Source organism: Ruegeria sp. CDSB013, assembly GCF_059611165.1.
In genome coordinates, this window is sequence record NZ_JBXWPA010000007.1 from 1 (window position 1) to 224,769 (window position 224,769).

Below are 224,769 nucleotides of genomic sequence, written 5' to 3' on the forward strand. Positions count from 1 at the left end.
TCTGGCTCCGGTACCTCGGCCACCGGTTCCTCGGGCTCGGTGATTTCTGGCTCCGGTACCTCGGCCACCGGTTCCTCTGGCTCGGTGACTTCGGGATCAGGTACCTCGGCCACCGGTTCCTCTGGCTCGGTGACTTCGGGGTCAGGTACCTCGGCCACCGGTTCCTCGGGCTCGGTGACTTCGGGGTCAGGTACCTCGGCCACCGGTTCCTCGGGCTCGGTGACTTCGGGATCAGGTACTTCGGCCACCGGTTCCTCGGGCTCTGTAACTTCGGGGTCAGGTACTTCGGCTACGGGTTCCTCTGGCTCGGTAACCTCGGGATCAGGTACTTCGGCCACGGGCTCTTCGGGCTGCGGGGTTTCTTCAACCGGTGGTGTCGGAGCCGGCGGCGTAGTGGATCCGTTGTCCAGCATGACCTCACCCTGGGTGGCAGCAAAGTTCTGCGTCACCATCACAGCGTCGAAACCTTGCATGTCGCCGGTTTCAATTCCGATTCCGATATATTTGAAGTCGGGGTTCAGAATATTTGCGCGATGGCCGGGGCTGTTCATCAGGTTCTGATGAAGCTGCGCGACATCATCGCTGATACCGGGCGCGCCGCGCTCGGATTGCCAGGCGATGTTTTCACCTGACCGCCAGTTGCCCGAGAAATCGAAACCGGCCATTTCCATCCGCTGTGTGGCGCTGCTGCCACCCGAGCCGGTGTGGCTGAACCTGTCCGTTTCCAGCATCCATTCGCTGTGATCCTCGGACGAGTCGTTCAGGCGCGTTTCAAGCTGTAGGGGGTCCAGCCCGCGCGATGTGCGCTCTTGGTTGATAAGCGCCAGCATTTCTCGTTCGATACTACTTGCAGTCGACATTTTTGCCTCCGATTGGTTTTTGTCGTGGTAGACGGCGCCAGTTACAAAGGCTCGGTGTCGCGTTGATAGGGATGGCGTGTTCAGAGGCGAGTTTTGGCAGGTCAGTGCTACCGACACGGGATTCGCTGCGCTGCAAAATGCCGGGCAAAATGTTGCTGAGGGGGAAATGGCAGCTTGTCGCGCGTGGGCGGTCCGAGTCGGCGTAAATCATCCGACCCTAGAAACGACAAACCCCCGGGCGATGCCTCGGGGGTCGTCAAATAGTGTCATCCAAAGCTGGACGAGCGAGGTTTTAGAGCAAACCTTCGCGCTGTGCTTTCTTACGTGCCAGTTTACGGGCACGACGGATCGCTTCAGCCTTCTCGCGCGCTTTTTTCTCGGACGGTTTCTCGAAATGTTGCTTAAGCTTCATTTCACGGAACACGCCTTCGCGCTGCAGCTTTTTCTTCAGGGCACGAAGCGCCTGATCGACGTTATTGTCGCGAACACTAACCTGCATGTGGTTGTCACCACCTTTCTAGATAGAGTTGCAAGGAAATTGCAGGAGTTGGCCGTATAGCAAAGCGCCTCTATCTTGTCTAGTACTGGCTCTGAGAACCGGAGAACCGCCATGACCACCACTTACGAAGATGCAAAACAGCAGCTTTTGGACGCAGTCTTGATCCATGTGCCGTTTGACGGCTGGTCCGAAGCCAGCTTTCGCGCGGCTATATTAGATTGCGATATGGATGACACTCTGGCGCGCGCGATCTGTCCGCGCGGCGCAGTTGATTTGGCGCTTGCGTTCCATGCGCGCGGTGACGCGGCGATGGAGGATCGGCTGAAGTCCTCAGACCTGAGCGAGTTGAAGTTCCGAGAGCGAATCGCTGCCGCAGTTCGCTTCCGGCTTGAGGCCGTTCCGGACAAGGAACTGGTACGACGGGGCATGACGTTGTTTTCCCTGCCTACGCATGCAGCCGATGGGGCAAAAGCGCTGTGGCAGACCTGTGATCTGATCTGGGACACGCTGGGCGATACATCGGACGATGTGAACTGGTACACGAAACGGGCGACATTGTCGGGCGTCTATTCCTCGACCCTGCTGTTCTGGCTGGGCGACGATTCCCCCGATCACCAGAAAACATGGGAGTTTCTGGATCGGCGGATAGACAACGTCATGCAGATCGAAAAGATCAAAGCGCAGGTGAATGGTAACCCGCTGTTCAAACCGTTTCTGGCAGTTCCAAACTGGCTGGCCGGTCAGGTGAAGCCACCCGTGAAAATGCGGGCCGATTTGCCGGGGATGCTGAACCCACGCAAGTAAGCGTCTGGGCCTTCCATAAATTGCCTGCTAGGCATTGGGCAAAGGAGATTTGCCCATGACCCAGATGATGCGCGCTGTCGAAATCACCAAACCCGGTGGCCCGGATGTTCTGCAACTGACGGACCGCCCCGTGCCCGAACCGCAAGCCGGACAAGTGATCCTGAAAGTGGCCTATGCCGGCGTGAACCGCCCGGATGCGCTGCAGCGTGCGGGGGCATACGATCCGCCTCCGGGTGCCAGCGATTTGCCGGGGCTTGAGGCATCGGGCGAGGTTGTTGCCGTTGGTGCGAGGGTCGATGGTCTGGCCATCGGCGATCAGGTCTGTGCCTTGCTGCCCGGTGGCGGTTATGCGGAATATGTGGCCACACCCGCTGCGCATTGTCTGCCAGTTCCTTCGGGAATTGGGATGAAAGAGGCCGCGTGTCTGCCCGAAACCTTCTTTACTGTGTGGTCCAACGTTTTCACGCGCGGCGGTCTGAAGGCAGGTGAGCGTTTTCTGGTGCATGGCGGGTCCAGCGGCATTGGCACAACAGCGATCCAGCTGGCGAACGCGTTTGGTGCACGGGTGTTTGCAACCGCCGGATCTGCTGAGAAATGCGAGGCCTGTGTGAACCTTGGCGCCGAGAAGGCGATCAATTACCGGGATGAGGATTTTGTGGGCGTCATGCGCGCCGAAGGTGGGGCGAACCTGATCCTCGACATGGTTGGTGGCGACTATATCCCCCGCAACGTCAAAGCCTTGGCCGAAGATGGGCGTCTGGTTCAGATCGCCTTCCTGCAAGGGCCGAAGGTCGAATTGAACTTTGCAATGATGATGGTCAAACGCCTGACCCTTACTGGCAGCACCCTGCGCCCGCAAAGCGATCTGGCAAAGGCAAAGATTGCGCAGGATTTGCGCGAGGCTGTCTGGCCATTGCTGGAGGCTGGGAAGGTGGCCCCCGTCATGGACAGTGAGTTTGATCTGGCCGAGGCGGCAGCCGCCCATGCGCGGATGGAAAGCTCGGGTCACATCGGCAAGATTGTCCTCAAGGTCGCTGGTTAAAACTCTGGCGCGGGTAAATCCCGCGCTTTTTCCGATCAGACCACTGCGCGGCGGTAAAGATGCCAGGTTGCATGGCCCAGGACTGGCATGACAACGATCAGCCCCAGTAGCATCGGGATGGCTCCGATGATCAACAGGGCCGCTACGATGAATCCCCATGCCAAAATGACCCCGGGGTTATGCCGCAACACCCGGACCGACGTCACGACCGCCACAGGCAGACCGACTGGACGGTCTAGCAGCAATGGAAAGCTGACGACGCTCATGGCCAATGCGACCAGCGCGAATAGAAACCCGATCGCATTGCCGAAAATGATCATGGACCAGCCTGCGCCCGTGGTGAACACCTGAGTCACGAAAGCCCCGAGTGAGGTGGGCAGATCCGGCCCAAGCGTATGCACATAGATGCTCTGCGCGACCATCAGCCAAATCAGCAGCAGCATGACCAGATAGAATCCCAAGGCCAGAATTGCTCCAAAGGACGGGGACCGGAAGACGCCCAAGGCGTCCAGCCAATGCACCTCGCCGCCTTGCTCGCGTTTACGGCTGATTTCGTAAAGGCCCACGGCTGCGATCGGGCCGACAAGTGCGAAACCCATGATCAGCGGTGCCAGAAGGGGAACCATGTTGCGATTTAGGCCGAACCCGAACATCAGCAGACCTGCGATCGGGTAAACCAGTATGATGAAAATCGCATCCGCCCGTGTTTCCAGAAAATCATTGTACCCGGCCTGCAAACAGGCCTTCAGGTCCTGCATCGTCAGTGTTTGCACCTGTGGCAGATGCCGGGTGTCCGCGCTGCCGATATGGTGCACGCTTTCGGTAATATGATCGCCGGTCGCGCCGATGTTTCGGGCGGCCCAACTGATCGGATTTCCTATTGTTTTGGCCATCTTGATCCCCTCCCTTTGCCAGTGCGCAACGGGTTGAATCCGGCGGTGGTTGCCTTTGGCCGGACCAGCCGGCAACGCTCAGACCCCAGTATAGCACAGTTTTTCGCGCTGTGGTTGCGTGGCGGCAAAAACCTTCCAATTGCCCTGTTTCACAGTCGTGTTAGCTTGGCGTCAGGCAACAGGAGGTCAGCATGCAGCAAACGGCAAGAACCGTCGTCATTCACGAACACGGCGGCCCCGAAGTTTTAAAGATCGAAGACCGGTCCTTGGGCGACCCCGGACCCGGCGAGGTTCGCATCCGCCACCGGGCCAGTGGGCTGAACTTCATTGATGTCTACCAGCGTACCGGGTTGTACCCGATGGATTTACCGCACGCGCTGGGCATGGAAGCGGCAGGTGTGATTGAGGCCGTTGGCGAAGGTGTTACCCATCTGAAACCGGGCCAGCGCGCGGCCTATGCCGCAGCACCCGCCGGGGCCTACTGTGAGGCGCGCGTGATGCCAGCGGCGCAAGTATGTCCGTTGTCCGAAGGGATTTCTTTTGACGCGGCTGCGGCGATGATGCTCAAGGGGATGACGGTCGAGTATCTGTTTCACCGGACAACGCCTTTGAAACGGGGTGACACGGTTTTGTTTCACGCGGCTGCTGGTGGCGTTGGTCTGATTGCCTGCCAATGGGCCAAGTCCGAGGGCATCACGCTGATCGGAACAGCCGGAACAGACGAAAAATGCAGCCTTGCGCAGTTCAACGGGGCTGCGCATTGCATCAATTACCGAACTGAGAACTTTGCCGATCGAGTGGCCGAAATCACCGGCGGCAAGGGCGTGGATGTAGTCATGGATTCCATCGGTGCGGACACGTTCAATGGCTCGCTGGACTGCCTGAAGCCTTTGGGAATGATGATCTCATTCGGCAATGCCTCAGGGCCGGTTCCTTTGATGGATATCGGGATTCTGGGCAAGAAAGGATCCTTGAAAATCACTCGACCGACCCTGTTTACCCATATCGCCGACCCTTCCGTCTGTCAGGCAATGGCACGGCGGCTTTTCGGCAAGGTCGAAGGCGGTGAGGTCAAAATCCACATCGATCAGCGGTTCCCGTTGGATCAGGTAGCCGAGGCGCACCGGGTTCTTGAAGCGCGTCAAACCACAGGCAGCACGGTTCTTGAACCGTAAGACCGACTGAACCCGGCCCGTTAGTGGTTGATCTTGAATCGAAAAGCGGCGGCAGAATACTCTGCCGCCGCCTTTATTAGGAATGTCAGAAATTATTGCTGCAGTTCCGCCGGTGTTTTGTCCGCGATAGTTTCCCAATTGGCGCTGGCTTGTTCGACAAAACCAGGGATGTCACCTTCCCAGCGCTGCTGGATGTCTTGCGACAGGTTCAGGTACAGCTTGTTGTCGACGATCTTCCAGTAGGTCGGGTCACCGTCAAACTTGAAGCCCATCGCAGCGCCGAATGCGCAATAGCCGCCATATGCAGGCAGGTAGGCCTCGGGGTTTTCTTCGAACGCGGCTTTGTTTTCTTCATTGGCAAAGCGATACATTGCGTCGTTGTGCAGTGTGGTGATGCGGTAGTCACCTTTGGTCGGCTCGCCAGCGGTGAAGTAGGCAACGGGATCATAGCCCTGCATGGCCAGACCGGTCGAGCTTGCGTTCAGTTCAACACCAGCGGCCAGAGCCGAGCTTGCAATGGCAACAGACAGAGCGACGCCGCCGATAAGAGATTTGAACTTGTTCATTGTTTTCACCTTTCGTGAAGGGGCCGCCACGTGGCGCAGAAAATTGCGCCCAGACGACCCAAGAGTTTTTTTGTCCGTGAGACCCGCAATTGGCCGTCACGGAACCCAAGTGGGCAGGCGGCTCATCACGTTCAAAGCAATCAATTGTGAATGTGCAGGGGCGAAGAGGCATTGTTCACAAATGCAGGGTAGGCCTTAGGTATCGGGCGTCAGATCCAAAACGAATTCGGTGACTTTTTCCGCGGGCATTTCGCAGGGGCGAAGAAGAGATCCGCGTTTGGTCAGATAAAGGTTCAGGCTGATGTAGTCGCTGCCGTCCAGTGCGCGTGCGACAAGTTTCTGCGACTTGCCGTCTGAAAATTCCGTTCGACTGACGATATACCGCCTGCCGTGGGCACGCCCGGTCGATGACCCCTTGGGGATGGCAAAAAAAGCGGTAAGGAAGGCGTTCGGGGCGCTCAAGACTGCCCGATTTTTGGTTCAGTGCCGGATTTGATGCGGGCAATATTCGCGCTGTGGCGCCAATAGACCAACAGGGTCAGGACGCCAGCCAGTAGCAGCGTTTGCGAACCTGTCAGCAGAAGGGCCCAGATAGTGGACGTTGCCGCCGCCGCAAGTGCCGCAAGGGATGAGATGCGCCAGACTGCAGCAGCAACCAACCAAGTCAAACAACAGGCCACACCGACGCGCCAGTCCAACGCCAGCCAGATCCCCAGAAACGTGGCAACCCCTTTGCCGCCCTTAAATCCCAGCCAAACCGGAAAGCAATGGCCCAAAAGTGCTGCCAGCGCGGCAATCTGCGCAGCATCCTCGCCCGCCAGTGCACGCGCCAACAGTACGGCAACTCCGCCTTTTGCGGCGTCGAAGATCAGGGTCAGGGCAGCGGCGGTCTTGTTGCCTGTCCGCAAAACATTGGTTGCGCCGATATTGCCCGATCCGATGTTGCGCAGGTTGCCCAGCCCCATCACCTTGGCCATGACCATGCCAAACGGGATCGATCCCATCAGATATCCAAGTGCCGCCCACAGGATCAGCTGGGTCATTGTGCTGTCGATGATCGGCATCAGGGTCTCCGGAAAACTTCTTGTCCTGCAACGAAAGTTGCGGTGACCTTACCCTGCATGCGCTGGCCGTCAAACGGTGTGTTCTGAGATTTGGATTTGAGCGAGAACCGGTCCAGCACAAAGGGCACATCCGGGTCAAACAGCACCAGGTCCGCAGGCGCGCCTTCGGACAGACGGCCACTGTCCAGCCCTAATCTTTTCGCCGGGTTTAGGGCCATTGCACGGAACAGTGTCGGCAGGTCCAACTGCCCGGCATGATACAGACGCAAGGCGGCGGGCAGCAGGGTTTCCAACGCTACCGCGCCGGAGGCCGCCTCTTCAAACGGCAGGCGTTTGCTTTCCTCATCCTGAGGCGTGTGCATGGAACTGATCGTATCAATCAGGCCGGTCCGCACCGCTTCGATCACCGCTTGTCGGTCATCCTCGGATCTCAACGGCGGCTTGACCTTGAAGAAGGTGCGATAGTCGGCCACGTCCAGTTCATTCAGCGTCAGGTGGTGGATTGACGTGCCTGCGGTGATGTCCAGACCATTCCGCTTCGCCCGTTCCAACGCGGGCAGGGCGCGGGCGGTGGTGATCTGGTCCGCGTGATAGGCGGCTCCGGTCATCTCAAGCAGAGCGATGTCGCGATCCAGCCCCATCCGCTCGGCCATTGGCGAAACAGCGGGCAGGCCGCGCAACACGGCGAACTTACCACTGGTGGCTGCGGCACCATTGCTGAGGATGGATTCTTGCGGGTGAGCAATGACCAGCGCGCCGCAGGCTCGGGCATAGGTCAGGGCGCGGGAAAACACCTTGGTGTTGGCGATCACGTGATCACAATCGGTGAAGGCCACGGCACCCGCATCCTGCAGGAACCCGATCTCAGTCATCTCGCGACCTTCGCGACTTTTGGTCAACGCGGCCATTGGAAGGACGTTGACCGGCGTGTCGGCCTGAGCCCGGCGTGTGACGAACTCCAGACTTTCCGGCGTGTCGATGGCAGGGCTGGTATCGGGGCGCGTCACGATCGTGGTCACGCCACCGGCGGCGGCGGCCAGACCGGCGGATTTATAGCTTTCCTTGTGCCGCTCACCCGGTTCACAGACCTTGACGCCGATATCGACGATACCGGGGGCAAGGCATTGCCCACCACAATCGACGACCTGCGCCGCAGACGCCGGAGCAACCCCTTCGCCGCGCGCAGTAATCCTACCATCGGATACATGTAGCCAGCCAGGGCTGTCGGTGCCGGTTTCCGGGTCGATCAGGCGGGCGTTGGTGAAAATAGTGTTGTTCATCCCATTGCTCTTTCGATGGCGGCTTTGGTGGCTGCGGGGTCAGCCTGATATTTAATCAGATGCTTGTCGCCACCCTTGGTGACGATCTGGACAAAACTGCCCATGAGGTTGACCGCCTCTATCTGGTTCAGCGCCACATTGCGCGGGCCCGGGCCGGTTAGGGTGGTGTCCGTCATCTGCCATGTGGTGGTCAGTTCTTCTGAGGCCAGGTACCATGCGCGAAAGGCGACGGCCGCAAGACCCGCGGGCGCCCCGGTCCAGACGTAGGGGTTTCCGACCAGCCACAGCACGATCATCGCGACAGCCATGGCCCCGGCGGCCAGCCATGTATTCGTGCGGATATACGCGCCTTTGTCGGGGGTGAACGTCACAGGATCAGCCACAGGATGCCTCCGATGACCACCAGCGCCACCACTGCCAGCATGGCCGACCCAATACGGCCGGGTTTGTCGTCCTTTGGCGGGGTTTGCGGGGCCGAGAAGGGTTTCGCGCTTTCTGCTTTAATTGCTCCACCGGTCCAGTTTGTCGCCTCTTCAGTGTAAAGGCCAATCAGGTGCACTTTGGGGTCCGGTTGCAAAGTGGCGGCACGTCCCTGAAACGCAGCACTGCGCACGACCATGACCCAGCCTTCAATGCTTTCCAGCGCTGCCCGGTCCAGCTGATCTTTAGGGACGCCGCACCCTTCGTTGAGATAGCCAAAAAGACCCAGTTCCTCGAGGTCCGAGACAGGAAATACGTCGATCTGGGTCAGATCCAGACCCTCGACACCCAGAATCTGGTCTGCCGCCCCGGGTTCGTGCAGGAACTTTGCCTCTTCCGGGCGCATGCCGAGTTGAAATAAGCGCAGGACGCCGTGTTCATGTGGGGCGACGTTCAGATCACTCATGCGGCCTCACCAAGGTTGCGGGCCAGCAGTTCCATTGCGGCCATACGAACGGCGACGCCCATTTCGACCTGTTCCTGAATAACGGACCGGTTGATGTCGTCTGCCAGTGTTCCGTCAATCTCGACCCCGCGATTCATCGGACCGGGGTGCATGACGATGGCGTCGGGTTTGGCCTGTGCCAGTTTCGCAGCGTCGAGGCCATAGCGGTGGTAGTATTCCCGCTCCGACGGGATAAAGCCGCCGTCCATCCGCTCTTTCTGGAGGCGCAGCATCATGACGACGTCGACGTCCTTTAGACCTTCATTCATGTCGTCGTAAATTTCGGCCCCAAAATCTGCGAATTGCGACGGAACCAATGTCGGCGGCCCGATCAGGCGAATGCGGTTTTCCATTTTGCCCAGCAGGATCAGGTTTGACCGGGCAACGCGGGAATGAGCGACATCGCCGCAGATCGCAATGTTCAGCCGGTGCAGGCGACCTTTGGCGCGGCGAATGGTTAGCGCGTCCAGCAGAGCCTGCGTCGGGTGTTCGTGCTTGCCGTCACCTGCGTTTAGCACCGCGCAATTCACCTTCTGCGCCAGCAGGTCGACCGCGCCGGAATGGGGGTGGCGCACCACCAACAGATCAGGGTGCATCGCATTCAGCGTCATCGCTGTGTCGATCAGCGTCTCGCCCTTTTTGATCGAACTGGCCTGCATCGCCATGTTCATCACATCCGCGCCCAGCCGCTTGCCCGCGATTTCGAAACTGGCCTGCGTGCGGGTCGAGTTCTCGAAGAACATGTTAATCTGCGTCAGCCCTGACAGCACGTCGGAATGCTTGGTCGACTGGCGGTTCATGTCGACATATTTCTCGGCCAGATCGAGAATGGCAGTGATATCGGATTGCGACAGGTGTTCGATGCCAAGAAGGTGACGATGGGCGAAACGCATTGGCGGGCTCCTGTCTGACAATCGCGCCGCTTATAAGAAGCCACGCAGCCCAAGGCAACCTAAGGATCAGATCCTTCTGGCAGTTTCTCGCACCCGCCTTCGGGCAGACACTGTTCGCCGGGCTTGCACCACTTGCCGTATCCGCAGTCGATGGCCTTAACAGGAACACATCCCTGGTTTTTTGAACATTTGAATCCCTGACGGCACTGAGACCCGGTTTTTTCGCAAAGATACCAGCCAGGGCGTGTACATCCGCCACCCGGCAGGCAAGACGATCCGGATCCGCAAATGCGACCGTCGTCACACGTTAGAGAAGGCAGTTCCTGAATGTCGGGCGTTATCTTCTCGCATTCCCCGCGCGCGTTGCAGATGCTACCGCCGGGGCAATCCAGACGCGATCTGCACTTATTTTGCCCGGCTGGGGCGCACCGGGTGCCGCCCGCCACGCAGCGCTCGAATGGGCCGCAGGTTCTGCCGCCACCGCAATAGGTGCCGCCCAGCGGAATGCAGTTCCCGTCAAAGCTGCATCTTTGGCCGCCCGAACAGCAGGTACTGCCGCATTTGAACTGACCGGCACGGCACTGCCCGTATCGGTCCTGAAACTGCGCAGAGGCCGGGCCACTGAGCATGGTCAGCAGCAAACTGATGAGAAAGAATCGCAATACAAACAACATGAATACGCCAATGGTCGGTGCGACGGACCGACCAATCAAGGCCTATTCGCTTTCCCTCCTTCAAAAGGTGGTTAGATTGAGGGTTATGGAATCGGCTTTGGACTATCATACTGCCCGCGCCCTGCTGGAATGGCAGATCGAACTGGGTGCGACGGATGCGATCGGTGATGCACCGGTGGATCGCTATGCGTTGCCGGATTCCGCGCCCAAAGCCAAGAAACCCGCAAAGGCCCAGTCCGCACCAGAAAAACCCAAGCAGCTTGATCCGGTTGCGGTTGCGAAATCTGCGGCACAGGCTGCAGGGACGCTCGATCAGTTGCAGGCGGCTATGGACGCGTTTGATCATTGCGAGTTGAAGCGCGGTGCGCGGCAGTTGGTCTTTGCCGACGGCACCCCGGGTGCGAGGGTGATGATTATCGGAGAGGCTCCGGGGCGCGATGAAGACCGCGAGGGCAAGCCCTTTGTCGGACGCGCCGGTCAGTTGTTGGACCGGATGCTGGCGGCAATTGATCTAAACCGAACCGAAAACGTCTATATCACCAACGTCCTGCCTTGGCGTCCGCCGCAGAACCGGGATCCCAAGCCCGAAGAGATTGGCATGATGAAGCCGTTTCTCGAACGGCACGTGGCCTTGGCCAAACCCGAGGTTCTGGTGGTGATGGGCAATATCAGCTGTCAGGCTGTTCTGGGCAAACGGGGGATCACGCGGCTTCGGGGTCAGTGGGATCAGGCGATGGACTTGCCGGCTATCCCGATGTTCCATCCTGCATATCTGCTGCGACAGCCACAGATGAAGCGGCAGGCATGGGCTGATTTGCTGGAACTTAAAGCAAGGCTGGAGGGCAAGGCATGAAAATCCTCGCATTCTCGGACCTGCATATGGCGCGAAACCGTGCCGCAGACGTCGTTGCATCCAGCGATGAGGCTGATCTGGTTATCGGAGCCGGAGATTATTGCAACATGCGGCGAGGGCTGGATGACGCGATGGCGATGCTCTCTGGTATCAATGCGCCGCTGGTTCTGGTTCCGGGCAATGCCGAAAGTGCAGGTGAACTGACCGACGCTGCGCCTGAAGGCGTGCATGTTTTGCACGGCACAGGCATGACCGTGGATGGGCTGCGTCTGTTTGGCCTTGGTTACGGCGTGCCGGTGACACCATTCGGTGAGTGGTCCTGTGATCTGACGGACCCCGAAGCGGCTGAGTTGCTGGACCGGTGTGAAGGGGCTGACATCCTGATTGCCCATTCTCCGCCCAAGGGTCACGGCGATCTTACATCGACGGGCGATGCGGTAGGTTCGGTGGCGGTCCGTGACGCAATCGAGCGGTTGCAGCCGCAAATTGCCCTTTGTGGCCATATCCATGACAGTTGGGGCTACCGAGGCGCAATCGGCGTGACGCAGATCGCCAATCTTGGCCCCACGGTAAATTGGTTCGAGGTCACCACGTGATTGATACAGTTACACTGCTGGCGTTTATCCCGGCGGCAATTGCCCTGAATCTGACCCCCGGGGCCGACATGATGTTCTGCTTTGGGCAGGGGCTGCGGTCCGGGGCGCGGCCTGCAATCGCCGCCAGCGCAGGTATTTCCGCCGGATCGATGGTTCACGTTCTGGTAGCGGGTCTTGGTCTAGGAGCGGCGGTGGCCACGATGCCCTGGCTGTTCGATGTGATCCGCTGGATGGGTGTTGCTTATCTGCTGTGCCTCGCCTGGGGGGCGTTTCGCAATGGGGCGGTCTTTGCGGATGCTCCGTCCGGTCCCACCCAATTGGCATTCCGGGACGGGCTGGTGGTGAACCTGACCAATCCCAAGGTAATTCTGTTCGTACTGGCCTTCATTCCGCAATTCGTAGACCCGGCGGCGGGATCGATCCTGCTGCAGTTCCTGATTTTCGGGTCCATCATTGCGTTGGGCGGATTTGTGGTGAACGGGCTTGTTGGAATATTTGCCGGTGGTGCGGGGCGGGTGCTGATCGCGAACCCGCGCGCCTCACGCATCATGGGCTGGGTGACCGGGGGGATCTTCACAGCCCTCGCCATCCGGCTTGCCATCTTGGAAAGGGCCTGAGGAAACATGTCGCGCATTGATGAGACCAAAGACTTCATTCCGGTCCGTATCGCCGTGCTTACCGTTTCGGATACGCGGTCGATGGATGAGGACAAATCCGGCCAGACACTTGTTGATCGCATCGAAGGAGCAGGGCACAGGGTTGCCGATCGCCGCATCATACAGGATGAGCGCACCCAGATCGCCGAACAGTTACGTGTCTGGATCGCGGATCCTGAGATAGACGTGGTGATTTCGACCGGTGGTACGGGCTTGACGGGCCGCGACGTAACGGTCGAAGCGCATCGCGATGTTTATGAGAAGGAAATCGAGGCTTTCGGCACCGTGTTCACAATCATATCCATGGAAAAGATTGGTACGTCGGCCGTGCAATCACGTGCGACGGGTGGGGTGGCCGGTGGCACCTACCTGTTTGCATTGCCCGGCAGTCCCGGTGCCTGCAAGGACGCCTGGGACGGGATATTGGAGAAACAGTTCGATTATCGCCACCGTCCCTGCAATTTCGTCGAAATAATGCCCAGATTGGACGAACATTTGCGACGGAAGTAGACTGGTCGCACGTTAAACCGATCATAACCGCTTTGTGGCTTGGCATTTTTTGCTGCCCAGCTACCTTTTGCTAATGGCAGCCTGATGCAACCGGGGTGATTTATATATGCGATTTCTGAGGCAAAGCCTTGTTGGAGTCTTTTTGACGTCGTTGACGGTGGCCCTGTTGTTTGTGGCTGCGCAGATGATTTCGGGTGCCGTGCAAGACGTTCTGACGCGGGAAGAATCCGCACCGCAGACGCGCGAGCGTGTCTTTGCCGTTTCTGTTCGGTCCGCGGAATTGGAAACCGTCACCCCATATCTCGAAGCCTTTGGCGAGGTTCAAAGCCGTCGCAGGTTAGAACTGCGCGCCGCGCTGGGCGGGCGTGTTGTCGGGCTGGCCGAAGATTTTGAAGATGGCGGTGTGGTAACAACAGGCGAAGTCCTGGTTGAACTTGATCCCGCAGACGCCCAGTCCGCGTTGGACCGGGCAAAATCTGATTTGTTGGACGCGCAGTTTGAAGAGCGTGACGCGGAGCGGTCGCTGCTGCTGGCGCAGGATGAATTGAATTCGGCCGAGGCACAGGCAGAGCTGCGTGGTCGCGCCCTGCAGCGTCAGCAGGATTTGCAGACACGTGGCGTCGGGGCCGCAGCATCTGTGGAAGAGGCAGAGCTTGCAAAAGCAGCTGCGCAGCAGGCCGTGCTGGCGCGGCGGATTGCGCTGGCTCAGGCAGAATCCCGCGTCGATCAGGCGACCACCCTGTTGTCACGAGCCCGCATTGCGCTTGAGGCTGCTGAACGCGATCTGGATGATATGACAATCCGCGCTCGGTTCGGGGGTACATTGACGGATGTAACGCTGGTCGAAGGACGGCTGGTGTCCGCGAACGAAAAGCTGGCGGAACTTGTCGACCCCAATGCGTTGGAGGTGGCATTCCGCGTCTCAACCGCGCAATACGTCCGATTGCTGGACGCAGCCGGTGATCTGATCGACGCACCGGTGACAATCTCGCTTGAGGTCACGGGCACCGACCTGACCGCACAAGGCCGCATTAGCCGCGACAGCGGATCGGCGGGCGAAGGGCAGACCGGGCGTTTGATCTATGCCCGACTGGATGAGGCGTCGGGGTTCAAGCCGGGTGACTTTGTTACTGTCACCGTGCAGGAACAACCGTTGGACAACGTAGTGCGGTTGCCATCGTCGGCCTTGGATGCGGTCGGAACGGTGTTGGTTTTGGATGAAAATGACAGGCTCGAAGCGCTTCCGGTGCAACTGATCCGGCGCCAGGGCGATGAGGTTTTGCTGCGCGGCGATGGGCTGGTGGGGCGTGAGGTCGTGATCGGCCGGACACCTCTACTGGGATCGGGCGTACGTGTCCGGCCCCTGCGGATAGATGACAGCGCCGGGGCTGCACCGGATCTGGTTGAGCTGTCCGAGGAACAGCGCGCCCGGCTGGTGGCTCAGGTCGAGGCCAGTACGCGAATGCCAAAGGACGTCAAAGAACGGGTTCTGGGCCAATTGAGTGAGGCCAAAGTACCGGCCTCATTAGTTCAGCGGCTTGAAAACCGGGCAGGGGGTTAAGCGCCATGATGCGCGAGATCCCCAGCGCGGCAGGCGGCATCCTCAGTTACTTCACGCGTCACAAAACGGTGGCAAACCTGCTGCTGCTGGTGATGCTGGTACTGGGTGCGGCGGCAATCCCGAATATGCGGGCGCAGTTCTTTCCCGATGTGGTTCTGGAACGTGTCGACGTGAGTGTGGACTGGGATGGGGCTGGTCCCGAAGATGTGGACAACGGGATCATTCAGGTGCTCGAGCCTGCCTTGCTGGCGGTCGAGGGTGTCGCCAGCACCGAAGCAACCTCGCGCGAGGGGCGCGCCAGCATTCGGCTGGAGTTCGAGCCGAACTGGGACATGTCCCGCGCTGTCGAGGAGGTCCGGACTGCCGTCGACAGTGTAACCAGCCTGCCCGACGATGCCGAAGAACCGACAATCCGGCGGGGCGCCTGGCGGGATCGGGTTACAGATGTGGTTGTGACAGGGCCTGTCGATCCTGATCAACTGGCCAAGTTCACGGACGAGTTGATCAACAGATTGTTCGCGGTCGGGGTGACGCGCACCACAATCCGGGGGCTTGCCGCGCCACGCATCGTGGTCGAGATACCGACCGCACAACTGATTGCCAACGACATCACACTGTCCGAGGTCGCATCGGCCGTAGCGGCTGAGGTCAACGCAAACCCAGCGGGTGATGTGACTGGCGCAAACGCCCGTATCCGCACAGGCACGGAAAAGCGCACGCCCGAGGAAATCGAAGGCATCGCCCTGCGCAATTTTGCGGATGGATCCAAGTTGCTGGTGGGTGATGTGGCGCAGATCCGTGTGGAGGGGGTCAATCGCAATCGCAGCTACTTCGTGGGCGAAAATCCGGCGATGTCCGTGCGCGTAGATCGCTCGAATCTAGGTGACGCGATCGAAATTCAGCACACCGTCGAAGACGTCGTAAAGGAAATGCAAGCCAGCGTTCCCGAAGGGGTGACGATCGAATTGATCCGAACCCGCGCCCAGGCGATCACCGATCGTCTGGATATTCTGGTCGACAATGGTCTCGTCGGATTGGGCCTTGTTGTCTGTTTGCTGTTTCTGTTCCTGAACGCGCGGATTGCCTTTTGGGTCGCAGCAGGTATTCCGGTTGCCATGTCTGCCGCGATTGCCTTCATGTATATCGGCGGGCTGTCGATCAACATGGTGTCCCTGTTCGGCCTGATCATCACATTGGGCATTGTTGTGGATGACGCCATCGTCGTGGGTGAGCATGCCGATTTCCGCGCGCGCCGATTAGGTGAGGCCCCAATGGTGGCCGCTGAACGCGCGGCGCGGCGCATGGCGATGCCGGTCTTTGCGGCGACTCTGACGACAGTGATCGCTTTTTTTGGCCTGACCCTTGTCGGCGGCCGGTTTGGCGAGTTGATCCGTGACATCCCCTTTACCGTTATCGCGGTTTTGATTGCGTCGCTGATCGAATGTTTCCTGATCTTGCCGAACCACATGGCGCACGCCATCGCGCATTCCACCAAAGAGCACTGGTATGACCTGCCCAATCGCGTGGTCAATCGCGGGTTCCGCTGGGTGCGCGATCATCTGTTCCGACCGCTGATCGCCTGGGTCGTCTGGGCGCGCTATGTGGTGGTCGCATTGATGGTGGTGATCCTGGCCAGCCAGGTTGCCCTGTTCATTCGAGGTGATGTGAACTGGCGGTTTTTCAACGCACCCGAGCGCGGTTCAGTTACGGGCAATTTCATAATGGTCGAAGGCGCCACCCGCGCCGAGACTGTGGCCATGATGCATGAGCTGCAGCGGGCGACCGAAGAGCTGGGCCAGATCTATGAAGACCGCCACGGTCGTAACCCGATCGACTATGTGCTGGCCGAGGTGGGCGGGTCCGCAGGTTGGGGATTGGCGGCCGCTGATGGAAAAGACGCAGATTTGCTGGGTGGTATTTCCATCGAGCTGATCGACGCGGATCTGCGCCCCTATTCCAGCTTTGAGTTTGTGGGTGAGCTACAAGATTTTGTACCGCGCCACCCGAAGGTTGAACTGCTCAGTTTCCGCGGTTGGCGGTCGGGTCCCGGTGGTGATGCCATTGATGTCCAGTTCTATGGCGCGGATGTGAACACGCTCAAATCCGCCTCAGAGGACTTGCAGACCGAGCTTTCGAAATACCCTGAAGTTTCGGCGCTGGAAGACAATCTTGCCTATGACAAGGAAGAGTACATTCTGGACCTGACAGCGCAGGGTCAGTCGCTGGGTTTCAGGATCGAAACGCTGGGGCGCGTGTTGCGCGACCGGTTGAACGGGATCGAGGCGGCGACCTTCCCGGATGGCCCGCGCAGTGCCGAGATCAGGGTTGAACTGCCCGAAGGAGAGCTGACCGCCGATTTCCTGGAGCGCACTCTGATGCGTACACCCGATGGAGTGTATGTGCCGTTGGCCGATATCGTGTCGGTCGAGCGAAAGTCCGGCTTCTCGACCGTCCGGCGTGAAAATGGCCTGCGGGTGATATCGGTGAATGGCGACATCTCGGAAGATGACCCGACGCGCGCGGCTGAGATTGCACGTGCCATGGGCGAGGAAATCCTGCCGAAAATCGCCTCGGAACGACAGGTCGAATGGCGGATGGCCGGTCTGAGCGAACAGGAAGACGAGTTCCTGTCCGAGGCGCGCACTGGCCTGATCCTGTGCCTGACGGGCATCTATCTTGTTTTGGCCTGGGTGTTTGCCAGCTGGACGCGGCCACTGGTGGTGATGGCGATTATCCCATTTGGGTTGGTCGGCGCGATCTGGGGGCACTACCTGTGGGAGGTTCCGCTAAGCATGTTCACGGTCGTTGGTCTGCTGGGGATGACGGGGATCATCATCAACGACTCGATTGTTTTGGTGACGACCATCGACGACTACCAGAAAGAGCGCGGGCTTGTGCCTTCGATAGTTGAAGGCACCGCAGACCGGTTGCGGCCTGTGATGCTGACGACGCTGACCACGGTTCTGGGGCTGACCCCGTTACTGTATGAAGGGTCGCAGCAGGCGCAGTTTCTCAAACCCACAGTCATTACTTTGGTCTATGGGCTGGGCTTTGGAATGTTGCTGGTCCTGCTGCTAGTCCCGGCGTTGCTTGCAATTCTGAACGATCTGTCTCGCCCAATGACCGCGATGCGTCGGGCGGCACGTGCCCCGGACCGTGTGGTGCAGGGGACGTTGGCGTGTTCGGGCCTCGCCTTGCTTTCATGGTTTACGGTCACGATGGTGTGGCCCGCAATTTACGGCGCGCCCATCGGGTTCTTGTCCGGGCTTTATGCGGGCGAGGAAGGCATGGCTATTCTTCGGATGGGCTTGGGCGCATTCGTTACAGGTGCCGCGCTGATACTGTTCCTCAGCGTGGCAGTCTCAGGCTTGCTTTATACCCGGCTCAAAAGGCCCGCGACCTAAGTCCGGCGCAGGGCGGTTTCCAGCAGATCGATGACGCGGTTGCTCATCTCTAGTTCGCCGCGGCGGATCTGATCCACAGGGAACCAACGCGCATCGAGCGCGTCGTCACCTGCAATGGGGTCGCCGGTTTGATACTGACAGGCCACGCCTACCAGCAGGTAGTGTGTCTGGACGTCGCCGTTTTCGTTCCAGCGCAGCAAATCAAGATTGTCTAAGTAGTGCTGTGGGTCTGCAATGACCGAGGTTTCTTCGCGCAGCTCTCTTTGCGCGGCTTGCAAAACAGTCTCGCCCCATTCCACGTGACCCCCAGGAAACCCCCATAGCCCAGCATCAGGTTGCTTGCTGCGTTGAACCAGCAGCACTTGGTCCTGATGCAGGACTACTGCCAAAGCGCCGATTTTCGGGGTTTGTGTCATGAAATCACCGGGCTCAGCTTGCGCTGCATCCCCGAATGTCGACTGCGTGATTTGCACCCAACACGGTGATCCGAATTTCCGACCGATCCAGCGCAAATGGCCCGCCTGTTGCGTTGATCACCTCAGAGGTTGCGATCAGAGTATTCCCGGTCCGCGTTGTCTCGGTCTGCGATGCCCACAGCGCAGGGTTCCCCGGCTCAATCACCGCAACCTCGCGCCCGCCGGCAGAAGGCATTGTCACCCGTGCCTCGATCTGCATCCCGTCGGCTGTTGGCGACAGGTGACAGCTTGCCTGGGCCACGTTGGCTTCTCGTTCAGAAAAGGGTCTCTGGGCAAGCGCTGCGGCGATGGTCGGGTTGCGCCCGGCTTCTGCGTCCAGAGTATGGTCGAATTCCAGTTGTTCGGGGATACAGACATCCTTGCAGACGCCGAGATCCATTGTTCCTTGCAGCCGTACGGGCCGCGCCGGGTTTTTCGGCGTGATCTCGACCGGCAGAACCAGTTGGTTTTCATAGCCGATCGATTGCAGCCCGTTCTGGTCAAAGACATCCGGTGCGGGCCACGTAATCGACACATCGCCAACATTGTCCGAGCGGTTCCAGTTGAATTCCGGTGGGATTCCAGCATCCCCCGGCGCACGCCAATAGGTTTTCCAACCGTCTTTCAGCGTCACGCGCACGGCGCTCAAATATGTACCCTTCGCTGTACGTCCGCCGTCCAGAATGTCCAACTCAGCAACAGGGCCTTTTACCTGCGCTGCCGCAGGTAAGGCCACGCCGATGGCAAGGGCGATCGCCGACAATATCTTTTTAACGCTCATGGTTCATAAATGCGCGGTTGCGGCGCAGATTCCAAGTCACGTTCCGGTCACTAGGATGAAATCTGCGGAAATGTGTGCTGATCCCTTGCCATTCCGGGTGAGCAAGGGTCATTGTTGAAACAGACCTGTTAAGAGATGTCCGCCCATGGATCTTACCGGAAAACTGTTGATTGCGATGCCCGGCATGGGCGATCCGCGTTTTGATCATTCGGTGGTGTACCTGTGCAGCCATGGCGAAGATGGTGCTATGGGGTTGATTATCAACAAACCTTCGGATCTGCGGCTGAAAACTCTGTTGAGTCAGCTCAACATCCCTTGCCGGATTCCGGTCGTGGGTGAACGTTTGGTCCATTTCGGCGGCCCGGTTGAGATGTCGCGTGGTTTTGTCCTGCATAGCTCGGATTACGAGGCGAACTTGCATTCCATGCACATCACGGATGAGTTCAGCATGACCGCAACGCTGGATATCCTCGAGGATCTTGCCTCGGGGCGCGGGCCTTTGAACTCCACTTTGGTGCTGGGCTATTCGGGCTGGGGACCTGGGCAGCTTGAGGATGAGATAGCGATGAACGGCTGGCTCACGACCGAGGCGTCGTCCAAGCTGGTCTTCGATGTAGCTGATGATGAAAAATGGGGAGGTGCGCTTGCGACTTTGGGCGTTGATCCCTTGATCCTGTCAGCCGAGTCTGGACGCGCCTAATCAGCCGTTACGCGGGGCTGCGGCGCGGCGTAGGCGGTCGTTAATGGCCGCACCCAAACCATGTATCGGAATGGGCGTCACAGCAATTGGTCTGCCAGTGTCATTCAGGCTGTGCAGCGCGGCGAACAGGTTGGCAGCGGCCTCGGCAAGATCACTTTTCGCTGACAGGTTCAGATCGCAGTCTACCGCGCCAAACCCCAGCAGAACTTCGTCGCCTTGGGCGGTGCTGGCGTTCAGACGAACGGGCGCGTCCGGCGCATAATGCGATTGCAACTGACCGGGCGCGTTCAGCGCATCACCCGGCTGGTGGTGGTGCAATTGAGTTTTCAGAACCGCCTCAATCTGCTCCAGCGCAACACCGCCGGGGCGCAAAAGGGCAGGCTCGCCCGCAACGCCCACGATGGTGCTTTCCAACCCGACCCCGCAAGGCCCATCATCCAGCACCGCGGCAATGCGCCCATTCAACCCGGACTGGACGTGCGCGGCGGTCGTTGGGCTGATTTGTCCGGATGGGTTGGCCGAAGGCGCGGCGACCGGGCCGTCGAATTCGGACAGCAGCGTACGCGCTGCGGGGTGGGCAGGAACCCGCACCGCGAGCGTGTCCAGCCCAGCCGTTACCAGCGATGAAATCCCGTGATCCGGTCGCAGTGGCAGAACCAGGGTCAGCGGTCCGGGCCAGAATGCCCCTGCCAAAGCCTCTGCCTGATCGGACCATGTCACGAACCGCTGGGCTGCTTCGACCGAAGCCACATGCGCAATCAGCGGGTTGAAGCTGGGTCGTCCCTTGGCGGCATAGATGCTTGCCACCGCTTCTCCGTTACGGGCATCGCCGCCCAAGCCGTAGACCGTCTCGGTCGGGAAAGCCACCAGAAGACCCTGGCGCAGCAAGTCTGCCGCCTGCGCGATTCCGGCAGGATCGGCGTTTAATGTCAGAGTGCCGTTGGGGATCATTGGTGGTGACGCCGCGTTTTGATTGCGTATAGCATTTGGACCGATACCTAATCGGTGGAACCCAGATGCATAAAGGTGGGCGGTGGAAATTCCAAGCCCGTCGGCGTAAACGCAATCAGACAGCCTAGAGGGAAGACATGCCATATCGCGCCCCAATCTCTGATTATGAATTCTTGTTCCGCCACGCGGTCAATTATGACAGGATCGCTGCCACCGAGAAATTCTCGGAAGCCAGCGACGATGTGGTCAGTGCCATTCTGACCGAAGCCGGAAAACTGTGCGAAGAGGTAATGGCCCCTCTGCAACGCCCCGGTGATCTTGAGCCCGCGCGCTTGGAAAACGGCGTGCTGCGTACCTCGACCGGGTATGCTGATTGCTGGAAAGCCATAGCCGAAGGCGGCTGGGTCGGAATGAGTGGTGATCCGGATTATGGCGGCATGGGTCTGCCGATGACGTTGACCACCGCCGTGAATGAAATGATGTCTGCCGCCTGCCTTTCGCTGCAACTTGCGCCGCTGATGACACAGGGCCAGATCGAAGCTCTGGAACATCACGCCAGCGATGAGCTCAAGGCGCTCTATCTGCCTAAGATGATGGCGGGTGAATGGTCGGGGACGATGAACCTGACCGAGCCGCAGGCTGGGTCAGATGTGGGGGCGTTGACATCAAAAGCGATCTCGAATGGTGACGGCACATATGCCATCACGGGGCAGAAGATCTTTATCTCATGGGGTGACAACGATTTTGCTAAGAATGTCTGCCATTTGGTACTTGCGCGCCTGCCCGATGGCGTTCCCGGAACCAAGGGTATTTCGCTGTTCCTGGTGCCCAAACTGCTGCCAGATGAGAACGGCAATCCCGGTGTGGCCAATGACCTGAAGGTCGTATCGGTCGAGCACAAGATGGGCCTGCACGGCTCACCAACCTGCGTGATGCAGTTTGACGGTGCCAAAGGCTGGCTTGTAGGCAAGGAACATGGCGGCATGGCCGCGATGTTCACCATGATGAACAACGCGCGTCTGGGCGTCGGTGGTCAGGGTGTGGGTGCAGCCGAAGGTGCCTATCAGCACGCGCTGGCCTATGCGTTGGAGCGGAAACAGGGCAAAACTCCCTCGGGCACCATTATCGACCACGCGGATGTGCGTCGGATGTTGATGAGCATGCGTGCTGACACTTTCGCTGCGCGTGCGATTATGCTGGCCAACGCCGCAGCCATCGATATGGCCAACGCAACGGGCGACGCCGATTGGATGTCTCGTGCCGCTCTTTTGACGCCGATTGGCAAGGTTTTTGGCACCGAGACGGGAATGCGCGTATCTGAGACCGGTGTTCAGGTCCATGGCGGTATGGGCTTCATCGAGGAATCCGGTGCGGCTCAGTATTATCGCGACGTCCGCGTGACCGCGATCTACGAAGGCACCAACGGTATTCAGGCGATGGATTTGGTGGCGCGCAAGATGATGGATGGCGGAGAGGCGGCCGCGCGCCTGCTGGATGAGATCGAAGATCATGCAGAACAGGCCCGGGCGACCATGCCCGAACTGGCTGGCCCGGTTTGGGAAGCGACCGAAAGCTTGCGCGAGACGACCGAGTGGATGGTGGCGCAGTCTGATATGAACAACCGGTTTGCCGGGGCGTTGCCCTATCTGCATGCCTTTGCCCGCGTTTTGGGTGCACATTACCACCTGAAGTCGGCTTTGGCTGAACCGAGTGGCCCGCGCTTTAAGCTGGCCCGGTATTACATTAACGCGCTGTTGCCTGAATATGCTGGGCTGCTTGTTCAAGCACAGAACGGGGCAGATGATGTATTCGGGCTCAGCGCTGAGGAGTTTGTATCCTGATGGACGGAGATACCCCTTTGGCGATCAGATATCCCTGGTCAGAGCCTCCGGCCGAGGGCGAGGCGACCGAGATTGCCGAAGGTGTTCTGTGGATGCGTTTGCCGCTGCCCATGGCGCTGGATCACGTTAACATTTATGCGCTGGACGATGGCGACGGCTGGACCGTGATCGACACAGGAATGTCGTCGAACAAAACACGGCGCATCTGGGAAAAGCTGATGGCAGGCCCGTTGGCTGGCAAGCCGATCACGCGGGTGGTTGTGACTCATCATCACCCCGATCACGTGGGCAATGCGGGTTGGTTCCAATCCGAACATAGCGTGGAATTGGTGGCGTCGCGAACGGCCTGGCTGTTTTCGCGGATGCTACAGCTGGATGTTCAGGAAAGCTGGCCCCAGGAGACGCTAGACTATTACCGCAGTGCAGGAATGGCGCCCGACGTTCTGGCCAAGCGGATGGCCGAGCGCCCGTTCAATTATTGCGACACTGTTTATCCGATGCCACTGGGTTTCACTCGGATCAAACAAGGCAGTGTGATCCGCATGGGTGGGCGCGATTGGGATGTTCATATGGGCAATGGTCATGCACCAGAACACGCCACGTTCTGGAGCCGAAACGACAATCTGGTGATCACCGGCGATCAGATCCTCAGTTCGATCAGTCCCAACCTGGGTGTCTATGTCACCGAACCTCTGGCGGATCCGGTTGCTGAATGGCTTGAGGCCTGCGAACGGCTTCAGGGGCTGGCGCGACCCGATCATCTGGCGCTGGGCGGGCATAAGTTGCCATTCACCGGGTTGCCCATCCGGATGAGGCAACTGATCGACAATCACCACAGCGCATTGGATCGTTTGGAAAAGTATTTGGACCAGCCAAAGACCGCTGCCGAATGTTTCATGCCCTTGTTCAAACGGCAGATCAGCGGTGGCGAGTATGGGCTTGCGCTGGTCGAAGCGGTTGCACATCTGAACCATCTTTACCACATTGGAGCTGTCACCCGGACGCGCCGCGCGGACGGGGCGTGGGAGTTTCAGCGCAAAGGGTAAAGCTATGCAGGATCAGATCGAAACCTCGGCCGAGGCCGCCGAAGCCGCAGCTTTGCCGCGCTGCTACGAAGTGCATTCCGACCCCGAAGCAAAGTCAGGCGCAAAAGACCTGCCCGGTCCGTTGCAAAAACCGGTTGAAACAAAAAGCCCCGCGCAATGGGCGTATGAACGTCTGATCCTCTATATCCAGAATTTCGAGAAGACCCTGACAGGCGACCAAGAGGTTGCGATGGGATTCACCGGCGGCGACGCAGGCGTCATGCGGATCGAGGGGATGGGGTATTTTGATCCCGATATCATCACCTTTTACGGATCGGATGCGACCGGCGCGCGCACTCAGCTTGTACAACATGTCAGCCAGCTGAACGTGATGCTGCGGGCCCTGCCCAAATCGGTTGAGGATAAACCTGCCAACCGGATCGGGTTCCGTCTGGCGGCGGATCTGGAAGAAAGCTGATCACCTGACTTGCAATTCACGTCTGTGCAGCCTTGAATGAGTTTACCATTCAAGGGGGCCTCACGTGACCACTTTCTCTGCCGTTACAAGTGCCTACAAAGGTGCGTGGGCCCGTCGCCGTGTCTTTGTGCCGATCTATCTTGTTGTGCGCCTGCTTTTGGTTGCGCTGATTGCGCCCGGCGTGGCGATCACGGTGAATCTTGCCGTATCGCTATCCAATCAGACGGCGCTGACTGATCAGGCGATCGCTGCATTCATCCTCTCACCTGCCGGGTTTATTGCGGCCGTTGTGGTTCTCAGCCTGTTTCTACTGGCCGAGGTGTTTGTCTTCTCGGTCATGGCCGGGTCGCTGCGGATGGCAGAGCCGGACCCATGGCGCGCCGGCAGTTCTTCGATCAGGCTGATCCTGTCGCGGCTTCCATCCCTGTTTGGATTTGCGGTGCGCTTTGTTGTGCGGGTTTTGCTGTTGGTTCTGCCCTTTGCGATCGTTTCTGCCGTGATCGCGTGGTGGACGCTGACTGAGTATGACATCAACTATTATCTGACCTTCCACCCGCCCTCATTCTGGGTGGCTGTGGTGCTGATCGGGGCGGTTGCGCTGGCTATGGCTTGGGTGTTGATCCGACGCCTGTCAGCCTGGGCTTTGTCGCTGCATTTGGTTTTGTTCGAGGGCGTTCACCCCGGACATGCGTTTGGCATCAGCGCCAGTCGGATGGAAGGTAAGCGCGGACGCCTCAAGATAGAGCTGGCCATCTGGCTGGCTGTGCGCCTTATCATCGCCGCCGTGATCGCCTGGTTGGCCGGGCTTTTGTTCGCGCTGGTGCCGCTGCAAGGCGCAGCCAACCTGAGATTGGCCCTGATTTACAGCCTCGCCGTTGCCGGTATCTGGTCACTGGCCGGACTGGTATTGGCAGCCACGGCTCTGGGCGCACTGGCAGTGCTGCTCGATGGGTTCTTTGATATCCAGACATCAGAACCAACCCCTCCAAAGCCGCGAAACCTGCGCAGAACAATGGTTACGGCTGTTGGGGCCGCCATCGTTGCTGTTCTTGTTGGGATTTGGTTCGGGCAGCACCTTCTGGAAAGGGTGCAGGCACCGGACCGCGCAGAGGTTATCGGTCATCGCGGCGCTGCCGCGCTGAAGCCCGAAAACACGATGGCCTCGGTTCTCAAGGCGATTGAGGACGGGGCCGACTGGGTTGAGATCGACGTGCAGGAAACAGCGGATGATGTAGTCATCGTCGCCCATGACAGTGATTTCATGAAACTGGCCGGTGTTAACCTAAAGGTGTGGGATGCCACGATGGAGGATATCGATCAGATCGACATCGGCAGCTGGTTTGGCCCTGAATACGCAGATGAGCGGACGCCGACGTTGCGTGATGTGCTGGAGGCCGCGAAGGGCAAGGCCAAGGTCATTATCGAACTGAAATACTACGGCCACGACGTAGACCTTGAGAATAGGGTTGTCGCCCTCGTCGAAGAGTTGGGCATGCAGGACGACATTGCAACGATGTCGCTAAAATACCCGGCAGTGCAAAAGATGAAGACGATTCGCCCCGACTGGCGCGCTGGTGTTCTGGCCGCGACTGCTGTGGGTGATCTGTCGGGTCTCGAAGGTGATTTTGTTGCGGTGAACGCCGCGATGGCGACGCCGGGCTTGGTCAATTCGGTCCATGCGGCGGGTAAGGACATCTATGTCTGGACAGTGAATGATCCGCTGCAAATGTCGGCGATGGCGTCGATGGGGGTGGATGGGCTGATCACGGACCGACCAGCGATGGCAAATGAAGTTCTGCGTGTGCGCGCCGAATTGGGGCCGGCAGAGCGGTTGTTGTTATGGCTGGCGACGACCTTTGGCATGTCCTTTGATACTGAGGCGATGCGCGATGAAAGCCCTTAATCTGGCGGCAATCCTTTTGGCGAGTGCCGCGCCAGCCTTCGCGCAAGACGTCATGCGCAGCTTTGAGCTACCAGCACATCGCGCCCTGATGGCGGAGCGCAGTAGCGCAGAGTTGACCCCGTTTGAAACGGATGGCTGTTCGGGTGGTCTTTCGGCCAGTTGGCGCTTTGTGGCGGATACGTTCCCCAGCTTTCGGGGGCTGTATGAGGCGCACCCACCGTGGGAATACTGCTGTGTGACCCATGATCGCGCCTATCACCATGCTGGCGGGGCTTTGCGGGCCGAAGACAGCTATGACGCACGCCTGTACGCAGACGACACTCTGCGTGCTTGCGTCAAAAAGCATGGGACAGACCATGCCGAGGAATATGCCGAGCGCTATGACATGACGGCCGAACAGATTCGCACCGCTCATTCCGTCACGGCCGAGGCGATGTATGCGGCGGTCCGATTCGGCGGCGGCCCCTGTTCGGGCCTGCCCTGGCGTTGGGGTTTTGGGTATCCGGGGTGCTCGGTGTTCCCACCTTTGGCCCCTGCGCGCGAATGACGTGGTGACAGGCCCCGGATTTTCCATTATCCAACATTTCAAACACGCGAATTAGGATTCTGAGACTCATGGCTGAACACAAGCACGGCGAAATGGATATCACTGTTCAAACCAAAACCTTTGATGGGTTCGTCAAAGCCACCACATGGTGTGTGGTTGCCATCGCCCTCCTTTGCCTGTTCCTGGCGGTCTTCGCCGCATAATCCAAAACGGGGTTGACCTTGATCCGGATTTTGATTGCCTGCCTGCTGGCAGCAACTGTTGCTGGCTGCACGGGATCGCAGCGTCCGCAAGCCGAGCGGGCCGAGGTCGTTGCCCGATCCTATCGTGATCCGGGGCCTTCGACCCTGACGCTGTATACGATGATCAGCACGCGCACCGGGTCTGGTGCCCATACTTCGTTGATGATCAGCGGCAGCGAGCGAGTGATCTTTGATCCTGCGGGGTCTTTCCGCGCAGATGTGGTTCCGATCAAGGACGACGTGCTGTACGGTATCACCCCGAATGTCGAGCGCGCCTATCGCAGTTCGCACGCACGCGAGACACATTATGCGCGTATCCAGACGATTCAGGTAAGCCCGCAACAGGCCGAGATTGCCTTGCAGCTGGCCAAACAATCCGGTCCGGTCGCAGGTGCCTATTGTGCGAATTCCACCGCGTCGCTGCTGAAGCAGGTTCCGGGGTTCGAACAGATCGACGTGACCTTTTTTCCGGTCAAGCTGTCGGATCAATTCGGTCAGCTTCCGGGTGTTGTGACAACGGAGTATCGTGAGAACGACGATGCCGACCTGCAAAAAGGTCTGGCCGCCAACAATGCGGCACTGAACCAACTGGAAACGGTCTCAACCCAATAAGTACAGCAACCCGTACAGTGTTGCGGCGCCGCTGAAGATTGCTGCCAGCACATTCTTTGTGATCACTCCAACGCTTAGCGCAACCGCGGCGGCCGCCATCCGTGGAATGTCGGGCTGCCCTTCAGTTGCGGTTGGCCAAACAACCAGCGGTGCAATCAGGGCTGGCAGGAGGGCGACAGCGGTATAGCGCAAGTGGCGCAACAGCCAGGGAGGCATCGGGCGATCCCCGACGAGGCCGATAAAGACGAACCGCAAACTATAACTGCCAATGGCAAGTCCAATGATGATGGACCAGATCGTGACCGGATCAACAGGGGTCATTGTGTGGCCTTTCTGCGTTCGGTGAACAATTCGGCCTGAGCGCCGGCCATCATGCCGGCACATCCGGCAATCAGCAGGCCCAGATTGTATGGGATGCCAGCGATCATCAAAGAAACGACAATGGCCACCAACGCAGCCACCACATGGGGCAGGGTGCGCATCATTGGCCCGATCATTGCCAGAAATGTAATCGGCAAGGCAAAGTCCAGCGCCCAGCTTTCGGGAATGCGAGTGCCAAGAACCGCGCCCAGATAGGTCGCAAATATCCATAGCGGCGTGATGGGGGTGACCGAGCCCACGAAATAAGCCATGCGCTGGGGCACCGTCATCCTGGGTTCTTTTTCAAACTGCACGATTGAACAGGCATAAGACTGATCGACGGTCAGGTAGGCTGCACATGCCCGCTGCCACATCGGCGCAGCCCCCAGATAGGGCGTCAGTGACGCTGAATACATCGCCATCCGGAGGTTTACCGCCAGGGCAGAAACAAGAATAATGGCCGTCGGTGTCTGATCCTGCAGCAATTGCAGCGCGGCAAACTGCGCAGCACCCGCAAAGACCGTGGACGTGAACGCCATGGTTTGCACGATATTCAACCCAGCCTCAGTCGCGAACACGCCGAACAGGGTGCCAAACGGGATCGCCACAAAAATGAACGGGGTCCCGTCGCGAAAACCCTTCCAGAAGTATGACTTGGATGTGGTGTCTGCCATGGCTAAATCCTATGGTGATCCCCGCAGCAGTAGCGGTCTTGGGAAAGGGTTGCAATTGGCCACGGAACAGAACCAGTCAGACTACATCATCGCCCCAGATCCCGGTGCGCCCCGCCTGACCCGCGCCGTTGAAGGCGTGGACCAGAATGGTGAAGTCAGCCAGATCTCGGTGGTCGAGGAACGCCCGCTGACGATTTTCCTGAATTCGCAAGAGATCGTGACAGCGATGACGATCGGTGACTACCCCGAGTATCTGGCGCTGGGGTTCCTGCGCAATCAGGGGATGCTGCTGGTCGATGACGACATCACGCGCGTCGATTACGATGAAGATCTGGAAACCGTGGTGGTACGCACCGCGCGCGAGACCTCGTATGAGGACAAATTGAAGAAAAAGACCCGCACCAGCGGCTGTGCGGTCGGCACGGTGTTCGGTGACATGATGGAAGGATTGGACAACGTGCGCCTGCCGCAGGTCTCGGTCCGCACCTCGTGGCTGTACGATCTGGCGGCCAAGATCAACCGCACCCCGTCGCTGTATCTTGAGGCTGGGGCGATCCACGGCACTGTGCTGTGCCACGAGAACCGCCCGTTGGTCTATATGGAAGACGTGGGCCGCCACAACGCTGTCGACAAGATCGCGGGTTGGATGCTGTCAAAAGGTGAGGGGGCTGAAGACAAAATCCTCTACACCACCGGACGCCTGACCTCGGAAATGGTGATCAAGACCGCGATGATGGGCATACCAGTTCTGGCGTCGCGATCGGGCTTCACCGCATGGGGCGTAGAGATTGCCCGCGAAGTCGGACTGACATTGATCGGTCGGATGCGTGGGCAGCGCTTTGTATGTCTTTCAGGTGAGGACCGACTGATGCGTGATGTGGATCCGGCGACTGTGGCGGTCGAAGATAAGAAACACAAAAGGAAAAGTTCCCAGTCCTGAAATCCGTTGGGTAACCAGTCGTTCTGAGAAAACTCTGCAAGTTCCAGAAGATGTACACTAAGGTGGAGCAACTCAGAGTGGAATTTTGGATGGTTGCCACGTAGGGAAGCTATGGAATTAATCAGTTTAATTGCACCGGTCTTCGCGGTGATCTTGACGGGGTACGTGTTTTCTTGGACGAATCTTCTGGGCGAAGACACGTCAGAAGCTCTGGTGCAGTTTGCCGTTTACGTCCTGATCCCCGCCATCATGTTTTACCTGATTGGTCAGGAGGAGTTTGAGAACCTTCTAAACTACGGTTTCTACGTGTCGTATGGCGGTACGATACTGGCTCTTTTTGCCGTCCTGTTCATCGGTTTGAAGGCGCTGACGAGTTTTCAGGTCGGATCAGCAACCGTTTTGGCCTTTGCTGGCGTTGCCTCGAACACAGCGTTGGTTGCGCTGCCCATCCTCCATGCGATTTTTGGATCAAAGGGGGCGCTGCCGGCCGTATTGGCAAATCTGGTGGTCGCCATTCTGCTGTTGATCATGACCACCATTCTAGAGACCTCGGCCGGTCACAAGGCAAGCGCCAAGACACCCATTTACAAGATCCTTCTGAATGTTTTGAAAAACCCGATAATCGCGGCAACGTTGTTGGGCGTTCTTTACTCTTTAACAGGTATTGGGTTTTCCGACGTCGTTTCGGATTATTTAGAGCTTATGAGCCAGGCGCTTGCAGCTGTTGCGCTGTTTGCGATCGGGTTTACCACAAGTGTTCGCACGATTGTTCAGACTGGATCGATGATCCTGTTCTTGACGGTAGTAAAACTTCTCGTTGTTCCGGGGGTGGTGCTGCTTGCGGGGCATTTGATCGGCCTGGATCCGCTTTGGATCATTGCGGCGACGGTCTCTGCAGCAGCGCCCACGGCAAAGAGCATCTTTTTGCTGGCCAAACATTATGATCAGGAGCCGCAGCTCGCCGCTCACATCGTGTCGGCGACCTCGTTCCTGGCGGTCGGGACTTTGATCCTGTGGCTGTTTGTCCTGCATCATCTGCATCCTACCGCGTTCCAATTGAATTGAGTTCGCTCTACAAAGTTGCGATCTATTGATCACTTGGACGCAAGCAACAAGGTGCAGCAATGAACACCCCTTTGGGCGTAATCCTCGCAGGCGGCCTCGCCACCCGTATGGGCGGCGGCGACAAGGGTCTGTTGCAGATCGGGGGCCAAAGCCTGCTGTCTCATGTCATTGACCGGTTTGGCCCGCAGGTCGACGGTCTGGCGCTGAACGCCAATGGCGACCCCGAGCGGTTCGCCGATCTGAACCTGCCGGTTCTGCCCGATACGATTGAAGGTTTCGCCGGGCCTCTGGCGGGTGTGCTGGCGGGGCTCGATTGGGCAGCTGAACAAGGGGCCGACAGCATAGTCACAGCCGCTGCTGATACGCCGTTTTTTCCACGCGATCTTGTGGCGCGGCTGACCGACGCTGCCCAAGGGCAAACACATCCTCTGGTGCTGGCCACCACGCCGCGCACCGGGGATGAAGCGCTAAAGTCCGGCGGCGGCAAGCGGGTCAACAGGCATCCGACATTTGGGCTCTGGCCTGTCGCCCTGCGCGATGATCTGCGGGATGCCTTGAATGACGGGTTGCGCAAGGTTGTGCTGTGGACCGACAAACATGACGGGCGTGAGGCCCTGTTCCCGGCGGACCCATTCGATCCTTTCTTCAACGTCAACACGCCCGACGATCTGGCGCGGGCGCAAAAGCTGCTGGAGCAGGCATGAGGGTCTTCGGCGTCACCGGCTGGAAAAACGCGGGCAAAACCGGCCTAATGGAGCGATTAGTGGCCGAGATTACCGGGCGCGGCTTCACGGTTTCGACAGTCAAACACGCGCATCACGCCGTCGATGTCGACCAGCCCGGAACCGACAGTTTCCGCCATCGAGAAGCCGGTGCGTCCGAGGTGCTATTGGCATCCGGCAAGCGTATTGCCGTGATGCAAGAACTGCGCGGGGCACCTGAGCCGCCTTTGGCTGATCTTCTGGCTCGGCTGCTTCCGGTCGATCTCGTACTGATCGAAGGTTTCAAACGAGAAAGCCACCCCAAGGTCGAAGCGTTTCGTGCCGAGGCCGGCAATGCGTTGATGGCCCCGGAAAACAGTACGATCCGCGTTGTCGCCAGCGATACGCCCCTGCAGGTACAGGTTCCGGTGTTTGATCTGGACAACACCGCCGCAGTCGCGGATTTCATCTTGAAAGAGGTCGGATTATGACGCCGCCAAACATCACGCCTCCGCCCCTGCGAAATGATTGTTTTGCCTTGCCTGCCGGGGTCAACTGGACACCAGTGGACGACGCGCTGGCCTTGTTGCGATCTCGGTTGACGGTGGTGACTTTGGTCGAAACGGCTTTGATCGGGCAGGCTGTGGGGCGGATACTGGCAGAAGACGTTTTTGCGAAACGTTCAAACCCACCGCAGCCAAACACGGCCGTGGATGGTTATGGGTTTTCCGGGGCCGCCCCCGTGGGTCCCCAAGTGATGCCGCTGCAGGATGGGCGCGCTGCGGCTGGTATTCCGTTTGATGGCGCGGTGCCACACGGCAAGGCACTGCGCGTGTTGACCGGCGCAGCGCTGCCTACCGGTGTGGATACGGTCATACTGGAAGAAGACGTGACCGTTCAGGATGGTCACATCGCCTTTCACGGCCCGCTGAAACAGGGCGCCAATACCCGCAAAGCTGGCGAAGACGTGGCCGAGGGCGATTTGGTTCTGCCTACCGGGCGCAGATTGACCCCTGCTGACATGGCCCTTTTGTCGGCCACCGGGATATCCGAGGTCGCGGTACGCAAGACGCTGCGCGTTGCGGTTCTCTCGACCGGGGATGAGCTGGTCGAGCCTGGAAACTCTGCCGGACCCGGCCAAATATTTGACGCCAACCGTCCGATGCTGTTGTCGATGATCGCGCGACTGGGCTATGAGCCGGTGGATATGGGGCGCGTGTCCGACGACCGGGAAGATCTGCGTGACAGGCTGGACAAGGCGTCAGAACAGGCCGACGTCATTCTGACCAGCGGCGGCGCGTCCGCCGGGGATGAAGATCATGTCTCAGCCCTATTGCGAGAGGCCGGTGCGATGCAGGAGTGGCGCATTGCGCTAAAGCCCGGCCGCCCATTGGCGCTGGGTATGTGGAACGAAACGCCCGTATTTGGCCTGCCGGGTAATCCCGTCGCAGCCAAAGTCTGTACGTTGATCTTTGCCCGACCTGCACTGGGTCTGATGGCGGGCGAGGGCTGGTCCGAACCGCAGGCGTTCAATTTGCCTGCTGGTTTCGAAAAACGAAAAAAACCGGGGCGGCGCGAATACTTGCGCGCCCGTGTCCGAGACGGTCAGGTCGAGGTTTTTGCATCGGAAGGATCGGGTCGTATCAGCGGCCTTAGCTGGGCCGAAGGGCTGGTCGAGATTCAGGATGGCGCATGTCACATCAGGCCGGGTGATCTGGTGCGGTTCATTCCTTATGGCAGCTTTGGGTTGTGATCAGTCAAATGTACCCGCGACGCGCCCAAGCAGCATGAAAGCGCGGGCGGTTCGTGTGTCGCCCAATGCAGTCAGGTCCGCGTCGCTGGCAACCGGTTCAAATTCAACGATCATGTGATCAAAACGGCGTAGGAAATGATGCACGGCGTCCCGGAATATCGGGTCCTGCTTCATCCGCGCTGCCGTCAGTGCCAGCGAAGACCGGTCCCTGATCCCGCCCAACGCGGCAACCGCGCGGCCGCGCGCGCCCTGTGCGAACTGTCGCCAGATTTCGGGACGCGCCATATCCGGGCGCAGATCGTCCATATAGATGCCTTCCTGGCTCAGCAGTGTAAGCACGTCCTGCGAAGCCTGCACCAGTTGGGCGGTCTTGCGATCCCGTAGCGCCAGCCTGAGGGCATCGAACCCTTCGGCGTCATCCTGTGTTTCAGGAAAGTTCAGCGCCCGAATGAAGGTATCGGTCGTCAATGGCGGCGCGATATCTTCGGCCGGAGTGCCCAGTTCCAAAGATGTCTGGTCGCCTGTGGCAACTGATGCTTCGCCGCGAACCGGCTCGGTCCGTTTCGACGAAAACGTCGCCAGCGCGGTTTCTGCTTTTTTGGCGGTCTCGGCGATTTCGTCCAGCTTTTTGCTGACACCGGGTTCTTGCAAACTGGCGGCGCGCTGTTGCTGAATTACGTAAGCCTGACGGATTGCATCTATTGCGGTCTGCAGCCGGGCGCTTTCCTCGCGCATGACGCGGCTGGCGCGCATAGCCATAGCGGCGACCCAAATCATCGCCACCGGCATGAAAACAGCCAGCAGAGTCACGACGAATCCGCCGCCATCGACCTTGTCGGGAAGCACCAGAAACACAATCGACACGATCAGCCAAACCACGCTAAGCGCGACGGCAACGATCTCGATCTCGGTTACCGAAGGATGCGAAGGCTTGTCATATATCCCCAAAGGGGTTGGCCGTTCGGGATCTTGTTCGGGATTGGGCTCTGACATGGTCAAGGCTCCGGTCAGGCATACTCGATACTTAGAACTTCATAGGACCGCACACCACCGGGGGTGCGTACTTCGACACTGTCGCCTTCTTCCTTTCCGATCAATGCCCGCGCGATGGGGGATTTGATGTTCAGCAGGCCGTTTTCGATGTTGGCTTCGTACTCACCAACAATCTGCCAGGTCTTTTCTTCGTCGGTGTCTTCATCCACCAGGGTGACCTTGGCGCCAAATTTGATCGCGCCGTTCAGCTTGGCCGGGTCGATCACATCAGCCAGCGACAGAATGCCTTCCAGCTCTTTGATACGCCCTTCGATGAAGCCCTGCTTTTCGCGGGCCGAATGATACTCGGCGTTTTCCTTCAGGTCGCCCAGCTCGCGCGCTGTGGCAATAGCTTCGATGATCGCCGGGCGCTCGACGGACTTGAGGTTTTTGAGCTCCGCCCCAAGCGCGGCATTACCCGCAGGCGTCATTGGAATTTTTTCCATGTTCTTGTCGTCCACGCATAAATTGGTTCGCCCCGCCGCATGAGACACGCGTCGGGGCGATTTGATGGGTCGTCAATTAACTGACCCAAATGAGGCGTGAATTGCAAGGGGGCTCGGTCGCACAACGCGCGGATTACGGCCTATGGTGTTCGGGAAAAGTCTGAATCGCCAATACCCTGCCACGCTCGTGGCTCTCGGGGCATTGGCGATGAAGAATCTATCGGGTGTTTCCCAGAACGCCTTAATCGTAGCTAATCACTTCGAATTCGATGTCATTGTCGTCATTGAAATAGAACCGCCGACCCGGTTCATAATCAGCATGGGACTTGGGCGTAAAACCGGCGTCGATAACCTTCTGCTCGGTCGTGTCGATGTCTTCGACCAGAACGCCCACGTGGTTCAGCCCACCGACGATGTCATAGCTGCTTTCCCCGGACGGTTGTGGATCGCTGGGCGCGTAAAGCGCCAGATAGGTGTGCTTGGAGCCCACGTGAACCGTGTAACCGCCTGCAATTGCCGGGCCTTCCCAGCGTGTTTTCCAACCGAACACCTTGTGCATCCACGCAGCCGAGGCCTGCGGGTCGCGAACGGTGAAGTTGGTGTGTTCAAGTGTCGCCATCATGGGATCTCCTTCGTGTTTTGAGGCTTGTCCCGACTCACCATAATTCCTAAACCTAACTTTAGATCAAGGGATTTTTCAGGAGGAGGTGATGGCGGCTTCGGAAGGGTTGGCAATTGGCGCATTGGCCCGGCGCACAGGCTTGGCCGTTTCGGCTATCCGGTACTATGAGGCGCAAGGTCTGATATCGCCCTGGCGCAATGCGGGCGGGCAGCGGCGGTATCAGCGAGCAGATATCAGACGCCTGAGTTTTGTGATGATTGCGCAGCAGTTCGGCCTGACCTTGCCCGAGATCCGCGAGGTCCTGTCTGGCCTGCCTGGAAACCGCACGCCAACACCGCAGGATTGGCAGGATATCAGCAAGGGGCTAAGGGCCCATCTGGACCAGCGAATCGATACCCTGACGCGCTTGCGCGACAATTTGGATGGCTGCATTGGCTGCGGATGTCTAAGCCTGCCGAAATGCGCCCTCTACAACCCGGATGACCGCGCAAAATCCAATGGTAGCGGTCCCAGGTACCTGATGGGGGACTCACCCGAGGCATAACTGCCGCATTGCAGCAAAGTTACGCCGTGTTTTGATTGACCAAGGTGTTTGCGACCATGTAATCAGCCGTGAAACAAAATTGCGCAGAGCATGCTGTGAAAGCGCCAATTCGGAAAGTTAGCTAGGGAGCCCGCGATGGCCGAGATTGAACGCGAAGCGATGGAATACGACGTGGTGATCGTGGGCGCAGGCCCCGCGGGCCTGTCGGCGGCCATCCGTCTGAAACAGCTGGATGCCGACCTGAACGTCGTGGTTCTGGAAAAGGGCTCGGAAGTGGGCGCGCATATCCTGTCGGGCGCGGTTCTAGACCCTTGCGGGCTGGACGCACTGATCCCGGACTGGAAAGAAAAAGGCGCGCCGCTGAACGTGCCGGTGCATGAAGACAACTTCTACATGCTGGGCGAGGCGGGCAAGATTCGCATTCCTAACTTCCCAATGCCGCCGCTGATGAACAACCACGGCAACTACATTGTTTCGATGGGCAATGTCTGCCGCTGGATGGCTGAACAGGCGGAAGAGCTGGGCGTGGAAATCTTCCCCGGCATGGCGTGTTCGGAACTGGTTTATGGCGACAATGGCGAAGTCAAAGGCGTCGTCGCCGGTGTCTTCGGTCTGGAGCCTGATGGATCATACGGACCACAGACCGAGCCGGGCATGGAGCTGCATGGCAAATACGTTTTCCTGTCGGAAGGTGTGCGCGGTTCGCTGTCCAAGGAAGTGATCGCCAAGTATGATCTCTCTGCTGGCAAAGAAGTGCAGAAATACGGCGTGGGCATGAAAGAGATCTGGGAGATCGACCCGGCCAAGCACAAAGAAGGCTCGGTCACGCACACCATGGGTTGGCCGCTGGGCAGCAACGCGGGCGGCGGGTCATTCATCTACCACCTTGAAAACAATCAGGTCTACGTCGGTTTCGTGGTTCACCTGAACTACAAGAACCCGCATCTGTATCCGTACATGGAATTTCAGCGCTTCAAGCATCACCCGATGGTGGCCGAGCTGCTGAAAGGCGGCAAGCGCGTCGCTTACGGTGCTCGTGCGATCACCGAGGGTGGTTATCAGTCTATGCCCAAGCTGGTTGCGCCGGGCGTGGCTCTGTTGGGCTGTTCCGCAGGCATGGTCAACGTGCCGCGCATTAAGGGCAACCACAACGCGATGTTGTCGGGCAAAGCGGCGGCTGAAGCGGCGTTTGACGCCATCAAGGCCGAGCGTTCGGGTGATGAACTGACCGCCTATGAAACCGAAGTGCGCGAAGGTGCAATCGGCGCAGACCTGAAGAAGGTGCGCAACGTCAAGCCGCTGTGGTCGAAATACGGCCTGACCGCCAGCCTGATGCTGGGCGGCATGGACATGTGGACCAACACGCTGGGCTTTTCGTTGCTGGGCACGCTGGGTCACGGCAAGAACGATGCTGAATCGACCGAAGAGGCCAGCAAGCACAAGCCCATCGATTATCCAAAGCCCGATGGAAAGCTGTCCTTTGATCGCCTGACTAACGTGTCCTTTGCGATGACCAACCATGAGGAAAGCCAGCCTTGCCACCTGAAGTTGGCCGATCCGGAAATCCCGGTCAAAGTAAACATGCCCAAATACGATGAACCGGCGCAGCGCTATTGCCCGGCAGGCGTGTACGAGATGGTCGAGGATGAAGATGGCGCGCGATTCGTCATCAATTTCCAGAACTGCGTTCACTGCAAAACCTGCGATATCAAGGACCCCAGCCAGAACATCACCTGGACCACGCCGCAGGGCGGGGATGGACCGAACTATCCCAACATGTAAGCGAAAACATGGGCAATGGCGGGGTCGTGAAGGCTCTGCCATTGCCTCTTTCCGGTCAAAGCCCTAGCTTGTTGTCCAGTCAACGATAGCAAGGCAGGATTTTGGTGGCTTCCCTCGTTCGTCGCGCGGCATTTGCCGCGCTGTTAACCTCGTCATTTGCATTCCCGGCGCTGTCGGATTCTGGCTCTGGGTCGTATCTGGCCGGGCGTCAGGCGATATATCAAAGCGACTATATTTCTGCCGAGAAATATTATGCGCAGGCCCTGCGCGCCGACCCTGAAAATGGCAAGCTTCTGGAAAACGTTGTCGTAGCGCGTCTTGCATTGGGTGAGATTGAGCGCGCGCTGCCGGTTGCGCAGTCAATTGAGGCGCTCGAACTGCCAAGTCAGGCGGCAAAGATGGTCATCATGGCCAACCTGGTTGACGACGGAAAGCTGGATGAGCTGCTTGCTCGTGATCCTGAAACCCAAGGCGTTGGGCCATTAGTAGATGGCTTGGTTCTGGGTTGGGTCTATGTGGCGCAAGGTGCCATGACCAAAGCGATGGAAAAGTTCGACGAAGTCGGCACCCAGGAGGGGCTTCTGGAATTCGCGCTTTATCACAAGGCGTTGGCGCTGGCGTCGATTGGTGACTTCGAAGGGGCCGAAGAGATTTTTGCGGCAAACAACGGCGCGGTGTCGCGGTTCTCGCGCCGGGCGGCCTTGGCCCGGACCGAAGTATTGTCGCAGCTGGACCGCAACGAAGACGCCCTGCAATATCTGAAAGACGTTTTCGCGGCGGGCAGCGACCCATCCATTGAAGGTTACGTGGCGCGTTTGAAGGCGGGTGAAACGTTGCCGTTTACACACATACAGTCGGCGCAGGACGGTATGGCCGAGGTGTTCTTTTCTGTCGGTGCCGCGCTCAGCAGTGAGGCGTCACAGGACTATGTGCTTCTCTATGCCCGGATTGCCGCTTTTCTGCGCCCGGACCACGTGGACGCAATCCTTCTAAGTGCCGAATTGCTGGATGCGTTGGAACAATATGACCTGGCCGTCGAAGCCTATCGTATGGTGCCGTCCACGAGCAGCGATTACCACGCGGCCGAGTTGGGCCGGGCCGAAGTTCTGAGCCGTTCGGGAAAAACGGATGCAGCCGCCGAAGTTCTGCAGAACCTCGCGGCGCAAAGCCCCAGCCTGCCCAGTGTGCATGTAGCCCTGGCTGATCTGCAACGGCGGCAAGAAAACTATGTCGATGCCGTTGGGACCTATGACACTGCCATCGAACTGACCGAGCAGGGTGTCAGCGGCAACTGGTTTCTATATTACGCCCGCGGTATTTCGCATGAGCGTCTCAAGCACTGGGAAGCGGCTGAGGCCGATTTCCGTCGCGCGCTGGAACTGAACCCCGATCAGCCACAGGTTCTGAACTATTTGGGCTACTCGCTGGTCGAGCGGCAGGAAAAGCTGGACGAAGCACTGAACATGATCGAACGCGCTGTCGCGGCGCGCCCCGACAGCGGCTATATTGTCGACAGTCTGGGGTGGGTTTTGTTCCGATTGGGCCGCTACGACGAAGCGGTCTCACATATGGAGCGTGCGGTCGAGCTGATGCCGGTTGATCCTGTGGTGAATGATCATCTGGGTGATGTCTATTGGGCCGTGGGCCGCGCGCGCGAAGCTGAATTTCAGTGGAAGCGCGCGTTGTCCTTTGTTGATCCCGACGACACGGACGGTGAGGCCGACCCCGAGCGCATTCGTCGCAAGATTGAGGTGGGCTTGGACGCGGTCTTGGCCGAAGAAGGCGCCGACCCCCTGAAAGTCGCCAATGGCAACTAAGGCCTTCGCGCCCGCCAAGATCAACCTGACCCTGCATGTAACTGGCCGCCGTGACGGCGGGTATCACCTGTTGGATTCTCTAGTGGCTTTTGCGAATGTCGGTGACACGTTGGAATTCACGCCGGGGCCAGAGCTGTCGATGTCAGTCGCCGGTGAACACGCCAAGGGCGTCCCGGCGGACGACAGAAATCTGGTCTGGAAAGCTGCCGTCGCCGCTGGATGGACAGGGCATATCAACCTAAACAAAGTGCTGCCCCATGGCGGCGGCATTGGCGGAGGATCGTCCGATGCCGCGGCGACACTGCGCATGATCGCAGATCAGGGTGTGGCTATCCCCAGCGAAACTGCCCTGACCCTTGGTGCGGATGTGCCGGTTTGCATGGTTGCCAGCGCCACCCGGATGCGGGGCATCGGCGAGCGGTTGCAGCCGGTCTCATTGCCGCAATTGCCAGCGCTCTTGGTCAATCCTGGTGTCGAAGTCCCAACCGGCGCCGTATTCTCTGCCTTGCAGAACCGCGACAACCCGCCAATGCCCGATGATATCCCCGTCTTTGAAACGCCCAAGGCATGCGCGGATTGGGTGCAGGAACAACGCAATGACTTGGAGCCACCGACTAAGAGTCTTGCACCCGAGGTTGCCCGGGTGCTGGATGATCTGTCGGATACGAAAGATGTTCTACTGGCTCGGATGTCAGGTTCGGGTTCGACCTGTTTTGCGCTCTACCCGACGATGAAAGCCGCCCATTTCGCAGCCTACGAGATTGGCGCGGCGCACCCCGATTGGTGGTGCCGCGCCACGCAGCTTAATTGAGGCGCGAAACCACGTAGTCAGCCAGATCGCGCAGCAATGACCGGATCTTGTGATCCGGCAGCGCATCCAGCGCGGTCTTGGCTTTGGTGGCCCACCCAAATGCATCCGACCGTGTGGCGTCCAGCGTGCCGTATTTGTTCATCAGGCTCAGCGCATGGTCCAGATCGCCGTCTTCCTGACGGCCTCGACCAATTGTACGCTCCCAAAAGGCGTGCTCTTCCGGGGTGGCCTGTGCGATAGCCTTGATGACGGGCAAGGTCAGTTTGCGCTCGCGGAAGTCGTCGCCGACATTCTTTCCGGTCGCCTTGCTGTCGCCCTGATAGTCCAGCAGGTCATCGGCAATTTGGAACGCAATTCCCAGCGCATCTCCGTATTCGTATAGCGCCTTTACCTGATCCTCAGCCGCGCCAGCAATCACGCCGCCCACCTCGGTTGCGGCGGAAAACAGCGCGGCGGTCTTGCCGCGCACGACCTGCAAATAGATTGCCTCGGTAGTGCCCAGATCGGTCGCAGCGGTCATCTGCAACACTTCGCCCTCGGCGATGGTGGCAGAGGCATTGGCCAGAATGTCCAGCACCCGCAGCGATCCGGTCTCAACCATCAGTTGGAAACTGCGGGAGAACAGGTAGTCGCCGACCAGAACACTGGATTTGTTGTCCCACAACAGGTTCGCCGTGGGGCGGCCACGCCGCTGGGCGCTTTCATCAACGACATCGTCGTGTAACAGGGTCGCGGTATGGATGAATTCAACCGTCGCGGCCAGACGCACGTGATGATCACCCGGGTAGTCAAACATCCGGGCCGCCGCCAGCGTCAGCATTGGACGCAGACGCTTACCGCCTGCTTCAACCAGATGCGCTGTCACTTCGGGGATGCGCGGTGCGTGCTCCGAGGCCATGCGCGTACGGATCAACTGGTTTACGGCGTCCATTTCGCCGTCCAGAATCTCTGCCAGTCGCTCATGCGGTTTCGAGATTGTGTCGATGTTCATCACTCTCCTGATACAAGGCTCGACTTCCGCCTTGCCTTGCCCTTACATCCATCCCCATGAAAGAACTTTTGCGCAGCACCGATCCGACGATTCTGGCCTTTGCTTCCGCCCTTCTTGAGGGCGAGGATATAGACTGCTTTCAGATGGACGTAAATATGAGCATCCTCGAAGGAGGCATAGGAATCTTTCCGCGCCGCCTGATGGTGCGAGCCGACGACCTGACCCGCGCAGAACGAGTAATGCGTGACAACGAAATCCCGCTGGGCAGATGAACCTGTTTTCCGATAGTGAATTGACCAAAAATGACTTTCTGGGCGGGCGTGTGCGTTTGTGTCAGCCACGCGCAGGGTATCGTGCAGGTGTTGACCCGGTTCTGCTGGCAGCGGCGGTCCCGGCGACACGTGGTCACACTGTGCTGGAATTGGGCTGCGGCGCGGGTGCCGCGATCCTGTGCCTGCTGGCCCGTGTGCCGGGTCTGCAGGCCGTTGGGGTCGAGTTACAGGCAAGCTATGCAGAATTGGCACGCCGAAACGCCGCGGAAAATGACGCGCCACTAGAGGTAGTCGAGGCCGATATCAGTGCATTGCCAGCTACGCTCAAACAGCGGCAATTCGATCATGTACTCGCAAACCCGCCTTATTACCGTGCTGGCGCGCATAGCCCGGCCGATGACACCGGGCGTAGTATTGCGTTGGGCGAGCAAACGCCTTTGGAGACATGGATTGACTGCGCGGCCAAGCGCCTCGCGCCTCGTGGGTACTTGCATATGATCCAGAAAGCCAACCGTCTTCCCGACATATTGATGGCATGCGAAGGGCGGTTGGGATCGGCGGAAATCCTGCCACTGGCCGCCAGAGCCGGTCGCAAGGCAGAATTGGTAATTTTACGGGCCAGAAAGGGTGGGCGCGCCGATTTTCAGCTGCGTGCGCCAGTCGTATTACACGATGGGGATCGGCACGAACGTGATGGGGAAAGCTATACGCCACAGGTCTCAGACGCCCTGCGCAAAGGGGCCTCGCTGCCGGGGTTTTCTGATCAATAGGCATTAACCAGCCGAATTTGTCGGATTTATTACAGATTCTGTGCGTCTGCGGCGTGACAGGCTGGAAACGATGTGGTCAACTTCTTACGTGAACCTGAGACACCAACGAAGGAGTATCGCCATGAGCGTGAGCGCACATCTGACCGAACTGAAGAAAAAGCACGAAACTCTCGGTCTTGAAGTTGAACAAGCCCAACGCTCGCCAGGCATCGATGATCTCCATATTGCTCAACTCAAAAAACAAAAACTAAGGCTAAAAGAAGAGATCGAACGCCTGTCAGCCTAGGTTTTCATACTCGCCCGCGCGGCAATGGCCGCGCCGCCAGTAATCAAAAGGGCCGCGATCGCCAGACCCCAGGTCGGGGCGGCGATCCCGGCCACAACCAAAGCTAGCGTAGACAACAAGGGTGCCGCGTACGACGCCGTCCCCAAGAGTTGTATGTCGCCTTGCTTGACCCCAACATCCCAGACATAGAACGCCAACCCCACCGGCCCCAGACCTAGGGCGATCACTGACGCCCAGCCAAATGCACTGTCAGGCCAGACGGTATCTTCGACAGCTAGGTGCAGCGCGGCGGACGCGATGGCAGTCGCAATGCAGAAAACGGCGACAGAGCTGGTTGGTGTATCGCCCAGCCGACGCGACAGGACCGAGTATCCAGACCATGTCAGCGCGCATAACAAGGCCAACGCGTAGCCTGGCAGGTGGTCGGTCTGAAACCCGGTGCTGCCACCCCCGGCGATGATCACGGCGGCCCCTGCGAACCCAAGGCACGCGCCGAACAAATGTCCGATGCGCAGGTGTTCGCCTGGTAAAAGTCCGGAAAACAGCACAATGAGCAATGGCCAGAGATATGCGATCAGACCAGCCTCGGCCGCCGGAGCCATGCGCAGGGCCGAGAAATATAGTGCGTGATAGCCGAACAACCCGACCGTGCCGAACAGATAGGTGGTCCACGGCACGTCACGCAACTGCTGTAGCCCACCGCTGCGCCAGGTCCAGATCAGGCCAAGTGTTCCACCAATAGAAAAGCATATTGCATTCAGCAATAATGGCGGCGTGGGGGATGACCCGACTGTGAACAAGGCGAGCAGCGACCACAGCAAGACGGCGGCAAACCCGATGGCTGTAGCGCGCGATTTGGTCATGGGCTTTGAACTTCTTCTACCGGAATAATGTTGAATTCGTCCGAGATATGCGCGGTCTTTTCAATTTCGGCCATGAACCAGTCGCGGAAAGCGGCGATCTGGGGTCTGTCTTCTGCACCTGGCAAGCACAGAAACCGAAACCGGCCTTGTGTTTCGATAGCCGTCTTGAACGGAGCAACAAGACGCCCCTCGGTAAGGTCCTTCAAGATCATAGCCCGGCGACCCAGTACCACGCCCACGCCCGCAACCGCAGCATCAATTGCGTGGTCTGCGTTCGAAAAATGCGCCCCATGCGTTGGGGCATAATCCACTCCGACCGCGCGAAACCAGGTCGGCCAATCGCTGGGCGGTTGCAGGAACGCAATCGAATCGTCGAAGATCAATGGTGCGTCCCGCAGGCTGTCGGGGGTGGGGAATTGCTCGGCCAGATCTGGTGTCATCACCGGGGTCAGCCATTCCTTGCGAACTTGTAGGGAATACAGCCCTTCATCGCCACCGTAACCAAACCGAATGGCGACATCCACGTCATCACGTTCAAGGTCCATGATCCGCAATGTTGCCGAGAACTTGAGATCAATTTCGGGATGCGCCCTTGCAAATTCATACAGGCGCGGTGCCAGCCACTTGGCTGTCAGCGCCGGGCCTGCTGTCACGGTCAGCGAGGTATCGTTGCCCTGTCGGCGCGCAGCTTGCCACGCCGTCTGCAATGCGGCGAATCCATCGGCCGCGCCGGGGGCAAGGGCGCGTCCGGCCTCGGTCAGCTCAACCGCGCGGTTCAAGCGGTGAAACAAGGGCCGGCCCAGATGTTCCTCCAGCGATTTGATCTGGAAAGACAGGGCTGCCGGGGTCACGCGCAACTCCTCTGCGGCTTTGGCAAAGGACATGTGGCGTGCTGCGGCGTCAAAGGCACGCAGGGCAGTTAGCGGGGGAAGGTAGTCGCTCATAGATACACAAGAATATCTTAACTGAAACCCAAAGAAAGCTCGTTTGCCGTCTTGATTGATAAGGCGCATATTGGGTTCAAGTCAAACGCAGCTGAACTGAAAGGAAGACTGCCATGATCGAAATGACGACCAACCCCGCAGCTGCCCGCGCCTTTCAGCGGGCCCATGCTGAACGTGGCAAGATGATCAAACACGCCCTTATGTGGCTATTCGGTTCCCGCTGAGCGCAGCGCGCGCGTTCTTACGGGATAAATAAGGGCCGGTCCGAAATGGACCGGCCCGTTGTCTTTTCTACGCTTCAGATCAGACGAAGAATTGCGCACCGTTGGCCGAGATGGTCGAGCCATTGATGAACTGAGAATCGTCGGATGCCAGGAACGCCACGCAGCGCGCGATTTCTTCGGGCTCACCCAGGCGACCTGCTGGGATCTGGCCGATAATGGATTCGCGGACTTTTTCGGGAACAGCCATCACCATCTCGGTTGCGATATAGCCGGGGCAGATCGCGTTGGCGGTAATGCCTGCACGCGCGCCTTCTTGCGCCAGCGATTTCACGATACCCAGATCGCCTGCTTTAGTCGCGGCATAGTTCACCTGAGCGAACTGACCCTTCTGACCATTGATCGAGCTGATGACGATGACACGACCGAACTTACGCTCGCGCATGCCGTTCCAGACGGGGTGCACGGTGTTGAACACGCCGGTCAGGTTGGTGTCGATGACCTGGTGCCACTGTTCCGGGGTCATTTTGTGAAACGGTGCATCGCGGGTGATGCCCGCGTTGGCGACCACGATGTCGATAGGGCCGACTTCAGATTCGACTTTTTCAATTCCGGCTTTGGATTCGTCGTAATCAGCGACGTTCCACTTGTAGGTGGAGATGCCGGTCTCTTCGGTGAACTTCGCGGCGGCTTCGTCGTTCCCCGCATAGGTGGCTGCAACATTGTACCCTTCGGCCTTGAGCGCCTTGGAAATTGCTGCGCCGATGCCGCGGGAGCCGCCGGTAACGAGTGCTGTACGTGCCATTTAGGAATCCTCCAATTTAAGTCGTCTTGGTAATGCTGTTACTTTGAGAGGTGATCGTGCGCAATATTGTTTCGTCATGATTCTCTAAATTCCGCGTGGCAATATCGTCGCATCTTTGGGTTAAGGGCCCAATGTAACAAAAAAGGGCGCCCAATAGACGCCCTTTTTTATTTGGTTATCAACGCAATTAGTCGCGCTCCACGCACAGGGCGACGCCCATGCCGCCACCGATACACAGGGTCGCCAGACCCTTTTTCGCGTCGCGACGCTTCATTTCGAAGAGCAGCGTGTTCAGAACACGGCAGCCCGAAGCGCCGATCGGGTGACCGATGGCAATGGCGCCGCCGTTCACGTTCACGATTGACGGATCCCAGCCCATGTCCTTGTTCACGGCGCAGGCCTGTGCGGCAAACGCTTCGTTCGCCTCGACCAGATCCAGATCTTCAACGGACCAGCCCGCTTTTTCCAGCGCTTTGCGCGAAGCGTAGATCGGGCCTACGCCCATGATCGACGGGTCCAGACCGGCGGTTGCATAGGATGCGATACGGCCCAGTGGCTCGATCCCGCGCTTTTCAGCATTCTCGGCGGACATCAGCAGGGTCGCCGCCGCGCCGTCATTCAGGCCGGATGCGTTTGCGGCCGTGACCGAACCGTCCTTTGCGAAGGCCGGACGCAGCTTTGCCATCGCTTCCATGGTGGCGCCATGACGGATGTATTCGTCAGCGTCCATCACGATGTCGCCCTTGCGGGTCTTGATGGTGAAGGGCGTGATCTCGTCGGCGAACTTGCCAGCCTTTTGCGCGGCTTCAGCTTTGTTCTGCGAGGCGACGGCGAATTCGTCCTGCATGTCACGGCTGATCTGCCATTTCTCGGCGACGTTTTCAGCGGTCTGGCCCATGTGATAGCCATTGAACGCATCCCACAGACCATCGCGGATCATCGTATCGATGTATTTCATGTCGCCCATTTTTTGACCGGCCCGCAGAGCGGCGGCGTGGGGCGAGAGAGTCATGTTTTCCTGACCACCTGCAGCAACGATATCAGCGTCGCCCAGTTGGATGTGCTGTGCGCCCAAAGCAACGGCCCGCAGACCCGAGCCGCAAACCTGGTTGAGGCCCCAGGCCGCACTTTCTTGTGGCAGACCGGCATTGATATGCGCCTGACGGGCGGGGTTCTGACCCTGAGCTGCCGTCAGAACCTGTCCCAGAATGGTTTCGCTGACTTCGCCCTTTTCCACGCCTGCGCGTTCGACTACGGCCTCCAGTACGGCGGCCCCAAGATCATGCGCGGGTGTGTTTGCAAACGAGCCGCCAAAGCTGCCCACTCCGGTGCGCGCGGCGGATGCGATTACTACGTTGGTCATTTAGACAATCCTTTACCGTCAAGGTCCTGCGGGATATTCGACGGCGCGGATCGCACAGAGACAACTCTGTGGCAGTAAGAGCGCCTCATGTTCCCCGCTCCAACTCCACATGGCATAGCGCAACGCTGCAGTTGCAGCAACGGTCAGCTTGCCTCAGGTCGGGCGTGGACCGGATAAATCACTCTAACTGGCTGTATGTTTGCGCTTTTCCGCCTTCCACGGGGCGGAAACGGTAGGGGCGCCAAACAGGAACCCCTGCAGGCAGTCGACGCCGTTGGCAATTAGGAATTCGGCATCCTTCTGTGTTTCGACTGATTCGGCGGTCACCAGAATCTCGAATTCTCGCGCCACGGCGATCAGGGCCCGTACCAAAGCCTGATTGTCCCGATTTTCGCCGATTCCGTGGATGAACTGGCCGTCGATCTTGGCAGCATCAAAGAAAAACTCGCGAAAATTGCGAAAGCTGAAATTGCTGGCCCCAAAGTCGTCAAGCGCAAAGGCGATGCCGCGCGGCTGCAGCCGGTCCATGAAATCGATCACCAGCTCAGGCACCGTCATAGCCGAGCTTTCTGAGATTTCCAAAATCAGCCTTTCGCCGATATTGGCATCTTTCTTCAAAAACCGCTCCAGCACACGTGACCATCGCGCGTAACCGATCGAACGGGCTGACATGTTGATGGACAGGCGAATGTCGGGGTTTTTGGTCAGCGTCCGCAATCCCATTTCAAGCGCGACACAGTCCAGCTCGCGCCCGATTGGAGTGTTTTCCAGTTGTGGCATGAACTCGCGCGCGGGGATGACCCGACCGGTTTCGTCCAGCACTCTGATGAAGCCTTCGTAGAAGGCCACGTCATGCGGCCTGTTCGCCTGCATCACCGGTTGAAAGGCCAGTTTGCACTGTTTGTGCTTCACCGCTTCGGTCGCCATTTCAATCGTCGAGGCATCGCGGGATTTGACAGCCGCGTTCAAGGGGCTGTCCCCACCTTCGGGCAAATCTGCCAGTACCTTCTTCCGCATGTGCAACCCGTTTCCTTTAGCGCCGTCGGTCCGATGACGATTTCAGAGGAAAGGTATGAATCTGCGGTTAAGACAAACGCAATTGATGGAGGTCAGGCTTGGGTCAGCGTGTCGTTTCCCAGATACGTCCCAGCGCGGCAAAGCCACCGACCAGCGCACCCATGAAGCCCAAAAGCATCATGCCAAAGCCCAACGCGACGATTCCCGTCGCACCGCCAGCCAGCGCGGTCAACATTGCGAGCACCACTCCGGTAAGACCCATAACGGTGGAAAGGGTTGTCAATCTGGTCATGTTGCCTCCGGTTACTCGCACTGCACACATCGATTGGATATGGGACGCGAGGGCCGGATTTCAAGAAACGGGTCGATTGGGTCGGCGGTATCAGGCCTGTCTTGCTTGCGTATTAGGCTGTTTGGTGTCGAATTGTTCGAATCCGGGCGTTCCACGATCTTCCGGGTGGCGGTCCAGATGCTTGGCCTTGATCTGTTCGGAATTGTCCCGGCTGCCATCATGGCTGTAGCCCGGCGGTGCAAAGCAATAAGCCAGTCGCTGACGAATTGTCAGGCCCGGTTGTGTCGCGTCGCGCCAAATTCCAACCCATTCGTGAAAGGCCACGCGCAGCGGGTTGAAGGTGCCGATATTGTGCACCAGCCCATAGTCGACGCGGTCATCTTCCTGTTCGGGGACAAATGTTCCGAACATCTTGTCCCAGATGATGAAAACGCCAGCATAGTTGCAATCCAGATAACGCGCGTTGCGACCGTGATGGGCGCGGTGGTGGCTGGGCGTGTTCATCACCGCCTCAAACCAGCGGGGCATCTTGCCGATGGCTTCGGTATGAATCCAGAACTGGTAGATCAGGTTCAGACCACCGACGAACAGTACCATCGCCGGATGGAAACCCAGTAGGATCAAAGGCGCGCGAACTACCATCATGAAGGTAAACGTATAGGTCCATGTCTGACGCAGGGCGGTGGTCAGGTTGTAGTGTTGCGAGCTGTGGTGGTTCACGTGGCTGGCCCAGACCCAGCGAATGCGGTGACCAAAGCGGTGCACCCAGTAATAGCGGAAATCATCCAGCACAAAGCACAGAAGGATAACGGGGATAGAGGTGCCCAGGTTCAGCGGCGTGATCTGCCACAGCCACATGAAGAATGCATAGGCGATGAACCCCAACAGAAAGCCGGATGCGATGTTGCCAGCCCCCATGATCAGCGATGTGACAGCGTCCCGCGTCTCATAGCGGCCACCGCGTCCTTTGACGGCGATCCACAGAAACTCGGCCAGAATGGCAGCTATGAAAAAGGGGACGGCCCACTGCACGGCGTCCGGGAAAGTCACGTGGTCGGTCATGCGGGCTCCATCAGGTGCTGCCAGTGGCGGCGTTCGCGTTCGTCAAGGTGGATTATGGCCTTGGGCGTTCCGAAGTCGTGGAATTGAACCTCGAACCCTTGCGGGTGATCCAGCAGATCAAAGTCCAGCAGATGCCGGGCCACGGTGTCTGCACCGAAAGACCAAAGCAGACCATTTCCTGTTTCGGTTCGGATTAGGGCCGCGTGCCCGTCATGTGCAACGGTGACATCGATGATCGAATCATCCGGCGCATGACGCAGCCATTCTGACCACGCCAATTCGGGCGATAGCACGCGCAATCGGGATCTGCCTGTCAGGTGCAGCAACAGGGTTATCCCGGCGATGCCTCCGACCACCAGAACCAATAGAATTTCAAGCGGCATTCCGTCCTCCTGCGCGGCAGAGTGCAAAGCGGCAGGCAGGCTGTCAAAGGTGGCGTCGCGTCAGCTATGTTCCAGACTGTCCAGAACCTCATACTGGACAACTCGCTGGACAAACGGCACCAACCCGTCCGGGCCCGAGGCGCGATCCTTTAGGTGAATACAGATATCGGGCCTGCGCGCCGCAATGATGCCCACCATCTCGCCGCGTATCCTGTCATCAAGACCGGCACCCATGATCGCGCAGGCGATGCGCGGCTCTTCGTCCAGCTGCCGTTTGACTTCTTCCTGATCATGCGCGCCAAGCCATTGGATCGGAAGGTGATCCAATTGACGCGCAACATCACCGATCACGTTGGGCAATTTTCCAATCAACAGAACTACCGGTTTCATCGTCGTCTCCCCTTCCTTCAGGTTGCAAACGAAAACCGGCCCATCTGGGCCGGTTTCAGCATAACACAAAACGTTCAGGAAGGCCTGATGCTTCAGCTGTTGCCCTCGACAAGGGTTGAAACGATGGCCTTGGCGCTGTCCGAATTCCACTCGGCATCTCCGATCAGGCGGGCAATCTCGTTGCCGTCGGGGTCGAGAATGACAGTGATTGGCAGGGCGATCACGCCCATTTTGCGTGCAACTGCCGATTGGGGGTCCTGATGACGTGGCAGGTTGTCGATGCCGTTTTCCTCGAAAAACTTCTTGATCCCGGCTGGCGAGTTGCGCCCGGTGGCCAGTGTCACGACCTCGAACTTGTCGCCGCCGAATTCTTCTTGCAGCTCGGCGATCTGGGGCATTTCCTTGCGACACGGCGCGCACCAGGTGGCCCAGAAGTTCAACAGAACATACTTGCCCTTGTAATCCGCAAGCGTCGCGGTGCCGCCGTCATCCTCAAGCTGAAATTCAACTGCTTCGACTGGCTTTGGCTCTTTGTGCAGGATCAGCCGTTTTAAGGAGTCCTCCCGAAGCGGTGCCAGAGTTTCGGCATCCGTGGCCAAAGCCGCGTTTGCACCCAACGCAAGGGCCATATAAAGGGGGATCAGACGAAATAGGCGCATATCAACTCCGGGTTTTCTTACATGACCGATCAATCTTCGAACCAGATGTGGGGCGGCCGCTTTGCCGCCGGTCCAGACGCGATCATGGAGGCGATCAATGCCTCGATCGGGTTCGATCAGCGGATGGCAGCCCAGGACATTGCAGGCTCGCGTGCCCATGCCGCCATGCTGGCTGCCACAGGTGTTATAACTGATAGTGATGCGCAGGCTATTCGGGAAGGGCTGCTCACTGTTTTGTCAGAAATCCAGAACGGAGAATTTCAGTTCTCGACCGCGCTGGAAGACATCCACATGAATGTCGAGGCGCGCCTGAAAGAGGTGATTGGCGAACCCGCAGGCCGTTTGCACACAGGCCGGTCGCGCAATGATCAGGTGGCGACCGATTTCAAACTATGGGTCCGCGATCAGTTTGATGCGGCTGAATCCGGCCTGCTGGCCCTGATCCGCGCGCTTTTGGCGCAGGCTGAGGCTGGTGCCGATTGGGTCATGCCCGGCTTTACCCATTTGCAGGTTGCGCAGCCCGTCACATGGGGCCATCACATGATGGCCTATGTCGAGATGTTTGGCCGCGACCTGTCCCGCGTTCGCGATGCCCGCGCCCGGATGAACGAATCCCCCTTGGGTGCAGCCGCGCTGGCTGGAACGTCCTTCCCCATCGATCGTCAGATGACGGCTGAGGCGCTGGGCTTTGACCGCCCCGCCGCCAACTCACTGGATGCGGTCAGCGACCGTGATTTCGCGCTCGAGTTCCTGTCGACCGCCTCAATCTGCGCTGTGCACCTGTCGCGCTTTGCCGAAGAGCTGGTCATCTGGTCTTCGGCTCAGTTCCGGTTTGTTACGCTGTCCGATCGGTTCTCGACCGGTTCGTCAATCATGCCGCAGAAAAAGAACCCTGATGCCGCAGAACTGATCCGTGCCAAAGTGGGTCGGATTTACGGCGCCAATACTGCGCTGATGATGGTTATGAAGGGATTGCCGCTGGCGTATTCCAAGGACATGCAGGAAGACAAGGAACAGGTCTTTGATGCCGCAGACAACTGGATGCTTGCTCTGGCCGCGATGGAAGGCATGGTCAAGGACATGACGGCCAACCGCGAAAGCCTTGCTGCCGCAGCAGGGTCTGGTTTTTCGACTGCGACCGATCTGGCCGATTGGCTGGTCCGTGTGCTGGGTCTGCCGTTCCGCGACGCGCACCACGTTACCGGATCGCTAGTCGCCATGGCGGAAAGCAAGGGTTGTGACCTGCCTGATCTGACGCTGGAAGACATGCAATCGGTCCATGCGGACATCACCGACAATGTCTATTCTGTCCTTACCGTCGAAAATTCGGTAAACTCACGCCAGTCTTATGGTGGCACCGCGCCGGATCAGGTGCGTGCCCAGGTCAAGCGGTGGAAGGCGCTGGTGTGATGCGGATACTACGTGTGGTGCTTCTTATTTCGGCCGGGGCTCTTCTGGTCGGCTGCGGAGCGGACGGCGAACCCATCCAACCCACGATGAGCGCAAATATCGGTGTCGGCAGCAGCGGCACCTATGGCGGTGTCGGGGTCGGTCTGCGACGCGGCGGGCTCGGCGTTTTCCTGGGGCTGTAATCGTCGATAGCAATCTCGAATTACCGTGCCTAATTGAGCAGCATAGTGGCCGAGCGCCAAATTCAAAATAGAAGTCAAGACAATGAAAATCATCGGCCTGATCCTCTCGCTAGTCGTACTGGCAGCCTGCGACCCAACATTTAAACCCCGCCCCGAGCCCGCAGAGACATCAACCGGGAACGGCATCAAAATCTCGGGTTATGGCCGGGTCGGTGTTTCCACATCGAACTGATCTTGCGCGGAATCCATTGATCCGCGTGGCCATTTTGGTCTAAGCGCGCAGTCATGGATCACTTTCTCTACCGCGACGGCGCGCTATACGCCGAGGATGTCCCGATTTCCGAAATCGCAACTGCGGTCGGAACACCATTCTATGTTTACTCCACCGCGACGTTATTGCGGCATTTCCAGCTTTTCGATGATGCGCTGGACGGCATGGATCATCTGGTCTGTTATGCGATGAAGGCGGCCAGCAATCAGGCGATCCTGAAGACGCTGGCACAGGCCGGTGCGGGAATGGACGTGGTCTCGGGCGGGGAATATCTGCGTGCCAAGGCGGCCGGCGTTCCGGGCGACAAGATCGTGTTCTCGGGCGTTGGTAAGACTGCGGATGAGATCCGCGCTGCGCTGAACGGCGGTATCCGCCAGTTCAACGTCGAATCCGAACCCGAGATGGAAGTGATCAACGCCATCGCGTTGGAGCTGGGAGTGGTCGCACCAATCACCGTTCGGGTGAACCCGGACGTGGACGCCAAGACCCATGCCAAGATCGCGACTGGCAAGTCCGAGAACAAGTTTGGCATCCCGATCGCGCGCGCATCTGAGGTCTATGCACATGCAGCCAGCCTTCCTGGGCTGGAGGTGATCGGTATCGACGTCCATATCGGCTCGCAACTGACCGAGTTAGAGCCGTTCGAGATGGCCTACACCAAGGTCGCCGAACTCACGGAAAAGCTGCGGTCCGAGGGCCACAAAATCCGACGCCTTGATCTGGGCGGGGGATTGGGCATTCCATACACCCGCGCCAATGACGCACCGCCCTTGCCGGTGGAGTATGGCGCGTTGATAAAGAAAACGTTGGGCCATCTGGGCTGCGAGATTGAAATCGAACCCGGGCGTCTTATTGCCGGTAATGCGGGTTTGATGGTCAGCAAAGTGATCTACGTGAAATCCGGCGAGGGCCGTGATTTTCTGATCCTCGACGGCGCGATGAACGACCTGATCCGTCCGGCGATGTACGAGGCGCATCATGACATCGTTGCCGTAAATGAACCTGCTCCAGGCGTCGAACAGCAACCCTATGACATTGTCGGCCCGGTTTGCGAAAGCGGTGATACTTTTGCAAAGGAACGCAACATGCCGCCCCTTGCGCCAGGCGATCTGGTCGCCTTCCGCAGTGCCGGTGCCTATGGTGCGGTGATGTCCAGCGAATACAATACCCGTCCCCTGATCCCAGAGGTTCTGGTGCATGGGGATCAATTTGCAGTTATTCGTGAACGCCCAAGCTTTGACGAAATCATAAACCGCGATACCATACCTGAGTGGCTTTGACGCGATAGGCGCGCGGGCCCGACCAGGAGGCCCGCCTTGCGCGCAAAACACAACCTGCCGATCCCAAGACTGTCCCTGTGGCTGACGCACGCAGGGATGCTGGCCGAGCAGTTTTTGCGCGCGTTTTGGCCGTTTTTCTCGGTTTTAATGGCGATTCTGGCGGCTTTGATGCTGGGCTTGCAGGACGAGGTCCGCGTTGAAATCGTCTGGGGCGTGGGCGCGGTAGCACTGCTGGGATTGGCCGCGACGCTGTTTGTAGGCGCAAGGCGATTCCATTTCCCCACACGGGCCGAAGCGCTGATGCGGCTGGATGCGGCACTGCCCGGTCGGCCGATTCAAGCTTTGATCGACGATCAAGCCATCGGCGCGAAGGACGCGGATTCCGTTGCACTGTGGCACGCACACCAGAATCGGATGGCGCGACGTGTTGCGCAGGCGGAACCTGTCAAACCCGATTTGCGGCTGGCCGATCGCGACCCCTATGCGCTGCGCTATTCGGCACTGCTTGCGCTGGTGATCGCAGCGATGTTCGGATCGTTCTGGCGCATCGGCTCGGTGGCCGAGATGACGCCGGGCGCTGCCGTGGCAGGGCAAGGCCCCAGCTGGGAAGGCTGGGTTGAGCCGCCGCGTTACACCGGGCTACCGACGCTCTATCTGGCTGATCAATCCGATCCAACACTGTCTGTCCCGCAGGGCAGCCGTATCACACTGCGTTTCTACGGAGAAATTGGCGCGCACAGTTTGACGGAAACCACCACGCCATTGGGTACTGAGGCCGCGACTGAGCCGGAACAGGATTTTGTCGTCGAACGCTCGGGCCAGTTTAAAATCGACGGCCCATCGGGACGGAACTGGGCGCTGAATGTTATCGCGGATACCCGCCCACAGGTGGCCGTGGCTGGTTCGGCCGAGTCGGAGGCTGGCGGTCAGATGAAACTGCCATTTGCGGCCAACGACGATTACGGAGTGGTATCCGGCTCGGCTGTGATCGAGTTGGATCTGGCCTCAGTCGACCGGCAGTACGGTCTGACGGCTGCGCCTGAGCCGCGCGAGGTCATAACGGTTGAACTACCCATGCCGATCACCGGCGACCGGGCGGATTTCACCGAAGATCTTATCGAGGATTTTTCACAGCATCCATGGGCGCATTTGCCGGTAAAAGTCACCCTGATGGCCCGAGACGCGGCGGATCAAGAGGGGCAATCCGAGCCTTATGCGACTGCGTTGCCCGCACGCCGGTTCTTTGATCCGCTGGCGGCTGCCGTGATCGAACAGCGTCGCGATCTACTGTGGACGCGCGAAAACGCGACCCGAGTTTCGCAGATGCTGCGGGCGGTATCGCACCTGCCCGAAGAGCTTTTCCGGTCAGACACCGCCTATCTGCGCCTGCGCGTGATCCTGCGCCGGTTGGAGATGTTTAATGAATACGGCCTGAAGCCGGAACAGCAGGCAGAAATCGCCGAGGCGCTTTGGGAGCTAGGCGTTCTGATCGAAGACGGCACCCTTGCCGACGCGTTGGAACGCATGCGCCGTGCGCAGGAGCGCCTGACTGAGGCGATGAAAAACGGTGCGACCGATGAAGAGATCGCCGAGTTGATGCAGGAACTGCGCGAGGCGACACAGGACTACATGCGCCAATTGCAGCGTCTGGCGCAGGAAAACGGCGAGTTCGACGAGAACCAGCAAGGTCAGGACGGCGAGTCCATGCAAATGACGCAGGACGACCTGCAGCGCATGATGGACCGCATTCAAGAGCTGATGGAACAGGGCCGTATGGCCGAAGCGCAGCAAGCGCTGGAAGAGTTCCAGCAGATGATGGAGAATATGCGCGTCACCCAGGGCCAGGGTCAGGGGCAACAGTCCGAAGGCCAGCAGGCGATGGAAGGATTGGCCGAAACTCTGCGCGAACAGCAGGGCCTGAGCGATCAGGCCTTCCGTGACCTGCAAGAACAGTTCAACCCGGGCGCGCAAGCCGGCGAAAGCCAGGGCAACGAAGGCCGTTCGGGTGGGCAGGGCCGGGGCCAAAGCCATGAAGGGCAGGGCGGCCAGGGTCAGGGGACTGACGAACAGGGCGGCGGCCAGCAAGGCCAGGGGTCCCTTGCGGATCGCCAACAGGCATTACGTGATGAGCTGAACCGCCAGCAGCAGGGATTGCCGGGCGCCGGAACCCCCGAGGGCGATGCGGCACGCGATGCACTGGACCGTGCCGGGCGCGCGATGGAGGGTGCCGAAGAAGCCCTGCGCGGCGATGATCTGGCCGAAGCAATCGACCAACAGTCCGAAGCGATGGAGGCCCTGCGCGAGGGCATGCGATCTCTGGGCGAAGCACTGGCCCAAAATCAGCAGAACCAGCCGGGCCAAGGGTCGCAGGAAGGCGACATGCAAGCCGACAACCGTGATCCGCTGGGCCGCAGCCCGGGGGCCAATGGCACAATCTCGACCGATGAAAACCTGTTGCAGGGTGAAGATGTCTATCGTCGCGCCCGCGAATTGCTGGACGAAATCCGCCGCCGGACTGGGGAATCGGATCGCCCCCAGATTGAACTGGAATACCTCAAACGCCTGTTAGAAAGGTTCTGATCTCAGTTAGTTCTGAGAGGTGCCAGACCCGGTCTGTGCTTCAAGCCACAAACGCGCTTGATCCACCAGAGAGACATAACTGTTGAGAACCGGATCAGCCTGCGGCACCGCTTCGGAAATCTTCTGGGAATTGCTGTAGATCAGCAGCAGGGCCACGCCGACAACCAGAATCAGCAAGAATCCGCGCCGAAACCCGCCAGACTTGCGGGGCGGGGGCATGTCCTCGTCCAGCTTTGGCAAGGGATCGTCGCTGCGCAGGCTGGAATTGATTGCCTCGACATCCGGCAGCTCGTCTTTCTGACCGAAATCCTTTGCGGTTTCCGTCGCGATCAGGTCCTTGGCGGCTTTTTCCACTTCGGGCGGTGCGTCGAGAGCCAAATCGGTCTGCGTCTCAAGGCTGCTGCCTTCGTGGGCGCGCAGGTCTGCTTCGCGGGCCGCTTCTTCCTTGAGGATGTTGGCAACCGCCGGGTCGACATTGCCGGTCGAGGAAGCTGCGGCAGGTTCGGGCTCTTCGATAGGTTTCGCGACAATCTCTGGCGTTTCCGCCTTTGCCGCGGGTTCGTCCGCGGGCGGTTCCGGCCTTACCGGTTCAGATGCGGTTTCGGGGTATTTGGCCTGAAACCAAGTCTTTTCGCAGTTGGAACACTGCACATCGCGGCCTTCCTCGGGAATGACCTCGTCTGGCACTTCGTACTGAGCACCACAATTCGGACAAGTAAGACGCATGCTGCCTCCCGGTCGGGGGCCCGACCTGATAATAGTTTTTTCAGGGATGTTATTCCGTTAAGACCTGACCGCAAAGGGTGTTTTCGGTTTCACACGGCAAGTGTCACCAATTCGACCCGGTGCAGGCATTGAAACCACAACCGCGCTCGGGCAAGAAGGGCGGCAACAATAATTGGGGGCCCTTGTGATCGAGCTGGAAAACGTCAGCTACACCTATGGTGATGGTGAGTTGCTGAGCGACGTGTCGCTTCAGTTGCAGCCGGGGTCGTTCCATTTTCTGACCGGTCCGTCGGGTGCGGGCAAGACGACCTTGCTCAAGCTGTGTTATGGCGCGTTGCTGGCCACATCAGGACGGCTGAGCGCATTTGAGCAGGATATTGCACGCCTGGACCGAGATCAGATGGCGCTGCTGCGTCGCCGGATCGGGGTCGTGCATCAGGATTGCCGATTTCTGGACCATATGACCTTGGCTGAGAACGTCGCGTTACCATTGATGGTGTCCGGCAAAGGCGAGAATGCGCAGAAAGAGGACCTGCTGGAATTGCTGAACTGGGTCGGGCTGGGCACACGGCTCGATGCGCTTCCGCCGGAACTTTCCGGGGGTGAGCGTCAGCGCGCGGCATTGGCGCGGGCTGTCATCCTGTCACCGGACGTTGTGCTGGCAGATGAGCCGACCGGCAATGTGGATTGGGAAATGTCCCAGCGATTGCTGCGCCTGCTGGTCGAGTTGAACAAAATGGGCAAGACCGTGCTGATCGCAACCCATGACCTGAGCCTGATCCGCGCGGCCAAAAGCCAGGTTCAGGCCCGCGTCCTTCGGATATCGCAGCGCCAGATTCAATTGGCGGGGGCGGATCTATGAACAAGGGCACCATCCGCAGCATGCTGGTGCGCGACAAACGCGCAGATCGGGTTGTTCCGCCATCCGGCTACACGGCGCAACTGACCCTGTTCGTTTCCGGTGCGATGGCCTTTCTGGCCGTTTTCGCGCTTGCCTTGTCGCTGGCATCAGGCCGGCTGGCCGACCGTTGGGCATCGGAACTGGCGGGGGCTGCCACATTGCGTATTAACGCGCCCGCCGAACAACTTTCCGCCCAGACCGAGGCCGCGCTGACCGTGCTGGCCCAAACCCCTGGCGTTGCGTCGGCACGCGCCCTGGCCGCAGAGGAACAGGTCGCGCTTTTGTCCCCGTGGTTCGGTCCTGATTTGCCGCTGGATACTCTGCCTGTTCCGCAACTAATAGAAATCATCGAGGGCGAACCGGGTCTAGATACCGCTGGCTTGCGCTTGCGACTTGGTGCCGAAGTGCCCGGCGCCGTGCTGGACGACCATTCACGCTGGCGCGAGCCGCTGGTCGAGGCGGCAAACTCGCTGCGGCGATTGGGCTGGGTGTCTATCCTGCTGATCGGAGGCGCAACCGCGGCGATGATTACGCTGGCGGCCAATGCTTCATTGGCGGCCAATGCGCAGATCATCGAAGTCCTGCGTCTGGTCGGTGCCCGTGATCGTTTTATCGCCAGCGCATTTGTACGGCGGTTCACATATCGCGCTTTCTTCGGTGCGCTGGTCGGGGTGCTGTTCGGCATGACCGGTGTTCTTCTGTTGCCCGAAGCCTCGGTAGAGGGCGGGTTTCTGACTGGATTGGGTTTTCAGGGGGTTGGCTGGCTGTTGCCTGCGCTGATACCTCTGCTGGGGGCTGCGGTGGCGTTCTTGGCCACCTGGACAGCGGCCGTGCGCAAATTGAAGGAGCTTTCGTGATGGCTACAGCGGTCCAATGGGTGCGCTCTTTGATCTTCATGATCGTGATTTATGCGTGGATGCTGATCCTTGGTATCGTCTTCGCCCCTTACGCGTTGTTTGCAAAACGTGGGGCATTGCAGGCCTGTAAAACCTACGCGCGATCGACGATCTGGTTGGCAAGCTGGATGGTTGGCATCCGTTGTGAGGTTCGCGGAAACGTTCCAGTGGACGAGGTCGTAATTGGAGCCAAACACCAGTCCTTTCTCGACATCATCATGATTTTCAGCGCCATTCCGCACGGCAAGTTCATTATGAAAAGGGAACTGCTGTATACCCCGGTTATCGGTCTCTATGCCCGTCGCCTTGGGTGCATACCGGTTGATCGCGGCAGAAAGGGCGCTGCCGTCGCCAAGATGGTCAAAGACGTGGCTAAAGAGTTCTCTGAACCCGGGCAGCTTGTGATTTACCCGCAGGGCACACGCGTCGCACCGGGGGCGAAGAAACCTTACAAAGTTGGGACGGCAGTTCTGTATGAAGGGCTGGGCTTTCCTTGTGTGCCGGTTGCGACGAATGCTGGTGTTTTCTGGCCGCGTACCGGGGTTATGCGCAAACCTGGTCTTGCAATTGTCGACTTTCTTGACCCGATCGAACCGGGTGTGGGGCGGGATCAATTTCTTGGACGTCTGGAAGACGTGATCGAAACACGATCCAATGCATTGATGCGAGAAGTGGGGTTTGAACCGGATGGAGCTCATTAAGAACATCGAAACGCTTGAGGCGCTCTACGGCACACCGGGCGCGCCTTCACTGCGCAAAGTGGCCAGACAGCTCACTCCGCTTTATCGCAAATGGATCATGGCGTCGCGCCTGTGCATCCTCAGCACCGTCGGGACCGAGGGTGTCGATGGCAGCCCGCGAGGTGACGACGGCCCGGTTGTACTGGAACTTGATCCGCACACACTGGCGATGCCTGACTGGCGCGGAAATAATCGGCTGGACAGCCTGCGTAATATCGTTCGCGACCCGCGAGTGTCGTTGATGTTCATGGTGCCGGGGTCCAACAGTGTCGTGCGATTGAATGGCACGGCGCATGTGACAGCTGATGAAAATTTGCGCGCGCGGTTCGAAAAGCAGGGCAAAAGACCAGCAACAGTGATCGTTTTCGAAATCACTGAGATTTACACCCAATGCGCCCGCGCCTTGATGCGGGCCCGTACTTGGGTCAGCGGCGACGAGACTGCGCATGTGCCGACCGTCGGTGAAATCCTCGCCGAGGCGTCAGACGGCGACGAAGGCGGCACGCAATATGATCAGGAATGGGGCGCGCGCGCCGCGAAGACGATGTGGTGAACTGACCACAAATCGTCACGGAATTGTCACTAGTGTGGACAAATGCTCGGCCAAAATTAAGGATGTAAAAAACGATCCGAGGCCACAATGCAGCAGTTACAATCCCTTCTGAACTCGTTTTTTGAACATGTTCGGAATGTACTTATGTATCCGTTCGATCCCGTTAATCGAATCTACTACGTTTATTTGTGCAGTTCGGTTTTGATCGCGTTCTGGATTTACGTCAGAAATCGAAAAAACACATCTGAGGTTTTGGGCGAAAAGAGCTTTGTTGGTTTTCTGTTCCCTAAAAAGGTCTGGAGGCACCCTTCAGCTTGGCTTGATGTCCGATATTTCTTTTTTCATATGTTTATTGGTCACTTCTTGATGATTGGCCTGTCCGCTGCTGCAGCGGCTCTGTCCTACTATTGGGCGAGCGGCGGGTTCAGTATCAATGAAGCTGCTCCGGCACAGTCCTTAGAGGGTTGGACAGGCGCCGGTATCACCGTTGCGTATATGGCTGTACTGTTCCTTGTCGCAGATTTTCTTGGCTTTTTTGCGCACTATCTACAGCATAAAATCCCGCTTTTGTGGCAATTTCACAAAGTCCATCACAGCGCTGAAGTGATGCACCCGATTTCCAACTTCCGCGAGCATCCGATTGATAATTTTTTTTACAATATTTTGATTGGTCTGGGCGGGGGGGCTATCACCGGCTTCACTTTCCGGATCTTGGGATATCACCCTAACCTTCCTGTTATTCTGGGCGTTCCGGTTTTTATGTTCCTGTTTAACTTCGCGGGCTATAATTTGCGCCATTCCCATATTTGGCTGCGTTGGCCCGGTGTTTGGTCAAAAGTATTTCCGTCACCCGCGCATCATCACGTGCATCACAGCTGTCACCCGGATCACCTGGACAAGAACTTTGCTTTCATGTTCCCATTCTGGGATGTGGTTTTCGGCACTTACGTGATGCCTGAAGACAACAGGGACGTGAAATTTGGTGTAACGGAAAAGGACAACGGCCTGAGGTTGGACTCTTGCCTGAAACTGTACGTGTTGCCGTTCCAGGATGCGTGGCGTCTGTTCCGGCCCAAAAAGCCGTCGGCTCAAACTAACTCTGTCACCAACGAGCCAGCGGAATAATGTTAATCGGTCGACCACCCGGTTACGCCCGGGTTGTCCCATATTGAATTCACTATTGGATCGACCTGCCGCCGTAGGTGAGCGCAACTTTACGAGCGGCCTTGAATAGGTCGGGTAAGCACGGGATCAGGCTGCCGCGGCACCGATCCGGGCTACCTTTGATATCCAACGATCCACGCTGCCGGGTTTGGGATAGCTGGCGCCCGAAAAGTAAGTGAACCGGGTCGGTTTGAAGCCGACAAATCCCAGAATCTGATCGCGGATCTGGCGGATCAGGGCTTGCCTGTAGATCAAACGCATGAACCAGCCCGGCGTGTCCGAGGTCAGGATGACCCGCGCTGTGCGCCCTGTCAGCATAGGTGCTGGAAAGCCGATCCTTGTTGTATTTCGCGTGTCGAAGGTGCGTCCGGGGATGAATGCCCGGTCAATCAAACCTTTCAGCTTGGCCGGCAAGCCGCCCCACCACATCGGTGCTGTCAGGACAAGGTGTTCGCTCCATTCAAAATCCTGCAGCACTTGTTCCAATGCGGGTTCCAACGGTTTGAAGTCCTCATAGTTTCCCTGACCGAAGTCATGGTCAAACTGCAAGTCGCTCAGGTGAATCATGCGAACGTCGTGCCCCTGTCGTTTGGCCGCGTCGGCATAGGTTTCTGCAAATGTCCGGGACAGGCTGCTTTCGCCTGGGTGTCCATCGAGGATCAGGATTTTCTTAGGTTGCATCGCGAATCTCCAAAAATGACCGTGGTCAGTTTATAAGTGAAAAAAATGACCACGGTCAATTACAAAATTTGACCATGGTCAAAAAACATGCGAACAGGGCATATGCAAAAGACAGTTCAAAAGAGAACCCTTAAAACGCGCGCCCGATTAATTGAGGCGGCAGAGGACGTTATCGAAAGAAACGGCTATCAGGCTTTGCGGGTGGAAGACGTGGTTCAGGCAGCCGGGGTCGCAAAGGGAACCTTTTTTTCGCATTTCCGGGACAAAGACGCGCTTATGGAAATGCTGATTGGTGAGAGGCTGGTTGCCTGTTTCGATCAGATTGAACAGGTCCCCGCCCCACGCACGGCCCCCGAAATCGCCGATGCCCTGCAACCGATCCACGCCTTCATGACGTCCGAGCGTTATGTGTTCGATCTGATCATCCGGTACTCAGGCGCTACCGCAATCACCGAGATCGGGCCCATAGCGCGCTGCTTCGAACGCTATGTCCGACTGGTCGCTGGTTGGTTGGAAACCGCGAAGGTGCGCAAGGACATTTCCCCCGACTTGTTGGCCGAGGGGGTTCAGGCTTTTGCTATTCAGTCAATGTCGCTGAAGTTCTGCGCTCTGCATGAAGCAGAGAGTTTTTCAGACAGGTTGGAAATCTATCTGGACGCGTGGTTAACCCCGGCAACCTGACGGCGGCCGGGGTTTAATATTAACTGTGAATCGGTCCGTCGCCACAGGCCAACGCAGCCTCACGCACGGCTTCCGAATAAGTTGGGTGGGCGTGGCAGGTCAGGGCCAGATCTTCGGCCGAGGCGCCGAACTCCATCGCCACACAGACTTCATGAATCAGATCGCCCGCACCCGGGCCGATGATGTGGCAGCCCAGAATGCGATCAGTTTCCTTGTCGGCCAGGATTTTGACAAACCCATCGGTCATTAAGTTCGCCTTGGCGCGGCCGTTGCCCATGAACATAAACTTGCCGACTTTATAGGCGCGGCCCTGTTCTTTCAGGGTCTCTTCGGTTTCGCCCACATTTGCGACCTCGGGCCATGTGTAGATCACACCCGGGATGACGCCGTAGTTCACGTGCCCATGCTTGCCCGCAACCTGCTCGGCTGCGGCCATACCTTCATCTTCGGCTTTGTGCGCCAGCATGGGGCCTTCTGTTACGTCACCGATGGCGTAAATGCCCGGCACGTTTGTCTGCCAATCGGCCCCCACCTTGATCTGACCACGCGGTGTCATTTCAACACCCAACGCTTCCAGACCCAAACCATCCGAGTACGGTTTGCGCCCGGTGGCGACCAGAACTGTATCAGCTTCGATCACATGTTCGCTGTCATCCTTGCGCAGCTTGTAAGTCACTTTGGCCTTGGTCTTGGTGGCTTCGGTCTTTTGGACCGCCGCGCCCATGACAAATTTCAGGCCTTGTTTCTTTAAGATGCGCTGGAAGGTCTTCTGCACCTCAGGGTCCATGCCGGGAGTGATCGCATCTAGGAATTCGACCACAGTCACCTCAGCGCCCAGACGCTGATAGACCGAGCCCAGTTCCAGCCCGATCACGCCCGCGCCGATCACCACCAACTTCTTTGGAACCTTGTTCAGGGACAAAGCTCCGGTCGAAGTCACCACAACCTTTTCGTCCACCTCGACACCGGGCAGAGAGGACGGTTCGGACCCGGATGCGATGATGATGTTCTTTGCGGTGTGAACCTCATCACCCACTTTGACCTGACCCGCGGCAGGGATCGAGCCCCAGCCTTTCAACCAGTCGATCTTGTTTTTCTTGAACAGGAACTCGATACCCTTGGTATTGCCGTCGATCGTTTCCTGCTTGTAGCCCTGCATTTGTTTCCAATCGACCGAGGGGCTTTTGCCCTTCAGGCCCATCTTGGCAAAGTTATGCTCGGCCTCATGAAGTTGATGGCTGGCATGCAGCAGCGCCTTCGAGGGGATACAGCCGACGTTCAGGCACGTGCCGCCCAGAGTTTCACGCCCTTCGACGCAGGCAGTCTTCAGGCCCAGCTGAGCGCAACGGATGGCGCAAACATAGCCGCCGGGGCCTGATCCGATTACGATAACGTCATAATTTGCCATGTGTCAGGTCCTTATCGATTACGGGGATGGCGGCATTTGTATGCGCGCCAGGGCGTTTCCCCATTACTTTATCCACGCCAGCGACTGAATCAAAAGACAGCCGCCAGCAACATTACGGTGTTGGCCAACAAGCCAACAATCCAAATCACAGTTCGCCAAGGCGTCCAACCCAATGCGTAGGCGGGGACGTAGAGGATGCGGGCGATCAAATAGATCCAGCTACAGGCCGCAGTGAGCCCGTTCGACTGGCCCGAAACCGTCACGACAAGCGCCGCAATTGCGAACAGAACCAAACCTTCGGTGTGATTGCTCAGCGCGCGGTGCAGCCGTCCCGAAACCCCGGGTTTGTCAAAGGGGACATCCCGGGGGCCTATCGCGTGACCGAAGTCAATCTTCCCGTGCCCGGCCGCCAAATATGCCACGAATTGCGCGACCCAAAGCAGTGCGGCGAGGGTCAGGACGGTCAGTTCCGTGGTCATCCAGCGGTTCCCATTGAGCAGTCGAAAGTCATCGCGTTACCCGTTTGTGCCACGTCCCCGGTAGGGGCGCTGCCTTATGCTGTCAGACAGGTGTCAGAACCTTGGTCTGGATATGCGCCACGCCGCCACGTTCGTGGTGCATGGCCAGCTCTTCGGATTCGATGAAGCTCTGGGCTCGGTCGAGATCGGTGATCTCGAACAACGCGACCGCGTGGTCCTTGCGATCAGGGTCTTTCCAGATATGGAGGTCGCGGATGCCCGCGGCCTCCCTCATCGGTTTGTCTTCTTCGAACACCTTCAGCCAGACATCAAAGTCGGCCACGTCAGCTTGCCAGAGTACATGTGTTGCCATGATTACAGATCCATCAGCAGGCGGCGCGGGTCTTCCAGCGCCTCTTTCACACGTACAAGGAACGTCACCGCGCCCTTGCCGTCAACAATCCGGTGGTCATAGGACAGTGCCAGATACATCATCGGGCGGATCTTGATCTCACCATTGATGACCATCGGTCGGTCCTGTATCTTGTGCATGCCCAGAATACCCGATTGCGGCGGGTTCAGGATCGGCGAAGACATCAGCGAGCCATAGACACCACCGTTCGAGATGGTGAAGGTGCCGCCCTGCATCTCTGCCATGGACAATTTGCCATCACGGGCGCGCTTGCCCTTTTCGGCGATGGCCTTTTCGATATCGGCAAAGGACATGCTGTCGGCGTCTCGGATGACCGGAACAACCAGACCCTGAGGCGTACCGGCGGCGACGCCCATGTGAACGAAGTTCTTGTAGACGATGTCTGTGCCGTCAATCTCGGCGTTGACTTCGGGAACCTCTTTCAGCGCGTGGCAGCACGCCTTGGTGAAGAAGGACATAAAGCCCAGCTTCACACCGTGTTTCTTCTGGAACAGGTCTTTGTATTCGTTGCGCAGGGCCATCACCTCGGTCATGTCCACCTCATTGAAGGTGGTCAGGATTGCAGCCGTGTTCTGTGCATCCTTCAAACGCTTGGCGATGGTCTGGCGCAGGCGGGTCATCCGCACGCGCTCTTCACGGGCTGCATCCTGCGCAGCAACCGGTGCCCGTGGCGCTTGTGCCGGGGCCGGAGCCGCCGCAGGTGCTGGGGCAGCCGATGTTGCTGCTGCGCGGGCGACATCTTCTTTCATGATCCTGCCATCACGACCGGTGCCGGTGACCTGATCCGCAGACAAGCCGGCCTCTGCCATAGCTTTTTCAGCGGATGGCGCGTTGGCGATGTCCTTGCCGGTGCTTGCTGCTGCAGCCGGGGCTGCCGCCGCAGGAGCCGGAGCAGCAGCAGTTCCAGCCGCTGCGCCCGAAATCACCGCCAGTTTGGCCGAAGCTTCGACTGTCGCGCCTTCGGGGGCGACGATTTCTGCCAGAACGCCTGCAGCCGGGGCGGGAACCTCGACCGAGACCTTGTCTGTTTCCAGCTCGCATAGCATCTCATCCTGCGCGACGCTGTCACCGACCTGTTTGAACCATGTCGAAACGGTCGCTTCGGTCACGGATTCACCCAAGGTCGGCACCATGACGTCAACACTGCCGCCAGACGCCGCCGGAGCAGCCGCAGCCGCCGGGGCCGGTGCGGCTACCGGGGCAGGAGCTGCGCCTTCACCTGCAGCGATGGTGGCCAGCAGAGCGTCAACGCCAACGGTTTCACCTTCGGCGGCGACGATTTCGCCCATCACGCCAGCGGCAGGAGAGGGGACTTCGACGGTGACCTTATCAGTCTCCAACTCACACAACATTTCATCAACCGCGACGGCGTCGCCGGGTTTCTTGAACCATGTCGCAACCGTGGCTTCGGTAACCGACTCGCCAAGCGTGGGAACTCGAACTTCAATGGACATCGATTATTTTCCTTCAATGCTCAGCGCTTCGTCGACCAGCGCTTCTTGTTGGGCTTTGTGTTGGCTGGCCAGACCCGTCGCGGGCGAGGCCGATGTGGCGCGGCCGACATAACGCGGCCGCCTGTGCTTGGCGCCGATGCGGGTCAGAACCCATTCGATATTCGGTTCGATAAAGGTCCATGCACCCTGGTTCTTGGGTTCTTCCTGACACCAGATCATTTCGGCACCCTTAAAGCGCTCCAGCTCGTTGATCAGCGAATGAGCTGGGAAGGGATAGAACTGCTCAATCCGCATCAGGTAGACATCATCGATGCCGCGCGCATCGCGTTCTTCCAGCAGGTCGTAGTAGACCTTGCCGGAACACATCACCACGCGTTTGACCTTGTCGTCCTTGACCAATTTGGTTTCCGAGTTTCCGTGCTGTGCATCGTCCCACAACACGCGGTGGAAGCTTGAACCAGTGGTGAACTCTTCTGCTGTGCTGACCGCCAGCTTGTGGCGCAGTAACGATTTGGGCGTCACCAGGATCAGCGGCTTGCGGAAGGTCCTGTGCAGCTGACGGCGCAGGATGTGGAAATAGTTTGCAGGGGTCGTGCAGTTGGCCACGATCCAATTGTCCTGACCGCACATCTGTAGGAACCGTTCCAGACGCGCTGACGAGTGTTCAGGCCCCTGACCCTCGAAGCCGTGTGGCAACAGGCACACCAGACCGGACATGCGCAACCACTTGCTTTCGCCCGAGCTGATGAACTGGTCGAACATGATTTGCGCGCCGTTAGCAAAGTCGCCAAACTGCGCCTCCCACAGGGTCAGTGCATTCGGCTCGGCCAACGAAAACCCGTATTCAAAACCCAGAACCGCATATTCGCTGAGCATCGAGTCGATCACTTCGTATTTCGACTGGCCTTCGCGAATGTTGTTCAGCGGATAGTACCGCTCTTCAGTTTCCTGATGCACAAAACCCGAATGACGCTGGCTGAACGTCCCGCGTGTCGCATCCTGCCCTGACAGGCGGACAGGATAGCCTTCGGTCAGCAGCGAGCCGAAGGCCAGGGCCTCGCCCGTGGCCCAGTCAAATCCTTTGCCGCTTTCGAACATCTGTTTCTTGTGATCCAGAAGACGCGCGACGGTCCGGTGCACTGCGATATCTTCAGGCGCGTGGCTCAGCGCGTTGCCAATCTGGGCCAGTGTTTCTGGTTTAATTGCGGTGTCGCCGCGGACATATTCTTCTTTGTTTTTGTCCAGATGCGACCAACGCCCATCCAGCCAGTCGGCCTTGTTGGGTTTATAGTCCTTGCCCGCCTCGAACTCATCATTCAGATGGGCCTGGAAGGCGGCCTTCAAATCCTCGATCTCGCCCTCGGGGATCAGGCCGTCTTTGACCAAACGCTCGGTGTACAGCGACAGCGTGGTCTTATGGGTCTTGATCTTCTTGTACATGATCGGGTTGGTGAACATGGGCTCGTCGCCCTCGTTATGCCCGAACCGGCGATAGCAGAAGATATCGATGACAACGTCTTTGTGGAACTTCTGACGGAACTCGGTCGCCACTTTGGCAGCGTGGGTCACAGCCTCGGGGTCGTCACCGTTTACATGGAAGATCGGCGCCTCAACCATAAGGGCGATATCTGTGGGGTAGGGGCTGGAACGGCTGAAATGTGGTGCGGTGGTAAAGCCGATCTGATTGTTCACCACGATATGCATCGTACCGCCGGTCTTGTGGCCCTTGAGGCCGGACAGGCCGAACCCTTCGGCCACAACACCCTGACCAGCAAAAGCCGCATCACCGTGCAACAGGATACCCATGACCCTGGTGCGATCTTCATCGCCCAACTGATCCTGCTTGGCGCGGACCTTGCCCAGAACAACCGGGTTCACCGCCTCAAGGTGAGACGGGTTTGCCGTCAGCGACAGGTGGACGCTGTTGCCATCGAACTCACGGTCGCTGGACGCGCCGAGGTGATATTTCACATCGCCGGAACCGTCGACATCTTCGGGTTTGAAGCTGCCGCCCTGAAACTCGTTGAAGATAGCGCGATAGGGTTTGCGCATCACGTTGGCCAGGATGTTCAGACGGCCACGGTGAGGCATGCCGATCACGATATCACTGACACCCAGCGCACCGCCGCGCTTGATGATCTGCTCCATCGCGGGGATCAACGCCTCGCCTCCGTCCAGACCAAACCGCTTGGTGCCCATGTATTTCACGTGCAGGAACTTTTCGAAGCCTTCGGCCTCGACCATTTTGTTCAGGATCGCCTTTCGGCCTTCCTTGGTGAACTGGATTTCCTTGCCATAACCTTCGATCCGCTCTTTCAGCCATGCGGCTTCTTCCGGATTTGAGATATGCATGTACTGCAGCGCGAACGTACCGCAATAGGTCCGTTTCACGATTTCGACAATCTGGCGCATGCTGGCCATCTGCAAACCCAGCACGTTGTCGATAAAGATCGGGCGGTCCATGTCGGCTTCGGTAAAGCCATACGTCTTTGGGTCCAGCTCGGGGTGAGTGCTGGCGGCACGCATGCCCAACGGGTCCAGTTCAGCGGCTAGATGGCCCCGGATGCGATAGGCCCGGATCAGCATCAGGGCGCGAAGACTGTCCAGAACCGCACGTTTGATCTGATCTTCGCTTACCTGAACGCCCTTGGCCTCGGCCTTGTCCTTGATCTTGTCGCCTGCCGCCTTGGCATCGATTTCGGCCCATTCGCCCGTCAATGCACCAGTCAGATCGTCCGCCGGCATCGGAGGCCAGTCGGTCCGTGCCCAGGACGGCCCTTCGGCCTCGCGCTGGACGTCCGGTGTGGCGTCGCCCATCTGCCGGAAGAACTCGACCCAGGCAGCATCCACCGCGTTCGGGTCCTTGGTGTACTGGGCATATAGCTGCTCCAGATATTCGGCATTATGCCCCTGCATAAAGCTTGAGGCATGAAAGGCAGAGTTGGGCGTATGTTCGGTCATTGGGCTACCTCATGTGGGTTGGGACCGTATTGATTGGTGCCTGGCTGGCTGGGGCGGGTCAGCCACCACAGAACCAGGAGGGGCGACACAAACAAAACAAGCAGTGTCGGGATAACGACCAGCAACGTGGCGCGGGTGAACAGGATGTCCAGATTGCCGCCATGCTGGAAACTGGAGGCAAGGCCGATGCCGAAGAACAGAACCGCCCCGGCACCGAGGATCAGCAGGATCGGTAGCAAGGCAAAAAGCCCGCTGCGCCCGGTATCATGCATCCGCCGCCACGCGACGGCCAGATGCGGGAAAAATACGATCAGGCCAACGATGCTTTGTACTGGCGCAGAGGACGTGGCGGTGACGGCTTTAACCTCGTCGGTCTGGCTGACCGAGACTTGCGTGAAGAACTGCCAGTCGATGATCCCGGCGATGATGTTCCAGATCACGATGAACAGGAAAAAGAACCAGTATTCGGGCCGTGAGGCACGCCCCGAGAAGGTGAAGAACTTGGAGAAACAGGTGCGGATGGCGTCAGAGAAGGTCATAGCAGTCCCAATCTGATCTCAAGACCGAGAGACATTATTCATCCCCCTTCTTGTTTTCAGCATGTTGCCAAACCGAGGCTACAACCATGAGTTCTCCGGGAAACTCTCGTTGGAGTGCCACGCTGATGCGCGCAGTGTCCCAAAGGTAAACTTCTACGCTTTGCTCAATACCATTTTTGTAGTTGTCCCAAGCTCCAATCCGAGCCACAAGTGAGTTCCCAAAGCCAGATGACTTAAGATTTCGTTGCACATGTGCGAAGAGACCCGGCGAAGTTTGTTGCGTATAGAAAAAGGTGCAAGATGTTCTTTCAAACTTTCTATGGTTTTCAGTTTGCACACTAACTAAATCTTGCGTGGAACGGTTCCTCAAAACAGCGCCACCCGAAAAGTCTGAAGCGGAAGCGTTGCGAGCCATCTGTTGCTCGACGCGCTTAGTCGCAATCTTGGCGGTTTCTTCGAAGGATTGCTGCCTATGGGGGTTATTAGGTCTCTGGGCTTTAAACAGGAAATGCTCGGTCGAAAGCACTTCTTTTTCTTCTGCCGAGAGTTCGACTGGCATTAATCGTTGCCAGCCGAGACGTTGCAATTTGGCGTAAGCCGACTCTTCATCCAATTGCATGCACGCGAATGCGGCACGCTCAATGGCGGTTTGTGCAACTGCTGGACTCGTGAAGTTCACGACAGCACCTATGCAAATGGTCAAACCCCAATGGATGCTGAGCCGGTCGAGGGTCATGCCTTACCCAATCGCTTCCAGCACGGCCTCACCCAGCGTTGCCGGGCTTTCCGCCACAACGATACCGGCTGAGCGCATGGCTTCGATCTTGTCCTCGGCACCGCCTTTGCCACCGGCGACAATCGCGCCCGCGTGGCCCATGCGGCGGCCCGGAGGGGCTGTGCGGCCTGCGATGAAACCGGCGGTCGGCTTCTTTCGGCCCTTCTTGGCCTCATCCGCCAGGAACTGCGCAGCTTCTTCCTCGGCCGAGCCACCGATTTCACCGATCATGATGATCGACTCGGTTTCGTCATCGGCCAGGAACCATTCCAGCACGTCGATATGCTCGGTGCCTTTGATCGGGTCGCCGCCGATGCCTACACAGGTGGACTGGCCCAGGCCTACGTCTGTTGTCTGTTTCACGGCTTCATAAGTAAGCGTACCCGAGCGGGAAACGACACCCACGCTCCCGCGTTTGTGAATGTGGCCGGGCATGATGCCGATCTTGCAAGCATCCGGCGTGATGACACCGGGGCAGTTCGGGCCAATCAGGCGTGACTTGCTGCCTTCCAGTGCGCGCTTCACCTTCATCATGTCCAGAACCGGGATACCTTCGGTGATGCAGACGATCACTTCCATCTCGGCATCAATCGCTTCGAGGATCGAGTCAGCCGCGAAGGGCGGCGGAACATAGATCACCGAGGCGTTGGCTTCGGTCACGTGTTTGGCTTCGTGGACTGAGTTGAACACGGGCAGGTCAAGATGGGTCATCCCGCCTTTGCCGGGGGTCACGCCGCCGACCATCTTGGTGCCATAGGCGATGGCCTGTTCAGAGTGGAATGTGCCCTGCGAGCCGGTAAAGCCCTGACAGATCACTTTGGTATTTTCGTCGATGAGGACTGCCATTCTAGGCCTCCATTTTGATTTGTGTAAGCGCGCCGACGAGTGAATTCACCGGTGTCGCAATTCGTGTTGTCTTTGTTTCATGAGCTATTCTTCCGCCGGTCCAATGCGTCAATTACCTGATCTCTGGACCAAATCCCCAACGACCGTTGATCTCTGCCTTCGGTCGATTGAAGAAATTCAGGATCGAGGTTGATCTCACCAGTCTCTTCAATCGTTTCGATCGGATCGGAGAAATTGAAAGGCGCGACGCAGGGGTTGAACCTTTTGAACCCAGCGTTGTTCTTCAGCCGTTCATTGATTGGGACGTAGTGCATCGTGGTCAGCAAGTAGGGTGTCTCGCTTCTGACGAAGTTCTCAAAGAACGCCCACCGCAGCCACCATTTCAAGTGAAACAGGCAATCCCGGCACATCATCATGTCAACCCGGGGCAACGGGTCGGAAGTTACATCCAGATGGACAAACTCGCGACCCGGCGCTGCGTGTTTTTCTTGAACGGACTGAACCACCTCGAGAGATATATCTCCGCCAATGTAACTCAGACCAGTCAGGTCCATTTCCTGCATCCACGTCCAGTCACCACAGGGCGCGTCAAGAAATGTCTTCACTTTGTACCGCTCAAAGATATCCGGAAGAGCCCGGCGAAGCGGCGCGGTTGCCTCAAGCGTTGAGCCATTGCCCGAGCGGGGGACATTCCGCCCCGCCCAACTCTTGCTCTCGAACGCATTTCTAACACCGCTACGCATCACACACTTTCTTCGGATCCCGAGAAATGAACCGGCTTATCTAACTCAGCCTTTAACCGCCTTCACGATCTTCTCGGCACCGTCTTTCAGGTTGTCCGCTGCGATCACGTCCAGGCCAGAGGTGTTGATGATCTCTTTGCCCTTCTCGACATTGGTGCCTTCCAGACGCACGACCAGCGGAACCTGCAGGCCGACCTCTTTCACTGCGGCGACAACGCCTTCGGCGATGACATCACAGCGCATGATGCCGCCGAAGATGTTGACCAGGATGCCTTTAACCTGCGGGTCAGAAGTGATGATCTTGAACGCTTCGGTCACTTTCTCTTTGGTGGCACCGCCACCCACGTCGAGGAAGTTGGCCGGTTCAGCACCATAGAGCTTGATGATATCCATCGTCGCCATCGCCAGACCGGCACCGTTCACCATACAGCCGATCTCACCATCCAGCGCGATGTAGTTCAGGTCGTATTTCGAGGCTTCCAATTCCTTGGGGTCTTCCTCGGTCGTGTCGCGCAGCTCGGCAATATCCGGATGGCGGTAGACCGCGTTACCGTCAAAGCCGACTTTGGCGTCCAGCACTTTGAGGTCGCCCTTGTCGGACACGATCAGCGGGTTGATTTCCAGCATCTCCATGTCCTTTTCGACGAAGGCAGCGTACAGCTGGCTCATCAGTTTGACGCACTGTTTGACCTGCGCGCCTTCCAAACCCAGCGAGAAGGCGATGCGGCGGCCATGATAGGGCTGATAGCCTGTTGCCGGATCGACCGAGAAGGACAGGATTTTCTCGGGCGTTGCCGCGGCAACCTCTTCGATGTCCATTCCGCCTTCGGTCGAGCAGACAAACGAGATGCGGCTTGTCTGGCGATCCACCAACAGGGCCAGATACAGTTCACGCTCGATGCCGGAACCGGCTTCGATGTAGATGCGGTTGACTTGCTTGCCCGCGGGGCCGGTTTGATGCGTGACCAGCGTACGGCCCAGCATCTTCTTGGCTTCCTCGGATGCTTCTTCCACCGACTTGGTCAGACGAACACCGCCTTTTTCACCGGCGTCAGCCTCTTTGAAGGAGCCTTTGCCGCGGCCACCCGCGTGGATCTGTGCTTTGACAACCCACAGCGGGCCATCCAGTTCACCGGCTGCGGTTTTGGCTTCCTCAGCGCGCAGAACCGCGCGACCTTCGGAGACCGGAGCGCCATAGCTGCGAAGAAGCGCCTTGGCCTGATATTCGTGAATGTTCATCGAAACTGTCCTGTCTGACTGCGTTACACCGTTATAGGGGTGTCTAGGGGGCAAGTTTAAAGGGTTTTTTGACAGGGAAGCAGTTTTTCACGAAGATTTTCATTATTTGTGATCACGGTTTTTTTGGGTGTGATCACAAAATGCAATGAAGGTCACCCGTTTGATTCGTCGTCTATGACGGCCTTTAGAATAAAGAGAGAATTCAGCTAGCGCTAAACTTGGCAGGTCCGCCGAGATGGCGGATTCAAACGTTTACATGTCAGCTTTGCCGGTGACATGTCGATTCAATGGTGCCGTAATTGTCCAAAGAAAAACCCGGCTCACCAATGGTGAACCGGGTTCTGAATTACCTCTGCAGAGGGATCAAGCCAGCGAGCTGTCGATGCCCTTACATGCTTCGATCAGGCCTTTGACGGCGTTGACCGAATTGTCGAACCCGGCTTGTTCGTCTTCGTTCAGCTTGATGTCGACGATCCGTTCGACGCCACCGGCACCGATCACGGTAGGTACGCCTACATACAGGCCGTCGACGCCCAGCTCACCGCTGCAGTATGCGGCGCAAGGCAGAACGCGTTTTTGGTCTTTCAAGTATGCTTCGGCCATTTCGATCGCCGAAGTTGCGGGCGCGTAGTAGGCCGAACCGGTTTTCAGCAGGCCAACGATCTCGGCGCCGCCGTCACGGGTACGCTGAACGATGGCGTCCAGCTTGTCCTGCGTGGTCCAGCCCATCTCGACCAGATCGGGCAGGGGGATACCGGCAACGGTCGAATAACGCACCGAAGGTACCATGGTGTCGCCGTGACCGCCCAGAACAAACGCGGTGACGTCGCGCATCGAAACGTTGAACTCTTCCGACAGGAAGTGGGCGAAACGAGCCGAGTCCAGAACGCCAGCCATGCCGCAGACTTTGTTGTGGGGCAGGCCCGAGAACTCGCGCAGAGCCCAGACCATCGCGTCCAGAGGGTTGGTGATGCAGATCACGAACGCGTCGGGTGCGTGAGCTGCGATGCCTTCGCCAACCGACTTCATGACTTTCAGGTTGATGCCCAGCAGGTCATCGCGGCTCATGCCGGGTTTGCGGGCGACGCCAGCGGTGACGATGCAGACGTCTGCGCCTGCGATATCGGCATAATCGCTGGTGCCGGACATGGCTGCGTCGAACCCTTCCGAAGGGCCGGATTCAGCGATGTCGAGCGCTTTGCCCTGCGGCAGCCCGTCTGCGATGTCGAACAGGACAACGTCACCCAGTTCTTTGACAGCTGCGAGGTGCGCAAGCGTGCCGCCGATGTTCCCAGCGCCGATAAGCGCAATCTTGGGTCTGGCCATTTGGAAAATCTCCGGTCGGAATTGAAATCGCGGCTGTGCTAGTCGCTAAATGGCTTTCGCGCAAGTGTTCAGCGGCGCGGCATGCAACCGCATACCGTTTGCACTGCTTGGGCTGATTGCGCTAAACGGCCAAGGATACAGGCCGAAACCGGGGCGCTGCATGTTCGAATTGAACCTGATGTTTTTTGTTGTAGCAGTCCCGGCTGTGATCTTTGCGGGTATTTCGAAGGGTGGCTTCGGCTCAGGCGTGGCCTTTGCGTCTTCATCGATTCTGGCGTTGATCTTGGAACCGGGGCAGGCACTGGCCTTGATGTTGCCGATCCTTATGGTGATCGATGTTGCAACTCTTGGACCCTATTGGAAACGATGGAGCTGGCCGGATTCGCGTCTGTTGATCCTTGGGGCCGTGCCCGGCGTGGCGTTGGGCGCATGGCTTTATCGCGCCACCGATGATGATCTGCTGCGCCTACTGATCGGGGGGATTTCCATTGGTTTTGTCGTTTGGCACGTCAGTCAATCCAAAGGCTGGGTGCGCGGCTTTAAAAACAGACTGCCTGCCCCCGCAGGACTGTTCGCTGGGCTGGTTGCTGGCTTCACCAGCTTTGTCAGCCATGCGGGCGGCCCGCCTGCGGCCGTTTACCTGCTGTCGCAACGCCTGTCGAAGACCGAGTTTCAGGCCAGCACTGTATTGGCCTTCTGGGTTATTAACATCACGAAATTTGTGCCTTACGCCTATCTTGGCCTTTTCACATGGCACACCGCTTGGGCTGATCTGTTGCTTACCCCGTTCGCGATTCTTGGGGCGTGGCTGGGTGTGCGGGCGCATTTCATGCTGTCCGAGCGCCTGTTTTTTGGCATTGCTTACGTTCTGCTGACGCTCACGGGCAGTAAGTTGATCTGGGACGCGCTGACCTGATCAGACATTGGGCGGCAGGGCTTCGGCGGTCATTTCATAAGCCTGACCCGAGGCAACAAGGCAGGTCATGCCATCCGGCAGCGTCACAGTGATCGTCCAGCTGCCGCTTTGGTCCGACGCAAAGAGCTCCATCACCGCGCCTTGACGCGCGATGCCGAACCCCTGTCGCGTTTCGCCGTAAGTTTCGGTCAGCCGTTTGATCACCTCGTCACGTGGGGCGCAGTTGCGGGCGTGGGCCTGTTGTGCAGCCAAAACCATGATTCCGAGGCCCATCGTCATCTTCAGCAGTGTCTTGTGCATGTTCGACCCTTTTCGATTTCATTTGCCGGTCAGGGTGCCGCCGTTGGACCGAAATCCGGTTAAAGGAACGCACGTTGCGTCGCGAATGCTGCGATGCGGCGATTTTGCGCTTGAACTTTCCGAAAAAAAATGCCCCATTCCGCGCAACTTTATTTCTTCCGGAGAAGCCAATGGACCCGCGCCAGCGCCCCTATCGCTCTGTTCTATATATCCCCGGTTCGAAAGACCGGGCGCTGGACAAGGCACGCACTTTGCCTGTGGACGCGATCATTTTTGATCTTGAAGACGCGGTGTCTGCCGATGAGAAGGGCAATGCACGCGAAACGCTTAAGGCGGCTCTGGCCGCGGGCGGCTATGGCGAACGGGTCAAAATCGTGCGCATCAACGGTCTGGATACCGAATGGGGCCGTGCAGACGCAGAGGCCGTGCGTGAAATGGATGCCGATGTGGTCCTGCTGCCCAAGGTGAATTCGGCTGCCGATGTGGACGCGCTGGCCGCGATTACCGGTGACCTGCCAATCTGGGCGATGATGGAAACCCCACGCGGGATGCTGAACGCGGCCGAGATCGCCGCTCATCCATTGATGGCCGGGTTTGTCATGGGCACTAACGATCTTGCGAAAGAACTGCAAACCCGCTTCCGCCCGGACCGCCTGCCGCTGATGACTTCGCTGGGTCTGTGCCTGCTGGCCGCCAAGGCCGAGGGGCTGATCATTGTTGACGGTGTCTATAACGCATTCAAGGACGCCGAAGGTCTGGCCACCGAATGTGCGCAAGGCCGAGACATGGGCTTTGACGGCAAGACATTGATCCACCCCGCGCAGGTCGATGTCACCAACGCAGCCTATGCACCGTCCGAGACCGAGATTGATCTGGCCCGCCGCCAGATTGCCGCCTTTGAAGAGGTCGAGGCACAAGGGCAGGGCGTTGCCGTGGTCGATGGCAAGATCGTGGAAAATCTGCACGTTGTAACTGCCCGCGAAATTCTGGCAAAAGCGGAGGCGATTACAGCTTTGCAAGCGGGGTAAGCCAGCATGGGCTTTGTTCTTCTGATTCTCGGCGTGGCACTATGGTGGGCCGCTCATCTGTTCAAACGTGTGATGCCGGCGCGGCGCGCCGCAATGGGCGACGCTGGCAAGGGCGCGGTTGCGCTAGCTCTGGTCGCGTCGATCTTGCTGATGATCTTCGGTTATCGCATGACCGACTTCATCTATGTTTGGGCCCCGCCTGCCTTTATGATTCACATCAACAACCTGCTGGTGTTGATCGCGATCTTCATGTTGAGCCCCGCCGGAACCAAGGGCCGTCTTCTGAACAAGCTCCGCCATCCGATGCTTGGCGGGTTCAAGCTGTGGGCTTTTGCGCATTTGCTGGTGAATGGAGATCTGGCCTCGATCATCCTGTTTGGCGGATTGTTGGCCTGGGCTGTGGTTGAGGTGATCGTGATCAACAAGTCTGAACCTGACTGGACGCCCGGTGAACCCGGCACCTATGGCAAGGACGCGATGTTCTTTGTGGCCTCGATCGTGCTGATGGGAATCATCGGATACATTCACGGGCTGGTTGGTCCGTCACCGTTCGCCTCGTAAGGATCTGACATCATGGCAAAACTCTATCGTTTGTTGACCGAAGAAGACACATCCGCCTTCTGCCACAAAGTATCAGACGCATTGGCAAAAGGGTGGGATCTGTATGGCGACCCGTCCTATGCCTATGACGATAACAGCCGCATGATGCGCTGCGCGCAGGCCGTGACCAAAGAGGTCGAGGCCGACTATTCACCTGACATGAAACTGGGACAGCAATAATGGCAAAAACCAATCCGGGCCGCTTTTTCGAGGACTATTCCATCGGTCAGGTGTTGCACCATGCCGTGCCGCGCACGGTGACCAATGGCGAGAGGGCGCTGTACCATGCGCTCTATCCGGCGCGGCATGCGCTGTATTCCTCGGACGAATTCGCCCGGAATTGTGGTCTGCCGCAAAGTCCCATTGATGATCTGGCGGCGTTTCATGTCGTGTTTGGCAAGACTGTCCCCGATATCTCGCTTAATGCCGTGGCCAATCTGGGCTATGCCGAGGGGCGCTGGTTAAAGCCGGTCTATTCCGGCGATACGCTGCGTTCGGAATCCGAGGTGATCGGTCTCAAACAGAACTCGAACGGTAAAACAGGCGTCGTCTGGGTGAGAACGCGCGGCCTGAACCAGCGCGATGAAGTAGTCATCGAATATGTGCGCTGGGTCATGGTGCGGAAATCGGATCTGGATGCGCCCGCACCCGAGACTGTGGTGCCGGAACTGAAAAAGGCGCTGGACGCGAAGGATCTGATCGCGCCCGAGGGCCTTGATTTCTCTCAGTACGATTTCGCTCAGGCTGGTGAGGCGCATCGCTGGGGCGACTATGAGATTGGCGAGAAAATCGATCACGTCGATGGCGTCACGGTCGAAGAGGCCGAACATATGCTGGCGACCCGCCTGTGGCAGAACACCGCCAAGGTGCATTTCGATCTGACCTTCCGCCCCGAAGGGCGGCTGATCTATGGCGGTCACGTGATTTCCATGGCGCGGACCCTGTCGTTCAACGGGCTGGCTAATGCACAGATGATCGTTGGCCTGAACGGTGGCGCGCACGCTAACCCCTGTTTTGCGGGCGACACGATCAAGGCCTGGTCCGAAGTTCTGGACAAGGCGGAAACTGCCATTCCGGGCGTCGGCGCCGTGCGCCTACGGTTGGTCGCAACCAAGGGCGGCGCGCCGTTTGAGTTGAAAAACGAAGACGGTCGTTATCTGCCCAATGTCCTGCTTGATCTGGATTACTGGGCTTTGATGCCGATCTGATACTCGTGGTGACATTCATTTGATCGCAGCCAGCACCAATCGTGTTAGGCTGTGGTCATGACCTTACTTCGCACAATAGCTGCCTGCGTCTGTCTGACGCCACCTGCATATGCTTGCGATTTGGCATTGGCACTCGCTGTAGACGTCTCGGGGTCGGTCGATTCGACTGAGTATCGAATACAAATGGATGGCCTAGCAGCCGGTTTGCGTGACCCGATCGTGTCCGAGGCCTTGGTGCGCGGGAAAGCCCGCGTGATGCTGGTGCAGTGGACAGGGTCCTCTCGTCAGATGGTCACCGTTCCGTGGACACATATCGACAGTTTCGAGGCAATTGATCAGTTTGCTGTAAAAGTGGCCAACGATCCAAGGGTCTGGCGCAACTTTTCCACCGCAATTGGCGAGGCGCTGGAATCGACCATGTCCTATTTTGATATGGTGTCGGATTGCAAACGCCACCTGATCGATATCTCTGGCGATGGGGTGTCGAACGAGGGGGTCGAACCAGCGGACGTACACAGAATTCTGCGGACACGCGGTGTGACGGTGAACGCGATTGCAATCGAAGAAAGCGAACCGGATCTGACCGCGTATTTCTTTGAAAATGTGATCGTGGGCGAGGGGGCGTTTGTCGTCTCAGCCTCAGGGTTTGCTGATTATCCCGAGCGGATTCGTAAGAAACTGCTGCGCGAGGTGACCCAGCAAACCGCTGATCTGAAATAGCCACACAACAGAATCGGGTCTGTAGGCGCTAACATCATAAAGGATGGAAAACTTTTGTGATCACGAGCTTATTTTGTGTGATCACATAATGCAAATATCCGTCATTTTGCGCCAATTGTGAACTTTTTTGCATCTGCAGCACGTGACAGAACCGCAAAAAACAGTAAAACCTTCGGAAGCCAACCGTAAAGGAGCCAACATGGCCGATGTAAATCGGGGCAACCGCCCTCTTTCACCTCACCTCACGATCTACCGCCCCCAACTGACTTCGATGACATCGATCCTTGTGCGCATCACGGGTATTGCGTCGCTAGCGATCGCATTCTTTGTCGTCTGGTGGTTCCTGGCGGCGGCAACATCCGAAACGGCATTCAACTTCATCGATGGGCTGATGAGAAGCTGGCTGGGTGATCTGGTGATGTTCGCTGCGACCTGGGCGATCTTCTATCACATGCTGGGTCGTCTGCGTCACGTGATCTGGGATCTGGGGTATTGCGTAGATGTCGGTATCTCCGAAAAGATGGGGATCGGCATGCTGGTGTTGGCCACCATCCTCGCCTTCATCACGGCAATTGCGGTTTAAGGAGATTGGCCATGAATTACCTCACTGACCGCAAACGCGCGCAGGGTACCGGTGCCGGAGGCGAAGGTACGCATCATCATTGGCAGATGATGGTCAGCTCGGCCGCTCTGGTCGTTCTGGTGCCACTTTTCGTTTTTGTCTTCGCAAGCGGCTTGGGCAGATCATACGAAGAGGTTCTGACCTACTACAGCCGCCCATTCCCGGCGATTGTAACTGGCCTGACTTTGGTCGTCGTAATCATCCATCTGGTACGTGAGACGCAGGTTGCGATCGAAGACTACGTCCATGGTGTCGCAGAAAAGCTGAGCCTCATGGCCGTCGCGGCGTTTGGCTACACATTGATAGCTGCCGGGCTGTTTGCCCTGATCAAGCTGGCTCTGTGAAACGCGCGGTAAGGAAATAATCAAATGACAGCTGCATACGAATACGAAACACACGAATATGACGTGGTTGTTGTCGGCGCTGGCGGCGCTGGTCTGCGCGCCACGCTGGGCATGGCAGAACAAGGTCTGCGCACGGCATGTGTCACGAAGGTGTTTCCGACACGCTCGCACACGGTTGCCGCGCAGGGCGGGATCGCCGCATCTCTGTCCAATATGGGCCCGGACCACTGGCAGTGGCATATGTACGACACCGTCAAAGGCTCGGACTGGCTGGGTGACACCGATGCAATGGAATACCTTGCGCGTGAGGCACCTAAGGCCGTGTATGAGCTGGAACACTACGGTGTTCCGTTCAGCCGTACTGAAGAGGGCAAGATCTACCAACGCCCGTTCGGTGGTCACACCACCGAATTCGGCGAAGGTCCTGCCGTGCAGCGGACCTGTGCTGCTGCGGACCGGACCGGTCACGCGATCCTGCACACGCTCTATGGTCAAAGCCTCAAGAACAACGCCGAGTTCTATATCGAATACTTCGCCATCGACCTGATCATGTCCGAAGACGGGCAGTGTCAGGGTGTCGTCTGCTGGAAGTTGGACGACGGCACGATGCACGTCTTCAACGCCAAGATGGTTGTTCTGGCAACCGGCGGCTATGGCCGCGCCTATTTCAGCGCGACCTCGGCCCACACCTGCACCGGTGACGGTGGCGGCATGGTGGCCCGCGCAGGGCTGGCCCTGCAGGACATGGAGTTTGTTCAGTTCCACCCGACCGGCATTTACGGTTCTGGCTGTCTGATCACCGAAGGCGCGCGTGGTGAGGGCGGTTACCTAACCAACTCCGAAGGCGAACGGTTCATGGAGCGTTATGCGCCCCAGTACAAGGACCTCGCACCTCGCGATTACGTCTCGCGGTCGATGACAATGGAGATCCGCGAAGGTCGTGGCCATGGTGACGGTGGCGACCACATTCACCTGAACCTCAGCCACCTGCCGGCCGAGGCGCTGGCCGAACGTCTGCCAGGTATTTCGGAATCGGCGCGCGTTTTTGCGGGCGTAGACGTCACCAAGGAGCCGATCCCGGTTCTGCCGACCGTGCACTACAACATGGGCGGCATTCCAACCAACTATTGGGGTGAGGTTCTGAATCCGACCGCAGACAACCCGACAGGCGTTGTCCCCGGATTGATGGCTGTGGGAGAAGCGGGCTGTGCCTCGGTCCACGGGGCGAACCGTTTGGGCTCGAACTCACTGATCGACCTCGTGGTCTTTGGCCGCGCTGCTGCAATCAAAGCGGGCAAGGTAGTGGATGCCGAGGCACCAAACCCGGTGCTGAATCAGGCGTCAGTCGATAAGGCGTTCGACCGCTTTGACGCGGTACGTAATGCCAGCGGTGCAATCGCTACCGCCGATCTGCGTCTTGAGATGCAGAAGACCATGCAGGAAGACGCAGCGGTCTTCCGGACAGCAAAAACCATGGCCGAGGGCGTCGACAAGATGACGGCGATCGCCGCCAAGATGGACGACCTGAAAGTCAGCGACCGCTCGCTGGTCTGGAACAGCGACCTGATGGAAACGCTGGAGCTGACCAACCTGATGCCAAGTGCGTTGGCCACGATTGTCGGCGCCGAGGCGCGTAAGGAATCTCGCGGCGCGCACGCGCATGAAGATTTCACCGAGCGTGATGATGAGAATTGGCGCGTTCATACGGTGTCGCGTGTTGATGGCAACCAGGTTGATCTCAGCTATCGTCCGGTCATTGCCGATCCGCTGACAACCGAAGCCGAAGGCGGCATCAGCCTGAAGAAAATCGCGCCCAAAGCGCGGACGTTCTGATCAAGCGGACCCCGCCTTAAAATGGCTCGCTAATCGGACGGCACATGCGGCGGATTAGTGAAACGAAGAATAGAAAGGGTCGCTGACATGATGTCTGCGGCCCTTTATTGTGGGTCAGCCAGCCTGCCATTAAATGCTTGCAAAATTTAGGTTGTCTAACTGCCCGTTTTTGGGCGACGACGATTTGAGCTAAAGCGATGATTATGTTCAGCGCATGGTCAAATGCCTAGAAAACCACGACGCGGACAAAGTGGTCATCGGCACGCATGGGACCACTTATTCCAGTACGGCTCCGGAAAACGTTCATCAAAGAACACCAATTAAGTTTGGCCAGCCGTTACAAAACATGCAGCGTGTGGACCAACTGTGAACAGGGGCATTGGTTGCGCTTGGCCGCAACATTGCGCCCTACGAGTACGTGGAAACCAGCCAGAAATTCGTGGATGTGTGTTATGCGCGTTTGTTGTATGAAAACGGCATTGAAAGCTGGGTCATCGATCGCGAGAACAGCGGATTTATTCGGCGCGTGCCCACCGAAGGTGAGCACGAAACATTCTTCATGACTTTTACCAGAAAGACGCGCCAGGTTTGGATGAAATCAGGTTTTTGACGCGTACGACGGGTATCGTGTAACGGGTGACCGCATCTAGGTCAGCTCAGACAGCGCACGTTTCAGGTCGCCGGATATTCGGTGCGGGCTGCGTTCAACCGCAAAGTCGAGACAGGCCTGACGTTTTTTGGCCAACTCCTCATCGGACATGCTGAGAACACGCATCATCATGCGGATCAAGCCTCTTGGGTTTTGCGCGGGATAGAGCAAATCATGACAGGCCTCTGGTGTTGTATGCTTGTGCGCATCAATGTCGGGGCCGATAATCGGCAAGCCAAAGGTCTGCGCGAGCATCGCCGTTCCCGAGGTAAAAGTGGTCGTCGACGGCAGCATGTATGCATGCGCATTTGAAAACACTTGGGCTATTTCGGAATCGGGAATTCGTTCAGGCATAACCGTAGTATTGCGGTTTGACCGCAAGCGGCGCATCAGGCGGCGGCCGGACGGATACACACGCCCGACGACTGACACCTGAAAGTCGTGCCCGCGACTAGTCAATTTTTTTGCGGCATCTCCCAACCGCCCCAATTCACGGCTGCCTCGCATTGTTCCAAAGCTTAAGAAATGGGTACGCTCGCGCAGAGGAAGGGGGCGTTTCAACGTTTGCTCTGCCGGTTCGTAAACACCAAGATAGCTCGGATGCGGAATGAGACGCAGTTTTTCCGGGTCAGTGCCATAATCATCAATCATATGTTGCCGGGCATGGGGCGTGTGAACGTGAACTAGGTCGACAATATCCGCCAATTCCTGGCGGATATTGCGGAAATAATCTGTCTTGAAACCTTCGGAATGCGCAAACTGATTGTGAATGGTCCAGATCAATCTCCCGCCATTGGCCTGATACTGTCTCATGCCGTCACAGGTGGCCCGAAAATCAGAAGCCTGCTCTTCCGTTTCCGGCGTGGGGAACAACCGGTCGTCCCAATGTATATGAATGATGCTTTGATCGGGTTGAAAATCAGCCTTTGCAAACGCGGACAAAGGAGCGCTTCTGGAAGCAATCAAGCAGAACTCTGGCTTGCAGGCCGAATACAGCATGTTCTGGTAAGGGTTCTTATTGCCGTAGGGTATGTTGACGACATTAATCGGCATTCACTGTCCTGAACTCAACTCGTTTCTTTGGCGGCACGATCCATGTGCACCGCGGGAATTTTGTAGTGAACTTGCCCAATTTTCTTGGGTGTTTTCAAGGTTAAAAGGTTGGCTTTCCGGCCTGCCGAGTATATCTATACGCAGGATTTTAGCGAGGTCGGAAATGGTACAACTCACCCTGCCAAAGAACTCTCGGATTACCACAGGTAAAACTTGGCCGAAGCCTGAAGGCGCGGCCAATGTTCGTAAGTTTCAGATCTATCGCTGGAACCCGGATGACGGTCAAAATCCACGTGTAGACACCTATTTTGTCGATATGGACAACTGCGGCCCGATGGTTCTGGACGCGCTGATCAAGATCAAGAACGAAATCGACCCAACCTTGACCTTCCGCCGATCCTGCCGCGAAGGTATCTGCGGTTCCTGCGCGATGAATATCGACGGGATCAACACGCTGGCCTGTATCTACGGCATGGATGAAATCAAGGGTGATGTTAAAATTTATCCGCTGCCGCATATGCCTGTCGTCAAGGACCTGATCCCTGACCTGACGCATTTCTATGCGCAGCATGCAAGCATCATGCCGTGGCTGGAAACCAAGACCAACCGTCCTGCGAAAGAGTGGAAGCAATCCATCGAAGATCGCAAGAAACTGGATGGGCTGTATGAATGCGTAATGTGCGCCAGCTGCTCGACCTCGTGCCCCAGCTATTGGTGGAACGGCGATCGCTACCTTGGGCCCGCTGCGCTTTTGCATGCGTATCGCTGGATCATCGACAGCCGTGACGAAGCCACCGGTGAACGATTGGATGAGTTGGAAGATCCGTTCAAACTGTATCGTTGCCACACGATTATGAATTGCGCCAAGACCTGTCCGAAGGGTTTGAACCCGGCCAAGGCGATTGCCGAAATCAAAAAGATGATGGTTGATCGCGCAGTTTAAAGCGTATGGAAATCATGCACTTGCCGCCTTGCGGTAAGTGCATGTCGCAGTTGCAGATTTGTGTAATGCGATGGTCCCTGATCCAGACTATCTTTGTGATCAGGGAGGAGTGATGAAACCGAAAACGGGACCGCTCCGATGCAAAATCAAAGACAACAATCCAAAACGAGCGCTGTTGAAGCTCTGGAGCTTCTAAATCAAGCGTGGGCCTACTACACGCCCGAGCCTGTAGAGGTGGAAGAAATGCACGAACCTGAGCTTTTCGAATACGCAAACGCAGCCTAAGTCGACGTCAGGCTTGCGGCCGGCACTCAAAATGGGTCATGCATTGGTCATGCCCATTTTGCTTCTTGTCTTGGCAGGCGGAGTATTTGCCTATTTTCTGTGGCGCTCGCGCGCCTCGTCCCTGAGCCGGGACTGCCGCTGGCGGCAGCACCGCAAAGAAGGCGTTTGGGTGTGTGCATTCTGTGGCGCGCAGCAGCAGGGCAGCGACGCGCCAACTCAATGTCTGAAGGGTCAATAGCAGGGCGGCTTCCCACCCTACGTTTTTGCATTTATGCTGCCGGGAATGCCGCCTGCAGTGCGACTTCAACCATATCGCCAAAACTGCTTTCGCGTTCAGCTGAGGGCAAAGATTCGCCGGTCAGCAAGTGATCGGAAACGGTTAGAACAGCCAATGCGCGGCAATTGTGCCGCGCGGCCAGAATGTACAGCTCCGCAGCTTCCATCTCGACCCCGAGAATACCGTGCCGTACCATCTGTTCGTTCAGATCTGGGCGTTCGTCATAGAAAACGTCCGACGAATAGATGCCGCCGATATGGGTTGGCGTGCCTTTGGCCGCAGCCGCCTGAGCCGCCGCCTGAAGCAGCCCCCAATCAGCACAGGGTGCGAAATTGAGCTCTTTCATGATGCCGCGTGACGGTGTGCTAAGCGTGGTCGAGGTCATCGCCAGGATCACATCGCGGACATTCACACTGTCCTGCATGCCCCCGCAAGAGCCGATACGGATCAGCGTTTTGGCACCATAGTCCCGGATCAGTTCGTTGACGTATATCGACAAGGATGGCATGCCCATGCCGCTACCTTGAATGGTGACAGGATTATCTTTCCAGCGTCCCGTAAAGCCCAACATGCCGCGCACGTCATTGACTTTCTTCACGTCGTCCAGGAACGTTTCAGCCGCCCATTTTGCACGATAGGGATCGCCAGGCAAAAGAACCGTTTCTGCAATATCGCCTTTTTCGGCTCCAATATGAATTGTCATTTTGGGGTACGTTCCAATTAGAAATTAGACTTCCAGATCCGAAATATCTGCGCCGGAATTCAATGCGTCATGAATCCATTGCGGCTTTCGACCACGACCCGACCATGTTTGTTCTGGATTGGCGGGGTTTTTGTATTTCGCTTTTGTGGCTTTTCCAGATGTCGGATTGTCTTTTGACAGTTCCGACAAAGAGAACCCGAATTCAGCTGCGGCTTTTTCCGCCGCTTTCAGCGCTTCTTTGCGTTCGCGTTTTTCTGCGCCAATAAGCGCCTTTTCCACCTGATCGCGCAATTCAAGTAGATCCTTGCGCGACATATTTTCCAGATTTGTCCCCGACATTCACCCTCTCCTAGGAAATAGTCATTAACGGCGTCACCGATGGCACACCGTAATTCCAAAGAAAAGGATTATCTATCCCCTTTTATTCAGGGATAGAAACAGGATCAGTTCAAATTGACCGGCGTTACTCGGCAGCCAGGTTTTGAGGATCTACAAGAGTGACGATATCGCCCATGATTGCATTCAGTTCGAAATTCTTGGGCGTATAGATCTTTGCAACACCCATTGCAGTAAGCTTTGCGGCGTCGTCATCGGGGATGATGCCACCTACAATCACCGGAATATGATTCAGCCCGGCCTCGCGCAGCCGGTTCATGACGTCCTGCACAAGCGGAATGTGGCTGCCTGACAGAATAGACAGACCGATCACATGTGCGTCGTCATCCGCAGCGGCGGTTACGATTTCCTCGGGAGTCAAGCGAATACCTTCGTAACTGATATCCATCCCGCAATCCCGGGCGCGGAATGCGATCTGTTCGGCCCCGTTCGAGTGACCGTCCAGCCCCGGCTTGCCGACCAGGAACTTCAGACGGCGACCAAGCTTGTCGCTGACCGCATCCACTGCAGCCCGCAGATCTTCCAAGCCTTCTGTCTTGTTCGAGACCGAGCCCGATACGCCCGTGGGCCCGCGATAGGTACCGTAGACTTTGCGCATTTCTTCGGCCCACTCACCCGTGGTTACGCCAGCCTTGGCAGCTGCGATTGAGGGCTCCATGACGTTGGTGCCGTTTTGCGCCGCTTCGCGCAGCGCGGCCAGAGCCGCCGCGACAGCTGCGTCATCGCGATCTTGCCGCCATTCATTCAGGCGCGCGATTTGTTCTTGTTCGACAGCAGGGTCAACGACCATGATGCCGCCATCTTCGGTCTGCAGGGGCGAGGGTTCGCCTTCGATCCACTTGTTCACACCGACAACGACAGTTTCGTTCCGTTCAATGCGGTTCAGGCGTTCAGCGTTTGAATCAACAAGCCGTGACTTCATGTATTCGATCGACGCTACTGCTCCGCCCATTGAATCCAGATTGGCGAGTTCGGCGCGTGCGCCCTCTTTCAATTCTTCAACCTTCGCGTCAACAGCGGGGTTGCCGTCGAACAGGTCGCCATATTCCAGCAAGTCGGTCTCATAGGCCAGAATCTGTTGCATCCGCATCGACCATTGCTGATCCCACGGGCGGGGCAGGCCCAGTGCCTCGTTCCATGCGGGCAGCTGAACTGCGCGGGCGCGGGCTTTTTTCGAAAGAGTCACGGCCAGCATCTCGATCAGGATGCGGTAGACGTTGTTTTCGGGCTGCTGCTCGGTCAGCCCAAGCGAGTTGACCTGAACGCCATACCGGAATCGGCGGAATTTCGGATTCTCAACACCATAGCGTTCGTGCAGGATTTCGTCCCAAAGATCGACGAAAGCGCGCATTTTGCACATTTCGGTGACAAACCGGATACCTGCGTTCACAAAGAACGAAATCCGTCCGCAAAGCGCTGGGAAATCGTCGGCGGGTACACGAGGGCGCAGTTCGTCCAGAACGGCGATGGCTGTGGCCAGCGCATAAGACAGCTCTTGTTCCGGTGTCGCGCCAGCTTCTTGCAGGTGATAGGAACACACGTTCATCGGGTTCCATTTCGGCACGTTAGTATAACAATACTCGGCCACGTCGGCGATCATCTTGAGCGAGGGTTTAGGCGGGCAGACATAGGTGCCGCGGCTCAGGTATTCCTTGATCAGATCGTTCTGAACTGTGCCCTGCAGCTTGGAGATATCTGCGCCTTGTTCCTCGGCCACAGCGATGTAGAGCGCAAGCAGCCAAGGCGCTGTCGCGTTGATCGTCATCGAGGTGTTCATCTGTTCCAACGGAATCTGGTCGAACAGAACCCGCATATCGCCCAGGTGGCCGACGGGTACGCCAACCTTGCCGACTTCGCCGCGCGCAAGTGTATGATCGCTGTCATATCCGGTCTGCGTGGGCAGATCAAAGGCCACTGAAAGGCCCGTCTGGCCTTTTGCGAGGTTCCCGCGATACAACGCATTCGACGCTTTGGCGGTGGAATGACCGGCATAGGTTCGGATGAGCCAGGGGCGATCTTTCTGCGTCTGCGTCATAGCTGGACCTCGTGTCTCGGTTGGGCAAGAAAATTACGTTCCCGGCCTCTAAAGCGCAATTTTCGGGACATGTCAATTCGCTGCGTCGCGGCATATTAGGTTCTTCAGATTGTAGGACGCAGCGTTTGGTGGCAGGGTGCACGCATGACTCAGACCGTGGAACTTCCGCTTTGGCTTTTTTTGCTGATCCTGGTGTTTGCCGTGGTCACTCTGGCATCACATTTTCTGTTCCCGTCGGTGCGGTGGTTTTTCAGGCGTCGACTCGAACGAGCGGTGAAAAGATTGAACACGCGCCTGAAGCGGCCGATCCAGCCGTTCAAGTTGGCACACCGTCACGATATGATTCAGCGCCTGATCTATGACCCGCAGGTTGGTCAGGCCGTTCAGGATCACGCACGCGAAACGGGTGTCCCCGATGCTGTGGCGTTCGAGCAAGCGCAGCGATACGCGCGTGAGATCGTTCCCTCGTTTTCAGCCGTTGCCTATTTCAGCATTGCGATCCGTCTGGCTCGTTTGCTGAGCAATGCGTTTTATCACGTGCAGCTTAGCTATCAGGACGAAGACGCTGTCGAAAACATCGACCCCGACGCCACGGTGGTTTTCGTCATGAATCATCGCAGCAATATGGACTATGTGCTGGTTACCTACCTCGCAGCGCAACATTCGGCCCTTTCTTATGCGGTGGGTGAATGGGCCCGTGTCTGGCCCCTTAGCCGTCTGATCCGTGCGATGGGGGCTTATTTTATCCGGCGAAAGTCCGGCAATGATCTCTATCGTCAGGTGTTGTCCTGTTATGTGCGCCACGCGACCGCGGCAGGAGTGACGCAGGCCATGTTCCCCGAAGGTGGGCTAAGTCTGACTGGTGCCCTGGGTCGTCCAAAGCTGGGTTTGCTCAAATATATTATTGACGGGACCTCGGAAGAGGGCCGCGATGTTGTATTCGTCCCCGTGGCGCTGAACTATGATCGTGTGCTCGAAGATACTGTTCTGACGCGTGCCGCATTAGGCAATGAACGACGGTTTCGCGCGCGGATCGGCGTAATCACCAGATGGATCCTCAAACAACTCTGGCGGCGCGGGATCGGGCGCTACAAACGATTTGGCCTAGCCTCGGTCCGATATGGTCAGCCCGTTTCCTTGCGGGCGTTTCGGGCAGATCATCAGCGCGAACTGATGACCGATTTGGCGCGTGACCTGATGACGCGACTCCGCGCTGCTATCCCGCTGGTTCCCGTTCCTGCCGCCTGTTGGCTCATGAAAAAGCATAAAGAGATGTCGGAGGCCGATGCCGTTCAGGTGATTGTCGAGCTCATGCGTCGCAATGGAATGACGGACCAAGAGAACCAGACGTCGGTTGAAGCCGCGATTGATCAGTTGGTCGAACGGCGAATTCTCAGGCGCAGTGACGGGAAAATATGCCTGTCCGGTCAAAGGGTTGATCTTCTGGAGTATTATGCAGCCTCGGTTCCGATGGGACCAGACGAGGGAAATGCTGCAGATGCGAAGGAAATTTCTGCATCCGCTGGGTCATAAAGTTACAAAACAGCACCGATTTCGGTTGCATTATTTCCTAAAGGCCAATATTCCATCGGTTAATGCACGCGATTCTGCATCGCGGCAAAGGTTTAGAACTGAAGGAGGCCAACATGGCTCTGGACACCGACAGCGGCATCGCGTCGTACGAGGCACCGGAAAAAGACCTCTATGAGATGGGTGAAATCCCTCCGATGGGTTTTGTGCCCAAGAAAATGTATGCATGGGCGATCCGCAAGGAGCGCCACGGCGACCCGGACACCGCGATGATTCAAGAAGTCGTGGACGTCCCCGAGCTGGACAGTCACGAAGTGCTGGTTCTGGTCATGGCAGCCGGCGTCAACTACAACGGCGTATGGGCGTCGCTGGGTAAGCCGATTTCGCCGTTCGATGGCCACAAGGCCCCTTACCACATTGCCGGTTCTGATGCGTCGGGCATCGTTTGGGCCGTTGGTTCAAAAGTGACCCGCTGGAAAGTTGGTGACGAGGTCGTCATCCACTGCAACCAGGATGATGGCGATGACGAGCATTGTAACGGCGGTGATCCGATGTATTCGGACAGCCAGCGGATTTGGGGCTATGAAACCCCCGATGGTTCGTTCGCGCAGTTCACTAATGTTCAGGCCCAGCAACTGATGCCGCGGCCCAAGCACCTGACTTGGGAAGAAAGCGCTTGCTACACGCTGACGCTGGCGACTGCCTACCGGATGCTGTTCGGTCATGAGCCACACGACCTAAAGCCGGGCCAGAACGTTCTGGTTTGGGGAGCGTCGGGTGGTCTGGGTTCCTATGCGATCCAGCTGATCAACACCGCAGGTGCAAACGCGATTGGTGTGATCTCAGACGAAAGCAAGCGTGACTTTGTCATGGGTCTGGGTGCCAAGGGCGTTCTGAACCGCAAAGACTTCAACTGCTGGGGTCAGCTGCCCACAGTGAACACACCAGAATATGCCGAGTGGTTCAAAGAAGCCCGCAAATTCGGCAAGGCCATTTGGGACATCACCGGTAAAGGCAACAACGTCGACATGGTGTTCGAGCACCCCGGCGAAAGCACCTTCCCGGTTTCGACCTTTGTTGTGAAGAAGGGCGGCATGGTTGTGATCTGCGCTGGTACAACCGGCTACAACCTGACCTTCGATGTGCGTTACATGTGGATGCACCAGAAGCGTCTGCAGGGCTCGCACTTTGCCCACCTCAAGCAGGCAGCGGCTGCAAACCAGCTGATGGTTGAACGTCGCCTGGATCCCTGCATGTCCGAAGTGTTCACCTGGAATGATCTGCCCGAGGCGCACATGAAGATGCTGCGGAACGAGCATAAGCCGGGCAACATGTCGGTGTTGGTTCAGGCTCCACAGACCGGGATGCGCACCTTGGAAGAGGTTCTGGCCGCACGCGACTAACTTCGTCTCAGACAAAATCCAAAACACCCGCGAATCGGTTTTCTGGCTCGCGGGTGTTTCTTTTTGGGCGGTGGTCTTAGCCTTTTTAAAGGCTTAAGCGAGAATACCCCGCTGTTTTTGGGGAGTAGAAATCAGTGAATAGGCCAAAAAAACTTCCTCATGCTATGGTTGTGTTAACCCTTCGTTAACCGTTTCGGAGAGACGCTGATGGCGCAAAATGAGTGGATACTGGACGTACTGTCGGACCTCAGCGCCTTTGCTGTTGAAAACGGTTTGACCGCGCTTGCCGAGCAGTTGGATGACACCAAGCTGATCGCCGCAGCCGAAATCTCGTCCAGAAAGAATGAGGTTCGGGCACCAGGGGATGGCAACAAAACTCGATATGAGCCAGGTTCTGGAGGACTTGGAAAACACCAGCTCGCTTGACGAATTAAGCGAAGTCGCCATTCGCCTGCGGGACAGGCTGCAGATTGAAAACCTGATTTACCATTGGGTCGACGGGGCCGGTGATCAATACGGCTATACCACCTATCCCGACGTTTGGGCCGAACGGTACCGCGAGCGTAACTATCACAGAATTGATCCGGTCATACTGGGCTGTTTCCAACGGTTTCATCCGGTGGACTGGAAGACGCTGGATTGGTCGGGCAAGGTTGCCAAGACGTTTTTGAAGGATGCATTAGAGCACGGCGTTGGCAATCAAGGTTATTCCATTCCGATCCGCGGCCCGAATGGCCAATTCGCTTTGTTTACCGTCAATCATACCTGTGACGATGACACCTGGCAGAAGTTCATCAAAACGCATGGGCGCGAACTGATCCTGATTGCGCATTACTTCAACCGAAAGGCGCTGGAGTTTGAAAGTGACCGTCAGCCCGATTCTGCACGTGGATTGTCGCCGCGTGAAGTGGACGCCATGACCTTGCTCGCCCTGGGTTATAGCAGGGCACAGGTCGCTCATTCCTTGTCGATCTCGGAACACACGCTGAGGGTTTATATCGAAAGCGCCCGCGCCAAGCTGGGTGCGCAAAACACAACTCATGCTATCGCAACGGCCCTGAGCCGAGGGTTAATAGTCGTTTAAAGCGCGCCCGCACCAAAAACCGGAAATTAACCACGACTTTGTACCTCCTTCGTTCTTGCACAGGACGACAAGGGGAAAAGAGTCATGTTGCGCTATGTCTATGCTGACGAATTGCACAAATATCCAAAACTGGCCGAGGGGATGTTTCGGGACCGCGCCGATCAATTCAAAACCCGGCTGGGCTGGGATGTTCATGTCAACGACAATGGGGAAGAGCGGGATCAGTACGATGATCTGAACCCGATCTATGTCATTTGGGAAGAACCGGATGGCAGCCACGGCGGCTCCATGCGCGTGATGCCGACCACCGGTCCGGTTATGGTGAACGAGGTGTTTGGACACCTGACGGGCGGCAAACCAATCAACAGCCCCTTGATCTGGGAAGTGACGCGCTTTTGCCTGTCGCGCACGGCAAGCCCGCACACGGCCGGGGCCATCATGCTTAGCGGCGGCGAGATGATGGAGGGGTTTGGTCTAACCCACATTGCGGGTGTTTTCGATGCGCGTATGATTCGCATCTATCGCCTGATCGGATCATCTCCGATCGTGCTGGGCACCGAAGGTAAAGGGCGTGATCAAATCTCGGTCGGGATGTGGCCGTATTCGGCGGACGACTGCAACCGCGTGGCCAAGCGCGCGGGCATCCCGCGTGAATTGTCGCGGCTGTGGTTCAAGACGGCTTTCGGCGTTGGCAGACAGCACCCGTTTGCATTGTCAGCCTGACAGGGTGAAAACCGAATTCCACATCTGGTGATAGCTGGCGCGGGCTTGTAGGGTCGCGCCATGTCTTTGCCCTCTGTGACTTACTCTGACGACCAGGCCGCCGCGTATGACAGCATCTCTGAGATGCTGAAATCGGCAGGTGTTGACCTTGACGATGACGCGCTGCTGAAGCTTCCGGGATCGGGTAAATCCGGTGTGATGGCTGTGATTGGCAAGGCAGGGTCCGGAAAAACGCTTCTACTGGCCGAGCTTTACAAGGCCATTGCGGACACCGGCGTTCAGATTGTGTCCGGCGATTTCGAGAGCCGCAAAGCCCGTGAAAAACGCAGTCTGGCGATATTGGCCCCGACGAACAAAGCGGCCAGCGTATTGCGTCTGCGCGGGGTGCCAGCCACCACGATCCACCGCATCCTTTATACACCCGTCTACGATCCGGAATACGAGCGCATCGCCGAATGGCTGGCAGGCAATGACGAGCGTCCCGAAATCGAAGGCCTGACCGACGAGGCGCTGGATCGCGCCGCGGCGTTCTACCAGAACAACAAATCCATTCCCGGAGCGTTGGCCGCGGCAGGGTTACGGGGCTCCGATTTTATCACCGGCTGGAAACGCCGGGACGAGCCGTTGGACATCGGGTTTGTGGACGAAGCCTCGATGCTGGATGACCGGCAGTTCGAAGACTTGCAAGAAATCTTCCCAACACTTCTACTGTTTGGTGACCCGGCACAATTGGCGCCGGTCAATCAGTCGGGTAGCATGGTGTTCGAAGCGTTACCCGAACCGCGCAAACAGATACTTCACCGGGTTCACCGACAGGAGGCGGACAACCCGATATTGGACCTTGCCCATGCGCTGTCTGACCCGCAGATGGGGTTCGAAGATTTTGAGCGCATGGTCGAACAGACCGCCCGTCAGGACGACCGTGTGGTCTGGGGGCAGCGGGTCGAGGTCGATCTGATGGCCCGCAGTCCCGTTCTGGTCTGGCGCAATGCAACCCGCATTCGGCTAATTCAGGCTTTTCGGAATGTTCACGGCGCGCCGGATACCGAATTGTTGGAAGGCGAACCGCTTATCTGCGACGGTATCGAATTACCTTTGAAACATCGCAAGAAACGGCTGGATCTTGAGGCGCGCGGCCTGATCAAGGGCGCTCAGGTCATCTATCTGGGTCCTGGCCGCAAACCGGGGTTTTCCAGGTTGCACGTGATGGGGGCAGAAGACCCGCAGGTCAGCGCCGCATCCATCGTCAAGATTGAAAAACCGGACGAAGAAGAGCCGTTTATTCCATTTGCCGCCCGCATGGGCGCCACCTTTCTTCACGGCGCAGCGGTCACCATTCACAAGGCGCAAGGGTCGCAGTGGAACACTGTTCAGGTGTTTGCTCCGGATATCTACGCCGCTGCCCGTATGGGCCGTACCGAAGCCGGACAGCCGCTGTGGAAACGTCTGGCCTATGTGGCCATCACACGCGCACAGGAAAGGTTGATCTGGGTCGTGCGCAACCGGCTTGCCAAGCCGACCTATCCGCTGCGTGTGGACGACCTGCGCGCTGTCCCGGCGGCCTCATTGACATTGGAGGCAGAAGAGACATGACATCCATTATTGTGACCGGCGCAAGTTCTGGCATAGGGCGCGCCACTGCTGAATTGTTTCTGGCCCAGGGATGGACGGTTGGTCTATTGGCGCGCAGTGCTGGCAAGCTGAACCAAATGGCTGCAGAGCACGCAAACGCAATTCCATTGGTCGCGGATGTCACAAATGCACAAGCGGTCGAGGCCGCCTTTGGTGACTTTCAGAGTAAGGCGGGCCATTTGGATGTTCTGTTCAACAACGCGGGAATTTTCGCGCCGGGGGGAACGATTGACGAGATCGCGTTGGACGATTGGTACCAAAGCGTCGCCGTCAACCTGAATGGCATGTTCCTGTGTGCCCGCGAGGCTTTTGGGATCATGCGCCACCAATCGCCGCAAGGCGGGCGTATCATCAATAACGGCTCAATTGCTGCCCATGTGCCGCGCCCCAACTCGGTGCATTACTCGGCGACGAAACACGCCATTACGGGCCTGACCCGCAGCCTGTCTTTGGATGGGCGGGGCTTCAATATCGCTTGTGGGCAGATCGATATCGGCAATGCGCGAACACAGATGGTGCAGGGCTTGGTCGATGCGACCATTGCAGAGGGGCAGCAGCCCGACCCAACAATGGCCGTCGAAGATGCAGCGCGGTCCGTCTTGCACATGGCAAACCTGCCGCTTGAGGCAAACGTTCAGTTCATGACCGTGATGGCCACGACCATGCCCTATATCGGACGCGGGTAACCGGTCAGTTACTCGCGCAGTAGGCGGAACGCGGTTGACGCACCCCAACCCGCCGCAATGGCAATGACCAAAGACATCAGGCCGTACCAGACCGGTTGCTGCCGGGACATGTTGTACAAAAACCGCTCCAACCCCACTTTTCGCACGTCGATAGTGGTCTCAAATTGTGAAACGACCTGGCCGCCGCGGGTTAGGAAGATGCGCGCAACATAGTCGCCTTCAGTCAAGTCCGCCGGCATTTCGATCGAGGTACGGAACAGGGTTTGTTCATCAACGGCCACTGTGTCTTCGCGAATGGAATACAGACTTTCGTTCTCTCGGATACGAATAACAGCGTCCGCGAATTCCTGCGCGCCGCGGATGTTCATCGCAGCACCAACAGACCGGATGGCACGTTCGATTGATACGCTGTACCGCAGGTCTTCGGTATCTGACAGAATCTCATTCAAGGGCGCGCTGGTCGCAACCGCATAGAAGCTGGGGGCTTCGTCTACGAGGACACTGTCAGTATTGACCCAGATTCCAAGTTTGCGCTCTTTACGCCGAACGGTGACAGGACTGGATGGGCCGGACACTGCGACAATCACTTCCAGCGGTGGTCCTGACGGAATGGGAGCCTCGCGTTTGACCGCGCCAAATACCAGGATCTCAGATCCGTCGAAATTGGCGGTGATGGCCACGCGATCCTGGCTGAGTCCCAGAACGACCTCTTCCTCAACGGCCAGGGCGGGGCTGGCGCAAAGGGCCAGCGCAACAAGCAAGCGTTTCAGCATGATCAGTGCCCTCCGCCGGTGCCAAGCGAGAACAGCTCGGATGGTTCAATCAGCAGATCCAGGGCCAGCTTTCCGCAAACCGCAAGAACTAGCGCTGCCAGCAACACCCGCAACTGCTCGGCTGGCATACGTGCGCCAATCACAGTTCCGATCTGCGCGCCGATGACGCCGCCAACCAGAAGCAATACGGCAAGAACGACATCAACTGTAAAGTTGGTGGTGGCATGCAGCATGGTCGTAAAGGCGGTGACAAAGATGATCTGGAACAGGGATGTTCCGACCACGACCTTGGTGGGCATTCCCAATAGGTAGATCATCGCGGGCACCATGATGAACCCGCCGCCAACGCCCATAATGGCTGACAGAACGCCAACGAACAGGCCAACCAGTGCAGGCGGAATGACCGAAATATACAGGCCCGAAGTCCGGAACCGCATTTTGAACGGCATAGCATGCACCCAGCCGCGCTGGCGACGCTTGGGGGGTGCGGACACGCCTTTCTTGGATTTACGGAGCGCGTTCAGGCTTTCGATGAACATCAAACCGCCCACGACGCCAAGGAACACGACGTAGCACAACGTCACAAGCAGATCGACCTGCCCGAGGCTTTTGAGGTAGTTGAAGATCACCACCCCAAGTGCAGCACCTATTAAGCCGCCTATCAATAGGACGGTCCCCATTCTTAGGTCGACCGTTTTTCGTCGAAAATGCGCCAGAACCCCAGAGAATGAAGAGGCAACAATCTGGTTGGCTTCGGTTGCAACCGCAACGGCCGGTGGAATGCCGATGAAGAACAGCAGGGGCGTCATCAGGAAACCGCCGCCGACACCGAACATGCCCGAAAGAATGCCGACCATCCCCCCAAGCCCCAATAGAAGGAAGGCGTTGACAGAAACTTCGGCGATAGGAAGGTAAATTTGCATATCGAGCTACTGGATGAGGGTAGGCGGGTCACAGAGAGTGACCGGGGTCGCCTCAAGGCAAAGTGGTGTAGGTTTAATGCGACGCGCGGCGGCAGTGCCCCGTGGCCACATGGCGGATGTCGGTTCGCTGGGCATCATGCCAGCAGCCTGATAAGGCTAAATGTCTGGTTTTCCTCAGTGCTGAGGCGTTCATGCGTTCCCAAATACACGGTCCGGGTGGATTCCGAGTCGTGGGGTATGATTGGCGACACATGCATACCCCTTTAGAACGGTTGCGGCATGCAAAATCAACTCCGCATGCCGCTCTGCAGCGAACAGGACTGAACTGAGTCCGAAACTGGACTTATCAGCGCTCTTTCACATAGGGTTCGCCACCGGCGCGCGGCGGAACCGCCTTGCCGACAAACCCGGCCAGAATGACCACGGTAAGGACGTAAGGCAGGGCGTCCATCGCCTGCACAGGGATGACCACGCCGCCCAGATCGATGTTCTGGAACCGCAGCGCGATGGCCTGCAACAAGCCGAATAACAGGCAGGCGCCCATTGCATGCCACGGCCGCCATTTCGCAAAGATCAGTGCAGCCAGCGCGATAAACCCACGGCCTGCGGTCATGTCCTTGACGAAGCCGGCCTGCAGCGCAGTGGCCAGATAAGCCCCGGCGATGCCACACAGCACGCCACAGATGGCAACAGCGGCATAGCGTAAGCCAACGACCGAGACACCGGCAGTGTCCACGGCAGCGGGGTTTTCACCCACAGCGCGGAGGCGCAAGCCGAACCGTGTGCGATACAGAATCCACCATGTTGCCGGAACCATCAGGAACGCGACATAGACCAGGACTGAATGGCCCGAGAGCAACTCGGAATAGATCGGCCCGATGATCGGCACTCCGCTCAGCGACTCGGCAAAGGGGAAGTTGATCGGTGTGAAACGACCGCCACCAAACAGTGAGGGCGTGCGTCCGCCCTGTTCGAACCAGCTTTGCGCGACAAGGACCGTCATACCTGCCGCAAGAAAGTTGATTGCGACCCCGGATATCAACTGGTTGCCCCGGAAGGTGATCGAGGCCAAACCGTGAAGTCCGGAAAGAACAAGAGAAGAGGCGATCCCCGCCAGCAGGCCCAACCAGACTGATCCGGTCACGGCCGCGACGGCTGCCGAGAAGAAGGCGGCCATCAGCATCTTGCCTTCCAGACCGATGTCGAAAATGCCTGCACGTTCGGAATAGAGCCCAGCCAGACAAGCCAGCAATAGCGGTGTGGCCAGACGGATGGTCGAATCCAGGACCTGGATGAAGGTAATGAAGAACTCCATCACTGCGCTCCCTTCCGCAGGCTCAGGAACAGCTTTTCAAGCGGCATCCGGACCATGTTGTCCAATGCTCCGGTGAACAGGATCACCAGGGCCTGAATGACTACGATCAGTTCGCGCGGGATCGACGTCCAGAAAGCCAATTCTGCGCCGCCCTGATAGAGAAACCCGAACAGGATCGCCGCTAGGAATACACCAAACGGGTGCGACCGGCCCATCAGCGCCACGGCGATGCCGATGAAACCCGCGCCTTCGGTCGCGTTCAAGACCAAGCGCTCTGCCTCGCCCATCACGTTGTTGATCGCCATCAGCCCCGCCAGCGCGCCTGATATCAGCATCGCTATGATCGTGATCCGCACAGGTGAAATGCCTGCGTAGACGGCGCCGGTTTCGGTTTTGCCGTAAGATCGGATTTCATAGCCCAACCTTGTCCGCCAGATCAGTGCCCAGACGACAAAACAGGCCAAAACCGCAATGAAGAACGTGATATTAACAGGGGTCCCTTTAAACACCACGTTTTCGGCGGTTGAGAACATCGACTGAAATGTGGGCAGGTGAACGGCCTCGGGGAAACGCGCAGACGAGGGGTCTTGCGCGCCCGGTGGTCGCATAAGATTGACCAACACGTAGTTCAGGAATGCCGCCGCAATAAAGTTAAACATGATCGTTGTGATCACGATGTGACTGCCGCGCTTGGCTTGTAGATAGGCCGGAATGGCGGCCCATGCGGCGCCAAACAGCATCGAACCTGCGCAAGCCGCCAACAGCGCAATGCTCCAATGCGGCCACGGGATGTAAAGGCATACCATGGCAACGCCCAGCCCGCCCAGCATAGCCTGACCTTCGCCCCCGATGTTGAACAGTCGGGCGTGGAAGGCGACAGCCACGGCCAACCCGGTGAACATAAAGTTGGTGGCATAATACAGCGTATACCCCCAACCGTAGGTCGACCCGAGCGCACCGGTCACCATCAGTTTCACCGCTTCGATCGGGTTTTCACCGATGGCCAGAATGACCAAAGCGGACAAGATTGCGGCCAATATCAGACTGATCAGCGGGATCAGCACCACATCGGCCCATTTGGGCATCTTTTCCATGTTACGCGGCCTCTCCCGCAACGCCGGCCATCAACAGGCCAAGTTCTTTTTCATCTGTTTCATGGGGCAGTCTTTCGCCCATGACATGTCCGTCAAACATCACAGCGATGCGGTCCGATAGCGAGAAGATTTCTTCCAACTCGACCGAGACCAGCAGGATTGCTTTACCCTGATCGCGCAGCGCGACGATCTGCTTGTGAATGAACTCGATCGCGCCGATGTCGACGCCGCGGGTTGGTTGTCCGACCAATAGAAGATCCGGGTTCCGTTCAATTTCGCGTGCGACAACAATCTTTTGTTGGTTCCCGCCCGAGAAACTTTTGGCCGGAAGCCACGCGTCAGGTGGCCGGACGTCGAATTTTTCGATCTTGCGCTCGGTATCGGCGCGCAGGGCGGCGTTGTTCATGAATATCCCGCTCTGATAGGCAGGATCACGGTGATAGCCAAAGGCCACGTTTTCCCAAGCGTGGAAGTCCATCACAAGACCTTCGCGCTGACGGTCTTCCGGAACATGCGCAATATGCTGGGCGCGACGGGCCTGACCGTCCGATCCCGGGCCGCTAAGCGCCAGCGGGGCACCGTTCAGTTTGATCGACCCCTGACCCGGACGCATGCCGCCCAGAACTTCCAGAAGTTCCGATTGGCCATTTCCGGCCACGCCAGCGATACCGACGATTTCACCGGCCCGAACGGTCAGGTCGATACCCTTGACCCGTTCGACCCCGGCCGAATCGAAAACGCTGAGCTTTTCAATTTCCAAAACGGGCTTACCGGGTTGCGCAGGTACTTTGTCGACCTGCAGCAGCACCTTGCGGCCCACCATCAGCTCGGCCAGTTCTTCGGGGCTGGTGTCGGCTGTTTTCACCGTTGCCGTCATCTGGCCGCGACGCATGACCGAAACCGTATCGGTGTTTTCCATGATTTCGCGCAGCTTGTGCGTGATTACGATGATTGTCTTCCCTTCGGCCCGCAGGCGGTCAAGGATGCGGAAAAGCTGGTCAGCCTCGGACGGGGTCAGGACCCCGGTGGGTTCGTCCAGAATCAGAATCTCGGCCTTGCGATACAGGGCTTTCAGGATCTCGACCCTTTGCTGCATTCCGACGCCAATCTCGTCGATGCGCTTGTCGGGATCTACGAACAGCTCGTATTCCTCTTCCAGCGCTTTCAGTTCTTTGCGCGCTTTGGACAAGGACGGGGCCAGCAGCCCGCCGTCCTCGGCACCGAGAACGATGTTTTCCAGAACGGTGAAATTCTCAACCAGTTTGAAATGTTGGAACACCATCCCGATCCCGGCAGCAATGGCCGCCTGGCTGTCAGGGATGTCGGTCTTGTTGCCGTTAATCCAGATTTCACCTTTATCGGCTTTGTAAAAGCCGTAGAGGATGCTCATCAGCGTGGATTTGCCCGCACCGTTTTCACCGATGATCCCATGGATCGTACCGGGGGCGACGCTGATGGAAATGTCTTTATTGGCCTGAACCGGCCCAAAGGCTTTGGATATCCCTTTGAGCTCAATGGCGGGGACGGTCATGTCTTGTCCTCAATTGCCGAAAGGGCCGCGGTGTCATACGCGGCAGAGTCGGGGGCAAGGCGGAGGTTGTACCCCCGCCTTGCGCGATATCAGAACTGCAGTGCCGGGCAGCTGTCGTTCTCATAATAGCTGACAACAGAGACGTTACCGTCGATGATGTCCTGACGCGCTTTGTCGACTGCGCCTTTCATCTCGTCCGAGACCAGAGGTGCGTTGTTGTCATCCATGGCGACGCCAACACCTTCTTCGGCCAGACCCATCTGGAACACGCCGGTTTCCAGGCCTTCGCCCGCTGACATCGCATCATAAACGGCAACATCAACGCGTTTCAGCATCGAGGTGAGAACCTTACCCGGGTGCAGGTGGTTCTGGTTGCTGTCCACGCCGATCGACAGGATGCCTTCGTCTGCCGCGGTCTGCAGTACGCCAACACCGGTGCCACCAGCGGCTGCATAGATCACGTCAGCGCCCTGGCTGATTTGTGCTTTGGTCAATTCCGAACCCTTCACCGGGTCGTTCCATGCTGCCGGGGTGGTACCGGTCATGTTGGCAACAACATTGATGTCAGGGTTTACAGCCTTGGCACCCTGCGCATAACCGCAGCCAAAGTGTCGGATCAGCGGGATATCCATGCCACCGATAAAGCCAACGGTGCCGGATTCCGATGCCATCGCGGCCATCATGCCGACCAGATATGATCCTTCATGCTCGGCAAAACCGATTTGACGGATGTTGGGGATGTCCAACCAGTTGACGTCAACTGCAACAAATTTGGTGTCCGGGTAGTCAGCAGCCACGGCGGACAGCGGATCTGCCATACCAAATCCCATCGTGATGATTGGGTTTGAGCCGGATTCAGCGAAACGGCGCAGAGCTTGCTCGCGCTGTGCTTCGGACTGGATTTCGATCTCGTTGTAGGTGCCGCCTGTTTCTTCGGCCCAACGCGACGCGCCATTGTGGGCGGCTTCGTTAAACGATTTGTCGAACTTGCCGCCGAGATCAAAGATCAGGGCAGGATCTGCCAGCGCAGCGCCAGCCGTAAGTGCGACTGCGGCGGTGGCACCCATCAAGGATTTCATCAGGGTCATTTTATACTCCCGTTTGTTATTATCGGTCGGGGCGAAGATAGCCCCGTTCACCCACTGTTAGCGAGCATAACTGTTGTGATGGCGGGAATTAAGGACGTTTGCAACCGCCGTGGTCAACAGATTTTTGACCATTTGGTCGAAAAAATATGTCTTAAGCGGTCAATCCAGCGCGGATTCCATCACGATAGCATCGATTTTCTGATTGTTTTCGCGCAGGTAATACCCCTTGCGCAAACCACAGGCGCGATAACCGCTGTGTTCATACAGCGCGATGGCGGGCAGGTTATCCGCAGCGACGTCCAGGAAAGCGCGCGTCGCGCCCAAAGCCTTTGCTTTGGAATGCCACTCTTGCATGCACGCTCGGGCCAGGCCCTGCCGCTGAACGTCTGGATGCGTGGCGATTGTCAGCAATTCAGCCTCATCGCCGATCACCTGGAACAGCGAAAAAGATTGAGTATTTCCAACGATATGTATGAACCGATTGTTCAGAAGATCCGCAAATTCGACCGCAGCCCACGACCGTGACTGGGTAAATGCCGCCGCGTGTGTTTTGGCAAGTTCCTCGGGGCTCATCAGTCCAGCAAAACCGGGGGTGTGTCTTTGGAAGGGGCCGCATCCGCAGGCCGAACATAGAGTGGCGCTGGCTGCGCAGTTTCGGTTTGCCACCTTTGCCCGGCGACCCGGGCAATAGCACGAACCTGTGCATCGGCGTCGTCATTCAGGATCAGAGGGCCAAGTGATTCTGCCTCAGTTTGAGGCATTAGCATCGGACCTTGGTCCGGGAACGCCACGTAAACCTGATCACGCGGGGCGCGGATCGCAGGCAGGGCGTCCGTAGGCATTTCGGCCAAAGCGTCGAACCCGGACACGCCTACCGCTGGAACGCCAAGCCCTAGGGCTAGGCCGCGCGCCGCAGAAACCGAGATTCGGATGCCGGTAAAGTTTCCGGGTCCAACGCCGACACCGATCGCGGACAGGTCTTTCCACCCATATCCGGCATCGGCCAGAACTTCTTCCAGCAACGGCATCAGACGTTCGGCTTGACCGCGCGACATGGCTTCGATGCGCGAAGTCACGATCCGGTTGCCGCACAACAAAGCGGCCGCGCAATGCGCGGCCGATGTATCAAACGCCAAAATAATGGGGTCAGACGGCAACAGGACGAACCTCGGTCACTTCGGGGATGTAGTGGCGCAGCAGGTTTTCGATACCCATCTTCAACGTCAGGGTCGAAGACGGGCAGCCCGCGCAAGCACCCTGCATGTGCAGGTAGACAACGCCCCGGTCAAACCCGTGGAACGTGATGTCGCCGCCATCCTGAGCAACTGCCGGACGGACGCGGCTATCAAGCAAGTCTTTGATTTGATTAACTACTTCTGCATCCTCGCCGGTGTGCTCTGCATGGCCCGATGCGGCTGTTTCACCAGCGCCGATGACCGGTTGGCCGGATTGATAATGCTCCATCACCGCACCCAGAATCGCAGGCTTGATGTGATCCCATTGGACATCATCGGACTTGGTGACGGTCACGAAGTCATTGCCGAGGAATACACCCGTTACTCCGCTAACCGCAAAAATCCGTTTTGCCAAAGGTGATTTTTCACCGGCTTCAGCCGATGGGAAATCCGCAGTGCCCGCTTCCAGCACGGTTTGGCCGGGCAGAAATTTCAAGGTTGCAGGGTTCGGCGTGGATTCGGTCTGGATGAACATGTCACGGCTCCGTTTCAGTTGCTTCTGATATGCGGGTCCGGGCCGGATAAGTCAAGATTTGGAACGATTCTAAATGTTGGCCGCCAACCGGATCGCATCATCCAACCGATCATCTCCCCAGTATAGTTCGTCGCCGACCAGAAAACTCGGCGCACCGAACAGTCCTTTGGCCTGTGCGGTTTTGGTCTGCTCGATCAGAACTGACTTGATCTCGGGGTCTCGGGTTCTGTCCAAAAGGTCGTCAGGCAAACCGGCGGATTTCAGGCAATCAACCAGAACTGCATCTTCCGACACATTCTGACCTTGTGCGAATTCGGCTTTATAGACCGCCCGAACAAATCGCGCCCTGTCGGTCTGATTTTCAATAGCCAGCGTGAGGCGCGCAGCCTTCAGGCCGTTTTGCGGAAACGGGTCCGGCTGCCGGAAGGGCAGGCCGCGCTGCGCCGTCAAACGCTCCATATCGCGCCACATATAGCGCCCTTTGGCCGGGTAAATGTTAAACGGAGAATTGTTCCAGCCCTGCGCCGCGAAAATGGGCCCCAGAAGAAAGGGATGCCATTCTACGGCGACGTTATGCTGTGCCGCAGCCTGTTCGATTCGCATGGCGCTGAGGTAGGAATAGGTCGATGCGAATTCGAACCAGAACTGGATGCGGCATTGCATTGGGTGGCCTCAGGTGATGGCTTCCAGCTTATCCTTGCTTAGGTCGCCGGGCACAATTGTGATCGGAATCGGCAGGCTGCCCGAGTTTTTGGTCAGCTGCGTCACCAGTGGACCGGGCCCTTTCTTTTCGATGCCAGCCCCCAGGACCAGAACGCCGATGTCCGGGTCTGACTGGACATGTTCGATGATCTGAGGGACAGGGTCGCCTTCGCGAATGGACAACTCGGGGTCGATCCCTTGTTTGTCGCGCATCCATTTGGCGAAAACTTCGTAATGCGCATGAATGCGTTCGCGTGCCTCTTCGCGCATGGTTTCGGCAACACCGATCCAGTGATTGAACTCATCGGGTGGGATGACGGACAGGATCGTTACCCCTCCACCGGTATGGGCTGCACGCATTGCAGCGAAACGCATCGCGTTAAGGCATTCGCGGCTGTCATCCAGAATGACTAGAAACTTACGCATGGGTGTCCTCGTGTATTTAGGGGGATCATGCCCGACCAAATGCGGGCTGGCAACACGGCGTATGACTACCGAGTGCTTGCAGCCCAGTCCCAATAGAGCGCGCGCGCGCGGCGTGCAATCGGTCCGACCTGATATTGAGTGTCCTCCAACGCCGTGACGGGGGTTATTTTGTTCATGTTACCGGTCATAAACACCTCGTCCGCCTTATGAAAATCTTCAAAGCTGAGGACGGATTCGTGGACCGTCACGCCGTCGGCGCGCAGGTTTTTGATATGTCGCGCTCGGGTGATTCCGGCCAGAAAAGTTCCATTGGGCGTAGGGGTGAAGACCTCGCCATCGCGAACCATGAAGATGTTTGCGGTGGCGGTTTCCGCCACATGACCCAAGGCGTCCGCAACCAGTGCGTTCGAGAACCCTTTGGACCTGGCCTCTTTCAGCATTCGGGCGTTGTTGGGATACAGGCATCCGGCTTTGGCATTCACAACGGCTGATTCCAGAACCGGTCGGCGGAATCGCGTGGTGGTCAGCGTGACCGAAGCTGTTTCCGGTGCCATTGGTATCTCTTCCAGACAGATAGCAAAGCCGGTGCTGTCCTGCTGAGGCACAATGGCCGTGGCATCACCGTCGATGCCCCAATACATCGGTCGAATATAGACGGCGGAACCTTTGGCATAGCCATCCAGCCCTTCGCGGACGATCTCGACCATCTGTTCGGTCGTCACGGTAGGAGTCAGCAAAAGCGCCTCGGCCGAGCGGTTGACCCGTTCGCAATGGGCAACCAGATCCGGGGTAAGCCCGTCAAAAAATCGCGCGCCGTCAAAGACCGAAGATCCCAGCCAAGCGCCATGGTCTGCCGCCCGCATGATCGGGGCGTCCCCGTTGTGCCACTGACCATCAAAATAGGTGCGGATATTTTTGCCGACTGCCATGACGCCCTCCTTTGCCCTCGGGGCAACCTAGGAAGGCGTCACGGGAAGGTCCAGCGCAATCAGCCTTGTTTTGCGCCAACCATACCCACGATGTCGTAGGTCTGTTGCAGGATCGGGGCCGCTATCGCCCGCGCCTTTTCCGCGCCGCGTGCGAGAATCCGGTCAATCTCGGCCTCTTCACCCATCAGGCGCGCCATCTCGGTTGAGATCGGCGACAGTTTGGCGACCGCCAGCTCGGCCAGCATCGGTTTGAATTCGCCGAATTGCTTGCCGCCGACTTCGGCCAGAACCTGTTCCGCCGTTTGATCGCTGAGCGCGGCGTAGATGTTGACCAGATTGCGGGCCTCGGGGCGTTCGGACAGACCATCGGTTTCTGAAGGCAGCGCATCCGGGTCGGTCTTGGCCTTGCGGATCTTTTTGGCGATCGCATCGGCATCGTCGGTCATATTGATCCGGGTCATGTCGGACGGGTCCGAAGATGACATTTTACGAGAGCCGTCGCGCAGGTTCATCACACGTGGCGCGGGGCCGCCGATGACCGGTTCGGTCACCGGGAAGAAATCCACGCCGTAGTCATGGTTGAACTTGATGGCGATGTCGCGGGTCAGTTCCAGATGCTGTTTCTGGTCTTCGCCCACCGGCACATGTGTCGCGTGGTAGGTCAGGATATCCGCCGCCATTAGCGCCGGATAGGCAAACAAACCCAATGAGGCGTTCTGTGCGTTCTTGCCCGCCTTGTCCTTGAACTGAGTCATCCGCTGCATCCAGCCCATGCGGGCGATACAATTGAAAATCCACGCCAGCTGCGTGTGCTCGGCCACTTGGCTCTGATTGAACAGGATGGACTTTTCGGGGTCCAGACCGGCGGCAATGAAACCGGCGCAGACTTCGCGGGTCTTTTCGCGCAGACGGGCAGGGTCTTGCCAGACGGTGATCGCGTGCAGGTCGACCATGCAGTAAATGGTCTCGTAATCTTCGCCCTGCATATCCACAAAACGCTTGAGTGCACCCAGGTAGTTGCCAAGGTGCAGGTTTCCCGAAGGCTGGATGCCGGAAAACACGCGCGGCGTGAACTTGGTTTCGGTCATCGAAGGGAACTCCCGTCTGGAAAAATCAGCCCCCGTCGCTTACCCATGAGGTCAAGGGACGTCAACAGCCGCGAAAGGCCAGCCCAATGAGCAGTGAGCATTATACACCCGCCGTGAACCCCTTGCCGCCGGTCGTGGTGGCGTTGGTGTTGTTTATCATGGGGATCGAATTGGCGTTTACGTTGGGTTCGCGCGGCCTGGTCGGAGGACCTGGCGCAGTTGGTTGGCGCCTGGATGCCTTGCAGAGTTATTCATTTTCCCCGGACATCTTTCACTGGATGATCCAGAACGGGCGCTGGCCGTTTGAACACGTGATCCGTTTCGTGACCTATCCGTTCGTCTCGGGCAGTTTTACCCAGGCGGTTTTTGTCAGCGTCTTCGTTCTGGCTATGGGCAAATTGGTGGCCGAAGTGTTCGGTGGCCTGCAGATGCTGATCATTTTCGTTGTGTCTGGGATTGGCGGTGCGTTGATCTATGCGCTGGTGCTGAACCCAAATTACCCGTTGGTCGGAGGGTTCCCTCCGGTCTATGGCCTGATCGGTGCGTTCACGTGGTTGCTGTGGCGCAAGCTGTCTCTGGTCGGTGAGAACCAGTCCCGCGCATTCAGCCTTATCGCGGTCTTGATGGGCATCCAGCTGGTGTTCGGCCTTTTGTTTGGCGGCACATCGGATTGGGTCGCAGATCTTGGCGGATTTGCCACCGGATTTGGCTTGTCGTTTTTTCTGGCTCCCGGCGGATGGGCGCGGATCGTGGGACGTATTCGCCGCGACTGATCAGGATCGGCGCAATGCTTTCCTGAACTCGGACAGCTCGAACGCTTTGAAGAGGTGGCCGAGGAAGAAATAGGCGGCTGCTGCAAATATGATCAGGACAAGCAGCGCCAGATAACGCCAGCCTGGCAGCTGGAACGTCCAACCAAAGACATACAGCGCGGCGTACAGAACCACACCCATACCTAAAGAGGCGGTTACAATCCGCCATGCGCGGCGCTTGAAGCGGTCATCCAACTGCGCCTCATCGCCAAAACGCCGCGCCCCTATAGCCAGCAGAACGACCATGGCCCAGCCCGCAGTCGAGGCCGCGATCGCAGGTGCGATCCATCCGACCAACGGGTAAAGGCCAAAGGCCAGCCCAGCATTGATGATCATCGCAACCACGGCATAGCGAAACGGAGAGCGAGTGTCTTCGCGCGCGAAGAACAACGGTTGCAGAAGTTTTTGTATCATGAAAGCGGGCAGACCGACGCCATAGATAGCTACGGCCAAGGCAGTGGCTGCCGTGTCCTCGGGGCTGAACTGGCCACGTTCGAACAGGACCGACACAAGAGGTATTGGAATGATCAGAAAGGCAACAGTGGACGGCAGGGTCAGCAGCAGTGTGAACTCTCCGGCGCGGGAATAAGCATTGCGCGCACCGTCTTTGTCCCCTGCGCGCAGGCGCCGTGACAGATCGGGCAGCAGGACGATTCCCACCGCAATGCCGACGACGCCTAAGGGAAGTTGATACAGCCGGTCTGCAGCGAACAGCCAACTGACGGCCTTTTCGGTTTTGGACGCGACCAGCTGGCCAACAACCAGATTGACCTGTGTTACACCCATCGCCAGGGCGGCGGGTACTGCAATGCGAACCATGCGCCGCATTTCCGGGTTGAGCTTGGGCAATCCGGGGCGAATGCGAATACCCGCACGCTCAGTCGCCACCCAGACCAGCGTCAGTTGCGCGACTCCTGCCAGCGGAATGACAGTGATCAGCCACCGGATCACTTCGCCGCCGGACAACGCGCCTGCGATCAACGCAGTGCAAGCAAAAATATTCAGCAAGACAGGCGCAGCGGCGGCGGCAGCAAATCGACCGGTGGCGTTCAGAACGCCGGAAAACAGTGCGGCCAACGACATGAACAGGATATAGGGAAAAACGACGTAACCATAGTCGACGGCCATGTCGAAGCGTTCATCGCCATAGAACCCTTCGGCGGTCAGCCAGACAAGTCCAGGCATGAAAACCATCGCCAATCCAACCAGTGCCAAAACAGCCGCCGCCAGCAGGTTGAAGGCATCCTGAGCAAACCCTTCGGCGTCTTCTTCGCCTTCCAGTCGTTTCGAGAACATTGGCACAAAAGCGGCGTTAAAGGCCCCTTCGGCAAAGAAGCGGCGAAACATGTTGGGTAGGCGGAAAGCGGCGACAAAGGCGTCCATCACCGGACCGGGCCCGATATAGGCGGTTAGCAGAATCTCTCGGAGAAATCCCAAAATTCGACTGGCCAGAGTCCAGAATCCGACCGTGAACAGGCCTGAAAACAAACGGATCTGTTTCATGAGATTGCGCGCTCCGCACCTTCGGTGATGGCTTTGCGCAGCTTGGTCTCAAGACCGCGTTGTTTGCTTTCGGAATGGTATTTCAGGCCGAACATGTCCTTGACGTAAAACGTATCGACAACCTGTTCACCATAGGTCGCGATCACGGCGTTGGCGATATAGACATTGGCCGCCGCCAGCGTTCTGGTCAGGTCATACAACAGGCCCGGGCGGTCGCGTGTATCAACCTCGATGATGGTGTAGATCTCGGACCCGTCATTATCGAAGATGATATGGGTCGGCACATTGAAGGCGCGTTCGCGTTTCTTGATCTTGTCGCGCGATTTCAGAGCGTCACGCGCCACGACTTCGCCCTTGAGCGTCTTTTGGATCATCTGTGTCAGTCGCGGTAATCGGCTGTCCTCAAAAGGGTGGCCCTCGGCATCCTGAATCCAGAACGCATCGGTGACGTACCCGTCCTTGGTGGTATAGCTACGGGCGTCGACCACGTTGGCCCCAACCAACGCAAGCGCGCCGGCGATGCGGGCGAAAATCCCTGGATGGTCTGCCATGGCAAAACACGCGCGGGTAGCGTCGCGATAGTCATCCGGGTGCAGGTGAATTTCCATCGCGCCGGGGTCGCCGCTGTGTTCTAGAGCGCGTAGCATTTTCGCGAACTCAATATGTGTAGACAGGTTCAGGCCCTGCCAGTAGGGCGCATAGTGTCGTCCTGTTTCGGCCTTCAGGTCAGCCTTCGACCAATTGTCAAGCGCCGAACGCAGCGCCTTTTTGGCTTCTGCGCCACGGTTGGCCCGGTTCAGGTCTTCCATACCGGTTTCAAGCGCCCGTTTGGTTTCAGCGTGCAAGGCGCGCAGCAGGGTGGCCTTCCAGTTGTTCCAGGTGTTGGGCCCAACGCCGCGAATATCACACACGGTCAGAACCGTGAGCAGATCCAACCGTTTGACCGTCTTAACCGCCTTGGCAAAATCGCGCACGGTGCGCGGGTCCGAGATGTCGCGTTTCTGCGCCATGTCGGACATCAACAGGTGATATCGCACCAGCCATTCCACGGTTTCAGAGTCTGATTTGTTCAGACCCAACCGTGGAGCAACCTTGCGTGCGATCTGAGCGCCCAGAATCGAGTGATCTTCGGGTCGCCCCTTGGCGATATCGTGCAGCAGCAAGGCCACATAGAGGACCTTGCGATTAACCCCGCGTTTCAGGATCGATGAGGCCAGCGGCAGCGATTCAACCAGTTCACCGCGTTCAATCTGGGCCAGGTTGACGATGGTCTGGATCGTGTGCTCGTCCACTGTATAGCTGTGATACATGTTGAACTGCATCATCGCCACGATGTGTTCGAACTCTGGCAAAAACGCCGACAATACTCCCAATTCGTTCATACGGCGCAGGGCGCGTTCCGGGTTGCCGTGTTTCAGCATCAGGTCCAGAAAAATGCGCTGCGCCTCTTTGTTTTGGCGCATGTCGTCGTCGATGAGGTTTAGGTTGGCTGTCACCAGCCGCATCGCATCCGGGTGGATCAGCATGCCAGTGCGAAGACCTTCCTCGAACAGACGCAGAAGGTTCAGCTTGTCGGACAGAAACTTCTTGGCGTCCGCTACATCCAAGCGACCGTGAACGACCTTGTACCCTGCTTTGACACGCGGTCGGCGCCGAAAGATGCGTTCCAGTAGGGCGGCACCTTTCACGTGTGACGCTTCGAGTTTGGTCAGGAAGATCCGGGTCAGTTCACCAACGCGCGTTGCCTCGCGGAAATAGCGTTGCATGAACACTTCAACAGCCCGTCGTCCGGCCCTGTCTTCATAACCCATACGGTCGGCAACCTCGACCTGCAGGTCGAAGGTCAGTTGTTCTGTCGCACGACCGGTCAGCAGATGCAGATGAGAGCGTACAGCCCACAGAAACTCTTCGGCCTCTACAAAGGTGTCGAATTCCTCGGGTTCAAACAGGCCCAGAGGGACCAGTTCAGCCACGTCCTGAACGCCATAGATGTACTTTGCAATCCAGTAGAGCGATTGAAGATCGCGCAGCCCACCCTTGCCTTCTTTTACGTTGGGCTCGACCATATAGCGCTCGCCCTGTTTGTGGTGGCGCTCGTCACGTTCCTGCAGCTTGGCCTCGATGAATTGACGCTCGCTGCCCTTGAACAGCTCGGTTTTCAGGCGGCTATCAAGCTCTTCGGCAAGGGCCGCGTCGCCAGCCAGGTAACGCTGCTCCAGCATGGCGGTGCGGATGGTGAAATCCTCGGTGCCCAGTCGCAGACAATCCTTGATCGTTCGGGATGAATGGCCAACCTTCAGGCGCAGATCCCAAAGCATGTAGAGCATGGACTCGATGACACTCTCAGCCCAGGCGGTGATCTTGTACGGGGTCAGAAATAGCAGATCGACGTCCGAGGCCGGGGCCATTTCGCCGCGGCCATATCCACCAACAGCAAGAACCGCAATCTTTTCGCCCTGCGTCGGCGTTGCCAGTCGATGCAGATAGGTGCTGGCCACCTGCATTGCTGTGCAGACCAACCCGTCGGTAAGATAGGTGTAGGACCGTGTCAAAGGTCTGGCGTCAAAGGGGCGTTTAGCGAAGGCATCCGCAATGGTCTTGCGCCCAGCCTTTTGGGCATCGCGCAGGATGCGCACGGTTTCATTCCGCCGCGCGGCATTGTCCTTAATATTTTCAAAGGCTTCCGACAGTTGCGCCAGGATGGCGGTACTGTCGAAAATTTCATCGGCCGCGCAGATCAGCTCACCCTTGGGGGTGAGTGTCAGCACCGGCTGATCAGAAACCGGCGCCAGAGAAGCTTTGAGGGGCGGAGTCAATCACTACTACCTGTTTGTTCTGGATCGTGGCAACGGCCAGACCGCGTTCATTCGTACCGTCGGACCGAAGGCGGAAGATGCCACCAACGCCTTGGAATCCGGCGTTCTGGGTCAGGGCTGACGTGGTCAACGCATCGGATTTGCCCTGGCTGACCAAAGCCGCAATTGCTGCAATGCCGTCATAGGCCAGACCACTGATCGGGTGCGGAGCCTCGCCATAGGTGTTGTTATACCGCTGGCGGTATGCCTGCGCCTTTGCCGGGTCGGGCAGGGCGAACCAGCCCCCTTGAACACCTGGCAGTTCTAACGTCTGTGCCGGTATGTCCCAGCGCGTCAGGCCGAGGAATTGGGTGGTGGCCGACGACACACCAGCTTCTGGCAACAGTTGCGAATATAGCGGCAGCGCACCAGCTGTCGTCGCTGTCAGAAACACCGAATCTGCACCGGCAGCATCCACGGTTGCCTTGATCGTCGGAACCGAGTTGATGACGCCTTGCTGGGACCGGTCATAACCAATCGTACCAGCATTCGCTACGCGGCTGCCGGCAAGCGCAGTTGCAATCGCCGATTGACCAAGCTGCCCGGCTGCATCGTTGCTGTGGACGATGACCATGCTGGTCTTGCCTTGTGATCCGGCAAAGTTGACCAAACGGTTAGCCGTATTCTGAAAGGTCGGGCCCAGAACAAAGACGTTGCCACCTGCAATGCTGGTATTGTTCGAGAAGGATAGCACGTTGACCTTGTTGTTTAGCACAGCGAGACCTGCCGAGTTTGCTGCCTGCGCGTAAACCGGGCCAATGATGATCTTCGCCCCATCCGCGACGGCTTGTTGCGCCACTGTCGCGGCCGTGTTCGAGCTGCCCCGCGTGTCGTAAACACGTAGGTCTATCGTAACATTCTGCAAATCGGCCATCGCCAGACGCGCTGCGTTCTCAAGGCTCCGTGCAAGTTGAGCGTCGCCCGAATTTCCCGATCCCGCCGGAACCAATAGTGCGACCGGAACGGGTTTCGACGTGTTAATGGATGGGCCTCCACCAAGGCCGCCGGGCTCACATGCAGCGAGGAATGCGGCGGCTGCCAGGATCGCGGCGGATTTCGCCAGCTTGCGAACGGGCTTGCAAACGGTAAACATCTAAATGAAAACTCCCTGTCCCGGCGGCTTGGGGTACCACCAATCTGTTATGCCGCGATAATAAACGTCACGCTGTGAGGGTCCAGCTTTGAATTTCCAAAAAGTAAGATTGGGCGCTGGCCTGTATTTTGTTGCCACTCCGATCGGGGCGGCGCGCGATATCACGCTTAGAGCGCTGGATGTGCTCGCTTCGGCGGATGTCATCGCCGCCGAAGACACGCGCAGCTTGCGCCGGTTGATGGAAATTCACGGAGTCCCGCTGGATGGGCGGCGAATCCTGGCCTATCACGATCACAGCGGCGTAGGCGCGCGCGGCAAAATCCTTGATGCGTTGCAGGACGGGAAGTCTGTCGCTTATGCCTCCGAGGCCGGAATGCCGCTGATTGCCGATCCGGGATACGATTTGGGGAAGCAGACCGCAGAAGCGGGTCATACGGTGACCTGTGCACCGGGACCGTCAGCGGCGCTGATGGCGCTGACACTGGCCGGGCTGCCGACAGATGCGTTCTTTTTTGCGGGCTTTTTGCCGAACGCGACCGGCGCGCGCCGGTCGCGGATCGAGGCGTTGCGGGACGTGCCGGGCACATTAGTGTTTTACGAATCTCCGAAACGCGTGGCGGCGTGCTTGTCGGATCTTGCAACCGTGCTGGGCAATGACCGTCAGGCCGCAATCTGCCGCGAGTTGACGAAGAAATTCGAAGAAGTTCGTCGCGGGACGTTGGAAGAACTGGCGGCCGACCTGCAAGGGCAGACAGTCAAAGGTGAAATTGTTCTGCTCGTGGACCGCGGACATTCGGAAACTGTTAACGAATCTGACGTAGAAGAGGCGTTGAAACGAGCCTTAGAAACCCATTCGGTTCGCGACGCGGCCGATCTGGTATCAGAGATGTACAAGCTGCCACGCCGCCCGATCTATCAGAAGGCTCTGAAATTGGGAAAGGGATGACATGGCCGCACGATCCGTTCGAAGTTCGGTGTCTTTTCATGCCGGGCAGGCTGCGGAGCAGCAGGTTGCATCAAATTACGAACAACGCGGCTATTCCATCCTAAATCGCCGCTGGCGCGGCGCCGGTGGGGAGATCGATCTTATTGCGCGCGACGCTCGCGGAGTTGTCTTTGTCGAGGTTAAGAAAAGCATCAGTTTCGATGCGGCCGCCGCCCGGATCAATCGCCGCCAGATGGATCGCATCTGCGCATCTGCGGCCCAATTCCTGGAAACCGAACCAGACGGGCAATTGACCAATGTGCGGTTTGACGCGGCTTTGGTGGATGCCTCGGGCGCCGTTCAAATTATCGAAAACGCCTTCGGTTTAACCTGATCCCCATTGAACCCCCGACGTGGCTGGGCCATGTATCTGGCGTGAAACTGAGGGACACGCCATGAAAATCGCCTTTCAGATGGACCCGATCGGGGCCGTGGATATCAATGCCGACAGCTCATTCCGTCTGGCCGAAGAGGCGCAGGCGCGCGGACACTCGCTGTTTTTCTACAGCCCGGATCAGCTAGCCTATCAAGAGGGGCGGATCACCGCACGCGGTCAGGACATGAAAGTTCAGCGCGTGGCAGGCAATCCGGCTGAACTTGGCCCGGAACATGAAGTGGACCTGGCAGAGTTCGACGTGATCTGGCTGCGTCAGGACCCGCCGTTTGACATGCATTACATCACATCGACCCACCTGCTGGACCGTCTTAAGGGCCAGGTGTTGGTTGTGAATGATCCGTTCTGGGTACGGAACTACCCCGAGAAACTGCTGGTTCTGGATTTCCCGGAATTGACCCCGCCGACAACAATTGCGCGCGACCTGCAGACCATCAAGACGTTCAAGGAAAAGCACGGCGACGTCATCCTCAAACCGCTTTATGGAAACGGTGGTGCAGGAGTTTTCCGACTGGATGCGAATGATCGCAACTTGACCTCATTGCATGAACTGTTCACCGGATTCTCGCGTGAGCCTTTGATTGTTCAGAAATTCCTGCCGGATGTCAGCAATGGCGATAAGCGTGTGATTCTGGTCGATGGTGACGCAGTCGGTGCGATCAACCGCGTACCGGCCGCGGGCGAAACGCGTTCGAATATGCATGTGGGCGGTCGCCCTGAGAAAATCGGCCTGTCTGAGCGCGATTTGGAAATTTGTGCCGCGATTGGACCGTTGCTGAAAGAAAAAGGCCAGATCTTTGTGGGTATCGATGTGATCGGCGACTACCTGACAGAGATCAACGTGACCTCGCCGACCGGCATTCAGGAACTTGAGCGGTTTAACGGCGTGAACGTCGCTGAAAAGATCTGGCAGGCGATTGAGGCCAAGCTTTAAGACGCGGCCTTGGCGCTGATACGAAAGCTGAGCGCCTCGGCAATGTGAGGGCGCCGGACATCCGGTGCCCCGTCCAGATCAGCGATGGTACGCGCCACACGCAGGATTCGGTGAAAGGCGCGGGCAGACAGGCCAAATCGCTCGGCTGCCTTCAGCAACAGGTCTTTGCCTTCAGCATCCGGGGCAGCGATTTCATCCAGCAATTTACCCTCGACATCGGCGTTCTGACGGGTGGACAGTGTATCGCAAAACCGCTCTGCCTGAATCGACCAGGCTTGTTCGACGCGCGCGGCAACGGTGGCGGAACCGTCACCCGAGGGTGGTAGGTCCAGATCGGTGAATCTGACCGGGGGCACCTCAATCCGCAAATCAAACCGGTCCATCAGCGGCCCGGAGATTCGGCTCAGATAATCCTCTCCGCAAACAGGTGCGCGGGAACAAGCGCGCCCGGGATCGGTCAGGTACCCGCATTTGCAGGGGTTTGCCGCCGCGACCAGCATGAACCGGCAGGGGTATTTCACATGGGCATTTGCACGCGCGACCATGACCTCTCCAGTTTCAATCGGCTGGCGTAGTGTCTCCAGAACCGTGCGCGGAAATTCCGGGAACTCGTCCATGAACAGAACGCCGTTGTGGGCCAGCGAAATCTCGCCCGGCTTTGCCCCCCTGCCGCCACCAACGATCGCAGCCATGGACGCCGTGTGATGAGGTTCGCGAAACGGGCGGCTGCGACTGATTCCGCCTTCGTCCAAGAGCCCGCACAGAGATTGGATCATTGAGGTTTCCAAGGCCTCTGCTGGCGTGAGCGGCGGCAAAATTCCGGGCAGCCTAGCAGCCAGCATAGATTTCCCTGATCCGGGCGTGCCGGTCATGATCAGATGATGTCGCCCGGCCGCGGCGATTTCCAAGGCGCGTTTGGCGCGCTCTTGCCCTTTGACGTCGCGCAGATCCCTCGCGCTGGGCTCAAGTGTAACTTCGCCGGGTTGCGCGGCGGGCAGAGGGGACTGGCCCGAGAAATGCCGCACCACGTCCCCAAGCGACCCAGCCCCGATGACCTGCGTCGCATCGACCCAAGCAGCCTCGGCGCTTGACGCGCGCGGGCAAAGCAAAGCGCGATCCTCTGCTGCAGCGGTCATTGCGGCAGGCAAGGCGCCAACAACAGGTACCAGAGAGCCGTCCAGAGACAGTTCGCCCAGCGACACCGACCCTTCGGCGGCGTCCCGAGGAATGATCTCTAACGCAGATAGCAGCGCGACCGCGATGGGCAGGTCGAAATGGCTGCCTTCCTTGGGCAGGTCGGCGGGTGACAGGTTGATCGTGATCCGTTTCGACGGCAATGCGATGGCCATGGAACTTAACGCGCTGCGGACGCGGTCCCGCGCTTCGGACACAGCTTTGTCGGGCAATCCTACGATGGAAAAGGCGGGCAATCCCGGCGAGACGGCGCATTGCACCTCGACCGGGCGGGCATCAACCCCTTGAAAAGCAACGGTATGGGCGCGGGCAACCATGAATGACCTTTTTGGTTAACAGGTCGTTGCTGCCACGGTCGCGGTTTAAGAATCGTTAACAACGCGGGTCATTTCGGTGAATTTCGGCCAGGCTCCGGGATCAGCGACAGTTTTGTCACGGCAGAACGAATTACAGAACCCCCAGCGTTGGCCGTCGAGTTCAAGAACTGCAGTAATGGCTTTGCCGGAATAGGGGCAGGTGTCATTGATTGACGTCGTGCCATTAACCGCCTTTGCCTGCGACGTGCCGCCGATTGGCCAAGGTTCTGATTGCAGATCCATTGGGTAGGGAAATGGGTCGTATTCGACCGTCAGTCCCATCGCACGCCATTGGCGGATGGGTCCATCTGACAGCAACTCAAGACAGTATTCGCGATTGGCATTAGACACGGGCAAGCCGTAGCCGATGATCCGCGCCGCGACTGGTGTGTAGACCACGTCAGCCAGCGAATAGCGACCGAACAAAGGACCGGTATTCGCGCCTGACACATCACGGGCATGAGCCCACAAGGTCTCGATCCTTGCCAGATCGGTGCGCGTCTCAGACGAGGGAACGAACCCTTGCCAACACTGTTTGAGTTGCATCGGACACTGTCCGCGCAATGCGCCAAATCCAGCTACCATTTCCGCGCAAAGCCATCGCGCGGTGGCGCGCGCGGCAGGATCTTCGGGCCACAACCCGGCTTCCGGATGCAACTCGGCCAGCGTTTCCGCCATCGCCAGACTTTCCCCAACCACGGTGCCGTCAGGCAATCGCAGGGCAGGGACAAGGCGGGCAGGGGCGAGGGGTTTCATATCCTCGGCCATGGTGCCCGAATAAAGGCCGATCATATGGGAACGATAGGGCAGACCGAACTTTTCCAGCATCAGCCAGCCACGCATGGACCAGCTGGAAAACAAGCGGTCTCCGATAAACAAATCATAAGTCATACGGGAAGGATGGCGTGGCCGACCCGTTCAGTAAATCAGTGATTTGTGCGCGGTTGCATCACGGAAGATGATTGATCCGCCCAACGGACCAGTGTTTTCCGTTGTGCGTGATTTCGGTAACCGAAAGGTTGTCGATGCGATGGCTAAAAGCCTCTTGCGCGTCGACGTCCAGCGCCCTTTGGACCTGTGTCAGGATCACGCCAAAATGCGCTACGACCACGATATCGCACCCGCTGTGTTGCGTGATCAGTTCGTCAACGGCTGCGTTGACGCGTCCGCGAACCTCGTTCCAGCTTTCCCCGTTGGTGGGGCGTACGTCGCCGGGGTTGTCCCAATATGCGAATGCAAGCTCGGGGTCTTCGGCCTCGATCTCTTTGAAGGCACGCAACTCCCACGTGCCGAAATTGATTTCGCGCAGCGCGGGTCGATGCGGTAGTCGCTGGCGGCGGCCCTGTATGGCCGAGGCGGTATCTGCGGCCCGGCTCAGATCAGAGGAAACAACAAGTGCCTTTGCGGGTAGGTGATCATGCAAGCGGGCAACGGCTGCGCGGTCGCTCAGATCGGCGGGAAGGTCGGACCAACCGACCATCGTTTTGGCATGAGTTGGGCCATGACGCACAAGATGCAGACGTGTCAATCCACTTGTCCCTTCAATACAATTGGCAATCCGGCCGTTACCTGCACCACCAGATCGGCCTCGGCGGCCAATGCGATGTTCAGCCGTCCCTGCGCTTCGCGAAACCGGCGGGACAGCGCGTTGTCAGGGACGATCCCTTGTCCAACCTCGTTCGAGACGATGACGACCTGTGCGGAACACAGGCGTAGCGATTGTAAAAGCGCGCTTTGCGTCTGTTCCAGATCGTTTTCTGCAAGCAGGTGATTGGTCAGCCACATGGTGGCACAGTCGATCAGACAGACAGAGTTCGGGGGCAAATCCGCCAATGTCGGGCCAAGGTCAAACGGTGCCTCGATCGTCTTCCAGTCTTCGCCCCGTTGGGAAACATGGCGCTGGACCTTATCTTGCATCTCGTCATCAAACACTTGTGATGTTGCAAGATAAACCCTCTTTTTTCCTGATGAAACAACAAGATGTTCGGCAAAAGCCGACTTGCCCGAGGCCGCGCCGCCCAACACAAAGGTTAAATCCGGACTCACGATAATTACCTTCCATGTGATCCACCCGGTTTTGTTTTGCGTATCGTTCATAGGTCGGCAAAGCAACCCCGGCCCGCGCCTGTGAAAAGGGGAGATTTCAATGGCACTGGACAATGCGAACGACTTCTCGATGTCCCGGAGGGCAATGAAAGCCGAGCTTCTGGACGCGGAAACCGAATTAAAGTTGGCATATGCGTGGCGGGACGACCGCGATGAACAGGCCCTTCACCGATTGATCACGGCCTATATGCGGCTGGCCATTTCGATGGCGGCCAAGTTCAAACGCTATGGGGCGCCGATGAATGATCTGATCCAGGAAGCCGGGTTAGGCTTGATGAAAGCCGCCGACAAGTTCGACCCCGATCGGGGCGTGCGGTTTTCGACTTATGCGGTCTGGTGGATCAAGGCGAGCATTCAGGACTATGTGATGCGCAACTGGTCAATGGTGCGCACCGGGTCCACGTCTTCGCAAAAATCCCTGTTCTTCAACATGCGACGTGTGCAGGCCCGGCTAGAGCGTGAGGCCGCGTCCGATGGCATGGATCTTGACCGTCATCAATTGCATCAGATGATTGCCGCAGAGATCGGCGTTCCGCTGCGGGACGTGGAAATGATGGAAGGTCGTTTGTCCGGCTCCGATTTCTCGTTAAATGCCGTTCAATCGGCAGATGAAGACGGCCGGGAATGGATCGACGCGCTGGAAGATGAGCGCGAACAAGCCGCTGAAGCTGTCGAAAACAGTCACGATACCCAGCAATTGCGTGAATGGCTGGTGACGGCAATGCAGGCTTTGAATGATCGCGAGAGGTTCATTGTCCGCGAACGCAAGCTGCGCGAACCCGCCCGAACGCTGGAAAGCCTAGGGCAGGAACTTAGCCTGTCCAAAGAACGCGTGCGTCAGCTTGAGGCTGCGGCTTTTGTGAAAATGCGCAAGAACCTTGAAGCCCAATCGCGTGAGGTGCAACACTTCATCGCATGAAACATCTTGCGATTCTGCTTTGTGTACTGGTGGTTATGGCCAACTCTGGCCATGCCGATGAGTTGATACCCGACGACGCTGTGTCTGCGATGACGTCTGCGGACGTCGTCATATTAGGCGAAATTCACGACAACCCGCAGCACCACATAATTCAGGCCGAGGCGTTGAAGGCCATCAATCCCTCGGCGGTTGTCTGGGAAATGGTGACTGAAGAAGGTGCTCAGAGATTGGCGGACAAGGCCATTTCCGATCCGGAAGAGCTTGCCAGAATTCTGAAGTGGCTCGAATCCGGTTGGCCGCCGCTTAGCATGTACTACCCGGTCTTTCAGGCCTCAGACGCGCCGGTTTACGGTGCCATGGTTCCGCGTGCGGCGGCCCGAGCGGCTATGGAACGCGGCGCTGCGACGGCCCTAGGCGCAGATGCTGCGCGATATGGTCTGACCGTCCCCTTGCCACGGGATGAGCAGGCGGCGCGCGAAGCCGATCAGCTGGCCGCCCATTGCAATGCGATACCCGAAACCGCCTTGTCGCAACTGGTCGCAATCCAACGGTTGCGGGATGCGGTTCTAACAAGGGCCATATTGCGCGCGGCGGCTGATACCGGCGGACCTGTTGCAGTGATCACTGGCAATGGTCATGCCCGTAAGGACAGAGGGATTCCAACCTTTCTGTCCCGGCTACGCCCCGGTTTAAAAGTTTTCGTGCTGGGTCAGTCCGAGGATGGCGTCATCGACGGTGAGTTCGACGCTGTGATCGACAGCCCCGGCATCGAACGTGAAGACCCTTGTCTGGCGTTTGAGACACAGAATTAACCGCTGGAACTGTCCGTTGGCCTTGCCTAATGTCGGGCCGACCGGGACGGGAAGGGCACAATATGCTGGCATCGAAACGCATTCTTCTAATCATCGGCGCTGGAATCGCGGCCTATAAGTCGCTGGATCTGATCCGGCGGCTTAAAGAACGTGGTGCTTCGGTAACACCGGTTCTAACAGGCGCGGCAGAAGAGTTCGTAACCCCGCTGTCGGTCTCGGCGCTGGCTGGAGAGAAGGTTTATCGCGATCTGTTCGACCTGACGGATGAGGCCGAGATGGGCCATATTCAGCTGTCGAGGTCCGCCGACCTTATCGTGGTCGCACCGGCAACGGCGGACATGATGGGAAAGATGGCGGCTGGGCTGGCCAACGATCTGGCCTCGACGCTGCTGATGGCGACAGATACCCCGGTTTTGTGCGCTCCGGCGATGAACGTTCGCATGTGGGATCACCCGTCAACACAGCGCAACCTCAAGCAATTGCAAGAAGATGGCATCCGGTTTGTCGGACCCAATGAGGGTGACATGGCTTGTGGAGAGTACGGCCCAGGTCGAATGTCGGAGCCTCTTGAGATTGTGGCCGCGGTCGAGGCGCAACTTGGCAACGGTCCGCTAAAGGGCAAGCGCATTCTGGTCACCTCCGGCCCGACACATGAACCGATCGACCCTGTGCGCTACATCGCCAACCGGTCCTCGGGCGCGCAGGGCACCGCGGTGGCACGGGCGTTGTCTGCGCTGGGCGCTGATGTGGTTTTTGTTACCGGCCCTGCCGATGTTTCGCCGCCCGAAGGTGTGCAGGTGATCCGCGTGGAAACCGCGCAGCAGATGTCTGACGCGGTCGACGCTGCACTGCCGGTAGATGCGGGTGTGTTTGCTGCTGCGGTTGCGGATTGGCGCATGGCGGCTGCTTCGGACAAGAAGCTTAAGAAAAGCCGCGATGGTCTTCCGGTGCTTGAGTTTGCTGAGAACCCAGACATCCTCAAACGCGTGTCTAGGCTGGATGCGGGGCGGCCGACGTTGGTAGTTGGCTTTGCCGCAGAAACTGACAACGTGCTTGAACACGCGACCGCAAAACGTGCGCGAAAAGGTTGTGATTGGATCGTCGCCAATGATGTCAGCCCGGCGACCGGCATCATGGGGGGCTCGGAAAACGCGGTTACCCTGATCTCGGACGATGGGGCTGAAGAATGGCCGCGTATGGGCAAGGATGCCGTGGCGCAACGTCTGGCGCAAAAGATCGCCGACGCTTTGGCAAGCTGAACAAGAGGTGCAGTGATGGTAGCAATTCGTGTGATCCGCGAAGACGGGGCTGATCCGGCCATCGCTTTGCCGTCTTATGAAACGACCGGAGCGGCGGGGGCGGACGTCCGGGCAAACCTGCCCGATGGCGCGCCTATCACGCTGGCGCCGGGACAACGCGCCTTGGTCCCCACGGGGTTACGGATCGAGATCCCAAACGGGTACGAGGTGCAGGTTCGACCCCGGTCTGGCCTTGCGCTGAAACACGGGATTACCCTGCCTAATACGCCCGGCACGATCGACAGTGACTATCGCGGCCCGCTGGGGGTGATTCTGCTGAACGCCGGTCAGGAAAGTTTTGAGATTGCGCATGGTGAACGCATCGCGCAACTGGTCGTCGCCCCAGTCGTGCAGGCTGCGTTTGAACCCGTTGAGGTGCTCAGCGACACAGATCGCGGCGCAGGCGGTTTTGGCTCGACTGGACGCGGTTGATGCTTCTAGTTCTGATCCTTGCCGGTGCTCTGTGGGGCATTGGGTACGTAGCGGGGGTGTCCCGAACTGCTCGCTCCGTGTCGGTCAGCGTTTTGCTGATCGGAGTACTTGTTATCCAACTGACGTTGCCGGGTGGGCACCCGCTGCGCGAGGCAACCGGCGGGTCTGCGGCATTGTGGTTGATCCTGGGGGGCGCAGCGGTTTTGGTATTGAGCTATGGCAAGGTGCTCAAAACGCTGCGCAACCGTGCCGCGCCACAGCCAGCCGAGGAAACCGCGATGCAGTCTGACAAGTTCTCTGAGATCGAGTTGGAGCGGTATGCCCGCCACATCGTCCTACGCGAACTGGGCGGGCCGGGGCAGAAAAAGATGAAACAGGCCCGTGTGCTGGTGATCGGCGCGGGCGGTCTTGGTGCGCCTGCATTGCAGTATCTTGCGGCGGCTGGGGTGGGCACCATCGGCGTGATCGACGACGATATTGTTGAAAACGCCAATCTGCAGCGGCAGGTGATCCATCGCGACGCCGATATCGGGATGCCTAAAGTTTTCTCGGCCCAGCAGGCCATGCAGGCCCAGAACCCAAACGTCGTTGTCCTGCCTTACCATCGCCGCCTGACCGATGAAATCGCAGCGGACCTGTTCGACGATTTTGACCTGATCCTCGACGGGACCGACAATTTCGACACACGCTATTTGGCCAATCGCACTGCGGTGGCGCTGGGTAAACCGCTGATTTCGGGTGCTCTGTCACAATGGGAAGGCCAACTGAGCGTCTTTGACCCGGCCAACGGTGCCCCGTGTTATCAGTGTATCTTCCCCGAGGCCCCGGCTCCTGGCTTGGCCCCATCGTGTGCCGAGGCCGGTGTCATTGGCCCGTTGCCCGGCGTGGTGGGCTCGATGATGGCGGTTGAGGCGATCAAAGTAATCACGGGCGCCGGGCAGGCGCTGCGCGCCGAAATGCTGATCTATGACGCGCTTTATGGCGAAAGCCGCAAGATCACACTGACCCGACGCTCAGATTGCCCCATATGCGGAGCAGAAGACGCTTAGGGCAATCGTCGCGCCAGCATTGCAGTAGAATTTCGATGTATTGCAGGCACGGCCTCTGGACCATTCCACCCCGCCTCCCTAGCTTGACCAGCAAAGGAGATCCGCATGACCAATCCGATCCTGTCCGACTGGACCACCCCATTTGAAATCGCGCCATTCGCCCGGATTTCGGATGACGATTTCGCCCCTGCTTTGGAACAGGCGATGGCAGCCCATAACGCGCAGATCGACGCGATTGCAAACAACCCCGAACCGGCCGGTTTTGCCAATACAATCGAGGCACTTGAAGCGGCCGGAGAGCAGATGGACAAGGTTTTGTCTGTCTTTTTCACCGTTGCTGGGGCTGACAGCAACCCGGCGCGGGAAGAGCTGCAGCGTGCATTTTCGCCCAAACTGTCGGCGCATTTTTCAGGGATTTCTTCGAACAAAGCACTGTTTCAGCGGGTCGCGGACCTGTGGGCGCGCAAGGATCAGTTGAAGCTGACCGACGAACAAGCCCGCGTTCTGATGTTAACGCATCGTGGTTTCGTGCGTGCAGGTGCCGCATTGGATGGCGACGATGACACCCGCATGCAGGAGATCAAGTCGCGCCTTGCCTCGCTGGGGACTTCGTTCACCCAAAATCTTCTGGCGGACGAACGGGAATGGTCAATGGACTTGTCCGAAGATGATTTGGAAGGGTTGCCGGAATTCGTTGTGGATACGGCACGGGCCGCCGGGGATGAGAAGGGGGCTGATGGACCTGTCGTCACTCTATCCCGGTCGCTGATCGTTCCGTTTCTGCAATTCTCTCCCCGCCGGGATTTGCGAGCGAAAGCCTACCGCGCCTGGACAGCACGCGGGGCCAATGGCGGTGAAACGGACAACCGCGAGATTGCTGCCGAGATCCTGAGCCTACGCGAAGAGCGGGCCAAGCTTTTGGGCTATTCCAGTTTCGCGGACTACAAGTTGGAAACCGAAATGGCTCGAACGCCAGACCGTGTTAGCGATCTATTGATGCAGGTTTGGGAACCGGCAAAAAAGCGGGCGGACGCGGATGCAGAAATCCTGACCACCATGATGCAGGAGGATGGCGTGAATGGCCCGCTCGAGGCTTGGGACTGGCGCTACTACGCCGAAAAACGCCGCAAGGCCGAACATGATTTGGATGAGGCAGCGCTGAAACCTTACCTGCAGCTTGATCGCATGATTGAGGCGGCCTTTTCCTGTGCCAACAGGCTATTCGGATTAGAGTTCATCCCGCTGGATGTACCGCTTTACCATCCCGACTGCCGGGCATGGGAGGTGACGCGCGACGGGCAGCATATTGCGGTGTTCGTTGGCGACTATTTTGCGCGTGGGTCCAAGCGCTCGGGCGCTTGGTGCAGCGCCATGCGGGGTCAGGCAAAGTTCCCCAAGGAACAGGCCCCAATCGTGATCAACGTCTGCAATTTCGCCAAAGGTGACCCCGCGCTGCTGTCGTATGACGATGCGCGCACGCTATTCCACGAATTCGGCCATGCCCTACATCAGATGTTGTCCAATGTGACCTACGAAAGCATCTCGGGCACCAGCGTTGCACGTGATTTCGTGGAACTTCCCAGTCAGCTCTATGAACACTGGCTGGAGGTACCCGAGGTCCTGGCGGAATTTGCGACCCATGCTGAAACCGGTGAGCCGATGCCTCAAGACATGCTGGACAAGGTTCTGAAGGCGGCGAATTTCGATCAAGGGTTCCAGACCGTGGAATATGTGGCCTCGGCACTGGTTGATCTCGCGTTCCATGATGGCGCAGCACCATCTGACCCGATGGCAAAACAGGCCGAGGTGCTGGCCGGTATCGGAATGCCAAAAGCCATTGGTATGCGCCATGCGACACCGCATTTTGCGCATGTCTTCGCGGGCGACGGCTATAGTTCTGGCTACTACAGCTACATGTGGTCCGAGGTCATGGATGCAGACGCATTTGCTGCATTCGAAGAAGCCGGCGGAGCCTTTGATGCGGAACGGGCAAAGGCCCTTGAGGACAATATTTTATCCACAGGCGGGTCCCGCGAAGCCGAAGACCTATATCTTGCGTTCCGCGGACGTTTGCCAGGGGTTGAAGCGCTGTTGAAAGGCCGCGGGCTAGTCGCGGCCTGACCGGATCAGTAGCCCAGATGGCGGTCAACGAGGTGCAGGAAGGGTTTTCCTTCCTCGCCTCGGATAATGTTTTCACAGATCACCTGAGCTGCAGTCGCGGGGCGGGTTTCCGACGCGATATGCGGCGTGACAGTCACGTTGGGTTGCGCCCAGTAGGGGTGCTCTGGCGGCAGGGGTTCCACGCGAAACACGTCTAGCGTGGCGTGGCTAACGTGCCCCGAATCCAGCACGGCCAGCAGTGCATCGTCGTCGATCAATGGTCCGCGCCCGGGGTTGATGATCCGCGCGCCCTTGGGCAGCAAGGCCAGAGTGTCCGCATTCAGTGCATTCACTGTCGCCGGGGTATCGGGCAACAATAGAACCACGATCTCGGCACTAGATAAGGCGGTGCGCAGGCCGTCAGTGCCGTGCAGACAGGTCACGCCGGGGATGTCCTTTGCGGTTCTGCTCCAACCCGAGACTTTGAAATTCAGCGCGGCCAGCGCCGTTGCGGCGGCTTCTCCTAATGCACCAAGGCCCAGCACACACACATTCCGCTCCTTGGCAAGCGGCGGGGCGTCGGGCGTCCACACGCCGTCCTGCACCGTGATGTAGCGGTCCATGCCCAGATGATAGCGCAGCACCTGACCGACGACCCATTCCGTCATGCCGTGCTTTAGCCCGTGGTCAACCATCCTGGCCAACGGCACAGTCAGCGTTTCGTTGCCCGCGATTTTTTCAACACCGGCCCAAAGGCTCAGAACCGCCTTCAATCGTGTGTAGGGTGAAAAATCCAGCAGCCCGCTTGTTGGTGCATAAACGACGTAGTCGACCTGATCAGGCTCAAACTCAGTTGCCAGACGGAAGTCTAGATTGGCCTGCGACAGCCCTTTTGTAAGTAGAGGTTCATACACGGGCCATTGTTCTGGGCGCGCGGAAAACAGGACGTTTACGGGCATGGGGGGCCTTTCAATTCAGCGGGGGCGGTGAATATGCGCGCTTTGAACAATGCCGAAGGCAGCCATCAGAACCAGCATGGCGGACCCGCCGTAGCTGACCATCGGCAGGGGCACGCCCACAACCGGCGCAAGGCCCATGACCATGGACATATTGACCGCAAAGAACAGGAAGAAGTTGAGCGCAACGCCCAAGGTGACCAGGGATGAGAACCGGTCCTTTGTCGCCAAGGCCGTGACCATGCAAAAGATAATAATCAGGGCGTAAAGGGTCAGCAAAGTGATGCCTCCGACAAACCCGAATTCCTCGGCCAGCGTGGTAAAGATGAAGTCCGTGTGCTTTTCGGGCAGGAAGTTCAGGCGCGACTGTGTCCCTTGCATGAACCCGCGCCCGTTCCAGCCGCCTGACCCCAGCGCGATTTTCGACTGGGTAATGTGATAGCCTGCACCCAGCGGATCGGTGGAGGGATCAAGGAAGGTATCTATTCGGCGGAACTGGTAATCCTTGAGCAACTGCCACTCGGTGCCCCGGCTGTTGAACACGGTGGCAATTAGGCCGACCACCGCCGCGATAACGGCGGCGAAATAAGCCCAGTGCACACCAGCCAGGAACATCAGTCCCCCGCCCGCCGCCAACAACAGGATCGAGGTGCCCAGATCGGGTTGTTTTAGGACCATAGCCGTAGGGATCAGGATCAGGATGACCGGTATAAGCACCCAGAGCGGTCGCGATGTCTTATGAGACGGCAACCAATCGTAGTAGGCAGCCAGAACCATGACCAACGCAATCTTCATGACTTCGGAAGGCTGGAGTCTCATGAAGCCAAGGTCGATCCAACGCTGCGCACCCATGCCGATGGTGCCGAAGAGTTCCACAAAAATTAGCAGAACGATCGAGCCGAGATAGGCCAAGACGGACATGTTGCGCCAGAACCAGATCGGTACCAACGCGATGATGAACATAACGGTCAATCCCAGTCCGAACCGCTCAATCTGGGGTTCGGCCCAGGGCATCCAGGACCCGCCCGCGACCGAATACAGCATCAGGAATCCGGCGCTGGCGACGCTGATCAGCAACAAAGTCAGCGGCCAGTTCATGTAGAGGAACTTGCGAAACCCCGTTGGCGTGGATTTGACGGCGTACTCAAGATAGCTCATGCGCGGTCCTTTTCATCAGGTCGCGCTTTGGGGCGGCGGTCGCCCTCAAGCCGTTTTTGTTGTTCCTTGATGCGGTCACGATCTGCAACCGGATAAGCCTCGAGCGGTGGCGTGCCGTTGTACAGAGCCTGCAGCATGATATCCCGCGCGACCGGGGCCGCTGCCTTGGATCCGCCACCGCCGTGTTCCACCACCACTGCCACGGCGTATTTCGGATTGTCGTACGGCGCATAGCTGACGAACAGCGCGTGGTCGCGCCGTTCCCACGGCAGGTCTTCGTTGCGGATTACGCCAGCCGCGCGTTCGGCCTTGGTGATGTTGCGCACCTGGCTGGTCCCTGTCTTACCGGCCATGCGGAATTCATCATTGATGATGCGGCTGCGATAGGCGGTGCCAGCCCTATCGTTTGAGACCGAGAACATCGCTTTGCGCACCTGATTCAGGTTGTACGGGTTGACGTCCAGCGGCTCACCTGCTCCTGACGGTTCCTCGACGCCATTGACGGAGCGCACCAAACGTGGCTTCACGGCCCGGCCTGTAGCGATCCTTGCCGTCATGACCGCAAGCTGCAGGGGAGAGGCCAGCATGAACCCTTGCCCGATCGAGGCATTTGCGGTGTCGCCCACCAGCCAACCTTCACCGTGGACCCGCTCTTTCCATTCCTGATTGGGGGCCAAACCGGCAGCGACAGCTGACATCGGGATGTCATGTTTTACGCCCAGCCCGAACTTACGCGCCATGTCCGAGATATTGTCGATGCCGGTGCGCACCGCCACATCGTAGTAGTAGACATCACAGCTGCGCTTAAGCGACAGATTGAGATCCACAGTCCCATGCCCGCCACGCTTCCAGCAATGGAAGCGGCGACTGCCGACCTTCAGGTGCCCGGGGCAATAGACGGTGTTGCCGGGACCAACAACTCCGGCCTCAAGCGCGGCAAGTGCGGTGATCATCTTGAAGGTTGAGCCGGGCGGATAGGTGCCCTGTACCGTCTTGTTTGCCAGCGGGCGGTAGTTATCTTCAGTCAATGCCCGGTAGTCCGCGACCGATATCCCGCGCACGAATAGGTTCGGGTCGAAACTGGGGGCAGAACTGATGGCCCGGATATCCCCGGTTTCGCAGTCGATGACGACTGCAGCCGCGCTTTCACCGGCCAGGCGCGCTTGGGCGTATTGCTGCAGGTCCGCATCAACGGACAATTGCAGATCGGCCCCTGCCTCGCCTTCTTGCCGGTCAAGCTCGCGCATGATGCGGCCTGTAGCGTTGACCTCGACACGTTTTGCGCCAGCTTTTCCGCGCAGGCTGATTTCCTGTTTGGACTCCAGACCGACCTTGCCGATCTGGAACCGGGGGATACGCAGCACCGGTTCGGGATCTTCGATCAGGCTGAGATCATAGTCACTGACCGGCCCGACGTAACCAACGACATGAGCGAAATCCTCGTAGCGGGGATACTGACGGGCCATGCCCACCTCAGGCGTAACGCCGGGCAGGGCGGGCGCATTGACAGCGACCTTGGAGATATCCTCCCACGTGACCTGATCGGCCAGTGTGACTGGCAGGAACGGGGCAGAACGGCGCATCTCGGTCTTGGCGCGATTAATCTCTTCCTGAGTCAGCGGGATAAGCTCTGAAAGTTTGGCGATGACTTTGTCGACGTCGCCCGCATCTTCGCGGACCATAACAATACGATACGACTGCGTGTTTTGTCCGATGATCTGGCCGTTGCGGTCATAGATGCGCCCGCGCGTTGGCGGGATCAGGCGAATGTTGATCCGGTTTTCTTCGGCCAGCAGACGGTACTCGTCAGCCTGATCCACTTGCATAAAGCGCATTCGCGCTGCCAGGCCGCCGATAAACGCAGTCTGCAACCCGCCCAGGATCAACGCGCGGCGCGGCAGGCGTTTATAGGCCAATCCTTGCGCTTTGGGATTGCGTTGTTTCATGCCCGGGCCCCTCTTGTGCCGGGGTCCGACACTGATACGCGCCGAACGCCAAGCACATTCTGGCTGAGAAGAACGACCAGAGGATAAACCGCAATTGTCAGAACCACTTGTATCACCACAGGACCCAACGCCGCTTGCTGTACCGATAGAATAGCAAGAATGACACGGTTCAAGATGAAAATTCCCGCGATCACCACAGCGGCCGTTGTCCATTCAGCCATAAACCCGGCGTCGCGCATTCCGGGCGCGGCCGAGCGCAGATACGACGATCCTAAAACCACAAGTGCTGCCAGCAGGCCGGGAGGTCGTTGCAGCAGCAAATCGGCCATCAGCATCACCGCAGCAACCAGAAAAATGGGAACGTATTCCGGTCGGCGAAGAACCCAGGCGAACGTTAACGCAATAAGCATGTCCGGAAACGGCCACCGGTCCGGCTTTGTATCCAGAGGCAGAAGATGCAGGAACATAATCAGTAACGCCAGAAACACGTACAAACAGCGTTTGAGCCAAAGATGCGAGGTTTGCCTATCCATCGCCGACCTCCGGTGGGGTCAGGGCAGCCTCGGGTTGCCGTGGGCCCACGATGCCGCCAGGATCCGAGATCACCGGGGCCAAGTGGAAGCGCAGAACGCGAAGGAATTCCAGTCGTTCAAAATCTGCGGAGAGGCGCACCCGCAAACGCCCGCCTGGGTCTTCAGTGATCTGCCCGATCAGCAACCCTCCGGGGAACACGCCGCCATCACCCGAGGTTACAACGCGGTCGCCGGGACGTACCAGTTCGCGGTTTTCCAGAAACTCCACCGACGGGGATTGCGTGTTGTCGCCGGTGATCAGAGCGGTTTGGCCAGACGGTTGAATTGTGGCAGGAATTGCACTGGATGCATCTGTCATCAGGATGACACGCGCGGTGTCGGGGCCAACGCCCGAGATACGCCCGACGACGCCAATCCCGTCCATGGTGGCCCAGCCGTCCCTGATCCCATCCCTTTCACCCACGTTCAGCAGGACCGACTGGCGGAAGGGCGAGCCGCTATCGGCCATGACCACCCCGGTGATATAGGTCAGGCGCGGATCAAGACGCACGTTGTTCAGGTCCAGAAGCCGGGCATTTTCCTGCTCCAGCTGCAACGCGGCCTCTTTCCAGGCGCGCATGATGCGCAATTCGCTGCGCAATTCCTGGTTCTGATCACTCAGCCGTTGGTAACTTTGGAAATCGCGCACCAGATTGACGGCGGCGGTGACAGGAACCATGGCCCATTCCATCGACGGCACAACACTGTCCACGACCTGTGCACGAAACCGTTCCACGCGCGGGCTGTCGATCCGCCAGATCAGAAAGATGCCTAGCAGACACAACACAACAATCCCCAGCAACAGGCGGCGCAAGGGGGTTGTGTATTCATCGCGCTGTGATCGGTCTTTTGCCACAGGACTCCTTCCCGTGCTGCTCGTGCCGAATTTACCCAATGTAGTAAAGGGTGCGCGCCTTAGCTTTCGTAGTCAATCGCGTGGCGCAGTTGTTTTTCGTATTCCAGCGCCTTGCCGGTGCCCAAAGCCACACAATTAAGGCTTTCGTCGGCTATCGACACGGCCAAGCCGGTCTGTTCGCGCAGGGCAAGGTCCAGATCGCCCAACAGTGCACCGCCGCCGGTCAGCATCACGCCCCGGTCCACGATATCAGCCGCCAGATCAGGCGGAGTGGTTTCCAGTGCGGTCATTACCGCCTCGCAAATCTGCTGGACGGGTTCGGACAGCGCCTCGGCCACTTGGGCCTGGCTGATTTCAATTTCCTTGGGCACACCATTCAGCAAGTCGCGTCCGCGAATGTGCATCGACTGGCCGCGGCCGTCGTCGGGCATGCGCGCAGTGCCGATGGTGGTCTTGATCCGCTCGGCCGTGGATTCACCGACAAGCAAGTTCTGCTGGCGGCGCAAGTACGAGATGATCGCCTCATCCATACGGTCACCACCGACGCGGACCGAGCGGGCATATACGATGTCACCTAACGACAGAACAGCAACCTCGGTGGTACCACCGCCGATATCGACAACCATGTTGCCGGTCGGGTCGGTGATGGGCATGCCTGCACCAATCGCGGCTGCAATAGGTTCGGCAATCAGACCGGCGCGGCGGGCGCCTGCGGACAGAACCGACTGACGGATCGCGCGTTTTTCAACAGGGGTCGCGCCATGGGGAACGCAGACGATGATCTTGGGCTTCGAGAAAGTTGAACGCTTGTGCACTTTGCGGATGAAGTGCTTGATCATTTCCTCTGCCGTATCAAAGTCGGCAATCACGCCTTCGCGCATTGGGCGGATGGCTTCGATCGATCCAGGGGTCCGGCCCAGCATCAGCTTGGCGTCTTCGCCAACAGCCAGAACCTTTTTTACGCCGTCCTTGACGTGATACGCCACCACGGAGGGTTCAGACAGGATAACACCGCGACCCTTGACGTAAACCAGCGTGTTCGCTGTACCAAGGTCGATAGCCATGTCCGCTGTGAACAGGCCGCCCAGATTGCCAAAGATCCCCATATTTTTTCCTGATCCTGTATGTCAGTTTTCTACTGCCCGCGACTCGACGGTTCCGGGACGGATGACTTATAGGGTGCCAACTCGCCCGGTAAAAGGGCTGATTCCGCGACAATCAGCACCTTTCCGCCTTAATTGCAGGGACTTTAGAAGGCATCATGCTCTCATATCAACATATTTACCACGCAGGTAACCTTGCGGACGTCCATAAGCACGCAATTTTGGCAGAAACGCTGGCCTATCTGACCCAAAAGGACAAACCGCTAAGCTACATCGAAACCCATTCGGGGCGGGGGTTGTACCAGTTGGACTCGGATCAGGCCGTTCAGACCGGTGAAGCAGCTGCGGGAATTGAACGTGCGTTGACCGAAGGCTGGTTTGACGCCGATCATCCCCTGAGCAGGGCCATCGCCGCTGTGCATGATCGGCATGGCAAAACGGCGTATCCGGGGTCGCCGCTGATCGCGGCGAATCTTTTGCGCCCGCAGGACAAGATGCACCTTGCTGAATTGCATCCGCAGGAATACCGCGCGCTGTCTGACGCCATGATCACGACCGGTACCCGGACCTATCAGCAGGATGGCTTTGAACTGGCCCAGTCCCTGCTGCCGCCAACGCCGCGCCGTGGCGTTTTGCTGATTGATCCAAGTTATGAGGTCAAATCCGATTATGACAGGCTGCCCGGCATCATCGCTTCGCTGAATCGGAAATGGAACGTGGGTGTGATCGCGCTGTGGTATCCGATATTGGCCAATGGACGGCATCAGGCCATGCGCAACGCTTTGGCGAAACGGGATTTCCCCAAGGTTCTGCACCACGAGGTCCACTTTCCGGCTGCGCGTGAAGGGCACGGAATGGTTGGATCGGGAATGTTTGTTGTGAACGCGCCCTATGGTCTGAACGAGTGCGCCAAATCGTTGGACGGCCTGTTCGGCAAACTGCGCGGATGAGCAATCAGTGATCACATGGGGTTTTCCTAAAGTATGCCACGCAGGTGAAAAATCTGCTGTGACAGCAATGGATTTGCAGGAAAAACCGTTTTTTCAAAGCCGGGCCCTTGATTTCCGGCGGTGATCTCGTAAATAAGCTGTCATACATGACAACAAACGGGAATCGGATTGCTTCGATGGACTTCCTAAGCCGCCATATCAGTGACTTTCACCTGAGTTACTGGGAAACCTTGATCAACGACTGGTTCTTCGTCTTCGCCATGGCCTTTCTGGCCTTCGAATTGATCCGATACGCAGTCGTTAAAAAGCTGAACTGGAAGATGATGGGTGACACCGTCACCAATTTCATTACGCTCGTTTTCTTCATCGGTATCAGCTTTGTTCTGTTGGCTGGTTTCTATATCGGTGCCTATGTCTGGGCTTCGCAATTTGCCGTGTTCGATATTCCGACAACATGGGCTTCGTTCATCATCGTGCTGATCCTTGCAGACCTGGCCTATTACTGGGAGCATCGGATTCTGCACCGGATCAACTTCCTCTGGGCAACGCATTCGGTTCACCATAGCTCTCCCTTCTTCAATATATCAGTGGCTTATCGCCATGGTCCGCTGGATGGCTTCTGGCCGTTGTTTTTCCACTTGCCGCTTGTGCTTTTGGGGTTCAACCCATTCATGGTGCTGGTCGCGGAACTGCTGGTGCAGCTGTATCAGACGGCCCTGCATACCGAAGTTATCAAAAAGCTGTGGCGCCCGATTGAATACATCTTCAACACGCCGTCGCATCACCGCGTTCACCATGGATCAAACCCGAAATACCTGGACAAGAACTATGCTGGGATTCTGATCATCTGGGACCGCATGTTCGGAACGTTCGAGGACGAAAAGGAAGAGGTGGTCTATGGCCTCGTCAAACCGATCGACTCGATCAATCCCTTCGTCGCCTTCCTTCACGGCTTTGCCCGCCTGTTCAAGGATGTCCGGAACATGCCGGGGTTCGGCAACAAGCTGGGTGTTTTCTTCGGACCTCCGGGCTGGCAGCCAAAGAACGGTCGCAAACAGAGTAAACCCGCTAAGTAGGGCGTAGGAGCGCAAAAGATGCCAAGCAACACACAACGCATCGTGGCGGCCATCGTTACGGCAGGTCTGTTTGTCGGAGGCGCCTGGGTCGCCTCGGGGTTCACCACAGATATTGACCAAGCAGCGGCTTCCACCACAGGGACTTCGCAAGACAAAGGTCTGACCGTCAATCTTCATGGTGCGCGCAGCACCAAGGGCAACGTGATTGTCATGGCCTTTGATCAGGCGACAGCCTTCGACAACATGGATTACACCAAAGCTGCTGGTTATCTTGAGGCACCAGCGTCCGAGGACCCGCTCCGCTTCGACTTTCACGACCTCGACAGCGGGTATTTTGCTGTTATCGCGTTTCACGACGAAAACGGGGATTATGATCTGAACTATGACGCGAACTACATACCAACCGAAGGGTATGCAGTATCGGGGCTGAACGATCTCAACGACACGCCGGTGTATGACTACTCGTTGATCGGGACAGAGAAGCCAGCAGATCTGACCTTGTTCTATTGGCCGTAAAGCGGCTGGAGATATTTGAGAAGGGGCGGTCGACAATCGACCGCCCCTTTTTTGTTCAAGTAAGATCTTTGTAGCTGATTTCCCGGGTATCTGCGCCCGGACCCGCCTTTTGACGGCGCACGATCAGGCGGTTCAGCGCGTGGATATACGCCTTGGCCGATGCCACAACCGTATCGGTGTTGGCGGATTGGCCGGTTGCGATCATGCCGTCCTCTTCCAGACGCACCGATACCGTGGCCTGCGCGTCCGTACCTTCAGTCACGGCGTGCACCTGATAAAGCTGCAGGTGCGCCGTATTCGGATGCACAACGCGAATGGCGCGGAAGGCAGCGTCGACCGGGCCGTCGCCTTGTTCGGTGGCGATGATTTCCTTGCCGCCCACTTCCATTTCGATAGTGGCTTCGGCTTTGCCGACGGTTCCGCAGGTAACCTTCATTGAAACCAGTTGCAGGTGATCGTTGCCGTCGTCATCATCCAGCGTCATCAACGCGATCAGATCGTCGTCGAACACTTCTTTCTTACGGTCGGCCAGTTCCTTGAACCGAACGAAAATGTCCTTGAGCTGGTTGTCACCAACCTCATAACCCAGCGTGTTCAGCTTATCACGCAGCGCCGCACGGCCCGAGTGCTTGCCCAGCGGCAAAGACGTGCCGGACAGACCGATGTCTTCAGGGCGCATGATCTCAAAGTTTTCGCGGTTCTTCAGCATGCCGTCCTGATGGATACCGCTTTCATGCGCGAACGCGTTCTTTCCGACGATGGCCTTGTTGAACTGCACGTTGAAGCCCGACACCGTCGCGACCCGGCGCGAGATATGCATGATCTTGGTCGTGTCGATGCCCGTATTCCAAGGCATGATGTCATTGCGGGTGCGCAGGGCCATCACCACCTCTTCCAGCGCGGTGTTACCGGCGCGTTCGCCAAGGCCGTTGATGGTACATTCAATCTGACGCGCACCACCCGCAACAGCAGCCAGCGAGTTTGCGGTCGCCAGGCCAAGGTCGTTGTGGCAGTGGGTCGCGAAGACCACTTCATCCGCGCCCGGAACCGTTTCGATCAGACGTTTGATCAGATCGGCAGACTCCATCGGTGCCGTGTAGCCGACCGTGTCTGGGATATTGATCGTCGTCGCACCGGCTTTGATCGCAATCTCGATCACGCGGCACAGATAATCCCATTCGGTCCGCGTCGCATCCATAGGCGACCACTGCACGTTTTCGCACAGATTGCGCGCATGGCTCACGGTTTCGTGGATTTTGTCGGCCATCTCGTCCTGTGTCAGGTTCGGGATGGCACGGTGCAGCGGCGAGGTGCCGATGAAGGTGTGGATGCGGCTTTTACCTGCATGTTTCACAGCTTCCCAACACCGGTCGATATCGGCGAAATTGGCGCGGGCCAGACCGCAGATGCGGCTGTTCTTTGACCGTTCGGCAATTTCGGACACGGCCTTGAAATCACCTTCGGAGGCGATGGGGAACCCGGCCTCGATGATATCGACGCCCATGTCGTCCAACAGCTCGGCAATCTCCAGCTTTTCCGAATGGGTCATGGTTGCGCCGGGGCTTTGCTCGCCGTCGCGCAGGGTTGTGTCAAAGATCAAGACACGGTCTTGGTCGGTCACATTGGTCATGGGAATCTCTTTCTTGTCTGTCCTAAAGCCTATGGCGCGCGGGCGTCCTCCTCTGAGCGGGCGCGCCGGATGGCACGCTCAGAGGCGGATTAGGATCAGTAGGCCACGCAGAGACGCACCGCGAAGGGCGGTGTCGGCAATCAGGATATCTGCGCGGTTGATCATGGGGTTGAGGTTATACATCGCGCGGCGGGAATGAAAAGAACGAATTTTCCTCCGGCATATGAAGAGATTTCTTTTTTCCCACATGTGTTGATCACGCATTGCCGACGGCTAGTTCAACCCGCATGGAAACAGCACTTATCATCGGCGCCTCGGGTGGGATCGGAGGTGCAATTGCCAACCGGCTTCGGCAACAGTCGGTCGACGTCACCACATTGTCCCGGTCACAGGACGGATTTGATTTGACCGACCCCGAGATCGTAGATCGGACGCTGGCGGGCGTTTCCGGTCCGTTCGACCTGATCCTGGTCGCGGCTGGCGCTCTTGAGGTTAATGGTGCCACCCCCGAGAAAACCATCAGACTGCTATCCGCTCCGGCGATGATGGATCAGTTCGCGCTGAATGCGGTCGGACCTGCGTTAGTTCTTGCGCATGCCGCGCGCTTGCTGCCGCGCGACCGGCGCGCCGTCTTCGCCGTGTTGTCTGCGCGAGTGGGGTCGATTGGTGACAACCGACTTGGTGGATGGATCAGTTATCGGACGTCCAAGGCGGCGCTGAACCAGATTGTCCGCACATCCGCGATCGAGCTTGCCCGGAGCCATAAACAGGCGATCTGTGTCGCCTTGCACCCCGGTACGGTCACGACAGCATTCACCCGGAAATATGTTGGGCGGCACCCTGCGGTTACGCCTGATGAGGCCGCCCGGAACCTGCTATCCGTATCAGCCGCGTTAAATGCGGCTGATACGGGTGGTTTTTTTGACTGGGCGGGAAAGCCAGTGCCCTGGTAGATTGATTACCCGTCAGAGGCGGATGTATCAGGCTCGGTTTCGGTATCCGTCGCGTCGGGCGCGCTTACGTTCTCACTGGGTAGGACGCCGTTTTCCCAAACGCCGGTTTCTTCCAGGCCGTTGGCATAACGCATCGTGCCATTGCCGTGGCGTTTGTTATCCAGAAAGGTGCCTTCGTACACGTCGCCGGTGGCATAGGTTGCCACACCCTGGCCACTGATTTTGCCTTCGGCCCAGCCGCCGGTATAGCTGAAACCGCGTGGGGTTTTTATAGTTCCCTCGCCGTGACGCTGACCGTCTTGGAAATCGCCTTCATAGGACGTTCCGTCCGGAAATGTCGCCTTGCCTTTGCCCTGACGCGCGCCATCTACCCAGTCGCCTTCGTAGCGATACCCGTTTGCGAATGTCAGAACGCCCGTGCCATGGCTCAGGCCATTCTTGAACTGTCCCTGGTAAACAACACCGTTGGGATACGTGGCCTTGCCGTTGCCCTCAAAGATGCCAGCCGTCCATTCGCCGTCATAGACGGTGCCATCCGGATAAGTCTGAACGCCTTTGCCATGCGGCAGATCTGCGCTGAAATCACCGGTATAGGTCGCGCCATCAGGATAGGTGACCTCACCCAGTCCTTCGATCTGGCCGTCCACCCATTCGCCGGTGTAATCAAACCCGTCGGTCCCAAGAAAGCGTCCTTTTCCGTGGCGGCGGTCATCGGCATATTCGCCCTCATAAGTCGCACCGTTGGCATAGGTGGCCTTGCCATTGCCCTGACGGCGGCCATCAACCAGATCGCCCTCGTAAAGGTCGCCATTGGCCTGCAACAAGCGGCCCTTGCCGGTCATGCGGTCCTGAGACCAATCACCGGTATATGTCATGCCATCCGGAACGGTCAGAGTACCCTGGCCATCGCGCAATCCGTTGTTGATTTGCCCTTCATAGACGCTGCCTTGCGTCGAGGTGATCTTGCCCTCGCCGTGCTTGACGCCATCCTTCCAGTCGCCATCGTAGACGTAACCGCTGGGGTCGGTCAGAACGCCTTTGCCGTGATAGCGGGCGTCGCTGAAGCTGCCTTCGTATCGGACGCCGTTGGTGTATATTGCAACTCCGGTTCCGTTGATCGACCCTTCGGCCCAATCCCCCTCATAGCTGCCTCCGTCGGGGTAGATGATCTTGCCCTGCCCCTCGGGTTGCCCCTTCGCGAACATCCCCTCGTAGACCGAGCCGTTGACATAGCGCGCTATGCCTTTGCCCTGAATTTCGCCTTCGACCCATTCGCCGACATATTCGAACCCGTTTGGCAGGCGGTAAGTGCCTTCGCCGTGGCGCAGGCCGTTCAGGAATGTGCCCTCGTACACGCCGCCAACATCATCATCCGCAACGATGACCTGCCCGTCCTGCGCAAAGGCGGATGCGGCCAGCAAAGCCATCGCCGTGGCGGCCAAAGAAATGCGGATAGCGTTCATGGTTTTTCCTGCCTTGCCCGGTTGTCACGTTTTAAAGCAAAACTAAGATACCCGTGCGGACAGAGCAACGTGTTTTGCCGCATTTGACTTTCACTCGCGGTGCGATCTGCTAAATGGCATTAGGACTGACGAGGGCAAGAGGGCAGCATGGCCAACCGTTTCCGCATTACTCTGGCACAACTCAATCCCGTTGTTGGGGACATCCAAGGCAATTTGGACAAAGCGCTTGCGGCGTGGGAGCAGGGGCGCGAAGCTGGTGCCGACCTTGTGGCTTTCCCCGAAATGTTCATTACCGGTTACAACACGCAGGATTTGGTGATGAAGCCGGTGTTCCATCAAGCGGCCATGGCGGCGGTTCAGTCGCTGGCTGCGCAATGTGCCGATGGCCCTGCCATTGCAATTGGTGGTCCGTGGACGGAAGACGGCAAGCTTTTTAATGCCTACCTGATCCTCAAGGGCGGTCGCATCGGCAGCAAGGTGCTGAAACATCACCTGCCGAATGAAACCGTGTTCGACGAAGTTCGCCTTTACGACGCGGGCCCGTTGGGGGGGCCGTACTCGGTTGGTAACTCGCGGATCGGTAGCCCGATCTGCGAAGACAGTTGGCACCCGGATGTCTCGGAAACACTGGAAGAGACCGGGGCCGAGTTTCTGCTGATCCCCAATGGCTCACCTTACTTCCGCAACAAATATGATGTGCGCCTGAACCATATGGTCGCCCGTGTGGTCGAGACCGGCTTGCCGCTGATCTACCTGAACATGGTGGGCGGTCAGGACGATCAGGTTTTTGATGGCGCGACTTTCGGCCTTAACCCGGGCGGAGAACTGGCCTTTCGAATGCCGGTCTTTGATGAGGCCGTAACACATGTCGATCTGGAACACGGTGATGAGGGCTGGCGTATTGTGCCTGCTGAAGTTGTGCCGCAGCCGGACGAATGGGAGCAGGACTATCGTGCCATGGTCCAGTCTTTGCGCGATTACATGGGCAAGACCGGGTTCAAAAAGGCGTTGTTGGGGCTATCGGGTGGAGTAGACTCGGCGTTGGTCGCGGCAATTGCTGTTGATGCAATCGGTGCGGAAAACGTCCGGTGCGTGATGCTGCCGTCGGAATACACCAGCCAGGCCTCGCTGGATGACGCCGAAGCCGTCGCCAAGGCGCTGGGCGTGCATTACGACTATGTTCCGATCTCGGACAGTCGGGCGGCGGTGACAGACACTCTGGCCTCGTTGTTTGCGGGCCGCGAGGCGGATTTGACCGAGGAAAACGTCCAATCCCGCCTGCGCGGTTTGCTGCTGATGGCGATCTCGAACAAGTTTGGCGAAATGCTGCTGACCACGGGCAACAAGTCCGAGGTGGCTGTTGGTTACGCGACCATCTATGGCGACATGAATGGCGGCTATAACCCGATCAAGGATCTGTATAAAACGCGCGTGTTCGAAACATGCCGCTGGCGCAATGCCAATCACCGTGACTGGATGATGGGCCCCGAAGGTGAGGTGATCCGACCGTCGGTCATTGATAAACCCCCCAGTGCTGAGCTGCGCGAAGACCAGAAAGACAGTGACAGCCTGCCGGACTACCCGGAACTGGACGCGATCCTGGAAATCCTGGTCGACCGCGATGGCTCGATCGCTGATTGCGAAGCAGCAGGATTCGAAGCAGATGTCGCCCGCCGGGTAGAGCATCTGATCTATATCAGCGAATACAAGCGGTTTCAGGCCGCACCAGGTACGCGCTTGACCAAGCGAGCCTTCTGGCTGGACCGCAGATACCCGATTGTGAATCGTTGGCGTGACCGGTCTTGAGCTGAAACCACGCGTATTTTCTTAAGTCTCCGATCGTTTCCCAAAAAGGGTGCTTGAGGGCACGCTTTTATTCATTGTCCCTGTGGTGGGGACAGTGCATATCTAGATTCGGCTTAGGCCGTTTAACACGCTTGAAATCAGGACATTTTTCTGACACATTTTAGCTTAATTGCCGCCTCATGTGGGGCAGATGCGGCGCATTCTTAAGTGTCTCGATGTTTATGATCGAGGTTTGTTTGTTACGCATCGTGAATTGCGTGTCTGTGTTAACGATTTGGTGTGAAAATGCGTGAGCAATACGATAGACCACTCCACTCGCCGCTTCCTTGGCGTTCGATGGAATCTGAGGGTCATGAAATAGACGAAGATCAGGTCGATTCTGCCATTGCCGACCTCTTGGGGGCTGAGACGCCGCCAGAGCAGAAAACGGCACCAGGGCAATCAGTGGCTTTTTCGATTCTTCCTGAACTGCTTTCACAAGAAAGCATGTCCGAAGACTCTGCCGACAACGATGCTGGGCTTACAGCCACATTGCGTCAGAAATGGGCGGAACTCTGCGGCGCTGCTTGACGGCCCGAGCCCGCTGAACTGAACAGTGCCAGAGATCATTCTGGCACTATAACCACAGCTTCTGAAAATTGTGATCGGCGCGTCAGGCGACATGTTGCCTATTGTCTGATACCGCGCATTCATTGCGGTCCGAGCAATGAAGTAAGAGCGGCGGATGCCCGGTCCAAAACCAACTCCTGTAGAACCCGATCTGCATCTGCCCAAGTCTGTTGACGTTGTGGTCATAGGCGGCGGAATCATCGGCGCATCAACGGCTCTAGAGCTATCAGAGCGGGGCGCGTCGGTTTTGCTGTGCGAAAAAGGCCATATCGCGGGCGAACAAAGTTCGCGAAACTGGGGATGGGTGCGATTGGGGCTGCGAGACCCCCGGGAAATCCCGCTCATGTTAGAGGCGCAGCAGATCTGGCAGGGCCTGGATCAACGCACCGGACGCCAAACCGGTTTTACGTGTTCCGGCATCCTTTTTGGCGCATCGGGGAAACGGGATCATGCAAATCTTGGACGCTGGATGCGCCATGTTGAAGGTTTGCAAACTGGCGCTCAGATGGTTTCGGGTGCTGAACTGGATGGCTTACTGCCCGACAATCAATCGGGCCTGAAAGTTGCCCTGCACATGCCAAGGGATGGACGAGCCGAGCCGCAATGGGCCGCCCCTGCGATCGCTGAAGGCGCACGTGACAAAGGGGCGTGCCTGATGACCAACTGCGCTGTGCGCAGCGTGGATGTTGAGAACGGTCATGTCTCGGGTGTGTTTACTGAGCGTGGTCGGGTGGCCTGTGCGCGAGTGGTTCTGGCCGGGGGTGCGTGGTCGCGCCTTTTTGCGGGAAATGCGGGGATTGACCTGCCACAGCTTAAGGTTCTCAACACGGTCTTACGCACATCCCCGGTGGATGGGCCGGAAACGGCAATATGGTCAGATGACTTTGCGATGCGAAAAAGGGCCGATGGCGGCTATACAATTGCGTCCGGGCACGAGAACACCGTGGATATTGTCCCGGACAGTTTTCGGCTTGCAATGCAGTTTGTTCCGGCGTTCCGGCAGGAGTGGCGATCCCTGCGGTTCAGGCTTTCCAAGCGCTGGGCGGCAGAGGCGGGCGAGGACCGATCATGGTTGCACACCGACGTCACGCCATTCGAACATTGCCGGGTGCTAGACCCTGAGCCCTCTGCCAAGGTCCTCAGGCAGACATGGGCACGCGCGCGTAAAGGGTTCCCGGTATTGGAGCAGGCAGAGATCATTCAAAGCTGGGCAGGTTTGATCGACGTCACCCCGGACGCCATTCCGGTAATATCCTCAGTCGATACCATGCCAGGGATGTTCATCGCCACGGGGTTTTCAGGTCATGGATTTGGGATCGGCCCCGGAGCGGGGCGTTTAATGGCTGATCTGGTTTGTGAAACCACGCCATGCGTTGATCCGGCCGCCTTTCGCCTGTCCCGATTTACGGATGGTTCAAAGGTGCGGCCGGACCCGGGATACTAGGGTACTATCCCATCATCTGATAGCTGACCGGCACAAAGCGGAACCCATCGCCACGGGGTTCAACGAAGCCAGCCGCCGGAAATGGCATGTGATAGCCGATCATCGGAACTTTGTCGGCGGCCAGCATGCCCAGCACGTCGCGGCGCGACGCCGTGGCTGCGGCCTTATCCATGTCAAAGCGAACCTCCCACTCGGGGTGGGCAAAGGACCAGACGTAGTGGTTGGCCAGATCGGCCGTCAGAACCAGACGCTGCCCATTGCTTTCCAGATGATAGACCGTATGACCAGGCGTATGGCCATAAGCTGCAACAGCAGTGATGCCCGACGAGACTTCGCCGCCATTTTCAACAAAGGTCATCTTCTCGGCCAATGGCGTGACCTTGGCAGCGACCAGATCCCCGACACGATTGCCTGCGTCCTGCGCCGCCCAGAAGTCATATTCCGGAGAGGATGTAACATAGCGCGCGTTCGGGAATGTCGGCGCGTCATTTGTTGTCATGCCGCCGATATGGTCGGGATGCATATGGGTGATGACGACGACATTGATTTGATCCGGGGTAACACCCGCATCAGCCAGTGCCGCTTGAATACCACCTTGGCCCAGCCCTGTGTCGAACAAGACCAACTCTGACCCGGTATTGACCAAAGTCGGGGTAAAGAAGAATTGCGCGACATCTGGTGAGATGAAATTGTCTGCTGAGACCTTTGCAAAGTCTTCATCAGATGCCCCGCCGCCAAATATCTCTTGCGCTCCGTCACGGGGCAGGCTGCCGTCCAGCAACGTCGTGACGGTGAAATCGCCCAAAGTGAACGATTTGGCGATGGTAGAATTTGCCTTGGTCTCGGCTCCGGCTGCCAGAACCGGTGCGGCGGCTGCGGCAAAAGGTAAAGCTGCCGCTGATCCCAGTGCTGCGCGGCGTGTCAATTTGATGGTCATGTTGGTTCTCCCTGTCAGAACACCAATAGGTGAATTAGATCGGCGCGAGTCTCTTGCCAGTGTATACCCTTTTCAAATGGGCTGCGTGGATGAACATTACGTGTTAATTTTTGTTTATGGCGCGATCTGGGAATAAAACTGCCCCCACAGGGCAAAGCGTCGAGGGCTTTTTGGCGGCTGTTCAACCGGCGAAGAAGGCAGATGATGCCCGGGCGTTGGATGCCCTCTTTCGGCACGCGACCGGGTTTGAACCCGTTATGTGGGGGGCGTCGATTGTGGGCTATGGTCGTTACCATTATCGCTACAAGTCCGGGCGCGAAGGAGAGTTTCTGGCAACCGGGTTTTCCCCGCGCAAAACGGCTCTGTCGATCTACATCATGCCCGGCTACGCGGATTTCGGGGATATTCTATCCAGACTGGGTAAACACAAGCTGGGCAAGTCCTGTCTCTATGTGAACAAGCTGGCGGATATTAACACGAATGTTCTGTCTGAACTGATCTGCGCCGGGCTAAAGGACTTGAATCAGCACTGGCCGGTCCAACCGACCTGAACGCCTTTGCTGGACAATCGACCAATCCTGTGACATGAGCCGCGCCAACAGGAGACACCTATGACAACCACCCGTTTTGCCCCGTCGCCCACCGGTTACATCCACGTGGGCAACCTGCGCACCGCCCTGATGAACTATCTGATCGCACGCAAGGTCGGCGGTACGTTCATCCTGCGCATCGATGACACCGATCCTGAGCGGTCGAAGGAAGAATATGTCGATGCGATCAAGCAGGATATGGAGTGGCTGGGCCTGCACTGGGACCGGGTTGAGCGTCAGTCGGATCGTCTGGACCGTTATGCCGAAGCCGCAGACAAGTTGCGCGAGATGGGCCGGTTCTATGAGGCATTCGAGACGCCCACCGAGCTGGACCTCAAGCGTAAGAAGCAACTGAACATGGGCAAGCCGCCGGTCTATGACCGCGCGGCGCTGAACCTCAGCGATGCTGAGAAAGAAGCGCTGCGGGCCGAGCGCGGCAGCGGCGTCTGGCGCTTCAAGCTGGATCACGAGCGGATCGAGTGGAATGACGGCATTCTGGGCGACATCTCGATCGATGCGGCATCGGTGTCCGATCCGGTTCTGATCCGTGGCGACGGTCAGGTTCTCTACACGATTGCGTCTGTGGTGGATGACACCGAAATGGGCGTCACCGATGTGGTGCGTGGCTCGGACCATGTGACCAACACCGCGACCCAGATTCAGATCATCGAGGCGCTAGGCGGCACCTGCCCGCGTTTTGCGCACCATTCGCTGTTGACCGGTCCGCAAGGAGAGGCCCTGTCGAAGCGACTTGGCACGCTTGCTCTGCGTGATCTGCGTGAACAGGGCGTGCAGCCGATGGCGTTGCTGAGCCTGATGGCGCGTCTGGGCTCCTCCGACCCGGTTGAGCTGCGCTCTGAAATGGCGGAATTGATTGAAGGTTTCGATGTGAACAGTTTTGGGGCCGCGTCGACCAAGTTCGATGTGCAGGACCTGTTCCCGCTGACGGCAAAGCATCTGCAGTCCCTGCCTTTGGCCGACGTGGCCGAGGCCGTGGCTGATGCTGGTGTTCCAGCCGATCTGGCCGAACCCTTCTGGGCGATGGCACGCGAGAACATCACCACTTTGGCTGATCTCAAGGGCTGGTGGGAACTGTGTCGCGATGGGGCTGAGCCGCTGATCGCGGATGAGGACCGTGAGTTTATCGCCGAGGCTATGGCGCTGCTGCCCGAAGGTTCGTTCGATGGCGAAACCTGGGGCAAATGGACCAGCACAGTAAAAGAGGCGACCGGGCGTAAGGGCAAAGGCCTGTTCATGCCATTGCGAAAAGCGCTGACCGGCATGGAGCGTGGGCCTGAGATGGCCACGCTGCTGCCGCTACTGCAGGTTATTCGCGCAAAAGCCTGAGCGTTTTGTAATAGAATGAAGAGAGGCGGGATCATTCGATCCCGCCTTTTTCTATGCGTTCTGCACAATTCGGGCTGAAAGACGGCTGAGACGGTCATCCACGAATTTTGTCTCAACCGATTTCAATTGCTGATGGCGCGGGTATCGGGGCTCGGCCCGGTCGTTCAGGATTGGTGCATCCCATCCATCTGTGGTGGCAAAGAAACGATCTGCACCCTCTTCACCAAATGCGCGCAGGTATCCCTGCACGACCACATCAATGTAACTCAGTAGCAATGGGTGGTGATTGCTTGGAGCGCTGTGCCGGTCAGGAGACACAGCGTAGACGGCAATCTCGACCTCGTGCTTTATCGGGTGCGTGACGGATTGTGTAGCGGGAATTCGGCTATAGGCCCACTCCCGTTCGTCTAGCGCGATCCAATCATTTTTCGGCACATGCGCAATCATGCCTTCGATCTCGGACGCGCGGTCTGGTACCGCAGTCAGAAAGGCGACCGGTCGCAGGTCAGTATGCCGCCAAGCGCGCCGCCAGCCTTTGAGACGGGCAGGATGCGGATCGGGAAAGTCATGAGTCGACAGATTCACAAGGCTGCCGTAGCCAAAGAAATAGGGATCTGCCATGGGCCTGCGTGTCCTTTCCTGACGATTGATGTATGTCAAACCGCTTTTATGCCGGACATGCAATAAGTCTGCATCTTGAAATTTGGGAGGTCACGATGCGGATAACCAAACGGACGAACATTGCGGTGCGGCTGCTGATGTATTGTGCAGCGCATCAGGACAGGCTGGTCACCAAGTCCGAGATTGCCGAAGTGTGCAATATCTCGGAGAACCATCTGGCACAGGTCATCAATCAGCTCAGCCAGTTGGACTATCTAAGCACTCAGCGCGGTCGTAACGGCGGTATGGTACTAGCTCGGCCGGCCGAACAGATTCGGATCGGATCGGTGTTTCGTGATGTCGAAGGCAACCTGCCGCTGGCCGAGTGTTTTGCGGATGCCGACAACACCTGCCCATTGACGGATGCATGTCGATTGCGGATGGCGCTTCAGGACGCGGCTGAGGTCTTCTATGCCTCACTGGACGAGATTACGCTGGACGCCCTGATCTGCGACAACGATCCTTTGCTGCAGATTCTGCAACCGGTTGCCTGCGCGCGCGCAGGTTAATCGCTGGCACGCAGGATGCGGGCCGGGCGGACGGCCAGAGGACGCAGGGCAAAGATCAGCCCCGCGCCAAGTGTCACGATGATGCCAGCCAGAACAATTCCGATTGCAGACGGCCAGATCACCGAGAATTTCGTGTCGAAAATATAGGTGGCAACGGCCCACCCACCTAGGATGCCGGTCAGTAGCGCAACGCCACCAGCAGCCGCGCCCAACAGCGCGGCGCGCAGGGCAAAGCTGAACAGGATGCGCCGCCGGTCCGCGCCCAGTGTTTTGAGGATCGCGGCCTCATATCGGCGCGCGGGTTCCCCAGCCGCGGCAGCACCGATGAGGACCAAAAAACCGGTCAGAAGGGAAATCCCTGCGCCGTAAGACGTCGCCGCTGCGATGCCTGCCAGCAGGCCCGAGACCCGATCAATCGCATCGCGAACGCGGATCGCCGTTATGTTGGGGAACGTCCCGGCCAAATCGCGCAGAATTGCAGTTTCGGCCTGTTCTTCGGCGTAGACCGTCGCGATAAAGCTGTGCGGGGCACCTGCAAGGGCCGATGGATTCATGGACATGATAAAGCCCATACCTGCGTTTGAGAAATCAACCTCGCGCGTTGATGTAAGTTCTGCGGTAATGTCCCGGCCCAAAATATTCACGGTCAATTGGTCGCCGAGTTTAAGGCCCATTTCTTCCGCCTCTTCAGCTGCGAAACTCACCTGCGGGGTACCGGTATAGTCTTCGGCCCACCATTCGCCCGAGGTTATGCGCGCGTTATCAGGTGGCCGGACGGAATAGGTGATGCCCCGGTCGCCATCCAGTACCCAATGATCGCCTGCCACTTCGCGGGCGGGCTTGTCGTTGATCTGCGTTATGATCCCGCGCAGCATCGGTGCGCTTTCGATCCGGCTGACGCCGGGGTCGGTGGTTAACCTGTCGTTAAAACCCGGCATTTGGTCCTTCTGGATGTCGACGAAAAAGTAAGACGGGGCAACGTCCGGCAAGTTGCCGGAAATTGCATTGCGCAAGGTGCCGTCGATCTGCCCAACGGCCGCCAGAACCGAAAGCCCAAGACCCAGAGACAGTACAACGGATGCAGCGCCCTCGCGAGGGTCGGAAATGGCCGACAAGGCCCACCGAAGGGCCGGACGCCTGCGCGCTGATGGGGCGCTAAGCCGAGCCAGCCGGCGCACCGCATAGGCCGCAGCGGACAGCAGCAGCAACGCGCCCACCAACCCTCCGGCGGTCCAGAACGTCAGGCGCGCCGAGCCGCTGAACCAGGCAGCTGACGCGATCAGCAGCGCGAGGCCGGAACCAGTTGCGATGAGGTACACCCCTCGTGGAACCGCACGTGCCGAGGTCAGAGCATCCCGAAACAGGGTCGCTGCGCGGACGTCTTCGGTGCGGGCAAGGGGCCAGAGCGTGAACAGAAAGGCCGTCAGTAAACCGTACAACGCTGCTTCGGCAAGCGGTGCCGGATAAAATGAGAAAACCGCGGGTACAGGCAACCGGGCTTCAATCAAGGGGGCCAGCAGCAGCGGCAGCAACCCGCCCAAGGCAAGGCCCAGCAAGATGCCGATCCCGGACAGGACACCGATCTGGATCATATAAGTTTGGAATATTGTCGCCTTGTCAGCGCCCAGTGTGCGCAGTGTCGCGATGGTCTCTGTCTTTTGGGACAGATAGGCGCGCACGGCTGCGGAAACTCCGATGCCGCCGACTGCAAGGCCTGATAACCCGACCAGAACCAGAAATGCGCTGAGCCGCCCGACAAACTCGGCAATACCGGGCGCACCGTTGCGAGCATCAGTCCATCGCATACCGGTGCCCTCAAAATTCTGGCGCGCTTCTACCGCTAGATCTTGCAGCTCGGTTCCTGATGGCAGGGCCAGGCGGTATTTGGTGGAAAACAGGGTTCCCGGGGCCAACAGGCCGGATGCTTGCAAATCTTCGGTCCGCACCAGCGTGCGAGGGCCCAGACCAAAGCCATCTGCCGCCCCGTCCGGTTCATGGATCAATGCGGCGGTCAGGATGAATTCTTGCGTCCCCAGTGCAAAGCGATCTCCGACGGAAAGATCCAACCGGTCAATCAGCGACGGATCCATTACCGCGCCGGGAAGACCTTGATGTGTCCCTAAAGCCGCCGACAGCGGCATTGCAGGCTTCAAAACCGGAGACCCCAATAACGGGTAGGTGTCGTCGACTGATTTAACCTGTGTCAGCGCGCGTTGCGTTTCAGCGCCCTGATAAGCAACGGCCATTGAACGAAAATCGACCACTTCAGAGACAGCTGTCCCGGTCTGGTCCATCCAGGCGCGTTCGTCATCTGTGGCAAATCGGTAGGTGAATTCCAGTTGCGCATCCCCGCCCAACAGGGCCGCGCCTTCTTCGGCCAAGCCAGCTTGGATCGCGTGGCGCACCGATCCAACTGCTGCGATTGCGGCGACACCCAGCGCAAGACACGCGAGGAAAACGCGAAACCCATGCAGCCCGCCCCGAAGTTCACGGCGTGCCAGACGCCCGGCCAGCCGAAAGCTCATTCCGCAGCCTTTTGCTGGCTGTCTTCCGAAATTCGCCCGTCGCGCAAGCGTACAACCCGATCGCACTTGCGCGCCAGACTATGACTGTGGGTTACAAGCACCAGAGTGGCGCCGTGTTTGTCGCGCAGGCCGAACAACAAATCGACGATAGCCGCGCCGTTCGTTTCGTCCAGATTTCCTGTCGGTTCATCCGCCAGCAAAATTTGCGGACGCGGCGCGGCGGCCCGGGCCAGCGCAACGCGTTGTTGTTCGCCGCCCGACAATTGCGCCGGATAATGATCGCGGCGGTGCGACAGGCCAACCGCGTCAAGTTCTGCCGCAGCGCGTTGAAACGCATCCTTGTGTCCGGCCAATTCCAGCGGCGTGGCCACATTTTCCAGGGCGGTCATTGTTGGGATCAGATGAAAGTTCTGAAAGACGACCCCCATCGCATTGCGTCTGAAACGGGCCAGAGAATCCTCATCCATGCCAGTCAGATCCTGGCCAAGGGCTGTGATCTTGCCCGCGCTTGCCTGTTCCAACCCGCCCATCAGCATCAACAGCGAGGATTTGCCGGACCCGGACGGTCCGACAAGCCCAAGCGTTTCGCCTTTGGCGACGGTCAGGGTAATATCGTGCAGGATATTGACCCGGCCGGCATTGCCATCCAGCGACAAGGTGGCATTTTGGAGCGAAAGAACTGGTGTCGTCATAAGTACTTCCAAAAGGAGACGGTCATTTTGGGATATGGAGTTGTTCAAAAAATGCGCAAGGCTCTGATGGCTTTACTGTTTGCGTGTTGCGGCTTTGCCGCCACAGCGGAACCGTTGGTCATCGCGGCCCTCGGGGACTCGCTGACACAAGGATACGGGCTGCCGGAACAGGACGGGTTCGTACCACAGTTGGATCAATGGCTGAAGGATCAGGGCGCAGACGTGCAATTGATCAATGCCGGAGTTTCCGGGGATACGACAGCCGGCGGCGCGGCCCGTGTGGATTGGACGCTTACACCTGACGTGGACGCGATGATCGTAGCGCTGGGCGGCAACGATCTGCTGCGCGGTATCGACCCGGCTGTCTCGCGCGCGCACCTTGAGACAATCGTAACCTCCGCCCGGGCGGCGGAGGTTGAGGTGTTGCTGATCGGAATGCAGGCACCGGGGAATTACGGGGTCGATTACAAGCAGGCCTTTGATGCGATGTACCCGGATCTGGCCAAGGCATATCAGCTTGTGTTTGCGGAAAGCTTTTTTGAAGGGTTGCAGCCAAACGGCGACCCGAGCGCAGTCCGGCAGTTCATGCAACCGGACGGAATTCACCCCAACAAAGAAGGCGTGGCGCGGATTGTAGCAGCGCTTGGGCCTTACGTGCTGGAGCTGGTCGAAACCTCGACCAAGCAGGATTGAGAAGATGCCCGGGCGATTTTTTCTGACACGGCCAATGTCTGAGATCGCCCAGTTTTTGAATGTCCGGTGTGACGTGGACCCACAGCCGCCGCGAAGGAACATTCAACCGGGTCAGGAACTGATCGTTCTGACTGCCCACGGCCTGACACCCATGCGATGGGGCATGATCCCGGTTGGGCGCGTCAATGCGCGCGGTCGGCCTGTGATGGAAACTATAATCAACGCCCGGTCCGAAACCGTCTTTGACAAAACCGCCTTCGATGGCGTTGGCCGAGCCGTTGTTCCAGTCGACGGGTGGTACGAGTGGACAGGCGAAAAACGTCGAAAAACCGCATGGCGCATCGCCTCGGCGGATGGCTCACCTCTGTTCTTCGCCGCGATCACCGACAGTTGGCAGGCTCCGGGCGGTCTGCGGGTTGACCAGTTTGCAGCTGTGACCTGCCCACCTAATGCTGATCTGGAGCCGATACACCATCGAATGGGCGTCCTGCTACAACCTGCCGACATTCAGACATGGGTCACAGGAGCCGAGGATGACGCCAAAGCGCTGGCGCAACCTTGGCCGGACGGGTTGTTGCAGATCGAAGAGGCGACGGACGTCGACTGGTCCGGGTCGTGACCGCCTCAGACAACCGTGACCACAGTTCCCACCGGTACACGCTCATACAAGTCGATGACATGGGCGTTCAGCATCCGAATGCATCCGTTTGAGGCCGCGCGCCCGATGGTTTGCGGTTGCGTCGTGCCGTGGATACGGAAATAGGTGTCGACCCCATTCTGAAACAGGTAGAGCGCGCGTGCCCCCAGCGGGTTTCCATCTCCGCCCGGTTGAACATAATCATTGTCCTTGAACTTGGCGTAAGTCAGCGGTTCACGTTCGATCATCTCGTTCGTGGGGCGCCATGTCGGCCACTCTTTCTTGACGTCGATCGTGGCTGTGCCGGTGAATTCCAAGCCTGCCTTGCCAACGCCGCACCCATAGCGGATCGCCTTGCGCGGTTCGGTGATGAGATACAGGTAGAAGGACCGTGGCGCGACCAGAAGCTGCCCCGGCAGAAATTGTTTCTTGACCCGAACGAACTGGGGCGTGGGGTCGTATTCAACGGCTTTTTTCTTGGCCGAAGCAATACCGGGTGTCAGGCCAGCGGCAGCAGATGCTGCAAGGAAAGTGCGACGTGTGAACATATCGGTTCTCTTAAGGACAACAGGAAAATCGTAAACCAGTGTCGGAATGATAACCGATCTGGTCAATCATCTGCCAAGAGTAACCGTATTGTGATGTAATCGCAGAGACACACTTCTGTTGCAGTTTTGTCCCGCGTGATGTGAAAAGGGCAGAGGTAACCTCTGCCCTTTCATGGCCTTAGGCCAGTGCGATATCGTCGGCGCTTTCGCGGCCGTCACGACCAGCGCGCAGCTCGTACGTGACTTTCTGGTTGTCGGCCAGACCGGTCAGGCCCGAACGCTCGACAGCCGAGATGTGAACGAAGATGTCTTTGCCGCCATCTTCAGGTGCGATAAAGCCAAAACCTTTGGTGGTGTTGAACCATTTTACGGTGCCTGTGGGCATATCCGTTGTCTCCTGTTTTGTGCTGCCCACGGAGTTGCGGCAGCCCGGCGTCGTTGTCTGTATCGATAGACTGAGCGCCGGAAACGGTGACAGTGGGTCGAAATAGAAAAACGTAAGCCCCATTGATATGGCATCGGGGTGGGCGCGTGACAAGGGATTTTGTGCGTTTCGTACAAGGGTTTGAGGGCCAGTTTCCCGATTTGCACAAGAATCCGCCGACGGGTTTGGTTATTGGTTCAGCGGCCTTTGAAAAGGAAAGGCCATGCGATCTGTGCGCTGAGTGGGCATCTAGAAAACTCTAACCAAGTCTGTGATCAGGTTGCGGCATGAGCAATTGCTGCCGCATCCGCATTCCCGGAGCCAAGTACTTTTTTTACCGTGTCTCTGGCCGATTGATTATCGGATTTGTTAGTGCGCGAGTTGTAGCAATTGCGCGCGGCCTTTGTGGTGACGCGTTTGTTGTATTGCCGGATCATCGGCACGCGGATTGAACCTTGCCGCCGGGAGATGTGGATTATTCGACACGGTGGCGGTTGACCAAAATTCGGTTTGTACGGGGTGTCGGCGCATTCGGTCCGCGGGGCGGGTCGAAAATTGTCGAATAGAAACGTGGGAATTGGCAACGCAGGTTTTTGGAGCACTGGATCCGTGATGAGCGAGATTATCGTAATCTCATGGCACATTGCTGGGGTAATCCTGTCAAACACGGGTTTGTAGAGCCCCCTACCCATTGGCCGAATTCGTCCATACACCGCGATATTGGTGCAGGTCGCGTTGATCCGGAATGGAGTGGCAGCGTCAGCGAAGGGAAGCTTGGGGAACCGAAGGATGGGTGATTTCACCCATCACTCCTCTGCAGAACCTCAGTTTAGAACCCCGACAATCCGCAAAAGAAGCACCCAAAATTGTCATCAAAAAAATAGTGCCGTAACGTCACGATAGGGGCAGTGGCATGAGCTTTAGTTCGCAATGCCGCATCACAAAAAGACTTTTTGACTGGCTGTTCAAAAATGACGCGGAACGCGGTTTTCTTCCCCGTTGGCGCTTGATCTTTCTTTCATATGTACGCTGCACCGCTGCGGGTGGCCACTCACGGAAATACGGTCCTTGAGCCGACGTCCACCGCACGCTCGGATCGGCCCGCAGCGGAACATTGCAACGAATATTCAGTTTCAAACAATTTCCAGAAACCCAACACGCACGGTGAAAGATATGTTTTTCAAGTCGATCCTAGACCATATTCTCAAATCAGCGGAGCAGGCAAATTCGGTGCCCAAAGAGCTTGCCGGGAAAACGCAAATTGGAAATTCTGGAGCGGTTAACAAAAAAGAACTGACTGTGCTTTTTGGAGATGTTCTGAACGAGAAGCAGGTACGGAGTGGTGAAAACCAACAGCCAGTCGGCCAGTCGCAAAAGTAACTGATTTCCGCGGGCTGTTGTAAGGCACAGATCGAGAATGCGCTGACAACGTGACTTTAGTTGTGAGAGGCAGAACTCCGACCGGCTGCATAAGGCTCACAAATGGTCTTGAGAAGCTAAGAAAGATAGCCGCACACACCAGTCAAACCGTATTACCGATATCTACGCCGGTACTCACTCCAAGTAGGCTATTTGAGGCCCGAAATCATATCCGTTGGTTCCGGGCTTCAAACATAGTTTTTATCGCGCAAACTTCTTATGTTTCAACCGCTTGGGCTCCAGCGCATCCGGTCCAAGGCGGCGCTTTTTGTCCTCTTCGTAGTCTTCGAAGTTGCCCTCGAACCATTCCACATGGGCATCGCCCTCGAACGCCAGAATATGCGTACAAATACGGTCCAGGAAAAAGCGGTCGTGTGAGATGACCACGGCGCAGCCGGCGAAATCGACCAGCGCGTCTTCCAGCGCACGCAGGGTTTCAACGTCCAGATCGTTGGTCGGTTCGTCGAGCAGCAGGACGTTGCCGCCCTCTTTCAGCAGGCGCGCCATGTGGACGCGGTTGCGCTCACCGCCTGACAGCAGTGAGACCTTCTTCTGCTGGTCGCCGCCCTTGAAGTTGAAGGACGAGCAGTAGGCGCGGGAATTGACCTGCGCGTCACCCAGTTGGATGATCTCGGCACCGCCGGTGATCGCCTCCCACACGGTGTCGTTGTCCTTGAGGTCGTCGCGGGACTGATCGACATAAGACAGCTCGACCGTGTCGCCCAGCGTGATGGTGCCGTTGTCGGGCTGTTCCTGACCGGTGAGCATCTTGAACAGGGTCGATTTACCAGCACCGTTGGGGCCGATAACGCCTACGATTCCGCCGGGGGGCAGGGCGAAATCCAGCCCTTCGATCAGTTGCTTGTCGCCCATGTGCTTCGACAGGCCCTCGACCTCGATCACCTTGCCGCCAAGGCGCTGGCCGTTGGGGATGACGATCTGGGCGCGGGTCAGCTTTTCGCGTTCGGACTGGTCTGCCAGCTCGTTATAGGCGTTGATCCGGGCCTTGGATTTGGCCTGACGGGCCTTTTGGCCCTGACGCATCCAATCCAGTTCTCGCTGCAGAGTTTTCTGCTTGGACTTGTCCTCGCGTGCCTCTTGCTCCAGCCGTTTGGCCTTTTGTTCCAGCCATGCGGAGTAGTTGCCCTCGTAGGGCAGGCCCCGGCCACGGTCGAGTTCAAGGATCCAGCCGGTGATGCTGTCCAGGAAATAGCGGTCGTGGGTGACGATCAGGATGGTGCCCTTGTAGTCGATCAGGTGCTGCTGCAGCCAGGCGATGGTTTCGGCGTCCAGGTGGTTGGTCGGTTCATCGAGCAGCAGCATGTCGGGGGCCTGCAGCAGCAATTTGCAGAGCGCGACGCGGCGTTTCTCACCGCCCGAAAGGTTGGCGATGTTGGCGTCGTCGGCCGGGCAGCGCAGCGCCTCCATCGAGACGTCGATCTGGCTGTCGAGGTCCCACAGGTTCTGGCTGTCGATCTCGTCCTGCAGCTTCGCCACCTCATCAGCAGTTTCGTCGCTGTAGTTCATCGCCAGTTCGTTATAGCGATCAAGGATCGCCTTCTTTTCGGCCACGCCCAGCATGACGTTTTCACGAACGCTGAGGGTTTCATCCAGTTTCGGTTCCTGCGGCAGATAGCCGACCTTGGCGCCCTCGGCGGCCCAGGCCTCGCCTGTGAAGTCCTTGTCGAGGCCCGCCATGATCTTCATCAGCGTCGATTTGCCGGCGCCGTTGACGCCGACAACACCGATTTTCACGCCGGGCAGAAAGCTCAGGTGGATGTTTTCAAAGCACTTCTTGCCACCGGGATAGGTCTTGGAGACACCCTGCATGTGGTAGACATATTGATAGGCGGCCATGTCGCGTCCTCTGGGTCGGGGAAATCAGGTTGGGCGGGGTGATAGCGGATGGTTCGATTAGGGGCAATCAAGAACAATAAGGCCGGATGAAGCTGTTTGCGCAGTTTGCAAGGACGAAACGCCGAGTGGTTAAGACCAGCGGGGTCAAGATGTTGGGGATTCCCTCTGCAAGGTTTGCTGTATACACACAACCCAAACGGGAGATTGGTAAATGAAGATGAGCAGTTATGTGATAATTTCGATGGCTTTTTTTGCTTTCGGGGCGATCAGTTCAATGGCGGCTCGTGCTGAAAATTTGCCGGACTGCAAGGCGTACAAAGACGCAACTTATTGCTCAACATACAATGTGGCGCAGATGTCGACGTCTCAAATCGAAGGGGGTGATTTTGCTTCTGCAAGTATTCTGACTATGCTTAGGGTTTCGAATAAGTCAGAGCACGATATCAGGTACTACGTTACCTTTAAGTTCATTAAATCACTTGCAAATATCGAGGAAGAGTTCGCACTGACCGAAGACTACCGACAGCTCAAAAAGTCACTTTTGCACCAGATGCTTAAATATGTAGCTTTGACTGGTGATGAGATCAGAGCTCAAGTCTATTTGGCATACTTTGAATTTTTCATCGAACCGAAGGTGGAATTGCCAAAGAGCGTTAATTATCCTCAGATTAAATGGAAGCAGCAGTCAGCGGATTCCAAGCTTCATATTAAGTGTATTGTCGAAAGTGACGTTCCGTTTTTGCCGCTGAAAGAGATTGCTGAATCCGCCGAATTCAAAACATGTATGAACGGATAAACCGGAGGTTATTTGTCCCTGAGTGTATTGATATCCAACTGGTGCAAACCTGGCCGTATTGGCTGGATCGGTCTGCGACCTGAGCGTCGTGCGGAGATGGTCGCGGTTGAGGAAGGCATGATCTCCACCAATGGGCTTGAAGGCGACCGGGGCCGCGCAGGCAAGCGGGCCGTGACGCTGATCCAGCAGGAGCATCTGGCGGCGATTGGGTCATATCTTGGGCAGGGGCCGGTTACTCCGGACATCCTGCGTCGCAATCTGGTGGTGTCAGGGATCAATCTGGCGGCGCTCAAGGGGCGTGAGGTGCAGGTAGGCGAGGCCGTTCTGCGTTTTACCGTTATCTGCGCGCCGTGCAGCCGGATGGAGGAGGCGCTGGGCAAAGGCGGCTATTCCGCCGTGCGGGGGCATGGTGGGTGGTGCGCCGAGGTGGTGCGGCCGGGGCGGGTCACGTTGGGTGATGAGGTTCAACCGGTTGATTGACAACGTTGTCCAGTTCTGAACATCAGCAAGTCATGGATCGTTTTAGTATTCCGTACGCGCGGCCCGGGCTGGTCATCGGGCTGTTCGGTGGGTCGTTTGACCCGCCGCACCAGGGGCATGTGCATGTCACGCTTGAGGCGATGAAGGCGTTTGGACTGGATCGGGTGTGGTGGCTGGTGTCTCCGGGCAACCCTATGAAGGCGCGGGGGCCGGTGCCTCTTGCACAACGGATGGCAGCGGCGCGGGCGTTGATGCAGCACCCTCGGGTCGACGTGACGGATATCGAAGCGCAGACTGGGACGCGGGCCACGGCGGATACGTTGGCAGAACTGCGGCGTCTTTATCCCAAAGTGCGGTTTATCTGGATCATGGGCGCGGATAATCTAGCGCAGTTCCATAGGTGGAAGAATTGGCGGCTGATCATGGACAGCGTGCCTGTCGGTGTGATTGCGCGCCCCGGCGACCGGATTTCTGCGCGGATGTCCCCTGCTGCGCGGCTTTACGCCAAGTACCGGATAGATGGGCAGGCGCGGCGTCTGCTGGGGCGCGCCGATGCGCCCGCGTGGTGTTTCGTGAACGTACCGATGGTCGATGTAAGTTCCAGCCAAATCCGGGAGCGGGGAGGTTGGGGCGCTGAGGTGTTGCCGGAATAGCCCCATGCGCGCATAATCCATATCTGTGGTTGTGTGTATTTAATCTGTGAGATTCTATTCGACTTATGACTGATCGATTTTCTCGACGTGGATTTTTAGCAGGGCTGGGGGCAGCTTTGATCCCTTCTGCTGTGCTGGCCGAGGCGCCTTTGGTCTCGTTGCGCCCTCAATTGCGCGGCGACGTACCGACCGGGGTCGAGCGGCTTGTCCAAGCGGCCGGGCTGCGTGGTGAGGTGGTTTTCGCGGTGGCGGATGCAACAACGGGCACGCAGCTGGAAGAGTTCAGTGGCGATCAGGGGCTGCCGCCGGCAAGCGTGGCCAAGGCGCTGACAGCTCTTTATGCGTTGGATGTCTTGGGGTCGGACTACCGGTTCGAGACCGCCCTGATGGCGGATGGACCGATCGAAAATGGTATCCTGAAAGGTGACTTGATCCTTGTGGGAGGTGGCGACCCGCTGCTGGACACCGATGCGTTGGCCAATTTGGCGGCGAATTTGCGCGAGGCTGGGATTTCCGAAGTTCAGGGTGCGTTCAAGGTTTATGAGGGGGCGCTGCCCTATGTGTTCAGTATCGATCCGGGGCAGCCGGATCATCTGGGCTATAGTCCTTCAATCAGTGGCATATCGTTGAATTTCAACCGGGTGCACTTTGAGTGGAAACGTGATGGTACCCGCTATGACGTGTCCATGGATGCGCGCAGCGCGCGGTACAAACCGTCGGTCGATGTGGCCTCTATGCAGATTGAGAAACGAAAAGCGCCTATCTACACCTATGAATCCAGCGCGCGGCAGGACCGCTGGACCGTGGCGCAAGGGGCGCTTGGTACTGGTGGGGCGCGGTGGTTGCCGGTGCGCAAGCCTGCGCTTTATGCGGGGGATGTGTTCAGGACGCTGGCGCGCGCGAATGGGATCCAATTGGGTCGCGTGCAGGTCATGCGCGAAACACCGAAGGGAACCTTGCTTGTGGTGCATCACAGTGACCCGCTGGATAGTATACTGCGCGGCATGTTGAAGTATTCGACCAACCTGACGGCTGAGATGGTTGGTATGGCGGCCTCGCAAGCGCGCGGCGCCAACTTGCAATCATTGGCGGATTCTGCGGCCGAGATGAACCGTTGGGCGACCGAGACATACGGTGTGACTGGGATCGCCATGGTGGATCACTCGGGCCTGGGTGATGCGTCCCGAATGGCACCGGGAGATTTGGTAACAGCTCTGGTTGCTGCGAAACAGGCGGGCGCATTGAAACCCTTGCTGAAAAAATTCACCCTTGCGGACAGTCAGGGACGGCCCGTTCAAGACCACCCGATCAAGGTTGATGCTAAAACCGGTACGTTGAACTTCGTATCCGGCCTTGGAGGTTTCATCACAGCGCCGGGCGGTTCCGAGCTTGCCTTTGCGATTTTTACTGCAGATGTCGACCACCGTGCCACGATTCCGCGCGCGCAGCGCGAACGACCACAAGGCGCGCGAAGCTGGAACAATCGCTCGCGCAAACTCCAACGCGCACTGATCGAGCGCTGGGGGTCTATGGCCGGAAGCTAAGATCAGGTAGTGTGACGTGCCCGAGCGCCGCGTTCGATCGCGGCGGCATGCAGGCGATCAATGCTCAGCTCGTAACGAATTTCTTCAAGCAGGCGCAGCTCGGATTCCGCCAGCGAACCATCAGCGGCGGCCACATCACAGGCCAACGCATAGGCGGTTTCGTTCAGCCGTTCGGGCAGGTTGTCGCGGATCAGGCCGAACAGCGCATCCAGCCCGTCTTCTTGTTCAAACAGGTCAAACACGGTTTGCGAAACGCGGCGGGTACGATCGATGTCATATTCGGCAAAAACCGGCAGCATATTGACCGCGCCTTCGATTTTGACCAACTCAGCTGTGCGGATGGTTTCATCAGATGCAGAGATCGCAACCATGATCGCAACAAGGCAATCCTGAGGGGACATCGGGTGGGGTACTTGTTCGGTCATGGTGTCGTCCTGATTAGGCTTTCTGCATCAGCACGATAGGTGGGCAAGCGTGCAGGTTCAACGGGTTTCGCATCGGCTAAGCTAGAGAATGGGCAAAGGACCGCGGGTTTTGTTCTGTCGCAGCACGAAGTTGCTGCGCGTGTCACGCACAAGTCCGGATTTCAAAAGCCGCTGCATTATAAAGTGCTCGAGTTCCTCTGGGGTTTTGGCGTAGACTTTCAGAATGAAATCATGATCTCCGGTGATCGAGGCACACTCGACGATCTGAGGTTCGGTTTCAATCAGGCGCAGGAACGCATTGATGCTGTCCTCTTGATGTTCGCGCAGAGCCACGTGGACATAGGCGATGGCGTTCAGCCCAACGGATTTGGCGCGCACCTGCGCTGTGTAGCCAGAGATTATATCAGTGGCCTCAAGGTCGCGCACTCGCCGCCAACATTGCGACGCGGATAGCCCTGTGCGATCTGCTAGGTCCTGCATGGATTGGCGGCCATCCATTTGAAGCTCTTGCAAAATAGCGATGTCGGCAGATTGAAGCGTTTGTTTCATAAAAAATCACTCCGCGATATGTATTTGCCAAAACTTCCAGATTTATCAGCGACTTTAAACCAATTTTCTCAATCCAAGGGGGTAAACTCTTCACAAGGAGAAAAAGTGATGCCCAAGTCGACCAAATATATCGCCAAGATCGCCGATGCGCGCGGCCATATCGCGTACACATCAGAAGAGGATGCGGTTTGGGCCGACCTTTACGCGGCCCAAGAGGAAAACGTTCAGCGCTATATGGCGCAGGACTATCTGGACGGGTTGAAAAGACTGGACCTGCCAAAAACCACCGTGCCGTCTTGTGCCGATATCTCTGAACGGCTTCTGGATATGACCGGCTGGCGGGTCCAACCGGTGCCTGCGCTGATCGGGTTCAAGACTTTTTTCGGCATGCTAGCGGACAGGGTCTTTCCCGCCGCATCCTTTATCCGCTCGCGCGAAGATTTCGACTATATCGAAGAGCCTGACATCTTTCACGAGATATTCGGTCATACGCCCCTGCTGAGCGATCCCCGCTTTGCGGCTTTCAGCCATGCCATTGGGAAGGCCGGGGTACAGGCCAGCGACAAGGATTACTCTTGGCTGATCCGACTGTACTGGTTCTCAATCGAATTTGGTCTGCGTCGTCAGGATGGTGAGATCAGGGCACTGGGCTCAGGGCTTGCGTCTTCGCCGACCGAGCTTGTCTATGCTGTCGAGAGCGATATCCCCGATCGGGGCCCGTTCGACATTATGGCAATCCTGCGCACGCCCTATCGGATCGACATGCACCAAATGGGCTATTTCGTGTTAAACTCACCTGAGGAGTTGTTTGCAGCTGCCGAGCGCGACCTATTGCAGGACGTGCGCAAAGCTCAATCCCTTGGATTGCTGCCGAACAAGTTTCCGGAAAAAGCAACCGCAGCGGAGTAAACGGATCATGACCACATCAGGAGAAACCTGCAGTCTGTCGGACCGTACTTGTGTGCCCTGTTCCGGCGGCGTCCCGGCTTTGACTCGCGATGAGGCCAACACCCATTTTGCGGAGCTCTCGTCCGACTGGCAACTGGACGTGGATGCAAAGATGCTGAGCCGGCACTTCAAGTTCAAAGGCTTTGCCAAGGCGACCTATCTTGCAAATCTCTGCGCTTGGTTGGCCGATCAGCAGGGGCACCATCCGGATGTCTGCTTCGGGTGGGGATATGTGGATGTCAAACTGACGACCCACGAAATCGGCGGCCTCAGCGAAAATGACTTTATCTGGGCTGCGAAACTGGACCAGTTGACAGCTTAAATCGTCCTTTCCATCAGGAAAAACAGCGCGCTTTATTGACTCATGCTGCACCGGCACAATAGGAGGGGTCGGTCGGTTGCATCGGGCGACCGACACTGTTTTTCCCGATGGAGCAAATCTGATGTCTGAACTGCGTGAAACCGCGATGTCGTCCAAGGCCTGGCCTTTTGAAGAGGCGCGCCGGTTGCTCAAACGCTATCAGAAAGGTGCTCCGGAAAAGGGATACGTGCTGTTTGAAACGGGCTATGGTCCCTCAGGTCTGCCGCATATCGGCACGTTTGGCGAAGTGGCGCGAACGACGATGGTCAAACGCGCGTTCGAGGCGCTGTCGGACATCCCGACGAAGCTGATCTGTTTCTCGGATGATTTGGACGGCATGCGCAAGGTGCCAACCAATGTGCCAAACCCCGAGATTCTGGAACAGCACTTGCAGCGCCCGCTGACCTCGGTGCCAGATCCCTTCGGCACGCATGACAGCTTTGGCGAACATAACAACGCGATGCTGCGCCGTTTTCTGGATACGTTTGGTTTCGAGTATGAATTCTACTCGGCCAAGGAATTCTACGAGTCCGGACGGTTTGACGAGATCCTGAAGCGTGCGGTTGAGCGTTATGACGAGATCATGGCGATCATGCTCAAAAGCCTGCGGGACGAACGTAAGCAGACCTATTCGATCTTCCTGCCGCTGCACCCCGAAAGCGGGCGGGTCATGTATGTGCCGATGAAAAAGGTCTGTGCTGAGACCTACACCGTGACCTTTGACGATGAGACCGGTAAAGAATGGACGGTTCCTGTCACAGGCGGCCACGTCAAGCTGCAGTGGAAGCCGGATTTCGGCGCGCGCTGGGCTGCGCTGGGCGTTGATTTCGAGATGTACGGCAAGGAACACGCCACGAACGAAAAGATCTATGACGCGATTTGCCGTGCGTTGGGCGGGCGTGCGCCCGAGCATTTCTCGTATGAGCTGTTCCTGGACGAAAACGGTCAGAAGATTTCCAAATCGTCGGGCAATGGTGTGTCGATTGATGAATGGCTGACCTATGCGCCGACGGAGTCGCTGGCATACTTCATGTATCAAAAGCCCAAGACGGCGAAGCGTATGCATTTTGACGTGATCCCGAAAGCTTACGACGAATACCACCAGCAATTGCGAGCCTATCCAGGGCAGGAGCTGAAAGCGCAGCTGAACAATCCCGTCTGGCATATTCACGGTGGGGACGTTCCGGAATCCACTCTGATCGTTCCGTTTGCGATGTTGTTGAATCTGGCGTCGGTTTCCGGGGCCGAGGACAAAGAGGCGCTGTGGGGCTTTATCCGTCGCTATGCACCCGAGGCCACGCCCGACACCCATCCTGATCTGGATCAGGCTGCGGGGTTTGCGGTGCGCTACTTCAACGATTTCGTCAAACCCACCCGCCAGCACCGCGCGCCGACCGATCAGGAACGCGAAGCGCTGGAAGCACTGAAAGCCGCGCTTGAGGCTTATGATGGTCCGATTGAGGACGAGGCGCTACAATCCGTGGTTTATTCCATCGGACGCGAACGGTTCGACCCGATGCGCGGTTGGTTCACTGCGCTTTATGAGGTGCTGCTTGGTGCCTCGCAGGGTCCACGCTTTGGTGGTTTCATCGCCCTGTACGGCGTGCCCGAAACCATCGCACTGATCGAAAAAGCATTGGTCGGAGAGCTGGTCTGATTTGACCTAATACCGCATGGGGCTACCCTTTCATCAGGAGGTGACCCCATGCGTCGTTTACTACTTGCTGTATCACTCAGTGCCGGACTGGCTACGGGCGCGTTTGCCCAAAGTGCCGAGATCGAGGCAAATATTGCGGCGCAAATACAGGCGTTTAAGGCGGATGATTTTGCCACTGCCTTTACCTTCGCAAGCCCCAACATCCAGAGCTTTTTCGGAACGCCTGAGAATTTCGGAGCGATGGTTCGCAATGGCTATCCCATGGTCTGGAGACCTGCAGATGTTCGCTTTCTGGAACTGCGAGAGGTTGCTGGCGCATTGTGGCAGAAGGTTATGGTCACGGATGGCAATGGACAAGTGCACGTTTTGGATTATCAGATGGTTCGGCAGGAAAACGGCTGGAAGATCAATGGTGTGCAGCTTTTGGGAAATTCAGATCCAGCTGCATGATGCAACACCACCGTCACGGTGATATGAGCGGCGGTTAATCCCTATTCGGTACTCAGACTTTTGCGTTCGGGCAGCCCCGGACACTGGGTTTGTGCGCGCGGCGACCTGCTGCGGGCGATTGGGAAAGGGATTTCTATGAACAAGGCAATCACCGACGGCATCGTCTTCATGCCGCCTGCTTTCGCGAATGGTCTGAGCGTCTGGTCCAGAGGCGACGGGACACCGGGTTCGCCAACCTATAATGGGGCACCGAATGGGGCATTCGTTCCGGCAGACCCGGATTTCGGCGGTTGCCTTGAAATCCTGAAGGTGCAGGCAACCCAGCAGCTTCGCTACATGGGACAGACGCCCCTGATCCCGGGGTGCTATTTGCAAATCAAAGCACGTGTCAAAGCCATCAGCGGTCCTTTGCCCCAGGTTCGTATTGCGGCCTGGGCTGGCGGGGCAGGTGACCAGCAGGTAAACGGCGTCGTTGATCAGGGGCCGGTCACGCAGCTATCGGGCTATGGCACCGTCCATGAAATCACAGCTATCGTTGGCAATGGTCAACGCTCGGGCGTCGACATGCCCTGGGGCGTTGCTGCGCTTTATGGGCATTTCGGCCTGAATATCGATGGTGCCAACGGTTCGCTCGTTCGGGTCGATGATATCGAGATCACCGATGTCACCAGCATCTTCCTGCGCGAAATGATCAGCACTGTCGACGTGCGTGATTATGGTGCAATCGGCGATGGCGTCGTCGACGATTCCGTAGCGTTCGAAGCAGCGGATCAGGCGGCCGGCGGTCGCCGGATCTATGTTCCGAAGGGGACGTATTTGCTGGCGCAGAACACATCGATGTCGTCCGAGATGGATTTTGAAGGCACCATCACCATGCCTGACGACAAGATGTTATTGTTGACAAAGAACTTCGACCTTCCAGCGTATATCGCGGCATTTGGGGATGAAGAACTGGCGTTCAAAAAAGCGTTTCAGGCGTTGCTGAACAATTCGGACCATGAATCGCTGGATATGGGCGGGCGTAAAATCTCGGTTACGGCGCCGATTAACATGGCCGCCGCCGTTCCGAACCGGCAGGGCGGTTTTTCGACCCGGCGCATCATCCGTAACGGGCAGTTCGATGTCAAAAGCAGTGCGGCCTGGGATACCGAGACGTTCACCTCGGTCGCAACCTACAACCCGGCGGATTCGACCAAGCTGACCAATGTGGAGAACATCGCCAATATTCCGGTTGGCGCGCTGGTGCAGGGCAATGGTGTTGGGCGTGAAATCTATGTGCGCTCCAAGGATGTCGGTGCCGGAGAGATCAGGCTGAATGACCCGCTCTTTGATGCGGCGGGGACGCAAACCTTCACGTTCCAGTCGTTCAAATACCTGTTGGATTTCAGCGGTTTCAGTACGTTGCGCAAATTTGGTATGGAAGAGATCGAATTTCAGTGCAACGGCCGCAGCAGCGCGATCCGGCTTGCGCCGTCCGGCAGTACCTTCGCGGTGACGAATTGCTTTATCAGCCGGCCCAAAGATCGCGGCATCAGCTCGCACGGGACCGGATGTCAGGGGATGTTGATCGACAATTGCCAGTTCCTGTCGACCGAAGAATCCTTCAACGTGTCCGACCGCAAATCCATTGCGTTGAATGCCAATGCAAACGATATCAAACTACGGCACAATCGCGCTGTGCGGTTCCTGCATTTTGCTGTGTTGGCCGGATCCAACAACCTGATTTTAGGCAACCACTTTTTCCAAGGAGACAGCATTCCGCAGGGTATCCGCAGTGCCGGGCTGATCATGACCGGGACTTATAACAGCTCGACCATTTCCGAAAATTATGTCGACAACTGCTTTGTCGAGTGGACCAACGAGCGGGATGCAAACCCGGTCTACACAAGCGGATATTCCTTCAGTTCGATGACAATTTCGGACAACATCTTTTATGCAAGCGAAGTCGCGCCGTGGTTCAGTCAGATCGTCATTCGCCCGCATGGGGCCGGGCACTATCTGAACGGAGTGGTCGTGACCGGGAACAAATTCAGGTCAAGCAGCGGTCGTATCGACCGGGCCGACCGCGTTGATACCAGCTTTGCCGATCTGAACCATTCCGCGCATCTGAACGTGATTTTCGAAGACAACACGTTCAATGGCATCAACGCAAAGGTGGAAAACCCGTTGCGAATCCGACGCTCGCAGCAATCGGCATCCTCGGTTTGGACCATTCCTGCTGACGGCCGGTTGCCCTTTGGCGGCAAGGCACGCGGGTGCGATGCGGTTACGGTGTTGGGGCCGCTCAGAAATGCGGGCGGGCAGATCGTTCACGCCACGCCCTATGTCGAGCTAGAGCAGGGCGCAATTCAAGACACTATCCAAATGCGCTGGCCTTTGCCCGTCAGTGGGTCGGTGTCGGCCATCATGCGTATGGAATACTAAACGGCACCGATCACGGGCGTTTTAGAATGTATTCCAGATAGCCAGCCTGATGCCCGTATTTTTGCGGGCATCATTGCGCTCTAAGCCCAGAACCCATGTGGTGGGGCTGTCCTTGGTGCGGATCATGATCGAGGGCTTGATCCTCCAGTGCAGGGGTTGGTCTTTTTGGTACGCGGTTTCGATTTGCAGCAGGGGGTTAATAAGGCGCGGGGATGACAGGCCTGCAGTAAGGTCCAACTTGCGATATACCGCATCATGCGTTCGAAATTCCAGCGCAGCGTCAATGGCAATCCAGCCATTGCCCCAGCCGGTCTGAAACCCCTTGCCGTACGAAAGCGTGGCTTTGTACAAGGCCCAGGCTCGCATCTGGCGATGATGGGCTCCGATTGCAATCTCGGCAGCAAAGCGCCCTGACTTTTCGAATTCGGCGACAGGCAAGCGGGCAAACACCAGAGCATGCCCATAAATGTCGCGGTGCTCTTCAACGTCCAGGCCAAGCGTTAGCTTCTCCCGCAACCCGTACTCGGCATAAAATGACCCTTTGTAGTCGTATCCGTAATCCGGATCCTTAAACGCCGTTACGGCAGTCGATACAAAAGCTGCGCCCTTGTCCCGCAACCAAGCGCCAGACCAGGCTGGTGAGGCTGCCAACAACAAAATCAGAAGGATTGAAACCCGGCGCATGCGCGCAGCATCCGCCAGCATGGTTAACAGATCGTTAGGATTTGACCCAAATCCGCAGGAACTTGATGCCGCTAAATGACAAAGGAAACACAAGACCTTTTCAAAACCTATGTTAAGTTTGAAACAGATAGAGGAGAATCCAGATGCCGAAGATTGCCAAAGACGCCAGCGTCCAGACAGTTATCACGACCTTTGAGATGACGCCCGGCACCTGCCAGGACTTGCTGGAAGCTCTGACGGACGCTTATGCGGAATTCATCTCGAAACAGCCCGGATTTGTCGCTGCGGGACTGCACGTGAATGACGCGCAGACGCGGATCGCCAACTATTCGCAATGGGAACGCCGCGAGGATTTTCTGGCCATGCTGCGCACCACGGAAATGCGAAACCGCAATCGGCAGATTAACGAGCTGTGCAAAAGTTTTGAGCCGGTGATGTATGAGGTGGCCGGGACTTTTGGTGGAGCCTGATCTGAATCAATGCCTAACAGCCTGAGATGGTGCAGGATTCAGGCGTGAAAACGGAGGTGCGCGTCATGTATCACAATATTCTTGTCCCCATTTCCTTTGATGCCGAAAGGGATATCTCGGGGCCGTTGAAGCTGGCCGAAATACTGGCGACATCGGATGCGCAGGTCACGTTGCTGCACGTGGTCGAACACATCCCGAGTTACGCCATTTCCTACATGCCGCCAGAGTATCTGGCCGAGGCACGTAAGGCGCTGCAGATGGAACTGGACGCGCTTGCCGAAAAACTGCCCAACGCCAATGGTGTTCTGGTCGAGGGTCATTCGGGCCGGACAATTCTTGATTGGGCGGTCGAACATAAGCCCGACCTGATCATCATGGCGTCTCACCGTCCCGGGATGCAGGATTTGTTGCTGGGTTCTACGACCAACCATGTGGTGCGCCATGCGGCCTGCGCCGTTCATGTGGTGCGCTGATCGGTCCAGATATCGGTTGGGGCAAGGCGCCATGCCTTGCCAAAGCCGCCGTTCAAAACGGCATCGGAAATGGTGAACGTGACAAACCCGAAATCGGTGAAGTCCGCATAAAGCTTGGCTTTGGGCCTCAGGCTCAGATACCGGGCGCGCAGCGCGGCGTGTTTCTCTGTCTTTCTGGCGACGAGCTGCGCGTTGGCATGCAGCGTCAGCCTTGGGTGCGTCAACGGATCGCCTGTATCACCGGGTTCACCAATCAACAGTGCACAGGCCGGATTGGTGGTCAGTGCCCGGGTATGGTCGGCCAGGGTTGAGATCAACGTGACCGGCCGCCCCCGATCATCCGTTGCAAGGGCTACGCGCGACACAGAAGGTAAAGCCGTATCAGGGTGCAACACGGCCAGCGCGCCGAACGTCGCGTTTTCGATCAGGTCGCGGGCCATTTGGCAGGCTGTTTCATCAACCGGGCGATACGGGTCGGTTTTGGTCATCGGTATTTTAGCCCTGGAGGTACATCCGGATGCAACATTATCCGCATAGCGACCTATACGCGAGAGGGACATTCGGGTCTCGGTTTTGCCACAAATCCGGGTTAGGTGTCCGGTATGGCGCTCAATGATTCCGAGCAAGGCTCGAATAAGAAAAACTCAAGAGCCGCAGCGCGAAATCGGCGCGCGGATGCGCAGCGCAGACGGGCGCTGTCGCCTTTTCGTATTATTATCATGATCCTTATGTTGCCCGCGACCACTGCGGCGATCGCGGTGGGTGTTTTTTTGCGGACATCAGAATTCGAAGGCCCCGATGCCCTGTTGCATCTGGTGGCCTTGGCTGGCTGCCAGGCCGCCGAAGCCTTGGTGCCGGGGCCGTACTGGGACGGTGAGCCGGGATACCACACGCGCAACGATACGGATGGAGATGGTGTGGCCTGCGGGGCGACGGCTCCTCAGTTCGCAATCCCCCAACCGGCTGCGGACCCTCAACCGGCTGCGACGGCGCCTCAACGGCAGGTGGGTTCGGCCAAGTTCGTCCGGCCCTGATCACCTCGATCCGAAACATTCGAATCTATGCTATAGTGCGCGTGACGCGCCGCTTCGGCCGTCTGTGGGGGATTTCGCCCTGAAAGGGAGGAAAGTCATGTTTGCACGTATTACGCAGTTTAAAATGAAGCCTGGCATGCGGGATGCTGCCGAGGCCAAAATGAATGAATTGAAAGATCAGATTATGGGCATGGAAGGCATGCACAGCTTTACCAATGTCATGAATGAAGACGGTACCGGATTTGTCGTCGCAGTTGTCCAAAGCGAGGAAACATCAAACGCGAACGCGTCCAAAGTGGCCAAACTTTGGGGACATTTTGCCGAGTTTCTCGAAGGTCCGCCGTCGCCTGCAGGGTATGACGTCGTGGTCCACTGGGACAAGGGATAATACCTCGCCCAGCGCTTGCCAAAAGACACGCAATCGCCAAAATTGGGCTGATGACCCGCGATGAATTCAACAGCTTTTGTGCCAACCTCAAGGCCACCACCCATGTAGTGCAATGGGGCAATGCGGATGTATGGAAAGTGGGTGGCAAGGTCTTTGCGCTCTGTGGCTGGAATGACGGCAAGGATGCCTTCACCTTCAAAGCAACCGATCTGGCCTTTGAAGTGCTGGGGGGCGAACCCGGCATCCGCCCAGCGCCCTATCTGGCGTCGCGGGGTATGAAATGGCTACAGGTCTATGACGAACGCGGCATGAGCGATGCGTCGCTGCGCGAGCATATCGTGACGTCCTATGATCTGGTCGTGGCCAAGCTGACCAAGAAATTGCGGGCGGAATTGGGTGTTTAGCCCTTCATCGCCTGCAGCAATTCCAGCAGTTGTTTTCGGTCGCCGTCATCCGTGTAGTCACCGGTGGCCAGACGCTCGGCAATGCGCAGGCGCAGGCGTTCTTGCTGGGTGCGCACCTCTTCGCCTGCGGTCTCAGCCAGAGTTTTCATGATCATCGCCACCGCTTGTTGACGCTTGGTGGTGGGGTTGGCGATATAGTCGACAAGGCTCTGTTGCCCGGAATCGAGGATGTTTTCGGCCAGATCGCGCAGCTGATCGCCATTGGGCAGCAGCGGGGCGAGGGCGTCCGCGGGCGGTAGGATTTCCGGCACGCTGCGCGGGGTCTCGGCCAGAGCGTTTGCGCCGTCGACAAAGGCCTCGGTAATCATCCGCGTGATCTTGATGGCGCGCGGGTCCTTGAACAGGGCCGAGGCGATGGCCACGCCGTAATCCGTATAGACCCACGGATTGACCCGCCGCCCACCGCGACCCTTGGGCTTAGAGATCACATTCTGTGATTGCAAATCACCGACCTCGGCATCGGTCAGCTGAAAGCGGTAGCCCTCGAACAGATCCTTGTTGCGCGATACGGCCTGATTGAACGCGCTGACGGATTTTCCGTAGAACTGTGCCAGATCCTCGGCCAGCACCACACGGGTGCCGCGCACTCGGTGAATGGCGCTTTGGACCTCATGCGTGCTGGGCAGGTTTTTGGGGTTCGTCATGGCAACCGTTTGGAATCACAATTTGTGATTTCAAAGGTGACGCAGCCCGTGCTGGGCTGCAAGGTTGAAGTGTGGCGGGCATGATGCGACATCAATCCAACTGTTTGCTTTCCAATTCAATGTGATCAAAGCTGTGCCCAAACCAACTGAGTTCACCCGAAATATTAACAGTGTCACCGGGCTGCAATCTGGAAGCCCAGTAACTGTCAACGCCGCAGTTCAACACTTCAAGGTCGGGTGCATGTACGGGCTTGAAGTCCACGCAGCCACGAGTTCTGCGGCTGGTAGAAACACTCACAACTTCGTACTCGATCGTCTTTACAGGATTCTGCGTTAGGTAATTCCATGCGAACGGAACACCATGATGCCAAAGCGCCCATAGCGCCAAGAATGAAACTATCGGGCCGCCAAGGATCAAAATCAGGATCCGTTTTGTAGTGCTCTGTTGCCTTTGTTTATTATGCGGGGGCCTAAGCTGAGTTCGCAAGAACGCGGGCAATACTGTCATTGCGCCAACCGCAGCGAATGCAATCCAAAAGTATGAACCAACCCAATCGTTCCATTCCGCCGTGGGCACAGCGTTTCCGAAGAACATTGCCAAGCCGGGCAAAACTAGGAAAACGTAAAATGGGAGTTCGACCAAATGGTCCCAAACATCTCGCTTCCGGAGTTGCTCATTAGGTATTTCCGCTGCTCTTTGGGGCTCAACGTAGTCGCCGGAATCAATGAAAAACCTACGAGATGAGCGAAACGTAAGGCCAAATGGACATATAAAAACGACAAACAGCAAGCACAAGGACGCCATTATGTACAATGCAATCGATTGAGGGAAATACTGCGAGTACAGACCGCGTGGTGGTTTGAAGCCTTGATTCACAGCGATAAGCAACAAGATAACCCATATTCCAGTGGCGATAACAAAAGCCACTTTTGGGCCGACTGACACGCACCTTCTCAGCATCCGATTATAGAGCGAGGGGACGAGATACACCGCTGTAATTGCAAACATAAACAAGCTGATGCCTGCGACGAGAACAAAGTCCTCGCTGCCGATCTCCCAATGTACCGACGAGGCATTGACAACGACAGCAGTGGCTACGAGACCAATTAGGCCGAATGCTCGGCCAGCTAAATCACTTAAAAAAAGAGCCCAGTTCATTTCAATGCCTATGGTTGCAATAACTGTGAGCGTTATACTCCAGCATGCACCTTAGGCAAGAATATGGCGGTGGTTACTCACCGCTTCCGCCGCTTCACATTCCCACCCCGCTGCCCCGGCCTGCCGGCCGTTGACCGTCCACGTGATTTTACTGCGTCTTCCGAGGCTTTCTCGACCGCCCATTGGCGCGCCATGGGGTCGTCGGCGATGGCGAGATCGACTGCTTCCAGACGTTTGATCTCATCCCGGATGTTGGCGGCCTCTTCGAATTCCAGATTCTCGGCTGCCTTGCGCATCTTGTCGCGCAGACCGTCCAGATGCGCCTCGAGGTTCGCGCCGTGCATTGGTTTGTCGATGGTGGCGGTGACGCGGTTCATGTCGACGTCGCCCTGATAGAGACCGGCCAGAACGTCCTCGACATTTTTCTTCACCGTCGCAGGCGTGATGCCATTTTCCTCGTTATAGGCGATCTGCCTTGCCCGGCGGCGGTTTGTTTCGTTCAGTGCCCGCTCCATGCTGCCGGTGATCTTGTCGGCATACATGATCACCCGGCCATCGGCGTTCCGCGCGGCGCGGCCGATGGTCTGGATCAGGGAAGTTTCAGATCGCAGGAAGCCCTCTTTATCCGCGTCCAGAATGGCGACCAACCCGCATTCAGGGATGTCGAGCCCCTCGCGCAGCAGGTTGATGCCGATCAGCACGTCGAAGGCCCCCAGCCGCAGGTCGCGCAGGATTTCGATGCGCTCCAGCGTGTCGATGTCCGAGTGCATGTAGCGGACTTTTATTCCCTGTTCGTGCATGTATTCGGTCAGATCCTCGGCCATGCGTTTGGTCAGGGTGGTGACCAGCGTGCGATAGCCATCGGCGGCGACCTTGCGCACCTCGTCCAGCAGATCGTCGACCTGCATGCCGACAGGGCGGATTTCGACCTCGGGGTCCAGCAGGCCTGTGGGGCGGATCACCTGTTCGGTGAAGACACCGCCGGTCTGTTCGATCTCCCACTTGGCCGGGGTTGCCGAGACGAAGACGGATTGCGGGCGCATGGCGTCCCATTCCTCGAACTTGAGGGGGCGGTTGTCCATGCAAGACGGCAGGCGGAACCCGTGTTCGGCTAGCGTGAATTTGCGGCGGTAGTCGCCCCGGTACATGCCGCCAATTTGGGGCACGCTGACATGGCTTTCGTCCGCGAAAACGATAGCATTGTCGGGGATGAATTCGAACAGGGTTGGCGGCGGCTCACCCGGTGCGCGGCCCGTCAGATAGCGCGAGTAGTTTTCGATCCCGTTGCAGACGCCAGTGGCCTCAAGCATTTCCAGATCGAAGTTGGTGCGCTGTTCCAGACGTTGGGCCTCCAGTAGCTTGCCCTCACCGACGAGCTGGTCCAGCCGGATGCGCAGTTCCTTTTTGATCCCGATGATTGCCTGATTCATCGTCGGTTTCGGCGTCACGTAGTGCGAGTTCGCATAGACCCGCACCTGTTCCATCGACGCGGCACGTTCGCCGGTCAGCGGGTCGAATTCGGTGATGGTTTCCAACTCCTCACCAAAAAACGAGAACTTCCACGCCCGGTCCTCTAGGTGGGCAGGCCAGATTTCCAGTGAATCGCCCCGCACCCGAAACGAGCCGCGTTGAAACGCCTGATCGTTGCGGCGGTATTGCTGAGCCACCAAATCGGCCATCACCTGCCGCTGGTCGTATTCATTGCCGACCTTCAGGTCCTGCGTCATCGCCCCGTAGGTTTCGACCGAACCGATACCGTAAATGCAAGACACCGAGGCGACGATGATGACGTCATCGCGTTCCAAAAGCGCTCGGGTGGCCGAGTGGCGCATCCGGTCGATCTGTTCGTTGATCTGGGATTCTTTCTCGATATAGGTATCCGACCGCGCGACATAGGCCTCGGGCTGGTAATAGTCGTAGTAGGAGACGAAGTATTCGACCGAGTTTTCCGGGAAGAAGCCTTTGAATTCGCCATAAAGCTGGGCCGCCAGCGTCTTGTTGGGCGCAAGGATGATCGCAGGGCGTTGGGTTTCTTCGATCACTTTGGCCATAGTGAACGTCTTACCGGTCCCCGTCGCGCCCAGCAGAACCTGTTCTCTTTCGCCGTCAAAGATACCGCTGGTCAGTTCCTTGATCGCAGTTGGCTGATCACCAGCAGGCGCGAACTCGGTATGCATGACGAACTGCTTGCCGCCTTCGAGTTTCAGGCGCGCGCGAACGTCATCAGCGGTCAGCTGTGTCTTGTCGGAATGGGCATAGGGCATAGGCAGGCTCCGGGTCAGGCCCTTACATTTGTTCTTATTTTGTCCAACTGCAAGGCCTGATCCGGTTCAGAAACTCAGTTTCAGTAATAGGCATACTGTGCATCGGGGATTTGAACCGATTGCACCTTGTCGGCCAGCGCTTTCAGATTGCTCTCCAGAACCCGGCCCATCATCGCCTTCATCAGCGTTTGACCCATCAGCCAGCCCAGCAGGCCATATTTCATCTGGTAATCCATGCTCCAGACGACTCGCGAATGGCCATTCGCGAGGGGTTCGATGGTGATGGTCGCATGTGCTTGGGTCAAAGGCATCGCCGGCATCTCGGACAAGCGTACGCGATAGCCTTTGTTGACTTGCCAATCCGTCACTTCCTCGACCAGCGAGGTGCCGTTTTCAAAGTGGCAACGCCGTTTCGACCCGACGCCGTCTGGCCCAGTCGTCAGCGCATCCACCGAGGCGACTTGTGGTGCGAATTCGTCGATTTGCATGAAACGGCTTAGAATGGCCCAAAGGGATTCGGGCCGGGCGTCGATTTCCAGGCTTTTTCTATGGTGGATCATGTTGGTGTCCTCTTGATGGCGTTGCACGATTTATAAAAGGCCCTGATGACAGTTTCTGACATCAGGGCGCGACCAGCCGCGACAATTCCCATCTTGTCCCAGCCTGTACTCTGACGCATAAACAATCTCAGCCAAGTGAGGACGGAGGGGCGACATGCGCGCACGGATTTACAAGCCTGCCAGGAACGCAATGACTTCGGGGATGGCCAAGACCCGCAAGTGGGTTCTGGAATACGCGCCCGCGTCGTCGCGTGAGGTTGATCCGCTGATGGGCTGGACGTCTTCCGACGATACGCAAACTCAAGTGCGCCTGAAGTTCGACACCAAAGAAGAGGCCCTGGATTATGCCAAAGACAATGGCATCGAAGTCCAGGTCAGCGAACCGCACAAGCGCAAACCCAACCTGCGTTCGCGCGGCTATGGTGAGAATTTCGCCACCGATCGGCGCGCGCCTTGGACCCACTGAATGATCGAAATCCATGAGGCCGACCCGACCTCGGACGCGCTACGCCCATTGATCGAGGCGCATTTCGCCCATAGCGAAACTGCCGGACCTGCGGAAAGCAACCATACCATGGATGCCCAGGCTCTGGCTGCCGAGGGCATCAGGTTCTGGGCCATGTTTGACGACGGACAGCCCGTCGGCTGCGGAGCGTTAAAGGCGTTGCCGGACGGAACGGCCGAGGTGAAGTCCGTTCACATCATCTCGGAGGTGCGTGGACGCGGTCTGGCGCGTCAGATGATGAACCACCTGACAGCTGAGGCCCGTATCCAAGGGGTGGCGGCTTTGGTTCTGGAAACTGGTGCTGAACATCTGCCGGAATATGCGGCTGCCCGTAAGCTATATGAACGGCTTGGGTATTCCTATTGCGGTCCGATTTTCGGATATGAAAGCGACCCGAACAGCGCCTTTATGCGCTTGGCTCTTGAACCCGGGAACTAAAAACAGCAAGAAGGGCCCAGCGGTCCCGTAGCTCAACTGGATAGAGCAGCTGACTTCTAATCAGCAGGTTGAGGGTTCGAGTCCTTCCGGGATCGCCAACCATTATCCCCATTCCCGGCACCATCGTCGCATCGATCGCCTGATCTAAGCCGCCTTTAGTGGGCAGCTATCAAAGTAAACGTGGGAACCTATTACATCCAACGGACACGTGTTCCGCAAAATATCGCCGTTCGCACCAGCCCGTCGAGCGAAACTCTGCCGTTTAAAGCTTGCGCGCGCTTTTTCGACTGCAGTTTGTCGAAATCTGAACGAGATTGCTTCGACGATTGCGCTGAATCAGGGGATGGACGATGTCGCAGGCCAGCACGCTTGAGCGTGAAATGCTTAATTTGATCAATGCAGAACGTGCATCGCGCGGCCTTGACTCCGTTCAGCTGGAACTCCGCTTGAACGCTTCGGCCGAAGAGCACAGCCAGTGGATGCTGGAATCCGGCAATTTCTCGCACACGGGTGAGGGTGGCAGCTCGGCCACCCAGCGCATGCGAGACGCGGGTTTTGTATTGTCCGGATCTTGGGCGACTGCCGAGAACATAGCCTGGCAAAGTCAGGGCGGAGAGCCGGGATTTTCAGACGATGTCGTCGATTTGCACAATGCGCTTATGAACAGCCCCAATCACCGCGCCAACATCCTGAACCCGAACTTGGCATACATCGGAATCGGAATTGAAATTGGATCATTCGGCGGCGTTCCTGCCGTCATTGTGACTCAGAATTTTGCCCGCACCACGGCGAGTGTCCAGTTGGATACCGGCGCCGGTTCGGATGCCGGTGGTTCCGATACGCCAGCAGATCCGATACCGGTCGTTCCCGATCCGGGCGAACCGGCAGATCCGGTTTCGACATCTTCGCAAGAGAATCTGTCATTTGGCGACGGGGATACCCTTAGAGTGACGCCGGAAGAACTGGATCAAAGTGTTATCAGCGGGTTTGGTGTGGGCAAGTCCCTCGTTATCGAAGGTGTCGAGCTTAGTCGATCCAACATTCGCCTGACCGATAACTCGAACGTTGAATTCGATGTTGATGGTGACGGTAGGGCGGATCTGACGATTTCGTTGGACGGCGGGCAGTCGGGCGGTGACTTTTTTGCCATCACCAAGGATGGAAACACCGTGGTCAGCTATGCTAAATTTCTGCCTGACCTTGCGCCCGGGGTCCGCGTTGACAGCAGCGTGATCAATGGCATCGTGAACAAATCCTTTCTCGAAGGCGATGGCGCGACGGATTTTCGGATACAGATGGTCGACCTCGGAACCGCTGACTTCAACAATGTCCTTGGCGTTTATGATATTCTAAGTAACGGCGAAATCGCGAATGTGCGCCTGCTGTTTGAAAACACCAATGAAGCGAATGGCGCGGTAGAGCTAAGTAATTTGGCGGACGGAAACCGTCTAGGGTTCTTCATCGTTCAGGATGGTGCAGATTGGGCTAATTCACTTTCAGACAGCGATGACTTGAATTTTGTTGCCAGCAACGGTGGCATGGCAGACGTGGACGACGAATTTGATTTTGTTTTGACGGTGAACGGAAACTCTGCTGGCGTGACCACGTTTCATGCCGAAAAGGCGGCCTTGAACAGTGACGATCAGCAACACGCGCTTTCGGGTGTCGTGTCGGGTGGCCAGTCAATGACCATCGGTTTCGAGGACTTGACGGGAGGGGGCGACTCCGATTTCGAGGATGTCGTGGTCAACGTAACCAGGCTTGAGGATGACGCGCTTTCGGTGGTTTAAGCCTAATTGCCGAGTGCACGCTGATTAACGTGTTGTAATTCACTTTCGGCCCATACCGGCCACTCGGCCAAGTTTGACTATGTTGCGGTCGCGTCCCGTTTTTTTGGACATTCGCTGCAACTGTGCAGACCGCGGCGTGCTGAGCAAATAAAACACGCGGCTTGTCGGACTTTCCCGAAACGCGGCCCAAATCGCCGTCACTCATGCGCGCAATCAGTTGGTATCTTGTCCGCGAAAAAGACCAGGACCTAAACATCTTAATTTGATCGGATATTACTACTACTATTTTTTGGTGCTTGTAATTGCGCGCCAGTCTTCCGGTGGAGGCCTGTCTAACAGGCTTTGGGCTCGGGCCATCATGGCGACTGAGGCGGGATCTCCGTTTCGTGTTCGATCCGCAACCTCAAATGCGGCAACAGCTTTTTCAAATCGCCCTGCCCGGTAGTGCGCAAGGCCTTGTTCATAGGTCTCTATCCAGGCAAATGCTCCCTCACACCCATCTGCCATCGCTATCAGTTCGTAGACCACCAGCTCTTCAATGCGTCCGAATACGGTAAGCGTGTCCAGTTCGCGCACCACAATTGTGCCGGCCGCCTGTTGTCTCGTTTCCGGCCCAATGAGGATCAGCGTGCCATAGTCTTTGTTTGCTCCTTCCAACCGGCTGGCAACGTTCACAACATCGCCAATCGCGGTGTAGTTCAACCGCTGCTCTGATCCGATGTTTCCGACCAAAGCCTCGCCGCTGTTCAGCCCGATCCTGACACGCAAGGGATTGCCGTCATCATCTTCAATTCCGGACGCGCCCACTGCAGCGACAAGGTCCAATGCTGCGCGGCAGGCGTTTTCAGCGTGATTCACATCCTTGCGCGGCGCCCCCCAAAACGCCATCACAGCATCACCCATGAATTTGTCGATCGTCCCACCATTTTTGGCGATAGCCGTGGAGGCCGCGCTAAAGAAGGGCTCCATCAGTTGGGTAATCTTGGGGCCAAGTTTCTCGGACAGCCCAGTGAAACCCGTGACGTCGCAGAATAAAACAGAGATCTGCTTCATCTCTCCGCCGGGCTGTATCTTGATACCCTCAGCAAGCAGCATGCGCACGAGATCTGTGGGTACGTATTTTCGGAATGCCGACAAACCAGCCGCCATGCTGGCGGTGGCCGCAGAAAGATTGGAAAGCTCAGACAGTTTGGACGGTCTGCGCTCAATTTGCTCGACGTCAAAGCGCTCAATTTTACCAAGGTCCTCGGCGATGCGTGCCAGCGGATTTGCCACAACTTTGCGGATCAGCCAGATCGCTAATCCGGTTGCAACAACCACCACAATGATCAAAACGTAAATCAGATTGATCAGCGTCTCGTCGATGCCCGAAAGAAAGGCCGATTCAGGTATGACTGTGGCAACGCGCCAGCCGTAAAACCCCAGAGGCGTCAGCGCCACCGCATAAGGCACGCCGTCAATGACGACACGTTTCGTCAATGTGCCAGAGGCATTTGCTTGTGGGTCCGCCAACAGCCTTTCGCCCGAGATCATGGCGACTTCATAAAGCTTGCCCTCGCCCATGCGCGCCGGAGTAACCTCATCCGCTTCTGCATCGGGGACCGCAATGACTTTTCCATCGGCGTTCAGGATAAATGCCGCGCCAAATTCGCCGGGCGCAAGCGTTGCAAGAAACCGTGACAAACGATCCGTTTCGATCGCAACGGCCAGAACGCCTTGCCGCGTTCTATTGACGTCTATCGGACCGGCATAGGCGTAAACGGTTCTGTCACTATCCGGAAGGTCGCGCGCTTCGATCCACCCAGCGGAGTTGAGGCCCATGAAGTTTCTAAACCAGGCATGTTCGCGCGGATCATAGGATGTTTCGGTAAAGGTCCGCTCTTCGAACTGTATGTCACCGGGAATGAAGATGTAGCGGTCTTTCCGCAGCATTCGGTCGCGGATTCCCTCATCGATTTCAATCATCTCAAGCCCACCGTCACCCAGGCGATGTGACGCAAAAAAATTCCCGTCAGGCCAACCGAAGAACATCCATGAGATATTCGGCTGTGCCTGCAATTGTGACAGAAAAACAAACTCCCGCTTGTCGGCCTGTCGCGTCGCGATGACGTTCTGAACAAAGATCGTACGAACGGCCGCCCAGGCGGCTTCGGCTGACCTGAGTGTCACGCCCACCTCGATACGGACAGTGTTTGCGATCTGGCCGTTGATTTCTGCCGCAAGCATGCGGCTATTGTCGCGCGCGGTCGTCCACCACAGGGAATGGACAATAAACGTCGACACTCCGATAGACACAGCCACCAGAATTGACACCGCAATGCCTACACTAAATCGCAATTAAATCTCCGCCGAAAAGCTACTTGTTTCAGTATTGAATTGAGACAGCTAAGAGAGCAAAGTTTTCTTAAACCCAGACCCGAAATCTCACGCAACTGTTAGGCGGAAGCAAAGGACTCTGTTGAAGCGAGCGCCTTAACACTAAATGCCGTATCTAACCTTAGTAAATTTGCCAGACGCTTCGCACTGTTGAACATGCGGCCCTTTTCATACCTTTGCCACACCAAACCCACGACGCGCTGCGGCCGGTCAAACCGAACATTGGCTGCAGGCGTAACAGCCAGAAAGGTCGAATACTCGATGCAGACGAAACAGACTTTCGCCGTGATTGCGTCAATGACAGCTTGATTACACACAGCGTCCACATCGACACCACATCAGATCGAAAAGAAATCCTTTAATACACTGTTAAAGAGCCAAGGCTTTTCCAGATGCGCAGCATGGGCGCATTCCGGCATAACCAGAAGGTTGGCGTTGGGAATGGATTGCCACAATTGTTCGGTCTGGCTCCATGAGTAGGTTCGATCACGGTCACCCCAGACTACCAGTGTTCTGGCCTCGATATTCTCCAGGTGCTTGACACCACTCCAGTTCTCCATCGCGTCTAGCCCATTTAGCATGGTCGGCAATCTGCATTGCTCGGCGATGGCGGCACAGTCTTTGTAGCCATCGGCATATTCCCGATTTAGAAACCAGGTCGCTGCGATCCGTCTGGCGGTGGCCTGCGGTCCGTCCAATTGAGCGCGGCGTTTGGATGTACCGATGGTCTCGAACCTGCCCGGAAGGACTCCTGTGGCGCCGGTACCGTAGAGCACTAATCGCCCTATTCTCTCTGGCGCGCGCGCCTCCATTTCTTGCACGACCATCCCGCCCATCGAATGGCCGACCAGGTTAAAACGCCCGATGCCGCGCGTGCTCAGTTGGCCTAGGACCCATTCAGCATAGTCGCCAATACTGTCCAGCGCTTTCCAACAAGCATTTTCGCCAAATCCCGGCAAATCTAAGCTGATGATCTCGTGCCCGACTGCTGAATCGGCCTGCCCCTGCCATTGTCGGCTTCCGCCCATGAAGCCATGCACAAAAACGACCGGTGTCATTTGCGCCCGCCCTGCACGATACGATCAAGGATCATAGCGCAGAACAGGATCGAGAAGCCAGCGAGTATACCCTGTCCGACATTGGCATATTGCAATGCTTCTAGGACATCTTCACCCAATCCCTTGGCCCCGATCAACGAAGCCACGACGACCATTGCCAGTGACAGCATAATTGTCTGATTGATCCCGGCGCGGATTGATGGGGACGCCAGAGGAAGATCAACCTTGGTCAACAGATACCATTTGTTAGCACCAAAGCTGATTGCCGCCTCACGCACGCTTTCGGGCACACCCCGCAAGCCCAGGACGGTTAAACGCACTACTGGGGTGCCACCAAAAATCATGGTGACAACCACCGCTGCCGGTTTGCCGACACCAAAAAATGCGATTACCGGGACCATGAAGACAAAGGCAGGCATAGTCTGCATAAAATCCATGATCGGCTGGATAAAGGCGTAAAAACGTGGGCGGCGTGCGGCGAACATGCCCAAGGGAATCCCTATGACAATGGACAGACAGGCCGCCGTACCCAATAGGGCCAGCGTTGTCATCGCCCCCTCCCAAAACCCCAAAAGCCCCATATACGCCAGAAAAGCCCCTGAATAGATGGCCGTGCGGATGCCTGCCGTGAGCCATGTCAAAAGCACGATCAGGCTGGCAATCACGATCCACGGCGTCTGAACCAGGATGACCTCAAGCGCGTCAAGAAGCGCGCGAATGCCAAAGGTCAACCCGTCGAAAAACGCCTCGCTGTTGCGTACACACCAAGCGATGAAGTCTTCGACCCCTTGGATGCTGGTCAGGCGAATTGCCGGATCGGTGGGAAAATGGCTGAGCAGGGAAAAACGGCCCGGAAAGCTGTAGTGCAGCATTGCGGCGGTGACGATCAGAAACATGAAAACCGCGCTAAACACAATATGAGTGATTGGCATTGCCGACCGGATCGAACGATCCGACAGCCAATCGGAAAACCGCGCCTCAAGCGCCCAATTGGCCACTATGGATTGCACTGCTTTAACCAGCAACAAGATCACGATCCCGGTTAGAACGATCATAGGGCCTTGGGCGGCAAGCGCATCGGCTTCGGCCCGAATGCCACCGATGTTTTGTTCAAGGGACTCGACCGTGCGCTGATAGACGTCGATCTTGTCCGAGCCGCTTTCGATTGCTGCGGCAAGCTGTTTGCGGCGCAGTTCAAGTGTGCCTTCAATGGATGCTATACGCTGCATGGCGTCGGCGGCCAGTTCCCCAAACAAACCACGCGCGATTTGAACAAAGCCCAGGGTTTCAAGGATCAGGAACGGCAGCGCCCAGCTCCACAACCCACGCGCGCCGAACCAGATAGGACCGAATAATCCGGCCATAATGTTGAAGGTCGGTGTGAAGCGGGACGAGGCACCGATCTTATCAAAATTCCGTATATAGTAATCCGGGCTGGTGCGGACAAAGGCATGGATGTTGTCGCGGCGTTCCTCGGCATAGGCAAGGGCAGCTTCGCTTTCCGTGTCTTCAAGTGGGTTGACGCCAAGATCATTGAGTTCGCTCATGATACTTCTGTCCCTTCGATCACGGTGCGCAGCAAGTCGGCGCGTGTGATGATGCCAACGTCCCTGTCGCCGTCCTGCACGAGTATGGGTTTTTGGTCGTCAATCGCCATGTTGATCAGATTGCTAAGGGTTTCGCCTTCTTCGACCCGTGGAGCATCTCTGTGAACCGGTCCGTTGGCGGCGGTATATTGTTCAAGCGGTTGCATTACGGCGTGGGCATGCACGACTTTAAGCCGCGAAATCCCGGCGACAAAATCGGCAACGTAGTCATCTGCAGGATTCATAACGATATCTTCAGCGGTGCCTATCTGCACCATCTTGCCGTCGCGCATGATTGCTATCCGGTCACCGATACGAACCGCTTCATCCAAATCATGGGTGATGAAGATCGTGGTCTTTTTCAAAATTTTGGACAGGCGAATAAACTCGTCCTGCAACTGGCGTCGGATCAGAGGGTCAAGAGCCGAAAATGGCTCGTCCATCAATAGAACATCTGGGTTTGCTGCCAGGGCGCGCGCCAAGCCGACACGCTGTTGCATGCCGCCTGATAATTCATGAGCAAATTTTGATCCCCAAGCGCCCAGCTCAACGATATCGAGAATGGCTGCCGCCTGTCGCATACGCTCGTTCTTGGCAATCTGGCGGATTTCCAGAGGCATCGCCACATTGTCCAAAACCGAACGGTGCGGCATCAGGGCAAAGTTCTGGAACACCATTCCGATCTTTCGGTTACGAAATTCCTGAAGCTCTTTCGGGCCAAGGGCCATGACATCGGTGCCCTCGATTTCGATTTTACCTGCCGTAGGCTCCAAAAGGCGGTTGAAATGGCGGACCAGCGTGGATTTGCCACTGCCCGACAGTCCCATAATGCAAAAGATTTCGCCACGGTTCACCGACAAGCTGACATCGGCGACGCCAACCACCGCGCCCAACTCTGCCAGAATCTCGGCCTTGCTGAGGCCTCGGTCATGGATCGCCTGCAAAGCGACTTGAGGGTTCGCGCCGAAAATCTTCCAGACATTCGAAATTTCGACAACGGTATCGGCAGGTTCAGAGGACATGCGAGACATCTCAAAGTTTGAGGGGCAAAAGCGAAAGGGGAAAGAAGCCGACACCGAATGGTATCAACGGTGTCGGCATGATTAACAGACGCCGGATCAGAGGCCCAACCAAGCGTCGACCCGGTCGGGATTGGCTTCAACCCACTCACGGGCAACCTCTGCTGGATCACGGCCCTTGCCACTGATTTCATAGGCGAAACCGCTGACGTCATCAGCAGTCAGAGCAAAGTTGGCAAAGAATTCCGCAATCGCAGGCGAGCGATCTTCAAGCGAATTTGACCATGCAATCTGAACGTTCTTCAGAGCGTCTTTGGTGGCAACCGAGGATTTGCTGTACCAATCAGGGTCATCCGACGGCTGTACCATCACGTATTTGGCCGGATCAAAGGTCGGCTCGGTCAGCATCTGGACGTCGAACATGTACCAAACCGCGTGCGGTTTATAGCAGTAGAAAGCATAACCTTCGCCTTTGGCGATACTGTCCTTGATGCGCGCGGTCTTGACGCTTTCTTCGGCACGGATCGGATCGATGAAATCAAGAAGGCCATAGTCACGGGTCTTAACCTCGTTGACATTGGCCGAAGCCCAACCGGGGGCGCCAATCCACATCTCACCCTTGCCGTTGCCATCGCTATCCATCGCTGAGGCGACGTCCGGGCGGCCCAGATCAGCAATATCGGTGATTTTCATCTTATTGCCGAAGTCCTGCGAAACGCAGAAGCCCTGGTTTCCTTCATAGGGGTTGGACGACAAGGTTACGGTACCCGCTTCGTCAACGTATTTCTTGGTGAAACTTTCCTGGTTCGGCAGCCAGACATCGGGGTGCACATCAATGTCTCCCTTGCCCTGATCCATCGCCTGGAAAATCGTCGCGTTGTTGCCCGGTACGTATTCAACCTGACCACCGATGCGCGTTTCAACCACAGCACCCAGAAGATGAGCAATCGCCTGTGCGCCAGTCCAGGAGGGCACGCCGATTTTGACCTCTTCGGCAGCGAGAGCAGGCATCGCAAACGCGCCGACTGCAGCCGCCAGACCCAGTGTTTTCAGTTTGGTTCTCATGGTAGTCTCCTCTGTTGAGATGCGCCGTGTTCCGACGTCAGTTTTTTGATCTCTTTGTGCCTCCAACACATGGATTTGACCGGAAAGCAATTACCTCCTCATAGCTGTTGGACAGTGGTCCGATGCAAGGCCGGGCCTTCGATTCCTACTTGAAAGTCTAGAGCAAAGCGATTTCCGCAGGCCAATTCGAACATTTCATCAAACTATTCCAACATTGCATAGTTATGATTACACTCGTCAACCACAGCAGACAGACTGGGACGCACAATGGATTTGAATTGGCTCCGTGACTTTGAATGCCTTGCCCGAACCCTGAATTTTACCCGGGCGTCGGACGAGAGAAACATCACGCAATCGGCTTTCAGCCGAAGAATCAGAGCCTTGGAAAACTGGGTTGGACTTCCTTTGGTTAATCGTGCCACCTATCCTGTGCGTCTGACCGACGCCGGAGAACAGTTTCTGCCGGTGGCCTTGGCTGCGATTTCACAACTGTCCGAGACCCGTCAATTGTTACGGGATGCGGATCGCGGGGACAGCCGGTTCATCCGGTTTTCGGTACTTCACACAATTTCGGTCAATTATCTCGCAACGCGAATTGAAGAACTGCAGCAGCAAATCCCCGAATTGCGCACACGTGTGGTGTCTGATTCCCTCAGCACTTGCTGCGAGCTTCTTGTTGAAGGGGCGGTCGACGTTTTGCTGTGCTACTATCACCATTCAGTCTCGCCATTGATCGATGAGGCGGCATTCGAAAAAAAAGACCTACTAATAGACCGCCTTGTCCCTGTCGCCGCCGCTGAAACAACCCGGGCCAACGGGTGGGATCTTGGCAAGACAGACGGCCCGCCCATTCCACATCTGGCGTATGAGCGATCATCGTTTCTAGGAATGGTGGTTGAGAACACAGTCGAACGGCAAATGCTGAATGCCGAGACGATCTATGTCGATGGATTGGTCGAAACGATCAAGCGGCGGCTTTTGAAAGGCAGTGGATTTGCCTGGATGCCAGAAACTGCGATTTCGACCGAACTTGCCGATGGAGTACTGGTGCCGATTGGCGACGATACGTGGTGCACCTCTTTAACCATATCTGCCCTGTCTAACCCTGACGCCTTTGATGCGACCGCACGCAAATTGTGGGACCTGCTTTAGCGGAACTGCATATTACGCGCTGTTGTTTCGGCGGGCAGCAGTGATGAGAATTTCAACATTGCGCCCATGACGCGCTCATGCAGCTTCGACGCAGGCGAATTCGGCGCCCGGTGAACGGTTGGAATCAAGCAGGCATTCGTTCGCTACCCAATGTCTTTGGAGCTGTCGGCCGTTGCCGCCTCGATGATAGCCTGGACCAAGAGGTCGACTGTATCGCTGACGTTGGCATCCCAAGCGACACTGTCGGAAACAAGCGAAAATTCTGAGCAGGCGATGATTTGCAGGTCCGCTCCGGCGCTGACAAGATCTTTCGAAGCTGCGAACACCGAGTCACGGGCACATGTGCAGGGACCCTTGGCCTTGATCGTACGGATGGCCGCCAGCAGGGCATCGTCTTTCGCAGGCCAGACAACAGACAGCCCGCGTTCTGAAAGAGCGGTATCGAAAAGTCGGGTGTGGCGTACCGCTGGTGAGGCAAGCATGCCGACACAACCTCCGGCTCCAAGCTTTTGTGCGGCGTGATCCGCCGCCAGCTCGACCATGTTTAGCAAGGGGATGTCCACTGCTTCTGTGATTGCCCCGGCATAGTGGTGCGCAGTGTTACAGGGCATCGCCAGAGCCTCGGCCCCGGCGGTTTGAAGCCGACGCGCCATAGTTGCCAGAGTGTCCCCTGGATCAATGCCTGTCCCCTCGATCAGGTGGGCAATCCGTGACGGGACCTGCGGATTCATATCGATCAAAAGGGGAATGTGGTCGTTGTCATCCCGCGCCGGGACGGCCTCCACCAACTTGCGTTGGAGGAGGATTGTCGCCTCGGGGCCCATGCCGCCAAGTATGCCTACAGGACGTAGCGCGCCCATGGCTTAGATATGAACCCAGCGATTTGCGTGGTCGAAGGCAAATTCGTAGCCGCCCAGGGCCGCCGCGCCACCGGTATGAAGGAATACAACCCGCTGATCCTTGAATTCTCCCTTGCGAGCAAGGTCGATTAGGCCCGCTGCGCCCTTAGCCGAATAGCAGGGGTCAAGCAGTATGCCTTCCAACTCGGCGAACATCCGGATCGCCTCAATGCCGCTTTCCGTCGGCAACCCGTAGCCTTCGCCAACATAATCGGTATTGGCCATCACGTCTTCACGCTTGACGATGCCGGCGCAGCTCAGCTTTTCTGCTGTTTTGCAGGCAAGATCATAAACCATCTGTTCCTGTTTGGCTTGCGGTGCCCGCGTGCCTATGCCCAGAACAGGGACCATGGAATTCATCGCGCACATGCCCGTGACCAGCCCGGCCTGAGTGCCTGAAGACCCTGTCGCATGTACCAGCCGATCAATCCGAAGACTCCGCTCATTAGCCTGAGACAAAAGTTCGAAGGCTGCATTTACGTAACCAAGCGCACCAGTCGGGTTTGAGCCACCGCCAGGGATAACGTAAACGTTGCGTCCTTCGGCACGCTTCTTCTCGGCGGCCTTCTGCATTTCTTCAACCATGTTGTGACCACCGGGAAACTTCTCGGTTGTGGCACCATGCAGGTGATCCAACAGGACGTTGCCGTTGGTGTTGTAGTTCCCGTCCTGATAGCCAGTCCTGTCCTCGAGTAGGATATGACAATCAAAACCCAGTTTGGCCGCGAAAGCAGCGGTCTGCCGGCCATGATTTGTCTGGGTCGCGCCTTGCGTCATCACCATGTCGGCGCCCTGTTTCTCGGCCTCGGCCATGAGGAATTCAAGCTTTCGGGTCTTGTTGCCGCCCGTTGACATGCCGGTGCAATCGTCGCGTTTGATCCAGATTTCACAACCCAACTCTTTGGAAAGCCGTTTCATCGGCTCAAGCGGTGTGGGCAGATGGGCAAGATGCAGCCGGGGAAAGCGGGCGAGATGCATAAGAAGACTCCTAATTTTGGCTTTCCTCAACTTATCTGCCTAATATTGCGGTTCCTAATGCGAAATACCGACCATATATTGCAAGAATTGCAAGTTATTGTGGGTTGCTCTATCTGTGTTCCATGCGGCTTGAATGGATAGACGATATCTTAGCTGTGCTTGATGGCGGCTCCTTGGCGCGTGCGGCAGAAAAACGGTTTCTGACGCAGTCGGCCTTTACTCGCCGGGTGCGGCTCATTGAAGACAGCATAGGCGCGGCACTGTTTGATCGCCGCCGCAAACCGGTTACCCTGTTGCCCGGCGTACGGGCGCTTGAGCCCGAGTTACGTGATCTCAGTGCAAGAATGCACAAATTGCGCCAAACCATGCAGACCGCAAGCGATCAGGCTTCGAAATCACTGGGTTTTGTCTGCCAGCATGCGCTGACCACCACAGTGTCGCCACAGGTGGTTCTGGCGTTGAGTACGGATGGTAACGTTTTGACACGGGTGCGTTCGGGCAACCAGGATGAATGTCTGATGCATTTGATCTCCAGAGAGGTCGATTTTGCGATCATGTATGCGCTTCCGGGTGATGATGCACCCGTACCAGTTAATGCCTTTGAAACGGTGGATCTTGGAACGGACCTTTTGATCCCGGTCGCAACGCCGAACGGCCGCAACAAGGCCAATTCAGCGGTTCTTCCAACGATTAGCTACCCGTCAGAGGTCTTTTTGGGGCAGGTTTTCGCCCGGATGATCAATCCGCGCCTGCCCAAGGACACCACCGTGTCAATGGTCGCAGAAACCGCCCTGACACTGGCGGTGTTGCAACTGGTGCTAACGGATATTGGGGTTGCCTGGCTGCCGCACTCCTTGATTGTCGAACACCTTTCACAAGGGCGGTTGGTGCGGATCGACGACGTCTTACCGTCGCAACTTCTGATCATTCGCCTGGTACGTCTCCGCGAGGCGCAGTCCGAGCATGCTGAACGGGCATGGCAGCGTCTTGCCCAACATCTACAACTCCCGACAGTGGGAAACTGACGATCGAGTAGACGAAAAATTTCGTTGCGCAAGATGTACGTCAGAATACCGGGGTCGTCGGCGCAACAAATGGAACTAATAAGAACGGATAATAGAGGTCGAAAAATTCGGGTGAATGGATGGCAATACATCGCTGAAAAGTACAAAAACTTGGGGTACCTGGAGCGCCCTGAACTGACGCGCAGAAATGCGGCGAATAAATGGAACTGTGACATTTTAACAGTGGGTGTTCTCCCGGCCAGGGCTAAAGGTTTGAATGTCTGAATCGTAATGGTTTGCGCCAATTCGTTCACACCGCAGAAGCCGTTAGTTTGGGCTCAAAGCGGGCCTCAGGGGTGAGGAAACATTCAGTGAAAGTGTCTCGCGTCACTGTCGGGTTGTCATTGTGGGCGGGTATGGCGGATCGCAGGATCAGTCATGTTCACCGCTCGAAATTCGAAGCGGGGATAATGAAGCCTAACGGTATTCAGTGGATCCTGAGCATAGGGTTTTGGACCGCAATCATCCCATTTTAGCAGCACAAATTGGGCCGAACGGCGAAGTTCCAATTCGACGTTTTCGGCTATCAAACCGCCGAAACGATTAGGACGCAATGCTGCATCACAAGCCTTAGGATACGAAGTAGGATGTTATCTCACCCACTCCTTTGACAAAATGAGTTTGTGCTTCCGCGTTGGGCAAATGGTCACCCAGCGCATCTTTGGTTTGGGCAGAGATGTGAATGTGCCCCGACCTGCCTGTGGCCTCGAGACGGCTGGCAAGGTTTACGGTTTCCCCCCAAACATCATAAATTGACCGTTTTCGCCCGATCAGACCGGCAATGACTGGACCGGAATGGATACCTATGCGGATATGCAGCCCCGCGCTGCTTACTGTGCTGTCAGACATCGTCCTTAGGATGTCACGTGCAAAGCTTACTGCCGCCAGCGCGTGGTCTTCGCGTCGCACGGGGATCCCCGATGCCGCCATATAGGCGTCTCCAATTGTCTTGATTTTTTCGATGCCGTGCAGGGTGGCCAAGTCATCAAATGCAGTAAACAGTTTTGACAATTCCAGGATTAAGTCACCAGCGTCCATGCGGGCAACCAGCGGAGTGAATTCTACGATATCCGCGAATATTATGGTTGCGCCAGCGAAGCGATCAGCGATGTTTGTCTCACCATCGTTTAGGCGTTTGATAACTGGCGCGGGCAACATCGAGTGTAGCAATTTGTCTGCCCTGTCACGTTCGTATTTTATCTCATTTGCGAGCGCCAATTCCTTAGCGCGCCAACGGCTGCGTTCCATGCAGGCATCGACGCGCGCATGCAGCAACACCGGATCGATAGGTTTTGGCAAATAGTCCTCGGCGCCGACACTAATGCACTTGGCGATTGCGTCGGTCTCGTTAAGACCAGAAACCATGACCACGGGCATTTCGCGCCAAGACGGATCTTTTTTCATATTTTCGAGGACATCGATGCCATTCACCTCTGGCATAAGAATATCCAACAGAACAAGGTCGAATCCCTCGCGGTTTAGTGCCTCAAAAGTTTCCCTGGCCGAGCCGACGGACCGCACACTATGCCCTCTGCGCTCTAGTAACCTGGTCAGGATTTCCCGATTGGCCGCCTCGTCATCAATCACCAAGATACGTCCGGTCAGGGCTTCGCGACCGGCATCAGAGTTCGCAAGGCTGCGTTCAAGGTTGGCCGCAATTTCCTGATCCCGTTCACTGTCCTCAGCGTTATTCTGAATGTCTGCATCACTGATGGTGCTGTCGATCTGTAGCGCCAGCTTGCGCGCTTCGCTCAGGATCGCGTTTATGTCGCTGCAAGCGGAAGGCTTCAGATCTGCCTCGAAATCATCCAGAACCATTTCCGAATACCCAATGATCGCATTGATCGGAGAGCGTAAATCATGCCGTAATTTTGCCTGCGCGTCTTTGTCGGCGGTGACTTGGTGCGCACTTTTCCCTAACAGTTCGACCAACTGAACAAGGTTGCTGGCGGCGGCGCCAATCTTTTGCAAATCCTCTAGCGCAGCCTCTGGTCCTGATCTGCGTACTTCCTCGATCAGCAGATTATGAAACCCAACAATCGCTTCTGACGGCCCATTGAGGTTCTGGGAAATGCGGGTGGCTAATGCCAACTTGTCTTTTCGGGTCTCTGAAACCATGCCGCGCTACCCGTCCAGCAGTTTTTCAATAATTTCCAGCAACCCGGGCAGTTCGATCGGTTTGGTATAGAATTCGTCGCAACCGGCATCCATGGCCTTGTCACGATCACTCTGCATCGCATGGGCGGTCAAAGCGACAACTGGGATAGCGTTTGTATCTGGGTTTGCTTTTATCTGTCTGGTCGCCTCCCACCCGTCGATTACGGGCAGGCTCATGTCCATTAAAATCAGATCCGGTTTATCCGATAGGGCTTGTTCAACGCCGGCCTGACCATCGCGGGCAGATACGGTTTCGTAGCCTTTTCTCTGCAGCCGGCGCGACAGCATATCGAGGTTCATATCGTTGTCTTCCACAATAAGTATCTTTGCCATCGCCTTAATCTTTCCGACTTATGAATAATCTTGTAACTGGCGTTTCAGTGCCGCAATCAGATCACCTCGACCGGTATCTCCTTTGCGGATGACCTCATCTGAATGGGCTTTCAACCAATCCAGTTCGTCCCGCGTCAGGTCCTTGGACGTGGCTACGATAACCGGCAAATCTGCAAGCTCATCAGTTGTGCGAACCGTTTTGAGAACATCGAAACCGTCCACATTCGGCATCATAATGTCCAATACCATCAGTGTCGGTCTTTTGGATTTCAATTGGCTGAGCGCGCCGTGACCGTCTGCCGCCTCGCGTACCGTCCATCCGTTGCGCGTTAGGATGCGGCGAAACAGGTTTCGCGTTGACATATCGTCGTCAACGATCAGCACGTCCTTGTCGCGTCCGGAGGCGATAGCATCCAACGTTGCGATCAGCCGCGCTGGATCAATTGGTTTAATTAGGTGTTCGATCGCTCCGAAGGCAAGGCCCATGTCGCGATCCGCGACAATCGTGGCTAGGACAACGGGCGTTTCGCACAGCTTCGAGTCTGCCTTGAGTTCCTTCAACATAGACCAGCCGTCGCGTTCAGGCATGATAACGTCCAGAAGAATGACGTCAGGCTTTTGCGAGCGCGCGATTTCCATGCCCGCCGCTGCGTTCGATGCCAGCAAGACATCATACCCTTCCTCGCGCACGATTTTTGCCACCGCGTTCCGTGCGTCTTCTTCATCATCCACTATCAGAACGCGGCCCAAAGCAGTGTCCGGTGACGTTTCGCTGTATTCGTTAGTCGACGTAGAAATGGTATCGTAGCGGGCTGGGATTTCGAAAGAGAAGGTCGATCCAACACCCTCTTTGCTATCGACAGTAATATGCCCGCCCATCATACGCGTAAATTCCTGCGCAATGGCGAGCCCTAGCCCTGTGCCTCCGAAATTCCGCGTAGTAGACTGATCAGCTTGCACGAACGCTTGGAACAGCTTGTCGCGTTGCTGCGGCGTCATTCCGATACCTTCATCTCGCACCGCAAATCGAAAGAAATCTGTATCATTTTTCCGGAGTTTAGAGACGAGAAGCTCAATCTTACCACCTTCGGTGAACTTCGCCGCGTTGGACAACAGGTTGAAAAGGTTCTGCCGGAGCTTGGTTTTATCAGTTTCGATCTCGTCAGTGTCTGCGAGATCACAAGAGAGAACCAGTTCATTTCTGTTCTTGCTCACCAAGGGAACCACGGTCGACGCGACTTCGTCCAACAAGGGCCGCAGTGCGAAGCGTTCCGGGTACATTTCCATTTTGCCCGCTTCGATCTTGGACAGATCAAGAACGTCATTGATGAGCGAGAGCAGATGTCGCCCGGATGCCATGATCTTCTCCAGGTCATCCGTCGCAGTCTCGAATCCCATGTCCTGCGCATCCTCGGACAGCATTTCGCTATAACCGATGATCGCGTTCAAAGGAGTGCGCAACTCGTGGCTCATGGAAGCCAGGAACTGGCTTTTTGCAGAGCTGGCAGCGATCGCCTGCGCGTTGGCTTCTTCAAGTTGTTCCTGTTTGGACTTAAGGTCAGAAATATCGCTGTAAACAGCGACCGTGCCCCCGTCGGGGGTCTGGCGTTTTGACACCTGAATCCATGCGCCACCCAGCAAGACTTCTTGGCGATCTCCGTCAGGCCTGCGATGTCGTGCAAGCCGGCTGCTAATCCACTCTTCGTCAGGCACACCATCGGTATCAACCGATTTTCGTTCCAGTTGCAGCCGCAAGATATCCTCGAACCGCGTGCCCGGCCCAAGTATGTCGTCTACATGTGCAAAAATGCTGCGGAACCGGTCATTGAAGAGTATGAGTTGGTCTTCGTTGTCGAACAACGCAAATCCGTCTGGAATTGTTTCAATTGCTGTCAGAATCGTATTGCGCTGCGCACGCGCTTCTTCTTCTAGTTCGCGCCGTTTGTCCTGGCTGTCGCGAAGCGCTCTTAGCGCTTGGGACATCCGGCCCAGCTCATCAGGGCCTTCGGGCGGCAGAGTAACATCCCGTTCACCCCGGATCAGTCCTGAAATCGCGATGTTGATTGCATGCAGCGGCACAACGATCGACCTCAGAGCGCGCCACGTAAGAAGCGCTCCCAATATCACGATGACAACACATGCAATGATCGCTCGGTTCATTGCAGCCTTGGCGGCAACCGTTGCTTCATTTCTGGTTCGGTCGGCGCTTTCAGATAGGTCATCGACCAATTGCGTAAGCGTCTTGTCGACTGCATCACTGGCCACTCGGGCCTGTGCAAGCAAAGTATTTCCCAGCACCCTGTTACCATCTGTGTAAGCATCGGCTGCTTGCATAGAAGTTTCGTAGTAGGAGTTTGCCTGCTCTTGTACACTGGCTGCGGACTCTGGTGCAAAAGCGGCGAGCTGTTCGAGGCTGCTATTGAGCATCGTCCTTGCTTCGTTGGCGCGCCGCTCCGAAAGGGTCAGTAAACTGACAGAAAGATCCGTCAGCCAATACCTCATCTCGCCAAAATGACGGTCGGCCTGGCCAGCTACTTCCAGCCGGTGAAACTCAGTATTTGCGTCTTGTATGCGGGCTTGGTTACGCGCCAGATCGTAGACCATCACAATGGTGCTCACGACCAAAGCGGTTAACAATAGCGCTGACAGTGACCCAATGCGCACCGGAATAGTGTTTTCGGACACCCACTTCCAATTGTTACTCAAAACAGAATCTTGTTTCATCTAAAAAGGGTTATGCTGATTGCACCTGCCAGATCCCCAAGTTGCCCACCTTCCTTTGGGAAACCGGTCACATCCGTTTCACCCGCTGGCGATCCGTGGCATGAAAGACAGGACTCAGAGTAGTATTCGGGGATCAGCATACGGAAAGCGGGTGTTCCTGAAACGTCAGTTTCTTCGAAAAATGGCTGCCCTTCGGCCCAAGAGGAGTCCTTGAACTTTTCCTCGATGATCGCGTTTTCCCAGGAATCCGGACGGGCCATGCGATTGCGGACAAGTTCCGAGGGCGCCGTTACCTTGACCACAGCAGACGTGCCAATTTCATCTGCGAACTGTTCATTTACCAGCCGCGCAAATACGGCTGGAATAAATCCTTTAAATGCCACTCCCTCGGCATTTATTATCTCTTGGTTTGCGTCGATTACCGTGACCATAGCGTCCAGCTGCGTTTCTGTAAGTTTACGCTCTAGTGGGTCCAGCCCATCATGCAGCGGTGGTTCACCGTTAGCCTCCGAGTAGGCCTCAATAACTTTCTCGTAAAACACTTCACCGGACAGCCCTTTGTCCGTGACATCCGGATTGTTGATTAGGTCCTGACTGTTCGACACGACACTTCTACCGGCTCGCAACACCGCTGCTAGTCGGTTGCCCGTCTCAACTTCTTCTGCGGTTTCCGCCGCTACATCATCTGAACTAAGCGGACAAAATGTACTCAAAATGACCGCTGCTGTAAAAATTGGTTTTTTCAATAGACCAGCGCCCCCACGCAAAGCCAAGTGCAGTGACAATAAGCTAGGGTAGCAAAAAAACTCCAAACTGTCCTAGGAATTCGGCCCGCCCGAATTTGTACAGCCAAAATTGGATTGTAATAGGCGACGGTCGATCTGGTAACCGCGCCGCTGGTACCCCAAACAACGTTGCCCGCAAATCAGATGGTGAGCGAAATTTGGTGAACGTCTGCACCGGGTCCGAACTTACCTTGCCTCAATGTGCAAACTTGAGAATTTTAGGAGAGTAGGGCGTTGTGCTGTTAATCGTGTGATGTTAATCGTGTGATCAAGTGTAGTGATCTGATAGTGTGTCAATTTGCCGGGGAATTCTGGCGTCGCTTTAGTACTTCGTTCCACAAATGTTATGAAGAACGACTTCGAAAAGATTTGAAGCCAATCACCCTCAGAATCTTCATGATCGCAATGTTGAGCAAACATTTCATCGGTCACTGAATATGCAACGAAATCAAAAAAGCTAAATCGCACCGCATCGTTTTCCGGCTTGATTTTAAAGCGGTAAAGGCACTCTGCATCCCCACGCTGACGAATAAGCGGTCTTCACATAGCTGTGGGGCGTGTCCGAACAGGCGGCAGGTTTCAACTGGATGCTTGGACCCATTCTTTTGTTTCCATGTCGAACGTTGGCCCACGGTGCAGCATCCTGAACTCAAGACACATTCGACGTACTACAGTCAATATTCATGCCCAATAGATGACGGTTGCCGCGAGAGCGATAGCAGAAAAGAAGGTTTTGGTGCACCGGGCATAGCGGGTTGCCATTCGCCTCCAATACATAATCCAAGAACTCAATGCTGCTTTCACACGTACCGAACCATGAGCCCTGTATTTCCCAGATTATCGCTTTGGTTGGTGAGATCCAGTGTCGCTGCAGGCGTCACGCTGCCAGGGCTTGGCCGATTGGTTTCAAACACCTCCATAGAAGTGTTCCGCCCCGGCACCGAACCCACAGGAGTATTGGGCAAATAGCCCGCAGCCGCCGGTTTCCCTGCCTGCCAGTCCGCCCAGACTTTGTCCACCATGCAGTGATGGAAGAAGAATGCCGGGTCATTTGGCGACAGTGTGATATCGGCCATTTGCCCACCGGTCCACATATGCCCGGCACCATGCGGGCCAAATTCAAGAACATGCCGAAAGCCGCGTCGGTCGCTCGAGTCGAATGGCGTCACGTCGTACACTCTTTCCCGCATCACACGGGTGCGGGTTACGCCTCCGCTTGGTCGTCCGCGATGTTCCCCAAATACCCTTCGCAGAAAAGGTTCATCGACTGATCCAGTCGCGGTGAAGCTTGACCATCCACTCCCAATTGGTCCTGACACGACAGGAAAGCCGATGCGGCGATTCCCCGGTCTGGTCCGATCTCCATCGCCACCCAATATGCGCTCCATCGCGCGGTTCCACATACGCACACCTCCGCGTTGCCCGGGGTCAGTGAACCAGTTCCAGTAAGGCAGCGACACGCGGTCATCATGGCGGCGCAGACGGCTTTCAAAATTCAGGATGAACTGCCTGTGCCAGGGCAGGAACCCTGCGTTTCCATGGATAGCCCTCCTTGCATGGTCAACGACGAACTGCCTGCGTTCATCCGCAGCATTCAGCGCCTGAAGCGCTCCAGCAAGTGCGGCCTGCTCCGTCGCGGTCAGCGCAGTGACATCCTTTCGCAACCGCAAGCGATTGATTGCCGCATCAAGGGCCGCAATGGTATTCTCGCCCACGATTCCATCGACAAGGAAGCTGGAATTGTGCGCTCTGACATTTGTCTGGAAAGCCCGGACAGTTCGATCTGTTTCGCGCCCGAAATCACCATCTGCGCCGAACCTAAGTTGGAAACCAAGATCGATCAGCGCTTGCTGTACCTTGCGAACAGACGCGCCTCGTGCCCCACGTCGCATGGTACGTCGACCATTCAGGACCTGGGTCAGAAAGCTATCGTTTCTGAATCGCGAATGGGTAAATTGGCGTGGCCCGGATTCTTCAAATCCACGCACTTCCGCTGGCCTGTCTCGCATAAGATTGGGATCAACCCAAAAGGTCATGGAGTGCCCCCCATGATGAGCATGGCCACCGGCCTCAGCAGTTCCCATTCGTCCGCGCCGATAGGTGCGTCTGCGATGTCCGAATGAACTTCTGTCATATTTCATCGTACCAATCCTCTGTCTCTTATGGGGTGTGAGGAACTGTGCTCAGCAACACGAAGCGCGGTTTGCGGATCGACCAGACCCGCACCCAGACGCAGACGGTCAACCAGCTTGTGCGCCGCTTGCGGGCGGGCGGTACCAATGATCATTCTGCGTAAATCGTGAATGCCTTGCCCCGGGCCAGCAGCCGATAAACAGGCTGCCAAAAGACCCGCGACAAACGGGGCAGCCTGGCTTGCGCCAGACATATGGGTATGACGTGGTCGCGGGTGGGATTCGCCAAGCGGTGTATTGCGGGCGGCCCGCACCGCCACACCAGGTGCCACAACGTCCGGCTTTGTCCGGCCATCGCGGGTGGGACCAGCCGAGGCAAAACGCGCAGGCCGAGCGCCCACCCGGCCTTGCTGCGCGGCGCCGACTACGATTGAGTGGTAGCCCGAAGCGATCGACCCGATGGTGCAGGTCTGATCGGCCTCGCCGGGGGCCAATCGGGACTGACGGCGCGGGCCAGAGCCGTCCCGCTCGATCCAAACATCATAGCGCCCGTCGGTTACGACATCCGCGCTGATTTCCACTGTCCAGCGCCCGCCGGGTGCATTCGCGTAGACAAAAATATCGCAGTGATGATCACCCGAGTTCGGCTCAAGCGCGCGATGATAAACCCGCGCAATTTCGCGCCCAAATACATCGCGAAGGCTGCGTGTGTCACCCAAGGGGACCGTAATCGTCTCTTGTCCTGGCGGCCGCAGACTTACACGCATCCGGTCGCGCGCCGAATAAAAAATCTCCATCTCATTGTCGGTTGGGTCGTGACGGGAAATATCCCACCCGATCCGGCGCATATGACCCGGAGGCAGCACTCCTGCGGCATGGCAATTGGCCAGGAAGTAATTGCCTGCCGATTGCACAATAACTGCATCGTCCCGCTCAGTAACAAAGGCATCAAGTGCGCGTTCCACCAAGCTGGTGCCGTTCTTTGCTCCTCCCTGTCGACCGAGGCTCATGTTAATGACGCAACCTCTCCCCCGGCTCAAACGACGAATGAAATCCACCGCTTCGATGATCCGCGCAGAATTTCCAAGATCTGAAAGCCCGCCCAGACGCGCCGCCGAGAGATGTACGAACACCAGATCAGCCTCTGGGGCCAATCCGCCTTCACCGTCTGAACGCGGCGAACCACCAGCAATATCCGCAACGTGCGTTCCATGCGCGCCCCGCCCCCGATCCGCGTCACCGGGATGGTAGTCAAGGCGTTCATAGGGCCGAGACGTTGTAAGTGCTCGGTCGATCTCTCGCCGGGTAATGACGCGACCGTATCCGTATGGCTTTGGCTGCACGCCGCGCGACGGTTCACGTTGATCCCACAATGCCAGTACCCGACTTTGACCTGCGGCGTCTCGAAAGGCCGGATGAGCAATATCAAACCCCCAATCGATCACTCCAAGCACAACACCTTGCCCACGGTGGCGCGGGTGGGCCTGACGGGTGGGCGCGCGCGTACGCGAAAACACCTCTGGCGTTGGAGGTGTCTCTCGACTTTGCCCAAAGACACGCGCTGCTTTCAGTGATTTTACCGATGGGTGCGACCAAACTTGGAAAATGTCGCCGCGCCTGAGCCGAACCGTCAGAATGTCGCCGAACCGTGTCACCGGTCTGACCCATTTCTCTGGCACTTTGGCTCCAGGGTGCAGGCGGAGGATCGCCTCGACGCTGTCACGCCGCCGCCCGCTGCCCAGAAGTTCACGCAGCGCCGGGTCCATGGCTAGGGTTTCTCGAGGATCTGCTGTGCTTCGTTGCGCCAGCTCTTGGCCTGAGTGGGCGCATCGATATCCCGATCCAATGCCTCGACAGCGGCATCGTCCATGCCTGCGAGATGGCGCAAGTCTTTGACACCATGTTCCCGAAGCCGTTTGGCAATTTTCGGGCCTATCCCTTTAATCGTCGTCAACTGATGCTCTGACGCTCGCAAACTCTTTAATGCGTCATGAAGTGCAGTTTCGTGGGCTTTCAGGCCCGCGCTTAATTCTTCGATCTGATCGACCGAGACACCAAGAGTTTTCGCAATCTCGTCGCGGCTCATCTCGGGCACCGCCAAAATGGCGCGGGCCACCTGGTCAACATCATCGTTTTCGATCTTGTCCTGGCGAAAAAGCTGCATCACCCGCGCGAAGGCCTCTCGCGCACGAAAAGCGGTGGCCACGGCCTCGATCGTCGCGCGCGGCCTAGGCAATTTTCCCGAGCTAAAGAACCGACCTTTAGGAAGCGGCTTGGGCACTGGCGGCGACGATTTCAAAGGCCCGCCGAAGTCACCAGGTTTTAGGGGCTTGTGCCGTGCAACCGGTTTAACATCCTCCAGACGTATCAACTGACACCCGCACATGGCCGGTCCTCCTGCGTAAAGGAAAGACAGGGCGACAGCGCCGCCCTGTCTGAAAGCATTTGATAATCAATCAGGATCGGAATTGGATAAATCTCCGGGGCCACCAGCAGGTGGGTTTTGAGGATCGTCGTCGTCTGGATCTCCAACACCGTCAGGCCGTTTATCGGGATCCAGCGCCACTGTTTCAGCGAGCCGCTGAACAAGCGCATCTACCTGAGCTGGCGTGACCGCTGTGCCACCGGGCATCTGCTCAAGCAGCCTAACGCCATTCTCCAATGCCTTGTACCATTTGGAAGCCTCTCCAATGGCCGTGTCGCGTGCTTTGGTCACTTCGGCGTGGCTTTCTGCGATACGCTGGAGCCCCATGACACCGAGCACTCCATCACGGGAGGCCAGAAATGCCTCGGTCGTTAGATCCGGGATCAGATCGCGTGTGGCTACGATATTCAGTAGTGCTTTCTGTCGCATTTGTTCGCCCCCCTTAGTTCCGGCCCAAGAGAAGGGCGTACATCAGCGTGTCATCCCCGCCGCCTGACTTGCCAAACGCGCCAGAAGCCAGGATCGGCAGCAGGATGTCCTGCTTCTTGAACGTGATCTCGGCATCAATCTCCTGACCAGCAAGAGCCCCTGCCGCTGCACCCGAAAGCTTGATCTTTTCGGCCTTTGGTGCACCACCTAACAGCCCCAAGAGGCTGGAAGTCTGGGCTTGCCGCTCAAGTGTCTTGACCGACTTGCGCAGCGACGAAACCTTGCCGTCTAAGTTCTTCGTGGCCGATGCAATTCGCTTGGACAGAGCGTTGTGGTTCGCCTTTCGCTCCTTCATGGCGGCTGCAAACCGTTTGTTGGTAGAAGCGATCAGCTTGTTGACCTCTGCCGATGTGGCAAAGCTCTTGCCAAAGCGCACCCGCATGCGGCGGCCATTTCGCCCACGCATTGTGGTCGAGCGTGACCCCTTGACCTTGCCCATGCGACGCCGGCGGCTGAACCTGCGAAATCGCGGGCGACGGAAGGAGCGACGGCGGCGGCGACGGCGGCGACGGCGTTCAGGAAAGTCCTCGCCGTCGCTTTCGAAGTCATCAGCCATGTCCAGCATGTCGGTGTCTTCATCATCGTCGTCGTCGAACTCGAACATTTCGTCATCGTCGTCGAAATCTTCATCATCGTCGTCGTCGAACTCGAACATTTCGTCATCGTCATCGAAATCTTCATCATCATCGTCGTCGAACTCCGCGACTTGGCTCTGAGCGAGCGCAAATCGCAAAAGATCGTCCTGTTCCATCAATCCTGATGAGCTCATGGGTCAGACCTTTCCTTCTGTTGAATGACCGTGGCGTCTATGGTCAATGGATGCGCCACCTTGTCGGAGACGTGAGGCGAAGGACGCCGCCTCGCACGCCGTCTGGGACGGCGGCGACGGTTTCCTTGGTCCACCATCACTTCGAGAACCGGGACAATCAAAGCCCTGAAACAATCAGGGTCGGGTAGGAATGTGCCGGGGCTTCCGGCACCTTGCCCGCCACAGTCTTCGCAGTCTTCGCTGTCGCCCCAACATGACGGGCACGCGCCTAAGGCACAGGCCAGCATGTCGAGCTGTGCACTCATGCTTTCGATCACCTTCTCGGATCGGGCAGCCTCTTCGCGCCAAGCATCAAGATCAATAGCTGCAGGCGTTTCGTGAGGCTGTTCTGCCTGAGCAGCCCCGGTGAGATGCGCCAGAATTTCTGCCTGGTCGATCTCACCCGAACTCGTCAGCGCCTTCAGCAGTATTTCGTTAAGCGCGGTCATGTGTTGCACCGGCAAATGGCTTCACCGGTCTCGGGGCAGGGGCCGGCACGCTCGCCGGCGTCCTCGTCAATTCCAATCATTTCCACCAAAAGCGCAAATGCATCTGCAGCGCTTTCGAAATCCTCCGCTTCGAAATCTGCGGAAAAATCATCAAGGTCGATTCCAGCGGCTTCTGCTTCGCTTAGCGCCTCGGTCAACCCTTCAATAAGCCCTGCGATTGCAACGGGCCCAGACATCGTCTCGCCCGAACGGCCTACGACTTCGCGCGAGCGCCCGCCAATGAGGCCCGCCAAAATCGACTGAATCTGTGGATTGCGTAGAATGGCTCCTGCCTGCTGACCAATCGAGGCCAACCCTGCTCTGCGGCGTCCGCGTCTTCTAGGACGTGCGCGACGGACTCGACCACGCGCAGGTCTGCGCGTCATCACCGAACGTCCACGCCGCAAAGGCCGTCTTCGCCCACGTCTGGACCGCCCACGCGATCCGAGCTGCCCGGCAAGTGCGCCTACGCCCTGACCAAGCAATCCACCAACAGCACCGCCGATCGGGCCGCCGATCGCTGTGCCAACCACCGGGGCGACGGTGCGTACGACTGGTGCCGCAACCTTGAGCGCCTTGCGCCCGAACCGGGCCAGACCCCGCCAAAAGCTCTCCAGTTCTTCGGGGCTCATGCCTTCGGTCATCTGAAAAAGAAACTCGTTGACCTCGGTGTCGTCGGCATCAGCAATCTCGGCAAAAGCCTCGCGCGCGACATCTTCCGGCGAGAAGCCTGCGTCGAAAATCGCGCCCCACTCGGCGTCGCTTTCCATTTCCTCCGGGAACGCGCTATCAGCATCGATAAACTCTGGCGCGAACTCTTCGTCAAAGAAGTCTTCAAAATCGTCTTCAGCCGGTGCATTCCAAAACCGGTTTCGTGCATCGCGGGACATGTTGATCACCCTTGCTCTCTTGCGCAGCGTTTGCCGTTCTTTCCAGACATTGCATGGCGCAATCACAGGCCAATCACGACGCAATCAAGCGAACGATCACAAAAGGAGGTTTGGGAAAAAACCTCAGTGGGAGCGAAGGAGCTGGGCGGAAAAAAGGACACGGCCGCTAGCACAGGCATTCAGAGCAGGTAGATCAGCCTTTTCGGGACTGGCCTGCATCGCCTCAACACTGGCGACTTCGAGACGACGTTGTTTAATTTGTGAGTGGGGGTCGATATCTCGCAGCAAAAGAGGTTTGGAAAGTATGCCAGGGCAGTTTCACTCGTCCAGGCGGTCTAACTCGTCTGTCAACGCTGACAACTCTTGCCGTAACTCGCCCACCAACCCATGGAGCGCATCAACGCGCCGCAAGGCCGCTCTGATGCGCGGATCAGTTGCCGGCTCAAACCTGAAACCCGGTCTGGGCGCCGGCAGATCTTCCGATTGAAGCTTTTGCGCCAAAGCTACCGTATCCGGCGACGGGACGACACCAAGCTCATCGCTCAGAACGGTTTTGAGTATGTTGAAATGCTGGATCGCGTTGCCATTCTGGCCAGTCATCATGTCAATCTTCATCAGCCAGCGCGTCGCGGCCTCGTCATAGGGATTGTCGCGCTGGAACTTTTCAGCGACCCATCGAGCCTCTGCCAGTCGGTTGGTTTCCAACGCGGCCTCGATCGTCTTTTCCAGAAACCTGAAAATCCGCGCCTGCGTCTCGTGGCGCAACTCTTCTATCCACTCAGCTTCCACCCCTTCTGCAAAACGCCCGATCTGGATTTCACCTGCAAGAAGACTCTCAAGCGCAGTGTTTCCGCCCTGGGCCAGCATGTCGATATCAACGATATAGCCGGCATCATTGCGCAAAGTCAGTGTTCGAGGTGTTGAATCAATAAGCGCAGAAGGGTCAGTTCCTGCCGTTTCCACTACTTTCTTCAGGCGCCAGACCTCGGTGTTCAACGCGCGCCGTGCTTTGTCTGGATCCTTGTCCGGCCAAATCCAGGACATCACCTGACGGCGCTCAACCGGATGCCCCGGGCGGTTCCCCAAGGCCGCGATCAGCTCTTTCGAGCGGATACTGGTAATTGGTAGGTTTTCACCACCTTGAGCTTGTATCTCTACGCGGCCGAGAACACGAACCATGCCAGACATGACAATACTCTACTTCTTATTGCCTCCGGACCTATCAACGAGGCGAAAAACCGGTGAGAGCGGAGCCATATCCAAAGGTCAAATGTCCCATTGGTTCCGGCACTCAATCTGATGCTGGTTGGGTACTGGGCTTCAAAAAACCAAGTAAAGCAAAGCTGAACGATGTTTGCGGATCGTCGTCAAAATAAGTGCAACGTTTACGGAAGCCTCAGCCCTCGATAGTCCGGACTGTTGGAAATTTTTTTATGAGACCAGTCGGAGATGGATGGGTTCCCGACACCTGCAGACCTCATTCAATTATTGTAGTCTTCACTACCGTAAAGTTTGTGCGATATCAATTTTGCAATCTGACTTCAGCGATAACTCACTCATTTCAGATACTGATCTTGTTAAGGAAACTCGAAATTCCGCAATTCGGTTTCACCAGCTTTTGTTTCAAAAACTGTTACATTCCAACCGCGCTCTTTTCCTACGGTTGCGGCCCAAAGAAATAAGTCTCAGCCGGTTGCAGACAGCCATTACCCATTGTCGTCGATCTTGAGCAGTACAGCGTGACTAACTTTCCAACCATATTGGTCAAAAGGCCGACCTTGGCATTCTCAATGTCATCTCTGTATTTCTGTCTAACAAGTAAGCCGCTTTTTGATCCGTATAGCTAAACGATTCAAAGCAGACTTTCGTTGTACCGCGATCAACGTGCGTGTTTGGGCCAATTTCTGCGACGTGTCCCAACTTGCGGAACTTACCTATGTCGGACCGGCAAAATGATACGAAAAGCCCAAAACTCACTTGTTTGCGCTTAGCAACTCACTGGCTTTTTCTCCGATCATAATCGCTGGCGCATTGGTATTGCCGCTGACGATTTCCGGCATGATTGAACAGTCGGCAACGCGCAGATTTTCGATTCCTTTGACCTTCAGGTTTGGGTCCACAACAGAGCTTTCCGAGGTACCCATCGCGCAGGTTCCTGTCGGGTGATAGATCGAGACGGAATTCGAGCGCGCCCAATCCAAAGTGCCTTTGTAGTCATCGCGGGACAGATCAGAGGTTGGCCGGAACTCTTCTGAAATCTTAGAAGCCAGTGGATTATGCCGGGCGATGTCCCGCGCGATGTTCACGCCGTCGACGATCGTTCTGCAATCAGTTTCCGTCGACAAATAGTTTGGAATGATCTTGACGTAACTGGCCGGATCGGGGCCATCCAGACGCAGTTCTCCGCGGCTTTCCGGCCTCAGCTGACAGACGGACATTGTGAAGGCAGAAAACGGGTGCACGCCCTCTCCGGGGCTGTCGGCAGACCAGGGTTGAACGTGGAATTGAATGTCAGGAGTCTGAACCTCGGGGCGGGTTTTCAGAAATCCGGTGGCCAGGCTGGCTGCCATTGTCATAGGTCCGGCCCGGAATAGCGCGTATTTCAGCGCGATCCGTGCCTGATTGAACAGGCTGCGCACTTCATCATTCAGCGTTGGCTCGTTGCATTTGAAGACCAGGCGTGCCTGCAAGTGATCCTGCAGCCCTTTGCCGACGCCGGGCAGCGAATGAACGGGTTCAATGCCGTTGGCCTTCAAGTGATCCGGGTCTCCGATGCCTGACAACATCAAAATCTGAGGTGAGTTGATGGCACCACCGGACAAGATGATTTCGCGGCGCACTTTGACCGACTTCACTTCACCCGATCGGTCGCGATAAAGAAGCCCGGTTGCTTTTTTGCCGTCCAGTTCGACCTTGGTTACCAATGCACGGGTGATGATGTTCAGGTTCGGCCTGTTCCTGATCGGTTTGAGGTATGCAACGGCCGCACTGCAACGACGACCATTCCGAGTGGTCAGTTGAAAGTAGCCAACGCCTTCCTGATCGACCCCGTTGTAGTCAGGATTAAACGGGTAACCCGCCTCTTGGGCGGCGGCTACCCAGGCGTCGCAGATCGGTCGCTGAATGCGCATGTTGGACACCGACAGCGGGCCGCCTGTACCATGAAATGCGTCTTCGCCGCGCTCTTGATCCTCGCTGCGTTTGAACAGAGGCAAGACGTCATCCCAACCCCAGCCGACGTTACCCATCTGACGCCAGCGGTCGTAGTCCTCTTTCTGACCACGAACATACAAAAGCCCGTTCAACGAGGAAGATCCGCCAAGGACCTTTCCGCGCGGCCAATCAATCGAGCGTCCATTCAAACCTGGATCTGGTTCAGTGCGGTAACACCAATCCAATGAGGGGTTATGCATGGTTTTGAAGTATCCAACCGGTATGTGAATCCACGGGTTTGTGTCAGGTCCGCCAGCTTCCAACAATGCCACTGTTGTGCTGGGGTCAGCGCTTAGCCGATTGGCAATGACGCAGCCCGAAGAGCCTGCTCCGACGACTGCATAATCCACCTCCATGATGGTCTCCTCCCAAGGTAACTGAAAAAAACACTATGCAAATTGCCGGAACTATACTAGCATTTTTTGATACAAAACGTCTCAATAGTTGCGATCAGGGAGGTAAGCAATGGAGATCGGTAAGAAACTAAGCGGTGTCTCACGGCGGGATTTTTTCCGCGTAGCCGGGCGCTATGGCATGAGTTCAACGCTGCTGGCGGCAGGTGGATTTGGCGGCGCGATGAGTTTGGCCAATTTGGCGCAAGCCGCAGAATCAACTTATGAAAAAAGGTTCTCGAAAGAACCCAAGCACACGCTGAAATTCGGTGCATCAGGTTTCAATACGCGCAACCTGCTGATCGAACGGGCAGGGGCCATCGAATTCGCCCGAGATCTGGAAGAACGCACTGACGGTGAGATTCGGATCGAGTTCATTGGCGACAACCAGATCTGCGGACAGCTGAGTTGTGTTGAGAAGACGCAGCAGGGAATCGTCGACATCTATGCGGCGTCGACCCAGAACTCTGCGGGCGGTGCGCCATATCTGAACGTGCTGGACTATGCCTATATGTTCCCCAGCAGGGCGGCCCAATATCATTTCTTCTACAGTCCCGAAAGCCAGCGCATTCTGCGAGACCCCCTCGAAAAGCGCCACGGGCTGAAGTTCCTGTTCACCCATTGTGAACTGCGCGGCCTGCAAATGGGCTCGACCTTCTCTGACAAACCTACAGTCACCAAACTGGAAGAACTGTTCGGGACAAAGAACCGTGTGACTGGGACACAGCTTGGCCGGATCGCCATGCAGCTACTGAACCTGAATCCGGTACCGGTGGCGTGGGAAGAAACCCTGGATGCCCTAAAAACCGGCCTGATTGACGGGGCGGAGACCTGGGCATCAGCCGTTGCATACGCGAACATGGCTCCGGTCGTTTCCCAATCTGTGAACCTCAAGTTCTTCTGCGGAACCGAACACACGTCGATGTCAGCCAAGGTGTTCGACGGACTAGGTGGAGAGCTGCAGGACGCCGTTATGGAATCGTCCTATTTCACGCAGGCCCTTATTCAGGGTGCGAACGAAGCTGCACTACTGAACACGGTCGGTTTCTCGGATCCGCAGCTGCCCAACACGATCTTTGCCGAAAACGGTGTACGTGCGGCGTTCCTGGCTGACGACCAGATCAAACTGGCCGAAGAGATGTGCGCGCCGAACTTCAATCCTGAACCATGGGCGCAGTGGCGTGAGCGACTGAACAAATGGGCAGGTGGCATCGACACCTATCAGGAAATCTACGACATCGCGCGCGAAATTCCGGCAGACACACTGCCAGAAAACGTCGAGCCCCGCCGTTGGTGGAAAGGCGCGGCCTGATCTAACATTTCGAACCGGCCCCTCGTGGGCCGGTTTCTCTAAACACCGACTGGGAGGACGGGGTTCATGTCATTTTGGGCAGATATCGGGGCAATATTCAGCGCCTTGCTCACTCGCGATTCATTCGAAATCCAATCCGCATTGGAATCTGACGCCGCCTGGGTTGTCGGCACTGTTGCCGCCGCGCTCGGCGGTTTTCTTGTAATGCTGATCTATCGTAAAGTGCCCTTTGTTGAACGCCACTTCGAACGGTCGATCATGGTCTATTCCTACCTTGCCATTGCGCTGATCATCTTCTGGGGTGTGATTGACCGCTTTGTCTTCAACGATCAGGAACCCTGGTCCACCACCATTCCTCCGCTTTTGTTCATGATAATGGCCTGGTTTGGTGCGTCCTATAATGTCCGCCTGCGCACGCACCTTAGCTTCAGCGAGTTTCGCACCGCGATGCCGCGCGGCGGTCAACTGGCGTGTTTGTTTTTGGATGCCATTTTGTGGTTCATCTTTGCAGTAATCGTCATCGTGACCACAACACGCCTCGTGGCGCTGTCAGCCTCGAACTTCCAGATCGTGCTTGGGACAGACAACATCATGCAGTGGTGGTTTCTGTTGGCCGCGCCCGTGTCCTTCTTTCTGATGGTTGGCCGAGTGTTTCAAAACCTTGCTGACGACTTGCACAACTGGAAAACCGGAGAGCCGCTGATCAAGCAGGCCGTGATAGGGGCAGACTGATGACAGACGGAACTTTGGTTACACTAATTTCGCTGGGCGTGACGTTTCTGTTCATGTTGGGCGTACCGGTACTGCTTGTCATCGGATACTGGGTGATCGGATGCTCATTCGTTCTGGGCCTGACACTCGACAACATGGGTGCAGAGCTGCTGAACGTGTTCAACAAAGGCTTCGCCCTGTTGGCGATGCCGCTGTTCATCCTGACCGGGGACCTAATCAACAAGTCGGGGATCGCGCGGCGGCTGAGTGATTTTGCCTATTCCTGTTTAGGCTGGATACGCGGCGGGCTGGCTATGGCATCCCTTGGGGCATGTGGATTGTTTGCCGCGATTTCTGGGTCGAACTCTGCAACGACCGCAACCATCGGTTCAATGCTGCACCCTGAGATGGTCAAAGGCGGCTATGACGAACGCTTTAGCGCGGCCACGGCGGCGGCGGGCGGTACGGTTGGGATCATCATTCCTCCATCCATCATCTTCATCGTCTACGGGTTCTTGATGAACCTTCCCATTTCCGAGTTGTTCGTGGCCGGTATTCTACCCGGCGCGCTTATGGTCTTTGGTATGCAATTTGCGTGCTGGATCATCTGTCGGATCAACGGGTGGGGGCACCTGATCCCGCTGCAACTGAACCGGGTTCTCAAAACGGCATTTGGTGCATGGCTCGGCTTTTTCGCCATTGGTCTCGTGCTTTGGGGCATCTATACAGGCAAATTCTCACCAACTGAGGCGGCGGGGGTCACCGTTGGTTTCTGTGTCATCGCGGGCTTGGTCAGCTATCCGATCAACCGGATCATGGGCGCGCGGGATGATGTATCACCCACAGACAAAAGCTTTGCCGAAATGCTGGTTGTCGAAGGCTTCACGATTCCTGAGATCCCCTCGATCGTGATCCGCTCAGCCCAGATTACCGGCATTCTGGCCCCTCTGATTGCGATCTCGGTTGTCATGCAACAGATCTTGTCTTTGCTTGGCGCACAACAAACGATCGGAGATTTCGTGACCTCGATGGGTGGGTATTACGCGGTTCTGTTCACATCGATGGTCATCGTCTTTTTCTCAGGCATGGTTCTGGAAAGCTTACCGGTGACGATCATCCTTGCGCCGATCCTCGCACCGATTGCTGCGTCCGTAGGGGTCGACCCGATCCATTTTTCGGTGATTTTCCTTGTGGGTGCCTCGATTGGGTTCATCACGCCGCCATATGGTCTGAACCTCTATGTTGCGTCAGGTGTGACAGGTGTGCCGTACTTCCGGCTGCTGCGCTACACCGTTCCGTACCTTGTGGCTCTGCTCTCTGTATGGATTTTGGTTTCTCTAGTGCCTGATCTGGCCTTGATACTTCTGCCAAACAACTAGAGTTTAGCGGAATGGCAAACGCAGATACACGAGAGAAAGAAACCCAAATCCCGACGAACCTGCGTTTGCTACTTCTCCTTGAAGAGGTTGCAAGGCGCGGTGTCGCAGTCAAACCGTCAGACCTGATTGAATCATTGGGTCTGGCAAAACCAACGGTCCATCGGTTGCTTCAAACGGCCGAGGCCGAAGGGTTCCTTCAACGAGACCTCGATGGCCGATCGTATGGACCAGGACCACGGTTGCGAGAGCTTTCAGTAAATACGGTGTCATCGGAGCACATTCGAACGGCTCGTCTCGCGATCCTTCGGGGCGTCGCCGACGAAATTGGCGAAACCTGCAACCTCGCCATCCCGGATCGGGAAGGAATGATTTATCTGGACCGGGTGGAAACGGAATGGCCCTTGAGGATTCAATTGCCGATTGGCACTCAGGTTCCGTTTCATTGCACTGCCAGCGGAAAGATGTACCTGTCCACGCTTCGTCAAAACACGCTGGATGGGTTTCTTTCCGCCCGTAAGCTGAACCCGAACACCCAAAAAACAATAACTGACCCGGAAGCATTGCGCGCAGAAATCTTGGGTATCGCCCAAAAAGGATACTCAACGGACGACGAGGAATTCATGCCCGGGATGACCGCAATAGCTGTCCCCGTCCTGGATAAACACAATCGGCTTGTGGCAACACTGTCTGTTCACGCGCCAACCCAGCGTCACGAAATGCAAAGTTTAGTGCAGTTTCTATCGCTCTTGCAGTTTGGAGCAAACAAATTATCGGGATTGCTTTCGTCATAGAGAAGCGTCGGGATTTAAGCTGCCCTTTGAAGCGACACAAATCTGATCGTTTCTTCTGCCAATTACCCTTTGGGAGATTTCGGCCCTCGGCCAAGCAACGATCTGCCGTTATTGCCCCGGATGTTTGAACACGTTGAGGTCCGCTGCGACAGCCAGCAATCAATCTACGAAAAACTGTCTTGCCGCCTGTTTCTTGGCATATATAATGTCATCCTCGGTTGGTGAGTGAAACTCCGGCGATCACCAGCGCACCGCCCACCAGCATGGAAACCTCAACCGGTTCGCGCAAGATAGCCGCCCCAAGGGCTACCCCGAAGACGGGGACGAGATTGGTGAATACTGCCGTACGCTCAGGTCCAAGCGAGTGTACCCCCCGATAGTACCAAACAAATGGCACGACTGTTCCACCAATGGCCAGATAGATGATGGCCAAAGTGCAGGTGAACGTGGGCAAATGCGACAGTTGCACGGGACCGGCGAGCGGCAACCCCAATACCAGAAACACAAACCCAATTAGTGCAGCCCAGGTAGTTGCCGCCAGTGGCGAGAGGCTTCCTAAGGCTTTGCGTCCAAGAAGCGTATAGCCCACCCAACTACCCACCGCTGCCAGCATGAACAGTTCTCCCTGCCCAAAACTCTGCCGGACGTCAGTCATCAGTCCGGCAACGTCCCCTCCGCTAATCACGATCACGGCCCCGGCTAGTGCCACACAAATCCCGGCAACTTGCGCAATCGGTAGGAGCCGTCGCGTAATCAGCCCCCCGGCTAGAGCCACGGCTATCGGATTGAAGGCAACAAACAGTGCCGTTCGCGAAGCTGGCATCTCAGCCAGAGCGGCAAAGAAGAACAGGTTGTAAAGGCAGACGCCGGACAGTCCCAGAAGCACAATCAATACACTCTGCCGCCAGTTGAGGCGGGGCAAACCACCTTCCGCTTTCGAGACAAGATAAAGCAATACCAGAGACGCCAGGCCAAACCGCGCAGTTGCCGCGACCAGAGGGGGCATTTCACCCGAAACTACGCGGCCGGCAACAAATGTCCCGCCCCACAGGAAGGCCACCATTGAGAGCCGGACGTAAAGCAAAGCGCTCTGCGACGCTATGGGATATGACAGGGCTTGGGACATGGAAACACCCAAAACATCGGATTGCCCATGCCGAATTTCAGTTATACTATGTTATAGTCAAATGAGTATTTACTTATGACTTTTGGTCAGCTTGATATTTTTGTCACTCTTGCCGAAACGCGCGGGTTTACGGCTGCTGCATTGCGACTTGGGATAAGTCAGCCCGCAGTGTCTCATGCCCTCAAGAGTCTTGAGGATGAGCTTGGCATCACGCTTTTTAATCGCACCGTCTCCCCAATCGAACTGACCCCGTTGGGCGAACGACTTCTATCCCGCGCACGTGAAATTCTTGGGCTGGCCGATGCTATGCATCAGGAGGCCTCGGAGTATCGTGGAGTGCAGACCGGCAGACTGCGCATCGGGTCTTTTGGTGCGACATCATCATTGCAGATATTGCCGCGCCTTCTCGAGGCATTTCACGCAGCCTATCCCGGTATCGAAGTGCTGATTGAAGAAGCTGCGGACGATGAGATTATCCGTTGGATCGAAGACCGGCGCATTGATCTTGGTTTTGTCGTGTTACCAGATGAACGCTTCCGGACCTGGCCTGTGGCACAGGACCAGTTTGTCGCCTTGGTTGCAGCTGACAGTACTTTGGCCAGGCAATCTTCAATCCGATTGGAAGAGCTTTGCGAAATGCCTTTCATCATGCCGGAATCTGGTTCTTCCCGGATCATTCGCCGTTTGTTCACGCAGTCCCGTCTTAGTCCAAATGTTCGGTATCGGACATCGCAGATGCTAAGTACTTTGACCATGGTGGCACGCAATCAAGGCGTCTCGGTGGTGGCCGAGATGGCCTTGCCGCCAACGAACGGAAAAGAGGGCTGGGTCAGCAAACCGCTGAATTCAGTCAGGACACGAAAGATTGGTCTCGCGATGCATCCGCACGCAACGCCATCCCCTGCGGCGGTCGCTTTTGTTGAGGTCGTAAAAGAAAGTAGAGACGATCTTTGACGACGTGTGCAAGGGAAAGAAGCGACATCTCGATTTGTACATTTTATTCAATTCGAACATAAGAAAACACCTCGTGAACAAGAGGTTTGCCCGGCTCAGCGGACATCGGTGCTCCTCATTGTTGACTATCGAACGTCTGCTGTGAGCCCGAAGCGGGCGTGACATAAACCCCTGCAACCGTCTAAGATCGAACGAACAGCGCAGGCTCCAATGCGGCAATTCAATATCTACCATTGGCAGGTGAAGCATAAAACATTTCTGGAAACTGTCTTCGATATTTGCCTTCTACCTTGGCGGATTGAACGCTATTCTTGCGAGATTTGCGGGTACGTGTACTCAGGGTGATGCGGACCGATTGGCTGGTGCGGCTGTCTCAGCCGGGCTGTACTGTATCGCGTTGATTAGCTTATATTTCACCACTCAAAGGCGCGTTGTGTTGCTAGGAACTCTACCACTCTGGCCGATATGGGTTTGGCAAACCGTTTTCACGTATCAACTCAGTGTTTCCCTACTGGTGAATGGTCAGACGGCCTGTACTTTTTTGGAAGGAATGCCATTCCAGGAAAGCGGGAATGAGGTGTTCTTCTCTGCGATGTGGGTGTTAATGACATTCACTTTGATAGTTGGAGGCCTATGTATCTGGGTCTCGCAGAGGCAAAATGCGAACGGCAACTAAGTCCGCATAGCGGACATAGGCCCTCCTTATTGGTGACTACTTAATGACATTGCTTAGATCCATGCCGGCGCCTTTGATTACGGCTTCCAGATTGTCCAGGGCCAAGGCGATCTGCGCGCGCATATCATTTGGGTGCTGGGGCGCGCCGTTCTCGTCCACAGATGTCTGCCCGGCGCAAATGACCTGATGTGTCATGCCCTTGGTCACCTCGGCCTGATTGTAGCCCAGCTTGAGCGACCACTCCCAGGGGTTCACGGCTGTCCGCTCCATGTTGCATTCTCCTTTTTGTTGCGTTGCTGGACCAGGTGTAGATCAAAATGGTGACAAAACTTGTCACCATTTGTGCTATCCTGTCAAAATGAATGTTCGACTCAGACATGAAGCGATTGTGCGGACCCTCCGCCGAACCGGTACATCCACTGTTGATGCCCTTGCTGATGAGGTGGGCGCGTCCCGCCGCACTGTGCTGCGCGATATTAGCGCGCTTCGGGATGAAGGCTATGTGATCCATTCCGATGTGGGGCGCGGTGGCGGCTTGCAGCTTGATCCGCAATCCATGCAGACAACAGCCAAGCTATCGGTGCCAGAGGTCTTTGCACTGCTCATCAGCGTGGCAGCCACGCGGGCGGCGGGAAACCTTCCTTTCTCGGAACTGGCAGATGCCGGACTAGCCAAGATCGAAAAGGCCCTGCCCGCAGACAAAGTGCGCGACCTGCGCGCTTTCTTGGATTGCCTACACATTGGTCAATTGTCCCCGCAGCAAGACCTTTCGGGCATGGGCAAAATGGATGCTGAGTTGCTACCTGCTTTTGAAACGGCATTCCTTGGGCGCCAGCTCATCTCCTTTGCGTATCGCGATGCAAGAGGACGGCAGACCCGCCGCAAAGTGGAGCCACAGGCAATGCTGGTTCTGCCCCCATTGTGGTACCTCGTTGGCTGGGACCCACAGCGGGAGGACTTTCGGCATTTCCGGATGGATAGGATTAGCCGTCCGGCAGCCGTAGAAGGTAGCAATTTTTCCCGCCGCTACGTTCCGTTTGAAGAAGATGTCTGCCCCTACAGCGAATTGCAGTAGGATCGGCAAAGCGGTTGTCCGTCGAACGCGTAGCATTGACTAACATGGGCGCAGCTGACCTTATCCGTATTTTGAACTAAGGTCCGGTTCGGCCACAAAGGATATTTCTTCTGCGAAAAAGGAAGAACTACGGGTAGCGGATTATCCGTCAGGATTTGGTGGAGCCTAGAGGAATCACCGTCGAGCGACTGATGCACTGATAGTGAACATGATTGCAGTGTGGCGGTTTATAGTGTGTCACACTTGCATATGAGCAACTAGCACATTTGGGCTGAGGTCTAGGGCCACGTTTCCACTCTATTGTTTCCGTGGCTCAAGTGCGCATCTGATTAATTGGTCGATGTCATGTCGACGATTGGGGGTTCTCGATTGCCACTTATAGGCAAGACTATCATCGCGTCACCCACCGCTTAGAAGTCAATTTGTTTGAGATCAACCATGTGCACAGTGCGGTCGTACATCGTGTGATAGTAGTAGGTCAGGTCTAGTGATTTGTTAGCAGTCATTACCTGTGTCGCGCTGCATAGGAAGTCTTCAGACTGTGCATCGTCCTGAGCACCCTCGGCTGCGTTGGCTGGTGTTTCGAAGTTGTCGAGCATTAGGAACGCCTCGCGGCAGTGTCGTAGCCTTCTAGATTAACTTCATGGCATGAAGCACAGTGCACTGCGGAGAGTTCCAGCCCATTCGTTAGGTCTCTGTCTGTCAACTCATGATCTGTAGCGACGTTGGTGCCAATGCTGTATACAGCCAGCGCGCACAGGTGTTTGTTCATCTCTCCCTACCTTAACTCGGAAGCGTTAGCACGCTCGTGAGTGTCGCCGTTGTCGCCAGCACAACTAATACGATTATTGCCTCGACTTCGATGGATCGGGCTAGGCGTTGCGCTGCCTTTGCCTCTCCACCCAGCATAGCCGGAACAAATCGGAGCTTGTTTGCAGCGGCGAGGATCATCAGCAGCGCCACAAGGAACACCTTGAACAACAATGCCTGCCCGTAGCCGGTGAGCAAGAGCCCTTGGAGATTGCCAACAAGCAACCAAGCCATCCAGAGACCTGCCACGATTAACACCGGTACAACCAATGTAGCAGCTTGCCCAAACCTATGCCCTAATTCAGCTGCATTGGTCAGGTGTTCAGGCATTAGGGCCATATTCCTTAGCGGGCTAAAGATGCCCACCCGGAAGGCTACACAAAGCAGGTGCAATAAGAGCAAGAGTTGAACACCGACACTCTCTAGTTCCGGCACGTGCCCTATCTGCGCAAAGGACCACAGAGCCAATGTACCACCCACGAGTACGATCCAGTGGCCAAATCGAGGAATAGACAATCCCACAAGGATCAATGCTGCACCGACAAGCCGGTAAACTAGTACGTCGCCCACGGGGGTCTGCCAAAGTAAACCAAGCATTTCCGGGTCGACCATGCCGTCAACTCCGCCCGTTAAGGCGGGCCCACGAAGCATAAAGCCAACTACAGTTGCGGCAAGAGCAAGGCATGCTAAGGCCCTTGCTTGGCGTTTCATCACAAGGTTTATCGGTGCGACAAAGCCGGAATAGAGGCAACTAACTATCATAAGTCCGGTGGACCCCGCAAAGCCGATGTAGAGCCCTAGCTTTGCGAGGATTGCCGCAATGCCCCAAATGTCTGGCATGCTCATTCCACGGTAAAGGAGAACTCGCCCTGCATCGCATGACCGTCTTCACCAAGACCGCGCCATTCAATGACATAGGTGCCCGTTCCATTGCTCGGCAGTGGGATCTTGAACTCCTGACCAAAACTTTTCTGGTCGCCCAATTCTAGGCTTGCCGCGGAATGTTCTTGATGTGCCAATTCTATCCGTGTCAGCCGGATGTCCTTAGAGAAGTTGAGGCCAATTTCAGCGGGCACAGCGGTTATTGTGGCTCCGTCGGCAGGGGTTGTTTCTTCGACCTTGGAATGCGCCAGTACGCCGCTGGGAAGAGCAGCGACAAGTGCGAACGTTATGATCTTTTTCATGGTGCTGTCCTCAATATATTCCGTTGGAACGTTGTCTTTCTCATCGTCCACTTCTCAGCGGTTACCCTATTCCGCACGTGCAACATGGTGCTGTTTTTCACTGCCGCAACCAGCGCTATCTTCGAGAGATGTTTCGTGTTGTCAGTGGCTTGATGGTCACACGGTCTTCTGGGCACATCAAGATCATATGACAACTTGTTGAGATCAGGTTTGTCGCTGATCGAACTAAAATAAAGAGTTGGTGCAGCGGAGGCGCAGCGCGGCATGCACCGCCGCAGGGCTATGGGGGCAATTGTCCCTCTGTTATCCTTAGAAAGGGGCACCAAAAAGTGTGTTGCAAATTCTTGTCGGCTTGCGCTTGTTATGTAGTGAAAAAGCAGCCCAAGTATTTGCAACGTAACTATACACCGAGGCGGAACTTGGTCGGTGTCATTCCGGTCTGACCTCGGAAAAAGCGAGTGAAATGGGACTTGTCGGAATAGCCGAGCATCAGACCAATCTCCGCAATTGTCATCTGGCCTTCTTTGAGGTGCTCTTTGGCGACATCGACACGCAACCGTTTGATTTTGCGGGGTAACGTTGTGCCTTGTTGCTGAAGCGCCTTCAGAAACCGTTCCGGTTGTAGTCCCAGCATTCCAGCCACCATCTCTGGTCCCAAATCGGTTTCATCCAGTTTGTCGTGTAAGACAGATCGCAAAGCTGCCACCACGGTTACTTCTTCATCTTGTCGAAGTGATGCTATGGGCTTGGCAGAACCCTCAGAGACGTGGTGCAAAAACAACCATTCCACAGGAAAACTAATTTACATTCCGGGATCAGTCCCAAGGCCAACCTCGATCCCTTTGTAGTCGATAGGCAGCCCATTGATGTATCTGCTTTCCCATCGCACACGGGAAGAGTCCCAGGACTCTCCGACGACGGTCTGCAATAAGCGTACATAGATTGCGGCACCAAAACCGGTCACCTGAATGGGTGGGACAGTTGGCTCCTGTTGCCTCTCGATACGATAAGTCGCTTTGTCTGCTTCGATGACAAGGCTGTGCCGCACAGAATTGGACTCCTGCGGCACGAGCCCAACAAAGCGAGTAAAAAACTCGAACAGCGTTTTTGTAGATTGCAAGGCTTGAGCGAAGGGCGGCCATCCTTGCAGGTCAAACGTCTCCCCTACATTTAATCCAAGATATCGATCCCCTGACACTTCTGAAAAGGCGTTCACCAATCCGTAGACCAACTCTGAGTGAACGAACACGGATGGGTCAGGCAACAGTTCGGCTTTCAAGCCGACCTGATCCAATGCTGGTTGCGGATTGATCTTGCGTTCGGTGAGATATTGCAGAAACGGAGCGGCTAAGGAGAGGCGAATAAAGCCCTCGCTATGCTCTTGAGAGGTGGAGTTGAAAGGCAAGCTCGTCACCCTTGTGATGATTAGTAGTTTTGGCTGGTGGCCATTTTTACGATCACATTCGAACATGCCAATTCAAAAGTGGCAACCGAGGCAAATTTTTCCGGACTACAGTTGGCAAAACATGAATATGAAGGGAGTACGTATGTCCGGTCCACGAATGTCGCTTTGCTCGGCGGTAATAGCCGCTGCAGTTCTTTCTCTTTCAGTGTCCGCGCAGGCTCAGGAACAAGAAGAACCCCAAACGCTGTTTACCAACGTGCATATCTTCGACGGGGTGAATGAACAGCGCATCGAGAATGCCAGCGTATTGGTCGAGGGCAACCTGATTAAGGCCGTATCAACCGATGCGATCGATGCCCCCAATGCTACAGTCATTGACGGAGAGGGACGGACGCTGACCCCCGGGTTCATTGAACTGCACGCGCATCTTATGCTGATGGGGCCGACGCTGCCAGCGATGGAGGCCAACACGACCTGGGAGGACTTTGCCATACACGGTGCACGTATGGCCGAGATGTATTTGATGCAGGGTTTCACCACTGTCCGGGATGCTGGCGGCGCTAATGGTGGACTACGCAGGGCAATAGACTCGGGGCAAATCGAGGGCCCTCGTTACTATCCGTCTGGGGCGTTTATCGGAACACGCGGTGGTCACGCTGACTTCGCGAATTTCACAGCACCACCTGGTTCAGAGACGAATATGGGTCGACTGAACATGGCTCAGGAGGTCAGTGGTGTTGATGACGTCTATAAATTCGCACGTAACAACTTTCGTATGGGCGCGACGCAATTGAAATTCATGCAATCCGGGGGTGTCGTGTCGGCATTCGACCCTTGGCAATTGCTGGCCGGGTCGCCCGAAGAAATCAGAGCCGCCGTCCAGGTCGCGCATGAATATGGCAGCTATGTCATGGCGCATTCCTATCGCAAGGAAGCAATCCTGAGTGCGCTCGACGCAGGTGTTATGTCAATCGAACATGGTTTTTCTTTTGACTGCGAAATTGCCGAAGTCATGAACGAGAAGGGTGCGTACATTACAACAAACCTAACGGCATTTGACCCCGGCCTTCTCGACATTCCGGCTGTGGCGAATGTTCCGGCGAGCCTGGCCAAGGCAAAGTCTGCCTCGGCCACGTTTGCAGGCTATATCGACAATATGAAAGAATGCCCGGTGAAGCGGGGTTTCCAGACAGACTGTGTTGGTTCGGTAGAGGCGTGCAATATCCAGATTGCCTACGAGAAGCATCTGAACAATGAATTTTTTGGACCCTATACATCCATGGTCACGCTGACATCGACGGGTGGCGAGGTAGTCGCATTGTCGGGTGACTTTATGAACCCGTATACCGCCGGCAAACTGGGCGTGATCGAAGAAGGCGCCTATGCGGATATCCTGCTGATCGACGGTAACCCACTTGAAGACTTCTCGGTTATCGGCACAGGTGATCAGTGGTTCGGTGCCGAACCGAGGCCTGAAAGCCCAGATACAATCCGCCTGATCATGAAGGACGGTGTAATATACAAGAACACACTGGAATGAACAAAAAAGCAGCCGGAGAGCCTTAATGCGTTATTGGTTTCGCTTCGCCGTATTCGCCGGGTTGATCTGGTGCGGTCATCCCGCCATGGCAGCGCCGGGAACGGCAGTTGACTGGGCGGAACTGCCGGACCCTTCTTCGCAAGTCTTTGAAGACCCCTATCGCGACCTCAGCCCTGAACAGTTCGATGATGTTCTGTATGTCGTGCGTTTGCGCGGAAGGTTGCAGCAAGACACTGGCGGCGCAGATGAAAGGCAAAAATGGCAGGAACGTCTGACCGAAACAGAGGACGCCTTGGCGGCAGATGGTATTGATGTCGACTGGCTTCTTGATCAGCGAGAGATTGTGAAGGAACGGCGAAGAAAGGCGGGAACAAATGGAAATCCGCAATTCGACGGTCAGACAATCACTTTGGCAGGATATGCGATTCCTGCTCCGAGTGATCCGGATGGTCGGTCTGTGGCGTATTTAGTGCCAAAACGCGGGATGTGCAGTCACATGCCTCCGCCTCCGCCCAACCAAATGATCCGTGTGCGGTTGAATGGCGACTGGATGCCCAGCTATTACCACGAACCCGTTCGGCTGACGGGCACGCTGACTATCGATCCTTCTGTTCAGAACATGATGGTTGTGGACGGCCTTGTGCCGATGAGCGCTACCTTCCAATTGGAGACAATGAGTGTCGAGACGCTGGAAACGGAGGCTGACAAACTGGAGTGGAAGCAGCATGCTGCTGATCGCATCCGGGCGGCAGGCAATCGCAAGACCGGCGGGGCAAAGGCGTCTGAATGATAAGACTTCTGGTTGCCGTATTGAGTATTTCCATTGCTGGCGCAGCGTCGGCTCAGGGACTATCTGGGCCATCTTCGGTCGAAGCTGACCTCGACCCCGGAGATGGGTTGACCGATCCGCAGTATCGTTCGGATTTTCCACGCAACATCGCACCGGGTTGGTTTCAGTGGAAAGACCGGCTGGCTGAAGGTGGGTTTCGTTTCAACATTGATTACTTGGCATTGGGCCAAACTACGAATGCTGATCTGGGTGCCAGCGAAGCGGCCAGCGGAATTGCGCGCCTTTACGGTAGTTGGCAGGCAACTGAACGCGGTTCCCTGACATTCAAGATCGAAGACCGGCACGGCTATACAGATGTTGCCCCGCAGTTTCTTGGTCTGGATGGTGGAGCCCTTTCGATCACAGGGACAGCCTTCAACGATAATGGTTTGCTGCTGACCAACCTGTTTTGGACCCAAAGAGCCGCGAACGGCTCGTGGACGCTGCAAGTCGGGCAGATTGATGTAACGGACTTTGTGGATATCTATGGGTTGGTAAGCCCCTACAGCGGTTTCCAAAACCTGTCTTTTAATACCAATCCGACAATTAACACGCCCAATCAAGGTCTTGGCATTGCTGGTGGCGTAAAACTTAACGAAAACGTTTATGCTGTTGCGAGCGTCTCGGACGCAAACGCCGACCCGTCTGATCCAAACTTTGATGTGTTCAGCGATGGCAATCTCTTCAAATCACTTGAACTTGGTTACACCTCCGGCTTTGATCGCATCTACTTCGACAATATCCATCTGACCCTTTGGCATGCGGATGCGGCTGACGATGGTAGCCGTCCAGAAGACTACGGCGCTGCGTTTTCGGCGGCATGGTTTGTTGGCAATAAATGGATGCCGTTCTTCCGGGCAGGGGCCTCAAAAGGGACAGCAGCACTCTATGATCGGTCCGTTTCTGCCGGTCTCGGTTTCTACGGTCGCAATACCGATTTGGCCGGGCTGGGCCTGAACTGGGCCGAGGCAAGAGGCATAGATGGCGATCAGTTCACTCTGGAAGCGTTCTACCGTTTTTCAATCTCACCCGGATTGCAAATGACGCCGTCACTGCAGTTCATTTCTAACCCGCTGCAAAACCCCACTCAGGACAGCATTACGCTGTTCGGCCTAAGAACCCGGATCGTATTCTAATTTGGGTCGAAAGCAGACGCCAATAACAACGATACATTCAGTTTTGTAAATAAAAGGGAGGATCTGTCCATGCGTACCTTGTTTCTGGCTGGTACGTTGTCTGTGTGTTCGACATTGTGCGTCGCGCAAACTTACGACGTTGTCATTCTCAACGGACGGGTAATGGACCCGGAAACCGGGTTCGATCAGATCGCTAACGTGGGAATAAGCAACGGCTGGATCACTGCAATTACTGACGAAGAAATTAATGGTAGCGAGTCCATCGACGCGACAGGGCACGTTGTTGCCCCCGGGTTTATCGATCTCGAGCAGCATGGACTGGACCCTTGGGGTATCAAGGTAAACCTTCGTGATGGCGTTACGACTCAAATGGATTTTGAGGTTGGGGCAGCGAACATCGACGAATGGTATAGTGTGCGCGAAGGCGCAACACAGGCAAACTATGGTACGGTCGTTGGGCAAGAATTCGCACGGATGCGGGTTCATGACGGCCTCGTGCTTGAAGGTGGGGATATAGACTTCCGGAACTTCTTCGCACTGCGGGCGCAATCCGTGGAAGATGGCGTCGAGGGGTGGTCTTCTGTTCCAAGCAACCGTGAGCAGATGAACGAAATCACTGCCCAGTTGGATGAGGGACTACGTCTTGGAGCACTCGGTGTGGGATCGACCATCGGCTACGCCCGCGAAGGTATTACAACCTATGAGATGTTCGAAGCACAGCGGGCTGCGGCGCGTTACGGTAGACTGACTTCCGTCCATCACCGATTTCATCCCAGTGCTTCGACGCCGACAGAAACACAGACGGGTGTAAATGAGATTTTGGTCAATGCGATGGTGCTTAGCGCACCGCTCCACATACACCATGACAATGACTATGGCTGGTGGGAGAACCAGGAAAAACTCCAGATGGCGCGCGACCAAGGCTACAACGTCTGGTCCAGCTACTATCCTTGGACCGCCGGATCGGGAAACTACGGCGCGTCGATCATCGCCCCTGAAAACTGGGAAGGTTCGATGGGGTACAAATACGAAGACACCATCTTTGACCCCCAGCTCGATCGCTTCGTGACAAAAGACGAGTTTTTGAGCTTCGCTGAGAATGAACCGGGACGCACGGCAATTGTTTTTAGTCCGCCAAGGGAGCAATGGCTGAATGATTGGATCACCATCGCAGGCTATGGCATCTCGGGCGACGGCATGGCCGGGCTAGACATCGAGGGCAACTTGATGAGTTGGGATGCCCCCTATGAAGACTATGCTGGGCATCCTCGGTCAGCAGGCAGCCACGCGCTTGTTTTGAGACTGGCACGTGAAGCGAATGTGCCGCTAATGCTCACACTCACTCAGTTAAGTTACATCCATGCGAAACGATTGGGTGACACAGGGTTGCGCGCAATGCAGGTGCGTGGGCGTATGCAGGAAGGCATGGTCGCGGACATCACGATTTTCGATCCGGTATCAGTGACCGAAAAGGCGAATTATACGCTCGGTCAGCAAGGTCTTCCGTCAGAGGGTATTCCTTACGTGCTTGTTAACGGCACAATTGTTGTTAGGAACAGCGAAGTGCAACGAGATGTTTATGCCGGACAGCCGATCCGGTTTCCAGTTGAGGAGAGCGGGCGTTTCGTTCCGGCTGGTCGCGAACAGATCATGGGTATTCTCACACCGGATACCGGCACTGCACGTCCAACATTGCTCGAAGATATCACGAACAGTGAAGCCAATTTAACACCTGTCGCGCCACCGACTAATCAGTTTGCGTCGGTAGAGCCGACCAACCCCTTTGATTGGTTTACACCTCGCAACGGTCTAGATGACAGCAACTTATTCTTTTGCGTCGTGCATGCTCGCTTCGAGGACCGCGCAACAGCGAAACGTGATTATGCGAAGGCTATGTTGTCTAAAGCTGGGGGGCAATAAACTCGAGCTAATAGAGAAACACAGAGCAAACTACCTACCAGAATGCAGAGACGATGCGCAGCGAACACAGTTCCACGGGCGGCACAGCAATAAGTGCTAGTCGCATAAGCCCTTGATACATTGCGAGGATGAATTGGTGGGTGATGAGAGACTCGAACTCCCGACATCTTCGGTGTAAACGAAGCGCTCTACCAACTGAGCTAATCACCCGTGACGGTGCATGTAGCCAAGCCTGCGCCCGGGTGCAAGAGGGTCCGGCAGTTTTTCTTTCCCAGAATCTGATTTGTTCGCCATTGGTAATTCAATCCGGCGGGAAATTCGCCGTGCTTTGTGTTGTGGGGTCGTTTCGATTGTGTGGGGGCTGTCGTTTTACGTTCTGCCTCGTAGGTGATTGCAAAGGCGCTTGCGTGTCACCTACCGCCTCAGATATCCCCAAAGGAACTGCAACTTTCCAGGCGGGAGAAAACCGATCCTGTCCCACGCGCGCCGAGTTCTGATCGCGGCCCTGGTTCTGGGCGCTTTGACGCTGGCCCCGCTTCGCGCGGGGGCTGAGGGGATTTTGGTGTTTGCAGCGGCCAGCCTCAAGACCGCGCTTGATGAGGTGGCATCTGATTTTGAGCAAGAAACTGGGCAGGGCGTAACCGTCTCTTACGCGGCGTCGTCCGTTCTTGCGCGCCAAATTCAATTGGGTGCCCCGGCAGATCTGTTCATTTCCGCTAATGTGGACTGGATGAATGTGCTGCAAGAACAGGGCCTGATTGACCCCACTACGCGTGTAGATCTGCTGGGCAATGGCCTGGTTCTGGTCGCTGGGGACGAAGGGGCTGACATTGGTGAAATGCGGCCCGGAGTCGCTTTGGCCTCCGCACTGGATGGTGGATACCTGGCCATGGCGCTGGTTGATGCCGTGCCGGCAGGGATCTACGGAAAGGCGGCGTTGGAAAGCTTGGGGCTGTGGCAGGGTGTTCAGGCTCAGGTCGCGCAAACAGATAATGTGCGTGCAGCCCTTGCACTGGTTGCCACTGGTGCGGCCCCTATGGGGATCGTCTACCGATCCGATGCGCAGGTCGAGGGACGAGTTCGGGTCATCGCCGAGTTTTCGCCTGGCCTGCATCCGCCCATCATCTACCCTGCAGCAGTGACGACAGCAGGTGCAGACGGCGCGCAGGTGTTTATGAAGTACCTGCAATCTCAGACCGCGCGGGCCGTGTTTGAAAAGCAGGGTTTCACCCTGCCGAACGGATAGCGGCATGGGGTGGTTGGGACCTGCAGAGCTTGAGGCACTGAAACTGTCGCTGCGCGTTTCGTTTTGGGCAACGCTGGTGACATTGCCCTTGGGCATATTCGTTGCCTACGCGCTGGCCCGTTGGCGGTTTCCGGGTCGGCAGGTCTTGAATGGGCTGGTGCATCTACCCTTGATCTTGCCACCGGTGGTGACCGGCTATCTGCTTCTTCTGACCTTTGGAATTCAGGGGCCGCTGGGCAAGTTGCTGGCAGAGATCGGAATTGTAGTGGCGTTTCGTTGGACCGGGGCTGCCCTTGCCGCGGGTATTATGGCATTTCCGCTGATGGTGCGGGCCATACGCCTGTCGATCGAAGCTGTGGACCCCAAACTGGAACAGGCCGGGGCGACACTAGGTGCATCGCGCCTGTTTGTATTTGTAACGGTGACCCTTCCGATGATCCTGCCCGGCGTAATCGCCGGGGCAATACTGGCCTTTGCCAAAGCGATGGGAGAGTTCGGGGCCACGATTACCTTTGTGTCGAATATCCCCGGCCAGACGCAAACCCTGCCGTCGGCGGTCTATGCCTTTCTGCAAGTCCCGGGCGGCGAAGCAGCGGCCACCCGTTTGGTGGTTATTTCGATCGTGGTTGCCATGAGCGCGCTGCTGTTGTCCGAGTTCATTGGGCGGCGTGTCGCTGCACGGGTGGCCGGATCATGAGCCTGTCTGTTCGCCTGCAGCACGATCTACCCGACCTCAAGCTGGATCTGAGTTTTGATGCGCCACCCGGTGTGACGGTTCTGTTTGGGCGGTCCGGGTCTGGAAAGACAACCATTGTAAATGCAGTCGCCGGTTTGGTGAAACCCATGGCCGGTCGGGTTGCTGTAGACGAGTGGGAGTTGTTCGACACCGCGCAAGGCCTCTGGTTGCCGCCGCACAAAAGACGGCTGGGGTACATTTTTCAGGAAGGCCGTCTTTTTCCACATCTCACCGTGCGCCAGAATCTATTCTATGGGAAATGGTTTGCACCCAAGAGCGCGCGCCGCGAAAGCCCGGACAAAGTGATCGAAATGTTGGGGATCGGGCACCTGTTGAACCGGCGCCCTGCGGGGTTGTCCGGTGGGGAAAAACAGCGTGTTGCCATTGGGCGCGCCCTTCTGGCCAGTCCGCGCCTGATCCTGGCAGATGAACCTCTAGCGGCTCTCGACGACGCACGAAAGGCCGAGATCCTGCCTTACTTCGAACGGCTGCGGGATGAGGTTTCGGTGCCGATTCTGTACGTCACACACTCGGCTGCAGAAGTTGCGCGCTTGGCGACATCGGTTGTCGCTCTGCA

At 57.1% G+C, this 224,769-nt stretch carries 230 protein-coding genes, 2 tRNA genes and 2 pseudogenes (1 of these 234 only partly in view); 115 read left to right on the plus strand and 119 right to left on the minus strand.

Annotated elements, in window-relative coordinates; genetic code table 11:
* Positions 1-860: CAP domain-containing protein (locus AC2FJF_RS12905; protein WP_496725770.1), on the minus strand; the 860-nt coding region annotated here is incomplete at its 3' end.
* 292 nt (positions 861-1,152) lie between these two features.
* Positions 1,153-1,359, minus strand: coding sequence for a 30S ribosomal protein S21 (gene rpsU, locus AC2FJF_RS12910; RefSeq protein WP_005614280.1), 207 nt, complete (start codon positions 1,357-1,359; stop codon positions 1,153-1,155).
* A gap of 111 nt (positions 1,360-1,470) precedes the next feature.
* On the opposite strand from rpsU, the gene AC2FJF_RS12915 reads away from it, so the two are divergent.
* Positions 1,471-2,163: a COQ9 family protein gene (locus AC2FJF_RS12915; protein ID WP_496725771.1), complete on the plus strand. Its 693-nt coding sequence runs from the start codon at positions 1,471-1,473 to the stop codon at positions 2,161-2,163.
* 55 nt (positions 2,164-2,218) lie between these two features.
* Positions 2,219-3,205, plus strand: a complete 987-nt coding sequence (locus tag AC2FJF_RS12920) for an NAD(P)H-quinone oxidoreductase (RefSeq protein ID WP_496725772.1) — start codon at positions 2,219-2,221, stop codon at positions 3,203-3,205.
* Positions 3,206-3,240: 35 nt separating this feature from the next.
* Here the strand turns inward: AC2FJF_RS12920 and AC2FJF_RS12925 are convergent, their stop codons facing one another.
* Entirely contained in the window at positions 3,241-4,098 is an 858-nt protein-coding gene (locus AC2FJF_RS12925) for a DUF2189 domain-containing protein (RefSeq protein ID WP_109313012.1), read from the minus strand.
* A 191-nt stretch (positions 4,099-4,289) separates the two neighbouring features.
* On the opposite strand from AC2FJF_RS12925, the gene AC2FJF_RS12930 reads away from it, so the two are divergent.
* Positions 4,290-5,273: a quinone oxidoreductase family protein gene (locus AC2FJF_RS12930; RefSeq protein ID WP_496725773.1), complete on the plus strand. Its 984-nt coding sequence runs from the start codon at positions 4,290-4,292 to the stop codon at positions 5,271-5,273.
* Between the two features lie 92 nt (positions 5,274-5,365).
* On the opposite strand, the gene AC2FJF_RS12935 is transcribed toward AC2FJF_RS12930, so the two are convergent.
* The 7 genes from AC2FJF_RS12935 to AC2FJF_RS12965 all read right to left on the minus strand — a co-directional run bounded on the left by AC2FJF_RS12935 (position 5,366) and on the right by AC2FJF_RS12965 (position 10,001).
* On the minus strand, positions 5,366-5,839 hold the full coding sequence (locus AC2FJF_RS12935) for a YHS domain-containing (seleno)protein (RefSeq protein WP_058273690.1): 474 nt from the start codon (positions 5,837-5,839) through the stop codon (positions 5,366-5,368).
* Positions 5,840-6,034: 195 nt separating this feature from the next.
* Entirely contained in the window at positions 6,035-6,301 is a 267-nt protein-coding gene (locus tag AC2FJF_RS12940; protein ID WP_282169849.1) for a hypothetical protein, read from the minus strand.
* Entirely contained in the window at positions 6,298-6,903 is a 606-nt protein-coding gene (gene plsY / locus AC2FJF_RS12945) for a glycerol-3-phosphate 1-O-acyltransferase PlsY (protein WP_496725774.1), read from the minus strand. The genes AC2FJF_RS12940 and plsY overlap by 4 nt, the downstream gene beginning before the upstream one ends.
* Positions 6,903-8,183, minus strand: a complete 1,281-nt coding sequence (pyrC, locus tag AC2FJF_RS12950; RefSeq protein ID WP_496725775.1) for a dihydroorotase — start codon at positions 8,181-8,183, stop codon at positions 6,903-6,905. Before pyrC ends, plsY begins: the two co-directional genes overlap by 1 nt.
* Positions 8,180-8,566, minus strand: coding sequence for a hypothetical protein (locus AC2FJF_RS12955; protein ID WP_496725776.1), 387 nt, complete (start codon positions 8,564-8,566; stop codon positions 8,180-8,182). The genes pyrC and AC2FJF_RS12955 overlap by 4 nt, the downstream gene beginning before the upstream one ends.
* Positions 8,551-9,069: a hypothetical protein gene (locus AC2FJF_RS12960; protein WP_496725777.1), complete on the minus strand. Its 519-nt coding sequence runs from the start codon at positions 9,067-9,069 to the stop codon at positions 8,551-8,553. The genes AC2FJF_RS12955 and AC2FJF_RS12960 overlap by 16 nt, the downstream gene beginning before the upstream one ends.
* Positions 9,066-10,001, minus strand: coding sequence for an aspartate carbamoyltransferase catalytic subunit (locus tag AC2FJF_RS12965; protein WP_170562579.1), 936 nt, complete (start codon positions 9,999-10,001; stop codon positions 9,066-9,068). The genes AC2FJF_RS12960 and AC2FJF_RS12965 overlap by 4 nt, the downstream gene beginning before the upstream one ends.
* A 410-nt stretch (positions 10,002-10,411) precedes the next feature.
* Between AC2FJF_RS12965 and AC2FJF_RS12970 the strand changes: the two genes are divergently transcribed.
* The 7 genes from AC2FJF_RS12970 (at position 10,412) to AC2FJF_RS13000 (ending at position 18,255) form a co-directional block, all read left to right on the plus strand.
* Positions 10,412-10,750 carry a hypothetical protein gene (locus AC2FJF_RS12970; RefSeq protein ID WP_496725778.1) on the plus strand — a complete coding sequence of 113 codons (339 nt, stop codon included), beginning with the start codon at positions 10,412-10,414 and terminating at the stop codon, positions 10,748-10,750.
* A 10-nt stretch (positions 10,751-10,760) separates the two neighbouring features.
* Positions 10,761-11,528, plus strand: coding sequence for a uracil-DNA glycosylase (locus tag AC2FJF_RS12975; protein ID WP_496725779.1), 768 nt, complete (start codon positions 10,761-10,763; stop codon positions 11,526-11,528).
* Positions 11,525-12,124, plus strand: a complete 600-nt coding sequence (locus tag AC2FJF_RS12980; RefSeq protein WP_496725780.1) for a metallophosphoesterase family protein — start codon at positions 11,525-11,527, stop codon at positions 12,122-12,124. Before AC2FJF_RS12975 ends, AC2FJF_RS12980 begins: the two co-directional genes overlap by 4 nt.
* Entirely contained in the window at positions 12,121-12,741 is a 621-nt protein-coding gene (locus tag AC2FJF_RS12985; RefSeq protein WP_496725781.1) for a LysE family translocator, read from the plus strand. The genes AC2FJF_RS12980 and AC2FJF_RS12985 overlap by 4 nt, the downstream gene beginning before the upstream one ends.
* Positions 12,742-12,747: 6 nt before the next feature.
* Entirely contained in the window at positions 12,748-13,290 is a 543-nt protein-coding gene (gene moaB, locus AC2FJF_RS12990; protein WP_496725782.1) for a molybdenum cofactor biosynthesis protein B, read from the plus strand.
* A gap of 106 nt (positions 13,291-13,396) precedes the next feature.
* On the plus strand, positions 13,397-14,851 hold the full coding sequence (locus tag AC2FJF_RS12995) for an efflux RND transporter periplasmic adaptor subunit (protein ID WP_496725783.1): 1,455 nt from the start codon (positions 13,397-13,399) through the stop codon (positions 14,849-14,851).
* Positions 14,852-14,856: 5 nt separating this feature from the next.
* Positions 14,857-18,255 (plus strand): efflux RND transporter permease subunit, encoded by a 3,399-nt coding sequence (locus AC2FJF_RS13000; protein WP_496725784.1) that lies wholly within the window; start codon positions 14,857-14,859, stop codon positions 18,253-18,255.
* On the opposite strand, the gene AC2FJF_RS13005 is transcribed toward AC2FJF_RS13000, so the two are convergent.
* The gene (locus AC2FJF_RS13005) at positions 18,252-18,671 is read right to left on the minus strand and encodes an NUDIX hydrolase (protein WP_058273587.1); all 420 of its coding nucleotides are present in this window, start codon (positions 18,669-18,671) and stop codon (positions 18,252-18,254) included. The two genes, AC2FJF_RS13000 and AC2FJF_RS13005, sit on opposite strands and share 4 nt — an antisense overlap.
* Before the next feature lie 13 nt (positions 18,672-18,684).
* Complete coding sequence (locus tag AC2FJF_RS13010; RefSeq protein ID WP_496725785.1) at positions 18,685-19,491, minus strand: protein-disulfide reductase DsbD domain-containing protein; 807 nt, start codon at positions 19,489-19,491, stop codon at positions 18,685-18,687.
* 145 nt (positions 19,492-19,636) lie between these two features.
* Here AC2FJF_RS13010 and AC2FJF_RS13015 point away from each other — a divergent pair, with 145 nt between their 5' ends.
* Positions 19,637-20,191, plus strand: a complete 555-nt coding sequence (locus tag AC2FJF_RS13015; protein WP_109312945.1) for a YqgE/AlgH family protein — start codon at positions 19,637-19,639, stop codon at positions 20,189-20,191.
* Here AC2FJF_RS13015 and AC2FJF_RS13020 read toward each other — a convergent pair whose 3' ends face one another.
* Complete coding sequence (locus AC2FJF_RS13020) at positions 20,192-21,142, minus strand: L-threonylcarbamoyladenylate synthase (protein WP_496725786.1); 951 nt, start codon at positions 21,140-21,142, stop codon at positions 20,192-20,194.
* 137 nt (positions 21,143-21,279) lie between these two features.
* Here AC2FJF_RS13020 and AC2FJF_RS13025 point away from each other — a divergent pair, with 137 nt between their 5' ends.
* From AC2FJF_RS13025 to AC2FJF_RS13055, 7 genes are all read left to right on the plus strand, one after another.
* On the plus strand, positions 21,280-22,983 hold the full coding sequence (locus tag AC2FJF_RS13025) for an acyl-CoA dehydrogenase family protein (protein ID WP_496725787.1): 1,704 nt from the start codon (positions 21,280-21,282) through the stop codon (positions 22,981-22,983).
* Positions 22,983-24,029: an MBL fold metallo-hydrolase gene (locus tag AC2FJF_RS13030; protein WP_496725788.1), complete on the plus strand. Its 1,047-nt coding sequence runs from the start codon at positions 22,983-22,985 to the stop codon at positions 24,027-24,029. Before AC2FJF_RS13025 ends, AC2FJF_RS13030 begins: the two co-directional genes overlap by 1 nt.
* Before the next feature lie 4 nt (positions 24,030-24,033).
* Positions 24,034-24,486 carry a DUF6173 family protein gene (locus AC2FJF_RS13035; protein ID WP_058273581.1) on the plus strand — a complete coding sequence of 151 codons (453 nt, stop codon included), beginning with the start codon at positions 24,034-24,036 and terminating at the stop codon, positions 24,484-24,486.
* A gap of 64 nt (positions 24,487-24,550) precedes the next feature.
* On the plus strand, positions 24,551-26,389 hold the full coding sequence (locus AC2FJF_RS13040; RefSeq protein ID WP_496725789.1) for a glycerophosphodiester phosphodiesterase: 1,839 nt from the start codon (positions 24,551-24,553) through the stop codon (positions 26,387-26,389).
* Positions 26,376-26,936: a hypothetical protein gene (locus AC2FJF_RS13045; RefSeq protein WP_496725790.1), complete on the plus strand. Its 561-nt coding sequence runs from the start codon at positions 26,376-26,378 to the stop codon at positions 26,934-26,936. Before AC2FJF_RS13040 ends, AC2FJF_RS13045 begins: the two co-directional genes overlap by 14 nt.
* A 68-nt stretch (positions 26,937-27,004) precedes the next feature.
* On the plus strand, positions 27,005-27,139 hold the full coding sequence (locus AC2FJF_RS13050) for an aa3-type cytochrome c oxidase subunit IV (protein WP_058273578.1): 135 nt from the start codon (positions 27,005-27,007) through the stop codon (positions 27,137-27,139).
* 18 nt (positions 27,140-27,157) lie between these two features.
* Positions 27,158-27,790: a hypothetical protein gene (locus AC2FJF_RS13055; protein ID WP_496725791.1), complete on the plus strand. Its 633-nt coding sequence runs from the start codon at positions 27,158-27,160 to the stop codon at positions 27,788-27,790.
* Here the strand turns inward: AC2FJF_RS13055 and AC2FJF_RS13060 are convergent.
* Complete coding sequence (locus tag AC2FJF_RS13060) at positions 27,779-28,111, minus strand: AzlD domain-containing protein (RefSeq protein WP_496725792.1); 333 nt, start codon at positions 28,109-28,111, stop codon at positions 27,779-27,781. The genes AC2FJF_RS13055 and AC2FJF_RS13060 overlap by 12 nt on opposite strands.
* Positions 28,108-28,824, minus strand: a complete 717-nt coding sequence (locus AC2FJF_RS13065) for an AzlC family ABC transporter permease (protein WP_496725793.1) — start codon at positions 28,822-28,824, stop codon at positions 28,108-28,110. Before AC2FJF_RS13065 ends, AC2FJF_RS13060 begins: the two co-directional genes overlap by 4 nt.
* Here AC2FJF_RS13065 and AC2FJF_RS13070 point away from each other — a divergent pair.
* The 5 genes from AC2FJF_RS13070 (at position 28,823) to AC2FJF_RS13090 (ending at position 33,283) form a co-directional block, all read left to right on the plus strand.
* Entirely contained in the window at positions 28,823-29,764 is a 942-nt protein-coding gene (locus AC2FJF_RS13070; protein ID WP_496725794.1) for a formate dehydrogenase accessory sulfurtransferase FdhD, read from the plus strand. The two genes, AC2FJF_RS13065 and AC2FJF_RS13070, sit on opposite strands and share 2 nt — an antisense overlap.
* A gap of 111 nt (positions 29,765-29,875) precedes the next feature.
* The gene (locus tag AC2FJF_RS13075; RefSeq protein WP_496725795.1) at positions 29,876-30,829 is read left to right on the plus strand and encodes an AEC family transporter; all 954 of its coding nucleotides are present in this window, start codon (positions 29,876-29,878) and stop codon (positions 30,827-30,829) included.
* Positions 30,830-30,888: 59 nt separating this feature from the next.
* Entirely contained in the window at positions 30,889-31,533 is a 645-nt protein-coding gene (gene mobA / locus AC2FJF_RS13080; RefSeq protein ID WP_496725796.1) for a molybdenum cofactor guanylyltransferase MobA, read from the plus strand.
* Positions 31,530-32,021, plus strand: coding sequence for a molybdopterin-guanine dinucleotide biosynthesis protein B (gene mobB / locus AC2FJF_RS13085; RefSeq protein WP_496725797.1), 492 nt, complete (start codon positions 31,530-31,532; stop codon positions 32,019-32,021). The genes mobA and mobB overlap by 4 nt, the downstream gene beginning before the upstream one ends.
* Positions 32,018-33,283, plus strand: coding sequence for a molybdopterin-binding protein (locus AC2FJF_RS13090; protein ID WP_496725798.1), 1,266 nt, complete (start codon positions 32,018-32,020; stop codon positions 33,281-33,283). The genes mobB and AC2FJF_RS13090 overlap by 4 nt, the downstream gene beginning before the upstream one ends.
* On the opposite strand, the gene AC2FJF_RS13095 is transcribed toward AC2FJF_RS13090, so the two are convergent.
* From AC2FJF_RS13095 to AC2FJF_RS13105, 3 genes are all read right to left on the minus strand, one after another.
* Complete coding sequence (locus tag AC2FJF_RS13095; RefSeq protein ID WP_058273571.1) at positions 33,284-34,276, minus strand: hypothetical protein; 993 nt, start codon at positions 34,274-34,276, stop codon at positions 33,284-33,286.
* A 14-nt stretch (positions 34,277-34,290) separates the two neighbouring features.
* On the minus strand, positions 34,291-34,761 hold the full coding sequence (greA, locus tag AC2FJF_RS13100; protein ID WP_058278909.1) for a transcription elongation factor GreA: 471 nt from the start codon (positions 34,759-34,761) through the stop codon (positions 34,291-34,293).
* 241 nt (positions 34,762-35,002) lie between these two features.
* Complete coding sequence (locus tag AC2FJF_RS13105) at positions 35,003-35,383, minus strand: VOC family protein (RefSeq protein ID WP_058273569.1); 381 nt, start codon at positions 35,381-35,383, stop codon at positions 35,003-35,005.
* Between the two features lie 88 nt (positions 35,384-35,471).
* Between AC2FJF_RS13105 and soxR the strand changes: the two genes are divergently transcribed.
* From soxR to AC2FJF_RS13125, 4 genes are all read left to right on the plus strand, one after another.
* Positions 35,472-35,927, plus strand: a complete 456-nt coding sequence (gene soxR, locus AC2FJF_RS13110; protein ID WP_058278822.1) for a redox-sensitive transcriptional activator SoxR — start codon at positions 35,472-35,474, stop codon at positions 35,925-35,927.
* A gap of 135 nt (positions 35,928-36,062) precedes the next feature.
* Positions 36,063-37,709, plus strand: coding sequence for an electron transfer flavoprotein-ubiquinone oxidoreductase (locus AC2FJF_RS13115; RefSeq protein WP_496725799.1), 1,647 nt, complete (start codon positions 36,063-36,065; stop codon positions 37,707-37,709).
* Positions 37,710-37,813: 104 nt separating this feature from the next.
* Entirely contained in the window at positions 37,814-39,526 is a 1,713-nt protein-coding gene (locus AC2FJF_RS13120; RefSeq protein WP_496725800.1) for a tetratricopeptide repeat protein, read from the plus strand.
* On the plus strand, positions 39,516-40,337 hold the full coding sequence (locus AC2FJF_RS13125; RefSeq protein WP_496725801.1) for a 4-(cytidine 5'-diphospho)-2-C-methyl-D-erythritol kinase: 822 nt from the start codon (positions 39,516-39,518) through the stop codon (positions 40,335-40,337). The genes AC2FJF_RS13120 and AC2FJF_RS13125 overlap by 11 nt, the downstream gene beginning before the upstream one ends.
* On the opposite strand, the gene AC2FJF_RS13130 is transcribed toward AC2FJF_RS13125, so the two are convergent.
* The gene (locus AC2FJF_RS13130; protein ID WP_496725802.1) at positions 40,330-41,328 is read right to left on the minus strand and encodes a polyprenyl synthetase family protein; all 999 of its coding nucleotides are present in this window, start codon (positions 41,326-41,328) and stop codon (positions 40,330-40,332) included. The two genes, AC2FJF_RS13125 and AC2FJF_RS13130, sit on opposite strands and share 8 nt — an antisense overlap.
* Positions 41,329-41,384: 56 nt before the next feature.
* Between AC2FJF_RS13130 and AC2FJF_RS13135 the strand changes: the two genes are divergently transcribed.
* The 3 genes from AC2FJF_RS13135 (at position 41,385) to AC2FJF_RS13145 (ending at position 42,656) form a co-directional block, all read left to right on the plus strand.
* Positions 41,385-41,600, plus strand: a complete 216-nt coding sequence (locus AC2FJF_RS13135; protein ID WP_037316655.1) for a putative signal transducing protein — start codon at positions 41,385-41,387, stop codon at positions 41,598-41,600.
* A complete protein-coding gene (locus tag AC2FJF_RS13140; protein WP_496725803.1) occupies positions 41,597-42,370 on the plus strand; it encodes a tRNA1(Val) (adenine(37)-N6)-methyltransferase in 774 nt (257 codons plus the stop codon). Before AC2FJF_RS13135 ends, AC2FJF_RS13140 begins: the two co-directional genes overlap by 4 nt.
* 121 nt (positions 42,371-42,491) lie before the next feature.
* Positions 42,492-42,656, plus strand: coding sequence for a YdcH family protein (locus AC2FJF_RS13145; RefSeq protein ID WP_082637184.1), 165 nt, complete (start codon positions 42,492-42,494; stop codon positions 42,654-42,656).
* On the opposite strand, the gene yddG is transcribed toward AC2FJF_RS13145, so the two are convergent.
* The 10 genes from yddG to AC2FJF_RS13195 form a co-directional block, all read right to left on the minus strand.
* The gene (yddG, locus tag AC2FJF_RS13150) at positions 42,653-43,519 is read right to left on the minus strand and encodes an aromatic amino acid exporter YddG (protein WP_496725804.1); all 867 of its coding nucleotides are present in this window, start codon (positions 43,517-43,519) and stop codon (positions 42,653-42,655) included. The genes AC2FJF_RS13145 and yddG overlap by 4 nt on opposite strands.
* Positions 43,516-44,463, minus strand: coding sequence for a transcriptional regulator GcvA (locus AC2FJF_RS13155; protein ID WP_496725805.1), 948 nt, complete (start codon positions 44,461-44,463; stop codon positions 43,516-43,518). The genes yddG and AC2FJF_RS13155 overlap by 4 nt, the downstream gene beginning before the upstream one ends.
* A 303-nt stretch (positions 44,464-44,766) precedes the next feature.
* Positions 44,767-45,489, minus strand: coding sequence for an acetoacetyl-CoA reductase (gene phbB / locus AC2FJF_RS13160; protein ID WP_496725806.1), 723 nt, complete (start codon positions 45,487-45,489; stop codon positions 44,767-44,769).
* 187 nt (positions 45,490-45,676) lie between these two features.
* On the minus strand, positions 45,677-46,852 hold the full coding sequence (locus AC2FJF_RS13165) for an acetyl-CoA C-acetyltransferase (protein ID WP_496725807.1): 1,176 nt from the start codon (positions 46,850-46,852) through the stop codon (positions 45,677-45,679).
* 183 nt (positions 46,853-47,035) lie between these two features.
* Complete coding sequence (locus tag AC2FJF_RS13170) at positions 47,036-47,869, minus strand: EAL domain-containing protein (protein WP_496725808.1); 834 nt, start codon at positions 47,867-47,869, stop codon at positions 47,036-47,038.
* 103 nt (positions 47,870-47,972) lie between these two features.
* Positions 47,973-48,161 (minus strand): hypothetical protein, encoded by a 189-nt coding sequence (locus AC2FJF_RS13175; RefSeq protein WP_113792041.1) that lies wholly within the window; start codon positions 48,159-48,161, stop codon positions 47,973-47,975.
* A 90-nt stretch (positions 48,162-48,251) separates the two neighbouring features.
* Entirely contained in the window at positions 48,252-49,223 is a 972-nt protein-coding gene (locus AC2FJF_RS13180; protein ID WP_496725809.1) for a sterol desaturase family protein, read from the minus strand.
* Positions 49,220-49,606 carry a hypothetical protein gene (locus AC2FJF_RS13185; RefSeq protein WP_472722833.1) on the minus strand — a complete coding sequence of 129 codons (387 nt, stop codon included), beginning with the start codon at positions 49,604-49,606 and terminating at the stop codon, positions 49,220-49,222. The genes AC2FJF_RS13180 and AC2FJF_RS13185 overlap by 4 nt, the downstream gene beginning before the upstream one ends.
* A 60-nt stretch (positions 49,607-49,666) precedes the next feature.
* The gene (locus AC2FJF_RS13190; RefSeq protein WP_058278908.1) at positions 49,667-49,996 is read right to left on the minus strand and encodes a hypothetical protein; all 330 of its coding nucleotides are present in this window, start codon (positions 49,994-49,996) and stop codon (positions 49,667-49,669) included.
* Positions 49,997-50,088: 92 nt separating this feature from the next.
* Complete coding sequence (locus AC2FJF_RS13195) at positions 50,089-50,655, minus strand: TlpA disulfide reductase family protein (protein WP_058273552.1); 567 nt, start codon at positions 50,653-50,655, stop codon at positions 50,089-50,091.
* A 21-nt stretch (positions 50,656-50,676) separates the two neighbouring features.
* Here AC2FJF_RS13195 and argH point away from each other — a divergent pair, with 21 nt between their 5' ends.
* From argH to AC2FJF_RS13220, 5 genes are all read left to right on the plus strand, one after another.
* Positions 50,677-52,065 (plus strand): argininosuccinate lyase, encoded by a 1,389-nt coding sequence (gene argH, locus AC2FJF_RS13200; RefSeq protein WP_496725810.1) that lies wholly within the window; start codon positions 50,677-50,679, stop codon positions 52,063-52,065.
* The gene (locus AC2FJF_RS13205) at positions 52,065-52,247 is read left to right on the plus strand and encodes an argininosuccinate lyase (RefSeq protein WP_496725811.1); all 183 of its coding nucleotides are present in this window, start codon (positions 52,065-52,067) and stop codon (positions 52,245-52,247) included. Before argH ends, AC2FJF_RS13205 begins: the two co-directional genes overlap by 1 nt.
* Positions 52,248-52,329: 82 nt before the next feature.
* Entirely contained in the window at positions 52,330-52,479 is a 150-nt protein-coding gene (locus tag AC2FJF_RS13210) for a hypothetical protein (RefSeq protein ID WP_496725812.1), read from the plus strand.
* Between the two features lie 53 nt (positions 52,480-52,532).
* Positions 52,533-53,798 (plus strand): diaminopimelate decarboxylase, encoded by a 1,266-nt coding sequence (gene lysA / locus AC2FJF_RS13215; RefSeq protein WP_496725813.1) that lies wholly within the window; start codon positions 52,533-52,535, stop codon positions 53,796-53,798.
* Positions 53,799-53,834: 36 nt separating this feature from the next.
* Positions 53,835-56,378, plus strand: a complete 2,544-nt coding sequence (locus tag AC2FJF_RS13220; protein WP_496725814.1) for a TIGR02302 family protein — start codon at positions 53,835-53,837, stop codon at positions 56,376-56,378.
* Positions 56,379-56,384: 6 nt separating this feature from the next.
* Here AC2FJF_RS13220 and AC2FJF_RS13225 read toward each other — a convergent pair whose 3' ends face one another.
* Entirely contained in the window at positions 56,385-57,104 is a 720-nt protein-coding gene (locus tag AC2FJF_RS13225) for a zinc-ribbon domain-containing protein (RefSeq protein WP_496725815.1), read from the minus strand.
* A gap of 184 nt (positions 57,105-57,288) precedes the next feature.
* Between AC2FJF_RS13225 and AC2FJF_RS13230 the strand changes: the two genes are divergently transcribed.
* The 5 genes from AC2FJF_RS13230 (at position 57,289) to AC2FJF_RS13250 (ending at position 61,319) form a co-directional block, all read left to right on the plus strand.
* Entirely contained in the window at positions 57,289-57,966 is a 678-nt protein-coding gene (locus AC2FJF_RS13230) for a cell division ATP-binding protein FtsE (RefSeq protein WP_496725816.1), read from the plus strand.
* On the plus strand, positions 57,963-58,862 hold the full coding sequence (locus tag AC2FJF_RS13235; protein ID WP_496725817.1) for a cell division protein FtsX: 900 nt from the start codon (positions 57,963-57,965) through the stop codon (positions 58,860-58,862). The genes AC2FJF_RS13230 and AC2FJF_RS13235 overlap by 4 nt, the downstream gene beginning before the upstream one ends.
* On the plus strand, positions 58,862-59,602 hold the full coding sequence (locus AC2FJF_RS13240) for a lysophospholipid acyltransferase family protein (protein ID WP_496725818.1): 741 nt from the start codon (positions 58,862-58,864) through the stop codon (positions 59,600-59,602). The genes AC2FJF_RS13235 and AC2FJF_RS13240 overlap by 1 nt, the downstream gene beginning before the upstream one ends.
* Positions 59,589-60,194: a pyridoxamine 5'-phosphate oxidase family protein gene (locus AC2FJF_RS13245; protein ID WP_496725819.1), complete on the plus strand. Its 606-nt coding sequence runs from the start codon at positions 59,589-59,591 to the stop codon at positions 60,192-60,194. The genes AC2FJF_RS13240 and AC2FJF_RS13245 overlap by 14 nt, the downstream gene beginning before the upstream one ends.
* A gap of 252 nt (positions 60,195-60,446) precedes the next feature.
* A complete protein-coding gene (locus AC2FJF_RS13250; protein ID WP_496725820.1) occupies positions 60,447-61,319 on the plus strand; it encodes a sterol desaturase family protein in 873 nt (290 codons plus the stop codon).
* 126 nt (positions 61,320-61,445) lie between these two features.
* On the opposite strand, the gene AC2FJF_RS13255 is transcribed toward AC2FJF_RS13250, so the two are convergent.
* Positions 61,446-62,039 carry an NAD(P)H-dependent oxidoreductase gene (locus tag AC2FJF_RS13255; RefSeq protein ID WP_282169812.1) on the minus strand — a complete coding sequence of 198 codons (594 nt, stop codon included), beginning with the start codon at positions 62,037-62,039 and terminating at the stop codon, positions 61,446-61,448.
* Positions 62,040-62,141: 102 nt separating this feature from the next.
* On the opposite strand from AC2FJF_RS13255, the gene AC2FJF_RS13260 reads away from it, so the two are divergent.
* Positions 62,142-62,720, plus strand: coding sequence for a TetR/AcrR family transcriptional regulator (locus tag AC2FJF_RS13260; RefSeq protein ID WP_496725821.1), 579 nt, complete (start codon positions 62,142-62,144; stop codon positions 62,718-62,720).
* Positions 62,721-62,739: 19 nt separating this feature from the next.
* Here the strand turns inward: AC2FJF_RS13260 and lpdA are convergent, their stop codons facing one another.
* The 11 genes from lpdA to mdh all read right to left on the minus strand — a co-directional run bounded on the left by lpdA (position 62,740) and on the right by mdh (position 74,902).
* Positions 62,740-64,128, minus strand: coding sequence for a dihydrolipoyl dehydrogenase (lpdA, locus tag AC2FJF_RS13265; RefSeq protein WP_496725822.1), 1,389 nt, complete (start codon positions 64,126-64,128; stop codon positions 62,740-62,742).
* 89 nt (positions 64,129-64,217) lie between these two features.
* A complete protein-coding gene (locus tag AC2FJF_RS13270; protein ID WP_496725823.1) occupies positions 64,218-64,607 on the minus strand; it encodes an MAPEG family protein in 390 nt (129 codons plus the stop codon).
* Between the two features lie 82 nt (positions 64,608-64,689).
* Positions 64,690-64,959 carry a hypothetical protein gene (locus tag AC2FJF_RS13275; protein WP_496725824.1) on the minus strand — a complete coding sequence of 90 codons (270 nt, stop codon included), beginning with the start codon at positions 64,957-64,959 and terminating at the stop codon, positions 64,690-64,692.
* A 2-nt stretch (positions 64,960-64,961) separates the two neighbouring features.
* The gene (gene odhB / locus AC2FJF_RS13280) at positions 64,962-66,473 is read right to left on the minus strand and encodes a 2-oxoglutarate dehydrogenase complex dihydrolipoyllysine-residue succinyltransferase (RefSeq protein ID WP_496725825.1); all 1,512 of its coding nucleotides are present in this window, start codon (positions 66,471-66,473) and stop codon (positions 64,962-64,964) included.
* 3 nt (positions 66,474-66,476) lie between these two features.
* Entirely contained in the window at positions 66,477-69,434 is a 2,958-nt protein-coding gene (locus AC2FJF_RS13285; RefSeq protein ID WP_496725826.1) for a 2-oxoglutarate dehydrogenase E1 component, read from the minus strand.
* Positions 69,431-69,973 carry a DUF805 domain-containing protein gene (locus tag AC2FJF_RS13290; RefSeq protein WP_496725827.1) on the minus strand — a complete coding sequence of 181 codons (543 nt, stop codon included), beginning with the start codon at positions 69,971-69,973 and terminating at the stop codon, positions 69,431-69,433. Before AC2FJF_RS13290 ends, AC2FJF_RS13285 begins: the two co-directional genes overlap by 4 nt.
* 34 nt (positions 69,974-70,007) lie before the next feature.
* Positions 70,008-70,709: a hypothetical protein gene (locus tag AC2FJF_RS13295; protein ID WP_496725828.1), complete on the minus strand. Its 702-nt coding sequence runs from the start codon at positions 70,707-70,709 to the stop codon at positions 70,008-70,010.
* A 3-nt stretch (positions 70,710-70,712) separates the two neighbouring features.
* Positions 70,713-71,594 carry a succinate--CoA ligase subunit alpha gene (sucD, locus tag AC2FJF_RS13300; protein WP_496725829.1) on the minus strand — a complete coding sequence of 294 codons (882 nt, stop codon included), beginning with the start codon at positions 71,592-71,594 and terminating at the stop codon, positions 70,713-70,715.
* A gap of 77 nt (positions 71,595-71,671) precedes the next feature.
* Positions 71,672-72,337 carry a class I SAM-dependent methyltransferase gene (locus AC2FJF_RS13305; RefSeq protein WP_496725830.1) on the minus strand — a complete coding sequence of 222 codons (666 nt, stop codon included), beginning with the start codon at positions 72,335-72,337 and terminating at the stop codon, positions 71,672-71,674.
* A 45-nt stretch (positions 72,338-72,382) separates the two neighbouring features.
* The gene (gene sucC, locus AC2FJF_RS13310; protein ID WP_058273533.1) at positions 72,383-73,576 is read right to left on the minus strand and encodes an ADP-forming succinate--CoA ligase subunit beta; all 1,194 of its coding nucleotides are present in this window, start codon (positions 73,574-73,576) and stop codon (positions 72,383-72,385) included.
* Positions 73,577-73,939: 363 nt separating this feature from the next.
* Positions 73,940-74,902 (minus strand): malate dehydrogenase, encoded by a 963-nt coding sequence (mdh, locus tag AC2FJF_RS13315; protein WP_058273532.1) that lies wholly within the window; start codon positions 74,900-74,902, stop codon positions 73,940-73,942.
* A gap of 160 nt (positions 74,903-75,062) precedes the next feature.
* Between mdh and AC2FJF_RS13320 the strand changes: the two genes are divergently transcribed.
* Entirely contained in the window at positions 75,063-75,818 is a 756-nt protein-coding gene (locus tag AC2FJF_RS13320; protein ID WP_496725969.1) for a sulfite exporter TauE/SafE family protein, read from the plus strand.
* Here the strand turns inward: AC2FJF_RS13320 and AC2FJF_RS13325 are convergent, their stop codons facing one another.
* Positions 75,819-76,118 carry a hypothetical protein gene (locus AC2FJF_RS13325; protein WP_496725831.1) on the minus strand — a complete coding sequence of 100 codons (300 nt, stop codon included), beginning with the start codon at positions 76,116-76,118 and terminating at the stop codon, positions 75,819-75,821.
* A gap of 170 nt (positions 76,119-76,288) precedes the next feature.
* Here AC2FJF_RS13325 and AC2FJF_RS13330 point away from each other — a divergent pair, with 170 nt between their 5' ends.
* The 9 genes from AC2FJF_RS13330 (at position 76,289) to AC2FJF_RS13370 (ending at position 83,083) form a co-directional block, all read left to right on the plus strand.
* Positions 76,289-77,146 carry an HpcH/HpaI aldolase/citrate lyase family protein gene (locus tag AC2FJF_RS13330; RefSeq protein WP_496725832.1) on the plus strand — a complete coding sequence of 286 codons (858 nt, stop codon included), beginning with the start codon at positions 76,289-76,291 and terminating at the stop codon, positions 77,144-77,146.
* A 6-nt stretch (positions 77,147-77,152) separates the two neighbouring features.
* On the plus strand, positions 77,153-77,707 hold the full coding sequence (locus AC2FJF_RS13335) for an NnrU family protein (RefSeq protein WP_496725833.1): 555 nt from the start codon (positions 77,153-77,155) through the stop codon (positions 77,705-77,707).
* 12 nt (positions 77,708-77,719) lie between these two features.
* Complete coding sequence (locus AC2FJF_RS13340; RefSeq protein WP_496725834.1) at positions 77,720-77,926, plus strand: DUF1737 domain-containing protein; 207 nt, start codon at positions 77,720-77,722, stop codon at positions 77,924-77,926.
* On the plus strand, positions 77,926-78,954 hold the full coding sequence (locus tag AC2FJF_RS13345; protein WP_496725835.1) for a MaoC family dehydratase: 1,029 nt from the start codon (positions 77,926-77,928) through the stop codon (positions 78,952-78,954). The genes AC2FJF_RS13340 and AC2FJF_RS13345 overlap by 1 nt, the downstream gene beginning before the upstream one ends.
* A gap of 57 nt (positions 78,955-79,011) precedes the next feature.
* Entirely contained in the window at positions 79,012-79,674 is a 663-nt protein-coding gene (locus tag AC2FJF_RS13350; RefSeq protein WP_496725836.1) for a DUF1194 domain-containing protein, read from the plus strand.
* A gap of 199 nt (positions 79,675-79,873) precedes the next feature.
* Positions 79,874-80,257, plus strand: a complete 384-nt coding sequence (sdhC, locus tag AC2FJF_RS13355) for a succinate dehydrogenase, cytochrome b556 subunit (RefSeq protein WP_058278905.1) — start codon at positions 79,874-79,876, stop codon at positions 80,255-80,257.
* An 11-nt stretch (positions 80,258-80,268) separates the two neighbouring features.
* The gene (gene sdhD, locus AC2FJF_RS13360) at positions 80,269-80,640 is read left to right on the plus strand and encodes a succinate dehydrogenase, hydrophobic membrane anchor protein (RefSeq protein WP_170562777.1); all 372 of its coding nucleotides are present in this window, start codon (positions 80,269-80,271) and stop codon (positions 80,638-80,640) included.
* A 24-nt stretch (positions 80,641-80,664) separates the two neighbouring features.
* A complete protein-coding gene (gene sdhA, locus AC2FJF_RS13365; RefSeq protein WP_496725837.1) occupies positions 80,665-82,473 on the plus strand; it encodes a succinate dehydrogenase flavoprotein subunit in 1,809 nt (602 codons plus the stop codon).
* A 379-nt stretch (positions 82,474-82,852) separates the two neighbouring features.
* On the plus strand, positions 82,853-83,083 hold the full coding sequence (locus AC2FJF_RS13370) for a hypothetical protein (protein WP_496725838.1): 231 nt from the start codon (positions 82,853-82,855) through the stop codon (positions 83,081-83,083).
* Between the two features lie 36 nt (positions 83,084-83,119).
* Here AC2FJF_RS13370 and AC2FJF_RS13375 read toward each other — a convergent pair whose 3' ends face one another.
* Positions 83,120-84,175 (minus strand): glycosyltransferase family 4 protein, encoded by a 1,056-nt coding sequence (locus AC2FJF_RS13375; protein ID WP_496725839.1) that lies wholly within the window; start codon positions 84,173-84,175, stop codon positions 83,120-83,122.
* 163 nt (positions 84,176-84,338) lie between these two features.
* Here AC2FJF_RS13375 and AC2FJF_RS13380 point away from each other — a divergent pair, with 163 nt between their 5' ends.
* Positions 84,339-85,118 (plus strand): succinate dehydrogenase iron-sulfur subunit, encoded by a 780-nt coding sequence (locus AC2FJF_RS13380; RefSeq protein ID WP_496698778.1) that lies wholly within the window; start codon positions 84,339-84,341, stop codon positions 85,116-85,118.
* Positions 85,119-85,672: 554 nt separating this feature from the next.
* On the opposite strand, the gene deoD is transcribed toward AC2FJF_RS13380, so the two are convergent.
* The 3 genes and pseudogenes from deoD to AC2FJF_RS13395 all read right to left on the minus strand — a co-directional run.
* Positions 85,673-86,383: a purine-nucleoside phosphorylase gene (deoD, locus tag AC2FJF_RS13385; RefSeq protein WP_496725840.1), complete on the minus strand. Its 711-nt coding sequence runs from the start codon at positions 86,381-86,383 to the stop codon at positions 85,673-85,675.
* 24 nt (positions 86,384-86,407) lie between these two features.
* A complete protein-coding gene (locus AC2FJF_RS13390; RefSeq protein ID WP_496725841.1) occupies positions 86,408-86,722 on the minus strand; it encodes an H-NS histone family protein in 315 nt (104 codons plus the stop codon).
* Positions 86,723-86,846: 124 nt separating this feature from the next.
* A pseudogene (locus AC2FJF_RS13395) lies at positions 86,847-88,817 on the minus strand (protein meaA); the annotation flags it as partial.
* A 141-nt stretch (positions 88,818-88,958) separates the two neighbouring features.
* On the opposite strand from AC2FJF_RS13395, the gene AC2FJF_RS13400 reads away from it, so the two are divergent.
* From AC2FJF_RS13400 to AC2FJF_RS13430, 7 genes are all read left to right on the plus strand, one after another.
* The gene (locus tag AC2FJF_RS13400) at positions 88,959-90,347 is read left to right on the plus strand and encodes a 1-acyl-sn-glycerol-3-phosphate acyltransferase (protein WP_496725842.1); all 1,389 of its coding nucleotides are present in this window, start codon (positions 88,959-88,961) and stop codon (positions 90,345-90,347) included.
* A 113-nt stretch (positions 90,348-90,460) separates the two neighbouring features.
* Entirely contained in the window at positions 90,461-91,747 is a 1,287-nt protein-coding gene (gene ccrA, locus AC2FJF_RS13405) for a crotonyl-CoA carboxylase/reductase (RefSeq protein ID WP_496725843.1), read from the plus strand.
* Between the two features lie 207 nt (positions 91,748-91,954).
* Entirely contained in the window at positions 91,955-92,173 is a 219-nt protein-coding gene (locus AC2FJF_RS13410) for a hypothetical protein (RefSeq protein ID WP_496725844.1), read from the plus strand.
* Positions 92,112-92,831 (plus strand): helix-turn-helix transcriptional regulator, encoded by a 720-nt coding sequence (locus AC2FJF_RS13415; RefSeq protein ID WP_496725845.1) that lies wholly within the window; start codon positions 92,112-92,114, stop codon positions 92,829-92,831. Before AC2FJF_RS13410 ends, AC2FJF_RS13415 begins: the two co-directional genes overlap by 62 nt.
* An 84-nt stretch (positions 92,832-92,915) precedes the next feature.
* Positions 92,916-93,554: an acyl-homoserine-lactone synthase gene (locus AC2FJF_RS13420; protein ID WP_496725846.1), complete on the plus strand. Its 639-nt coding sequence runs from the start codon at positions 92,916-92,918 to the stop codon at positions 93,552-93,554.
* Positions 93,555-93,614: 60 nt separating this feature from the next.
* Positions 93,615-95,147: an ATP-dependent DNA helicase gene (locus AC2FJF_RS13425; RefSeq protein ID WP_496725847.1), complete on the plus strand. Its 1,533-nt coding sequence runs from the start codon at positions 93,615-93,617 to the stop codon at positions 95,145-95,147.
* A complete protein-coding gene (locus tag AC2FJF_RS13430; protein WP_496725848.1) occupies positions 95,144-95,872 on the plus strand; it encodes an SDR family oxidoreductase in 729 nt (242 codons plus the stop codon). Before AC2FJF_RS13425 ends, AC2FJF_RS13430 begins: the two co-directional genes overlap by 4 nt.
* Before the next feature lie 8 nt (positions 95,873-95,880).
* Here AC2FJF_RS13430 and AC2FJF_RS13435 read toward each other — a convergent pair whose 3' ends face one another.
* The 13 genes from AC2FJF_RS13435 to trpS form a co-directional block, all read right to left on the minus strand.
* Positions 95,881-96,645, minus strand: coding sequence for a TIGR02186 family protein (locus AC2FJF_RS13435; protein ID WP_496725849.1), 765 nt, complete (start codon positions 96,643-96,645; stop codon positions 95,881-95,883).
* A gap of 2 nt (positions 96,646-96,647) precedes the next feature.
* Complete coding sequence (locus AC2FJF_RS13440; protein WP_108860778.1) at positions 96,648-97,568, minus strand: sulfite exporter TauE/SafE family protein; 921 nt, start codon at positions 97,566-97,568, stop codon at positions 96,648-96,650.
* Positions 97,569-97,914: 346 nt separating this feature from the next.
* Positions 97,915-98,883, minus strand: a complete 969-nt coding sequence (locus tag AC2FJF_RS13445; protein ID WP_472722859.1) for an ABC transporter permease — start codon at positions 98,881-98,883, stop codon at positions 97,915-97,917.
* Positions 98,883-99,977 (minus strand): ABC transporter permease, encoded by a 1,095-nt coding sequence (locus AC2FJF_RS13450; RefSeq protein ID WP_108860780.1) that lies wholly within the window; start codon positions 99,975-99,977, stop codon positions 98,883-98,885. The genes AC2FJF_RS13445 and AC2FJF_RS13450 overlap by 1 nt, the downstream gene beginning before the upstream one ends.
* Position 99,978: 1 nt before the next feature.
* Positions 99,979-101,508: an ABC transporter ATP-binding protein gene (locus AC2FJF_RS13455; protein WP_496725850.1), complete on the minus strand. Its 1,530-nt coding sequence runs from the start codon at positions 101,506-101,508 to the stop codon at positions 99,979-99,981.
* A gap of 89 nt (positions 101,509-101,597) precedes the next feature.
* A complete protein-coding gene (locus AC2FJF_RS13460; RefSeq protein ID WP_282152454.1) occupies positions 101,598-102,596 on the minus strand; it encodes a BMP family lipoprotein in 999 nt (332 codons plus the stop codon).
* A 159-nt stretch (positions 102,597-102,755) separates the two neighbouring features.
* On the minus strand, positions 102,756-103,169 hold the full coding sequence (locus AC2FJF_RS13465) for a GNAT family N-acetyltransferase (RefSeq protein ID WP_496725851.1): 414 nt from the start codon (positions 103,167-103,169) through the stop codon (positions 102,756-102,758).
* Positions 103,169-103,753, minus strand: a complete 585-nt coding sequence (tsaB, locus tag AC2FJF_RS13470; RefSeq protein ID WP_496725852.1) for a tRNA (adenosine(37)-N6)-threonylcarbamoyltransferase complex dimerization subunit type 1 TsaB — start codon at positions 103,751-103,753, stop codon at positions 103,169-103,171. Before tsaB ends, AC2FJF_RS13465 begins: the two co-directional genes overlap by 1 nt.
* Positions 103,743-104,306, minus strand: coding sequence for a NifU family protein (locus tag AC2FJF_RS13475; RefSeq protein WP_058273506.1), 564 nt, complete (start codon positions 104,304-104,306; stop codon positions 103,743-103,745). The genes tsaB and AC2FJF_RS13475 overlap by 11 nt, the downstream gene beginning before the upstream one ends.
* Positions 104,307-104,375: 69 nt before the next feature.
* Positions 104,376-104,969, minus strand: a complete 594-nt coding sequence (locus tag AC2FJF_RS13480; protein WP_496725853.1) for a 2-hydroxychromene-2-carboxylate isomerase — start codon at positions 104,967-104,969, stop codon at positions 104,376-104,378.
* A gap of 9 nt (positions 104,970-104,978) precedes the next feature.
* Positions 104,979-105,434, minus strand: coding sequence for a universal stress protein (locus AC2FJF_RS13485; protein WP_496725854.1), 456 nt, complete (start codon positions 105,432-105,434; stop codon positions 104,979-104,981).
* Positions 105,435-105,499: 65 nt separating this feature from the next.
* Complete coding sequence (locus tag AC2FJF_RS13490; RefSeq protein ID WP_496725855.1) at positions 105,500-106,363, minus strand: branched-chain amino acid aminotransferase; 864 nt, start codon at positions 106,361-106,363, stop codon at positions 105,500-105,502.
* Positions 106,364-106,422: 59 nt separating this feature from the next.
* Entirely contained in the window at positions 106,423-107,451 is a 1,029-nt protein-coding gene (gene trpS, locus AC2FJF_RS13495; protein ID WP_496725856.1) for a tryptophan--tRNA ligase, read from the minus strand.
* Between the two features lie 86 nt (positions 107,452-107,537).
* Here trpS and AC2FJF_RS13500 point away from each other — a divergent pair, with 86 nt between their 5' ends.
* Positions 107,538-108,224, plus strand: a complete 687-nt coding sequence (locus tag AC2FJF_RS13500; protein WP_496725857.1) for a rhomboid family intramembrane serine protease — start codon at positions 107,538-107,540, stop codon at positions 108,222-108,224.
* Here the strand turns inward: AC2FJF_RS13500 and murJ are convergent, their stop codons facing one another.
* The 3 genes from murJ to AC2FJF_RS13515 are packed head-to-tail and all read right to left on the minus strand — an operon-like array spanning position 108,225 to position 113,714.
* Positions 108,225-109,766: a murein biosynthesis integral membrane protein MurJ gene (murJ, locus tag AC2FJF_RS13505; RefSeq protein WP_496725858.1), complete on the minus strand. Its 1,542-nt coding sequence runs from the start codon at positions 109,764-109,766 to the stop codon at positions 108,225-108,227. It abuts the gene before it with no gap.
* On the minus strand, positions 109,763-112,582 hold the full coding sequence (locus AC2FJF_RS13510; protein ID WP_496725859.1) for a [protein-PII] uridylyltransferase: 2,820 nt from the start codon (positions 112,580-112,582) through the stop codon (positions 109,763-109,765). The genes murJ and AC2FJF_RS13510 overlap by 4 nt, the downstream gene beginning before the upstream one ends.
* Entirely contained in the window at positions 112,542-113,714 is a 1,173-nt protein-coding gene (locus AC2FJF_RS13515; protein ID WP_496725860.1) for a penicillin-binding protein activator, read from the minus strand. The genes AC2FJF_RS13510 and AC2FJF_RS13515 overlap by 41 nt, the downstream gene beginning before the upstream one ends.
* Before the next feature lie 88 nt (positions 113,715-113,802).
* On the opposite strand from AC2FJF_RS13515, the gene rsmI reads away from it, so the two are divergent.
* The 3 genes from rsmI (at position 113,803) to gshB (ending at position 116,027) form a co-directional block, all read left to right on the plus strand.
* Positions 113,803-114,660 (plus strand): 16S rRNA (cytidine(1402)-2'-O)-methyltransferase, encoded by an 858-nt coding sequence (gene rsmI, locus AC2FJF_RS13520; protein WP_496725861.1) that lies wholly within the window; start codon positions 113,803-113,805, stop codon positions 114,658-114,660.
* Between the two features lies 1 nt (position 114,661).
* Complete coding sequence (locus AC2FJF_RS13525) at positions 114,662-115,033, plus strand: YraN family protein (protein ID WP_496725862.1); 372 nt, start codon at positions 114,662-114,664, stop codon at positions 115,031-115,033.
* Between the two features lie 61 nt (positions 115,034-115,094).
* Complete coding sequence (gene gshB, locus AC2FJF_RS13530; RefSeq protein ID WP_496725863.1) at positions 115,095-116,027, plus strand: glutathione synthase; 933 nt, start codon at positions 115,095-115,097, stop codon at positions 116,025-116,027.
* Here gshB and AC2FJF_RS13535 read toward each other — a convergent pair.
* The 4 genes from AC2FJF_RS13535 to cobU are packed head-to-tail and all read right to left on the minus strand — an operon-like array spanning position 116,024 to position 119,674.
* Positions 116,024-117,538 carry a YifB family Mg chelatase-like AAA ATPase gene (locus AC2FJF_RS13535; RefSeq protein ID WP_496725864.1) on the minus strand — a complete coding sequence of 505 codons (1,515 nt, stop codon included), beginning with the start codon at positions 117,536-117,538 and terminating at the stop codon, positions 116,024-116,026. The two genes, gshB and AC2FJF_RS13535, sit on opposite strands and share 4 nt — an antisense overlap.
* A gap of 45 nt (positions 117,539-117,583) precedes the next feature.
* Complete coding sequence (locus AC2FJF_RS13540) at positions 117,584-118,468, minus strand: glutathione S-transferase (protein WP_496725865.1); 885 nt, start codon at positions 118,466-118,468, stop codon at positions 117,584-117,586.
* A 58-nt stretch (positions 118,469-118,526) separates the two neighbouring features.
* Positions 118,527-119,105 carry a histidine phosphatase family protein gene (locus AC2FJF_RS13545; protein ID WP_496725866.1) on the minus strand — a complete coding sequence of 193 codons (579 nt, stop codon included), beginning with the start codon at positions 119,103-119,105 and terminating at the stop codon, positions 118,527-118,529.
* The gene (gene cobU, locus AC2FJF_RS13550; protein WP_496725867.1) at positions 119,102-119,674 is read right to left on the minus strand and encodes a bifunctional adenosylcobinamide kinase/adenosylcobinamide-phosphate guanylyltransferase; all 573 of its coding nucleotides are present in this window, start codon (positions 119,672-119,674) and stop codon (positions 119,102-119,104) included. The genes AC2FJF_RS13545 and cobU overlap by 4 nt, the downstream gene beginning before the upstream one ends.
* 49 nt (positions 119,675-119,723) lie before the next feature.
* Between cobU and AC2FJF_RS13555 the strand changes: the two genes are divergently transcribed.
* From AC2FJF_RS13555 to AC2FJF_RS13580, 6 genes are all read left to right on the plus strand, one after another.
* A complete protein-coding gene (locus tag AC2FJF_RS13555; RefSeq protein ID WP_058273490.1) occupies positions 119,724-120,602 on the plus strand; it encodes an RNA polymerase factor sigma-32 in 879 nt (292 codons plus the stop codon).
* Positions 120,599-121,414 carry a ChaN family lipoprotein gene (locus AC2FJF_RS13560; RefSeq protein ID WP_496725868.1) on the plus strand — a complete coding sequence of 272 codons (816 nt, stop codon included), beginning with the start codon at positions 120,599-120,601 and terminating at the stop codon, positions 121,412-121,414. Before AC2FJF_RS13555 ends, AC2FJF_RS13560 begins: the two co-directional genes overlap by 4 nt.
* A gap of 62 nt (positions 121,415-121,476) precedes the next feature.
* The gene (coaBC, locus tag AC2FJF_RS13565) at positions 121,477-122,673 is read left to right on the plus strand and encodes a bifunctional phosphopantothenoylcysteine decarboxylase/phosphopantothenate--cysteine ligase CoaBC (protein ID WP_496725869.1); all 1,197 of its coding nucleotides are present in this window, start codon (positions 121,477-121,479) and stop codon (positions 122,671-122,673) included.
* 15 nt (positions 122,674-122,688) lie between these two features.
* The gene (gene dut, locus AC2FJF_RS13570; RefSeq protein ID WP_496725870.1) at positions 122,689-123,144 is read left to right on the plus strand and encodes a dUTP diphosphatase; all 456 of its coding nucleotides are present in this window, start codon (positions 122,689-122,691) and stop codon (positions 123,142-123,144) included.
* Positions 123,144-124,193 carry a HesA/MoeB/ThiF family protein gene (locus AC2FJF_RS13575; protein ID WP_496725871.1) on the plus strand — a complete coding sequence of 350 codons (1,050 nt, stop codon included), beginning with the start codon at positions 123,144-123,146 and terminating at the stop codon, positions 124,191-124,193. The genes dut and AC2FJF_RS13575 overlap by 1 nt, the downstream gene beginning before the upstream one ends.
* A gap of 105 nt (positions 124,194-124,298) precedes the next feature.
* On the plus strand, positions 124,299-126,314 hold the full coding sequence (locus tag AC2FJF_RS13580) for a M3 family metallopeptidase (RefSeq protein ID WP_496725872.1): 2,016 nt from the start codon (positions 124,299-124,301) through the stop codon (positions 126,312-126,314).
* A gap of 5 nt (positions 126,315-126,319) precedes the next feature.
* Here AC2FJF_RS13580 and AC2FJF_RS13585 read toward each other — a convergent pair whose 3' ends face one another.
* Genes AC2FJF_RS13585 through AC2FJF_RS13610 form a run of 6 tightly spaced genes read right to left on the minus strand, consistent with a single transcriptional unit; the run spans position 126,320 to position 132,887 of the window.
* Positions 126,320-127,252 (minus strand): 2-hydroxyacid dehydrogenase, encoded by a 933-nt coding sequence (locus AC2FJF_RS13585; RefSeq protein ID WP_496725873.1) that lies wholly within the window; start codon positions 127,250-127,252, stop codon positions 126,320-126,322.
* Between the two features lie 15 nt (positions 127,253-127,267).
* The gene (gene rodA, locus AC2FJF_RS13590) at positions 127,268-128,407 is read right to left on the minus strand and encodes a rod shape-determining protein RodA (protein ID WP_058273483.1); all 1,140 of its coding nucleotides are present in this window, start codon (positions 128,405-128,407) and stop codon (positions 127,268-127,270) included.
* Entirely contained in the window at positions 128,404-130,353 is a 1,950-nt protein-coding gene (gene mrdA / locus AC2FJF_RS13595; RefSeq protein ID WP_496725874.1) for a penicillin-binding protein 2, read from the minus strand. Before mrdA ends, rodA begins: the two co-directional genes overlap by 4 nt.
* Positions 130,350-130,886 carry a rod shape-determining protein MreD gene (locus AC2FJF_RS13600; protein ID WP_496725875.1) on the minus strand — a complete coding sequence of 179 codons (537 nt, stop codon included), beginning with the start codon at positions 130,884-130,886 and terminating at the stop codon, positions 130,350-130,352. The genes mrdA and AC2FJF_RS13600 overlap by 4 nt, the downstream gene beginning before the upstream one ends.
* Positions 130,879-131,781: a rod shape-determining protein MreC gene (mreC, locus tag AC2FJF_RS13605; RefSeq protein WP_108860807.1), complete on the minus strand. Its 903-nt coding sequence runs from the start codon at positions 131,779-131,781 to the stop codon at positions 130,879-130,881. The genes AC2FJF_RS13600 and mreC overlap by 8 nt, the downstream gene beginning before the upstream one ends.
* Before the next feature lie 59 nt (positions 131,782-131,840).
* Complete coding sequence (locus AC2FJF_RS13610; protein ID WP_039523195.1) at positions 131,841-132,887, minus strand: rod shape-determining protein; 1,047 nt, start codon at positions 132,885-132,887, stop codon at positions 131,841-131,843.
* A 155-nt stretch (positions 132,888-133,042) separates the two neighbouring features.
* On the opposite strand from AC2FJF_RS13610, the gene AC2FJF_RS13615 reads away from it, so the two are divergent.
* The 3 genes from AC2FJF_RS13615 (at position 133,043) to AC2FJF_RS13625 (ending at position 135,426) form a co-directional block, all read left to right on the plus strand.
* A complete protein-coding gene (locus tag AC2FJF_RS13615) occupies positions 133,043-133,834 on the plus strand; it encodes a 23S rRNA (adenine(2030)-N(6))-methyltransferase RlmJ (RefSeq protein ID WP_496725876.1) in 792 nt (263 codons plus the stop codon).
* Between the two features lie 176 nt (positions 133,835-134,010).
* On the plus strand, positions 134,011-134,910 hold the full coding sequence (locus AC2FJF_RS13620; RefSeq protein ID WP_496725877.1) for a sterol desaturase family protein: 900 nt from the start codon (positions 134,011-134,013) through the stop codon (positions 134,908-134,910).
* 18 nt (positions 134,911-134,928) lie between these two features.
* Positions 134,929-135,426, plus strand: coding sequence for a DUF2141 domain-containing protein (locus AC2FJF_RS13625; protein WP_496725878.1), 498 nt, complete (start codon positions 134,929-134,931; stop codon positions 135,424-135,426).
* Positions 135,427-135,481: 55 nt separating this feature from the next.
* Here AC2FJF_RS13625 and AC2FJF_RS13630 read toward each other — a convergent pair whose 3' ends face one another.
* Positions 135,482-137,056 carry a 2-isopropylmalate synthase gene (locus tag AC2FJF_RS13630; RefSeq protein WP_058273476.1) on the minus strand — a complete coding sequence of 525 codons (1,575 nt, stop codon included), beginning with the start codon at positions 137,054-137,056 and terminating at the stop codon, positions 135,482-135,484.
* Between the two features lie 287 nt (positions 137,057-137,343).
* Here AC2FJF_RS13630 and AC2FJF_RS13635 point away from each other — a divergent pair, with 287 nt between their 5' ends.
* The gene (locus tag AC2FJF_RS13635; RefSeq protein ID WP_496725879.1) at positions 137,344-138,009 is read left to right on the plus strand and encodes an SDR family NAD(P)-dependent oxidoreductase; all 666 of its coding nucleotides are present in this window, start codon (positions 137,344-137,346) and stop codon (positions 138,007-138,009) included.
* A 5-nt stretch (positions 138,010-138,014) separates the two neighbouring features.
* On the opposite strand, the gene AC2FJF_RS13640 is transcribed toward AC2FJF_RS13635, so the two are convergent.
* A complete protein-coding gene (locus tag AC2FJF_RS13640) occupies positions 138,015-139,472 on the minus strand; it encodes a 2-isopropylmalate synthase (RefSeq protein ID WP_496725880.1) in 1,458 nt (485 codons plus the stop codon).
* A gap of 147 nt (positions 139,473-139,619) precedes the next feature.
* On the opposite strand from AC2FJF_RS13640, the gene AC2FJF_RS13645 reads away from it, so the two are divergent.
* The 3 genes from AC2FJF_RS13645 to AC2FJF_RS13655 all read left to right on the plus strand — a co-directional run bounded on the left by AC2FJF_RS13645 (position 139,620) and on the right by AC2FJF_RS13655 (position 143,331).
* Positions 139,620-141,278, plus strand: a complete 1,659-nt coding sequence (locus tag AC2FJF_RS13645) for an NAD+ synthase (RefSeq protein WP_496725881.1) — start codon at positions 139,620-139,622, stop codon at positions 141,276-141,278.
* A 285-nt stretch (positions 141,279-141,563) separates the two neighbouring features.
* Positions 141,564-141,848, plus strand: coding sequence for a hypothetical protein (locus AC2FJF_RS13650; RefSeq protein ID WP_496725882.1), 285 nt, complete (start codon positions 141,564-141,566; stop codon positions 141,846-141,848).
* A gap of 154 nt (positions 141,849-142,002) precedes the next feature.
* Positions 142,003-143,331, plus strand: a complete 1,329-nt coding sequence (locus AC2FJF_RS13655) for an NAD(P)/FAD-dependent oxidoreductase (RefSeq protein ID WP_496725883.1) — start codon at positions 142,003-142,005, stop codon at positions 143,329-143,331.
* Between the two features lie 4 nt (positions 143,332-143,335).
* On the opposite strand, the gene AC2FJF_RS13660 is transcribed toward AC2FJF_RS13655, so the two are convergent.
* Complete coding sequence (locus AC2FJF_RS13660) at positions 143,336-144,268, minus strand: MBL fold metallo-hydrolase (RefSeq protein WP_496725884.1); 933 nt, start codon at positions 144,266-144,268, stop codon at positions 143,336-143,338.
* Between the two features lie 116 nt (positions 144,269-144,384).
* On the opposite strand from AC2FJF_RS13660, the gene AC2FJF_RS13665 reads away from it, so the two are divergent.
* Together AC2FJF_RS13665 and gltX are read left to right on the plus strand one after the other, a co-directional pair.
* Positions 144,385-144,819 carry a DUF1801 domain-containing protein gene (locus tag AC2FJF_RS13665; protein WP_496725885.1) on the plus strand — a complete coding sequence of 145 codons (435 nt, stop codon included), beginning with the start codon at positions 144,385-144,387 and terminating at the stop codon, positions 144,817-144,819.
* 60 nt (positions 144,820-144,879) lie between these two features.
* The gene (gene gltX / locus AC2FJF_RS13670; protein WP_496725886.1) at positions 144,880-146,205 is read left to right on the plus strand and encodes a glutamate--tRNA ligase; all 1,326 of its coding nucleotides are present in this window, start codon (positions 144,880-144,882) and stop codon (positions 146,203-146,205) included.
* 51 nt (positions 146,206-146,256) lie between these two features.
* On the opposite strand, the gene AC2FJF_RS13675 is transcribed toward gltX, so the two are convergent.
* On the minus strand, positions 146,257-146,826 hold the full coding sequence (locus AC2FJF_RS13675; protein ID WP_496725887.1) for a gamma-glutamylcyclotransferase family protein: 570 nt from the start codon (positions 146,824-146,826) through the stop codon (positions 146,257-146,259).
* Between the two features lie 95 nt (positions 146,827-146,921).
* On the opposite strand from AC2FJF_RS13675, the gene AC2FJF_RS13680 reads away from it, so the two are divergent.
* Positions 146,922-147,374 (plus strand): RrF2 family transcriptional regulator, encoded by a 453-nt coding sequence (locus AC2FJF_RS13680; protein ID WP_496725888.1) that lies wholly within the window; start codon positions 146,922-146,924, stop codon positions 147,372-147,374.
* On the opposite strand, the gene AC2FJF_RS13685 is transcribed toward AC2FJF_RS13680, so the two are convergent.
* Both AC2FJF_RS13685 and AC2FJF_RS13690 read right to left on the minus strand, forming a co-directional pair.
* Positions 147,371-149,899: an ABC transporter permease gene (locus AC2FJF_RS13685; RefSeq protein ID WP_496725889.1), complete on the minus strand. Its 2,529-nt coding sequence runs from the start codon at positions 149,897-149,899 to the stop codon at positions 147,371-147,373. The two genes, AC2FJF_RS13680 and AC2FJF_RS13685, sit on opposite strands and share 4 nt — an antisense overlap.
* Positions 149,896-150,591, minus strand: a complete 696-nt coding sequence (locus AC2FJF_RS13690; protein WP_496725890.1) for an ABC transporter ATP-binding protein — start codon at positions 150,589-150,591, stop codon at positions 149,896-149,898. The genes AC2FJF_RS13685 and AC2FJF_RS13690 overlap by 4 nt, the downstream gene beginning before the upstream one ends.
* Before the next feature lie 66 nt (positions 150,592-150,657).
* Between AC2FJF_RS13690 and AC2FJF_RS13695 the strand changes: the two genes are divergently transcribed.
* Positions 150,658-151,284, plus strand: a complete 627-nt coding sequence (locus AC2FJF_RS13695; RefSeq protein WP_496725891.1) for an arylesterase — start codon at positions 150,658-150,660, stop codon at positions 151,282-151,284.
* 4 nt (positions 151,285-151,288) lie between these two features.
* Positions 151,289-151,903, plus strand: coding sequence for an SOS response-associated peptidase (locus AC2FJF_RS13700; RefSeq protein ID WP_496725892.1), 615 nt, complete (start codon positions 151,289-151,291; stop codon positions 151,901-151,903).
* A 5-nt stretch (positions 151,904-151,908) separates the two neighbouring features.
* Here AC2FJF_RS13700 and AC2FJF_RS13705 read toward each other — a convergent pair whose 3' ends face one another.
* Both AC2FJF_RS13705 and AC2FJF_RS13710 read right to left on the minus strand, forming a co-directional pair.
* Positions 151,909-152,469 (minus strand): L,D-transpeptidase, encoded by a 561-nt coding sequence (locus AC2FJF_RS13705; RefSeq protein ID WP_058278724.1) that lies wholly within the window; start codon positions 152,467-152,469, stop codon positions 151,909-151,911.
* A 178-nt stretch (positions 152,470-152,647) separates the two neighbouring features.
* Positions 152,648-152,854 (minus strand): cold-shock protein, encoded by a 207-nt coding sequence (locus tag AC2FJF_RS13710; protein ID WP_058273677.1) that lies wholly within the window; start codon positions 152,852-152,854, stop codon positions 152,648-152,650.
* Positions 152,855-153,961: 1,107 nt separating this feature from the next.
* On the opposite strand from AC2FJF_RS13710, the gene AC2FJF_RS13715 reads away from it, so the two are divergent.
* A complete protein-coding gene (locus AC2FJF_RS13715) occupies positions 153,962-154,273 on the plus strand; it encodes a hypothetical protein (protein WP_496725893.1) in 312 nt (103 codons plus the stop codon).
* Between the two features lie 240 nt (positions 154,274-154,513).
* Here the strand turns inward: AC2FJF_RS13715 and ettA are convergent, their stop codons facing one another.
* Complete coding sequence (gene ettA, locus AC2FJF_RS13720; protein WP_496725894.1) at positions 154,514-156,169, minus strand: energy-dependent translational throttle protein EttA; 1,656 nt, start codon at positions 156,167-156,169, stop codon at positions 154,514-154,516.
* Between the two features lie 211 nt (positions 156,170-156,380).
* Between ettA and AC2FJF_RS13725 the strand changes: the two genes are divergently transcribed.
* The 4 genes from AC2FJF_RS13725 to dacB all read left to right on the plus strand — a co-directional run bounded on the left by AC2FJF_RS13725 (position 156,381) and on the right by dacB (position 159,642).
* Positions 156,381-156,965 (plus strand): hypothetical protein, encoded by a 585-nt coding sequence (locus AC2FJF_RS13725; RefSeq protein WP_496725895.1) that lies wholly within the window; start codon positions 156,381-156,383, stop codon positions 156,963-156,965.
* Positions 156,966-156,977: 12 nt separating this feature from the next.
* Positions 156,978-157,445 carry an MOSC domain-containing protein gene (locus AC2FJF_RS13730; RefSeq protein WP_496725896.1) on the plus strand — a complete coding sequence of 156 codons (468 nt, stop codon included), beginning with the start codon at positions 156,978-156,980 and terminating at the stop codon, positions 157,443-157,445.
* 32 nt (positions 157,446-157,477) lie between these two features.
* Complete coding sequence (locus AC2FJF_RS13735; RefSeq protein ID WP_496725897.1) at positions 157,478-158,098, plus strand: nicotinate-nucleotide adenylyltransferase; 621 nt, start codon at positions 157,478-157,480, stop codon at positions 158,096-158,098.
* Between the two features lie 65 nt (positions 158,099-158,163).
* Positions 158,164-159,642 (plus strand): D-alanyl-D-alanine carboxypeptidase/D-alanyl-D-alanine endopeptidase, encoded by a 1,479-nt coding sequence (gene dacB, locus AC2FJF_RS13740; RefSeq protein WP_496725898.1) that lies wholly within the window; start codon positions 158,164-158,166, stop codon positions 159,640-159,642.
* Positions 159,643-159,644: 2 nt separating this feature from the next.
* Here the strand turns inward: dacB and AC2FJF_RS13745 are convergent, their stop codons facing one another.
* Entirely contained in the window at positions 159,645-160,067 is a 423-nt protein-coding gene (locus tag AC2FJF_RS13745; protein WP_058273455.1) for a tellurite resistance TerB family protein, read from the minus strand.
* An 81-nt stretch (positions 160,068-160,148) separates the two neighbouring features.
* The gene (locus AC2FJF_RS13750) at positions 160,149-160,616 is read right to left on the minus strand and encodes an Lrp/AsnC family transcriptional regulator (RefSeq protein WP_496725899.1); all 468 of its coding nucleotides are present in this window, start codon (positions 160,614-160,616) and stop codon (positions 160,149-160,151) included.
* Positions 160,617-160,724: 108 nt separating this feature from the next.
* On the opposite strand from AC2FJF_RS13750, the gene phhA reads away from it, so the two are divergent.
* The 5 genes from phhA to AC2FJF_RS13775 all read left to right on the plus strand — a co-directional run bounded on the left by phhA (position 160,725) and on the right by AC2FJF_RS13775 (position 166,456).
* Positions 160,725-161,525, plus strand: coding sequence for a phenylalanine 4-monooxygenase (phhA, locus tag AC2FJF_RS13755; protein ID WP_496725900.1), 801 nt, complete (start codon positions 160,725-160,727; stop codon positions 161,523-161,525).
* Positions 161,526-161,532: 7 nt separating this feature from the next.
* Entirely contained in the window at positions 161,533-161,886 is a 354-nt protein-coding gene (locus AC2FJF_RS13760) for a 4a-hydroxytetrahydrobiopterin dehydratase (protein WP_496725901.1), read from the plus strand.
* Between the two features lie 121 nt (positions 161,887-162,007).
* Positions 162,008-163,582, plus strand: a complete 1,575-nt coding sequence (locus AC2FJF_RS13765) for a lysine--tRNA ligase (RefSeq protein WP_496725902.1) — start codon at positions 162,008-162,010, stop codon at positions 163,580-163,582.
* A gap of 48 nt (positions 163,583-163,630) precedes the next feature.
* Positions 163,631-164,032 carry a DUF4864 domain-containing protein gene (locus tag AC2FJF_RS13770; protein ID WP_496725903.1) on the plus strand — a complete coding sequence of 134 codons (402 nt, stop codon included), beginning with the start codon at positions 163,631-163,633 and terminating at the stop codon, positions 164,030-164,032.
* A gap of 135 nt (positions 164,033-164,167) precedes the next feature.
* Positions 164,168-166,456, plus strand: a complete 2,289-nt coding sequence (locus AC2FJF_RS13775; protein WP_496725904.1) for a glycosyl hydrolase family 28-related protein — start codon at positions 164,168-164,170, stop codon at positions 166,454-166,456.
* 21 nt (positions 166,457-166,477) lie between these two features.
* Here the strand turns inward: AC2FJF_RS13775 and AC2FJF_RS13780 are convergent, their stop codons facing one another.
* Entirely contained in the window at positions 166,478-167,161 is a 684-nt protein-coding gene (locus AC2FJF_RS13780; RefSeq protein WP_496725905.1) for a hypothetical protein, read from the minus strand.
* A 122-nt stretch (positions 167,162-167,283) separates the two neighbouring features.
* Here AC2FJF_RS13780 and AC2FJF_RS13785 point away from each other — a divergent pair, with 122 nt between their 5' ends.
* Positions 167,284-167,610 carry an antibiotic biosynthesis monooxygenase family protein gene (locus tag AC2FJF_RS13785; protein WP_058278712.1) on the plus strand — a complete coding sequence of 109 codons (327 nt, stop codon included), beginning with the start codon at positions 167,284-167,286 and terminating at the stop codon, positions 167,608-167,610.
* A gap of 65 nt (positions 167,611-167,675) precedes the next feature.
* A complete protein-coding gene (locus AC2FJF_RS13790) occupies positions 167,676-168,083 on the plus strand; it encodes a universal stress protein (RefSeq protein WP_496725906.1) in 408 nt (135 codons plus the stop codon).
* Here AC2FJF_RS13790 and AC2FJF_RS13795 read toward each other — a convergent pair.
* Positions 168,068-168,571 carry a HugZ family pyridoxamine 5'-phosphate oxidase gene (locus tag AC2FJF_RS13795; RefSeq protein WP_496725907.1) on the minus strand — a complete coding sequence of 168 codons (504 nt, stop codon included), beginning with the start codon at positions 168,569-168,571 and terminating at the stop codon, positions 168,068-168,070. The genes AC2FJF_RS13790 and AC2FJF_RS13795 overlap by 16 nt on opposite strands.
* A 114-nt stretch (positions 168,572-168,685) precedes the next feature.
* Here AC2FJF_RS13795 and AC2FJF_RS13800 point away from each other — a divergent pair, with 114 nt between their 5' ends.
* The 3 genes from AC2FJF_RS13800 to AC2FJF_RS13810 all read left to right on the plus strand — a co-directional run bounded on the left by AC2FJF_RS13800 (position 168,686) and on the right by AC2FJF_RS13810 (position 169,909).
* The gene (locus AC2FJF_RS13800; protein ID WP_496725908.1) at positions 168,686-169,117 is read left to right on the plus strand and encodes an excalibur calcium-binding domain-containing protein; all 432 of its coding nucleotides are present in this window, start codon (positions 168,686-168,688) and stop codon (positions 169,115-169,117) included.
* Positions 169,118-169,214: 97 nt separating this feature from the next.
* A complete protein-coding gene (locus AC2FJF_RS13805; protein ID WP_170414756.1) occupies positions 169,215-169,505 on the plus strand; it encodes an antibiotic biosynthesis monooxygenase family protein in 291 nt (96 codons plus the stop codon).
* Between the two features lie 50 nt (positions 169,506-169,555).
* The gene (locus AC2FJF_RS13810) at positions 169,556-169,909 is read left to right on the plus strand and encodes an MmcQ/YjbR family DNA-binding protein (RefSeq protein WP_496725909.1); all 354 of its coding nucleotides are present in this window, start codon (positions 169,556-169,558) and stop codon (positions 169,907-169,909) included.
* On the opposite strand, the gene AC2FJF_RS13815 is transcribed toward AC2FJF_RS13810, so the two are convergent.
* From AC2FJF_RS13815 to AC2FJF_RS13830, 4 genes are all read right to left on the minus strand, one after another.
* Complete coding sequence (locus AC2FJF_RS13815) at positions 169,906-170,613, minus strand: ORF6N domain-containing protein (protein WP_496725910.1); 708 nt, start codon at positions 170,611-170,613, stop codon at positions 169,906-169,908. The two genes, AC2FJF_RS13810 and AC2FJF_RS13815, sit on opposite strands and share 4 nt — an antisense overlap.
* 91 nt (positions 170,614-170,704) lie before the next feature.
* On the minus strand, positions 170,705-171,772 hold the full coding sequence (locus AC2FJF_RS13820) for a hypothetical protein (RefSeq protein ID WP_496725911.1): 1,068 nt from the start codon (positions 171,770-171,772) through the stop codon (positions 170,705-170,707).
* A gap of 77 nt (positions 171,773-171,849) precedes the next feature.
* Entirely contained in the window at positions 171,850-174,036 is a 2,187-nt protein-coding gene (gene uvrB, locus AC2FJF_RS13825) for an excinuclease ABC subunit UvrB (RefSeq protein ID WP_496725912.1), read from the minus strand.
* An 80-nt stretch (positions 174,037-174,116) separates the two neighbouring features.
* The gene (locus AC2FJF_RS13830) at positions 174,117-174,596 is read right to left on the minus strand and encodes an SRPBCC family protein (protein ID WP_496725913.1); all 480 of its coding nucleotides are present in this window, start codon (positions 174,594-174,596) and stop codon (positions 174,117-174,119) included.
* A 154-nt stretch (positions 174,597-174,750) separates the two neighbouring features.
* On the opposite strand from AC2FJF_RS13830, the gene AC2FJF_RS13835 reads away from it, so the two are divergent.
* The 4 genes from AC2FJF_RS13835 (at position 174,751) to AC2FJF_RS13850 (ending at position 177,329) form a co-directional block, all read left to right on the plus strand.
* Positions 174,751-175,062, plus strand: a complete 312-nt coding sequence (locus AC2FJF_RS13835) for an ETC complex I subunit (RefSeq protein WP_109312827.1) — start codon at positions 174,751-174,753, stop codon at positions 175,060-175,062.
* The gene (locus AC2FJF_RS13840) at positions 175,063-175,539 is read left to right on the plus strand and encodes a GNAT family N-acetyltransferase (protein WP_496725914.1); all 477 of its coding nucleotides are present in this window, start codon (positions 175,063-175,065) and stop codon (positions 175,537-175,539) included.
* A gap of 21 nt (positions 175,540-175,560) precedes the next feature.
* Positions 175,561-175,637, plus strand: a tRNA-Arg gene (locus AC2FJF_RS13845).
* 252 nt (positions 175,638-175,889) lie between these two features.
* The gene (locus tag AC2FJF_RS13850) at positions 175,890-177,329 is read left to right on the plus strand and encodes a CAP domain-containing protein (RefSeq protein ID WP_496725915.1); all 1,440 of its coding nucleotides are present in this window, start codon (positions 175,890-175,892) and stop codon (positions 177,327-177,329) included.
* Between the two features lie 282 nt (positions 177,330-177,611).
* On the opposite strand, the gene AC2FJF_RS13855 is transcribed toward AC2FJF_RS13850, so the two are convergent.
* The 5 genes from AC2FJF_RS13855 to AC2FJF_RS13875 all read right to left on the minus strand — a co-directional run bounded on the left by AC2FJF_RS13855 (position 177,612) and on the right by AC2FJF_RS13875 (position 184,433).
* A complete protein-coding gene (locus tag AC2FJF_RS13855; RefSeq protein WP_496725916.1) occupies positions 177,612-179,666 on the minus strand; it encodes an adenylate/guanylate cyclase domain-containing protein in 2,055 nt (684 codons plus the stop codon).
* Positions 179,667-180,043: 377 nt separating this feature from the next.
* Positions 180,044-180,763: an alpha/beta fold hydrolase gene (locus tag AC2FJF_RS13860; protein WP_496725917.1), complete on the minus strand. Its 720-nt coding sequence runs from the start codon at positions 180,761-180,763 to the stop codon at positions 180,044-180,046.
* Positions 180,760-182,310, minus strand: coding sequence for an ABC transporter permease subunit (locus AC2FJF_RS13865; protein WP_496725918.1), 1,551 nt, complete (start codon positions 182,308-182,310; stop codon positions 180,760-180,762). The genes AC2FJF_RS13860 and AC2FJF_RS13865 overlap by 4 nt, the downstream gene beginning before the upstream one ends.
* Positions 182,307-183,371, minus strand: a complete 1,065-nt coding sequence (locus AC2FJF_RS13870) for a quaternary amine ABC transporter ATP-binding protein (protein WP_496725919.1) — start codon at positions 183,369-183,371, stop codon at positions 182,307-182,309. The genes AC2FJF_RS13865 and AC2FJF_RS13870 overlap by 4 nt, the downstream gene beginning before the upstream one ends.
* Before the next feature lie 96 nt (positions 183,372-183,467).
* A complete protein-coding gene (locus AC2FJF_RS13875) occupies positions 183,468-184,433 on the minus strand; it encodes an ABC transporter substrate-binding protein (protein ID WP_496725920.1) in 966 nt (321 codons plus the stop codon).
* Between the two features lie 267 nt (positions 184,434-184,700).
* Here AC2FJF_RS13875 and AC2FJF_RS13880 point away from each other — a divergent pair, with 267 nt between their 5' ends.
* Positions 184,701-185,585 carry a LysR family transcriptional regulator gene (locus AC2FJF_RS13880; RefSeq protein ID WP_496725921.1) on the plus strand — a complete coding sequence of 295 codons (885 nt, stop codon included), beginning with the start codon at positions 184,701-184,703 and terminating at the stop codon, positions 185,583-185,585.
* A gap of 143 nt (positions 185,586-185,728) precedes the next feature.
* Here AC2FJF_RS13880 and cuyB read toward each other — a convergent pair whose 3' ends face one another.
* Both cuyB and cuyA read right to left on the minus strand, forming a co-directional pair.
* The gene (cuyB, locus tag AC2FJF_RS13885) at positions 185,729-186,445 is read right to left on the minus strand and encodes a cysteate racemase (protein ID WP_496725922.1); all 717 of its coding nucleotides are present in this window, start codon (positions 186,443-186,445) and stop codon (positions 185,729-185,731) included.
* A 3-nt stretch (positions 186,446-186,448) separates the two neighbouring features.
* Positions 186,449-187,462, minus strand: a complete 1,014-nt coding sequence (gene cuyA, locus AC2FJF_RS13890) for a D-cysteate sulfo-lyase (protein WP_496725923.1) — start codon at positions 187,460-187,462, stop codon at positions 186,449-186,451.
* 122 nt (positions 187,463-187,584) lie between these two features.
* Here cuyA and AC2FJF_RS13895 point away from each other — a divergent pair, with 122 nt between their 5' ends.
* Positions 187,585-188,487: a LysR family transcriptional regulator gene (locus AC2FJF_RS13895; RefSeq protein WP_496725924.1), complete on the plus strand. Its 903-nt coding sequence runs from the start codon at positions 187,585-187,587 to the stop codon at positions 188,485-188,487.
* 609 nt (positions 188,488-189,096) lie between these two features.
* On the opposite strand, the gene AC2FJF_RS13900 is transcribed toward AC2FJF_RS13895, so the two are convergent.
* The 14 genes and pseudogenes from AC2FJF_RS13900 to AC2FJF_RS13965 form a co-directional block, all read right to left on the minus strand.
* Positions 189,097-190,644: an adenylate/guanylate cyclase domain-containing protein gene (locus AC2FJF_RS13900; RefSeq protein ID WP_496725925.1), complete on the minus strand. Its 1,548-nt coding sequence runs from the start codon at positions 190,642-190,644 to the stop codon at positions 189,097-189,099.
* 6 nt (positions 190,645-190,650) lie between these two features.
* Positions 190,651-191,016 carry a response regulator gene (locus tag AC2FJF_RS13905; RefSeq protein ID WP_496725926.1) on the minus strand — a complete coding sequence of 122 codons (366 nt, stop codon included), beginning with the start codon at positions 191,014-191,016 and terminating at the stop codon, positions 190,651-190,653.
* Between the two features lie 18 nt (positions 191,017-191,034).
* A complete protein-coding gene (locus tag AC2FJF_RS13910; protein ID WP_496725927.1) occupies positions 191,035-193,740 on the minus strand; it encodes a response regulator in 2,706 nt (901 codons plus the stop codon).
* Positions 193,737-194,486, minus strand: a complete 750-nt coding sequence (locus AC2FJF_RS13915; RefSeq protein ID WP_496725928.1) for a Tll0287-like domain-containing protein — start codon at positions 194,484-194,486, stop codon at positions 193,737-193,739. Before AC2FJF_RS13915 ends, AC2FJF_RS13910 begins: the two co-directional genes overlap by 4 nt.
* Positions 194,487-195,206: 720 nt before the next feature.
* A pseudogene (locus tag AC2FJF_RS13920) lies at positions 195,207-195,296 on the minus strand (IS5/IS1182 family transposase); the annotation flags it as partial.
* A 29-nt stretch (positions 195,297-195,325) separates the two neighbouring features.
* Positions 195,326-196,561: a tyrosinase family protein gene (locus AC2FJF_RS13925; RefSeq protein WP_496725929.1), complete on the minus strand. Its 1,236-nt coding sequence runs from the start codon at positions 196,559-196,561 to the stop codon at positions 195,326-195,328.
* A 101-nt stretch (positions 196,562-196,662) separates the two neighbouring features.
* The gene (locus AC2FJF_RS13930; RefSeq protein WP_496725930.1) at positions 196,663-198,423 is read right to left on the minus strand and encodes a S8 family serine peptidase; all 1,761 of its coding nucleotides are present in this window, start codon (positions 198,421-198,423) and stop codon (positions 196,663-196,665) included.
* 2 nt (positions 198,424-198,425) lie between these two features.
* Positions 198,426-198,938, minus strand: a complete 513-nt coding sequence (locus AC2FJF_RS13935; protein ID WP_496725931.1) for a helix-hairpin-helix domain-containing protein — start codon at positions 198,936-198,938, stop codon at positions 198,426-198,428.
* A gap of 171 nt (positions 198,939-199,109) precedes the next feature.
* Positions 199,110-199,511 carry a hypothetical protein gene (locus AC2FJF_RS13940; protein WP_496725932.1) on the minus strand — a complete coding sequence of 134 codons (402 nt, stop codon included), beginning with the start codon at positions 199,509-199,511 and terminating at the stop codon, positions 199,110-199,112.
* A 13-nt stretch (positions 199,512-199,524) separates the two neighbouring features.
* Complete coding sequence (locus AC2FJF_RS13945; RefSeq protein ID WP_496725933.1) at positions 199,525-200,340, minus strand: hypothetical protein; 816 nt, start codon at positions 200,338-200,340, stop codon at positions 199,525-199,527.
* A complete protein-coding gene (locus AC2FJF_RS13950; protein ID WP_496725934.1) occupies positions 200,337-200,828 on the minus strand; it encodes a hypothetical protein in 492 nt (163 codons plus the stop codon). The genes AC2FJF_RS13945 and AC2FJF_RS13950 overlap by 4 nt, the downstream gene beginning before the upstream one ends.
* The gene (locus AC2FJF_RS13955) at positions 200,825-201,757 is read right to left on the minus strand and encodes a hypothetical protein (RefSeq protein ID WP_496725935.1); all 933 of its coding nucleotides are present in this window, start codon (positions 201,755-201,757) and stop codon (positions 200,825-200,827) included. Before AC2FJF_RS13955 ends, AC2FJF_RS13950 begins: the two co-directional genes overlap by 4 nt.
* Positions 201,758-202,075: 318 nt before the next feature.
* Complete coding sequence (locus tag AC2FJF_RS13960; RefSeq protein ID WP_496725936.1) at positions 202,076-202,945, minus strand: AfsR/SARP family transcriptional regulator; 870 nt, start codon at positions 202,943-202,945, stop codon at positions 202,076-202,078.
* Between the two features lie 785 nt (positions 202,946-203,730).
* Complete coding sequence (locus tag AC2FJF_RS13965) at positions 203,731-205,326, minus strand: GMC family oxidoreductase (RefSeq protein WP_496725937.1); 1,596 nt, start codon at positions 205,324-205,326, stop codon at positions 203,731-203,733.
* Positions 205,327-205,435: 109 nt separating this feature from the next.
* Here AC2FJF_RS13965 and AC2FJF_RS13970 point away from each other — a divergent pair, with 109 nt between their 5' ends.
* The 4 genes from AC2FJF_RS13970 (at position 205,436) to AC2FJF_RS13985 (ending at position 209,555) form a co-directional block, all read left to right on the plus strand.
* Complete coding sequence (locus AC2FJF_RS13970) at positions 205,436-206,674, plus strand: TRAP transporter substrate-binding protein (protein ID WP_496725938.1); 1,239 nt, start codon at positions 205,436-205,438, stop codon at positions 206,672-206,674.
* A 66-nt stretch (positions 206,675-206,740) separates the two neighbouring features.
* The gene (locus AC2FJF_RS13975; protein WP_496725939.1) at positions 206,741-207,406 is read left to right on the plus strand and encodes a TRAP transporter small permease; all 666 of its coding nucleotides are present in this window, start codon (positions 206,741-206,743) and stop codon (positions 207,404-207,406) included.
* A complete protein-coding gene (locus AC2FJF_RS13980; RefSeq protein ID WP_496725940.1) occupies positions 207,406-208,764 on the plus strand; it encodes a TRAP transporter large permease in 1,359 nt (452 codons plus the stop codon). Before AC2FJF_RS13975 ends, AC2FJF_RS13980 begins: the two co-directional genes overlap by 1 nt.
* Positions 208,765-208,775: 11 nt before the next feature.
* On the plus strand, positions 208,776-209,555 hold the full coding sequence (locus AC2FJF_RS13985; protein WP_496725941.1) for an IclR family transcriptional regulator: 780 nt from the start codon (positions 208,776-208,778) through the stop codon (positions 209,553-209,555).
* A gap of 208 nt (positions 209,556-209,763) precedes the next feature.
* Here AC2FJF_RS13985 and AC2FJF_RS13990 read toward each other — a convergent pair whose 3' ends face one another.
* Positions 209,764-210,681 (minus strand): DMT family transporter, encoded by a 918-nt coding sequence (locus tag AC2FJF_RS13990; RefSeq protein WP_496725942.1) that lies wholly within the window; start codon positions 210,679-210,681, stop codon positions 209,764-209,766.
* A gap of 75 nt (positions 210,682-210,756) precedes the next feature.
* On the opposite strand from AC2FJF_RS13990, the gene AC2FJF_RS13995 reads away from it, so the two are divergent.
* Positions 210,757-211,635 (plus strand): LysR family transcriptional regulator, encoded by an 879-nt coding sequence (locus AC2FJF_RS13995; RefSeq protein ID WP_496725943.1) that lies wholly within the window; start codon positions 210,757-210,759, stop codon positions 211,633-211,635.
* A 712-nt stretch (positions 211,636-212,347) separates the two neighbouring features.
* Here the strand turns inward: AC2FJF_RS13995 and AC2FJF_RS14000 are convergent.
* On the minus strand, positions 212,348-212,581 hold the full coding sequence (locus tag AC2FJF_RS14000; RefSeq protein ID WP_496725944.1) for a RidA family protein: 234 nt from the start codon (positions 212,579-212,581) through the stop codon (positions 212,348-212,350).
* An 88-nt stretch (positions 212,582-212,669) separates the two neighbouring features.
* On the opposite strand from AC2FJF_RS14000, the gene AC2FJF_RS14005 reads away from it, so the two are divergent.
* Positions 212,670-213,386 carry a helix-turn-helix transcriptional regulator gene (locus tag AC2FJF_RS14005; RefSeq protein WP_496725945.1) on the plus strand — a complete coding sequence of 239 codons (717 nt, stop codon included), beginning with the start codon at positions 212,670-212,672 and terminating at the stop codon, positions 213,384-213,386.
* Between the two features lie 410 nt (positions 213,387-213,796).
* Here AC2FJF_RS14005 and AC2FJF_RS14010 read toward each other — a convergent pair whose 3' ends face one another.
* The 5 genes from AC2FJF_RS14010 to AC2FJF_RS14030 all read right to left on the minus strand — a co-directional run bounded on the left by AC2FJF_RS14010 (position 213,797) and on the right by AC2FJF_RS14030 (position 216,851).
* The gene (locus AC2FJF_RS14010; RefSeq protein ID WP_496725946.1) at positions 213,797-213,985 is read right to left on the minus strand and encodes a hypothetical protein; all 189 of its coding nucleotides are present in this window, start codon (positions 213,983-213,985) and stop codon (positions 213,797-213,799) included.
* Between the two features lie 184 nt (positions 213,986-214,169).
* On the minus strand, positions 214,170-215,042 hold the full coding sequence (locus AC2FJF_RS14015; RefSeq protein ID WP_496725947.1) for a CopD family protein: 873 nt from the start codon (positions 215,040-215,042) through the stop codon (positions 214,170-214,172).
* On the minus strand, positions 215,039-215,431 hold the full coding sequence (locus tag AC2FJF_RS14020) for a copper resistance CopC family protein (protein WP_496725948.1): 393 nt from the start codon (positions 215,429-215,431) through the stop codon (positions 215,039-215,041). Before AC2FJF_RS14020 ends, AC2FJF_RS14015 begins: the two co-directional genes overlap by 4 nt.
* A gap of 349 nt (positions 215,432-215,780) precedes the next feature.
* The gene (locus tag AC2FJF_RS14025; protein ID WP_496725949.1) at positions 215,781-216,014 is read right to left on the minus strand and encodes a helix-turn-helix domain-containing protein; all 234 of its coding nucleotides are present in this window, start codon (positions 216,012-216,014) and stop codon (positions 215,781-215,783) included.
* Positions 216,015-216,182: 168 nt separating this feature from the next.
* Complete coding sequence (locus tag AC2FJF_RS14030; RefSeq protein ID WP_496725950.1) at positions 216,183-216,851, minus strand: AraC family transcriptional regulator ligand-binding domain-containing protein; 669 nt, start codon at positions 216,849-216,851, stop codon at positions 216,183-216,185.
* Between the two features lie 61 nt (positions 216,852-216,912).
* Between AC2FJF_RS14030 and AC2FJF_RS14035 the strand changes: the two genes are divergently transcribed.
* From AC2FJF_RS14035 to AC2FJF_RS14050, 4 genes are all read left to right on the plus strand, one after another.
* On the plus strand, positions 216,913-218,325 hold the full coding sequence (locus tag AC2FJF_RS14035; RefSeq protein ID WP_496725951.1) for an amidohydrolase family protein: 1,413 nt from the start codon (positions 216,913-216,915) through the stop codon (positions 218,323-218,325).
* A gap of 25 nt (positions 218,326-218,350) precedes the next feature.
* Entirely contained in the window at positions 218,351-219,115 is a 765-nt protein-coding gene (locus tag AC2FJF_RS14040) for a DUF3299 domain-containing protein (RefSeq protein ID WP_496725952.1), read from the plus strand.
* Positions 219,112-220,290 (plus strand): carbohydrate porin, encoded by a 1,179-nt coding sequence (locus tag AC2FJF_RS14045; protein ID WP_496725953.1) that lies wholly within the window; start codon positions 219,112-219,114, stop codon positions 220,288-220,290. Before AC2FJF_RS14040 ends, AC2FJF_RS14045 begins: the two co-directional genes overlap by 4 nt.
* 69 nt (positions 220,291-220,359) lie before the next feature.
* Complete coding sequence (locus AC2FJF_RS14050; protein WP_496725954.1) at positions 220,360-222,210, plus strand: amidohydrolase family protein; 1,851 nt, start codon at positions 220,360-220,362, stop codon at positions 222,208-222,210.
* Between the two features lie 134 nt (positions 222,211-222,344).
* Here AC2FJF_RS14050 and AC2FJF_RS14055 read toward each other — a convergent pair.
* Positions 222,345-222,420, minus strand: a tRNA-Val gene (locus AC2FJF_RS14055).
* Between the two features lie 262 nt (positions 222,421-222,682).
* On the opposite strand from AC2FJF_RS14055, the gene modA reads away from it, so the two are divergent.
* The 3 genes in view from modA to modC are tightly spaced (at most 4 nt apart) and all read left to right on the plus strand, a layout consistent with a single transcriptional unit that may run on beyond the window.
* Positions 222,683-223,456 carry a molybdate ABC transporter substrate-binding protein gene (gene modA / locus AC2FJF_RS14060; RefSeq protein ID WP_496725970.1) on the plus strand — a complete coding sequence of 258 codons (774 nt, stop codon included), beginning with the start codon at positions 222,683-222,685 and terminating at the stop codon, positions 223,454-223,456.
* A gap of 4 nt (positions 223,457-223,460) precedes the next feature.
* Positions 223,461-224,153 carry a molybdate ABC transporter permease subunit gene (gene modB, locus AC2FJF_RS14065; protein WP_496725955.1) on the plus strand — a complete coding sequence of 231 codons (693 nt, stop codon included), beginning with the start codon at positions 223,461-223,463 and terminating at the stop codon, positions 224,151-224,153.
* Positions 224,150-224,769 carry the 5' portion of a molybdenum ABC transporter ATP-binding protein gene (gene modC, locus AC2FJF_RS14070; RefSeq protein ID WP_496725956.1) on the plus strand. Its footprint extends 478 nt past the window's final position, so the window shows 620 of its 1,098 coding nt (coding positions 1-620); it begins with the start codon at positions 224,150-224,152; its stop codon lies off the right edge, out of view. The genes modB and modC overlap by 4 nt, the downstream gene beginning before the upstream one ends.

Coding starts and splice junctions, on each gene's coding strand:
- AC2FJF_RS13075 (WP_496725795.1), top strand. CDS start 29,876: ATGGAATTAATCAGTTTAATTGCACCGGTCTTCGCGGTGATCTTGACG.
- AC2FJF_RS13690 (WP_496725890.1), bottom strand. CDS start 150,591: ATGACGACACCAGTTCTTTCGCTCCAAAATGCCACCTTGTCGCTGGAT.
- AC2FJF_RS13445 (WP_472722859.1), bottom strand. CDS start 98,883: ATGGAGTTCTTCATTACCTTCATCCAGGTCCTGGATTCGACCATCCGT.
- AC2FJF_RS13175 (WP_113792041.1), bottom strand. CDS start 48,161: ATGACCAGATTGACAACCCTTTCCACCGTTATGGGTCTTACCGGAGTG.
- cuyB (WP_496725922.1), bottom strand. CDS start 186,445: ATGGGCGCGCTACGTCCTGTAGGCATACTTGGCGGCATGGGCCCCGAG.
- AC2FJF_RS13830 (WP_496725913.1), bottom strand. CDS start 174,596: ATGATCCACCATAGAAAAAGCCTGGAAATCGACGCCCGGCCCGAATCC.
- AC2FJF_RS13785 (WP_058278712.1), top strand. CDS start 167,284: ATGCCGAAGATTGCCAAAGACGCCAGCGTCCAGACAGTTATCACGACC.
- AC2FJF_RS13650 (WP_496725882.1), top strand. CDS start 141,564: ATGCGTGAGCAATACGATAGACCACTCCACTCGCCGCTTCCTTGGCGT.
- AC2FJF_RS13035 (WP_058273581.1), top strand. CDS start 24,034: ATGCAGGATCAGATCGAAACCTCGGCCGAGGCCGCCGAAGCCGCAGCT.
- cobU (WP_496725867.1), bottom strand. CDS start 119,674: ATGAACGATACGCAAAACAAAACCGGGTGGATCACATGGAAGGTAATT.
- AC2FJF_RS13350 (WP_496725836.1), top strand. CDS start 79,012: ATGACCTTACTTCGCACAATAGCTGCCTGCGTCTGTCTGACGCCACCT.
- lpdA (WP_496725822.1), bottom strand. CDS start 64,128: ATGGCAAATTATGACGTTATCGTAATCGGATCAGGCCCCGGCGGCTAT.
- AC2FJF_RS13695 (WP_496725891.1), top strand. CDS start 150,658: ATGGCTTTACTGTTTGCGTGTTGCGGCTTTGCCGCCACAGCGGAACCG.
- AC2FJF_RS13205 (WP_496725811.1), top strand. CDS start 52,065: ATGCGGATACTACGTGTGGTGCTTCTTATTTCGGCCGGGGCTCTTCTG.
- AC2FJF_RS13435 (WP_496725849.1), bottom strand. CDS start 96,645: ATGCTGAAACGCTTGCTTGTTGCGCTGGCCCTTTGCGCCAGCCCCGCC.
- AC2FJF_RS13865 (WP_496725918.1), bottom strand. CDS start 182,310: ATGAGCGAACTCAATGATCTTGGCGTCAACCCACTTGAAGACACGGAA.
- AC2FJF_RS13895 (WP_496725924.1), top strand. CDS start 187,585: ATGCGGCTTGAATGGATAGACGATATCTTAGCTGTGCTTGATGGCGGC.
- AC2FJF_RS13155 (WP_496725805.1), bottom strand. CDS start 44,463: ATGAGCGACTACCTTCCCCCGCTAACTGCCCTGCGTGCCTTTGACGCC.
- AC2FJF_RS13380 (WP_496698778.1), top strand. CDS start 84,339: ATGGTACAACTCACCCTGCCAAAGAACTCTCGGATTACCACAGGTAAA.
- AC2FJF_RS13180 (WP_496725809.1), bottom strand. CDS start 49,223: ATGACCGACCACGTGACTTTCCCGGACGCCGTGCAGTGGGCCGTCCCC.
- AC2FJF_RS13990 (WP_496725942.1), bottom strand. CDS start 210,681: ATGTCCCAAGCCCTGTCATATCCCATAGCGTCGCAGAGCGCTTTGCTT.
- AC2FJF_RS13815 (WP_496725910.1), bottom strand. CDS start 170,613: ATGACGAACCCCAAAAACCTGCCCAGCACGCATGAGGTCCAAAGCGCC.
- AC2FJF_RS13260 (WP_496725821.1), top strand. CDS start 62,142: ATGCAAAAGACAGTTCAAAAGAGAACCCTTAAAACGCGCGCCCGATTA.
- AC2FJF_RS13340 (WP_496725834.1), top strand. CDS start 77,720: ATGGCAAAACTCTATCGTTTGTTGACCGAAGAAGACACATCCGCCTTC.
- AC2FJF_RS14010 (WP_496725946.1), bottom strand. CDS start 213,985: ATGCTCGACAACTTCGAAACACCAGCCAACGCAGCCGAGGGTGCTCAG.
- AC2FJF_RS13675 (WP_496725887.1), bottom strand. CDS start 146,826: ATGGCAGATCCCTATTTCTTTGGCTACGGCAGCCTTGTGAATCTGTCG.
- lysA (WP_496725813.1), top strand. CDS start 52,533: ATGGATCACTTTCTCTACCGCGACGGCGCGCTATACGCCGAGGATGTC.
- AC2FJF_RS13030 (WP_496725788.1), top strand. CDS start 22,983: ATGGACGGAGATACCCCTTTGGCGATCAGATATCCCTGGTCAGAGCCT.
- AC2FJF_RS13390 (WP_496725841.1), bottom strand. CDS start 86,722: ATGTCGGGGACAAATCTGGAAAATATGTCGCGCAAGGATCTACTTGAA.
- AC2FJF_RS12975 (WP_496725779.1), top strand. CDS start 10,761: ATGGAATCGGCTTTGGACTATCATACTGCCCGCGCCCTGCTGGAATGG.
- AC2FJF_RS13780 (WP_496725905.1), bottom strand. CDS start 167,161: ATGCTGGCGGATGCTGCGCGCATGCGCCGGGTTTCAATCCTTCTGATT.
- AC2FJF_RS13165 (WP_496725807.1), bottom strand. CDS start 46,852: ATGACCAACGTAGTAATCGCATCCGCCGCGCGCACCGGAGTGGGCAGC.
- AC2FJF_RS13240 (WP_496725818.1), top strand. CDS start 58,862: ATGGCTACAGCGGTCCAATGGGTGCGCTCTTTGATCTTCATGATCGTG.
- AC2FJF_RS13965 (WP_496725937.1), bottom strand. CDS start 205,326: ATGGAGGTGGATTATGCAGTCGTCGGAGCAGGCTCTTCGGGCTGCGTC.
- argH (WP_496725810.1), top strand. CDS start 50,677: ATGACCGATCAATCTTCGAACCAGATGTGGGGCGGCCGCTTTGCCGCC.
- AC2FJF_RS13125 (WP_496725801.1), top strand. CDS start 39,516: ATGGCAACTAAGGCCTTCGCGCCCGCCAAGATCAACCTGACCCTGCAT.
- AC2FJF_RS12915 (WP_496725771.1), top strand. CDS start 1,471: ATGACCACCACTTACGAAGATGCAAAACAGCAGCTTTTGGACGCAGTC.
- mobA (WP_496725796.1), top strand. CDS start 30,889: ATGAACACCCCTTTGGGCGTAATCCTCGCAGGCGGCCTCGCCACCCGT.
- AC2FJF_RS13135 (WP_037316655.1), top strand. CDS start 41,385: ATGAAAGAACTTTTGCGCAGCACCGATCCGACGATTCTGGCCTTTGCT.
- AC2FJF_RS13680 (WP_496725888.1), top strand. CDS start 146,922: ATGCGGATAACCAAACGGACGAACATTGCGGTGCGGCTGCTGATGTAT.
- AC2FJF_RS13225 (WP_496725815.1), bottom strand. CDS start 57,104: ATGCGTCTTACTTGTCCGAATTGTGGTGCTCAGTACGAAGTGCCAGAC.
- AC2FJF_RS13005 (WP_058273587.1), bottom strand. CDS start 18,671: ATGACACAAACCCCGAAAATCGGCGCTTTGGCAGTAGTCCTGCATCAG.
- AC2FJF_RS13615 (WP_496725876.1), top strand. CDS start 133,043: ATGCTCTCATATCAACATATTTACCACGCAGGTAACCTTGCGGACGTC.
- AC2FJF_RS13020 (WP_496725786.1), bottom strand. CDS start 21,142: ATGATCCCCAACGGCACTCTGACATTAAACGCCGATCCTGCCGGAATC.
- AC2FJF_RS12930 (WP_496725773.1), top strand. CDS start 4,290: ATGCAGCAAACGGCAAGAACCGTCGTCATTCACGAACACGGCGGCCCC.
- AC2FJF_RS13070 (WP_496725794.1), top strand. CDS start 28,823: ATGGCTAAATCCTATGGTGATCCCCGCAGCAGTAGCGGTCTTGGGAAA.
- plsY (WP_496725774.1), bottom strand. CDS start 6,903: ATGCCGATCATCGACAGCACAATGACCCAGCTGATCCTGTGGGCGGCA.
- dut (WP_496725870.1), top strand. CDS start 122,689: ATGGTAGCAATTCGTGTGATCCGCGAAGACGGGGCTGATCCGGCCATC.
- sdhD (WP_170562777.1), top strand. CDS start 80,269: ATGAATTACCTCACTGACCGCAAACGCGCGCAGGGTACCGGTGCCGGA.
- AC2FJF_RS13295 (WP_496725828.1), bottom strand. CDS start 70,709: ATGACCCTCGACCGGCTCAGCATCCATTGGGGTTTGACCATTTGCATA.
- AC2FJF_RS12960 (WP_496725777.1), bottom strand. CDS start 9,069: ATGAGTGATCTGAACGTCGCCCCACATGAACACGGCGTCCTGCGCTTA.
- AC2FJF_RS13375 (WP_496725839.1), bottom strand. CDS start 84,175: ATGCCGATTAATGTCGTCAACATACCCTACGGCAATAAGAACCCTTAC.
- mrdA (WP_496725874.1), bottom strand. CDS start 130,353: ATGAAACAACGCAATCCCAAAGCGCAAGGATTGGCCTATAAACGCCTG.
- AC2FJF_RS13975 (WP_496725939.1), top strand. CDS start 206,741: ATGTCATTTTGGGCAGATATCGGGGCAATATTCAGCGCCTTGCTCACT.
- AC2FJF_RS13460 (WP_282152454.1), bottom strand. CDS start 102,596: ATGACCCTGATGAAATCCTTGATGGGTGCCACCGCCGCAGTCGCACTT.
- AC2FJF_RS13105 (WP_058273569.1), bottom strand. CDS start 35,383: ATGATGGCGACACTTGAACACACCAACTTCACCGTTCGCGACCCGCAG.
- AC2FJF_RS13810 (WP_496725909.1), top strand. CDS start 169,556: ATGACCCGCGATGAATTCAACAGCTTTTGTGCCAACCTCAAGGCCACC.
- AC2FJF_RS13535 (WP_496725864.1), bottom strand. CDS start 117,538: ATGGTTGCCCGCGCCCATACCGTTGCTTTTCAAGGGGTTGATGCCCGC.
- AC2FJF_RS13655 (WP_496725883.1), top strand. CDS start 142,003: ATGCCCGGTCCAAAACCAACTCCTGTAGAACCCGATCTGCATCTGCCC.
- AC2FJF_RS13840 (WP_496725914.1), top strand. CDS start 175,063: ATGATCGAAATCCATGAGGCCGACCCGACCTCGGACGCGCTACGCCCA.
- AC2FJF_RS14005 (WP_496725945.1), top strand. CDS start 212,670: ATGAATGTTCGACTCAGACATGAAGCGATTGTGCGGACCCTCCGCCGA.
- AC2FJF_RS13210 (WP_496725812.1), top strand. CDS start 52,330: ATGAAAATCATCGGCCTGATCCTCTCGCTAGTCGTACTGGCAGCCTGC.
- AC2FJF_RS13345 (WP_496725835.1), top strand. CDS start 77,926: ATGGCAAAAACCAATCCGGGCCGCTTTTTCGAGGACTATTCCATCGGT.
- AC2FJF_RS13635 (WP_496725879.1), top strand. CDS start 137,344: ATGGAAACAGCACTTATCATCGGCGCCTCGGGTGGGATCGGAGGTGCA.
- AC2FJF_RS13945 (WP_496725933.1), bottom strand. CDS start 200,340: ATGAGCTCATCAGGATTGATGGAACAGGACGATCTTTTGCGATTTGCG.
- AC2FJF_RS13475 (WP_058273506.1), bottom strand. CDS start 104,306: ATGTTCATCCAGACCGAATCCACGCCGAACCCTGCAACCTTGAAATTT.
- AC2FJF_RS13235 (WP_496725817.1), top strand. CDS start 57,963: ATGAACAAGGGCACCATCCGCAGCATGCTGGTGCGCGACAAACGCGCA.
- AC2FJF_RS13515 (WP_496725860.1), bottom strand. CDS start 113,714: ATGTTTACCGTTTGCAAGCCCGTTCGCAAGCTGGCGAAATCCGCCGCG.
- AC2FJF_RS13665 (WP_496725885.1), top strand. CDS start 144,385: ATGGCGCGATCTGGGAATAAAACTGCCCCCACAGGGCAAAGCGTCGAG.
- AC2FJF_RS13860 (WP_496725917.1), bottom strand. CDS start 180,763: ATGACACCGGTCGTTTTTGTGCATGGCTTCATGGGCGGAAGCCGACAA.
- AC2FJF_RS13800 (WP_496725908.1), top strand. CDS start 168,686: ATGGCGCTCAATGATTCCGAGCAAGGCTCGAATAAGAAAAACTCAAGA.
- AC2FJF_RS13025 (WP_496725787.1), top strand. CDS start 21,280: ATGCCATATCGCGCCCCAATCTCTGATTATGAATTCTTGTTCCGCCAC.
- AC2FJF_RS14040 (WP_496725952.1), top strand. CDS start 218,351: ATGCGTTATTGGTTTCGCTTCGCCGTATTCGCCGGGTTGATCTGGTGC.
- AC2FJF_RS12995 (WP_496725783.1), top strand. CDS start 13,397: ATGCGATTTCTGAGGCAAAGCCTTGTTGGAGTCTTTTTGACGTCGTTG.
- AC2FJF_RS13660 (WP_496725884.1), bottom strand. CDS start 144,268: ATGACCATCAAATTGACACGCCGCGCAGCACTGGGATCAGCGGCAGCT.
- rpsU (WP_005614280.1), bottom strand. CDS start 1,359: ATGCAGGTTAGTGTTCGCGACAATAACGTCGATCAGGCGCTTCGTGCC.
- AC2FJF_RS14030 (WP_496725950.1), bottom strand. CDS start 216,851: ATGTTCGAATGTGATCGTAAAAATGGCCACCAGCCAAAACTACTAATC.
- AC2FJF_RS12935 (WP_058273690.1), bottom strand. CDS start 5,839: ATGAACAAGTTCAAATCTCTTATCGGCGGCGTCGCTCTGTCTGTTGCC.
- AC2FJF_RS13325 (WP_496725831.1), bottom strand. CDS start 76,118: ATGCACAAGACACTGCTGAAGATGACGATGGGCCTCGGAATCATGGTT.
- AC2FJF_RS13790 (WP_496725906.1), top strand. CDS start 167,676: ATGTATCACAATATTCTTGTCCCCATTTCCTTTGATGCCGAAAGGGAT.
- AC2FJF_RS13580 (WP_496725872.1), top strand. CDS start 124,299: ATGACCAATCCGATCCTGTCCGACTGGACCACCCCATTTGAAATCGCG.
- pyrC (WP_496725775.1), bottom strand. CDS start 8,183: ATGAACAACACTATTTTCACCAACGCCCGCCTGATCGACCCGGAAACC.
- AC2FJF_RS13540 (WP_496725865.1), bottom strand. CDS start 118,468: ATGACTTATGATTTGTTTATCGGAGACCGCTTGTTTTCCAGCTGGTCC.
- AC2FJF_RS14000 (WP_496725944.1), bottom strand. CDS start 212,581: ATGGAGCGGACAGCCGTGAACCCCTGGGAGTGGTCGCTCAAGCTGGGC.
- AC2FJF_RS13285 (WP_496725826.1), bottom strand. CDS start 69,434: ATGACCGAACATACGCCCAACTCTGCCTTTCATGCCTCAAGCTTTATG.
- AC2FJF_RS13335 (WP_496725833.1), top strand. CDS start 77,153: ATGGGCTTTGTTCTTCTGATTCTCGGCGTGGCACTATGGTGGGCCGCT.
- AC2FJF_RS13585 (WP_496725873.1), bottom strand. CDS start 127,252: ATGCCCGTAAACGTCCTGTTTTCCGCGCGCCCAGAACAATGGCCCGTG.
- moaB (WP_496725782.1), top strand. CDS start 12,748: ATGTCGCGCATTGATGAGACCAAAGACTTCATTCCGGTCCGTATCGCC.
- AC2FJF_RS13880 (WP_496725921.1), top strand. CDS start 184,701: ATGGATTTGAATTGGCTCCGTGACTTTGAATGCCTTGCCCGAACCCTG.
- AC2FJF_RS13415 (WP_496725845.1), top strand. CDS start 92,112: ATGGCAACAAAACTCGATATGAGCCAGGTTCTGGAGGACTTGGAAAAC.
- AC2FJF_RS13930 (WP_496725930.1), bottom strand. CDS start 198,423: ATGGACCCGGCGCTGCGTGAACTTCTGGGCAGCGGGCGGCGGCGTGAC.
- coaBC (WP_496725869.1), top strand. CDS start 121,477: ATGCTGGCATCGAAACGCATTCTTCTAATCATCGGCGCTGGAATCGCG.
- AC2FJF_RS13305 (WP_496725830.1), bottom strand. CDS start 72,337: ATGCGTAGCGGTGTTAGAAATGCGTTCGAGAGCAAGAGTTGGGCGGGG.
- mdh (WP_058273532.1), bottom strand. CDS start 74,902: ATGGCCAGACCCAAGATTGCGCTTATCGGCGCTGGGAACATCGGCGGC.
- sucD (WP_496725829.1), bottom strand. CDS start 71,594: ATGGCAGTCCTCATCGACGAAAATACCAAAGTGATCTGTCAGGGCTTT.
- AC2FJF_RS12920 (WP_496725772.1), top strand. CDS start 2,219: ATGACCCAGATGATGCGCGCTGTCGAAATCACCAAACCCGGTGGCCCG.
- AC2FJF_RS13940 (WP_496725932.1), bottom strand. CDS start 199,511: ATGCGACAGAAAGCACTACTGAATATCGTAGCCACACGCGATCTGATC.
- sucC (WP_058273533.1), bottom strand. CDS start 73,576: ATGAACATTCACGAATATCAGGCCAAGGCGCTTCTTCGCAGCTATGGC.
- AC2FJF_RS13705 (WP_058278724.1), bottom strand. CDS start 152,469: ATGTTCACACGTCGCACTTTCCTTGCAGCATCTGCTGCCGCTGGCCTG.
- AC2FJF_RS13685 (WP_496725889.1), bottom strand. CDS start 149,899: ATGAGCTTTCGGCTGGCCGGGCGTCTGGCACGCCGTGAACTTCGGGGC.
- AC2FJF_RS13060 (WP_496725792.1), bottom strand. CDS start 28,111: ATGACCCCTGTTGATCCGGTCACGATCTGGTCCATCATCATTGGACTT.
- AC2FJF_RS12925 (WP_109313012.1), bottom strand. CDS start 4,098: ATGGCCAAAACAATAGGAAATCCGATCAGTTGGGCCGCCCGAAACATC.
- AC2FJF_RS13410 (WP_496725844.1), top strand. CDS start 91,955: ATGGCGCAAAATGAGTGGATACTGGACGTACTGTCGGACCTCAGCGCC.
- trpS (WP_496725856.1), bottom strand. CDS start 107,451: ATGACCGAAACCAAGTTCACGCCGCGCGTGTTTTCCGGCATCCAGCCT.
- AC2FJF_RS13170 (WP_496725808.1), bottom strand. CDS start 47,869: ATGCGGAAGAAGGTACTGGCAGATTTGCCCGAAGGTGGGGACAGCCCC.
- AC2FJF_RS13050 (WP_058273578.1), top strand. CDS start 27,005: ATGGCTGAACACAAGCACGGCGAAATGGATATCACTGTTCAAACCAAA.
- AC2FJF_RS13765 (WP_496725902.1), top strand. CDS start 162,008: ATGTCTGAACTGCGTGAAACCGCGATGTCGTCCAAGGCCTGGCCTTTT.
- AC2FJF_RS13450 (WP_108860780.1), bottom strand. CDS start 99,977: ATGGAAAAGATGCCCAAATGGGCCGATGTGGTGCTGATCCCGCTGATC.
- AC2FJF_RS13710 (WP_058273677.1), bottom strand. CDS start 152,854: ATGCCCACAGGCACCGTAAAATGGTTCAACACCACCAAAGGTTTTGGC.
- odhB (WP_496725825.1), bottom strand. CDS start 66,473: ATGTCCATTGAAGTTCGAGTTCCCACGCTTGGCGAGTCGGTTACCGAA.
- AC2FJF_RS13805 (WP_170414756.1), top strand. CDS start 169,215: ATGTTTGCACGTATTACGCAGTTTAAAATGAAGCCTGGCATGCGGGAT.
- AC2FJF_RS13275 (WP_496725824.1), bottom strand. CDS start 64,959: ATGGCAACACATGTACTCTGGCAAGCTGACGTGGCCGACTTTGATGTC.
- AC2FJF_RS13870 (WP_496725919.1), bottom strand. CDS start 183,371: ATGTCCTCTGAACCTGCCGATACCGTTGTCGAAATTTCGAATGTCTGG.
- AC2FJF_RS13320 (WP_496725969.1), top strand. CDS start 75,063: ATGTTCGAATTGAACCTGATGTTTTTTGTTGTAGCAGTCCCGGCTGTG.
- AC2FJF_RS14045 (WP_496725953.1), top strand. CDS start 219,112: ATGATAAGACTTCTGGTTGCCGTATTGAGTATTTCCATTGCTGGCGCA.
- AC2FJF_RS14025 (WP_496725949.1), bottom strand. CDS start 216,014: ATGCTGGGACTACAACCGGAACGGTTTCTGAAGGCGCTTCAGCAACAA.
- gltX (WP_496725886.1), top strand. CDS start 144,880: ATGACAACCACCCGTTTTGCCCCGTCGCCCACCGGTTACATCCACGTG.
- AC2FJF_RS13995 (WP_496725943.1), top strand. CDS start 210,757: ATGACTTTTGGTCAGCTTGATATTTTTGTCACTCTTGCCGAAACGCGC.
- AC2FJF_RS13625 (WP_496725878.1), top strand. CDS start 134,929: ATGCCAAGCAACACACAACGCATCGTGGCGGCCATCGTTACGGCAGGT.
- AC2FJF_RS13640 (WP_496725880.1), bottom strand. CDS start 139,472: ATGAACGCTATCCGCATTTCTTTGGCCGCCACGGCGATGGCTTTGCTG.
- dacB (WP_496725898.1), top strand. CDS start 158,164: ATGACTGATCGATTTTCTCGACGTGGATTTTTAGCAGGGCTGGGGGCA.
- AC2FJF_RS13725 (WP_496725895.1), top strand. CDS start 156,381: ATGAAGATGAGCAGTTATGTGATAATTTCGATGGCTTTTTTTGCTTTC.
- AC2FJF_RS13970 (WP_496725938.1), top strand. CDS start 205,436: ATGGAGATCGGTAAGAAACTAAGCGGTGTCTCACGGCGGGATTTTTTC.
- AC2FJF_RS13430 (WP_496725848.1), top strand. CDS start 95,144: ATGACATCCATTATTGTGACCGGCGCAAGTTCTGGCATAGGGCGCGCC.
- modB (WP_496725955.1), top strand. CDS start 223,461: ATGGGGTGGTTGGGACCTGCAGAGCTTGAGGCACTGAAACTGTCGCTG.
- AC2FJF_RS13140 (WP_496725803.1), top strand. CDS start 41,597: ATGAACCTGTTTTCCGATAGTGAATTGACCAAAAATGACTTTCTGGGC.
- AC2FJF_RS13610 (WP_039523195.1), bottom strand. CDS start 132,887: ATGGGGATCTTTGGCAATCTGGGCGGCCTGTTCACAGCGGACATGGCT.
- AC2FJF_RS13015 (WP_109312945.1), top strand. CDS start 19,637: ATGGATCTTACCGGAAAACTGTTGATTGCGATGCCCGGCATGGGCGAT.
- AC2FJF_RS13925 (WP_496725929.1), bottom strand. CDS start 196,561: ATGACCTTTTGGGTTGATCCCAATCTTATGCGAGACAGGCCAGCGGAA.
- AC2FJF_RS13775 (WP_496725904.1), top strand. CDS start 164,168: ATGAACAAGGCAATCACCGACGGCATCGTCTTCATGCCGCCTGCTTTC.
- AC2FJF_RS13985 (WP_496725941.1), top strand. CDS start 208,776: ATGGCAAACGCAGATACACGAGAGAAAGAAACCCAAATCCCGACGAAC.
- AC2FJF_RS13850 (WP_496725915.1), top strand. CDS start 175,890: ATGTCGCAGGCCAGCACGCTTGAGCGTGAAATGCTTAATTTGATCAAT.
- gshB (WP_496725863.1), top strand. CDS start 115,095: ATGAAAATCGCCTTTCAGATGGACCCGATCGGGGCCGTGGATATCAAT.
- phhA (WP_496725900.1), top strand. CDS start 160,725: ATGCCCAAGTCGACCAAATATATCGCCAAGATCGCCGATGCGCGCGGC.
- AC2FJF_RS13960 (WP_496725936.1), bottom strand. CDS start 202,945: ATGTCTGGCATGGTTCGTGTTCTCGGCCGCGTAGAGATACAAGCTCAA.
- AC2FJF_RS13330 (WP_496725832.1), top strand. CDS start 76,289: ATGGACCCGCGCCAGCGCCCCTATCGCTCTGTTCTATATATCCCCGGT.
- AC2FJF_RS13130 (WP_496725802.1), bottom strand. CDS start 41,328: ATGAACATCGACACAATCTCGAAACCGCATGAGCGACTGGCAGAGATT.
- AC2FJF_RS13095 (WP_058273571.1), bottom strand. CDS start 34,276: ATGTCAGAGCCCAATCCCGAACAAGATCCCGAACGGCCAACCCCTTTG.
- AC2FJF_RS13000 (WP_496725784.1), top strand. CDS start 14,857: ATGATGCGCGAGATCCCCAGCGCGGCAGGCGGCATCCTCAGTTACTTC.
- AC2FJF_RS13065 (WP_496725793.1), bottom strand. CDS start 28,824: ATGGCAGACACCACATCCAAGTCATACTTCTGGAAGGGTTTTCGCGAC.
- AC2FJF_RS13560 (WP_496725868.1), top strand. CDS start 120,599: ATGAAACATCTTGCGATTCTGCTTTGTGTACTGGTGGTTATGGCCAAC.
- AC2FJF_RS13465 (WP_496725851.1), bottom strand. CDS start 103,169: ATGAGCCCCGAGGAACTTGCCAAAACACACGCGGCGGCATTTACCCAG.
- sdhA (WP_496725837.1), top strand. CDS start 80,665: ATGACAGCTGCATACGAATACGAAACACACGAATATGACGTGGTTGTT.
- AC2FJF_RS13760 (WP_496725901.1), top strand. CDS start 161,533: ATGACCACATCAGGAGAAACCTGCAGTCTGTCGGACCGTACTTGTGTG.
- murJ (WP_496725858.1), bottom strand. CDS start 109,766: ATGAAACAGATCCGTTTGTTTTCAGGCCTGTTCACGGTCGGATTCTGG.
- AC2FJF_RS13645 (WP_496725881.1), top strand. CDS start 139,620: ATGGCCAACCGTTTCCGCATTACTCTGGCACAACTCAATCCCGTTGTT.
- deoD (WP_496725840.1), bottom strand. CDS start 86,383: ATGACAATTCATATTGGAGCCGAAAAAGGCGATATTGCAGAAACGGTT.
- AC2FJF_RS13195 (WP_058273552.1), bottom strand. CDS start 50,655: ATGCGCCTATTTCGTCTGATCCCCCTTTATATGGCCCTTGCGTTGGGT.
- AC2FJF_RS14035 (WP_496725951.1), top strand. CDS start 216,913: ATGAAGGGAGTACGTATGTCCGGTCCACGAATGTCGCTTTGCTCGGCG.
- AC2FJF_RS13045 (WP_496725790.1), top strand. CDS start 26,376: ATGAAAGCCCTTAATCTGGCGGCAATCCTTTTGGCGAGTGCCGCGCCA.
- AC2FJF_RS13290 (WP_496725827.1), bottom strand. CDS start 69,973: ATGACCTTCTCTGACGCCATCCGCACCTGTTTCTCCAAGTTCTTCACC.
- AC2FJF_RS13980 (WP_496725940.1), top strand. CDS start 207,406: ATGACAGACGGAACTTTGGTTACACTAATTTCGCTGGGCGTGACGTTT.
- ettA (WP_496725894.1), bottom strand. CDS start 156,169: ATGGCCGCCTATCAATATGTCTACCACATGCAGGGTGTCTCCAAGACC.
- AC2FJF_RS13255 (WP_282169812.1), bottom strand. CDS start 62,039: ATGCAACCTAAGAAAATCCTGATCCTCGATGGACACCCAGGCGAAAGC.
- AC2FJF_RS13490 (WP_496725855.1), bottom strand. CDS start 106,363: ATGGCAGTCGGCAAAAATATCCGCACCTATTTTGATGGTCAGTGGCAC.
- AC2FJF_RS13270 (WP_496725823.1), bottom strand. CDS start 64,607: ATGACCACGGAACTGACCGTCCTGACCCTCGCCGCACTGCTTTGGGTC.
- AC2FJF_RS13820 (WP_496725911.1), bottom strand. CDS start 171,772: ATGAACTGGGCTCTTTTTTTAAGTGATTTAGCTGGCCGAGCATTCGGC.
- AC2FJF_RS13115 (WP_496725799.1), top strand. CDS start 36,063: ATGGCCGAGATTGAACGCGAAGCGATGGAATACGACGTGGTGATCGTG.
- AC2FJF_RS13245 (WP_496725819.1), top strand. CDS start 59,589: ATGGAGCTCATTAAGAACATCGAAACGCTTGAGGCGCTCTACGGCACA.
- AC2FJF_RS13485 (WP_496725854.1), bottom strand. CDS start 105,434: ATGCGTAAGTTTCTAGTCATTCTGGATGACAGCCGCGAATGCCTTAAC.
- AC2FJF_RS13835 (WP_109312827.1), top strand. CDS start 174,751: ATGCGCGCACGGATTTACAAGCCTGCCAGGAACGCAATGACTTCGGGG.
- AC2FJF_RS13500 (WP_496725857.1), top strand. CDS start 107,538: ATGAGCAGTGAGCATTATACACCCGCCGTGAACCCCTTGCCGCCGGTC.
- AC2FJF_RS14050 (WP_496725954.1), top strand. CDS start 220,360: ATGCGTACCTTGTTTCTGGCTGGTACGTTGTCTGTGTGTTCGACATTG.
- AC2FJF_RS13900 (WP_496725925.1), bottom strand. CDS start 190,644: ATGGTTTCAGAGACCCGAAAAGACAAGTTGGCATTAGCCACCCGCATT.
- AC2FJF_RS13440 (WP_108860778.1), bottom strand. CDS start 97,568: ATGCAAATTTACCTTCCTATCGCCGAAGTTTCTGTCAACGCCTTCCTT.
- AC2FJF_RS13630 (WP_058273476.1), bottom strand. CDS start 137,056: ATGACCAATGTGACCGACCAAGACCGTGTCTTGATCTTTGACACAACC.
- AC2FJF_RS14015 (WP_496725947.1), bottom strand. CDS start 215,042: ATGAGCATGCCAGACATTTGGGGCATTGCGGCAATCCTCGCAAAGCTA.
- AC2FJF_RS13420 (WP_496725846.1), top strand. CDS start 92,916: ATGTTGCGCTATGTCTATGCTGACGAATTGCACAAATATCCAAAACTG.
- AC2FJF_RS13010 (WP_496725785.1), bottom strand. CDS start 19,491: ATGAGCGTTAAAAAGATATTGTCGGCGATCGCCCTTGCCATCGGCGTG.
- AC2FJF_RS13770 (WP_496725903.1), top strand. CDS start 163,631: ATGCGTCGTTTACTACTTGCTGTATCACTCAGTGCCGGACTGGCTACG.
- soxR (WP_058278822.1), top strand. CDS start 35,472: ATGGCGGCTTCGGAAGGGTTGGCAATTGGCGCATTGGCCCGGCGCACA.
- AC2FJF_RS13700 (WP_496725892.1), top strand. CDS start 151,289: ATGCCCGGGCGATTTTTTCTGACACGGCCAATGTCTGAGATCGCCCAG.
- AC2FJF_RS13905 (WP_496725926.1), bottom strand. CDS start 191,016: ATGGCAAAGATACTTATTGTGGAAGACAACGATATGAACCTCGATATG.
- AC2FJF_RS13910 (WP_496725927.1), bottom strand. CDS start 193,740: ATGAAACAAGATTCTGTTTTGAGTAACAATTGGAAGTGGGTGTCCGAA.
- AC2FJF_RS13575 (WP_496725871.1), top strand. CDS start 123,144: ATGCTTCTAGTTCTGATCCTTGCCGGTGCTCTGTGGGGCATTGGGTAC.
- AC2FJF_RS13955 (WP_496725935.1), bottom strand. CDS start 201,757: ATGTCCCGCGATGCACGAAACCGGTTTTGGAATGCACCGGCTGAAGAC.
- AC2FJF_RS13480 (WP_496725853.1), bottom strand. CDS start 104,969: ATGCAATGCCGCATCCAGTTCTGGTTCGAATTCGCATCGACCTATTCC.
- AC2FJF_RS13400 (WP_496725842.1), top strand. CDS start 88,959: ATGACTCAGACCGTGGAACTTCCGCTTTGGCTTTTTTTGCTGATCCTG.
- AC2FJF_RS13090 (WP_496725798.1), top strand. CDS start 32,018: ATGACGCCGCCAAACATCACGCCTCCGCCCCTGCGAAATGATTGTTTT.
- AC2FJF_RS13735 (WP_496725897.1), top strand. CDS start 157,478: ATGGATCGTTTTAGTATTCCGTACGCGCGGCCCGGGCTGGTCATCGGG.
- cuyA (WP_496725923.1), bottom strand. CDS start 187,462: ATGCATCTCGCCCGCTTTCCCCGGCTGCATCTTGCCCATCTGCCCACA.
- AC2FJF_RS13745 (WP_058273455.1), bottom strand. CDS start 160,067: ATGACCGAACAAGTACCCCACCCGATGTCCCCTCAGGATTGCCTTGTT.
- AC2FJF_RS13425 (WP_496725847.1), top strand. CDS start 93,615: ATGTCTTTGCCCTCTGTGACTTACTCTGACGACCAGGCCGCCGCGTAT.
- mobB (WP_496725797.1), top strand. CDS start 31,530: ATGAGGGTCTTCGGCGTCACCGGCTGGAAAAACGCGGGCAAAACCGGC.
- uvrB (WP_496725912.1), bottom strand. CDS start 174,036: ATGCCCTATGCCCATTCCGACAAGACACAGCTGACCGCTGATGACGTT.
- greA (WP_058278909.1), bottom strand. CDS start 34,761: ATGGAAAAAATTCCAATGACGCCTGCGGGTAATGCCGCGCTTGGGGCG.
- AC2FJF_RS13620 (WP_496725877.1), top strand. CDS start 134,011: ATGGACTTCCTAAGCCGCCATATCAGTGACTTTCACCTGAGTTACTGG.
- AC2FJF_RS13795 (WP_496725907.1), bottom strand. CDS start 168,571: ATGACCAAAACCGACCCGTATCGCCCGGTTGATGAAACAGCCTGCCAA.
- sdhC (WP_058278905.1), top strand. CDS start 79,874: ATGGCCGATGTAAATCGGGGCAACCGCCCTCTTTCACCTCACCTCACG.
- AC2FJF_RS13600 (WP_496725875.1), bottom strand. CDS start 130,886: ATGGATAGGCAAACCTCGCATCTTTGGCTCAAACGCTGTTTGTACGTG.
- AC2FJF_RS13145 (WP_082637184.1), top strand. CDS start 42,492: ATGAGCGTGAGCGCACATCTGACCGAACTGAAGAAAAAGCACGAAACT.
- AC2FJF_RS12980 (WP_496725780.1), top strand. CDS start 11,525: ATGAAAATCCTCGCATTCTCGGACCTGCATATGGCGCGAAACCGTGCC.
- AC2FJF_RS13555 (WP_058273490.1), top strand. CDS start 119,724: ATGGCACTGGACAATGCGAACGACTTCTCGATGTCCCGGAGGGCAATG.
- AC2FJF_RS13455 (WP_496725850.1), bottom strand. CDS start 101,508: ATGACCGTCCCCGCCATTGAGCTCAAAGGGATATCCAAAGCCTTTGGG.
- AC2FJF_RS13875 (WP_496725920.1), bottom strand. CDS start 184,433: ATGAGAACCAAACTGAAAACACTGGGTCTGGCGGCTGCAGTCGGCGCG.
- rodA (WP_058273483.1), bottom strand. CDS start 128,407: ATGAGCTATCTTGAGTACGCCGTCAAATCCACGCCAACGGGGTTTCGC.
- AC2FJF_RS13525 (WP_496725862.1), top strand. CDS start 114,662: ATGGCCGCACGATCCGTTCGAAGTTCGGTGTCTTTTCATGCCGGGCAG.
- yddG (WP_496725804.1), bottom strand. CDS start 43,519: ATGACCAAATCGCGCGCTACAGCCATCGGGTTTGCCGCCGTCTTGCTG.
- AC2FJF_RS13950 (WP_496725934.1), bottom strand. CDS start 200,828: ATGACCGCGCTTAACGAAATACTGCTGAAGGCGCTGACGAGTTCGGGT.
- AC2FJF_RS13185 (WP_472722833.1), bottom strand. CDS start 49,606: ATGCCGCTTGAAATTCTATTGGTTCTGGTGGTCGGAGGCATCGCCGGG.
- ccrA (WP_496725843.1), top strand. CDS start 90,461: ATGGCTCTGGACACCGACAGCGGCATCGCGTCGTACGAGGCACCGGAA.
- AC2FJF_RS12965 (WP_170562579.1), bottom strand. CDS start 10,001: ATGCGTTTCGCCCATCGTCACCTTCTTGGCATCGAACACCTGTCGCAA.
- phbB (WP_496725806.1), bottom strand. CDS start 45,489: ATGGCACGTACAGCACTCGTTACCGGCGGCTCCCGCGGCATCGGCGCA.
- AC2FJF_RS13750 (WP_496725899.1), bottom strand. CDS start 160,616: ATGAAACAAACGCTTCAATCTGCCGACATCGCTATTTTGCAAGAGCTT.
- AC2FJF_RS13190 (WP_058278908.1), bottom strand. CDS start 49,996: ATGAAACCGGTAGTTCTGTTGATTGGAAAATTGCCCAACGTGATCGGT.